General features: G+C 73.4%; 209 protein-coding genes and 3 pseudogenes (2 of these 212 running past the window's edge). 109 read left to right on the top strand and 103 right to left on the bottom strand.

Annotated features, from left to right (window positions below):
- Positions 1-524: the 5' portion of a PaaX family transcriptional regulator C-terminal domain-containing protein gene (locus R2E43_RS32920; RefSeq protein WP_189282919.1), read on the bottom strand. 229 nt of this gene lie to the left of the window's left edge; only the first 524 of its 753 coding nucleotides appear in the window; it begins with the start codon at positions 522-524; its stop codon lies beyond the left edge, outside the window.
- A 102-nt stretch (positions 525-626) separates the two neighbouring features.
- Here R2E43_RS32920 and R2E43_RS32915 point away from each other — a divergent pair, with 102 nt between their 5' ends.
- The 5 genes from R2E43_RS32915 to R2E43_RS32895 all read left to right on the top strand — a co-directional run bounded on the left by R2E43_RS32915 (position 627) and on the right by R2E43_RS32895 (position 6374).
- Positions 627-2330, top strand: coding sequence for a DNA alkylation response protein (locus tag R2E43_RS32915; protein WP_136207895.1), 1704 nt, complete (start codon positions 627-629; stop codon positions 2328-2330).
- A gap of 81 nt (positions 2331-2411) precedes the next feature.
- Positions 2412-3566 carry a WD40/YVTN/BNR-like repeat-containing protein gene (locus R2E43_RS32910; protein ID WP_030864804.1) on the top strand — a complete coding sequence of 385 codons (1155 nt, stop codon included), beginning with the start codon at positions 2412-2414 and terminating at the stop codon, positions 3564-3566.
- Positions 3567-3636: 70 nt separating this feature from the next.
- Positions 3637-4314 (top strand): uracil-DNA glycosylase, encoded by a 678-nt coding sequence (locus R2E43_RS32905; RefSeq protein WP_003977718.1) that lies wholly within the window; start codon positions 3637-3639, stop codon positions 4312-4314.
- A complete protein-coding gene (locus R2E43_RS32900) occupies positions 4311-5309 on the top strand; it encodes an N-acetylglucosamine kinase (RefSeq protein WP_329432907.1) in 999 nt (332 codons plus the stop codon). Before R2E43_RS32905 ends, R2E43_RS32900 begins: the two co-directional genes overlap by 4 nt.
- Positions 5310-5447: 138 nt before the next feature.
- The gene (locus R2E43_RS32895; protein WP_003977715.1) at positions 5448-6374 is read left to right on the top strand and encodes a sirohydrochlorin chelatase; all 927 of its coding nucleotides are present in this window, start codon (positions 5448-5450) and stop codon (positions 6372-6374) included.
- A 290-nt stretch (positions 6375-6664) separates the two neighbouring features.
- Here R2E43_RS32895 and R2E43_RS32890 read toward each other — a convergent pair whose 3' ends face one another.
- Positions 6665-7702, bottom strand: a complete 1038-nt coding sequence (locus R2E43_RS32890; RefSeq protein ID WP_332056816.1) for a lactonase family protein — start codon at positions 7700-7702, stop codon at positions 6665-6667.
- Between the two features lie 161 nt (positions 7703-7863).
- Positions 7864-9354, bottom strand: a complete 1491-nt coding sequence (locus tag R2E43_RS32885; protein ID WP_332056815.1) for an FUSC family protein — start codon at positions 9352-9354, stop codon at positions 7864-7866.
- Positions 9355-9571: 217 nt separating this feature from the next.
- Between R2E43_RS32885 and R2E43_RS32880 the strand changes: the two genes are divergently transcribed.
- From R2E43_RS32880 to R2E43_RS32870, 3 genes are all read left to right on the top strand, one after another.
- Complete coding sequence (locus R2E43_RS32880) at positions 9572-10048, top strand: Lrp/AsnC family transcriptional regulator (RefSeq protein WP_003977712.1); 477 nt, start codon at positions 9572-9574, stop codon at positions 10046-10048.
- Positions 10049-10077: 29 nt separating this feature from the next.
- Complete coding sequence (locus tag R2E43_RS32875; RefSeq protein WP_332057137.1) at positions 10078-10785, top strand: HAD family hydrolase; 708 nt, start codon at positions 10078-10080, stop codon at positions 10783-10785.
- A gap of 83 nt (positions 10786-10868) precedes the next feature.
- Positions 10869-11609, top strand: coding sequence for a DUF4142 domain-containing protein (locus tag R2E43_RS32870; RefSeq protein WP_332056814.1), 741 nt, complete (start codon positions 10869-10871; stop codon positions 11607-11609).
- A gap of 95 nt (positions 11610-11704) precedes the next feature.
- Here R2E43_RS32870 and R2E43_RS32865 read toward each other — a convergent pair whose 3' ends face one another.
- Positions 11705-12541 (bottom strand): LysR substrate-binding domain-containing protein, encoded by an 837-nt coding sequence (locus R2E43_RS32865; protein ID WP_030864819.1) that lies wholly within the window; start codon positions 12539-12541, stop codon positions 11705-11707.
- Between the two features lie 58 nt (positions 12542-12599).
- On the opposite strand from R2E43_RS32865, the gene R2E43_RS32860 reads away from it, so the two are divergent.
- Complete coding sequence (locus R2E43_RS32860; protein WP_003977708.1) at positions 12600-12998, top strand: DUF5997 family protein; 399 nt, start codon at positions 12600-12602, stop codon at positions 12996-12998.
- A 117-nt stretch (positions 12999-13115) separates the two neighbouring features.
- On the opposite strand, the gene R2E43_RS32855 is transcribed toward R2E43_RS32860, so the two are convergent.
- The 3 genes from R2E43_RS32855 to R2E43_RS32845 all read right to left on the bottom strand — a co-directional run bounded on the left by R2E43_RS32855 (position 13116) and on the right by R2E43_RS32845 (position 15324).
- A complete protein-coding gene (locus R2E43_RS32855) occupies positions 13116-13607 on the bottom strand; it encodes a DUF1360 domain-containing protein (protein WP_030864822.1) in 492 nt (163 codons plus the stop codon).
- A gap of 43 nt (positions 13608-13650) precedes the next feature.
- Positions 13651-14037: a DUF2267 domain-containing protein gene (locus R2E43_RS32850; protein WP_030864825.1), complete on the bottom strand. Its 387-nt coding sequence runs from the start codon at positions 14035-14037 to the stop codon at positions 13651-13653.
- 132 nt (positions 14038-14169) lie between these two features.
- Positions 14170-15324, bottom strand: coding sequence for an MGDG synthase family glycosyltransferase (locus tag R2E43_RS32845; protein WP_011027592.1), 1155 nt, complete (start codon positions 15322-15324; stop codon positions 14170-14172).
- A gap of 184 nt (positions 15325-15508) precedes the next feature.
- Here R2E43_RS32845 and R2E43_RS32840 point away from each other — a divergent pair, with 184 nt between their 5' ends.
- The 4 genes from R2E43_RS32840 (at position 15509) to R2E43_RS32825 (ending at position 20018) form a co-directional block, all read left to right on the top strand.
- Positions 15509-16363 (top strand): SDR family NAD(P)-dependent oxidoreductase, encoded by an 855-nt coding sequence (locus R2E43_RS32840; protein ID WP_016325650.1) that lies wholly within the window; start codon positions 15509-15511, stop codon positions 16361-16363.
- 16 nt (positions 16364-16379) lie between these two features.
- Complete coding sequence (locus R2E43_RS32835; RefSeq protein ID WP_011027594.1) at positions 16380-17288, top strand: DMT family transporter; 909 nt, start codon at positions 16380-16382, stop codon at positions 17286-17288.
- Positions 17289-17437: 149 nt separating this feature from the next.
- Complete coding sequence (locus R2E43_RS32830; protein WP_161269977.1) at positions 17438-18232, top strand: polysaccharide deacetylase family protein; 795 nt, start codon at positions 17438-17440, stop codon at positions 18230-18232.
- Positions 18233-18242: 10 nt separating this feature from the next.
- Complete coding sequence (locus R2E43_RS32825; RefSeq protein ID WP_011027596.1) at positions 18243-20018, top strand: glycoside hydrolase family 15 protein; 1776 nt, start codon at positions 18243-18245, stop codon at positions 20016-20018.
- Positions 20019-20053: 35 nt separating this feature from the next.
- Here R2E43_RS32825 and R2E43_RS32820 read toward each other — a convergent pair whose 3' ends face one another.
- Genes R2E43_RS32820 through R2E43_RS32805 form a run of 4 tightly spaced genes read right to left on the bottom strand, consistent with a single transcriptional unit; the run spans position 20054 to position 24939 of the window.
- Positions 20054-21211 carry an XdhC family protein gene (locus tag R2E43_RS32820; protein ID WP_332056813.1) on the bottom strand — a complete coding sequence of 386 codons (1158 nt, stop codon included), beginning with the start codon at positions 21209-21211 and terminating at the stop codon, positions 20054-20056.
- Positions 21204-23351, bottom strand: coding sequence for a xanthine dehydrogenase family protein molybdopterin-binding subunit (locus R2E43_RS32815; protein ID WP_332056812.1), 2148 nt, complete (start codon positions 23349-23351; stop codon positions 21204-21206). The genes R2E43_RS32820 and R2E43_RS32815 overlap by 8 nt, the downstream gene beginning before the upstream one ends.
- Positions 23348-24340 (bottom strand): FAD binding domain-containing protein, encoded by a 993-nt coding sequence (locus R2E43_RS32810; protein ID WP_332056811.1) that lies wholly within the window; start codon positions 24338-24340, stop codon positions 23348-23350. Before R2E43_RS32810 ends, R2E43_RS32815 begins: the two co-directional genes overlap by 4 nt.
- Positions 24337-24939: a 2Fe-2S iron-sulfur cluster-binding protein gene (locus tag R2E43_RS32805; protein WP_332056810.1), complete on the bottom strand. Its 603-nt coding sequence runs from the start codon at positions 24937-24939 to the stop codon at positions 24337-24339. The genes R2E43_RS32810 and R2E43_RS32805 overlap by 4 nt, the downstream gene beginning before the upstream one ends.
- Before the next feature lie 188 nt (positions 24940-25127).
- Between R2E43_RS32805 and xdhR the strand changes: the two genes are divergently transcribed.
- The gene (xdhR, locus tag R2E43_RS32800) at positions 25128-25718 is read left to right on the top strand and encodes a purine salvage operon transcriptional regulator XdhR (protein WP_109030363.1); all 591 of its coding nucleotides are present in this window, start codon (positions 25128-25130) and stop codon (positions 25716-25718) included.
- Here xdhR and R2E43_RS32795 read toward each other — a convergent pair.
- Both R2E43_RS32795 and R2E43_RS32790 read right to left on the bottom strand, forming a co-directional pair.
- Positions 25681-26472: a response regulator gene (locus R2E43_RS32795; RefSeq protein WP_332056809.1), complete on the bottom strand. Its 792-nt coding sequence runs from the start codon at positions 26470-26472 to the stop codon at positions 25681-25683. The genes xdhR and R2E43_RS32795 overlap by 38 nt on opposite strands.
- Positions 26469-28115, bottom strand: a complete 1647-nt coding sequence (locus R2E43_RS32790) for a sensor histidine kinase (protein ID WP_332056808.1) — start codon at positions 28113-28115, stop codon at positions 26469-26471. Before R2E43_RS32790 ends, R2E43_RS32795 begins: the two co-directional genes overlap by 4 nt.
- Before the next feature lie 408 nt (positions 28116-28523).
- Between R2E43_RS32790 and R2E43_RS32785 the strand changes: the two genes are divergently transcribed.
- The 3 genes from R2E43_RS32785 to R2E43_RS32775 are packed head-to-tail and all read left to right on the top strand — an operon-like array spanning position 28524 to position 31553.
- Entirely contained in the window at positions 28524-29510 is a 987-nt protein-coding gene (locus tag R2E43_RS32785; RefSeq protein ID WP_168715268.1) for a Bug family tripartite tricarboxylate transporter substrate binding protein, read from the top strand.
- On the top strand, positions 29507-30052 hold the full coding sequence (locus tag R2E43_RS32780) for a tripartite tricarboxylate transporter TctB family protein (RefSeq protein WP_011027603.1): 546 nt from the start codon (positions 29507-29509) through the stop codon (positions 30050-30052). Before R2E43_RS32785 ends, R2E43_RS32780 begins: the two co-directional genes overlap by 4 nt.
- Position 30053: 1 nt before the next feature.
- Positions 30054-31553 carry a tripartite tricarboxylate transporter permease gene (locus tag R2E43_RS32775; RefSeq protein WP_189282829.1) on the top strand — a complete coding sequence of 500 codons (1500 nt, stop codon included), beginning with the start codon at positions 30054-30056 and terminating at the stop codon, positions 31551-31553.
- 66 nt (positions 31554-31619) lie between these two features.
- Here the strand turns inward: R2E43_RS32775 and R2E43_RS32770 are convergent, their stop codons facing one another.
- Positions 31620-32042, bottom strand: a complete 423-nt coding sequence (locus R2E43_RS32770; protein WP_003977690.1) for a secondary thiamine-phosphate synthase enzyme YjbQ — start codon at positions 32040-32042, stop codon at positions 31620-31622.
- An 82-nt stretch (positions 32043-32124) separates the two neighbouring features.
- On the opposite strand from R2E43_RS32770, the gene R2E43_RS32765 reads away from it, so the two are divergent.
- Positions 32125-33204, top strand: coding sequence for an NAD(P)-binding domain-containing protein (locus R2E43_RS32765; RefSeq protein ID WP_136207882.1), 1080 nt, complete (start codon positions 32125-32127; stop codon positions 33202-33204).
- 12 nt (positions 33205-33216) lie between these two features.
- On the opposite strand, the gene mltG is transcribed toward R2E43_RS32765, so the two are convergent.
- Complete coding sequence (gene mltG, locus R2E43_RS32760; protein WP_016325654.1) at positions 33217-33978, bottom strand: endolytic transglycosylase MltG; 762 nt, start codon at positions 33976-33978, stop codon at positions 33217-33219.
- A 232-nt stretch (positions 33979-34210) separates the two neighbouring features.
- Positions 34211-36013, bottom strand: a complete 1803-nt coding sequence (locus R2E43_RS32755; protein WP_003977687.1) for an ABC transporter ATP-binding protein — start codon at positions 36011-36013, stop codon at positions 34211-34213.
- A gap of 145 nt (positions 36014-36158) precedes the next feature.
- Between R2E43_RS32755 and R2E43_RS32750 the strand changes: the two genes are divergently transcribed.
- The gene (locus tag R2E43_RS32750) at positions 36159-36620 is read left to right on the top strand and encodes a MarR family winged helix-turn-helix transcriptional regulator (RefSeq protein ID WP_030864858.1); all 462 of its coding nucleotides are present in this window, start codon (positions 36159-36161) and stop codon (positions 36618-36620) included.
- 21 nt (positions 36621-36641) lie between these two features.
- On the opposite strand, the gene R2E43_RS32745 is transcribed toward R2E43_RS32750, so the two are convergent.
- Entirely contained in the window at positions 36642-37400 is a 759-nt protein-coding gene (locus R2E43_RS32745) for a hypothetical protein (protein WP_003977685.1), read from the bottom strand.
- Between the two features lie 228 nt (positions 37401-37628).
- Here R2E43_RS32745 and R2E43_RS32740 point away from each other — a divergent pair, with 228 nt between their 5' ends.
- The 4 genes from R2E43_RS32740 (at position 37629) to R2E43_RS32725 (ending at position 42324) form a co-directional block, all read left to right on the top strand.
- Positions 37629-39506, top strand: a complete 1878-nt coding sequence (locus tag R2E43_RS32740; protein ID WP_003977684.1) for an ABC transporter transmembrane domain-containing protein — start codon at positions 37629-37631, stop codon at positions 39504-39506.
- Positions 39503-41284: an ABC transporter ATP-binding protein gene (locus R2E43_RS32735; protein ID WP_003977683.1), complete on the top strand. Its 1782-nt coding sequence runs from the start codon at positions 39503-39505 to the stop codon at positions 41282-41284. The genes R2E43_RS32740 and R2E43_RS32735 overlap by 4 nt, the downstream gene beginning before the upstream one ends.
- 233 nt (positions 41285-41517) lie before the next feature.
- Entirely contained in the window at positions 41518-41988 is a 471-nt protein-coding gene (locus R2E43_RS32730; protein WP_003977682.1) for a DUF5709 domain-containing protein, read from the top strand.
- Positions 41989-42051: 63 nt separating this feature from the next.
- Positions 42052-42324 (top strand): type B 50S ribosomal protein L31, encoded by a 273-nt coding sequence (locus tag R2E43_RS32725; protein WP_011027612.1) that lies wholly within the window; start codon positions 42052-42054, stop codon positions 42322-42324.
- Positions 42325-42344: 20 nt separating this feature from the next.
- Here the strand turns inward: R2E43_RS32725 and R2E43_RS32720 are convergent, their stop codons facing one another.
- Positions 42345-43139 (bottom strand): metal-dependent hydrolase, encoded by a 795-nt coding sequence (locus R2E43_RS32720; RefSeq protein WP_003977680.1) that lies wholly within the window; start codon positions 43137-43139, stop codon positions 42345-42347.
- A 145-nt stretch (positions 43140-43284) separates the two neighbouring features.
- Here R2E43_RS32720 and R2E43_RS32715 point away from each other — a divergent pair, with 145 nt between their 5' ends.
- A complete protein-coding gene (locus R2E43_RS32715) occupies positions 43285-45798 on the top strand; it encodes a DEAD/DEAH box helicase (protein ID WP_016325657.1) in 2514 nt (837 codons plus the stop codon).
- Positions 45799-45817: 19 nt separating this feature from the next.
- Entirely contained in the window at positions 45818-46684 is an 867-nt protein-coding gene (locus R2E43_RS32710; protein WP_003977678.1) for an acyl-CoA thioesterase, read from the top strand.
- 1 nt (position 46685) lies between these two features.
- On the opposite strand, the gene R2E43_RS32705 is transcribed toward R2E43_RS32710, so the two are convergent.
- Together R2E43_RS32705 and R2E43_RS32700 are read right to left on the bottom strand one after the other, a co-directional pair.
- Entirely contained in the window at positions 46686-47657 is a 972-nt protein-coding gene (locus tag R2E43_RS32705) for a DUF6397 family protein (protein ID WP_030864867.1), read from the bottom strand.
- A gap of 137 nt (positions 47658-47794) precedes the next feature.
- The gene (locus R2E43_RS32700; protein ID WP_003977676.1) at positions 47795-48208 is read right to left on the bottom strand and encodes a roadblock/LC7 domain-containing protein; all 414 of its coding nucleotides are present in this window, start codon (positions 48206-48208) and stop codon (positions 47795-47797) included.
- 105 nt (positions 48209-48313) lie between these two features.
- Here R2E43_RS32700 and R2E43_RS32695 point away from each other — a divergent pair, with 105 nt between their 5' ends.
- The gene (locus R2E43_RS32695; RefSeq protein ID WP_011027616.1) at positions 48314-48742 is read left to right on the top strand and encodes a PPOX class F420-dependent oxidoreductase; all 429 of its coding nucleotides are present in this window, start codon (positions 48314-48316) and stop codon (positions 48740-48742) included.
- A gap of 28 nt (positions 48743-48770) precedes the next feature.
- Here the strand turns inward: R2E43_RS32695 and R2E43_RS32690 are convergent, their stop codons facing one another.
- From R2E43_RS32690 to R2E43_RS32670, 5 genes are all read right to left on the bottom strand, one after another.
- Entirely contained in the window at positions 48771-49394 is a 624-nt protein-coding gene (locus R2E43_RS32690; protein WP_332056807.1) for a GTP-binding protein, read from the bottom strand.
- A 68-nt stretch (positions 49395-49462) separates the two neighbouring features.
- The gene (locus R2E43_RS32685) at positions 49463-49876 is read right to left on the bottom strand and encodes a DUF742 domain-containing protein (protein ID WP_003977673.1); all 414 of its coding nucleotides are present in this window, start codon (positions 49874-49876) and stop codon (positions 49463-49465) included.
- Between the two features lie 18 nt (positions 49877-49894).
- Positions 49895-50332, bottom strand: a complete 438-nt coding sequence (locus R2E43_RS32680) for a roadblock/LC7 domain-containing protein (protein ID WP_030864873.1) — start codon at positions 50330-50332, stop codon at positions 49895-49897.
- Positions 50329-52914 (bottom strand): sensor histidine kinase, encoded by a 2586-nt coding sequence (locus R2E43_RS32675; protein ID WP_332056806.1) that lies wholly within the window; start codon positions 52912-52914, stop codon positions 50329-50331. The genes R2E43_RS32680 and R2E43_RS32675 overlap by 4 nt, the downstream gene beginning before the upstream one ends.
- A 62-nt stretch (positions 52915-52976) precedes the next feature.
- Entirely contained in the window at positions 52977-53753 is a 777-nt protein-coding gene (locus R2E43_RS32670) for an MHYT domain-containing protein (protein ID WP_332056805.1), read from the bottom strand.
- A gap of 170 nt (positions 53754-53923) precedes the next feature.
- Here R2E43_RS32670 and R2E43_RS32665 point away from each other — a divergent pair, with 170 nt between their 5' ends.
- Positions 53924-54523: a class I SAM-dependent methyltransferase gene (locus tag R2E43_RS32665; RefSeq protein ID WP_332056804.1), complete on the top strand. Its 600-nt coding sequence runs from the start codon at positions 53924-53926 to the stop codon at positions 54521-54523.
- Positions 54524-54968: 445 nt separating this feature from the next.
- Here R2E43_RS32665 and R2E43_RS32660 read toward each other — a convergent pair whose 3' ends face one another.
- A complete protein-coding gene (locus tag R2E43_RS32660; protein WP_030864885.1) occupies positions 54969-55868 on the bottom strand; it encodes an oxygenase MpaB family protein in 900 nt (299 codons plus the stop codon).
- A 76-nt stretch (positions 55869-55944) separates the two neighbouring features.
- Between R2E43_RS32660 and R2E43_RS32655 the strand changes: the two genes are divergently transcribed.
- Positions 55945-56271 carry a hypothetical protein gene (locus tag R2E43_RS32655; protein ID WP_037897260.1) on the top strand — a complete coding sequence of 109 codons (327 nt, stop codon included), beginning with the start codon at positions 55945-55947 and terminating at the stop codon, positions 56269-56271.
- A gap of 139 nt (positions 56272-56410) precedes the next feature.
- On the top strand, positions 56411-57328 hold the full coding sequence (locus R2E43_RS32650; protein ID WP_016325660.1) for a hypothetical protein: 918 nt from the start codon (positions 56411-56413) through the stop codon (positions 57326-57328).
- A gap of 56 nt (positions 57329-57384) precedes the next feature.
- Here R2E43_RS32650 and R2E43_RS32645 read toward each other — a convergent pair whose 3' ends face one another.
- Positions 57385-57567 carry a hypothetical protein gene (locus R2E43_RS32645; protein WP_030864891.1) on the bottom strand — a complete coding sequence of 61 codons (183 nt, stop codon included), beginning with the start codon at positions 57565-57567 and terminating at the stop codon, positions 57385-57387.
- Positions 57568-57838: 271 nt separating this feature from the next.
- Here R2E43_RS32645 and R2E43_RS32640 point away from each other — a divergent pair, with 271 nt between their 5' ends.
- The gene (locus R2E43_RS32640; protein WP_078653064.1) at positions 57839-60703 is read left to right on the top strand and encodes a DEAD/DEAH box helicase; all 2865 of its coding nucleotides are present in this window, start codon (positions 57839-57841) and stop codon (positions 60701-60703) included.
- Entirely contained in the window at positions 60700-61968 is a 1269-nt protein-coding gene (locus R2E43_RS32635; protein ID WP_011027625.1) for a hypothetical protein, read from the top strand. The genes R2E43_RS32640 and R2E43_RS32635 overlap by 4 nt, the downstream gene beginning before the upstream one ends.
- Before the next feature lie 94 nt (positions 61969-62062).
- On the opposite strand, the gene xylA is transcribed toward R2E43_RS32635, so the two are convergent.
- Entirely contained in the window at positions 62063-63226 is a 1164-nt protein-coding gene (gene xylA, locus R2E43_RS32630; RefSeq protein WP_003977662.1) for a xylose isomerase, read from the bottom strand.
- A 155-nt stretch (positions 63227-63381) separates the two neighbouring features.
- On the opposite strand from xylA, the gene xylB reads away from it, so the two are divergent.
- From xylB to exaC, 5 genes are all read left to right on the top strand, one after another.
- Positions 63382-64827, top strand: a complete 1446-nt coding sequence (gene xylB, locus R2E43_RS32625; RefSeq protein ID WP_003977661.1) for a xylulokinase — start codon at positions 63382-63384, stop codon at positions 64825-64827.
- Between the two features lie 230 nt (positions 64828-65057).
- Positions 65058-66266, top strand: coding sequence for an ROK family transcriptional regulator (locus tag R2E43_RS32620; protein WP_003977660.1), 1209 nt, complete (start codon positions 65058-65060; stop codon positions 66264-66266).
- 307 nt (positions 66267-66573) lie between these two features.
- Positions 66574-67179, top strand: a complete 606-nt coding sequence (locus R2E43_RS32615; protein WP_003977659.1) for an N-acetylmuramoyl-L-alanine amidase — start codon at positions 66574-66576, stop codon at positions 67177-67179.
- A 174-nt stretch (positions 67180-67353) separates the two neighbouring features.
- The gene (locus R2E43_RS32610; RefSeq protein WP_332056803.1) at positions 67354-68613 is read left to right on the top strand and encodes a GAF domain-containing protein; all 1260 of its coding nucleotides are present in this window, start codon (positions 67354-67356) and stop codon (positions 68611-68613) included.
- A gap of 142 nt (positions 68614-68755) precedes the next feature.
- Entirely contained in the window at positions 68756-70279 is a 1524-nt protein-coding gene (exaC, locus tag R2E43_RS32605) for an acetaldehyde dehydrogenase ExaC (protein ID WP_332056802.1), read from the top strand.
- A 59-nt stretch (positions 70280-70338) separates the two neighbouring features.
- Here the strand turns inward: exaC and R2E43_RS32600 are convergent.
- Together R2E43_RS32600 and R2E43_RS32595 are read right to left on the bottom strand one after the other, a co-directional pair.
- Positions 70339-70755: pseudogene (locus R2E43_RS32600) on the bottom strand (alpha/beta hydrolase fold domain-containing protein); the annotation flags it as partial.
- Between the two features lie 619 nt (positions 70756-71374).
- Entirely contained in the window at positions 71375-73165 is a 1791-nt protein-coding gene (locus tag R2E43_RS32595) for an IlvD/Edd family dehydratase (RefSeq protein WP_136207872.1), read from the bottom strand.
- A gap of 104 nt (positions 73166-73269) precedes the next feature.
- Here R2E43_RS32595 and R2E43_RS32590 point away from each other — a divergent pair, with 104 nt between their 5' ends.
- A complete protein-coding gene (locus R2E43_RS32590; RefSeq protein WP_030864906.1) occupies positions 73270-74013 on the top strand; it encodes a FadR/GntR family transcriptional regulator in 744 nt (247 codons plus the stop codon).
- Positions 74014-74044: 31 nt separating this feature from the next.
- On the opposite strand, the gene R2E43_RS32585 is transcribed toward R2E43_RS32590, so the two are convergent.
- The gene (locus R2E43_RS32585; RefSeq protein ID WP_332056801.1) at positions 74045-74476 is read right to left on the bottom strand and encodes an SgcJ/EcaC family oxidoreductase; all 432 of its coding nucleotides are present in this window, start codon (positions 74474-74476) and stop codon (positions 74045-74047) included.
- A 33-nt stretch (positions 74477-74509) separates the two neighbouring features.
- The gene (locus R2E43_RS32580; protein WP_093455649.1) at positions 74510-75268 is read right to left on the bottom strand and encodes a YqjF family protein; all 759 of its coding nucleotides are present in this window, start codon (positions 75266-75268) and stop codon (positions 74510-74512) included.
- Between the two features lie 63 nt (positions 75269-75331).
- Here R2E43_RS32580 and R2E43_RS32575 point away from each other — a divergent pair, with 63 nt between their 5' ends.
- The 10 genes from R2E43_RS32575 (at position 75332) to R2E43_RS32530 (ending at position 94212) form a co-directional block, all read left to right on the top strand.
- Positions 75332-76492: a DNA polymerase III subunit beta family protein gene (locus R2E43_RS32575; protein ID WP_093455651.1), complete on the top strand. Its 1161-nt coding sequence runs from the start codon at positions 75332-75334 to the stop codon at positions 76490-76492.
- Between the two features lie 120 nt (positions 76493-76612).
- Positions 76613-77467 carry a DUF4132 domain-containing protein gene (locus R2E43_RS32570; protein ID WP_136207869.1) on the top strand — a complete coding sequence of 285 codons (855 nt, stop codon included), beginning with the start codon at positions 76613-76615 and terminating at the stop codon, positions 77465-77467.
- A 5-nt stretch (positions 77468-77472) separates the two neighbouring features.
- Positions 77473-82644, top strand: a complete 5172-nt coding sequence (locus tag R2E43_RS32565) for a hypothetical protein (RefSeq protein ID WP_408649144.1) — start codon at positions 77473-77475, stop codon at positions 82642-82644.
- A gap of 52 nt (positions 82645-82696) precedes the next feature.
- Entirely contained in the window at positions 82697-83866 is a 1170-nt protein-coding gene (locus tag R2E43_RS32560) for an ATP-binding protein (RefSeq protein ID WP_003977648.1), read from the top strand.
- Positions 83867-83871: 5 nt separating this feature from the next.
- Positions 83872-87825, top strand: a complete 3954-nt coding sequence (locus R2E43_RS32555; RefSeq protein WP_332056799.1) for a vWA domain-containing protein — start codon at positions 83872-83874, stop codon at positions 87823-87825.
- Positions 87822-89813 carry a hypothetical protein gene (locus R2E43_RS32550; protein WP_332056798.1) on the top strand — a complete coding sequence of 664 codons (1992 nt, stop codon included), beginning with the start codon at positions 87822-87824 and terminating at the stop codon, positions 89811-89813. The genes R2E43_RS32555 and R2E43_RS32550 overlap by 4 nt, the downstream gene beginning before the upstream one ends.
- 76 nt (positions 89814-89889) lie before the next feature.
- Positions 89890-90915, top strand: a complete 1026-nt coding sequence (locus tag R2E43_RS32545; protein ID WP_011027638.1) for a LacI family DNA-binding transcriptional regulator — start codon at positions 89890-89892, stop codon at positions 90913-90915.
- Positions 90916-91132: 217 nt separating this feature from the next.
- Positions 91133-92278, top strand: a complete 1146-nt coding sequence (locus tag R2E43_RS32540; RefSeq protein WP_011027639.1) for a GH12 family glycosyl hydrolase domain-containing protein — start codon at positions 91133-91135, stop codon at positions 92276-92278.
- A 247-nt stretch (positions 92279-92525) separates the two neighbouring features.
- Positions 92526-93614 (top strand): lytic polysaccharide monooxygenase auxiliary activity family 9 protein, encoded by a 1089-nt coding sequence (locus R2E43_RS32535; protein ID WP_121709152.1) that lies wholly within the window; start codon positions 92526-92528, stop codon positions 93612-93614.
- Positions 93615-93786: 172 nt separating this feature from the next.
- Positions 93787-94212, top strand: coding sequence for a luciferase domain-containing protein (locus tag R2E43_RS32530; protein ID WP_003977642.1), 426 nt, complete (start codon positions 93787-93789; stop codon positions 94210-94212).
- Here the strand turns inward: R2E43_RS32530 and R2E43_RS32525 are convergent.
- Positions 94175-95776, bottom strand: coding sequence for an MFS transporter (locus tag R2E43_RS32525; protein ID WP_189282855.1), 1602 nt, complete (start codon positions 95774-95776; stop codon positions 94175-94177). The genes R2E43_RS32530 and R2E43_RS32525 overlap by 38 nt on opposite strands.
- A gap of 72 nt (positions 95777-95848) precedes the next feature.
- Positions 95849-96322: a MarR family winged helix-turn-helix transcriptional regulator gene (locus R2E43_RS32520; protein WP_003977640.1), complete on the bottom strand. Its 474-nt coding sequence runs from the start codon at positions 96320-96322 to the stop codon at positions 95849-95851.
- A 124-nt stretch (positions 96323-96446) separates the two neighbouring features.
- Here R2E43_RS32520 and R2E43_RS32515 point away from each other — a divergent pair, with 124 nt between their 5' ends.
- The gene (locus R2E43_RS32515; protein WP_003977639.1) at positions 96447-96815 is read left to right on the top strand and encodes a DUF779 domain-containing protein; all 369 of its coding nucleotides are present in this window, start codon (positions 96447-96449) and stop codon (positions 96813-96815) included.
- Between the two features lie 21 nt (positions 96816-96836).
- On the opposite strand, the gene R2E43_RS32510 is transcribed toward R2E43_RS32515, so the two are convergent.
- The gene (locus R2E43_RS32510; RefSeq protein ID WP_003977638.1) at positions 96837-97406 is read right to left on the bottom strand and encodes a TetR/AcrR family transcriptional regulator; all 570 of its coding nucleotides are present in this window, start codon (positions 97404-97406) and stop codon (positions 96837-96839) included.
- A 101-nt stretch (positions 97407-97507) separates the two neighbouring features.
- Here R2E43_RS32510 and R2E43_RS32505 point away from each other — a divergent pair, with 101 nt between their 5' ends.
- Positions 97508-98998, top strand: a complete 1491-nt coding sequence (locus R2E43_RS32505) for an MDR family MFS transporter (protein WP_332056797.1) — start codon at positions 97508-97510, stop codon at positions 98996-98998.
- Here the strand turns inward: R2E43_RS32505 and R2E43_RS32500 are convergent.
- The 6 genes from R2E43_RS32500 to R2E43_RS32475 all read right to left on the bottom strand — a co-directional run bounded on the left by R2E43_RS32500 (position 98988) and on the right by R2E43_RS32475 (position 104233).
- Positions 98988-99182 (bottom strand): hypothetical protein, encoded by a 195-nt coding sequence (locus R2E43_RS32500; RefSeq protein ID WP_003977636.1) that lies wholly within the window; start codon positions 99180-99182, stop codon positions 98988-98990. The genes R2E43_RS32505 and R2E43_RS32500 overlap by 11 nt on opposite strands.
- Positions 99183-99296: 114 nt before the next feature.
- A complete protein-coding gene (locus R2E43_RS32495) occupies positions 99297-100160 on the bottom strand; it encodes a phosphatidylinositol-specific phospholipase C/glycerophosphodiester phosphodiesterase family protein (RefSeq protein WP_332056796.1) in 864 nt (287 codons plus the stop codon).
- A 169-nt stretch (positions 100161-100329) separates the two neighbouring features.
- Complete coding sequence (locus R2E43_RS32490; protein WP_011027646.1) at positions 100330-101418, bottom strand: acyl-CoA dehydrogenase family protein; 1089 nt, start codon at positions 101416-101418, stop codon at positions 100330-100332.
- A complete protein-coding gene (locus R2E43_RS32485; RefSeq protein WP_003977633.1) occupies positions 101415-102596 on the bottom strand; it encodes an acyl-CoA dehydrogenase in 1182 nt (393 codons plus the stop codon). Before R2E43_RS32485 ends, R2E43_RS32490 begins: the two co-directional genes overlap by 4 nt.
- Positions 102593-103573 carry an NADPH:quinone oxidoreductase family protein gene (locus tag R2E43_RS32480; protein ID WP_003977632.1) on the bottom strand — a complete coding sequence of 327 codons (981 nt, stop codon included), beginning with the start codon at positions 103571-103573 and terminating at the stop codon, positions 102593-102595. The genes R2E43_RS32485 and R2E43_RS32480 overlap by 4 nt, the downstream gene beginning before the upstream one ends.
- An 84-nt stretch (positions 103574-103657) precedes the next feature.
- A complete protein-coding gene (locus R2E43_RS32475; protein ID WP_003977631.1) occupies positions 103658-104233 on the bottom strand; it encodes a helix-turn-helix domain-containing protein in 576 nt (191 codons plus the stop codon).
- A 77-nt stretch (positions 104234-104310) separates the two neighbouring features.
- Here R2E43_RS32475 and R2E43_RS32470 point away from each other — a divergent pair, with 77 nt between their 5' ends.
- The 8 genes from R2E43_RS32470 to R2E43_RS32435 all read left to right on the top strand — a co-directional run bounded on the left by R2E43_RS32470 (position 104311) and on the right by R2E43_RS32435 (position 112157).
- On the top strand, positions 104311-105276 hold the full coding sequence (locus tag R2E43_RS32470) for an NAD(P)/FAD-dependent oxidoreductase (RefSeq protein ID WP_193484695.1): 966 nt from the start codon (positions 104311-104313) through the stop codon (positions 105274-105276).
- Positions 105277-105366: 90 nt separating this feature from the next.
- A complete protein-coding gene (locus R2E43_RS32465; RefSeq protein WP_136208558.1) occupies positions 105367-106905 on the top strand; it encodes an ATP-dependent DNA ligase in 1539 nt (512 codons plus the stop codon).
- Positions 106902-107363: an NUDIX domain-containing protein gene (locus R2E43_RS32460; RefSeq protein WP_003977628.1), complete on the top strand. Its 462-nt coding sequence runs from the start codon at positions 106902-106904 to the stop codon at positions 107361-107363. The genes R2E43_RS32465 and R2E43_RS32460 overlap by 4 nt, the downstream gene beginning before the upstream one ends.
- A 133-nt stretch (positions 107364-107496) precedes the next feature.
- Positions 107497-108882 (top strand): NADP-dependent succinic semialdehyde dehydrogenase, encoded by a 1386-nt coding sequence (locus R2E43_RS32455; RefSeq protein ID WP_030866118.1) that lies wholly within the window; start codon positions 107497-107499, stop codon positions 108880-108882.
- 25 nt (positions 108883-108907) lie between these two features.
- Positions 108908-109144 (top strand): DUF6213 family protein, encoded by a 237-nt coding sequence (locus R2E43_RS32450; protein WP_003977626.1) that lies wholly within the window; start codon positions 108908-108910, stop codon positions 109142-109144.
- Positions 109145-109291: 147 nt separating this feature from the next.
- Positions 109292-110416: a 1,3,6,8-tetrahydroxynaphthalene synthase gene (locus R2E43_RS32445; protein ID WP_136208559.1), complete on the top strand. Its 1125-nt coding sequence runs from the start codon at positions 109292-109294 to the stop codon at positions 110414-110416.
- On the top strand, positions 110413-111627 hold the full coding sequence (locus R2E43_RS32440) for a cytochrome P450 (protein ID WP_003977624.1): 1215 nt from the start codon (positions 110413-110415) through the stop codon (positions 111625-111627). The genes R2E43_RS32445 and R2E43_RS32440 overlap by 4 nt, the downstream gene beginning before the upstream one ends.
- The gene (locus R2E43_RS32435; protein WP_003977623.1) at positions 111624-112157 is read left to right on the top strand and encodes a cupin domain-containing protein; all 534 of its coding nucleotides are present in this window, start codon (positions 111624-111626) and stop codon (positions 112155-112157) included. Before R2E43_RS32440 ends, R2E43_RS32435 begins: the two co-directional genes overlap by 4 nt.
- Here the strand turns inward: R2E43_RS32435 and R2E43_RS32430 are convergent.
- A complete protein-coding gene (locus R2E43_RS32430; RefSeq protein WP_003977622.1) occupies positions 112154-113380 on the bottom strand; it encodes an acyl-CoA dehydrogenase family protein in 1227 nt (408 codons plus the stop codon). The two genes, R2E43_RS32435 and R2E43_RS32430, sit on opposite strands and share 4 nt — an antisense overlap.
- Before the next feature lie 170 nt (positions 113381-113550).
- On the opposite strand from R2E43_RS32430, the gene R2E43_RS32425 reads away from it, so the two are divergent.
- Complete coding sequence (locus R2E43_RS32425) at positions 113551-114207, top strand: TetR family transcriptional regulator (RefSeq protein WP_003977621.1); 657 nt, start codon at positions 113551-113553, stop codon at positions 114205-114207.
- Positions 114208-114248: 41 nt separating this feature from the next.
- Here the strand turns inward: R2E43_RS32425 and def are convergent, their stop codons facing one another.
- Positions 114249-114788 (bottom strand): peptide deformylase, encoded by a 540-nt coding sequence (def, locus tag R2E43_RS32420; RefSeq protein ID WP_016325677.1) that lies wholly within the window; start codon positions 114786-114788, stop codon positions 114249-114251.
- Between the two features lie 178 nt (positions 114789-114966).
- Here def and R2E43_RS32415 point away from each other — a divergent pair, with 178 nt between their 5' ends.
- The 5 genes from R2E43_RS32415 to R2E43_RS32395 all read left to right on the top strand — a co-directional run bounded on the left by R2E43_RS32415 (position 114967) and on the right by R2E43_RS32395 (position 119507).
- The gene (locus R2E43_RS32415) at positions 114967-116205 is read left to right on the top strand and encodes a Mur ligase family protein (RefSeq protein WP_003977619.1); all 1239 of its coding nucleotides are present in this window, start codon (positions 114967-114969) and stop codon (positions 116203-116205) included.
- Positions 116206-116228: 23 nt separating this feature from the next.
- Positions 116229-116957 (top strand): type 1 glutamine amidotransferase, encoded by a 729-nt coding sequence (locus R2E43_RS32410; protein WP_003977618.1) that lies wholly within the window; start codon positions 116229-116231, stop codon positions 116955-116957.
- Positions 116958-117123: 166 nt separating this feature from the next.
- Positions 117124-118149, top strand: a complete 1026-nt coding sequence (locus R2E43_RS32405; protein WP_003977617.1) for a 6-phosphofructokinase — start codon at positions 117124-117126, stop codon at positions 118147-118149.
- 193 nt (positions 118150-118342) lie between these two features.
- Positions 118343-119293: a cytochrome c oxidase assembly protein gene (locus R2E43_RS32400; protein ID WP_003977616.1), complete on the top strand. Its 951-nt coding sequence runs from the start codon at positions 118343-118345 to the stop codon at positions 119291-119293.
- Positions 119294-119336: 43 nt separating this feature from the next.
- Positions 119337-119507: a hypothetical protein gene (locus tag R2E43_RS32395; RefSeq protein ID WP_016325678.1), complete on the top strand. Its 171-nt coding sequence runs from the start codon at positions 119337-119339 to the stop codon at positions 119505-119507.
- A 38-nt stretch (positions 119508-119545) separates the two neighbouring features.
- Here R2E43_RS32395 and R2E43_RS32390 read toward each other — a convergent pair whose 3' ends face one another.
- From R2E43_RS32390 to R2E43_RS32375, 4 genes are read right to left on the bottom strand one after another with little or no spacing between them, the layout of a single operon-like run.
- Positions 119546-120751, bottom strand: coding sequence for a sensor histidine kinase (locus tag R2E43_RS32390; RefSeq protein ID WP_037667486.1), 1206 nt, complete (start codon positions 120749-120751; stop codon positions 119546-119548).
- A gap of 8 nt (positions 120752-120759) precedes the next feature.
- Positions 120760-122595 (bottom strand): sodium/solute symporter, encoded by a 1836-nt coding sequence (locus tag R2E43_RS32385; RefSeq protein ID WP_136208561.1) that lies wholly within the window; start codon positions 122593-122595, stop codon positions 120760-120762.
- A gap of 28 nt (positions 122596-122623) precedes the next feature.
- On the bottom strand, positions 122624-123019 hold the full coding sequence (locus tag R2E43_RS32380; protein ID WP_003977612.1) for a hypothetical protein: 396 nt from the start codon (positions 123017-123019) through the stop codon (positions 122624-122626).
- Positions 123020-123022: 3 nt separating this feature from the next.
- Positions 123023-123784: a LytR/AlgR family response regulator transcription factor gene (locus tag R2E43_RS32375; protein ID WP_003977611.1), complete on the bottom strand. Its 762-nt coding sequence runs from the start codon at positions 123782-123784 to the stop codon at positions 123023-123025.
- Positions 123785-123861: 77 nt separating this feature from the next.
- On the opposite strand from R2E43_RS32375, the gene R2E43_RS32370 reads away from it, so the two are divergent.
- The 3 genes from R2E43_RS32370 (at position 123862) to rocD (ending at position 126577) form a co-directional block, all read left to right on the top strand.
- A complete protein-coding gene (locus tag R2E43_RS32370) occupies positions 123862-124365 on the top strand; it encodes an Lrp/AsnC family transcriptional regulator (protein ID WP_003977610.1) in 504 nt (167 codons plus the stop codon).
- A 125-nt stretch (positions 124366-124490) separates the two neighbouring features.
- Entirely contained in the window at positions 124491-125357 is an 867-nt protein-coding gene (gene ddaH / locus R2E43_RS32365; protein ID WP_136208562.1) for a dimethylargininase, read from the top strand.
- Positions 125354-126577 (top strand): ornithine--oxo-acid transaminase, encoded by a 1224-nt coding sequence (gene rocD / locus R2E43_RS32360; protein ID WP_093455668.1) that lies wholly within the window; start codon positions 125354-125356, stop codon positions 126575-126577. The genes ddaH and rocD overlap by 4 nt, the downstream gene beginning before the upstream one ends.
- Before the next feature lie 15 nt (positions 126578-126592).
- Here rocD and R2E43_RS32355 read toward each other — a convergent pair whose 3' ends face one another.
- Positions 126593-127051, bottom strand: coding sequence for an RpiB/LacA/LacB family sugar-phosphate isomerase (locus R2E43_RS32355; RefSeq protein WP_093455669.1), 459 nt, complete (start codon positions 127049-127051; stop codon positions 126593-126595).
- A gap of 141 nt (positions 127052-127192) precedes the next feature.
- Between R2E43_RS32355 and R2E43_RS32350 the strand changes: the two genes are divergently transcribed.
- Positions 127193-128707: an MFS transporter gene (locus R2E43_RS32350; RefSeq protein WP_030866094.1), complete on the top strand. Its 1515-nt coding sequence runs from the start codon at positions 127193-127195 to the stop codon at positions 128705-128707.
- Positions 128708-128799: 92 nt separating this feature from the next.
- On the opposite strand, the gene R2E43_RS32345 is transcribed toward R2E43_RS32350, so the two are convergent.
- Positions 128800-132000, bottom strand: a complete 3201-nt coding sequence (locus R2E43_RS32345; protein WP_332056795.1) for a M28 family peptidase — start codon at positions 131998-132000, stop codon at positions 128800-128802.
- 269 nt (positions 132001-132269) lie between these two features.
- The gene (locus tag R2E43_RS32340) at positions 132270-133691 is read right to left on the bottom strand and encodes a helix-turn-helix domain-containing protein (RefSeq protein WP_332056794.1); all 1422 of its coding nucleotides are present in this window, start codon (positions 133689-133691) and stop codon (positions 132270-132272) included.
- A 264-nt stretch (positions 133692-133955) separates the two neighbouring features.
- On the opposite strand from R2E43_RS32340, the gene R2E43_RS32335 reads away from it, so the two are divergent.
- Together R2E43_RS32335 and R2E43_RS32330 are read left to right on the top strand one after the other, a co-directional pair.
- Positions 133956-134678, top strand: coding sequence for a lysophospholipid acyltransferase family protein (locus R2E43_RS32335; RefSeq protein ID WP_003977603.1), 723 nt, complete (start codon positions 133956-133958; stop codon positions 134676-134678).
- An 84-nt stretch (positions 134679-134762) separates the two neighbouring features.
- On the top strand, positions 134763-135788 hold the full coding sequence (locus R2E43_RS32330) for an NAD-dependent epimerase/dehydratase family protein (RefSeq protein ID WP_003977602.1): 1026 nt from the start codon (positions 134763-134765) through the stop codon (positions 135786-135788).
- 69 nt (positions 135789-135857) lie between these two features.
- On the opposite strand, the gene R2E43_RS32325 is transcribed toward R2E43_RS32330, so the two are convergent.
- The 8 genes from R2E43_RS32325 to R2E43_RS32290 form a co-directional block, all read right to left on the bottom strand.
- Positions 135858-137483 carry an alpha/beta hydrolase gene (locus R2E43_RS32325; RefSeq protein WP_332056793.1) on the bottom strand — a complete coding sequence of 542 codons (1626 nt, stop codon included), beginning with the start codon at positions 137481-137483 and terminating at the stop codon, positions 135858-135860.
- A gap of 153 nt (positions 137484-137636) precedes the next feature.
- Positions 137637-138401, bottom strand: a complete 765-nt coding sequence (locus R2E43_RS32320) for an urease accessory protein UreD (RefSeq protein ID WP_011027661.1) — start codon at positions 138399-138401, stop codon at positions 137637-137639.
- The gene (ureG, locus tag R2E43_RS32315) at positions 138398-139075 is read right to left on the bottom strand and encodes an urease accessory protein UreG (protein WP_003977599.1); all 678 of its coding nucleotides are present in this window, start codon (positions 139073-139075) and stop codon (positions 138398-138400) included. Before ureG ends, R2E43_RS32320 begins: the two co-directional genes overlap by 4 nt.
- 165 nt (positions 139076-139240) lie before the next feature.
- Positions 139241-139915: an urease accessory protein UreF gene (locus R2E43_RS32310; protein WP_011027662.1), complete on the bottom strand. Its 675-nt coding sequence runs from the start codon at positions 139913-139915 to the stop codon at positions 139241-139243.
- Between the two features lie 8 nt (positions 139916-139923).
- Positions 139924-141645: an urease subunit alpha gene (locus tag R2E43_RS32305; RefSeq protein WP_136208566.1), complete on the bottom strand. Its 1722-nt coding sequence runs from the start codon at positions 141643-141645 to the stop codon at positions 139924-139926.
- Entirely contained in the window at positions 141638-141949 is a 312-nt protein-coding gene (locus R2E43_RS32300) for an urease subunit beta (RefSeq protein WP_003977596.1), read from the bottom strand. Before R2E43_RS32300 ends, R2E43_RS32305 begins: the two co-directional genes overlap by 8 nt.
- Before the next feature lie 13 nt (positions 141950-141962).
- The gene (locus tag R2E43_RS32295) at positions 141963-142265 is read right to left on the bottom strand and encodes an urease subunit gamma (protein WP_003977595.1); all 303 of its coding nucleotides are present in this window, start codon (positions 142263-142265) and stop codon (positions 141963-141965) included.
- 224 nt (positions 142266-142489) lie between these two features.
- Positions 142490-142774, bottom strand: coding sequence for a type II toxin-antitoxin system Phd/YefM family antitoxin (locus R2E43_RS32290; RefSeq protein ID WP_003977594.1), 285 nt, complete (start codon positions 142772-142774; stop codon positions 142490-142492).
- 111 nt (positions 142775-142885) lie between these two features.
- On the opposite strand from R2E43_RS32290, the gene R2E43_RS32285 reads away from it, so the two are divergent.
- The 3 genes from R2E43_RS32285 to R2E43_RS32275 all read left to right on the top strand — a co-directional run bounded on the left by R2E43_RS32285 (position 142886) and on the right by R2E43_RS32275 (position 144828).
- Positions 142886-143521 carry an ATP-dependent Clp protease proteolytic subunit gene (locus R2E43_RS32285; RefSeq protein ID WP_003977593.1) on the top strand — a complete coding sequence of 212 codons (636 nt, stop codon included), beginning with the start codon at positions 142886-142888 and terminating at the stop codon, positions 143519-143521.
- Between the two features lie 7 nt (positions 143522-143528).
- On the top strand, positions 143529-143837 hold the full coding sequence (locus R2E43_RS32280; RefSeq protein WP_003977592.1) for a hypothetical protein: 309 nt from the start codon (positions 143529-143531) through the stop codon (positions 143835-143837).
- A 517-nt stretch (positions 143838-144354) separates the two neighbouring features.
- Positions 144355-144828 (top strand): C40 family peptidase, encoded by a 474-nt coding sequence (locus R2E43_RS32275; protein WP_003977591.1) that lies wholly within the window; start codon positions 144355-144357, stop codon positions 144826-144828.
- Here the strand turns inward: R2E43_RS32275 and R2E43_RS32270 are convergent.
- A complete protein-coding gene (locus R2E43_RS32270) occupies positions 144799-145311 on the bottom strand; it encodes an ATP-binding protein (RefSeq protein WP_011027663.1) in 513 nt (170 codons plus the stop codon). The two genes, R2E43_RS32275 and R2E43_RS32270, sit on opposite strands and share 30 nt — an antisense overlap.
- A gap of 215 nt (positions 145312-145526) precedes the next feature.
- Here R2E43_RS32270 and R2E43_RS32265 point away from each other — a divergent pair, with 215 nt between their 5' ends.
- Together R2E43_RS32265 and R2E43_RS32260 are read left to right on the top strand one after the other, a co-directional pair.
- Positions 145527-146387 (top strand): helix-turn-helix domain-containing protein, encoded by an 861-nt coding sequence (locus R2E43_RS32265; RefSeq protein WP_003977589.1) that lies wholly within the window; start codon positions 145527-145529, stop codon positions 146385-146387.
- Positions 146388-146408: 21 nt separating this feature from the next.
- A complete protein-coding gene (locus R2E43_RS32260; RefSeq protein ID WP_210984227.1) occupies positions 146409-146639 on the top strand; it encodes a DUF397 domain-containing protein in 231 nt (76 codons plus the stop codon).
- A gap of 42 nt (positions 146640-146681) precedes the next feature.
- Here R2E43_RS32260 and R2E43_RS32255 read toward each other — a convergent pair whose 3' ends face one another.
- Positions 146682-147809: an 8-amino-7-oxononanoate synthase gene (locus tag R2E43_RS32255; RefSeq protein WP_003977587.1), complete on the bottom strand. Its 1128-nt coding sequence runs from the start codon at positions 147807-147809 to the stop codon at positions 146682-146684.
- 150 nt (positions 147810-147959) lie between these two features.
- Between R2E43_RS32255 and bioB the strand changes: the two genes are divergently transcribed.
- The 4 genes from bioB (at position 147960) to R2E43_RS32235 (ending at position 152224) form a co-directional block, all read left to right on the top strand.
- Entirely contained in the window at positions 147960-149183 is a 1224-nt protein-coding gene (gene bioB, locus R2E43_RS32250) for a biotin synthase BioB (protein ID WP_030866069.1), read from the top strand.
- Positions 149176-150462: an adenosylmethionine--8-amino-7-oxononanoate transaminase gene (locus R2E43_RS32245; protein ID WP_003977585.1), complete on the top strand. Its 1287-nt coding sequence runs from the start codon at positions 149176-149178 to the stop codon at positions 150460-150462. Before bioB ends, R2E43_RS32245 begins: the two co-directional genes overlap by 8 nt.
- Before the next feature lies 1 nt (position 150463).
- Positions 150464-151180, top strand: a complete 717-nt coding sequence (gene bioD / locus R2E43_RS32240; protein ID WP_003977584.1) for a dethiobiotin synthase — start codon at positions 150464-150466, stop codon at positions 151178-151180.
- A 366-nt stretch (positions 151181-151546) separates the two neighbouring features.
- Positions 151547-152224, top strand: a complete 678-nt coding sequence (locus R2E43_RS32235) for a class I SAM-dependent methyltransferase (protein ID WP_003977583.1) — start codon at positions 151547-151549, stop codon at positions 152222-152224.
- 21 nt (positions 152225-152245) lie between these two features.
- Here the strand turns inward: R2E43_RS32235 and R2E43_RS32230 are convergent, their stop codons facing one another.
- Both R2E43_RS32230 and R2E43_RS32225 read right to left on the bottom strand, forming a co-directional pair.
- A complete protein-coding gene (locus R2E43_RS32230) occupies positions 152246-152620 on the bottom strand; it encodes a hypothetical protein (RefSeq protein ID WP_003977582.1) in 375 nt (124 codons plus the stop codon).
- 19 nt (positions 152621-152639) lie between these two features.
- Positions 152640-152867, bottom strand: coding sequence for a hypothetical protein (locus R2E43_RS32225; RefSeq protein ID WP_003977581.1), 228 nt, complete (start codon positions 152865-152867; stop codon positions 152640-152642).
- Between the two features lie 107 nt (positions 152868-152974).
- Here R2E43_RS32225 and R2E43_RS32220 point away from each other — a divergent pair, with 107 nt between their 5' ends.
- The 6 genes from R2E43_RS32220 (at position 152975) to mug (ending at position 158944) form a co-directional block, all read left to right on the top strand.
- Positions 152975-153400, top strand: coding sequence for a GNAT family N-acetyltransferase (locus R2E43_RS32220; protein ID WP_003977580.1), 426 nt, complete (start codon positions 152975-152977; stop codon positions 153398-153400).
- An 82-nt stretch (positions 153401-153482) separates the two neighbouring features.
- A complete protein-coding gene (locus tag R2E43_RS32215; RefSeq protein WP_011027670.1) occupies positions 153483-154889 on the top strand; it encodes a hemolysin family protein in 1407 nt (468 codons plus the stop codon).
- A complete protein-coding gene (locus R2E43_RS32210) occupies positions 154886-155899 on the top strand; it encodes a hemolysin family protein (protein WP_003977578.1) in 1014 nt (337 codons plus the stop codon). Before R2E43_RS32215 ends, R2E43_RS32210 begins: the two co-directional genes overlap by 4 nt.
- A gap of 96 nt (positions 155900-155995) precedes the next feature.
- A complete protein-coding gene (locus R2E43_RS32205) occupies positions 155996-156778 on the top strand; it encodes an SGNH/GDSL hydrolase family protein (protein WP_030866063.1) in 783 nt (260 codons plus the stop codon).
- Between the two features lie 166 nt (positions 156779-156944).
- Positions 156945-158387, top strand: coding sequence for an adenylosuccinate lyase (purB, locus tag R2E43_RS32200; RefSeq protein ID WP_003977576.1), 1443 nt, complete (start codon positions 156945-156947; stop codon positions 158385-158387).
- Positions 158388-158407: 20 nt separating this feature from the next.
- Positions 158408-158944, top strand: a complete 537-nt coding sequence (mug, locus tag R2E43_RS32195) for a G/U mismatch-specific DNA glycosylase (RefSeq protein WP_079021350.1) — start codon at positions 158408-158410, stop codon at positions 158942-158944.
- Between the two features lie 199 nt (positions 158945-159143).
- On the opposite strand, the gene R2E43_RS32190 is transcribed toward mug, so the two are convergent.
- The 3 genes from R2E43_RS32190 to R2E43_RS32180 all read right to left on the bottom strand — a co-directional run bounded on the left by R2E43_RS32190 (position 159144) and on the right by R2E43_RS32180 (position 161299).
- Complete coding sequence (locus tag R2E43_RS32190) at positions 159144-159584, bottom strand: hypothetical protein (protein WP_319230717.1); 441 nt, start codon at positions 159582-159584, stop codon at positions 159144-159146.
- A gap of 66 nt (positions 159585-159650) precedes the next feature.
- Positions 159651-160376, bottom strand: a complete 726-nt coding sequence (locus R2E43_RS32185; RefSeq protein WP_003977573.1) for an ABC transporter permease — start codon at positions 160374-160376, stop codon at positions 159651-159653.
- A 2-nt stretch (positions 160377-160378) separates the two neighbouring features.
- A complete protein-coding gene (locus tag R2E43_RS32180) occupies positions 160379-161299 on the bottom strand; it encodes an ABC transporter ATP-binding protein (protein ID WP_319230722.1) in 921 nt (306 codons plus the stop codon).
- 107 nt (positions 161300-161406) lie between these two features.
- Between R2E43_RS32180 and R2E43_RS32175 the strand changes: the two genes are divergently transcribed.
- From R2E43_RS32175 to R2E43_RS32165, 3 genes are all read left to right on the top strand, one after another.
- Positions 161407-162561 (top strand): sensor histidine kinase, encoded by a 1155-nt coding sequence (locus R2E43_RS32175; protein WP_319230725.1) that lies wholly within the window; start codon positions 161407-161409, stop codon positions 162559-162561.
- A gap of 14 nt (positions 162562-162575) precedes the next feature.
- Entirely contained in the window at positions 162576-163238 is a 663-nt protein-coding gene (locus R2E43_RS32170) for a response regulator transcription factor (protein ID WP_003977570.1), read from the top strand.
- A 99-nt stretch (positions 163239-163337) separates the two neighbouring features.
- Positions 163338-164492 carry an ROK family transcriptional regulator gene (locus R2E43_RS32165; RefSeq protein ID WP_003977569.1) on the top strand — a complete coding sequence of 385 codons (1155 nt, stop codon included), beginning with the start codon at positions 163338-163340 and terminating at the stop codon, positions 164490-164492.
- Positions 164493-164531: 39 nt separating this feature from the next.
- Here the strand turns inward: R2E43_RS32165 and R2E43_RS32160 are convergent, their stop codons facing one another.
- Together R2E43_RS32160 and R2E43_RS32155 are read right to left on the bottom strand one after the other, a co-directional pair.
- Positions 164532-165293, bottom strand: coding sequence for a GntR family transcriptional regulator (locus tag R2E43_RS32160; protein ID WP_003977568.1), 762 nt, complete (start codon positions 165291-165293; stop codon positions 164532-164534).
- A 190-nt stretch (positions 165294-165483) separates the two neighbouring features.
- Positions 165484-166371, bottom strand: coding sequence for an RNA polymerase sigma-70 factor (locus R2E43_RS32155; protein ID WP_003977567.1), 888 nt, complete (start codon positions 166369-166371; stop codon positions 165484-165486).
- A gap of 153 nt (positions 166372-166524) precedes the next feature.
- On the opposite strand from R2E43_RS32155, the gene R2E43_RS32150 reads away from it, so the two are divergent.
- The gene (locus R2E43_RS32150; RefSeq protein ID WP_168715470.1) at positions 166525-167403 is read left to right on the top strand and encodes an alpha/beta fold hydrolase; all 879 of its coding nucleotides are present in this window, start codon (positions 166525-166527) and stop codon (positions 167401-167403) included.
- On the opposite strand, the gene R2E43_RS32145 is transcribed toward R2E43_RS32150, so the two are convergent.
- The 9 genes from R2E43_RS32145 to R2E43_RS32105 all read right to left on the bottom strand — a co-directional run bounded on the left by R2E43_RS32145 (position 167355) and on the right by R2E43_RS32105 (position 175305).
- Positions 167355-168224: an alpha/beta fold hydrolase gene (locus R2E43_RS32145; protein ID WP_003977565.1), complete on the bottom strand. Its 870-nt coding sequence runs from the start codon at positions 168222-168224 to the stop codon at positions 167355-167357. The genes R2E43_RS32150 and R2E43_RS32145 overlap by 49 nt on opposite strands.
- A gap of 43 nt (positions 168225-168267) precedes the next feature.
- Positions 168268-169536, bottom strand: a complete 1269-nt coding sequence (locus R2E43_RS32140; protein WP_191848772.1) for a beta-ketoacyl-[acyl-carrier-protein] synthase family protein — start codon at positions 169534-169536, stop codon at positions 168268-168270.
- On the bottom strand, positions 169533-169790 hold the full coding sequence (locus R2E43_RS32135) for an acyl carrier protein (RefSeq protein ID WP_003977563.1): 258 nt from the start codon (positions 169788-169790) through the stop codon (positions 169533-169535). The genes R2E43_RS32140 and R2E43_RS32135 overlap by 4 nt, the downstream gene beginning before the upstream one ends.
- Positions 169791-169921: 131 nt before the next feature.
- Positions 169922-171040, bottom strand: coding sequence for a 2-oxo acid dehydrogenase subunit E2 (locus R2E43_RS32130; protein WP_332056792.1), 1119 nt, complete (start codon positions 171038-171040; stop codon positions 169922-169924).
- Positions 171037-172050, bottom strand: a complete 1014-nt coding sequence (locus R2E43_RS32125; RefSeq protein ID WP_030866043.1) for an alpha-ketoacid dehydrogenase subunit beta — start codon at positions 172048-172050, stop codon at positions 171037-171039. The genes R2E43_RS32130 and R2E43_RS32125 overlap by 4 nt, the downstream gene beginning before the upstream one ends.
- Positions 172047-173018 carry a thiamine pyrophosphate-dependent dehydrogenase E1 component subunit alpha gene (locus tag R2E43_RS32120; protein ID WP_332056791.1) on the bottom strand — a complete coding sequence of 324 codons (972 nt, stop codon included), beginning with the start codon at positions 173016-173018 and terminating at the stop codon, positions 172047-172049. The genes R2E43_RS32125 and R2E43_RS32120 overlap by 4 nt, the downstream gene beginning before the upstream one ends.
- Before the next feature lie 10 nt (positions 173019-173028).
- The gene (locus R2E43_RS32115; protein WP_011027685.1) at positions 173029-173991 is read right to left on the bottom strand and encodes a ketoacyl-ACP synthase III; all 963 of its coding nucleotides are present in this window, start codon (positions 173989-173991) and stop codon (positions 173029-173031) included.
- Positions 173991-174263, bottom strand: a complete 273-nt coding sequence (locus R2E43_RS32110) for an acyl carrier protein (protein WP_003977559.1) — start codon at positions 174261-174263, stop codon at positions 173991-173993. Before R2E43_RS32110 ends, R2E43_RS32115 begins: the two co-directional genes overlap by 1 nt.
- Before the next feature lie 70 nt (positions 174264-174333).
- Positions 174334-175305, bottom strand: coding sequence for a thioester reductase domain-containing protein (locus R2E43_RS32105; protein ID WP_240804702.1), 972 nt, complete (start codon positions 175303-175305; stop codon positions 174334-174336).
- Between R2E43_RS32105 and R2E43_RS32100 the strand changes: the two genes are divergently transcribed.
- The 7 genes from R2E43_RS32100 (at position 175279) to R2E43_RS32070 (ending at position 182351) form a co-directional block, all read left to right on the top strand.
- Positions 175279-175497, top strand: a complete 219-nt coding sequence (locus tag R2E43_RS32100; RefSeq protein WP_234308109.1) for a hypothetical protein — start codon at positions 175279-175281, stop codon at positions 175495-175497. The genes R2E43_RS32105 and R2E43_RS32100 overlap by 27 nt on opposite strands.
- Before the next feature lie 323 nt (positions 175498-175820).
- Positions 175821-176480 (top strand): HD domain-containing protein, encoded by a 660-nt coding sequence (locus R2E43_RS32095; RefSeq protein ID WP_332056790.1) that lies wholly within the window; start codon positions 175821-175823, stop codon positions 176478-176480.
- 49 nt (positions 176481-176529) lie between these two features.
- A complete protein-coding gene (locus R2E43_RS32090; protein ID WP_003977556.1) occupies positions 176530-178287 on the top strand; it encodes an NAD(P)/FAD-dependent oxidoreductase in 1758 nt (585 codons plus the stop codon).
- A 79-nt stretch (positions 178288-178366) separates the two neighbouring features.
- Positions 178367-178963: an RNA polymerase sigma factor gene (locus R2E43_RS32085; RefSeq protein ID WP_319230758.1), complete on the top strand. Its 597-nt coding sequence runs from the start codon at positions 178367-178369 to the stop codon at positions 178961-178963.
- A 53-nt stretch (positions 178964-179016) separates the two neighbouring features.
- On the top strand, positions 179017-179760 hold the full coding sequence (locus R2E43_RS32080; protein ID WP_319230759.1) for a hypothetical protein: 744 nt from the start codon (positions 179017-179019) through the stop codon (positions 179758-179760).
- Between the two features lie 92 nt (positions 179761-179852).
- On the top strand, positions 179853-181430 hold the full coding sequence (locus tag R2E43_RS32075) for an ABC1 kinase family protein (protein ID WP_003977553.1): 1578 nt from the start codon (positions 179853-179855) through the stop codon (positions 181428-181430).
- A 42-nt stretch (positions 181431-181472) separates the two neighbouring features.
- On the top strand, positions 181473-182351 hold the full coding sequence (locus tag R2E43_RS32070; protein WP_003977552.1) for a class I SAM-dependent methyltransferase: 879 nt from the start codon (positions 181473-181475) through the stop codon (positions 182349-182351).
- A gap of 57 nt (positions 182352-182408) precedes the next feature.
- Here R2E43_RS32070 and R2E43_RS32065 read toward each other — a convergent pair whose 3' ends face one another.
- From R2E43_RS32065 to R2E43_RS32025, 9 genes are all read right to left on the bottom strand, one after another.
- Positions 182409-183650, bottom strand: a complete 1242-nt coding sequence (locus R2E43_RS32065) for a wax ester/triacylglycerol synthase domain-containing protein (RefSeq protein ID WP_332056789.1) — start codon at positions 183648-183650, stop codon at positions 182409-182411.
- Positions 183651-183793: 143 nt separating this feature from the next.
- Entirely contained in the window at positions 183794-185116 is a 1323-nt protein-coding gene (locus R2E43_RS32060) for an NAD(P)/FAD-dependent oxidoreductase (RefSeq protein ID WP_093455698.1), read from the bottom strand.
- Positions 185113-185712, bottom strand: a complete 600-nt coding sequence (locus R2E43_RS32055; RefSeq protein ID WP_173668705.1) for a flavin reductase family protein — start codon at positions 185710-185712, stop codon at positions 185113-185115. Before R2E43_RS32055 ends, R2E43_RS32060 begins: the two co-directional genes overlap by 4 nt.
- A complete protein-coding gene (locus R2E43_RS32050) occupies positions 185684-186151 on the bottom strand; it encodes an aromatase/cyclase (RefSeq protein WP_011027692.1) in 468 nt (155 codons plus the stop codon). The genes R2E43_RS32055 and R2E43_RS32050 overlap by 29 nt, the downstream gene beginning before the upstream one ends.
- Before the next feature lie 81 nt (positions 186152-186232).
- Entirely contained in the window at positions 186233-187645 is a 1413-nt protein-coding gene (locus tag R2E43_RS32045) for an aspartate aminotransferase family protein (RefSeq protein ID WP_265700427.1), read from the bottom strand.
- Complete coding sequence (locus R2E43_RS32040) at positions 187642-188763, bottom strand: SDR family oxidoreductase (RefSeq protein WP_332056788.1); 1122 nt, start codon at positions 188761-188763, stop codon at positions 187642-187644. The genes R2E43_RS32045 and R2E43_RS32040 overlap by 4 nt, the downstream gene beginning before the upstream one ends.
- Positions 188764-188821: 58 nt before the next feature.
- Positions 188822-189955: an acyl-CoA dehydrogenase family protein gene (locus R2E43_RS32035; RefSeq protein WP_003977545.1), complete on the bottom strand. Its 1134-nt coding sequence runs from the start codon at positions 189953-189955 to the stop codon at positions 188822-188824.
- A 72-nt stretch (positions 189956-190027) separates the two neighbouring features.
- Entirely contained in the window at positions 190028-190990 is a 963-nt protein-coding gene (locus R2E43_RS32030; protein WP_003977544.1) for a bifunctional lysylphosphatidylglycerol flippase/synthetase MprF, read from the bottom strand.
- On the bottom strand, positions 190974-191480 hold the full coding sequence (locus R2E43_RS32025) for a membrane protein (protein ID WP_003977543.1): 507 nt from the start codon (positions 191478-191480) through the stop codon (positions 190974-190976). The genes R2E43_RS32030 and R2E43_RS32025 overlap by 17 nt, the downstream gene beginning before the upstream one ends.
- Positions 191481-191642: 162 nt before the next feature.
- Here R2E43_RS32025 and pdxR point away from each other — a divergent pair, with 162 nt between their 5' ends.
- The 5 genes from pdxR to R2E43_RS32000 all read left to right on the top strand — a co-directional run bounded on the left by pdxR (position 191643) and on the right by R2E43_RS32000 (position 200645).
- Positions 191643-193151 (top strand): MocR-like pyridoxine biosynthesis transcription factor PdxR, encoded by a 1509-nt coding sequence (gene pdxR, locus R2E43_RS32020; protein WP_093455699.1) that lies wholly within the window; start codon positions 191643-191645, stop codon positions 193149-193151.
- A 144-nt stretch (positions 193152-193295) separates the two neighbouring features.
- A complete protein-coding gene (locus R2E43_RS32015) occupies positions 193296-194885 on the top strand; it encodes an alkaline phosphatase D family protein (RefSeq protein WP_332056787.1) in 1590 nt (529 codons plus the stop codon).
- Between the two features lie 150 nt (positions 194886-195035).
- A complete protein-coding gene (locus R2E43_RS32010; RefSeq protein WP_011027699.1) occupies positions 195036-196439 on the top strand; it encodes an SWIM zinc finger family protein in 1404 nt (467 codons plus the stop codon).
- Entirely contained in the window at positions 196436-199171 is a 2736-nt protein-coding gene (locus R2E43_RS32005) for a DUF7824 domain-containing protein (protein WP_189282889.1), read from the top strand. The genes R2E43_RS32010 and R2E43_RS32005 overlap by 4 nt, the downstream gene beginning before the upstream one ends.
- Before the next feature lie 115 nt (positions 199172-199286).
- The gene (locus tag R2E43_RS32000; protein WP_189282890.1) at positions 199287-200645 is read left to right on the top strand and encodes a GNAT family N-acetyltransferase; all 1359 of its coding nucleotides are present in this window, start codon (positions 199287-199289) and stop codon (positions 200643-200645) included.
- A 24-nt stretch (positions 200646-200669) separates the two neighbouring features.
- Here the strand turns inward: R2E43_RS32000 and R2E43_RS31995 are convergent, their stop codons facing one another.
- A complete protein-coding gene (locus tag R2E43_RS31995; protein WP_003977537.1) occupies positions 200670-201893 on the bottom strand; it encodes a trans-sulfuration enzyme family protein in 1224 nt (407 codons plus the stop codon).
- Between the two features lie 59 nt (positions 201894-201952).
- On the opposite strand from R2E43_RS31995, the gene R2E43_RS31990 reads away from it, so the two are divergent.
- Complete coding sequence (locus tag R2E43_RS31990; protein WP_003977536.1) at positions 201953-202444, top strand: Lrp/AsnC family transcriptional regulator; 492 nt, start codon at positions 201953-201955, stop codon at positions 202442-202444.
- 78 nt (positions 202445-202522) lie between these two features.
- Entirely contained in the window at positions 202523-204211 is a 1689-nt protein-coding gene (locus R2E43_RS31985) for a DUF885 domain-containing protein (protein WP_332056786.1), read from the top strand.
- Between the two features lie 24 nt (positions 204212-204235).
- Here R2E43_RS31985 and R2E43_RS31980 read toward each other — a convergent pair whose 3' ends face one another.
- The 4 genes and pseudogenes from R2E43_RS31980 to R2E43_RS31965 all read right to left on the bottom strand — a co-directional run bounded on the left by R2E43_RS31980 (position 204236) and on the right by R2E43_RS31965 (position 205713).
- Positions 204236-204373, bottom strand: coding sequence for a hypothetical protein (locus tag R2E43_RS31980; protein WP_332057153.1), 138 nt, complete (start codon positions 204371-204373; stop codon positions 204236-204238).
- Positions 204374-204383: 10 nt separating this feature from the next.
- Positions 204384-204509 (bottom strand): annotated as a pseudogene (locus R2E43_RS31975) (SDR family oxidoreductase); the annotation flags it as partial.
- Between the two features lie 169 nt (positions 204510-204678).
- Positions 204679-205200 carry an immunity 21 family protein gene (locus tag R2E43_RS31970; RefSeq protein WP_003977534.1) on the bottom strand — a complete coding sequence of 174 codons (522 nt, stop codon included), beginning with the start codon at positions 205198-205200 and terminating at the stop codon, positions 204679-204681.
- Positions 205201-205221: 21 nt separating this feature from the next.
- The gene (locus R2E43_RS31965; protein WP_332056785.1) at positions 205222-205713 is read right to left on the bottom strand and encodes a rhodanese-like domain-containing protein; all 492 of its coding nucleotides are present in this window, start codon (positions 205711-205713) and stop codon (positions 205222-205224) included.
- A gap of 121 nt (positions 205714-205834) precedes the next feature.
- Here R2E43_RS31965 and R2E43_RS31960 point away from each other — a divergent pair, with 121 nt between their 5' ends.
- Entirely contained in the window at positions 205835-206281 is a 447-nt protein-coding gene (locus tag R2E43_RS31960; protein WP_003977532.1) for an Lrp/AsnC family transcriptional regulator, read from the top strand.
- A gap of 33 nt (positions 206282-206314) precedes the next feature.
- On the opposite strand, the gene R2E43_RS31955 is transcribed toward R2E43_RS31960, so the two are convergent.
- From R2E43_RS31955 to R2E43_RS31940, 4 genes are all read right to left on the bottom strand, one after another.
- Positions 206315-209314, bottom strand: a complete 3000-nt coding sequence (locus R2E43_RS31955) for an AAA family ATPase (protein WP_332056784.1) — start codon at positions 209312-209314, stop codon at positions 206315-206317.
- The gene (locus R2E43_RS31950) at positions 209311-210474 is read right to left on the bottom strand and encodes an exonuclease SbcCD subunit D (protein WP_332056783.1); all 1164 of its coding nucleotides are present in this window, start codon (positions 210472-210474) and stop codon (positions 209311-209313) included. The genes R2E43_RS31955 and R2E43_RS31950 overlap by 4 nt, the downstream gene beginning before the upstream one ends.
- 384 nt (positions 210475-210858) lie before the next feature.
- Complete coding sequence (locus tag R2E43_RS31945; protein ID WP_093455709.1) at positions 210859-211485, bottom strand: YigZ family protein; 627 nt, start codon at positions 211483-211485, stop codon at positions 210859-210861.
- Positions 211486-211556: 71 nt separating this feature from the next.
- Entirely contained in the window at positions 211557-212300 is a 744-nt protein-coding gene (locus tag R2E43_RS31940; RefSeq protein ID WP_173668706.1) for a cysteine--tRNA ligase, read from the bottom strand.
- A gap of 150 nt (positions 212301-212450) precedes the next feature.
- Between R2E43_RS31940 and R2E43_RS31935 the strand changes: the two genes are divergently transcribed.
- On the top strand, positions 212451-212858 hold the full coding sequence (locus R2E43_RS31935) for a CoA-binding protein (protein ID WP_003977526.1): 408 nt from the start codon (positions 212451-212453) through the stop codon (positions 212856-212858).
- Between the two features lie 12 nt (positions 212859-212870).
- Here the strand turns inward: R2E43_RS31935 and R2E43_RS31930 are convergent, their stop codons facing one another.
- The 3 genes from R2E43_RS31930 to R2E43_RS31920 form a co-directional block, all read right to left on the bottom strand.
- Positions 212871-214166: a vWA domain-containing protein gene (locus tag R2E43_RS31930; RefSeq protein ID WP_319215122.1), complete on the bottom strand. Its 1296-nt coding sequence runs from the start codon at positions 214164-214166 to the stop codon at positions 212871-212873.
- A gap of 95 nt (positions 214167-214261) precedes the next feature.
- On the bottom strand, positions 214262-215506 hold the full coding sequence (locus R2E43_RS31925; RefSeq protein ID WP_332056782.1) for an AAA family ATPase: 1245 nt from the start codon (positions 215504-215506) through the stop codon (positions 214262-214264).
- Positions 215507-215603: 97 nt separating this feature from the next.
- Positions 215604-217010, bottom strand: coding sequence for a hypothetical protein (locus R2E43_RS31920; protein WP_332056781.1), 1407 nt, complete (start codon positions 217008-217010; stop codon positions 215604-215606).
- A 161-nt stretch (positions 217011-217171) separates the two neighbouring features.
- Here R2E43_RS31920 and R2E43_RS31915 point away from each other — a divergent pair, with 161 nt between their 5' ends.
- Positions 217172-218395: a 4-hydroxybenzoate 3-monooxygenase gene (locus tag R2E43_RS31915; RefSeq protein ID WP_332056780.1), complete on the top strand. Its 1224-nt coding sequence runs from the start codon at positions 217172-217174 to the stop codon at positions 218393-218395.
- A gap of 29 nt (positions 218396-218424) precedes the next feature.
- Here R2E43_RS31915 and R2E43_RS31910 read toward each other — a convergent pair whose 3' ends face one another.
- Positions 218425-218784 carry an ArsR/SmtB family transcription factor gene (locus R2E43_RS31910; RefSeq protein ID WP_003977520.1) on the bottom strand — a complete coding sequence of 120 codons (360 nt, stop codon included), beginning with the start codon at positions 218782-218784 and terminating at the stop codon, positions 218425-218427.
- 105 nt (positions 218785-218889) lie between these two features.
- Between R2E43_RS31910 and R2E43_RS31905 the strand changes: the two genes are divergently transcribed.
- A complete protein-coding gene (locus R2E43_RS31905) occupies positions 218890-219981 on the top strand; it encodes a cation diffusion facilitator family transporter (protein WP_332056779.1) in 1092 nt (363 codons plus the stop codon).
- Between the two features lie 4 nt (positions 219982-219985).
- Here the strand turns inward: R2E43_RS31905 and R2E43_RS31900 are convergent, their stop codons facing one another.
- Together R2E43_RS31900 and R2E43_RS31895 are read right to left on the bottom strand one after the other, a co-directional pair.
- Positions 219986-220543 (bottom strand): YbaK/EbsC family protein, encoded by a 558-nt coding sequence (locus tag R2E43_RS31900; protein WP_003977518.1) that lies wholly within the window; start codon positions 220541-220543, stop codon positions 219986-219988.
- 43 nt (positions 220544-220586) lie between these two features.
- On the bottom strand, positions 220587-221159 hold the full coding sequence (locus R2E43_RS31895; RefSeq protein ID WP_016325714.1) for a helix-turn-helix domain-containing protein: 573 nt from the start codon (positions 221157-221159) through the stop codon (positions 220587-220589).
- Between the two features lie 119 nt (positions 221160-221278).
- Between R2E43_RS31895 and R2E43_RS31890 the strand changes: the two are divergent.
- A pseudogene (locus R2E43_RS31890) lies at positions 221279-222137 on the top strand (EamA family transporter).
- A 30-nt stretch (positions 222138-222167) separates the two neighbouring features.
- Here R2E43_RS31890 and R2E43_RS31885 read toward each other — a convergent pair.
- Positions 222168-222971 (bottom strand): acyltransferase, encoded by an 804-nt coding sequence (locus tag R2E43_RS31885; protein WP_003977515.1) that lies wholly within the window; start codon positions 222969-222971, stop codon positions 222168-222170.
- A gap of 107 nt (positions 222972-223078) precedes the next feature.
- Here R2E43_RS31885 and R2E43_RS31880 point away from each other — a divergent pair, with 107 nt between their 5' ends.
- Positions 223079-223615: a gamma carbonic anhydrase family protein gene (locus tag R2E43_RS31880; protein WP_003977514.1), complete on the top strand. Its 537-nt coding sequence runs from the start codon at positions 223079-223081 to the stop codon at positions 223613-223615.
- Between the two features lie 63 nt (positions 223616-223678).
- On the opposite strand, the gene R2E43_RS31875 is transcribed toward R2E43_RS31880, so the two are convergent.
- Positions 223679-224314 (bottom strand): DedA family protein, encoded by a 636-nt coding sequence (locus tag R2E43_RS31875; protein ID WP_003977513.1) that lies wholly within the window; start codon positions 224312-224314, stop codon positions 223679-223681.
- Between the two features lie 88 nt (positions 224315-224402).
- Positions 224403-224840 carry a DUF4442 domain-containing protein gene (locus tag R2E43_RS31870; RefSeq protein WP_003977512.1) on the bottom strand — a complete coding sequence of 146 codons (438 nt, stop codon included), beginning with the start codon at positions 224838-224840 and terminating at the stop codon, positions 224403-224405.
- A gap of 84 nt (positions 224841-224924) precedes the next feature.
- Here R2E43_RS31870 and R2E43_RS31865 point away from each other — a divergent pair, with 84 nt between their 5' ends.
- Positions 224925-225427, top strand: partial view of a hypothetical protein gene (locus R2E43_RS31865; protein ID WP_332056778.1) — the 5' portion only. Its footprint extends 493 nt past the window's final position; only the first 503 of its 996 coding nucleotides appear in the window; the start codon lies at positions 224925-224927; the stop codon falls past the right edge of the window.

Below are 225427 nucleotides of genomic sequence, written 5' to 3'. Positions count from 1 at the left end.
ACCAGCGGCCACAGACGCGCCGCCAGCTCGACGGCCGGCGACCCCGGACGTGAAACAAGCCGTTCGGCCACCCGGCCGAGATCCGTGGGCAGCGGGCGGTCGAGGTTGGCGGGGCGCAGCCAGACACCCTCGCGGAGTTCGGCCAGGCGCAGGGCGGCCAGCCGGGTCCGCAACTCGGCACGGGCGGCCGGGTCGCGCCCCGTCGCGGTGATCACGAGCGTCTCCCAGTCGCCGTCCCACGCGCGCGTGTGCGGGCGCAGCGCCTCGTCCTGGCGCCGCTGGCGTTCCAGCAGCCGCTCGCTGAGCCGGTAGCCGGTGTCCGTGCGGCGCAGGTCCCCGGCGGCGGCCATCCGACTGAGCGCCGCGCGCGCGGTGGAGGCGCCGACGTCGAACCCCGCCACGAGCCGCACCAGGTCCCGCGCCGGCAGCTCCGGCGGGTGGGTGCCGAGCAGCAGGCTCAGGACCACCGACCGCGCGGACAGCGGACGCAGCGTGAGCCCGCCGGGGTCCCCGGAACCGGTCATCCGCGCGGCACCGCGTCGTTCGTCCACATGAGCACGTACTGTACGTGCGCCCACCGTGTTGCACTATTGCTGCGGTCGCAGAAGCAATGCAACACTCAAGGCATGACGACACTCGCGCAGGAGCCGCCGTACGAGTCCTACGAGCCGTCCGAGGAGCCCTGGGGCCGCCCGGAGGGGTACGCGACGCACGACGTCACCAACCAGCCCCCTCCCCTGGCCCCCTACGACGCGTCCGACGACACGGTCCTGCTGGAGGGCCTGCGCCGGGAGGGCGCCGGCTGGGCCGAGGACGGCTTGCGCCGGCTGGGCCGCCGGGCGGGCAGCGCGCAGGCGCAGGACTGGGGCGACCTCGCGAACCGCCACGAGCCCGTGCTGCGCACCCACGACCGGTACGGCAACCGGGTCGACGAGGTCGAGTACCACCCGAGCTGGCACCACCTGATGCGGGTGGCCGTCGGCGAGGGCCTGGCCGGCGCGCCGTGGGCCGACGGGCGTCCGGGCGCCCACGTCGCGCGGACCGCCGGCGGACTGGTCTGGGGGCACACCGAGGCGGGGCACGGATGCCCGACCTCGATGACGTACGCGGCCGTCCCGGCCCTGCGCGCCCAGCCGGAACTGGCGGAGGTCTACGAGCCGCTGCTGACCTCCCGGGAGTACGAGCCGGGGCTGCGGACGCCCACGGACAAGCGCGGTCTGCTGGCCGGCATGGGGATGACCGAGAAGCAGGGCGGCTCGGACGTCCGGACCAACGCCACGACGGCCACCGCGACCGCCGAGCCCGGCGTCTACACGCTCCGCGGGCACAAGTGGTTCACGTCGGCGCCGATGTGCGACGTGTTCCTCGTGCTGGCGCAGGCGGCCGGCGGGCTCTCCTGCTTCCTGGTGCCCCGCGTGCTGCCCGACGGCACCCGCAACACCTTCCGCGTCCAGCGCCTCAAGGACAAGCTCGGCAACCGCTCCAACGCCTCCTCGGAGCCCGAGTTCGACGGGACGGTGGCCTGGCTGGTCGGGCCCGAGGGACAGGGGGTCAAGACGATCATCGAGATGGTCAACTGCACCCGGCTGGACTGTGTGATGGCCTCGGCGACGCTGATGCGCAAGACCCTGGTCGAGGCCGGTCACCACGTACGGCACCGCACCGCGTTCGGCGCCCGGCTGGTGGACCAGCCGCTGATGCGCAACGTCCTGGCCGACCTCGCGCTGGAGTCCGAGGCCGCGACCGCCCTCACCCTGCGGCTGGCCGGCGCGGCCGACCGCGCCGTGCGCGGCGACGAGGGGGAGGCGGCGTTCCGGCGGATCGCCACCGCCGTCGGGAAGTACTGGGTGACCAAGCGGGGGCCGGCGTTCACCGCGGAGGCCCTGGAGTGCCTGGGCGGCAACGGCTACGTGGAGGAGTCGGGCATGCCCCGCCACTACCGGGAGGCGCCGCTGCTGTCGATCTGGGAGGGCTCGGGGAACGTCAACGCCCTCGACGTGCTGCGGGCGCTGGGCCGCTCCCCCGCCGCCGCGCACGCGCTCTTCGGTGAACTCACCCTGGCGCGCGGGGCGGACGCCCGGCTGGACGCGGCGGCGGACCGGCTTCGTACGGGGCTCACCGAGGCGTCCGAGTCCGGTGCCCGCCGCCTGGTGGAGCTGATGGCCCTCACCCTCCAGGCCTCCCTCCTGGTCCGGCACGCCCCGCCCGCCGTCGCCGACGCCTTCTGCGCCACCCGGCTCGGCGGCGACTGGGGGCACGCCTTCGGCACGCTGCCGGACACGGCCGACCTCGACGGGATCCTGACGCGGGCCCTTCCGGGCGAGGGCTGAGCGGGCGGCGCCAGGACGCCTCTCCGGACCCGACACCACCGTCCTGACCTGCGCCGGCACTCCTTCCGGGGGTGACTGTCAGTGCCTGGGTGCAGACTGGCCCGTGTCCGAGACGAAGGCGTCGACGAGGACGCCACGGAGGTGATCGGCATGACCGAAGTACTGCTCGCCGTGGGCACCCGCAAGGGCCTGTTCATCGGGCGCCGGCGGGGTGGCACCTGGGAGTTCGACGAGAGTCCCTACTTCAACGCACAGGCGGTCTACTCGGTCGCCCTCGACACCCGCGGCGACACCCCGCGGCTGCTGGCCGGCGGCGACAGCGCGCACTGGGGGCCGTCGGTCTTCCACTCCGACGACCTCGGCCGTACCTGGACCGAACCGGCCGCGCCCGCCGTCAGGTTCCCCAAGGACACCGGCGCCTCCCTGGAGCGGGTGTGGCAGCTGCACCCCGCGGCCGCCGAGCCGGACGTGGTGTACGCGGGCACCGAACCGGCGGCGCTGTACCGCTCGGAGGACCGCGGTGAGAGCTTCGAGCTGGTCCGCCCGCTGTGGGAGCACCCCACCCGGTCGAAGTGGGTGCCGGGCGGTGGCGGCGAGGGGCTGCACACCGTCCTCACCGACGCGCGCGACCCCGGGTCCGTGACGGTCGCCGTCTCGACCGCGGGCGTCTTCCGCACCGCCGACGGCGGCGCGAGCTGGGCGCCGTCCAACTCCGGCGTCTCCGCCGTCTTCCTGCCCGACCCCGACCCGGAGTTCGGCCAGTGCGTGCACAAGGTCGCGCGCGACGCGGCCACCCCCGACCGCCTGTACCTCCAGAACCACTGGGGGGTGTACCGCAGCGACGACGCCGGAGCGCACTGGACGGACATCGGCGAGGGCCTGCCCTCCACGTTCGGTTTCGCGGTGGCCGCCCATCCGCACCGCGGCGACACGGCGTACGTCTTCCCGATCAACGCCGACGCCGACCGGGTGCCCGCGGACCACCGGTGCCGGGTCTTCCGCACGGCGGACGCGGGCAAGAGCTGGGAGCCGCTCTCGGCGGGCCTGCCCCAGGAGGACCACTACGGCACGGTGCTGCGCGACGCGCTGTCCACGGACGACGCGGAGCAGGCGGGCGTGTACTTCGGCAACCGCAACGGCGAGGTGTTCGCGTCGGCCGACGACGGCGACAGCTGGCGGCAGTTGGCCTCCCACCTGCCGGACGTGCTGTGCGTGCGGGCAGCGGTCGTCGGGTGAACCGGACCGGGGGGACGGGCCTTGGCCACCGGTTGATCGGCGTCACCCGTACGGCAGTAGGGTGACGCCCGTGGCACCACGACCCTTGAATGAAATCGTCGAAGCGGGCTGGGCGAAGGCCCTTGAACCCGTCGCCGGACAGATCACCTCGATGGGCGAGTTCCTGCGCGCGGAGATCGCCGCCGGACGCACCTACCTCCCGGCGGGGGCGAACGTCCTGCGGGCCTTCCAACAGCCCTTCGACGACGTCCGGGTCCTGATCGTCGGACAGGATCCCTACCCCACGCCGGGGCACGCCGTCGGACTGTCGTTCTCCGTCGCGCCCGAGGTACGCCCGCTGCCCGGCAGCCTCGTCAACATCTTCCGGGAGCTGAACACCGACCTGAATCTCCCGCAGCCCGCCAACGGGGATCTGACGCCCTGGACGCAGCAGGGCGTGCTGCTGCTCAACAGGGCGCTCACCACGGCCCCGCGCAAGCCCGCGGCCCACCGCGGCAAGGGCTGGGAGGAGGTCACCGAGCAGGCGATACGCGCGCTGGCGGCACGCGGCAAGCCGATGGTGTCCATTCTCTGGGGCCGTGACGCCCGCAATCTGCGACCGCTGCTCGGCGATCTGCCGGCCCTGGAGTCCGCGCATCCCTCCCCCATGTCGGCGGACCGGGGCTTCTTCGGCTCCCGTCCGTTCAGCCGGGCCAACGACCTGCTGATGCGCCTGGGAGGTCAGCCGGTGGACTGGCGCCTGCCGTGAGCACCGGCTTCCTGGCCGTGGACTCCGGCGGCTCGGGGCTGCGCGCCGTCGTCGGCGCCGTCGGCGACGGCGGACACGGGGGCGACTGCGGACACGGCCCGCTCGGTCGGCGGGTCTCGCGGGATCCCGTGCGCACCGGTGCGCACGGGATCGACCCCGGGCATCTCCTGGGGCAACTGCTGCCGATGGCCAGGGCGTTGACCGCCGAAAGCGGCGTCACCCGGATCGACACCGTCGTCGTCGGGGCCGCCGGGCTGGCCACGCTGGGCGACGCGCTGCGCGCCGAACTGCCGGGCGCGCTGGCCCGGGAGCTGGGCGTGCGGACGGTCGCCCTGGTCGCCGACGCCGTCACCGCGTACGTGGGCGCCCTCGGGCCACGGGCCGGAGCGGTGGTGGCCGCCGGCACCGGCCTGATCGCGGTCGGCACCGACCTGACCCGCTGGCGCCGGGCGGACGGCTGGGGGCATCTGCTGGGCGACTGCGGCGGCGGTGCCTGGATCGGGCGGGCCGGTCTCGAGGCGGCGCTGCGCGCCCACGACGGGCGGGAGGACGGCTCCGCTCCGCTGCTGGCCCGCGCCGAGGAGCGTTTCGGCCCGGCGGCGGGACTGCCCGCACAGGTGTATCCGCGGCCCGACCGTCCGGCGGTCCTGGCCTCCTTCGCACCGGAGGTGGCAGCGTGCGCGGCCACCGACCCCGTCGCGGCGGAGATCCTCGGGGCTGCCGCCCGGCACCTGGCCGACTCGGCCGCCGCGGTCTGTCCGGCCGCCGGTGAACCCCTCGTCGCCGTCACCGGCGGGCTGACGCGACTGGGCGACCCGCTCCTCGTACCGCTGGAGGACGAGCTGGCGAAGCGCCTGCCGCAGGCCCGGTGGACGGCAGCCGAGGGCGACCCGCTGGACGGCTCGGTCCGGCTGGCGACGGACCTGGCGACCGGTTCGTTCACGCTTCCGGGTGACGACAGGATGCTGTGGGTGACAACCGCGCCGAACGGCTGAGAACCGGTCCGCCGACGAGGTGAATCATGCCGATGTCGGCCGATCCGTACATCACTCATCAGACAAAACCGGACGGATACCGCTCACCTGCACCCTCCCCGAACAGGGAAACCCCGGAAACCAGTAACATGCGGCGCCATGAGCTCCCCCACTGGGCCCGCGTCCGGCCTGCCAGTACGAATGCCGCGCCCCCGCCAGCCCGGACGGCACCGCCGTCCCGAACCCCTGGTGGCTCCCGAGGGCGCGCCGGCGCTCGTCCTCGCGGTGCCGGGGACGCCCAGCAGCGCCACCCGGGGCCTCGCCGACGAGGTCATCAGCATCGCCCGTTCCGAGCTGCCCGGGCTCGACGCCCGGATCGGCCACCTCGACGGGGACGACGACGCCGAGTTCCCCTCCCTGACCACCGTGCTCGTCCGGGCCGCCGAGGAGCGCGCCGCCCGCTTCGAGCAGGCGCGCGCCGCCGGACTGGACGTGAAGGAGCCGGAGGGCCCCGTCGCGGTCGTCGTGCCGCTGCTCGCCGGGCCGGACAACGCGCTGCTGCGCCGGATCCGGCAGGCCGTGATGGACAGCAAGATCGCGGCCGAGCTGACCGACGTTCTCGGGCCGCACCCGCTGCTGGCCGAGGCGCTGCACGTGCGGCTCTCCGAGGCCGGTCTCGCCCGGGCCGACCGCGCCCGGCTGTTCACCGTGGCGACCGCCGCGGACGGCATCATCCTCGCCTCCGTCGGCGGTGACGAGGCCGTGCAGGCGGCCGGGATCACCGGCATGCTGCTCGCCGCACGCCTGGCCGTGCCGGTGATCGCGGCGGCGCTGGACGAGGAGGGCTCGATCGCGTCCGTCGCCGAGCAGCTGCGCTCCTCGGGCTCCCAGCAGCTGGCGCTCGCGCCGTATCTGATCGGTCCGGAGATCGAGGCGTCCGTGCTGGAGGAGGCGGCCAAGGAGGCGGGCTGTTCCACCGCCGAGCCGCTCGGCCCGTACCCGGCGATCGGCAAGCTGGCGCTGGCCAAGTACACGACGGCGCTCGGTATCTCGCCGCAGCAGGCGCAGGGGGCGCCGGTTCGGTGACGGGCGCGTGCGCTTGCTTTTCCAGGCCTGCGTGAAGGGGCCCGCTCCTCTGCCGGAGCGGGCCCCTTCCGTACGGCCCGGGTTCCGGCGGCGCCTGTCAAGATCGTGCCCGGCGTCCGTGCGGGGCCGGGGGTGGGTCGCGCTGCCCGGCGCTGGCGGGGTGGCCGCCTGCGCCCACCCGTGCCGCCTGGGGGTACCTCCCAGGCCGTTCGGACACTGGGGGAGGCACGACTGCCCACAGGCCGGGAAGGCACGACTGCCCGCAGCTGAGGGCAACCGGCCGCCCGCGGCTACGGGGCGAAGATCACGCAGGAGGCTGCTGGGACCGCCAGGGAGCCCGTGCGGCGGGGGATGCCGGTGGCCGGGTCCAGGGCGAACCAGGTCACGTCTCCCGAGCGCTCGTTGGCCGCGTACAGGAAGCCGCCGGACACGGCGATGTCGCGGGGCCAGTACCCGCCGCAGGGCACGGTGGCGGACAGCCGCAGGCCGTCCGGTTCCACGACGAACACGGACAGGACGTCCTCACCGCGGGTCGCGGTCCACACGAAGCGGCCGTCGGGCGACACGGCGATGCCGGACGGGTAGGCGTCGCCCGCCGGGGCCCCCGGCAGCAGCGGCACCTCGGTGAGGGGCTTGAGCACGCCGTCGTCGGCGTCCCAGTGGCAGACGGTGACGGTGGGCGCCAGTTCGTTGACGACGTAGGCCTGGGAACCGTCCGGATGGAAAGCCAGGTGCCGCGGTCCCGACCCCGGCCGCAGCGCGACCTCCCGGTGCACGGCGGGGGCGCCGTCGGTCAGGGTGCAGATCCGCACGGAGTCGGTGCCGAGGTCCACACTGACGGCCCAGCGCCCGCTGGGGTCGGGCCGCACCTGGTGGGCGTGCGGTCCCTGCTGACGCTGGGCGTGCGGGCCGGAGCCGGTGTGCCGCAGCACGCCGGACGCGGAGCGGGCGAGGGTGCCGTCGGCGCGGACCGGTACGGCGGTGACGGTGCCGGAGCCGTAGTTGGCGGTCAGCACGTGCCCGGCGTACAGGCTGAGGTGGGTCGGTCCGTCGCCCTCGACGGGCACCGGCCGTCCGGCGGGCTCGGGCCTGTCCCCGCTCACCCGGTAGGCGGCCACCGCGCCCTCGGCCGTCTCGCTGACGGCGTAGAGCGTGTCCCCGTCGGGTGCCAGGGCCAGGTAGGAGGGGTCGGCCAGACCGTCCGTACCGCTCACGACCGTGAGCGCGCCGCTGTCGGGGGCGACGGTCGCCGTCAGGATCCCGGGGCCGCCGGCCGCCGTGAACGACCCGATGTATGCCCGCCGCTGCCGCCTGCCGCCGTCCGTCACCGCTGCCCCTCTCGTCCCGCTTCGTCTGCCCGCTTCGTCCTGCGTCGCGTCGAGTGCCGTCCCGGTCGCCCGGCCTGATCGTCCGCCCGGGAGCGACGGTAGCAGTCGATCACGCGCGGTCTAGACCAAACGGGTGTCGCGGGGGCGGCGGGCGGGCCGGGTCAGGCGCCGGCCAGGCGCGAGCCGGAGGGGGTGCGCAGGGGCGCGGCGAGTTCGGCGAGGGCCTGTTCCAGGTCGTGGAGGTGCGCCAGCGCGGGCTCGGCGGCCCGCGGCTCGCCGGCCCGGGCGGGGACTGCGCCTCCGCCGGTGAGTGCCTCGACCGCGGCCTCGACACGCCAGCAGGCGGCGGCCAGCCGTGCGTCGTGCGAGGCTTCGGGGTCGGCGGCCACGGCGACCAGGCCGCGGATCTCCCGGGCGCAGTCGTCGAGCAGGTCCAGGACCCGGCGGGCCCGCCGCCTGCGGCCGTGCATCGGGCTCAGCGGGTGCACGAGCGGGGCGACCGACAGCCGTACCCGGCCCAGCAGCTGCTCCAGTTCCGCCACGCGCGGCGCCGGATCGGCGCCCTCGGTTCCGGCGAGCCGGGCGGCGGCCTCCGCGGTACAGGCGTGCACGCAGCGCAGGGCGCGCTGGATCCAGACGTCGGTGACGGCGTGCGTGGTGACGGGCAGGACGAAGAGCACGGCGAGCGCGGCGCCGAGCGCACCCACGCCGGTCTCGGCGATCCGCAGCGCGAGCAGGCCGGGGCCGAGGACGCCCAGGAGGCCGTAGAGCAGCTCGGCGAGCAGGGTCACGCAGAGCATCATCCAGGTGTAGGAGACCGCGGCGGTGTAGAAGATGCCGAAGACGCAGGCGGCGGCGAGTACGGCGGTGGGCGCCGGCGCTCCGGCCACCGGCACGGCGATCAGGAAGCCCAGGCCGATGCCGACGACCGTGCCGAGGACCCGGCGGAAGCCGCGCACCAGCGTCTCGCCGCGCGAGGTGGTGTTGACGAACACCCACCAGGTCGCGCCGACGGCCCAGTACCAGCGGTCGCCGGACACCAGCTGGCCCACGACCAGGGCGAAACCGGCGCCCGCGGTCGCCTGCACGGCCTGCCGGGTGGTGATGCGGGCCAGTCCGGTGCCGGCGGGCGGCGCGGGGGCGGCAGGCGTGGGCCGGCGGCGTTCGTAGCACCACAGCCCGAACCGCACCGTCGCGGCGGTGGCGACGGACAGCAGGACGGCGGCGAACATCTCGGGCAGCCGGTCCGTGGTGGCGTGCAGGAACTGGGCGATGAAGAAGGTCATGAAGGCGAAGACGCCGAGGCTGTGCCCGCGCGGGCCCCAGCGACGCGCGTACACCCCGGCGCCGACGACGGCGAGGAAGGTGAGGTCCCGGGCCACCGGGAGGTCGTGCAGCGCGGCGGCGGCGGTGAGCACGGGCAGCCCGGCGACCGGCAGCAGCGCGGTGGTGACGGCCTGGCCGCGCACGGTAGCGTCGGTGACGGTGAAGAGCGCGAGCAGGGCGGCGAGGCCCCCGATGATCGCGCCGACCAGGGAGGTACCGGCCAGCCCGCACACGACGACGGCCAGCCCGATGCCGAGGACGGCCCGGGCGGCGAACCGCAGCCGGGACCGTCCCGGATCCGGGCTCACGAACACCTTCTTCAGCACTGATTACCGCCCCCTCGCTCGTTCAGCCCATCGGCCCGGAAGTCACCACATGCAAAAGGCGCCGCGGGGTCCGCAGCGCCATCGACAGGTCTATAGGAGCATCCCGGCCGCCAGTGGCTCAACAGGCGGCCGCCGGAGTGGGCCATTGGTACTGTGATCACGGCATGCCTGCGGCCACCGGAGAGCCAATGGCCGACTGGAGGGGGCCGGACCCGCGATGGCCGTCGACGAACTCGACACCCGCATCCTGCGGCTGCTGCTGGAGCAGCCGCGCACCAGTGTGCGCGAGTACGCCCGCCTGCTCGGGATCGCCCGCGGCACGCTCCAGGCCCGCCTCGACCGCCTGGAGCGGGACGGCGTGATCACCGGTACCGCTCCGTCCCTCTCTCCCGCCGCCCTGGGCCACCCGGTGCTCGCGTTCGTGCACATCGAGGTCACCCAGGGCCATCTGGACGAGGTGGGCGAGGCGCTGGCGGCGGTGCCGGAGATCGTCGAGGCCTTCTCCATCACGGGTGGTGGGGACCTGCTGACCCGCGTCGTGGCCCGCGACAACGCGCACCTGGAAGACGTGGTGCAGAAGCTGATCAGCCTGCCCGGCGTGGTCCGCACCCGCAGCGAGGTCGCGTTGCGCGAGCGCGTGCCGCACCGGTTGCTGCCCCTGGTGGAGTCGATCGGGCGCTCTGCCCGCAGGTGATCCTTGGCATCCTGGACGCCATGAGCACCATGGGCCCCCTGGGCGGCATCTCGGTCATCTTCGATCTCGACGGAACGCTCGTGGACAGCGAGCCGCACTACTACGAAGCGGGCCGGCGCACCCTCGCCGAGTACGGCGTCCCGGACTTCAGCTGGGCCGATCACGAGGCGTACGTGGGCATCAGCACCCAGGAGACGGTCGCCGACTGGAAGCGGCGGTACGGGCTGCGGGCCACGGTCGAGGAACTGCTCGCCGTGAAGAACCGGCACTATCTCGGGCTCGCCCGCACCTCCGCCCGCGCGTATCCCGAGATGCGGAAGTTCGTCGAACTGCTGGCGGGCGAGGGCGTACCGATGGCGGTGGCATCGGGTTCCTCGCCCGAGGCCACCGCGGCGATCCTGGCGCGCACCGGCCTGGACGCACACCTGCGCACGGTCGTCTCGGCCGACGAGGTGGCGCGGGGCAAGCCCGCCCCCGACGTCTTCCTGGAGGCCGCCCGCCGGCTGGGCACGGAACCGGCCCGCTGCGTGGTGCTGGAGGATGCCGCTCCCGGTGCGGCCGCCGCGCACGCGGCCGGAATGCGCTGCATCGCGATCCCGCACGTATCGGGGCAGGCCGACGCACCGGAGTTCGCCACGGCGGAACTGCTGGTGCGCGGTGGCCAGGAGGAGTTCACCGCGCGGGCGGCACACGACTGGCTGCGGACCGACGGAAACGCTACGAGGGAAACAATATGAGCAAGTGCTCGAAACGGTGATCAGATCGCTTCTCGTATCCGTATCTCCTGGTGTCCGAGCCTGTCTTCGCCCCAGGAGGCACGATGCGCATCACGCGCACCACGGCAGGGACCGCCTTCGTGGCCGGTGCCCTGGTCCTCACCCTCACCGCCCTCGTCTACCCGGCCATGCTCGGGGTACAGAACGCGGGCAGTGACCAGGCCCGGGTCGTCACCAACACGCGGTACGGGCCGCTCACCGAGCAGGACCGGGACTTCGTGGTGAAGGTGCGTGCCGCGGGGCTGTGGGAGCACCCGCTCGGGCTGATGGCCATCGAGCGGGGGACGACACCGGAGATGAGGGAGGCCGGTGAGCACCTGGTCGTCGGCCACTCCCGGCTGGACGCCACCTGCCGCAGGATCGCACCGGAGCTGGGCATCACCCTGCCCAACCTGGCCTCACCGCAGCAGCAGCAGTTCGTCTCGACCGTGAACGGGACGACGGGCAAGCAGTTCGACACCACCGCGGTCAACATCATGCGGATCACGCACGGCCAGATCTTCCCGGCCATCGCCAACATCCGGGCCAACACCAAGAACTCCCTGGTGCGGCAGCTCGCCGACCAGGCCAACGACACCGTCCTCGACCACATCACCGTGCTGGAGAAGACCGGGCTGGTCAACTTCGACCAGGTCAACTTCCAGCAGACCGCGCCACCGAACCTGCCCAAGGCGCAGCTCACGCCGCCGGCCCCGCAGCCCGGCGAGCCGGTGCTCTCGCTCACCGCGCCGCCCGGGCTCGAGGTCAACACCTCCGCACCGACGCCCAGTCCGACGGTCCGCTGACGCGCCGGGGGCGACGGGTCGGCGGTGGCCGGTCTGCCGAGGACCGGCGGTGGCCGGTCTGCCGAGGACCGGCGGTGGCCTGTCCGCCTTCGCGGTCAGCGCTGACGCGGCCTGCCGCCGCGTCCGCCGCCCTTGCCCTTGCCGCCGCTCGCGCCCCGGTGGCTGCCGCCGGTGCCGCGCCGGGCGCTCCCGGTCTGCTTCCCGCCGGTCTTGCCGCCCGCGGCTCCGCCCGTCCTGCCGCCCGCCTTCCCGGCCGCCGGTTTGCCACGCGTGGAGGGGGCGCCTTCGGCGCGTCCGCCCTTGGAGCGCGCCGGTTCCGGCTGCCGGCCCCGGGTGCTGTTGACGGTCCGGCCCCGGACGATGCCGATGAAGTCCTCGACGCGGTCCGTGTGCGCGTCCTCGGGCCAGGACAGGGCCACGCTCGACTCCGGGGCGTCCGTGACCGTGCGGTACGTGAGGTCCTTGCGGTGGTGCAGGCGGGCCAGCGACAGCGGCACGAGCAGCACCCCGATCCCGGCCGCCACCAGTTCGACGGCGTCCGCGGTGGTGGCCGGGCGCTCGAGCGCGGGCCTGCCGGGCAGCCGCTCCCAGTCGAGGACGTCGTCCAGGGGATGCAGCACGATCTCTTCGGCGATGTCCCCGACGCTCACCTCGTCGGCCGCGGTGACGAGATGGTCCTTGGGGACCAGCACGACCGTGGTCTCGGTGTAGAGGGGGATGGCACTGAGCGCCGTACGGTCGACGGGCAGGCGTACGAGCCCGGCGTCGGCGTCGCCGCCCAGCAGCACGCCTGCCGCTTCGGCGGCGGGGACCTGGGTCAGGACGAGGGGGACGTCCGGCAGCCGCTCGTTCCAGATGCGCACCCATTTGTCGGGCGTCACCCCCGGGACGTACGCGAGCCGGAACGAAGGGGGAGCTTCCGAGCCTGTCACCCGGCCAGGTTACCGGGCGTGGTCGGGAGCCACTCACACGATCGATACCCTTGGGCCCATGACGTCGCACCAGAACACCCAGACCATGAAGCCCGCGACCGCGGCGAAGAAGCTGGGTGTGTACCTCGAGGCCACACCCGCCGAGTTCCAGGAGGGCGTCGTCACGCGTGCCGAGCTGAACGCACTCCAGGCCGATCCGCCCGCGTGGCTGCGCGAGCTGCGGCGCGACGGTCCGCACCCGCGGCCGGTGGTGGCGGCGAAGCTGGGCGTCTCCATCGCGGGCCTGCACCGGGGCGGGGTCACCGAGCCGCTCACCACGGAGCAGATCGACGCGCTGAAGCAGGAGCGCCCGGAGTGGCTGGAGCGGGAGCAGGCGGTCCAGGCCGACGTGCGCAAGGAGGCGGCCCGGGTGAAGAAGCTGCACGCCGAGCGGGCGGAGCGCGCCGAGCGCGACTGACCGGCCGCCCGGCCCTGGCCCCCGGGCCCCGATCCGTTCCTTGCTCGGATCGTTCCGTTGCTTGCTCGGATCGTTCCCCGGCACATCCCTCGGCTCATTCGTCGGCACGTTCTCGGCTCATGCCTCGGCCTTCTGCGCCGTCAGGCTCCACGCGTACTGCATCCAGTCCGACACCACGACCGCGCTCAGGCCCGCGCACACCAGCCGCCCCGCCCTGGGCGCGACGGCGTAGGTGCCCACGAGCCCGCCGGCCACCCAGGCGGAGGTGCAGAACGGGCAGGAGATCAGGTCACCGACGGCACGGCGCAGACCGGTCCCGCGCCCGGCGTCCATCACCTCGTTGGCGTTGCCCTCCCGTTGGCGGCGGGTGAAGGGGGCCCGCAGGAAGCTGGTGACCTTGTCCTTGGTCAGCAGCCGGGAGGCCTTGAACGTCGCCGTTCCCAGCAGGACCACGTCCCAGGCGGGGACGGAGTCGGGCAGTCGGACCCCACGGCGCCATGCCGTCACCGTGAACGCGCCGGCACCGGCCGCGAAGGTCGTGGCCAGCGCCGCGTATCCGAGGAGGGGTGTCTCCTCCCCGTCGGCGTAGCGCTGCTCAACGTCCGTCATGGGTGTCTCCTCGGTCTCGGTGGCCTGTCTCCGGGGGCCGCTCTCAGTGGGGTGCCGGGCCGCCGAAGAGGTCGGCGCAGTCGGCGGGCAGGCAGGCCAGCAGTCGGTCGACGCGTTCGCGGGGCACTGCCTCGGCGAGGGTGGACAGCACGGCGCCCGCGTCCCACTCGGCGGTGCGCGGCCGGGCACCGGTCTGCTGGGCCACCCGCCGGAGGAACTCCTCGCGCCCGAAGGTCTCGGGGCGCCCGCGTTCCGGGCGCAGCGCGTCGTCCAGGGGTGCGGGCAGGTCGCGGGCCAGGTCGGCGGCATCGTCCGGTGGGATGCGGGACGCGACCACCCACAGCACGGCCGTGGCGACCTGCTCGGCCTCGTCGTCGCCGTGGAACTCACCGCGGTCGCGGACCCTGGTGAGGAACTCGTCGAGCCGCACGGCGTCGCCTCCTTGTGCCGGTTCGCGCCCCGGGCGGGTGCCCTGTGTGCGTCCGGGAAAACGGGCGTGCACTCCCCCCTCGCTTCCCCTCGCTCTCCCGCCTCGCTCCCCCTCCGTGCTCGCGGCGCTCTCTCACCGCCGTACGTCCGCACGTGCGGCGTCGGCCAGGTCGGTCACCAGTGTCAGGGCGTCCGCGTTGCCGGTGAACAGGGCGCGTCCGGCGGCGATCCGTCGCCGCCGGTCCGGGCCGGGTGCGGTGAGCCGCGCCAGGGCTTCGAGCAGCGCGGTCCGGTCCTCGGCGACCTCGGAGACACCCAGCGCGGCCATTCGCCGGACGCCGTCCGCGCCGTGACCGGGTATGGGGCGATGGCCCACGACCGGCAGTCCGGCCGCGAGCGCCTGCACGGCGGTCTGACCGGCCGCGTTGTCGATCAGGGCACGGGCGGCGTGCAGCAGGCCCGGCATGTCCGTCACCCAGCCCAGGGCGAGGACGCCGGGAGTGCCGGACAGCGTGCGGCGCAGCCGCTGGTTGTCGCCGCAGAGCACGACCGGCAGATAGCCGTGGTCCACCAGCAGCCGGACGGTGGCGTCCAGGTGCGAGCCGACGCCCCAGGCACCGGCGGACAGCACCACCGCGGGCCGCCCGGGGCCGAGCCGGTCGAACGTCTCCCGCCACTGGGCCGCCCCCGGGACGCGACCGGCGGAGAACTCGGGCGCCACGACGGGACCGCACGTCTCCGCCGGAGTGCCGGTGTTGCCCCGCGCCTCGCGCGCCGCCTCCTCGGTGAGACACAGGCAGTGGTCGTTGCCGGGGTGCAGCCACTGCCGGTGGAGCTCGAAGTCGATCACGAGGACGACACTGGGCACGGGCAGCAGCCCGCGGTCCCGGAGGTGGCCGGTGAGCTGGGCGCCGAGGTGGAAGACGGGTACGACCACGTCCGCGCCGGTGCGTGCGGCCAGCTCGCGCAGCCGGTCTCCGGCGAGCCGGGCCAGGGGCGTCCCGCTCGGCCGGCGTCCCGCGCCGGGCCGCAGGAAGAGGCGGTAGAGGGCGGCGTACGCCCACGGAAAGTGCCGTACGGACCCGCGGTAGAAGCACCTGAGGACCGCGCCCAGGCCGTACGGCAGGAGGGCGAGGACGTCGACGGTCTGGGCGGTGTCGCCGCGTTCCCGGGCCCGCCGGACCAGTTCGGCGGCGACCGTGTCGTGGCCCGCGCCCATGCTCGCGCTGATCACCAGCAGACGTCTGCCGCCCTGCGGGCCGCGCGGGGTGCCGGGGCGCCGGGGCACCGATGAGCTGCGAGGATGCACGACGGACCAAGTTGCCGGTGCCACCGGTTCCAAACCATCGCACAAGCGGGCGTTTCGGGCGGACCCTGGGGGATACTCCGTGACCGCCCGTCCGGCCGGACGCCGGGAGCCCGACCGCGAGGTCGCCGCTTCCCGGTGCCCGCCCCGAGCCAAGGTGGTCCCCATGGTCCATGCGTTCTCCCGTCCCCGGTCCGTCCCCGGACCGCAGGTCGTCGCACCCGACGCGGACCGCGCGAAGCCCCGGCGGCAGCCCGTCGGACTCCGGGACCCGCGGACCCGTACGGCGCTCGTGACGGGGGCGTCCTCCGGCATCGGCGCGGCCGTGGCCCGCCGCCTGGGCGACGAGGACGGCTGGCGGCTGGTGCTCACGGGCCGTGACCCGGTGCGGCTGCGCCAGGTCGCCGACGACACGTCGGCCACCGCGTTCGCCGCGGACCTCACCCTCCCCGGCGCCGGCCGGCAGCTCACCGACTTCACGCTGGCCACCGCGGGGCCGGTGGATCTGCTGGTGGCGGGAGCCGGGGTCGGCTGGGCCGGGGAGTTCCTGGACATGCCCCCGCGCACCATCGACGACGTGCTCGACGTCAACCTGCTGGCCACGTTGCGGCTGGTGCGGCTGCTGCTGCCGGGGATGGTGGCGGCGGGGTCGGGGCGGGTGGTGCTCATCGGCTCGCTGGCGGGCAGTGTCGCGGTGCGCGACGAGGCCGTGTACTCCGCCGCCAAGGCCGCGATCGGCGCCTTCGCGGATTCGCTGCGCTACGAGTTGCGGGGCACGGGCGTCGGCGTCACCCATGTGGTGCCGGGCGTCGTCGACACCCCGTTCTTCGAGCGCCGGGGCGCCCCCTACCGGCGGTCCTGGCCGCGCCCGGTGCCTCCCGAGCGCGTGGCCGACGCGGTGCGGACCGCGGTGCTGCGGGGCCGGGACGAGGTGTACGTGCCCTCGTGGCTGCGTCTGCCCTGCCGGGTGCGGGGCGCGGCCCCGGGCCTGTACCGGCGGCTGGCCGCACGGTTCGGATGACCGGGAGCACGCCGCGGTGAGTGTCCTCACCGTCGTCCTCGCCCTGTTCGCGGCGCTGTCCAACGCGGCGGCGTCGGTACTGCAGCGCAGGGCCGCGGCGCAGGACGAGGACCGGGCGGGGGCCCGGCACACGATGCTGCGCTCACTGCTGCGGCTGGTGCGCGACCGGTACTGGGTCGGCGGGGCGGCGCTGCTCGCGCTGACGACGGTGCTGCAGGCGGCCGCGCTGGCGGTGGGCAGTCTGGCCGTCGTCCAGCCGCTGATGGCGACCGAACTACTGTTCACGCTGGTGGTCGGCAGTGCGGTCTTCCACCGGCGTCCGGACTCGCGGACGTGGCTGGCGTTCGTGGCGCTGGCCGTGGGGCTCGCACTGTTCCTGGGCTCGGCCGCCCCGGCGCCCGGTCACGACACCGCCACCGCGGGCCGCTGGGTCTGGGCGGGGCTGGCGCTGTTCGTCCTGATGACGGTCCTCGCCTCGGTCGGCAGCCTGGTGCACGGCGCGCCTCGCGCGGCGCTGTTCGGCTCGGCGTCCGCAGTCGGGTTCGGCGGTACGGCGGCGCTGCTCAAGGAACTGACCGGGCGGCTCTCCCAGGGAGTGGGCGAGGTGCTGACCCAGTGGCCGCCGTACGCCACGGCCGTCCTGGGCGTGGCCAGCTTCCTGCTGCTGCAGAGCGCCCTGCGGGCGGGGACCCTCGCGGCCTCGCAGCCCGCGCTGACCCTCGGTGACGCGCTGACCAGCGTCGCCCTGGGCTGGGCCCTGTTCGGCGAGGAGATCCTGCTCGGGGTGCGGGTGCTGCCCGAGCTGATCGGCGTGGCGCTGATCGGCATCGGCAGCGTCGGACTGGCCCGGGCACCGTCGGTGCACGGCGCCTGGGACACGGCCCCGGCGGCTCGGGACGGTCCCGCGCGGGCGGAGAGGCGGTGAGCGGCGGAACGGACGACGCCGTAGTGCACGAAGACCTGATGCACGAGGGCCTGAAGCATGCACGAGGACCTTGAAACGAACCGGGACGGAGCACAGTGAACAGACCGGAGGCACCACGGACGCGTCATGGGTTTCCCACCGGACGGGCGGTGTACGCCGTCGCTCCGGTCGTCGCGGCCGCGCTGGCCCACATCGGTCCGGCCGCGACCTGGCTGCCGGAACTGCGCCGCCGGCGGTTCCCGGGCCTGGCCGGCCGGGGCAGCCCCGGCCACGTCGCGCTCACCTTCGACGACGGCCCGGACCCGGCGTCCACGCCGCGGTTCCTCGACACGCTGGACGGACTCGGAGTACGGGCCACGTTCTTCGTCCTGGGCGAGAACGCCCTGCGCCATCCGGCGCTGACCCGTGAGCTGGTCCGGCGCGGACATGAACTCGCCGTCCACGGCTGGACGCACGACCGCCCCTGGTGGCCGTCGCCGGCGCGGGACACGCGCGAGTTGCTGCGTGCCGTCCGGGTGGTGGACGAGGTGTCCGGACGTGCGCCGCGCTGGTACCGGCCGCCCTACGGGATCCTCACCTCCGGTCGCTGGGCGGCCGCCCGGCGGGCCGGGCTGCGGCCCGTGCTGTGGACGGCGTGGGGCAAGGACTGGCGGCACGACGCCACGCCCGCCTCGGTACGCGCGACCGTCGCGGCCGATCTGTGCGGGGGTGGCACGGTCCTCCTCCACGACACCGACCACGCCTCCGCCCCGGGCAGCTGGCGGGCTACGCTCGGCGCGCTGCCGGACATCGTGCGCGACTGCCGCGAGGCGGGGCTGGCGGTGGGCCCGCTGGGCGAGCACGGCGCGGGTGGGGCCACGGGAACGCCGGGAACGGCAGCGGTGGCGGGGACCGCGGGGACGGCGGGGACGGCGGCGTCGTTTCGGTCACCGGCGCCGGGATAGCCGTAGCGTCATGAACGACAGCGACGATCGGCGCGCGGCGGCAGCGGACACGTCCTGCCCGCCCTGGGCGCTGCGCGAGTACGCCGTGCTCGCCGACGGTGAACGAGGTGCTGTCCTGGATCCCCGGGGCCGGATCGTGTGGCTGTGCGCCCCGCGGTGGCACGACGACGCGGTGTTCTCCGCGCTGATCGGCGGGGCCGGGCATTTCACGGTGGAGCCCGCGGACCCCTGGCACGTCTGGGGCGGCTCCTACGAGGAGGGCACGCTGATCCGGATCAGCCGGTGGGTGACCGCCGACTGTGTGATCGAGTGCCGCGAGGCGCTGGCCCTGCCGGCCCGCACGGACCGGCTCGTGCTGCTGCGCCGCATGCGGGTGGAGCGGGGCGAGGCGCGCCTCAACCTGGACCTGGACCCGCGGCCCGGTTTCGGACAGGGCCGGATGCGCGACCCCCGGCGGGAGGACGGGGTGTGGACGGCCGGGGCGCAGGGGCTGCGGATGCGGCTCGCCGGGGCCCCGGACGCGGTGTGGCGGGACGGGGCGGGGCTGCGCGGCGAATTCCGGCTGCGCGAGGGCGAGACGCACGACCTCGTCCTCGAACTGTCCGCGGGGCGGGAGACCGAACCGCTCGACGCGGACGCGCTGTGGCGGGCCACGGAACAGGAGTGGCGGCGGGCCGTGCCGGACTGCTCCCGGCTGGTCGCGCCCCGCGACGCCCGGCACGCGTACGCCGTCCTGCACGGGCTGACCAGCGTCTCGGGCGGGATGGTGGCCGCCGCGACCACGTCCCTGCCGGAACGCGCCAACAGCGGGCGCAACTACGACTACCGCTACGCGTGGCTGCGCGACCAGTGCTACGCCGCTCTCGCGGTCGCCGCGCACGGGCCGCACCCGCTGGTCGACGACGCGGTGCGCTTCGTCGCCGAGCGCATCCTCGCGGACGGCGACCGGGTGCGGCCCGCCTACACCGTCGACGGGCGGCCGGTCGGGAAGGAGCGTTCCCTGCGGCTGCCCGGCTATCCCGGCGGCAACGACCACGTCGGCAACGACGCGGGCGCCCAGTTCCAGCTGGACACCTTCGGCGAGGCGCTGCAGTTGTTCGCGGCGGCGGCCGCGCACGACCGCCTGACCGACGAGGCGGAACGGGCCGCCGCCGTCGCCGTGGACGTCGTCGAGCGGCAGTGGTTGAAGCCGGAGGCCGGTCTGTGGGAGCTGGAGGACCGGTGGTGGACCCATTCCCGGCTGAGCGTGGTGTGCGGTCTTCGGCGGATGGCCGAGGTGCTGCCCGGGGCCGCGGGGCGCCGGTGCGCCGATCTCGCCGACACGGTGCTGCGGGAGACCCGGCGTCGGTGCCTGCACGCGGACGGCCGCTGGCGGCGGGCCGAGGACGACGACGGGCCCGAGGCCGCGCTGCTGGTGCCGATGGCGCGCGGCTGCACCTTCGAAGACGACGGCGACGCCGCCACCCGCGCGTACGTCGAATCCCGCCTGTCCGAGGACGGGTACCTGTACCGCTTCGAACATCCCGGGGTGCCGCTGGGCGAGGCCGAGGGTGCCTTCCTGCTGTGCGGCTTCGCCATGGCGCTGGCCACGCACCGGGTCGGCGACCGGGTGGACGCGTTCCGCTGGTTCGAGCGCACCCGGGCGGCCTGCGGGCCGGCCGGGCTGTTCGCCGAGGAGTACGACGTGCGCCAGCGCCAGCTCCGCGGCAACCTCCCGCAGGCCTTCGTGCACGCCATGTTGCTGGAGTGCTCGGTGCGCCTGGCCGGCGAGTCGACGCTGCCTTGAGCCTCCTTCCCGGGCGACCGCCCTGTCCGGGTCCCTCAGGCAGCCGCCTCCCTTGCCTTCTCCTCAGGCGGCCGCCCCGTCGCCTCCCGGTGGATCGGTGCCGCCCCGCCCGTCAGCGGGACGCCCGTACCGCCGCGGCGGGCCGCGACGATCTCCGCCGCGATGGACAGGGCCGTCTCCTCGGGGGTGCGGGCGCCGAGGTCGAGGCCGATCGGTGAACGCAGCCGGGACAGCTCGTCCCCGCTCAGGCCGGCCTGGCGCAGCCGGCGGTCGCGGTCCTCGTGGGTACGGCGCGAGCCCATCGCGCCGACGAACGCGACCGGCATCCGCAGCGCCTCCGCCAGCAGCGGCACGTCGAACTTGGCGTCGTGGGTGAGCACGCACAGCACCGTGCGCCCGTCGGTCGGGGTGTCCCGCAGGTAGCGGTGCGGCCAGTCGACGACGACCTCGTCGGCCTGGGGGAAACGGGCCGGGGTGGCGAAGACGGGCCGGGCGTCGCACACCGTGACGTGGTACCCGATGAACTTCCCGGCTCGAACCAGCGCCGCGGCGAAGTCGACCGCGCCGAAGACGATCATGCGGGGCGGCGGCACGCTGGTCTCGACGAGCAGGGTGAGCCCGCCGGGGCAGTGCGAACCGTCCTCCGAGAGTCCGACCGTGCCGGTGCGCCCGGCGTCCAGCAGGGCACCGGCCTCGGCGGCCGCGGTGCGGTCCAGGTCGGGGTGGCCGCCCAGGCCTCCCGTGTGCGAACCGTCGGGCCGGACGAGCAGGGCCCTGCCCAGCAGCTCGGGCGGGCCCTCGACGACCCGGGCGAGGGCCGCGGTCCCGCTCCGGGCGGCGGTGGCCAGCGCGGCCCGGAGCACCTCGCGCGAGGGCGCGTCGGCGCCGACCGGCGTGACCAGTACGTCGACGATCCCGCCGCAGGTCAGCCCGACCGCGAAGGCGTCCTCGTCGCTGTAGCCGAAGCGTTCGCGCAGCGTCTCCCCGGTGCGCAGGGCGTCGGCGCACAGGTCGTACACCGCGCCCTCCACACAGCCGCCGGAGACCGAGCCGATCACGGTGCCCCCGCTGTCGACGGCGAGGGCGGCGCCGGGACCGCGTGGCGCGCTGCCGCCCACGGAGACGATGGTGGCGACCGCGAACTCCCGGCCCTCGGCGAGCCAGCGGTCCAGCTCCTCGGCGATGTCAAGCATCCGCCGCTCCCGAGCTCGCGGGCACCGCCGACAGTACCCGGTCCGGCCGGATCGGCAGGTTGCGGTGGCGTACGCCGGTCGCGTGCCAGACGGCGTTGGCGACGGCCGCCGCGGCGCCCACGATGCCGATCTCGCCGACGCCCTTGATACCGACCGGGTCCTCGGGGTCGGGGTCGTCCACCCAGTCGGCCTGGACGTCGCCCACGTCGGCGTTGGTGGCCACGTGGTAGCCGGCGAGGTCGGGGGCGTAGAGGCCGCCGCTCGTCCGGTCCCGGACCGCCTCCTCGTGCAGGGCCATGGAGATGCCCCAGACCATGCCGCCGACGAGCTGGTTGCGGGCGGTGAGCGGGTTGACGATCCGGCCGGCCGCGAAGATGCCGAGCATGCGGCGCACCCGCACCTCGCCGGTGGCGGTGTCCACGGCGACCTCGGCGAACTGCGCGCCGAAGGAGTGCCGTTCCTTCTGCGCGAGGGCGCCGAGCAGGGCGGTGGTGTCGGACCGTACGGTGATGCCCTCCGGCGGGATCGTCGTGCCCAGGGCCAGCCGCTCCCGCAGTTCGCGGGCCGCCTCCGTGACCGCCCAGGCCCAGGACCGCGTGCCCATCGAGCCGCCCGCGATCATCGCGGGGCCGAAGTCGCTGTCACCGATACGCACCCGGACCCGGTCGGGCGCGACCTCGAGGGCGTCGGCGGCGACCAGGGTGAGCGCCGTACGGGCGCCGGTGCCGAGATCGGCGGCGGCGATCCGTACCGTGAACCCGCCGTCGGCCTCGGCGGTCACAACGGCCGTGGAGGGACCGGCACCCGAGTGGAAGGAGGCGGCGGCGGTGCCCGTCCCCAGCAGCCAGCGCCCGTCACGGCGCACGCCGGGTCGCGGGTCGCGCCCGGCCCAGCCGAACCGCCGGGCTCCTTCGCGGAAGCAGGCGTCCAGGTTGCGGCTGCTGAAGGGCAGACCGGAGACCGGGCCGACCTCCGGTTCGTTGCGCAGGCGCAGGGCGATGGGGTCGATGCCGCCGCGCTCGGCGAGTTCGTCGAGGGCCGATTCGATGGCGAAGGAGCCCGGTGCCTCGCCCGGCCCGCGCATGAACGTCGGCGACGGCACGTCGAGGGGCGCGACCTCGTTGGCCGTGTGGTGCGCCTCGGCGTCGTACATGACCCGGGCCACGCCCGCGCTGGGCTCGACGAACTCGTAGACGGTGGACGTCTGGTTCAGCGAGCGGTGCTCCAGGGCGCGCAGCCGGCCGTCGGCGTCGGCGCCGAGCCGGACGCGCTGGACCGTGGGGCTGCGGTAGCCGGCCAGGGAGAACATCTGCCGCCTCGTCATGACCACGCGCACCGGCCGCTGCAGTTCGGTCGCGGCCATCACGGCGGCGACCTGGTGGGCGCGCAGGCCCTTGCTGCCGAAGCCGCCGCCGATGTGCTCGGAGCGCACCCGTACCGCGGAGGCGTCGAGGGAGAACAGGCTGGCCAGTTCGGTCTGGATCCAGGTGGTGCCCTGGTTGGAGTCGACGACCTCCAGCCGGCCGCCGTCCCACCGGGCGGTGGCGGCGTGCGGCTCCATCATGCTGTGGTGCTCTTCGGGAGTGGTGTACTCCTCGTCCACGACCACTGCGGAGGCGGCGAGTCCGGCCGCGAGGTCGCCCTTGGCGGTCTCGCCGGGCATGACCCCGCCGGCCGGGTGGGCCCCCGGGTGGTCGGCGGTGAGGGCGGTGTCGTGCGGTTCCTCGTCGTAGGCGACGACGAGGGCCTCGGCGGCCTCCCGGGCCTGCTCGGACGTCTCGGCGACGACGAGGGCGACCGGCCAGCCCACGTGGTGCACCCGGTCCTGCTGGAAGACGGCGGCGGTGGGGTCCGGCGGGATGCCGAGGAGGCCGACGTAGTCGGTGTCGACGCGCGGGGCGTTGCCGTGGTGCAGGACGGTGAGCACGCCGGGCATGGCGAGGACGGCCTCGGTGTCGAGGGAGCGGATGCGGCCGCGCGCGACGGTGGAGAGGACCAGCCATCCGTGCGCGAGGTCGGCGAAGGGGATCTCGCCCGCGTAGCGGGCCGCTCCGGTGACCTTGTCGCGGCCCTCGACGCGGGTGTGCGCGGTGCCGACGACGCCCCGGAGCGCCGTACGGCCGGTGGTGGCGGTGGTCATCGGGCGGTCTCCTCGGCGAGTTCGGTCAGGACGGCCACCGCGAGGTTGCGCATGAGGGTCACCTTGTATCCGTTGTCGGGCAGCGGCCTGGCGGCCGCGAGTTCGGCGTCCGCGGCGGCGGCGAAGGTGTCGCCGTCGGCCGGTGCGCCGGTGAGGACGGCCTCGGCCGCGCGGGCCCGCCAGGGCCGCGAGGCGACCGCGCCGAAGGCCAGCCGGGCCTCGCGTACGACGCCGTCCTCGACGTCGAGCGCGGCGGCGACCGAGCCGATCGCGAAGGCGTACGAGGCGCGCTCGCGCACCTTGCGGTAGCGGGAGCGGGCGGCGACCGGGGCGGGCGGCAGGGTGACTCCGGTGATCAGCGCGCCGGCCGGCAGTGCGGTCTCCCGGTGCGGGGTGTCCCCGACGGGGAGGTAGAAGTCGGCGAGCGGCAACTCGCCGGGGCCGTCGAGGGTTTCGTAGCCGACGACGGCGTCGAAGGCGGCGAGGGCCACCCCCATGTCCGAGGGGTGCACGGCGACGCAGTGGTCGGAGGCGCCCAGCACGGCGTGGTTGTGGTGTTCGCCGGTGACCGCGGAGCAGCCGCTGCCGGGGGCGCGCTTGTTGCAGGGCTTGCTCAGGTCGGTGAAGTAGCCGCAGCGGGTGCGCTGGAGCAGGTTGCCCCCGACGGTGGCCATGTTGCGCAGCTGGCCGGAGGCACCGGCCAGGACCGCCTGGGTCAGTGCCGGGTAGCGGCGGCGCACTTCGGGGTGGGCGGCGAGGTCGCTGTTGGTGACGGTGGCGCCGATGCGCAGTCCGCCGGCCGCGGTCTCCTCGATGGCGTCCAGGGGGAGCTCGCGGACGTCGACGAGCCGGGCGGGACGCTCGACGCCGGTCTTCATCAGGTCCACGAGGTTGGTGCCGCCGCCGAGGAAGCGGGCGTCCGGGTCGGCGGCGAGCAGCGCCACCGCGCCGGAGACGTCGTCGGCGCGCTGGTATCCGAACTCCCTCATGCGGCCGTCTCCTCGGTGGTCACGTCCTGGTCGGCACGGTCGTCGTCCTGGGCCGCGGCCTGGTGGGCCTCGGCGGCGCGGGTGACGGCCTGGACGATGGAGACGTAGGCGCCGCAGCGGCACAGGTTGCCGCTCATCCGTTCGCGGATCTCGTCGGGCGTCAGGGGTGGCGGCCCGGCCTCGGGGCGGATGTCCTCGGTGGCGGCGCTGGGCCAGCCGGCCGCGTGCTCTTCGATGACCGCGATCGCCGAGCAGATCTGGCCGGGGGTGCAGTAGCCGCACTGGTAGCCGTCGAGGTCGAGGAAGGCCTGCTGGACCGGGTGCAGTCGGTCGCCCTCGGCCATGCCCTCAATGGTGGTGATCTCGCGCCCCTCGGCGGCGACGGCGAGGTTCAGACAGGAGACGGCGCGGCGTCCGTCGACCAGGACGGTACAGGCGCCGCACTGCCCCTGGTCGCAGCCCTTCTTGGTACCGGTGAGGTCGAGACGCTCGCGCAGGGCGTCGAGCAGGGTGGTGCGGTGGTCGACGGTCAGCTGGTGCTTCTCGCCGTTGATGTTCAGGGTGACGGCGCTGGACGTCGATGGGGGTACTGGGGCCATGATCAGCCTTCTTTGGTGTCTGGATACCGGGAAAACTGGCTGTAGGCAGTGGGTGCATGGGTGGGGGGACCGCTGTCCGCCGGTAGAGTGGGCGGACAACCGGACAACTGTCCATTCACTGAGAACGTAACGGACAGCTGTCCGCTTAGCAAGGTCGGGATTCGGCCACGAACCCGAAAGGAGGACGAGTGCCGCAGCCGAAGAAGGACAAGCCGGACACTCCGCTGCGCTCGGACGCCCAGCGCAACCGCGAGCGCATCCTGGCCGTGGCCACGGAGGAGCTGACGCACTGCGCGAACGCCCCCTTGAGCGCCATCGCCAAGAAGGCGGGCGTCGGGCAGGGCACCTTCTACCGCAACTTCCCCAACCGCGAGGCGCTCGTCCTGGAGATCTACCGCTACGGGATGCAGCAGGTGGCCGAGGCGGCACCCGAGATGCTGGCCGCCGGGGAACCCGACCTGGCCCTGCGCCAGTGGATGGACCGTCTCGCCGAGTTCGCCATGACCAAGGCGGGTCTGGCGGACGCGATCCGGCTGGTCACCAGCGCACCCGGGGCGCCGGAGAAGCCGCGCCCCACCCCGCTGGAGGACGCGGCCGAACTCCTGCTCCGTGCCAACCACGAGGCCGGCACGATTCGGCCCGGAGTGACCGGGGACGACTTCTTCCTCGTCCTCGGCGGGCTGTGGCTGATCGACCCCGGCGAGAACTGGCAGCCGCGGGTCACCCGGTTCCTGGACCTCGTCATGGACGGCCTGCGCGCCGGAGCTCCGGGCCGGTGACCGCGCCCCGGAAGCGGTAGCGGCGTTCGGGGCGTCCCGCGACCCCGTAGCGCAGGGACACCTCCGCGCTGCCCACGGTGTGGAAGTACTCCAGGTACCGGCGCGCGCTGACCCGGGAGATGCCGGTCAGCGCCGCGCACTCGCTGGCGGACAGGGTGCCGTCGGCCTCGCGGAGGGCGCGCTCGACGAGTTCGGCGGTCTCCACACTCATGCCCTTGGGCAGCCCCGGGGCCGGCCCGGCCGGTGCCGCGGCCCCGGCCAGTACCCGGTCGACGTCGGCCTGGCTGCGCACCACCGTGCCGAGCAGCCGGCCCCGCTGGACCGCGTAGCGCTGCAGCCGGACCCGAAGGTCCTCGAACTCGAAGGGTTTGAGGAGGTAGTCGACCACGCCGTGCCGCACGGCGCCGCGCACCGCGTCCGCCTCCCGGGCGGCGCTGATGACCATGACGTCGCAGTCGTGGCCCGCGGCGCGCAGCCGTGGGACGACGTCGAGGCCGAAGACGTCCGGCAGGTACAGGTCGAGCAGCACCAGGTCGGGGCGCAGCTCCCCGACGGCGGCCAGCGCCTGCTCCCCGGTGCCCGCGACCCCGAGCACCCGGAAGGGCTCGACCCGTTCGACGAACGCGCGGTGGACGCGGGCCACCATGAAGTCGTCGTCGACGACGAGCACGCCGATCGGGGCGGCGCCCGGGGACGTCTCCAGGGGTGCGGCGGTCGGGGCGGTCGCGTCGGGCGTGCCGCTCGTAGCCGTCATGGTGCTGCTCCTTCCGCCACCGCGTCGGTGAGGTGGCTGACGGTCATGCGTGCGGTGAACACCGCCCCCTCGGGGGTGTTGGTCACCGAGATCTCACCGCCGTGACGTTCGCAGACCAGCCGGGTCAGCGCCAGGCCGATGCCGCGCCCGCCCTGCCGGGCGGCCTTGGTGGTGAAGCCGTGGGAGAAGACCTCCTGGGCCAGTTCGGGCGCCACACCGGGCCCGGAGTCGCGGACCACGATCTCGACGCTGGCGGCGTCCTGCCGCAGCTCGACCTCGACCCAGGCCTCGGGCGCGTCGCCCGGGGCCGCGGCGGCGTCCACGGCGTTGTCGACGAGGTTGCCGACCACGGTCGCCACGTCGGCGGCGTCGGCCGGCTCCAGCCGGTCCAGCGCCGTGCGGTCCGAGACGCGCAGCGCGACCCTGCGCTCGGCCGCCAGGGAGGACTTCGCCGTGATCAGCGCGGCCACGGCGGTGTCCCGGACCCGGCGGCTGAGGGTGACGTCCAGGGACTGGCGGCGCTGGTTGAGCCCGCGGACGTAGCGCACCACCTCCTCCTGCTCGCCGATCTGGATGAGGCCGGAGATGGTGTGCAGCTGGTTGGCGAACTCGTGGGCCTGGGCGCGCAGCAGCTCCGAGGTGCTGCGGAAGGAGCCGATCTCCCGCTCCAGGCGGGCCAGTTCGGTGCGGTCGCGCAGGGTGGTGACCGAGCCGAGCGGGCGGCCGTCCTTGGTGACGGTCATACGGTTCATGACCAGGACCCGGCCGTGGCGGACGACGACCTCGTCGCGCGGCTCGGCCGCTTCGCGGGCGGCACCCGCGAGGACGTCGCGCAGCCGCCCGTCGATGCCGAGGCCGTCCAGGCTCTGGCCCACGCAGTCGGCGGGCAGGTCGAGCAGACGCCGGCCCATCTCGTTGACCAGGGTGAGCCGGTGCTGCGGGTCGAGGGCGACGACGCCCTCCGCGATGCCGTACAGCATGGCCTCCCGGTGCTCGGCGAGGCCGGCGATCTCGCGCGGCTCCAGGCCGAGGGTCTGCCGCTTGACCCGCCGGGCCAGCAGCCAGGAGCCGGCCACACCGAGACCGCTGGCGACGCCGAGGTAGGCGAGGAGGTAGGAGGAGGCGCCGCTGAGACGCTGCCACACCGTGGGATCGGCCTCGCCGACCATCACCGTGCCGAGGTGGCGGCCGAGGGTCTGCCGGGTGGCCCCGAGCACCGGGACCTGGGCGACCAGTTCCCGGCCGCCCTGCACGGTCAGCGGCCCCGACCAGCCGCTCGTGACACCGGCGCCCTGTGCGCGCGGCAGCCGGGCGCCGATCAGCGTGGGGTCGGTGGAGCTGACGACCCGGCCGTGGGCGTCGGCCACCGTGACGGAGGTGACCCCGGACTGCGTCTGCGTGGAGTTGACCAGCGGGGCGAGGGCCTCCTGCGGCACCGGGCGCAGCAACTGGCTGCGCACCAGCGGCGTGGCGGCCAGCTGCTCGGCCAGGGCGGTGACCCGGCGGCCCTCGACGCGGTTGAAGGTGGCCCTGGACTGGGCGAGCGAGACGGCGGCCACCGCGAGCAGGACGACCACGACGATGGCGAGCTGGAGGACCAGCATCTCGCCCGCGAGGGTCTGACGGCGGAAGGTGGGGGCCACGGCGGACTCGTTCTCGGCTCACGGAGGGGCGGGGGGGCGGGGACGGATGGCGGTGACCGGCGGGCTGACCGGTGGGCTGGGACGGGATGGCGGTGGCCGGCGGGCTGGCCGGTGGACGGGACGGGATGGCGGTGACCGGCGGGCTGACCGGCGGGGGTGCCGGGTCGCCATCATGGCGCCCACCTGCGGCGAGGGAAAGGGATGTGCCTGCTTCGCAATGAACCGGCGACCCGGCAGCGATGTGACGCCCTGCATCGGTCACGCGGCCCTGGCGACCGCAATGAACACAACCTCCCTTGGTTCCGCAAGGAAGACACGGGACAGGCCCGCGGGCACCATGTGGCCCACGTCACCCTCCCCCACAGGGCTCCCCGTAACGAACTACCCAACCGACAGGTGGTGTCATACGTGCGCCTGCGCACCCCCCTTGCCCTGCTCGGGGCCGCCGTGCTCGTGCTGGCCGGACCGCCGTTGCTCTCCTCGGGCGACGACTCGGAATCCGGCACCCAGATCCCGGGCCTGCGCTTCATGGTCCCCAACACGCCCGGCGGCGGTTACGACATCACCGCCCGCACGGCCGCGAAGAACGCCGAGGACGCCGGGATCACCCACAACATCGAGGTGTTCAACCTGCCCGGCGCGGGCGGCACCGTGGGCCTGAGCCGGCTGGTGAGCGAGCACGGCAACGGCAAGCTCGCCATGTCCATGGGCCTCGGCGTCGTGGGCGCCGTCCGCTCCAACCACGCACCCAAGACCCTCGCCGACACCACGCCGATCGCGCGGCTGACCGAGGAGCAGGACGTCGTCGTGGTGGGCAAGGACTCGCCGTACAAGACGATCGACGAGCTGATCGACGCCTGGAAACAGGATCCGGGGAAGATCCCGGTGGGCGGTGGTTCGTCCCCGGGCGGGCCCGACCACCTCGCGCCGATGCTGATGGCGCAGGCCGCCGGGATCCAGCCGAAGTCGGTCAACTACATCCCGTTCGACGGCGGCGGCGAGCTGCTCGCCTCGATCCTCGGCAACAAGGTCGGCTTCGGGGTCTCCGGTGTCGGCGAGTACCTGGACCAGATCAAGGCGGGCGAGCTGCGGGTGCTCGCGGTGACCGGTCCCGAGCGGGTGGACGACCTCGAGGACGCGCCCACGCTCAAGGAGTCCGGCTACGACGTGAACTTCACCAACTGGCGGGGCATCGTCGCCCCGCCCGGCCTGTCCGAGGCCCAGCGCAACAAGCTGACCCGCCTCTTCGAGGAACTGCACGACTCCCCCGAGTGGAAGAAGTCCATGGACCAGAACGGCTGGGACGACGCCTTCCTGACCGGTGAGGAGTTCGGCGACTTCCTGGACGCCCAGGACGAGCGCGTGGTGTCGGTGCTGAAGGAGCTGGGACTGTGACGACGCGGACCGAACTCACCGAGGAGCCCGGGGAAGCGGCCGCCGGCCGGCGCTCGTGGCTGCGCGAGCATTCCGAACTGGGCGTGTGCGTCCTGCTGCTGGCGCTCGGCGTGCTCGTCCTGACCGACGCGCTCACCATGGACGTCGACATCACCCAGCGGGGCCCGGTCGGCCCCAAGACCGTGCCGGTCGTGGTGGGCGCCGGCCTGCTGGTGATAGCCGCGCTGCTCGCCGTCGACGTGCTGCGCGGGGGCCGGGGCGAGGCGGAGGGCGGCGAGGACGTCGACCTGTCCGAACCGGCCGACTGGCGCACGGTGCTGCTGCTGTCCGGGATCTTCCTCGGCGCCGCCGCCCTGATCGAGCCGGCCGGCTTCCCCGTCGCCGGGGCGCTGCTCTTCTGGGGCGCCGCCTTCGCCCTCGGCAGCCGCCGCGTGGACCGCGATCCGCTGATCGCCGCGGTGCTGTCCCTGATCACCTATGTCGTCTTCGACAAGCTGCTCGGCGTGCCGCTGCCCGGCGGTCCGCTGATGGGAGTGCTCTGACATGAACGCCCTCAACTCCCTCATGGACGGGTTCGGCACGGCCCTGACCCCGCTCAACCTGCTGTGGGCCGCCCTCGGTGTGCTGCTCGGGACGGCCATCGGCGTGCTGCCCGGCATCGGCCCGGCGATGGCGGTGGCGCTGCTGCTGCCGGTGACGTACGGGCTGGATCCGGTCGCGGCGTTCATCATGTTCGCGGGCATCTACTACGGCGCGATGTTCGGCGGTTCGACCACCTCCATCCTGCTCAACACGCCGGGTGAGAGCGCCGCCGTGGTCGCGGCCATGGAGGGCAACCCGATGGCCAAGGCGGGGCGCGGCGCGCAGGCGCTGGCCGCCGCCGCCATCGGCCACTTCGCTGGCGGCATGATCGGCACGATCCTGCTCGTGGCCCTTGCCCCGACGGTCGCCGACCTGGCCGTGGACATCGGCGCCCCGGACTACTTCGCCATCATGGTGCTGGCGTTCATCGCCGTGACGTCGGTGCTGGGTTCGTCACGGATCAGAGGCCTGGCCTCGCTGCTGATCGGGCTGACGATCGGGCTGGTGGGCCTGGACCAGATGACGGGCCAGCAGCGGCTGACCTTCGGTTCGCTGCAACTCGCCGACGGTGTGGACGTGGTGATCGTGGCGGTCGGTCTGTTCGCGATCGGCGAGGCGCTGTGGGTGGCGGCCCATCTGCGGCGCGGGGCGGCCGAACCGATCCCGGTGGGCCGTCCCTGGCTCGGCCGCGGTGACGTGAAGCGCACCTGGAAGTCCTGGCTGCGCGGTCCGCTCATCGGCTTCCCGTTCGGCGCGATCCCGGCGGGCGGCGCGGAGATCCCGACCTTCCTGTCGTACGTCACGGAGAAGCGGCTGTCCAAGCACAAGGACGAGTGGGGCAAGGGCGCCATCGAGGGCGTGGCGGGTCCGGAGTCGGCGGCGTCGGCCTCGGCCGCGGGCACGCTGGTGTCCATGCTGACGCTGGGCCTGCCGACCACCGCGGTCGCGGCGGTCATGCTGGCCGCCTTCCAGCAGTACGGCATCCAGCCGGGCCCGCTGCTCTTCGAACGCGAGCCCGAGCTGGTGTGGGGTCTGATCGCCTCGCTGTTCGTGGGCATGGTGCTGCTGCTCGCCCTGAACCTGCCGCTGGCACCGGTGTGGGCGAAGCTGCTGCGGATCCCGCGGCCGTACCTGTACGCGGGGATCATGTTCTTCGCCGCGGTCGGTGCGTACGCGGTCGGCGGTGAGGTGGTCGACCTGGTGATCCTGCTGGTCATCGGTCTGATCGGGTTCGGTATGCGGCGCTACGGGCTGCCCATCCTGCCGGCCGTGATCGGCGTCATCCTCGGCCCGAACGCCGAGCAGCAGCTGCGCCGCGCCCTGCAGATCAGCGACGGCAAGGTGTCGGGCCTGGTCAACACGCCGTTCTCGGTGACGGTGTACGCGGTGATCGTGCTGCTGCTGGCCTGGCCGCTGGTGAAACGGCTGGTGGTCCGGGGACGGACGCGGGCGAACGCCTGATCCCCGGTCCGCTCCGGCGGCGCGGCTCCTGGCGAGACGGCGGTGGCGTGGGACGCCGCGTCCCGTTCAGCCCAGGAAGCTCAGCCGGACCCGGCGGTCGGGGTTGTCCCGGTTGGTGTCCACCAGGCACACCGACTGCCAGGTTCCCAGTTCCAGGCGGCCGGCGATCACCGGCAGCGTCGCGTGCGGCGGTACGAAGGCGGGCAGGACGTGGTCGCGGCCGTGTCCGGGACTGCCGTGGCGGTGCTGCCAGCGGTCGTCGGCCGGGAGCAGCGTGTGCAGGGCGGACAGCAGGTCGTCGTCGCTGCCGGCGCCGGTCTCGATGATCGCGATGCCGGCGGTGGCGTGCGGGACGAACACGTTGAGGAGGCCGTCGCGGCCGGACGCCGCGTCGCGCAGGAAGGACTCGCAGTCACCGGTGATGTCGGCGACCCGCTCGGCCGAGCCGGTGGCGAGGCTGAGGACTCGGGTGGTGAAGGCATCTGGCATGACCCCATCGTGACACCGGGGGCAGCATGATCCCGTCCTGACACCGGGGAAGATCGGGGCCCGCGACGCCGTTGGTAGAAGCGTGAACAACACACGCGAGGTCGAGGTCGTCGTCATCGGGGCCGGTCAGGCCGGACTCGCCGCGGCCTATCACCTGCGCCGTACGGGGTTCGAGCCGGAGCGCGACTTCGTGGTGCTCGACCACGCCCCCGGGCCCGGCGGCGCCTGGCAGTTCCGCTGGCCGTCGCTGACGTACGGCAAGGTGCACGGCATGCACGCCCTGCCGGGCATGGAGCTGACGGGGGCGGATCCGGCTCGGCCGTCCGCCGAGGTGGTGAGCGGGTACTTCGCGGAGTACGAGCGAACCTTCGACCTGCGAGTACGGCGGCCCGTGGACGTCCGCGCCGTGCGCGAGGGGACGGACGGGCGGCTGCTCGTCGAGACGTCGGCCGGGTCCTGGTCGACGCGCGCGCTGATCAACGCGACGGGCACCTGGGACCGCCCCTTCTGGCCGCGCTACCCGGGGCAGGAGACCTTCCGCGGACGGCAGCTGCACACCGCGCAGTACGCAGGGCCCGAGGAGTTCACCGGCCTGCGCGTGATCGTGGTCGGCGGCGGCGCCTCGGGGACGCAGCACCTGCTGGAGATCGCCCCGTACGCCGCGGCCACCACGTGGGTGACCAGGAGGCCCCCGGTCTTTCGCGAGGGACCCTTCGACGAGGAGGCGGGGCGGGCCGCGGTGGCGCTGGTGGAGGAACGGGTGCGGCAGGGGCTGCCGCCGAAGAGTGTGGTGTCGGTGACGGGGCTGCCGCTGAACGACGCGGTCCGGGCCGGCCTGGAGTCGGGCGTACTGGGCCGGCAGCCCATGTTCGACCGGATCACGCCCGAGGGGGTGGAGTGGGACGGCGGGCGGCGGGTGGCCGCGGACGTCATCCTGTGGGCGACCGGGTTCCGGGCCGCCGTCGACCATCTCAGGCCGCTGCGGCTGCGGGAGGCCGGCGGCGGGATCCGGGTCGAGGGGACGCGCGCGGTCGCCGACCCGCGGATCCATCTCGTCGGCTACGGGCCCTCCGCCAGCACCATCGGCGCCAACCGGGCGGGACGCGCGGCCGTGCGGGACATCAGGCGGCTGCTGGCCGAGGAGGAATCGGTCGCCGCGTGACGCCCCGAGCGGTCACTTGGCGGCCCCGGCCCCGGCCTGCTTCGAGGCGCTCTGCTGGAGGCGGTTGAACTCGTCCACGTTGCGCCGGTGTTCGGCGTAGTCGGCGGTGAAGCGCGTGTCGCCCGGCTTGACCGTGACGAAGTACAGCCAGTCACCGGGGGTCGGGTTGATCGCGGCGGTCATCGCCTCGTCGCCCGGATTGGCGATGGGGGTGGGCGGCAGCCCCATGCGCTGGTACGAGTTGTAAGGACTGTCGATCTTCGTGTCCTTGGTGCTGGTCTTCAAGGTGCTGCGGCCCAGGGCGTAGTTGATGGTGGAGTCCATCTGCAGCGGCATGCCGCGTTCCAGCCGGTTGAAGATCACCCGGGCCACCTTGCCCATGTCCTCCTTGGCCGCGGCCTCCGCCTGCACGATGCTGGCGATGGTGACCGCCTGATAGACGTTCAGCGCGTTGCGCTGGGCGCCCGCGGCGACCGGCGCGCCGGTGAACTTCTTGTTCGCCGTGTCGACCATGGCCGTCAGCAGCTTCTCCGGGGTCGGGTTCTCGCCGAGCGGGTAGGTCGCCGGGAAGAGGTAGCCCTCGGGGTTGCCCTCGGCGTCGTTGGGCAGCTTGAGGTTGGCCTTGGCCAGGGACTTCTTGGTGGTGCCCGCGGGCAGCGCGAGGGCTTTGTCGACGGCTCCGTAGACCTGGGTCGCGCGCCAGCCCTCCGGAATCAGCAGGGACGTGGGACGGGACTCGCCCTCGTCGTCCGTCGTCAGCAGCGGCACCGCCACGGCGGTACCCGCCACCAGGGCGCCGGCCGCGATCAGGGCGATACGGCCCCGACGCGTCAGCCGGAGCGCTCTTCTGGGGCTTCTCGGACTTCCAGGGCCTCTGAGGCCTGTGGGGCTCCTGAGGCTCCTTCTGGGGCCTCTGGTGCTCCTGGCGCTTCTCGCGCTCCGTGACGGAGTGTTCATCTGCATGCGGGCACGGTAACCCCCACATGCACACAAACCCGGCATATCTTCATCTTGTCGGCTCCAGTCGGGCGTCCCGGCGGACCAGCGCGGCATACCTCCCGTCCTGCGCCAGCAGTGCCTCGTGCGTGCCCTGTTCGGCCAGGCGTCCGGAGTCGAGGACCACGATCCGGTCGGCGTCACGGACGGTGGACAGGCGGTGGGCGATGGTGATCGTGGTGCGGTTGGCGGACAGGGCGTCGATGGCACCCTGCACGGCGGCCTCGGTACGGGTGTCCAGAGCGCTGGTCGCCTCGTCCAGGACGAGGACGGGCGGGTCGCGCAGGATGGTGCGGGCGATGGCCAGGCGCTGCTTCTCACCGCCGGAGAAGCGGTGGCCGCGCTCCCCGACCACGGTGTCGTAGCCGTCGGGCAGGGCGGCGATGTGGTCGTGGATCTGGGCCGCCCTCGCCGCCGCCTCCAGCTCGGCGTCCGTGGCGTCCGGCTTGGCGAAGCGCAGGTTCTCGGCGACGGAGGCGTGGAAGAGGTACGTCTCCTGCGAGACGACGCCGACCGCGCGGGCGAGGGTGTCGAAGTCGAGGTCGCGCACGTCGACCCCGTCGAGGGTGACCCGGCCGTCCGTCACGTCGTACAGCCGCGGCACCAGGTGGCCGAGCGTGGACTTGCCGGCGCCGGTGGGACCCACGACGGCGAGGCTGCTGCCGGCCGGAACGGTCACGTCGATGCCGTCGAGGACCGGGCCGCCCTTGCCGCCGTAGCCGAACCCGACGCCCTCGAAGCGGACCTCGCCCTTGATGTGGTCGAGGTGGACGGCGTCCTTTCGCTCGGTGATGTCGATCGGCAGGTCGAGGTACTCGAAGATGCGCTGGAAGAGCGCGAGCGAGCTCTGGATCTGCACTCCGGTCGACAGCAGGCTCACGGTCGGGCGGAACAGCCCCTGCTGGAGCGAGACGAAGGCGACGATCGTGCCGAGGGAGACGTCGGGGCCGCCGAGTTGCAGGGCGATGCCCGCGGTCCAGTAGATGACGGCCGGCATGGCGGCCATGACGATCGTGATGACGGCCATCCGCCAGCGGCCCGCCATGTTCGACCTCACCTCCAGGTCGACCAGGCTCTCGGACTCGTCCGCGAAGGCGCGGGTGAGCGAGTCGGACCGGCCCATGGTGCGGCCGAGCAGGATGCCGCTGACGGAGAGCGACTCGGTGACCGTGGCGGCCATCGCGGCCATCTGCTTCTGGCGCCGGGTGGTGATCTTCCGGCGTTCCCTGCCGACGCGACGGCTGATCCACACGAACACCGGAAGCAGGAGCAGCGAGACGACGGTGAGGCGCCAGTCGAGGACGACCATGGCGACGATGGTGGCGACCACGCTGGTCAGGTTGGACACCAGTGAGGTCGCCGTGGAGGTGACGGTGGCCTGCATGCCGCCGATGTCGTTGGCGATGCGGGACTGGACCTCGCCGGTGCGGGTGCGGGTGAAGAAGGCGAGGGACATCTGCTGGAGCCGGCCGTAGACGGCGGTGCGCAGGTCGTGCATGACCCGCTGGCCCACGGTCGTGGAGATCAGGGTCTGCAGCACGCCGAAGACGCTGGTGAGGACGGCACCGAAGATCATACCGAGGGCGAGCAGGCTCAGCAGGCCCGTGCGCCCCTCGGGGATGGCGACGTCGAGGATCTCCTTGAGCAGGAAGGGCGTGGCGACCGACACCAGGGACGCGGCACCGACCAGCAGGCCGACGACCGCGAGGCGGCCGCGGTAGGGGCGGAACAGCTTCAGGATGCGGCGCACCTGCCGGGGCTGTTCCACGGCGTCGGCGGGTGCGGTCCAGGCGGATTCGCGATCGGGGTGCATGGGCTCCTTCGGAGGCGGCGAGGAAGGCCGGCGGAATCCTCGGACGGCAGGCCTGCCGGGCCTGCGGCGGACTTCGCCGACCTTACGGGTCACAGGTCATTGTTACCTATACTCACAATGAACATCATCCTGTTATTGTTCCCGTATGACCGCCCCCGATTCCGACGGCCTGCTCGCCGAGCAGCTGCTGCGGCTCACCCGCAGGGTGCACCGCATCCAGAAGCGCCATCTCGAGCACCGCGACCTCGGCATCACCCCGGCCCAGTCCCGGCTCCTGCGCACGCTGGCGCACTGGGGCTCACCTCCCCGGATGGCCGACCTGGCCGAGCGGCTGGAAGTCGTGCCCCGGGCGGTGACGACCCTGGTCGACGGGCTGGAGGCGGCCGGGAAGGTGCGCCGTGTCCCGGACCCCGCCAACCGCCGGGTCATCCGGATCGAGCTGACCGACGACGGGCGCGCCGCCCTGCGGGAACTGCGCGGTGCGCGCCGCTCCGCCGCCGAGGAGATCCTTGCCCCGCTGACGGACGAGCAGCGCGCGGTGCTGGGCAGACTGCTGGACACCCTGATCGACGGGCCCGACACGGGCGAGGGCCGCCGGACGGGGTGACCCCGGACCCGCCGCGGGCCCTCATGCCTTGAGGTGCGCCCTGTCTCCCATCACGACCACCGGGTGCTGATCCGGGTCCAGCGTGCGCAGCAGGTACTCCATCGCCGGCTTGGGCAGGCTGACGCAGGCCGAGGTACCGCTGCCGTGGTCCATGTGCAGCCAGATCGAGCCGCCCTTGGACGTACCTTCGGGGCGGGTCGGGTCGTTCGGCGGGGTGCCCTTGACGCGGTTGTAGTCGATGGCGATGACGTAGTCGAAGTCGTGCCAGTACGGCTTCGCCCACCACCGCGGTGCCGCGATGCTCGCGGACCTGGTGTACGGCAGCCCTGTGCCGGGGGCCGGCTCCGGGTCCGGGAGCACGCCGCCCGCGTCGCTGAGCGTGAACACGCCAACGGGGCTGCGCTTGTCGTTCTCGTGGTGGTCGGTCGTCCACCCCTTCGTGCCGTTGTGCCCCGCCCAGCTCCGGTCGCGGTGCCAGGCGGAGCCCTGCTTCGTGTAGAGCACGACCGTGGAATCGGCGGAATCGCTGCCGTCCCCGTACACCGCGACGACCTGGCGCGAGTCGCCCGGGATGCGCGTCTGGAGCCGGTCGCCGACGCCGGGGATCCTCGTCGGGTCCGCCGAGGCGCTGCTCCGGCCCGCCTCGCCGGGGGATTCGCCCGCCCGGGAGTCCCCGCCGTCCCCCGACGGGCCGCCGCAGGCGGACAGCACCGTCCCCGCCAGCAGGGTTCCAAGGGCCGCCATCGCGACCGCCGTACGCCGTCCACCACCACGTGCCATCCGTCCATGGTCCCACTCCCCTCGGACATGCCGTCAGGGACGGCCGCGAACCAGCGCACGCGCCGCGGCGGGTGGTGTGGAGGCGGTGTGGCGGACCGCAGCCGGATTCGTGCCCCATCGCGGAAAACCGCTTGATTTTGGGCATGCCGCGACGCGAACCTTTCACGGTTTGCAGCCTCTTGATGCCGCATAGCAACGGCACCCCCTGACACGAGCCACTGGGACGTCATGCAGATCCAAGACCTTCCGTATCCCGACCCGGGTGTGCCGGACGCACGCTCGGGCCCCCGATTCCTGTGGTGGCTGTTCCGCAACCAGCTCGGTGGGCAACTCAAGTCGCTGGCCTGGGGCCTGCTGCACTTCGCCTCCGTCTCCGCCCTGCCCTTCTGCGTCGGTCTCGCCATCCAGGCGGTCGTCGACCGCTCCGGCAGCCGGCTCGCCCTCGCGGGCGGCGTCATGGTCCTGTGCTGTGTCGGCAACGCGCTCGGCGACACCTTCCTGCACCGCGCGGCCGTCACCAACTGGATCACCGCCGCCGCCCGCGTCCAGCAACTGCTGGCCCGCAAAACGGCGCTGCTGGGCTCGGCACTGACCCGGCGCGTCGCGGCCGGAGAGGTCGTGGCCGTGTCCACCGGCGACGTCGAGAAGATCGGCTGGTTCGTGGAGGCCGTCTCCCGCTTCACCGCGGCCGCGCTCACCATCGTGCTGGTCTGCGTGGCGCTGGTCGTCTACCAGCCGGCGCTCGGCGTCGTCGTGCTCGTGGGCCTGCCGGTGCTGGCCCTCGCGGTACTGCCCCTGCTGCCCCGCGCCACCCGGCGGGCCGACGTCCAGCGCGACAAGGCCGGCCGCGCCACCGAACTCGCCTCGGACACCGTCGCCGGACTGCGCGTGCTGCGCGGCATCGGCGGCGAGGAACTCTTCCTCGACCGCTACCGCGACGCCTCCCAGGAGGTGCGCCACGCTGCCGTGCGCAGCGCCCGCATGTGGTCCCTGATCTCCGCCATCCAGGTGCTGCTGCCCGGGCTGCTGCTGATCGCCGTGGTCTGGCACGGCGTCCACCTGGCCCGCGAGGGTCGTATCGACGTCGGCGAACTCGTCACCGTCTACAGCTCCGTCATGATCCTCACCTACCCGCTGCGGCACTTCGAGGAGATCGCCATGGCGTACTCCTTCTCCCGGCCCTCGGCCAAACGGGCGGCACGGGTGCTGTCCCTGGAGCGCACCACGGACACCGAGGGTTCGCGCGCCGCCGAGATCCCCACCGGCGACCTGTACGACCCCGCCACCGGTCTCCTGGCTCCGGCGGGCCGGTTCACCGCCGTGGTGTGCGGTGACCCGGACGCGGCCGGGCGGCTCGCGGAGCGGCTCGGCGGGCACCCGTCGGAGGAGGGCACATCGGCCCTGCTGGGCGGGGTACCGCTGGACGAGCTTCCCCTGAAGTCCGCGCGCACCGCCGTCCTGGTGCAGGACAAGGACCCGGTACTGCTCTCCGGAACGCTCCGGGAACTGCTGGACGTGCCCGCGTCCGGTGCCGTCGGCGCCGAGGACGCGCTGTCCGCAGCCCAGTGCGGTGACGTACTGACGGCGCTCGCGCAGGGCTCGGTCGGTGCCGACGACGCGATGGACGCCCGCATCACCGAGCGCGGCCGTTCGTTGTCGGGCGGCCAGCGCCAGCGTCTGGCACTGGCCCGGTCGCTGATCACGGACCCGGAGGCGCTGGTCCTGGACGAACCGACCTCGGCGGTCGACTCGCACACCGAGGCGCGGATCGCGGAAGGCGTACGGGCACTGCGCGCGGGGCGCACCACGGTGGTGTTCACCTCCTCGCCGCTGCTGCTGGACCGTGCGGACCGGATCGTGTTCCTGCACGACGGCGAGGTCGCGGCGGTCGGCGCGCACCGGGAGCTGCTGCACACCGAGCCCCGGTACCGGGCGGTGGTGACCCGCGAGACCGACGAGGAGACCGTGGCGCACCCGGACGCCGTACCGGCCGGCGGGAAACCGGCGAAGCCCCTGGCCGACGACGGCCGCGCCGAGGGCCGGGACGGCTCTCTGAGCGACGACGACGTACTGCACCGACTGGAAGAGATCGAGGAGACGGCATGATCGGCGTCGCCCCACCGTCCTACGACCCGGCCGCTCCCACGACGGCGAACACCCTGCCCGTCGGCGCGCGCCCGACCGTGCGCGCGTACGTGGGAGAACTGCTGCGCCGGCACCGCCGGGCCTTCCTCTTCCTCGTCACCGTCAACACCGTCGCCGTGATCGCCTCGATGGCGGGCCCCTACCTGCTGGGCGGGCTCGTGGAGCGGGTCTCGGACGACGCGCGCGAGCTGCGACTCGGCCTCACGGCCACGCTCTTCGTGCTCGCCCTCGTCGTGCAGGCCGTGTTCGTGCGCGAGGTGCGGCTGCGGGGGGCCGTGCTCGGCGAGCGGATGCTGGCCGATCTGCGCGAGGACTTCCTCGTGCGGTCGGTCGGCCTGCCGCCCGGCGTGCTGGAGCGGGCCGGCACGGGCGACCTGCTCTCCCGGATCACCACGGACATCGACCGGCTCGCCAACGCCATGCGCGAGGCCGTGCCCCAGCTCGCGATCGGCGCCGTGTGGGTCGTGCTGCTGCTCGGTGGCCTGGTGGTGACCGCACCGCCGCTGGCGCCCGCGGTACTGATCGCGGTGCCGCTGCTGGTGATCGGCTGCCGCTGGTACTTCCGCAGGGCGCCCGCCGCCTACCGCTCGGAGGCCGCCGGGTACGCCGCGGTGGCCGCCGCGCTCGCCGAGACGGTGGACGCCGGGCGCACCGTGGAGTCCCACCGCCTCGACGCCCGTCGCATCGAGCTGTCCGAGCGCCGGATCAGGGAGTGGACGGCCTGGGAGCGCTACACGCTGTGGCTGCGGTCGGTGCTCTTCCCCGTCATCAACGTCACCCACGTGACCGTGCTCGCCTCCGTCCTGCTCATCGGCGGTGTCTTCGTCCTCCAGGGCTGGATCGGGGTCGGTCAGCTGACCACGGCCGCCCTGATCGCGCAGATGCTCGTCGACCCGGTCGGCATCATCCTGCGCTGGTACGACGAGCTGCAGGTGGCCCAGGTGTCCCTGGCCCGGCTGGTGGGCGTGCGGGACATCGAGCCGGACGCCGGCGACGCCACGCTCGCCCCCGACGGACGGCGCGTGCACGCCGACCGCGTGCACTTCGGCTACCTCGAGGGCGTGGACGTCCTGCGCAAGGTGTCGCTGGAGGTCGCCCCGGGCACCAGGCTCGCCCTGGTCGGCCCCTCGGGCGCCGGCAAATCCACCCTGGGCAGGCTGCTCGCGGGCATCTACGGTCCACGGGAGGGCCGGATCACCCTGGGCGGGGCGGAACTCTCCCGGATGTCCGCGGAACGGGTCCGCTCGCACGTCGCCCTGGTCAACCAGGAGCACCACGTCTTCGTGGGTTCCCTGCGCGACAACCTCCGGCTCGCCAGGACCGGTGCCACCGACGCCGAGCTGTGGGCGGCGCTGGGTGCGGTCGACGCGGACGACTGGTCCCGTGGGCTGGACGAGGGCCTGGACACCGAGGTCGGCTCGGGCGGCTTCGCGCTGACCCCGGCGCAGGCCCAGCAGATCGCGCTGGCCCGCCTGGTACTGGCCGACCCGCACACCCTGGTGCTGGACGAGGCGACGTCCCTGCTCGACCCGCGGGCCGCACGCCATCTCGAACGGTCCCTGGCCCGGGTCCTGGACGGTCGCACGGTGATCGCGATCGCCCACCGCCTGCACACCGCCCACGACGCGGACGTCATCGCCGTGGTCGAGAACGGCCGGATCAGCGAGCTGGGCAGCCACGACGAACTCGTCGCGGCGGACGGTGCCTACGCGGCGCTGTGGCGGTCCTGGCACGGGTAGCCGCGTCACGCTCTTCGAGAGGGGAGGGGGGAGCCGGGCCCGGCGCGTACCCCGACGGCGTCCGTGCCGTTGCGCGGTCCCGAACGGGAGTGGAAGGCTGGGAGAAGGCACCGGCTCGAGGCAGGCCCGGGAACCGCGCGGTTCTCCGACGGGTGAGGCCTGTGCCCCGTGCAGCGGCGACCCGCCGCGGTCCACGGTGAGAAGGGGCCGGTCCCCACCCCCTGGAGGTATCCGTGAACAGCGTCGACGGATGGGGAGATGACGTCTACCAGCCCGACGGATCCGAGCAGCGGGAGGACACCGGCCTGCTCGACGGTGAGGACACTCTCGAGGAGGACGGTGTCGACGATCCCCTCGACCGGGGCTGGTCCCCGCCCGAGCGCCCCTGGGCGGTGGAACACACCGGCGTGACGGCCGCCGAACGCCGCCGCGGCGAAACGCTGGACCAGCGGCTCGCCGAGGAGCGGCCGGACGAGCTCGCGCCCGAGGGCGACGGGCTGGGCGATTCCGACGGCACCGACGGGGAACTGCTGGACAACGAGGTGGGCGCGGACCGCTCCGGCCGGCTCGTGGCACCCGACGAAGGGGTGCACGAGGACGAGGAGCCGGCGCTGGTCGCCATGGACGTGGGCATCGACGGCGCGGCCGCCTCCGCCGAAGAGGCCGCGATGCACGTGGTCGACGAGGACTCCCTGCCCGGCTGACGCCACTCGCGACGGCAGGCACCTGCCGTCGCCCCGATGAACCGTGCCGTACGAGGAGCAGCCATGCAGCAGGACAAGCATCCCGACTACCGGCCCGTCGTCTTCCGTGACCGCGGCGCCGGTTACGCCTTCCTCACCCGGTCCACCGCGACCAGCGACCAGACCATCGTGTGGGACGACGGCGAGACCTACCCGGTGGTGGAGGTGGAGATCTCCTCGGAGAGCCACCCCTTCTACACGGGCAAGGCGCGAACGGTGGACTCGGAGGGGCGCGTCGCCCGCTTCGAGCGGCGTTACGGCGCGGGCGAGGGACAGGACACCGGGGAAGCCGGCTGACCCGACCGGCGGCGGGTCGCTCAGATGAAGTTGAGTGCCGCCGCGCCGCCCACTCCCCCGAGCAGCATGAACACCGGCATCAGCACCTTGAGCTCCACCCAGCTGCCCGCCCGGAACCGCATCGCCTTCGGTGGGCCGATGGGATACCACCGCTTGCGGCCCACCGGTATGGGCCACAGTATCGGGCAGCCGGAGACGGTCAGCGCGTCCCCGATGTCGTGCACCAGCGCGCCGAGCACGATCGGCAGCCCCAGCCACAGGTATTCCTGGCCCGGCGCGGTGAACAGCCAGTCCGCGCCACCGTCGGGCTTGTCCAGGATCCCGGCAAGGATCCAGGCGCTGGTCCCGGCCAGCAGCCAGACCAGCACGTCGCTGCTGGAGCCGCGGGTGGCCCGCCAGAGCAGGCCCTCGATGGCCAGCACCATGTGCACGAAGAGGATCGCCAGAACCGCCCACCGGCCACCCGTGATGGCCAGGACCGAGGTGCCCCCGCCGATCAGGACCGCCCACAGCCAGGTGTGCGTCAGCGTGCGGTGCCCGCCGGTGCGGCGCGGGTCGCCGCGCTTCTTCGTGGCCTTGTAGACGGCGTAGGACAGCTTGTCCACGATCTCGCACAGCCCCCGTGAGACCGGTCCGAAGGCCCGGGAGATGGTGGCCGCCTTGTGGTCGAGGTCGGGGGCGAGCGCCGCTCCGGCACAGATCAGGGCTCCGGCGAGCAGCACCGGCCAGGGCATCGGGTGCCCCGCGGCGGCGGTCGCCGCCCCGACGCCGAGCCACGCCGCGGCGCCCGAGAGTGAGTGTGCTGGTCCCATCATCGCCGTTGCCCGCCCCATTCCTCGTGTGCCGCTGTGCAGTTGTCCGCGTCCGCGGTAGCCGCGTCGGCGACCCAGCGTAGCGTTCGTGATCTTCATGCGGACAGCCGATTCCCCCATCACGACCCGGGACAGGCAAGATGGTGGCGTGACCCTCATCGATCAGCTGCCGCGGACCGCCGACCCCGATGCCCTGTACGAAGCCTTCGAGGCGTGGGCGCAGGAGCGCGGTCTCACGCTCTACCCCCATCAGGAGGAGGCGCTGATCGAGGTGGTCTCCGGCGCGAACGTGATCGTGTCGACTCCCACCGGTTCCGGTAAGAGCATGATCGCGGCGGGCGCGCACTTCGCCGCCCTGGCCCGGGACGAGGTCACCTTCTACACGGCTCCGATCAAGGCGCTGGTGTCGGAGAAGTTCTTCGAGCTGTGCAAGATCTTCGGCACCGAGAACGTGGGCATGCTGACCGGCGACGCCTCGGTGAACTCCGACGCGCCGGTCATCTGCTGCACCGCCGAGGTCCTGGCGTCCATCGCGCTGCGTGACGGCAAGCACGCGGACATCGGCCAGGTCGTCATGGACGAGTTCCACTTCTACGCGGAGCCGGACCGCGGCTGGGCCTGGCAGATCCCCCTGCTGGAACTGCCGCAGGCCCAGTTCGTCCTGATGTCGGCGACGCTCGGCGACGTCTCCTTCTTCGAGAAGGACCTGGCACGCCGCACCGGCCGTCCCACCACGGTGGTCCGCTCGGCCACCCGTCCGGTGCCGTTGTCCTACGAATTCCGCTACACCCCGCTCACCGAGACCCTCACCGACCTGCTGGCGGCCCGGCAGGCCCCCGTGTACATCGTGCATTTCACCCAGGCGCAGGCCGTGGAGCGGGCACAGGCGCTGATGAGCATCAACATGTGCACGCGTGAGGAGAAGGAACGGATCGCCGAGCTGATCGGCAACTTCCGCTTCACCACGAAGTTCGGCCGCAACCTCTCCCGGTACGTGCGGCACGGCATCGGGGTCCACCATGCCGGCATGCTGCCGAAGTACCGGCGGCTGGTGGAGAAGCTGGCGCAGGCGGGCCTGCTGAAGGTCATCTGCGGGACGGACACGCTCGGCGTGGGCGTCAACGTGCCCATTCGGACCGTGTTGTTCACCGCGCTGACCAAGTACGACGGCACCCGGGTCCGCACGCTGCGGGCCAGGGAGTTCCACCAGATCGCCGGCCGGGCCGGGCGTGCCGGGTTCGACACGGAGGGCTTCGTCGTCGCCCAGGCCCCCGAGCACGTCGTCGAGAACGAGAAGGCGCTCGCCAAGGCCGGTGACGACCCGAAGAAGCGGCGGAAGGTCGTCCGGAAGAAGGCTCCCGAGGGGTTCGTCGCCTGGTCGGAAAGCACGTTCGACAAGCTCATCGGCTCGCAGCCGGAGCCGCTGACGTCCCGCTTCCGGGTCACCCACACCATGCTGCTGTCGGTGATCGCCCGTCCGGGCGACGCCTTCTCCGCGATGCGGCACCTGCTGGAGGACAACCACGAGCCGCGCAGGCAGCAGCTGAGGCACATCCGGCGGGCGATCGCCATCTACCGCTCGCTGCTGGACGGCGGCATCGTGGAGAAGCTCGACCAGCCGGACGCGGAGGGTCGCATCGTGCGTCTCACGGTCGACCTGCAGCAGGACTTCGCGCTGAACCAGCCGCTGTCGACGTTCGCCCTGGCCGCCTTCGAGCTGCTGGACCCGGAGTCGCCCTCGTACGCGCTGGACATGGTGTCGGTCGTGGAGTCCACGCTGGACGACCCGCGGCAGATCCTCGCCGCCCAGCAGAACAAGGCCCGCGGTGAGGCCGTGGCCGCGATGAAGGCGGACGGGGTCGAGTACGAGGAGCGCATGGAGCGCCTCCAGGACATCACGTACCCGAAGCCCTTGGAGGAACTGCTCTTCCACGCCTACGACACGTACCGCAGGAGCCACCCCTGGGTCGGTGACCACCCGCTGTCCCCGAAGTCGGTCATCCGCGACATGTACGAACGGGCACTGACCTTCACGGAGCTGGTCTCCCACTACGAACTGGCCCGCACCGAGGGCATCGTGCTGCGCTACCTGGCGAGCGCCTACAAGGCCCTCGACCACACCGTGCCGGACGACCTCAAGTCCGAGGACCTGCAGGACCTGATCGAGTGGCTCGGCGAGATGGTGCGCCAGGTCGACTCCAGTCTCCTCGACGAGTGGGAACAGCTCGCCAACCCGGCGGAGATGACCGCCGAGGAGGCTCAGGAGAAGGCCGATCAGGTACGGCCGGTCACGGCCAACGCGCGCGCCTTCCGTGTGCTGGTCCGCAACGCCATGTTCCGCCGGGTCGAGCTCGCCGCCCTGGACCAGGTCGGTGAGCTGGGCGAGATGGATGCCGACGCCGGCTGGGACGCCGACGCGTGGGGCGAGGCCATGGACAAGTACTGGGACGAGTACGACGACCTGGGCACCGGCCCCAACGCCCGCGGCCCGAAGCTGCTCGTCATCGAGGAGGAGCCGCAGAACGCGCTGTGGCGCGTGCGGCAGATCTTCGACGACCCGAACGACGACCACGACTGGGGCATCAGTGCGGAGGTCGACCTCACCGCCTCCGACGCGGAGGGCCGTGCGGTCGTCCGTGTCACTGATGTCGGCCAGCTGTGAGCACAGGAGAAGCCCACTCATGACGAATCCGGCCGAAAGCCTCGTCGCCCTGCTCGACCTGGAGCAGATCGAGGTCAACATCTTCCGTGGCCGCAGCCCCGAGGAGTCGTTGCAGCGGGTCTTCGGAGGCCAGGTGGCCGGCCAGGCCCTGGTCGCCGCGGGCCGCACCACCGACGGTGACCGCCCGGTGCACTCGCTGCACGCGTACTTCCTGCGTCCGGGGCGCCCGGGAGTGCCCATCGTGTACCAGGTCGAACGGGACCGGGACGGAAGGTCGTTCACCACCCGCAGGGTCACCGCCGTGCAGCAGGGCCGCACGATCTTCACGCTCACCGCCTCCTTTCACAAGCCCGAGCCGGGCAGTTTCGAACACCAGTTGCCACCGGCCCGCAAGGTCCCCGATCCGGAGTCGCTGCCGACGGTGGCCGACGAGGTGCGGGAGCACCTCGGCGCACTGCCGGAGCAGCTGGAGCGGATGGCTCGCCGTCAGCCCTTCGACATCCGCTACGTCGACCGCCTTCGCTGGAGCGCCGAGGACGTCGAGGGAGCCGAGCCCCGCAGCGCCGTGTGGATGCGCGCCGTCGGGCCGCTGGGCGACGACCCGCTCGTGCACACCTGCGCCCTGACCTACGCCAGCGACATGACGCTCCTGGACGCCGTGCGCATCCCCGTGGAGCCGCTGTGGGGGCCCCGGGGGTTCGACATGGCGTCGCTGGACCACGCCATGTGGTTCCACCGGCCGTTCCGGGCCGACGAGTGGTTTCTGTACGACCAGGAGTCCCCGATCGCGACCGGCGGGCGTGGCCTGGCCCGTGGGCGGATCTACGACAGGGAAGGACGGATGCTGGTGTCCGTCGTCCAGGAAGGGCTTTTCCGGGCCCTGTAGGTCAGGACTCTCTGCGCCGCAGCCGTCCGAACAGCCCACTCAGCCGTCCGGGTTGCCGCGCCGCGCGCGGTGCGGCGTTCTCCCCCTCGGGCGGAACCGGTTCCGCCGTCTCGCGCGGCAGGGGTTCTGGACCGGGCGGGTGCGGCACACCATGTGCGGCCGGGCGGGGCGCCGGGCGATGGCGGCGGGCCGTGGCCACCGCGGCCGCCAGGTCCGAGCGGAGCCAGTCGACCTCGTCCGGGTCGCCGGCCGTGACGATCTCCTCGGCGAGCTGTGCGGCAGGGGAGCCCGGCGAGCCGTGCACGGCGCGTGCGGGGCGGAACCGGCGCAGATGGGATCGCTCGTAGGGGTCCGTGACGACGTCCGAGATCTCGGCGGCGTCGAGCAGCGACGCCACCGCCGCGGCCCGGGCCCACGGGTCGTCCGCCTGCCGGAGCAGGAAGCCCAGATGCCGTCCCCGCCAGTTACGGGGACGCAGGTCCAGTCCCTCCCCGAGCTGCTCCCGCAGGCCTTCGGGTGTGCGGCCCTTCAGCAGTGCGGTGTTGCGCTCGTCCGTCCTGAACTGCTGCAGCTCCGCCGCCAGATACAGCCAGACGACGGCGCGGTACCGGTTGACGTAGAACTTCACGGGCACCAGCAGTCCCAGCCGAGCGAGACGGGTGAACCGGGCCGTGGTCACGTCCATCAGAGCCGCACCCTCCGTGGTCCCGACGGCTCGGACGGCGGCCCGAAGCGCCTCGGGGAAACCGTCCGCCGCCCGGACACGGTCGATCTCGTCGCGGGGGACGCGCCGCCCGCCTCCTGCGTCGTCGCCTACCGTGCGGACCCTGCCGAGGTGCACGGCGAGGTCGAACTCGCTGCGCCTCAGGCCCAGCTCTCGCGCCGCGCGGTGGTGGGTGACCGAGGCGCCCCGGGTGGTCCCGGTCCGCTCGCCGGCCGCTGCGACGTCGTGCGTGATGGTGTTGCCGGACATGGTTCGTCTCCCCCGTGGAGTGTGTGGCCGGCGCCGTCCGCGCCCACCGACACGAAAACCGTAGCCGCGACCGCGGCATCCGTGGCGAGCCTGTGGATAACTCTGCGACCGACTGCCAGGGACACCGAAAGCGCAGGTCAGGGCTCGGTGGGCGATATTCGTCCCGGCTGCCGCGCATCGACGTCGAGGTGCTCACCCACCCGGTTCACGAGCAGCGTCATCTCGTAGGCGATCTGCCCGATGTCGGCCTCCGCCCCACTGAGCACGCACAGGCAACTGCCCGAACCCGCCGCGGTGACGAACAGGACGGCGTCGTCGAACTCGACCATCGTCTGCTGTACCTGGCCGGCGCCGAAGTGACGGCCCGAGCCCTTGGCCAGGCTGTGCAGTCCGGACGACACGGCGGCGAGGTGCTCGGCGTCCTCGCGTCGCAGGCCCGTACTCGCCCCGGTCACCAATCCGTCGTTGGACAGGACCAACGCGTGCCGCACGTGTTCGACGCGTGCGGTCAGGTCGTCCAGCAGCCAGCCCAGTCCCTGGTTCTGCACCATGATCCGATCTCCCCGTGTCTCCCCGTACACCTTGCCTCCCCCTGGCCGGGGGATCCGTCCGCCAGCCTTCACCACGCCCGTGCTCCGGGCAAGGAGGATGGGGGCATGGCACAGAAGATGACCGATGAGGAATGGCGGGCGTTCGTCTCGGACGGCACCCGCACCGGAAAACTCTCGACCGTCCGGGCCGACGGCAGCCCGCACATCGCGCCCATCTGGTTCCTGCTGGACGGGGACGATCTGGTGTTCAACACCGGCAAGGACACCGTGAAGGGGCGCAATCTGCTCCGTGACGGCCGCATCGCCCTGTGCGTGGACGACGACCGGCCGCCCTTCCACTTCGTGGTGCTGCAGGGACGTGCGCGCATCTCGGAGGACCTCGGCGAACTGCGGCACTGGGCCGGGCGCATCGGCGCCCGGTACATGGGTGAGGAGCGCGCCGAGGAGTTCGGGGCACGCAACGGTGTCCCGGGGGAACTGCTGGTCCGGGTGACCGTGGACAAGGTCCTGGCCCAGAAGTCGGTCGCTGACTGAGAGCCCCCTTCCCCGGGGGCCGGTCCGGTCAGCGGACGGAGTCGAGGAGCCGGGCGGTGTGCATCCGCCCGGCGTACTCGACGAGCCGGATCAGCACTTCCTTCCCCGAGTCGCGGTCCCGGGCGTCACACAGCACTACCGGTGTCCCCGGATCGAGGTCGAGGGCGCGCAGGACGCTGTACTCGTCGTGGCGGCGTGCTCCCGTGAAGCAGTTCACGGCCACCACGAACGGGATGTGCCGGTGTTCGAAGTAGTCCACCGCCGGGAAGCAGTCCGCCAGGCGCCGGGTGTCCGCGAGGACTACGGCGCCGAGCGCCCCCTGCGCCAGTTCGTCCCAGAGGAACCAGAACCGGTCCTGACCGGGTGTACCGAAGAGGTAGAGGGAGAGTCCGGACCGGATGGTGATGCGTCCGAAGTCCATGGCGACGGTCGTGGTGACCTTCCGGTCGATGCCGTCGGTGTCGTCCACCAGCCGTCCGGCCTCGCTGAGCAGTTCCTCGGTGCGCAGTGGTCTGATCTCGCTGACCGCGCCCACCAGGGTGGTCTTGCCCACGCCGAAACCTCCGGCGACCAGGATCTTCAACGCCAGCGCGGTCGTGTCGCCGTCCGTGTCGTCGGAGCGTTCGGAGCGTTCGGAGCGTTCGGAGAGCATGGATCACTTCTCTCGGTGCGGGTGGTCGTGCACGTGCGTGCCGGTCGCGGTCGTTCGTCCGGCCTTCTCTACAGAGCGCGCAGTCCGTCGATCACTTCGCGCAGTATCCGTTCGTCCGGCAACTGCGCCGGTGGCACCGGACGGCTGACGGTCACGCACCCCAGTTCCGCCAGGTCGCCGAGGAGCACTCTGACGACGCCCACGGGCAGGTCGGCGTCGGCGGCGAGTTCGGCCACCGACTGGGTCTCCGTGCGGCACAGGTCGATCAGCGTGCGGTGTTCCGGTCCGAGCACGGTGTCGTCGGCGTCCGGGGCGCCGACTGCGCGCGTGACGAGGGCGATCAGGTCGAACCGCGCTCCCGCGGGGCCCGGCCGGGTGCGGCCGCCGGTCATCGCGTAGGGGCGGACGAGGGGCCCGGCCTCGTTGTCGTACCACTGGCTGCCCGGCCCTTCCCGGTCGCCGCCCGTGATGTCGTCGGTCATCCTCGGGGCCCTTCCGGGTCATGTGCCGAAGGGTGGTCGCGCGGCTGCACGTGGCGCGGTGTGGAGATGCTCGCCGACGCGTCGCACCAGCCGTGCCATCTCATAGGCCACGAGACCGATGTCCGCGGTCACGGTGGTGAGGACGGCGAGGCAGGAACCGTCTCCGGCCGCGGCCACGAACAGGTAGCCGTCGTCCATCTCGACCATCGTCCGGTGCACTCCCCCGGCGCCGAAGTGCCGGCCCGCCCCCTTGGCCAGGCTGTGGAAGCCGGAGGCGACGGCGGCGAGGTGTTCGCCGTCCTCGCGGGCGAGTCCGTGCGAGGCGCCCACGGCGAGACCGTCGTTCGACAGCACCACGACGTGCCGCACCTCGTGTACGCGTCCGACGAGGTCGTCCAGGAGCCAGTCGAGTTCGCGGGCCCGCCGGGCGGTCCCGGTGCCGGGATTCTGGATCATGCGGGGTCTCCTTCGGTGCTGTCGCCGCTCTGCGGTGTTGGCGGTGCGGAGTGGCCGGGGCGACGGCCACCGCCGCGCGACCAGCCGTCGCGGTAGGCGGTCATGCGGTCCCGTACGGCCGCGGGGGTGCGCTGCTCGTCGTCGTGCACCGGGTCGGGTCGGGCCGGCTCAGGGCTGCCGTCGCGCAGTTGGGGGGCGAGGCTCGCCTGCCGTACCCGGCGGGGAAGGTCGTCGGGCTCCCCCGCCGGCTGCTGCGGGCGGGGGACGTCGCTCTGCGCGGGGGCTTCGGCGGGATCGGGAAGGTCAAAGGACCGGTGCAGTCGCAGCGCGGGCGCTCCGGCAGACCGGCCCGATGTGGTGGTGCGCGTCGCCGCCGGTACGGCGGATGTCAGCGCCGGCCGGGCGGTCGGCGCTGACACGGTTTCCTGCTGCCCGGCGCCGGGCACGCGCGCGTGCGGGTGCTCCTCGGATCGGGCCGCCTCGTGGGCGGCCCGGGCAGGAGACGGGGCCGTTTCGCTGTGCAGGAGTGCCGTGGGCAGGAGGACGACCGCGGTGGTGCCCCCGTAGGGGGAGGTCTTGAGGTGCACCTTGGTGTCCTGCCGGGCGGCGAGCCGGCTGACGACGAACAGACCGAGCCGGTCGCTGTCGAACAGGTCGAGCGTCTCCGACCGCGCGATGCGGTGGTTGGCCTCGGCGAGGGCATCCCTGCCCATGCCGAGGCCCCGGTCCTCGACCTCGAGCGCGTAGCCGTTGCCGACCGGTTCACCGGTGACCCGTACGCGTGTGTGGGGCGGTGAGAACTGGGCCGCGTTCTCGATGATCTCGGCCAGGAGATGGGTGACATCGGCGACGGCCGCGCCCTGGACGGACGCTTCGGGGAGCTGCCGTACCTCCACGCGCGCGTAGTCCTCGACTTCGGAGACGGCGGCACGGACGACGTCGGTCAGGGAGACCGGCATGCGCCAGGCCCGTCCGGGTGCCGCACCGGAGAGGATGATCAGGCTTTCGGCGTGGCGCCGCATGCGGGTGGTGAGGTGGTCGAGCCGGAAGAGGTCGCTGAGTTCGTTCGGGTCGTCGGAACGGCGTTCCATGGTGTCCAGGAGGCTCAGCTGGCGGTGGACGAGGATCTGGCTGCGGCGGGCGAGGTTGACGAAGACCCCGGCGATGCCGCCGGCGAGTTCGGCACGTTCCACCGCGGCGCGCAGGGCGGCCCGGTGCACGGTGCCCAGGGCCTCGGCGACCTGACCGGCCTCGTCGTCGGCGGGAGGCCGCGGCGGTGCCTCGTGCCGGATGTCGATCTCGTCGCCCGCGCGCAGCCTGCGCATCGCCTCGGGGAGCTTGCGCCGGGCTATCTCCAGGGCGCTGTTGCGCAGGCTCACCAGCTCGACCACCAGACCGCGGCCGATGCGGACGGAGACGACGAGCGACGCGGCGACGGCGAGGAGTCCGAACAGGACCGCGGCCCCGGCCGGAGTGAGCACCCCGCGGGTGAACGGGTCGGCGCGGTCGGCGACCGAACGTCCGGCGTCCCGCTCGATGGCCCGCATGCCGTCGCGCACGCGCGCGTGGGCCACGTCCCAGGCCGCCCGGGATGTGGTGGCCTCGGCCGGCCGTTGCGGCGATCCGCTGTCGAGCAGTCGGTCCTCCGTCGCGCCCACGGTCAGGTAGGCGCCGCTGCCGGCCAGCTCCCGCCAGGATGCGCGCTCGGAGCCGCCCAGATCGACGACGGCGGACTCGGTCAGCGTCCGGCGTGTGGCAACGGCGCCGGTGAACAGGCGCAGCCGCTCACCGGCGAGTCCGTCGGCCGGGCGGACACCCCCCAGCAGGGCGTCCTCCTGGGCCAGTGCCTCGCCCGCGCGGGCGAACTCGACCAGCACGCGCGCGTCGGATCCCGGATCGGCGTCCTGGACCCCGCTCAGCGCGCCCCCCACGTGAAAGGCGGCAGAGACGGCCGCCGTGTAGCGGCGATAGGTCTCCTCCCAGTCCGCCCGGTGGTCCAGGACGGCGGTACGCAGCGACCCCAGCCGTTCGGCGCCGGTGACGAACGCCTCGAGCCGCCGGGCCACTGCGGAAGGCAGTTCCTCACTGTCCGCCACGGTGTGACGATCGCCGAGCCGCAGCTGTCCCACCGCGCGGTCGGTGCGCGCGATCAGTTCCCGGAAGTCGGCACCCGGCACCGACGACGGGTCGGTGGCGTGGCGCACGGCCGCGAGCCGCTCGGCCTGCAGGGCGGCGACGGCGGTACTGACGGGGGCCCGGACCCGGGCGTCCACACGCTGGACCTGCCGCAGCCGGGAGATGTCCTGGGCGGTGGTGACGGTCGCGTACGCCCACAGGGCCAGCAGGGAGACGACGGGCACCATCAGGAGGCAGATGATCCGGGCGCGCACGGTGCGGGGCTGCATGCGCCCGCGCCACGCGTGCGTGGCGGGTGAGTCGGGTGCCTCGCCCGCGGGCTCCGCCGGGCCCTCGTCGGCGGGTGGTCCGGCGTGCGCACGACGGCCGCGCGCGGACGGCCGGGCCGAGGTCTCGGCGCCTGCTTCGGACGTGGGGTGGGCGGGGGTGGTTCGGGGTGGACGCATGGCCTCCTCGCTCGGGGCGGTGTGCGGTGCGTGGTCGCCGGGGCCTGACGCCCGGTCCGCGGTTATGGAGCGGTGCTCCCGGCGGGTTGCTGCCGGGCCGAGGCGGACGCCTCGCGTTCCCGGGCCGGCGGCGACAGCGCGACGAAGGCGGACGTCAAGAAGAGGTAGGACCCGAGGCCGACGGCGAGGGGGAAGATGAACTGCATCGCCGTGGCCCCGGGCAGCGCCTCGCCGGAGGGCGTGACGCGCACGCTCACGGCGAACATGCCGGTGTAGTGCATGCTGCTCACCGCCGCCCCCATGATCAACGAGGCGGCGGCGACGGCGAGGGGCGAACGGGTGTTGAGCGCCGCCCACAGGGCGGCTGTGGCGGCGGCGACGGCGATGAGCACCGAGAGTCCGACGCGTACCGGGTCGTAGTTCACCTCGCCGTGCAGGCGCATGGCCGCCATGCCGAGATAGTGCATGCTCGCGACACCGATCCCGGTGGTGAGTCCGCCGAGCAGGAGCGCCGGCGCCCGGTTGCGGCCGTGGCCGACGGCGAAGACGCCAGCGCAGACCACGAGCACCGCGACGAGCAGACTCACGAGGGTGAGCGGTACGTCGTACCGGATGTCCGTGCCGCTGACCCGGAAGCCGAGCATGGCGACGAAGTGCATCGTCCAGATGCCCGTACCGATCGCCGAGGCCGCGGTCAGGAGCCAGTTGCGGCGCGAGCGCCCGGTGGCGGCCAGGGCGCGCACGGTGCAGCGCAGCCCGAGGGCCGAGCCGGTGCAGGCCATCGCGTACGACAGCACGGGGGTCAGCCAGCCGAGAGCGGCGTGGTCCAGGTGTCCCATGGCCCCGGGACGCTAGTCCCGAACGGGGCGCACAACGGGGGCGCATTTCGAAAGGTGTTGCTATCTGACACAGAGGGGAGGGGGAACGATCGCGTCACGCTCGAACATGTGCGCCGTGGCTCTCTCTGTGCTCCGCGTGCTTCGCGGGCTCTTGGGGGATCATGCGAAGCATGAGCGACGACCACACGCACGTCCAGGAATTCTTCGGCTCCCGGGCCGCCGACTGGGACCGCCGGTTCCCGGACGACGGCCCGGCCTACACCGCCGCGGTCGCCGGTCTGGGGCTGCGCGAGGGTGATCGGGTGCTCGATGCCGGATGCGGCACCGGTCGCGCCCTGCCCCCGTTGCGTGCGGCCGTGGGGCCGTCGGGACTGGTTGTCGGCGCCGATCTGACGCCTGCCATGCTCGAGGCCGCCGTACGGGCCGGGAGGGACCGTGACGGACGCCTGCTGCTGACCGACGTGGCCGCGTTGCCCCTGCGCTCCCGGACGCTCGACGCGGTCTTCGCGGCGGGTCTCGTCGCGCACCTGCCTGATCCGGCCGGAAACCTGCGGGAGCTGGCCCGCGTAGTGCGCCCCGGCGGTGTGCTGGCGCTGTTCCACCCGATCGGCCGGGCGGCGCTCGCGGCACGGCAGGGGCGGCGGCTCACGCCGGACGACCTTCGTGCCGAGGCCAACCTCCGGCCGCTGCTGGCCGGTTCCGGATGGGCGATGACGGCGTACGTCGACGAGGACGATCGATTCCTGGCCGTGGCGACCCGCACGGGCTGAGTCGGTCCCGCGCGGCGACCGCCGCCGTGAACGCGTCGGGCGGTCGAGCACGACGTTGTGCCCAGCGCCCGGCACGGTCGTCCGGCGCACGCCCGCCGCTTCCGGGGGGCCCGCCCGGCGGTGCGCCGCCGCGTTCGCCCTGAAGACAGGCACGCTCCACCGCGAGCTCCCCGAGGAGGGTGCGCACGACCGCGTCCGATCCGCGGCGGAGCCCTGCGGTGGAACGCTGCAGGGCGCGGGCATCCGTCAGCCGCATCGTCGCCGCCCATGGAGCCGACGTCCGCCGACCCGCGCGGGCGTGGCCGCCCGTGGGCGGGGACGAGCCTCTTCTACGACGGCGAGCGACTACCTGGGCGCCGGGGAGTTGGACGGCCTCTTCCGACGTGGCGTACTGATCGTCACGCGGGCCACCTCGGAACTCGGCCGGCGGTGGGAGACGATCGCTTCACTCGGCGGCCGACGTGTCGATGTGACGGACCGGGCAGCCCCGGAGGCCGGGGGCCGGACGAGTGCCCAGATCGGCCAGCCGATAGCCGTTCGGATAGCCCTTGATCTCCCGGTTCTGACGGGCATGGTGCGGGGCGCGCCTCGGCGGCAGCAGGCGGACCGCGCGCCCGCGCAGCCTGACGGCGCGACGCACGACCGCGCGGGTGACGGGGCTCGGCGGGGCGTAGCCGAACGCCCGCAGCAGGGGGTCGTCGAGCAGGGCGAGGGTCCCGGCCCGCAGGACCGGTGCGAGTGGGCGCGGATACCAGGAGGCCATGAGGTCGAGTGTGGCGTCGGAGACGCGGCGCGCGCCTTCGTCCCAGGCGAAGTGGGCCTGTTCGTAGGCGTCGAGGCAGGCCTCGAATTCCTCGTAGGACCCGGGAATGTCCTTGATGCCCATGTGCCGCCCCAGCGTGCGGTAGTGCACGGCGGAGGCGACGGTCTCGTGGCGCGACATCCTGCGCCATCCGTAGGCGTCGATCCAGCGTTTGGGGATCACCACGAAGGTGCACAGGACGTACCGCATGTCGTCGTTGGTGATGTCGTAGCTGCGGTGCATCTGGTTGATGCGCCGGATGGCCGTGCGGCCCTGCCGGCTGTCGAAGCCGTGCTCGACCACGGCGTCGAGCAGCAGCGCCGTGTCGTCGTACCGCTTCTGGGGCCGATGGGTGAACTCCGCGGTCTCGGCGAGCAGTCGGCCGATGCTGGGCACGGCGTAGGTGCGGTAGAGCGCCAGCTCCAGGGCGCGGGCGAAGTCCCAGGGGAACTCGTAGGCCGAGCACAGCCGATAGATCTCCGAGGCGTCCTCGTGGGGGTCCATGCGCCGGATCCGTGCCAATTGCTCGAAGCGCCCTGCCATGGCCGCCCCCTTCTGCCGTCGGGACTTCAACTCTACGTTGAGTAGCGGGATATGTACGGTCAGCCAGAGTGATCGAATGGGGAGAGTGGTCCGCTTGTTCGGCAGGATCCGCGAGGCTTGGGACAGATCCCGCACCGCTCGGCGCACGGAGCGGAGCAAGCAGGGGGACGCGGGCGGCGGACCCCGCTCGCACAACCTGTTCGAGGCCGCGGCCGCGTACGTCTCGGCGTGCGTGGCCGACGACCAGGACCGGATCGAAGAGGCGGCGGGCCGCGTGTCGCCGGAGGCCCTGTCGTTCGGGGTCAACGAACTGGCCTGCCGGGCCGTGATCGCGCTCGCGCGGGAACGGGACGAGCCCCCGGGCGACGTGGCCCGCGCGCTCCTGGGACTGCCGGCGACCTGATCCCGGCCCCGGCGCCAGGTGGTCGATTCGCCCCCGTCCAACCGGAAAACTGCAGCTCGGGTGCGTCTGGGAGTCGTGACAAGGGCTTCTCGGGCGCACTAGGGTGCCCGCCATTGGACGAACCGATGGGGAGGCTGGGATGGCCGGGACGGACGAGGACGCCGTCGCCGCCGCGGACGATGCGCTCTATGTGCTCACGGCGGTACTGCTGACGCCGGCGAAGTTTCCGAGTGTGCTGGGCGACGACTATCCGGAGGCGTGCGCCGCGCTCGGTCTCCCACCGCTGGCCGACGGCTACGGTCTGGTGCTGGGCCAGGACGGTGACGGCGCCCGGTGGACGGTCGTCATCGATGACGTCTCGCTGGTGGCCGTCGCCGTGGCGTCCTGGGACTGCGGCATGGAGTACGACCTGTCGCCCGACGAGCGAACAGTCGTCACGGCACTGCCCGGCTGGCCCCTCGCGGTCGCCGTGGCAGCACCCGGGGTGCCCGTGCCGCACGACCCGGGGCCCGAGGTCACCGACCAGCCCGCGCTGTGCCCGCCGGACACCACCGTCTGGGGACCGCCGCAGCGCCGCCTGGGAGCCGACGAGATCGCCCTGCAGTGGGCACAGTGGCGGGAGCAGATCGACGACGCGGACTTCTCGGCGCCGGGCGGCGGCGCCGGTTCGATGGAGGGTGCCCCCGGCGACGGCGGAGAGGGCGACGCGGGCACCGGCGCGGGCGCACCGGCCGACACCGCGGACCAGAGCGTGGCCACGGACGGACGGTCCGGCGCGAAGGTCTCCCGGCACGGCGGTGTCCGGCGGGTCCTCGCGGAGGCCCGCGCCTACGTCGACACACCACCGCCGCTCGGCCGGGTCCGGTCGTCGTTCGCACCGGGGGACGCGCGGACACTGCGTGCGGACGGCCCCGGCTGGTCGCTCGTCGCCAGGACCGACGACATCGCGTTCATCCTGCTCGACGAGGAACCCGGTGAGGTCCTGCCGGTGGGGCGGGGGCCGTCACTGCCCGGACTCCTGGAGGCCCTCGACAAAATGGCCGTACGGCCCAGCTGACCAGGGACACGGGAGGCGTCCCACCGCCGGGAGCCGGTCGTCGGGGCGTCAGCGCCTCAACGGCCTATCTCCTTGCGGGAGACACGGCGCAGCCTGCGACGCTGTGAGGGGTCGAGCGCGAGGTAGGCGGCGGCCGGGACTCCCAGAACTATCAGCAGGGCGGCCCACCAGGGCAGCCAGATCAGCAGGATGAGTCCGGCCGCCACGCCACCTGCTGCGACCTTGGCGTTCTTCGACATGATGTCGCCTCCTTCGCGGCCACTGCCGCTCTCTGTCCTGAAAACGGACCCGCGCTCGTGGCGGTTCCGCGGCGCGACCCTGAGAACTCCCTGAGGACCGACCCCTACGCGCCCCTGAGAGCCCGTCGGCGACTGAGTCCGGGAAGGCATCGGCAGAACACCTCCCCCACTGAATAGTGACCCATGCCATACCCAAGCCGCAGCCCACGGCCTCGACCTCCGTGTACACTCGGCCGCCGCACCCTGGCTAGTCAAATTTGAGGAATACGTCATCGCTGCGCAGAACACTGCTCCCGCTCCCTCCGAGATCTCCGCACTCGCCGACTGCTGCGCCGTCTTCCTGCCCGGCGACCCGGCACGCACCGGCACGGTCGCGTTCTGGCGCCCCGACGGCGAAGCGCCCTGCACCGTACCGACGGGGGCCCCGGGAAGCCTGACGGTCGCACTGCCCGACGGCAACGGTGTGGAGGCGGTGAGCGTGCCGGCCGTGCTGCTCCCGGTACGGGCCGCCCTGCCCGTGCTCACACGCGCGCGTGCCCGCGCGAACGGCCACCGGGCGTCGGTGTTCTGGGGAGCGGTCGCCGTCGAGGCCCTGCACCTCGTGGCGCGCGGGCTGTTGCTGCCCGGCCTGTCCGCGGCCGAACACGACGCCTGGCGGGTGGGTCCACTGGATGCCGAGGGGACCGAGCGGGTCCGGCATCTCGCCGCCGCCATGCCGCCCGAGGCGCACGCGGTCCCGGTGGGCGGCGCCGGTTCCCTGCGGCTGCCCGACCCGGAACCGCTGGTGCGGTCCTTCCTGGACGCCGTCGCGGACACGCTGCCCCGTTCCCCCGCCGCCGAACTCCTGACGGCCGGACCCGCCTACGCCTCGTGGGCGCCCCGGCCTTCGCCCGAGCTGCGCGGATGGGCCCTGGACGTCGCCGCGGGACACGACACGGGCGTACGGCTGTCGCTGCGTGTCGAGGTGCGGGGACTGTCGGCCGCGGGTCCGCAGAACGCCCGGCCGACGTTCCGAGCGGTGCCACAAGTGCACAGCGTCAGCGATCCGGGGCTCGTCGCCGACACCGCTCAGGTGTGGGGCGGCACCGTGGGAGAGGCGTTCGGCACGCGCACGCGGATGGACGCCCTGCTCGCCCTGCGCCGGGCGGCACGGGCCTGGCCCTCGCTCACGCCCCTGCTTTCGGCGACCGTACCGGACGCCGTCGAGCTCACCGACGAAGAGATCACCGAACTGCTCGGAGCCGGCTCCCGGGCGCTCGCCGCCGCCGGAGTCGACGTGCACTGGCCGAGGGAGCTGGCCCGCGACCTGACCGAGCGCGCCGAGGTGGGACCGCCCGACGGCAGCCGGGCGTCGCGTGCGGCTGGGCCCGAGGCCGGCCCGTCGTTCCTGTCCGCGGACGCGCTGCTCGCCTTCAACTGGACGTTCGCCCTGGGCGACAGGACCCTCACGCGCGAGGAGCTGGACCTGCTCGCCGAGGCGAATCGCCCCCTCGTACGCCTGCGGGACCAGTGGGTGCTCGTCGATCCGGAGGAGGCCCACCGCGCCCGTGCCCGCCAGGATCACAAGGTCACGCCGGTCGACGCCCTGGCCGCGGCCCTGACTGGCTCGGCGGAGGTCGACGGACACCGCGTGGAGGTGCGGCCCACGGGGTGGCTGGCGTCCGTGCGGGAGCGCCTCGCCGACCCCGAGACGCAGGAGCCCGTGGCGCAGCCGGCCGCCCTCGATGCCACGCTGCGCGACTACCAGCGACGGGGCCTCAACTGGCTGGCCCGCATGACGTCGTTGGGCCTCGGCTGCTGCCTCGCCGACGACATGGGGCTCGGAAAGACCATCACGCTGATCGCCCTGCATCTGCACCGGCAGTCGGACGCGGAGGCCGCCGGTCCCACCCTGGTGGTCTGCCCGACCTCCCTGATGGGCAACTGGCAGCGGGAGATCGAGCGGTTCGCACCCGGCACTCCCGTGCGCCGCTTCCACGGGCCTCGCCGCGACCTCGACGGCCTCGCTGACGGCGAGTTCGTGCTGACCACCTACGGCACCATGCGCCTGGACGCCGAGCGGCTCTCCGCCGTGTCGTGGGGCATGGTCGTGGCGGACGAGGCGCAGCACGTGAAGAACCCGTACTCCGAGACCGCGCGACGACTGCGCTCCATCGGCGCACGCGCGCGCGTGGCGCTCACCGGCACCCCGGTGGAGAACAACCTCTCGGAGCTGTGGGCCGTTCTCGACTGGACCACCCCCGGGTTGCTGGGCCGGCTCGGCAGCTTCCGGCGGCACTACGCCCAGGCCGTCGAGGACGGACAGGACCCGGCGGCGGCGGAGCGACTCGCCCGGCTCGTACGGCCCTTCTTGCTGCGGCGCCGCAAATCGGATCCGGGAATCGCACCGGAACTGCCACCGAAGACCGAGACGGACCATCCCGTGTCGCTGACCACGGAGCAGACGGGCCTGTACGAGGCGGTGGTGCGCGAGGCGCTCGCGGAGATCGCCGGGGCCGACCACATGGCGCGGCGCGGCATGATCGTGAAGCTGCTGACGAACCTCAAGCAGATCTGCAACCACCCGGCGCAGTTCCTCAAAGAGGACCGGCCGAAGATCACCGGCCGCTCGGGGAAGCTGGAACTGCTGGACGAGTTGCTCGACACGATCCTCAGCGAGCAGGCGAGCGTGCTGGTCTTCACGCAGTACGTGCAGATGGCGCGGCTCCTGGAGCAGCACCTGGCCGCGCGAGGCGTGCCGTCGCTGTTCCTGCACGGCGGCACGTCCGTCACCGCACGGGAGTCGCTGGTGCGACGCTTCCAGGACGGCGATGCCCCGGTCTTCCTGTTGTCCCTGAAGGCCGCGGGCACCGGACTGAACCTCACGCGCGCGGAGCACGTCGTGCACTACGACCGCTGGTGGAACCCGGCCGTCGAGGCACAGGCCACCGACCGTGCCTACCGGATCGGCCAGACCCGTCCCGTGCAGGTGCACCGGCTGATCGCCGAGGGGACCATCGAAGACCGCATCGCCGCTCTCCTGAACCGCAAGAGGGAACTCGCCGACGCCGTTCTGGGCTCGGGCGAGGCGGCGCTCACGGAACTGACGGACGCGGAACTGGCCGACCTGGTCGAGCTGCGAGGGGGTACGCGATGACCCGGTACGACGACCAGGCGGAACGGACGTTCGTCGCGCTGCCGCCCGCACAGGGACGGGGCTTCGCGCAGACCTGGTGGGGCCGCGCCTGGCTGAAGGCGCTGGAGGACGCGGCGATGGACACGGCGCAGGTGAAGACGGGGCGCCGGCTGGCGCGCGCGGGAGCGGTCGGGGCGGTGTCGGTGCGGCCGGGGCGCATCACCGCGGTCGTGCAGGACCGGGACCGTACGGCGCACCGGGCCGACGTGCTGCTGGAGCAGCTCTCCGACGCGCAGTGGGACCGCTTTGCGGACATGGCGACCGAGCGGTCTGGGCATGTCGCGGCACTGCTGGACCGCGACATGCCACCGCACCTCGTGGAGGACGCGGCGGCCGCCGGCATCGACCTGCTGCCGGGCATGGGCGACCTGGAACCGGAGTGCGACTGCGGCGCCTGGGACCACTGCGGGCACACCGCCGCGCTCTGCTACCAGGTCGCGAGGCTGCTGGACCAGGACCCCTTCGTTTTGTTGTTGATGCGGGGACGCGCGGAGGGTGCCGTACTCGACGCTCTCCAGGCACACGGCTCCGCGCCCACGGAGGACGCCGCGTTCCGGCCGGAGGGTGTGGACGCCGCTGAGGCGTACGCGGCGGGCCTGGTGCTGCCCCCGTTGCCCGCGCCGCCCGGCCTCGGGGAGGGCCCGGGCGTGCCGCCGTCCCTGGACACCGAGGCGGCGCCTCCGCCGGGCGTCGACCCTTCCGGCCTGTCCTTTCTGGCCTCGCGGACGGCGGCGGAGGCCCACCGCCTGCTCGTCGAGGCCCTGCGCGGCGGGCACCAAGGGCACGCAGTGGCCCCGGAGCCGACCCCGGCACAGGACGCGGTGCGCCTGGCCGCGGGGGATCCGGGACCGGACGTGCTGGACCGCCTCGGCGTCGGTTCGGGGCGCACGCGGGAGGCACTGGCCGCGGCCGTACGCGCATGGCGACTCGGAGGCGGAGCCGCCCTGTCCGTGCTCGAGGAGGAATGGGCGGTGGAGGGCGACACGCTCGCACGCGCGCGTGCGGCACTGGAGTCGGCCTGGGAGGAGGACGAGCGGCCCTCGCTGCTGGCTCGGGCCAACCGGTGGACCGTCGTCGGCGCGCCTCACCAGCTCCGCCTGGACCGCCGGGGGCGTTGGTGGCCGTACCGCAGGGAGCACGGCCGATGGGTCCCCGTGGGCGGACCGAGCCAGGACCCGGCGACGGCGCTGGCCTCGGCGGCCCTCGCGACCGACGGCGAGCCCTGACGGCCCTCGCCCGTCCTGCCGGGTGACGCCCCGCACGAGATCCGGCCCCGTCCGCGAAGGACGGGGCCGGACATTCTCACGGGTGCCGGACCGGTCAGCGGGCGCCGAGGAGGTGGTCCATGGCGAGCTGGTCGAGGTGCTCGAACGCCATGCCTCGCGCGGCGGCCGCGTCCACGTCGAAGGTGTCGTAGGCGCTCCGGTCGGCCAGCAGGGCGGCGAGACCGTCCTCGGCGGTCGGGCGGGCCAGTTCGTCCAGCCGGGCCGCGGCCAGCGCCTCCTGCACCTGCGGGTCGGCGCGGAATGCCGCCGCCCGGTCCTTGAGGATCAGGTAGTTGCGCATGCAGCCGGCGGCCGACGCCCACACGCCGTCGAAGTCCTCGGTCCGCGGCGGCTTGAAGTCGAAGTGCCGCGGACCCGCGTACCCGGCCCGCTCCAGCAGGTCGACGAGCCAGAACGCGGCCCGCAGGTCGCCCGCGCCGAACCTCAGGTCCTGGTCGTACTTGATGCCCGACTGGCCGTTGAGGTCGATGTGGAAGAGCTTGCCCGCCCACAGCGCCTGGGCGATGCCGTGGGGGAAGTTCAGGCCGGCCATCTGCTCGTGGCCGACCTCCGGGTTCACGCCGTACAGCTCCGGCCGCTCGAGGCGCTCGATGAAGGCGAGGGCGTGGCCGACCGTCGGGAGCAGGATGTCACCGCGCGGCTCGTTGGGCTTCGGCTCGATCGCGAACTTCAGGTCGTAGCCCTGCTCGGTGACGTACTCGCCCAGCAGGTCGAAGGCCTCCTTCATCCGGTCGAGCGCGTCCCGCACGTCCTTGGCCGCGCCGGACTCCGCACCCTCCCGGCCGCCCCAGGCCACGTAGACGCTCGCGCCCAGCTCGACCGCGAGGTCGATGTTGCGGATCGTCTTGCGCAGCGCGTACCGCCGCACGTCCCGGTCGTTCGCCGTGAAGGCGCCGTCTTTGAACACCGGGTGCGTGAACAGGTTCGTCGTCGCCATCGGCACCTTCATGCCGGTCGCGTCCAGCGCCTGCCGGAACCGCTTGATGTGCGACTCCCGCTCCGTGTCGCTCGACCCGAAGGGGATCAGGTCGTCGTCGTGGAACGTGACGCCGTACGCACCCAGCTCGGACAGACGCCGTACCGACTCGGCGGGGTCCAGGGCCTGCCTGGTGGCGTCACCGAACGGGTCACGGCCCTGCCAGCCGACCGTCCACAAACCGAACGTGAACCTGTCCTCGGGAGTGGGCTGGTAGTTCATTCCGCGGCTCCTCACTCGCTGCCGATCAATCGCTGCCGACTATTTCGTCATGGCGCTTTACAAATTAGTATGCACACACGGTCCTGGGAAGGGACAAGGTGTCCCCGAAGGAGTGAAGACCGGGTCGCGGGACCCGCGGAAGAGGGAGAAGCCCGATGTCAGCAGCCGAGGGTCCGCTCGTCGTCGGCGTGGACACGTCCACCCAGTCCACCAAGGCGCTGGTCGTCGACGCGGCCACCGGCCGGGTCGTCGCGAGCGGCCAGGCGCCCCACACCGTGTCCTCCGGGACCGGCCGCGAGAGCGATCCCCGCCAGTGGTGGGACGCGCTGGGCGAGGCCCTGAGCCAGTGCGGCGAGGCCGCCCGCGAGGCCGCCGCGGTGTCCGTCGGCGGGCAGCAGCACGGTCTGGTCACGCTGGACGCCCGGGGCGAGCCGGTGCGCCCCGCCCTGCTCTGGAACGACGTGCGCTCAGCTCCGCAGGCCCGCCGGCTGATCGACGAGCTGGGCGGGGCCAAGGCCTGGGCGGAGCGCACGGGGAGCGTGCCCAGCGCCTCCTTCACGGTCACCAAGTGGGCCTGGCTGACCGAGCACGAGCCGGAGGCGGCCCGCGCGGTGAAGGCCGTTCGGCTCCCCCACGACTACCTCACCGAGCGCCTCACCGGCGAGGGGACCACCGACCGCGGCGACGTGTCCGGCACCGGCTGGTGGGCGTCGGGCACGGAGGCCTACGACGAGGAGATCCTCGCGCGCGTGGCGCTCGATCCGGCCTTGCTGCCCCGGGTGGTCCGGCCAGGTGAGGTGGCCGGCACCGTACGCGACGGCCACGGCCTGCCGTTCTCCAAGGGCACTCTGGTCGCCGCCGGCACCGGCGACAACGCGGCCGCCGCGCTGGGTCTCGGACTGCGCCCCGGCGTCCCGGTGATGAGCCTCGGCACCTCGGGCACGGCCTACGCCGTGTCGCAGCGCCGGCCCGCCGACCCGACGGGCACCGTGGCGGGCTTCGCCGACGCGCGCGGCGACTGGCTGCCGCTGGCCTGCACCCTCAACTGCACGCTCGCCGTGGACCGCGTCGCGTCCCTGCTGGGCCTGGACCGGGAAGCCGTCGAGCCGGGCACCGACGTCACCCTGCTGCCCTTCCTCGACGGCGAGCGCACACCGAACCTCCCGCACTCCTCCGGCCTCCTGCACGGGCTGCGCCACGACACGACCGCCGGACAGCTGCTCCAGGCCGCGTACGACGGCGCCGTCCACTCGCTGCTCGGCGCGCTCGACCTCGTCCTCGACGCCGACGCGGACCCGTCCGCGCCCCTGCTGCTGATCGGCGGCGGTGCCCGGGGGACGGCCTGGCAGCAGACGGTACGGCGGCTGTCCGGGCGCCCGGTCCAGATCCCGGACGCCAGGGAGCTGGTCGCGCTCGGTGCCGCGGCGCAGGCGGCCGGTCTGCTGACCGGCGAGGACGCGGCAGCGGTCGCCCGACGCTGGAACACGGCCGCCGGGCCGGTACTCGACGCCGTGGAACGGGACGAGGCGACGCTGAACCGGATCACCGGGGTACTCTCCGACGCGGCACCGCTGCTGGAACGGGACGCGGCCTCCCGCTGAGGGCGCGCCCGCACGGGCGGGCCACCGGCGGACCCTCCGCCCTCCGCGCCCCGCGGAACCGCCGCGGACGGGTCGCCCAGCAGACCGGGACGTGACGAGGGGCATCTCAGGCATCTCCCGTCGTCTCCGGCTTCGGACGACCCGCACGTGGCCCGACCGCGCCCCGTGGCGGCCGGCCGGGACCGGACCGGACCGGACCGAGCGACGAGAGACCAAGGACTGACGGAGGCATGAGCGCACCGCCGCACGAAGCCCAGCCGGCCCGCCCCGGGCGCGCGCTGCCGGACACCCAGCAGGGGATGCGCCGCCGCAACCTGTCGCGGGTGATGCACACCGTCAGCGCCGAGGGCCCACTGTCCCGGGCCGCCGTGGCCTCGCGGATCGGGCTGACGCGGGCCGCGGTGTCGACACTCGTGGACGAGCTCATCCGCTCGGGCCTGCTGGAGGAGCTGGGTCCCGAACGCCCAGGCCGCGTGGGCCGTCCCGGCTCCGCACTCGCCGTCAGCGGGCAGGGCCCGGCCGGCATCGGGGCGGAGGTCGGCGTCGACCATCTCGCGGTCTGTGCCGTGGACCTCCGCGGCCGCGTACGCGCGCGTGCGGTGCGGTACGGCAGCAACCGGGGCCGTTCGCCGGAGCCGGTACTGGAGCAGCTCACCGGCCTGGTGCGTCAGGTCGTCTCTCAGGCGGAGACCGAGGGACTGTGGCCGGCCGGCCTCGCGGTGGCCGTGCCCGGTCTGGTGGCCCGGGACGGCCGGACCGTCGTCCGCGCACCGAACCTGGACTGGCACGACGCAGACCTCGGCGCCCTGCTGCCGGCGGATCTGCCGCCGACCGTGGACAACGAGGCCAATTTCGGCGCGCTCGCCGAACTCTGGCTCGGCGACGGCACTCCCCGGGACTTCCTGCACGTCTCGGCCGAGATCGGCATCGGTGCGGCCGTGGTGTTCGACGGCAGGCTGCTGCGCGGTACCCGCGGGTTCGCCGGTGAGCTGGGGCATGTGCCGGTCCATCCCGACGGGCCCCGGTGCGCCTGCGGTGGGCGCGGGTGCCTGGAACAGTACGCCGGTGAGAAGGCGGTCCTGCGCGCGGCGGGCGTGGAGCCGGGGGAGGACCGTGTCGGCCTGCTCGCCGGCCGGGCCGCGGAGGGTGACGAGGACGTACGGCGTGCCCTGCGCGAGGCGGGCACGGCGCTCGGCATCGCCCTGACCGGTGCGGTGAACCTGCTGGACCCCGAGGGCGTGGTGCTGGGCGGCGCCCTCGCCGGACTCGCGCCCTGGCTGCTGCCGTCGCTGCGGGACGAACTGGCCCGGCGCACGGCGGGTCCCGCCTGCCCGGTCGCGGTGTCCGAGCTGGGTCCGCAGGGGCCGCTGCTCGGAGCCGCGCACTCCGTGGTCCGGGCGGTCCTGGACGACCCGGGCGCGGTGGCGGAGCGGGCCTGACACTCGCCCTTCGGGGGTCACCGACAATCCGAACCATCGCTCGCGTTCACTCGATCGAGTGAGCGCGGTGTCCACAAGGCGGTGGCTGTCCACGGAACGGCGCGGCGCTCTACTGCGCAACCCCCGCTCCCCGTACGGTGATTCACGCGGACGCACCTCGCCCACGGGGCGGTCGGACGTCCGCGTCGGCATTCCGCTCCGCGTCATTTCGCTCTGTCGTGCGCTCTGACATGTCGCTCCGTCATACCGAACGGCTGAGCACTCACCCCCCACCGGGCCGAGGGCCCACCGACGAAAGGGCAATCCCATGGAAAGGGAGAGGACAGCACCCGTTCCGACCAGGCGGCGGCTCCTGAAGGGCGCCGCGCTGGCCACCGTCCCCTACACCCTGCTCTCCGGTACACGGGCCGCCGCGCAGGTCCGTGCCGTCGACTACCCCTCCGCCGAGTGGCTCCCGGCGAGCACGTCGAACTACAGCCGGTCGAGCCGGCCCACGGCCTACCCCGTCGACTTCGTGGTCGTCCACGTCACGCAGGAGACGTACGCGGACACGCTGTCCATCTTCCGCGACCCCGAGAAGCAGGTGTCCGCACACTACGTCGTCCGGTCCTCCGACGGGCACGTGGCGCAGTGTGTCCGCGAGACGGACATCGCCTGGCACGCGGGCAACTGGGACTACAACACCCGCAGCATCGGGATCGAACACGAGGGATGGGTCGACCGGCCCGAGTACTTCACCAACGCCATGTACGAGCAGTCGGCCCGGCTCACCGCGGCGATCTGCACCGCCTACGGCATCCCGAAGGACCGCACGCACATCATCGCGCACCACGAGGTTCCGGGCAGCGACCACACGGACCCGGGGCCGTTCTGGGACTGGACCCGATACATCAGACTGGTCAACTTCGCCTGACCTCCTGGTCCGGTCGTCGTCCGGCCTCGCCCGGCCGCGCCCGGCCGTCGCCCGGCCCCCTCTCCGGTCCACTCGGAACGCCACATTCGGGTGCCCGGCCGGTCGAAGTGGTTGTCCGCGCGTATCCGCGGAGTCACGATGTCCCACACCGCAACACCATCCGGGGAGGCCGAGTTGACTGACGCATGGCTGGCTCTGGAACCGGGTGCCGACCCCGTCGAGCGCGCGCGGGCACTGCGCCGGGCCCACGAGACCTTCACCGAAGCGGGAACGGTGCGGCGGCCCGTGCGGGCCGTGGTCGCGGATTCGTGGCGGCGGTCGGTCCGGGCGGGTGTCGGCCCGGACGGTACCGCGAGCGTGGAGCTGATGGACGGCGACCTCGGCGCCTACCGGGCCGAACACCCGCTGTCGCGGGTGATGCCGCTGGTCCGCGAGTTGCTGGGCACGTTCGCCGCCGACGGCGAGCACCTGCTCGCGGTGTGCGACGCGCACGGCAGACTGCTGTGGGTCGAGGGACACCCTGCCACCCGGCGCCGGGCGGGACGGATGAACTTCGTGCCCGGGGCCCGCTGGTCGGAGTCGGCCGTCGGGACGAACGCGCCGGGCACGGCCGTGGCCGTCGGCCGTCCGGTGCAGGTGTTCGCGGCCGAGCACTTCATACGCCGGGTACAGCCCTGGACCTGCGCAGCCGCTCCGGTGCACGATCCCCGCACCGGTCGGGTGCTCGGCGCCGTGGACATCACCGGCGGGGACGGTCTGGCGCATCCGCACAGTCTGGGTTTCGTACAGGCGGTGGCGCGTGCCACGGAGTCCCAGCTGGCGCTGCTCACTCCGGAGCGGTCCGCGTCGGAGGCGGCCGAGCTGACCGCGCTGGGCCGCGACGAGGCTCTGCTGAGCGCGGACGGTCGCAGGGTCCGGCTGAGCCGGCGGCACAGCGAGATCGTCGTGCTGCTGGCCCACCATCCGGAGGGTCTGACGGGCGACGAGTTGCTGTGCGCTCTGTACGAGGACGAGACGGTACCGCCGGTGACGCTGAGGGCCGAGCTGGCCCGGCTGCGGGGCATCCTGGGACCCGGCCGACTGGCTTCCCGGCCGTACCGGCTCACGATGCCCGTCGAGTCCGACACCTCCGTCGTCGAACGCCGGCTGCGGGCCGGTGCGGTCACGGCGGCCGCGGCGGCGTACGCGGGTCCGCTGCTGCCCGGTTCCCAGGCTCCGGCGGTCGGACGGCTCAGGCGCCGGCTCGCCGACGGTCTGCGCGCGGCGCTGATCGCCTGCGGTGACCCCGACCTGCTGGCCGACTGGGCTCACGCACCCTGGGGGGAGGACGATCTCGACGTGTGGCGTGCGCTCGCCGCGGTGCGGCCCACGGCGGCCACGAGCTCCCGGCTCGCGGCGCTGGAGTCCGAGCTGGCCGCGCCCAACCCGTGGTGAGCACCCCCCCCCCGCCGAGCGGCGGGCCGGGAGACCGGGCGCCGCCCGCGACGCGCGCAACGTGTCTGCAACGTCCCGCTTCCTAGCCTCGCGCGCAGAGCTGTCCAACGGCGGACAGCGCTCGATGAGGGAGGCAGACAGGATGACCCGTTACGCGGCGCCCGGCACCGAGGGCGCGATCGTCTCCTATGAGTCGCGCTACGACCACTTCATCGGCGGCGAGTACGTGCCACCGGCGCGCGGGCAGTACTTCGAGAACCCGTCCCCGGTGAACGGCCTGCCGTTCACCGAGATCGCGCGCGGCACGGCCGACGACGTGGAACGGGCGCTCGACGCCGCGCACGAGGCCGCTCCGGGCTGGGGCCGTACCTCGGTGACCGAGCGTTCCGACATCCTCCTGAAGATCGCCGACCGCATGGAGGCGAACCTGGAGCGCCTGGCGGTCGCGGAGAGCTGGGAGCACGGCAAGCCGGTGCGCGAGACTCTGGCGGCCGACATCCCCCTCGCCATCGACCACTTCCGCTACTTCGCGGGCGCGGTGCGCGCCCAGGAGGGCTCACTCGGCGAGATCGACGACGACACCGTGGCGTACCACTTCCACGAGCCGCTGGGGGTCGTCGCCCAGATCATCCCGTGGAACTTCCCGATCCTGATGGCCACCTGGAAGCTCGCGCCCGCCCTCGCCGCCGGCAACGCCGTGGTCCTGAAGCCCGCGGAGCAGACCCCGGCCTCGATCCACTACTGGCTGAGCCTGGTGGCGGACCTGCTGCCGCCCGGGGTCCTGAACGTCGTCAACGGCTTCGGAGTGGAGGCGGGCAAACCGCTCGCGTCGAGCCCCCGGGTGGCGAAGGTGGCGTTCACCGGCGAGACCACCACCGGGCGGCTGATCATGCAGTACGCCTCGGAGAACATCAAACCGGTCACGCTGGAGCTGGGCGGCAAGTCGCCGAACATCTTCTTCGAGGACGTCTGGGCGCGGGACGACGACTTCCGCGACAAGGCGCTCGAGGGCTTCACCATGTTCGCGCTCAACCAGGGGGAGGTCTGCACCTGTCCGTCCCGCGCGCTCGTCCAGCGGGGCGTCTACGCCGAGTTCATGGAGGCGGCCGTCGCGCGCACCGAGTTGATCAAGCCCGGTCACCCCCTGGACACCGACACGATGATCGGCGCCCAGGCCTCCAACGACCAGTTGGAGAAGATCCTCTCCTACCTGGACATCGGCCGCCAGGAGGGCGCGAAGGTACTCACCGGTGGTGAGCGGATCGAGCACGACGGCGAGTTGAAGGGCGGCTACTACGTCCAGCCGACGATCTTCGAGGGCCACAACCGCATGCGGATCTTCCAGGAGGAGATCTTCGGCCCGGTGGTGTCGGTGACGTCCTTCGACGACCTCGACGACGCCGTCAAGACCGCCAACGACACCCTGTACGGCCTCGGCGCCGGGGTGTGGACCCGCGACATGAACACCGCGTACCGCGCGGGCCGCGCGATCCAGGCGGGACGCGTGTGGACGAACTGCTACCACGCATACCCGGCGCACGCCGCCTTCGGCGGCTACAAGCAGTCGGGCATCGGCCGGGAGAACCACAAGATGATGCTGGAGCACTACCAGCAGACCAAGAACATTCTTTGTTCCTACAGCCCTAAGAAACTCGGGTTCTTCTAGAGCCTCGAGTCGGGCCTGGAGGGGGCGTTGCCCCTCGCTCCTCCAGGCCCTCGCCGGGCTCAGTCACTGCGTCGGTCCGCCGCCAGCACCCGCTCCCACCAGGAACGACGGGCCTGCCACGCCGCCCGGCTGATCACCGCGTCCGGGGCCACCAGGTCGAACGTGTGGTAGCCGCCGGCCCGCCAGATCCGGTCGGCGTAGGAGACGGCCTCGTCGCGCAGCGTCTCCGCGGAGCCGACGTCGATGAAGGCGGGCGGCAGTCCGGACAGATCCGTGGCGCGGGCGGGCGCGGCGCAGGGCGACACATCCGGGGCCCCGCACCCGGAACCGAGCAGGGCCTTCCATCCGAAGCCGTTCCAGCCACGGTCCCAGACATCGACACCGTCCATCTGGTGGGCCGAAGCACTGTCGTTGCGTTCGTCGAGCATCGGGCACATCGGCAACTGCCCGACCAGCCGCGGACCGCCCTTGTCGCGCCCCGACAGTTGCCGGGGGCGGTGTAGATCTTGCTCGACGTGGCCAACGCGCCCGCGGAACGGGGATCACAGCGCGCGGTGATACTGGGCGGGCCAGGTGGCCCGGTCCGATGCGTGCCGGCGCAGGGCGAGGTAGGGGTCGCGCAGCAGCGCGCGGCCAAGCATCACCGCATCCGCCCGTCCGTCCGCCCGTCCGTACGTCCGCCACGAGTGCGTGGACCGCTCGCGCACCGGCCGGGCGGGCCGCCTCGTCCCGTACGGCCAGGCCGGAGGAGACGTCGAGGAGGTCACCGCCCACGGCTGCCAGCTCCTGAGCGAACAGCCGACTCTCGATGGTGGTGCCGCCCTCGACCCAGTCCGTGGCGGTGATGCGGAAGAGGACGGCTTGCCATCCCCGGAACGCCTCCCGCACCGCGCGGGCCACGCGCAGGGGGCAGACGCATCCGGTTCCCCAGGCTGCCGCCGTACTCGTCCGTTCGCTGCGTCACGTGGCCGGTCCGGGGCCATTTTCGAGTGGGCGGCTCGTGCCTCGCAAGGCCTCGTCACACCGCCGACCCGGAGCGATGCCGTTCTCCCGAACGGGCCGTGAGCGTGGTCAACGGCTGCGCGCTCGTCGCCCTCAGTGGGAGTCTCGGGGAACCTCGTGTCCGCGGTTTCCCCGCAGGAATCCGAAGTCGGCGCCCCGGTCGGCCTGTTCGACGTTCTGGGTGTAGAGCCAGGCGTAACCGCCGGCGTGCCGTTCGGCGGGTGCCCGCCACGCCCGCCTGCGTCGCGTGAGCTCGGCGTCGTCGACGTCCAGGCGCAGGGTGCGGTGGGGGACGTCGAGGACGACCGGGTCCCCGTCGTGGACCAGGGCGAGGGGTCCGCCGACGGCGGCCTCGGGTGCCACGTGCAGGACCACCGTCCCGTAGCCGGTGCCGCTCATCCGCCCGTCGCAGACGCGCACCATGTCCTTGACGCCGGCCTTCAGCAGCTTGGCGGGCAGGGGGACGTTGGCGACCTCGGGCATGCCGGGGTAGCCCTTGGGGCCGGCGTTGCGGATGACGATGACGGTGTTCTCGTCGATGTCGAGATCCGGGTCGTCGGCCACCTCGTGATACGCCTCGGGAGAGTCGAAGACGCGTGCGGGGCCGCGGTGGGTGAGCAGGTGCGGTGACGCGGCGGACTGCTTGATCACGGCGCCGTCGGGGCACAGGTTGCCGCGGAGGACGGCGATCCCGGTGCCGGCCGGCTGGAAGGGGGCGTCGAGGCGGGTGATGACGTCGAAGTCGGGGTCGGGGTCGGGGTCGGAGCCGACCCGTTCGGTGTTCCCGGTGTTCCCGGTGTTGTCGGTGCTCCCCGTGTTGTTCTCGGCGATGGTGCGTCCGGTGACCGTGATCTGGCTGCCGTGCAGCAGCCCGCCGCCGAGCAGTTCGGCCAGTACCGCGGGCAGGCCGCCCGCATAGCAGAAGTCCTCCATGAGGTACTTGCCGCTGGGCATCAGGTTGACCAGGGTCGGCACCGCACGGGCCAGTTCGTCGAAGTCCCACAGGCTCAAGTCGACGCCGACGCGCCCGGCGATGGCCAGGAGATGGATGACGGCGTTCGTGGAGCCGCCGATGGCCGCGTTGACCCGGACGGCGTTCTCGAACGCCTCGCGGGTCAGGATCCGCGAGGGGCGCAGCTCCTCCTCCACCATCCCCACGATGCGCTGCCCCGCGGCCTGCGCGGTCTCCATCCGCCGGGAGTCGACCGCGGGCCAGGCCGCCGAGCCCGGCAACTGCATGCCGAGCGCCTCGGCCAGGCAGGCCATCGTCGAGGCGGTCCCCATCGTCATGCAGTGCCCGTTGGAGCGGGCCATGCAGCCTTCCGCGAAGAAGCACTCCTCCTCGGTCATCCGGCCGGTCTTCAGGTCCTCCTCGAACTTCCACACATGGGTGCCGGATCCCACGTCCTGCCCCCGGTACTTGCCGTTGAGCATCGGCCCGCCGGTGACCATGACGGCGGGCAGGTCGACGCTGGCGGCGCCCATGAGCATGGCGGGGGTCGTCTTGTCGCAGCCCGACAGCAACACCACACCGTCGAGCGGATTGGCCCGGATCAGCTCCTCGACCTCCATGGCCATGAGGTTGCGGTACAGCATCGCGGTGGGGCGCATCAGCGTCTCGCCGGTGGCCATGGTGGGGAACTGCAGCGGGAAGCCGCCGGCCTGCCACACCCCGCGCTTGACGGCCTCGGCGACGCGGGTGAGGTGGGCGTTGCACGGGGCGAGTTCGGAGGCACTGGTCGCGATGCCGATGACGGGGCGTCCGTCGAACACCTCGTGGCCGAAGCCCTGGCTGCGCATCCAGGAGCGGTACACCATGCCGCTGCGGCCCTGTGCGCCGAACCACGCCTGGCTGCGGCGACTCGTCCTCGGTTCGTCGGTCATGCGGTCACTCCCGTGGCTCTGGCGTCGTCCGCTTCGCGGTGGGGTGCTGCCGGGTGGGGCCCGCGGGCCATACCCTGTCCCACAATCATTGAATGATTCGATGAATGGTGTCCAGGGGGCGAGCGGAGATCGTGGTGCACTTCCCGACCATGCAGCAGCGCGTGGTCGACGAACTCGGGCGGCGCATCGTGGGCGGCTCGTGGGAGCCGGGGGTTCCGCTGCCGGTCGAGGACGCGCTCGCGGCCGAGATCGGCGTCAGCCGAGGGGTGCTGCGGGAAGCGGTCAAGGCACTGGCGGCCAAGGGGATGCTCCACGTGCGCCCGCGCACCGGCACACGTGTGCTGTCCCCGGAGCACTGGAACCACCTGGACCGCGACGTGCTGCGCTGGAAACAGGCCGGGGACGCCACCGCTCTGCTGCGCGACACGAGCGAACTGCGCCGGATCGTCGAGCCCGAGGCCGCGCGGCTGGCTGCCGAACGGGCCGGCTCCGAAGACGTACGAGTCCTGTACGACGCCCTGACCGCCATGGAGGCCGCGGCGGCCAGGCCCGGCCGCCGCGGATACGTCGAGGCCGACATCGCCTTCCACCGGGCCCTGCTCGACGCCGGCGGCAACCGTCTCCTCGGCTCGCTGGGCCGTGCCGTCGAGATCGCGCTGGAGCACAGCTTCCTCGTCAGCACCCGGACCGCCGGCGCGGTGGAAGCCTCACTGCCGGCTCACCGCGCCGTCGTGCAAGCCGTCGAGGCCCGCGACCCCGCGGCCGCGGCAGCCGCCGTACTGGCCATCGTCGAAGCCGCCGAGGACGAGATCGCCCGGTCTCCCGGCATGCCGGACGGTGCCGCATGACCTCGCGGGCCGCGCCCCCGCGCCGCTCGCCTCACCCGCTGCGGACTTCGGTGTTCTGGCAGGCGTGCAACAGCCACCGTCCGTCCTCCTGCTTGGTCATGACGTACAGCGGGGCGCCTTCCGTCTCCCCCTCGGCCGAGTGGTAGACCTGCCGGACCTTGACCGCGGCCACGTCGGGGCGCAGGAACTGCGTGTGGATCACCTCGTAGGTGACGTCGCCGTCCCACACGGCCTGGGGCAGCACCGCGCGGGTGAACTCGGCGATCACGTCGAGGCCCAGGAGCACCTTGCCGTGTCCGGTCGTCCAGAGCGCGTCGGGCCGGAAGAGGGTGAGGAACCCTTCGGCGTCCTTGTCCCGCTGGGTGCGTTCGACGGTCGCCACGACGCGTTCGATGGCCTCGATGTCGTCGATGCCGTCGATGCTCTGGGTGCCGGCTTCCATGGGTGAGCCCTGTGTGTTCATGCGATCACCGTGGTACCTCGACCACGGTTGAGGTCAAGGGGCGGCAGGGGCGGCGGAGACCGGCAGGGCGGGACGACCGAGACGGACCGGGACTCCGGGCGAGTAGAGGACGCTGACCGGGCCCTCTCCCGTCGCCGGTATCCCGGCACTCGCGACCAGGTCCTCGTCGCACGCGAGAAGCCGGGCCCGGTGCAGGGGCCAGCGGGGGTGGTGGTTGGGCAGGTACGCCGCTCCGCCGAAGAACACGTTGTGCATGCCCCAGCGGGCGGTGAGGAAGTGCTCCAGGGCCGTGGGCTCGTGGATGCGTTCGCCGGTCCGCAGGGTGATGCGGCTGTGGGCGCCGCGCGGACCCGGCCAGCGGCGGGAGCTGATGTAGGTCACGGTGTCGCCCACGGAGCGGACGGTCATGCGGGACCACAGGTAGGGCAGGCGGAAGCCGACGCGCCCCAGCACCACCGGGATCAGCCGCGAGGCGTCCATCGACCGGAAGACCACACCGCGCCGCCCGTGCGCGTCCACGCTGTAGAGGCGCACGTTCGTCTCCGGGAACGAGCCCAGGTACGGGACCCCGGGGAGCCGGAACCAGCCGACCCGGTGCATGCGGAACGCGACGAGCCCGACGTAGGTGACTCCGTCGTGCGTGTCGGGGACGGTGCCGCGCGGCATGAGTCCCGCCACGGCGGCGGGCTCGACGGCCCAGTGGACGAAGGCGAGGTCGAGCCACTCCTGGGTGAGGAGCGGCGACCGTATCGCCGCGGGGGCGTCCGGGGTGACGGCGCTGGGCTTCTGCACGGCGCAAGGATGGCAGACGGGCGGCCGTACGGGCCCACCGGCCGCTCCTGCGGGAATCCCCTCATGATTGACCCTCGACCTGGTTCAGGGAGCAGAGTCCCCGACGTGGAGAACGAGATGCGCAGTATCGGGGAGATGGCCCGCGAGAGCGGACTGGGCGTGAGCGCCCTGCGGTTCTACGACCGTGCCGGTGTACTGGTCCCCGCCCGGGTCGATCCGGCGAGTGGCTACCGCTGGTACGCCCCCGGCCAGCTCGACGAGGCCAGGGTGCTGGCCCGGCTGCGGCGGACCGGCCTGCCGCTGGCCGACATCCGGCTGGTACTGGCCGGCTGGTCCGGGGCGGACGCCGACCTGGTGCGCGGGCTGCTCCAGGCGCACCTGCGCCGTCTGGAACGGGGGCTGGCCGAGGCCCGCAGCGAGTTCTCCACGCTCGAAGCGCTACTCGATCACAGGGAGAATCCCATGACCGCCTCACCGCGTACCGGCACCGTCCGGCTGTCCCTTCCCGCGCCCGCGCTGGCGGACGCGCTCGACGCGGTCCGCTTCGCCGCGGGCCGGGACCCCGAGCTGCCGATGCTCGGCGGCGTTCTGTTCGACGTCGAGGGCGACACGCTCCACCTCGTGGCCACCGACCGCTACCGGATGGCCGTCGCGCGGCTGGCCGCCGTCGGACACGGGGGAGCCCGTGAGCAGGTCATCGTGCCCGCGCCGCTCGTCGACGCGATGCGCGCGCTGCTGGACGACGACGGGCCCGCCCGTTTCGCGGTGGAGGGTGACCGCGTGACGCTGGAGGCAGCGGAGCGCCAGGCGTCGGGGCGGCGCCTGGCCCACGACTTCCCCGACTACCGCCGTCTCGTCCAGCTGCCGCCCGGGCGGCGCGTCGCCGTCGATGTGCCCGAGTTCCGGGAGGCGTTGGAGTCCGGCCCCGTCCGCGTGGCCGAGGACCGCGAGCCAGGTCGGCAGGCGCGCGACGTCAGCGTGCTCTCGACGGTGGACGACGGCACGGTGATCGTCTGCGGCGACGGCGCCCCGGACGAGGAGGCGGACGGAGCCGCGCACCACGTCGGCGTCGACCGCGGATACCTGCTGGACGCGCTCGCCGCCGCGGACCGGGACCGGCTCGTCCTGGAGTTCGGGCCCGCCGCCACCGCGCCGCTGGCGATCCGCCGGGTGGACGACGAGGGGGCGTTCTCGGTCCTGATGCCGGTCCGCCTGGACGACTGACGGCTCTCCGGTCGCCCGCCCCGGGGCATCCCCCGTCCTGCGTCCGCCGCGCCGACGGCGTTGTCAGTGGGCTCGCCTACAGTCGTCAGCACTTGATCACTGCGGTGCGGGGAGGCACTCATGGGGTGGGTGACGGCCGGGGACTACGAGGTCGCCCTGGACGAGGGGAAGGTGGTGTGCCGCAACGCCACCGGACGGCGGCTGAAATCGGTGCCGGCCAAGCTCGCGGACGATCCCGCGGTGGTCGGGCTGCGGCAGCTCGTCGAGTGGCTGGAGCGGCACGAACGCCAGTGCCTGAGCGACGTCGAGCGGTGGATGGTGCGGTCGCTGCCCGTGCCCCTCGCCGTGCTCACCCGGGTGTGGCCCGACCCGGCCTGGCGGTCCGCCCTGCGCGACCTCGTGGTCACCGGTGCCGACGGCGAGGTCGCGGGATTCCTGCGCGACGCCGACCCCGAGCGCGGCCTCGGCCTCGTCGACCTCGACGGTGACACGGTCCGTGTCGCCCCCGACCTCGTCCGTCTCCCGCATCCGGTGCTCCTCGAGGACCTGGAGGAGCTGCGGGAGTTCGCCGTCGAACTCGGCGTCGAACAGCGCGCTCAGCAGCTCTTCCGCGAGGTGTGGCACCGCCCCGCGGGACTCGACGCCGAGGCCGCCTCGGTCGAGGAGTACGCGGGCGGCGCCTTCAAGGAGCTGCGCTTCCTGCACGGCCGGGTCACCCAGCTCGGCCACCGTGTACGGGGCGGATACGCGGTCTGCTCCGCCTGGGAGGACGGCCGGGCCGTGGAGGCCCGCGTCTGGGTCGGCGACTACGACGGCTACGAGGAGACGGAGACCGGCCCCCTCATGTGGACGGACGCCGCCGGGCGGGTGCTCAAGCTGGGCCGGGTCGGTCCGGTCGCCTGGTCGGAAGGGATGCGCATGGCGGCCGGGCTGTACGCCGGTCGCGACATCGAGGACGAGGAGCGGGCCGCGTGAATGCCATGGACACCACCACCGCGCCCCAGGGCGCCACCGGCGCGCGCGAGGTCACCGTCCCCGACGGCGCCACCGCCTCGGCACTGCTCGAGGCCGGCGCGCTCCTGCCGCCCGGCAGCAGCCGCCGGGAGGACGCCGACACCCTCACGGTCCGTACGTACACGCATGCCGCGCTCGGCGAGCGCAGCGTCGTCCGGCTGGTGCCGGGCACCCTCGGGGAGGCCGAGGACCTCGCTCTGGACTTCCTCGGCCTCGTGCGGGACGCGGAGACTCCCGAGATCGGGCAGGTCAGGCGGGAGACCCTCGGATTCCCCGCCTGGGCCCTGGTCAACGACCCGGCCAACGGGCACCACGCGCTGGCCCTGGTCAAGGACGTCGAGCGGCTCGCCCGTCAGGCCAAGTCCCGGCCGGGCAACGCCAAGGAGGGTTTCGAGAAGCTCGGCGACCGGCTCGGCCGGGCCGTGCCGCACTTCCTGCCGACCTTCTTCGAGCAGGCCGCGCGGATCTTCCTCCAGTTCGACAACACCACCTACGCCGCCGCCTTCTTCGGCAAGGCGCGGGAGGCGGAGCGGGTGCACGCGCTCGCCGTCGACGAGCAGCGGCAGCGTGCCGTGTTCCTGGAGTTCGCCTTCGCCGGGGCGCTGACGGTCAAGGCGCTGAAGCAGCATGTGAGGGATCTGGCGGCCCGACTGGACGCCGCCGAGGCCTGGGCCCAGTTCCGTCAGCTGGCCGTGGAACGCTGTGCGGCCGGCATGCCGCCCTACGCATCGCTGCCGCAGGACGCGCGCGTGCTGATCAAGGCGGCCGGGCTGCCCCGCGTGGAGGCGGAGTGCGACCTCGTCGCCGATCTGGTCGCCTCGCCCGCCGCCGTCCGGGCGCCCGCCTCCTTCTGGACCGCCTACCGGGCGACGCTCGCCGTCCTCGCCGAGCGACGGCCCGCGGTCCGGGAACGGATGCTGGAGATCATGCCGGCCGGGCTGGACCACGGCACCAAGAGTGACGAGTTCTGGCTGGAGTTGCTGGCCGAGTGCGGTGCCGACCGGCTGCTGACCGGCGAGGACGGTGGGACGGCGGCCGGAAGCGGCTCGGTCGCCGAGGCCGCGGGCGGTGTCGACGCGGCGGACTGGCTGAGCCGTTGGGCCGCCCATCGCAAGCGCGGTGCCACGGTGTGCGACAGCTCCCCGGCCACGCTGGGCCTCGTCGCACGGATGGCGCCGCGGTTGCGGGCCGACGGACGCGCCGTCGACCTGTTCACCGGCCGCCGGCACGTGGGCGTCGACATCGCCCTGCTCGACCTGTGCGCGGCGGAGGACATCCCCCTGGCCCTGCCCGGCCCCGACGCCGAGGTCCACCTCGGGCTGGACCGCTGGGTGCGCGACACCCGGCCGGAGCGGCGTGAGCTGGCAGCCGTCGCCGCGGACCCGCGGCTGCGCCCCCTGCTGCTGCGGGCGGTCGGTGCCGCGGGGCACGAGCGGCAGTCGAGCCGGGTACTGGACCATCTCGCCGACCATCGCGTGCTGAGCGGGGTGCTGCGCGAGTGGCTGGACGGCGCCGTCGGTGAACTCGCCCGCACGGTGGGCCTGCCCGGAGCACGCGAGGCGCTGAACCGGCTGAGCCCCTATCGGTCGGTGGCCTCCCGGGTCAATCCCGAGGCCGTCGCCCGTGCCGCCGGGTACGAGGCGGCTCCGCTGCTCGGGCGCACCCTGCGGACCGGCCTCCTGGACGAGCTGGGCTGGCCCGCCCTGGACGAAGCCCTGCGGCTGCTCGACGCCGAGACCCGGGCCCGCAACGGCAACGGGGCCGGGACCCGCGGGGACCGCGACACCGCGCTGATCGTGAACGAGGCCTGGCCCTGCCTGATCCTCAGCCGCGGGCACAAGGCGGTCGTCGTCGGCCCGGACGGGATTCTGCTCGAACACGACCTGCGGCTCCCCGCCGACCTGGACCGCTGGCAGCGACCGCAGTTCCGCTACGCCGACGGGGAGTTGCTCGTGGGGTGGTGGCAGGACGGCAAGCAGCGCGGCTACTGGTCCAACCGGCCGTCCGAGGTCCTCACGCTCACGGGCGAGCAGATCTCCCACTGGTGGCGCAACGACGAGGTCGCCCCGTCCATCCCGCTGCCCGACGGCGGCCGGGCCACCGGAGGGCGCACCCTGCATGCCGGCGACACCGTACTGCCCGCGAGCAGGCCCGTCATCGGCGACGGCACGTCGTACTGGCGGCAGGGCAGGCAGGGCCGGCAGCACGTGTGGCTGGAGTACGACCCGGCGACGGGCACGCACAGTCGCGCGTCGCTGCCCGCCTTCCTCCGCTCCGGCATCGGCGACGACGCGACGCTGCTGCAGGACCAGTGCGAGGTGCTGCCGCTGCAACCCGGTCTCGAACGGAGCCCGTTCGGCACCGACGGCACCGTGCTCGGGCGTTGGGTGCGCGCCGAGCAGGCGCCCGGCGAGGCACTGACCACGGCGGGAACGCCCGACGGCCGGACCGTCACGCTGCGCGCCTCCGGGCGCGGCGAACGCGTCACCCCGCTCGGTGCGCTGCGCCTGCCCGGAGGCGCGGCGCCCGTCGTGGCGCGCACGCGAGGCCAGGTCGCCCTGTACGCGCCGGACGACGGCAGCGACGCGGGCGTGCTCGGCCGGGTGACACCGAACGAACGGGGCGGGGAATTCGCCGCGGGCACCCCGTTCGTCCCGCCGGTCTCCTTCTGGCACGCACTGCGCCCCCGCGACGAGCGGTCGTCGGCCGTCCTGCGCGCATTCACCGACGAGCAGGCGGCCGACCTGCTGCGCACGGCGGTGCGGGCGCTGGCGGAGCGCCAGGCGCAGGTCAGCGCGGCGAAGGCCGCGGACGAGGCGGCCGGTGAGCACGGCGCGGACTCCGGAGCGGCCACCGGGTCGGCCGGCGGGTCGGCCGGCGCGAACAGGCCCGTGGTGCCGACCGCCGACGAGGTGGTGCGGCGGATCGTGACCCGGGCGCTTCCCGGGCTCACCGACAAGCGGCTCCTCGTCGGTGTGACGGCTCTGGTCCGCACCACGGTCCAGATCGCCGACGCGGTCGCCCGCTTCGTCACCCCACCCGTGGAGCAGCCGAAGCCGCAGCGGAAGCGGACCGAGGGGATGTTCGCGGACTACCGGCCCGAGCACGGCGACGACCGCACCCTGCGCGCGGCCGCCGACGGTCTGGCCCGCATGTGGGGGTCGTGGGGCGGCGAGAGCCAGTGGACCGCGCTCCGGCAGATCCGTGCGGTGAACCACGTTCTCTCGGGCAAGCCCGCCGACGGCATGCGCCTCGCCGAGCGCACCCGCAGGTCCCCGCTCGGCGACGGGTGGCACAGCGACGAGCACACCGTCCCCCGCATGGGCATGACCTGGCCGGAGCTGCTGGGCGTGCTGCGGCCGCTGGCCTACCGGGCCACGGTACCGACCCTGCCTGCGGCGGAACGGGAGGCGCTGCTCCTCCTGTTCGAGGCGCTCGCCGAAGGGCCGCTCGCCGCACCGGGGGACGGCATCCGGGAGATCGTCCTGGGCGAGCCGTACGACAAGCACCGGCAGCGGGAACGTGCGGGGCAGGTACTGCGACGCGAGGGCCGCACCGTGGTCGTCCTCGGCTGCCAGAACGTCGACATGGCCCGGGACCGCGTCAACTGGCTGGCGCTCGACCACGATCCGGCGGGCGTCTTCGGCGCCGTCGCGCACTTCACGCTGGAGAAGGAGACCCGGCACGCCCCGGCGCTCCCCGCCGGCGCCCTCCCCGCGGTCGCCCGGCTGACCCGCGACAAGGGAGCCCCGCCCTGGCAGCCCGAGGCGCCGGGCGACCTCGCCGCGGCCACCGGCGATGGCGTCGGACCGCTCCAGGCCACCGTGCTCCTCGCCGCGCAACCGGAGCGCCTCGACGCCGGCGCCCTCGCCACGACCGGTCTCAAGCCCCGTCAGCTGGACGCGGGCAACCGCATGCTGAACTCCCTCCTCGCCACCGACCGGGCGGCGCTCATCGGCGCGCTGCTGCCCGACGATCCGGCCGAGTTGTGGACGGCGGGACCGGACACGGGAGCCGTGGGCCGGGTCTGGTCCGAGCGCCTGGGTGCCCTCGTCCGCCTGCCCGAGGACCTGGCCGTCACGCTCGACGGCCTGCCGGTCGGATCCGCCGAGGCGGTGCTCAATCCCGAGCGCACCCCTTGGCTCAGCCGCACCACGGTCCAGCGACCGGACAAGAACGGCCGGCTGGTCGCGGAGGACCCCGCCGCCGTACCGCACCGTTACACCCTGACCGGCGCCGTCGACGCTCTCGCCTCGCTCGCCTACGCCCTCCCCCACGGCCACCCGTTGCGCGCGGCCCTGCCCGAGGGCCTGGCCGCCGTGCGCCGCCGTCTTGCCGATCCGGGACTGCTGCTCGACCTGGACGTGGAGTGGACGGAGAAGGGCGGCACCACCGCCGCCGAACTCCGCAAGGCGTACGGGCTGCCCGCCACCGGCGGCGCCGACGCGGAGGGCACGACGCGGATCGGGGAGGCCCTGGTCCTGCGTCCCTGGCACGGCGACCGGGAGACCGTCCTGGTGCGACCGGCCGGTCTCACCGGCCCGGACGACGCCGTGCTCGGCCTGCTCGAAGGGCTCGTGGGCACCGCGCGGGGCACCGGGGTGCGGGCCCTGCGCACGCTCTTGGGCGACGAGCTGGCGCGCAGCGTCGATGCCGGGCTGGATCCCGCGGGGGCCGAGGGATCCGCCCAGGACCCCACGGTCAGTGTTCCCGCGCTCGTCACCGAGGTGGCCCGGACCCAGGGCCTGAGCGAGGACGCGGCGGCGCTCTACCTGCAGTTGCTCGCCCTGCCCGATCCGACCGACCGCAACTGCGCCCGCTGGACCGGCTGGAGGCCCGCGCGGTCGAAGAAGGTCCGGGCCGAGCTGGCCGCCACGGACCTGGTCGTCGAGGCCAGACGGCCGCGGGCCGGCCGTTCCCTCTTCCTGCCCTGCGGCTGGCGCGATCTCAAGTCGCCCGCCCTGCCGGTGGAGACGTGGAAGGAGGGGCTGTACCCGGTCGGCGAGGGGTTCCGTTCCGTTCCACTGCTCCCGGTGCCGGAGCTGTTCACCCGTGCCTGGGCCCGGGTGTGCGACCGGGACGCGCCCGCCTACGAGGAGCTCACCACCCGTGCCAGGCGCGGGGGCCGCCGCCGATGAGCCCGCTCGATGCCCCAGTGACCGCCGCCCGACCCGACCGGAAGATCCGTCGATGACCACCACCCTCTCGCCCGACACCGCCCGCCAGATCGTGCCGCCCGAGGAGCGGTACGCCGCCGAACTGGCCTTCCTCGCCGCCTACGACGACGGTCCGCGCCCGCCCGCCTGGCGGCTCACCCCCCGCGCCGTGGTCACCTTCGTCATGGGCAGCGACGGCCGTGCCCTGCGGCTGCCCGAGGGCGCCGAGACGCCGGAGGGCGTGCCCCGCCGACTGACGGTCGAGGGCAAGTTCGTGGGTGACCGGTCGCTGGTCGAGCGGTGCGTCGTCACCCTCGCCGGGGAGCGCGGACTGCTGCTCGTCGGAGAGCCCGGCACCGCCAAGTCCATGCTGTCCGAACTGCTGTCGGCGGCCGTGTGCGGCACCAGCGGCCTGGTGGTGCAGGGCACGGCGGGTACGACCGAGGACCAGCTGAAGTACGGCTGGAACTACGCCCTGCTGCTCGCCCAGGGCCCCAGCCGGACGGCTCTCGTGCCCTCCCCCGTCCTGACCGCGATGGCCCGCGGCGGCATCGCCCGCGTCGAGGAGGTGACGCGCTGCCTGCCGGAGGTGCAGGACGCCCTGGTCTCCCTGCTCTCCGAGCGGCGCATCGCCGTACCCGAACTCTCGGGCACCGACGACGCCCTGGCGCACGCCGCACCCGGCTTCAACCTCATCGCCACCGCGAACCTCCGCGACAAGGGCGTCTCCGAGATGTCCGCCGCGCTGAAGCGGCGCTTCAACTTCGAGACGGTCGGCCCCATTCCGGACCTCGACGCCGAGACGGCCCTGGTCCGCAGCCAGGCCCGGGCCTCGGTCGAACGGGCCGGCGCGCCCTTCAAGGTCGACGAGGCGGTCCTGGAGGCCCTGGTCGTCGCCTTCCGCGACCTGCGCGAGGGCCGGTCGACGGAGGGCTGGGAGGTCGAGCGCCCCTCTACCGTCATGAGCACCGCGGAGGCGGTGTCGGTCGCGGGCGCGCTGGGGCTGGCCGCGGCGTACTTCCCCGGGGACCGCGACGTGCTGGGCCTGCTGCCGGGTCATCTCCTCGGTGTGGTCCGCAAGGACGATCCCGCGGACGCGGCGCGGCTGCGCGGGTACTGGGACGGTCCCGTGCGGCGCCGCGCCGAGCAGGGTTCCGCCACCTGGCGCACCCTGTGGGACCTGCGCACGGTCCTGGAGGGCTGACCGCCGTGTCCCGCTCCCCGTCCTCCCCCGGCTGCCGCCTTCCCTCCTCGCCCGGCTGCCACTGCCCCTCTTCGCCCCTGTCCGCGGACCAGGCGGTCGCGGCGCTGACCGGTCCCGGGGTGCCGTTCCTCGTCGGCGTACGGCACCACGCGCCGTCCCTGGCCGCGGCGGTACCGACGCTGCTCGACCGGGCCGCCCCGGACGTCCTGCTGGTCGAGCTGCCCGCCGAGATGCAGGAGTGGCTCCCCTGGCTGGGTCACGAGGAGACGCGGGCGCCGGTCGCGCTGGCCGCGGCCGGCGGGGAGGAGGGGTCGGGACCGGCCTTCTATCCGTTCGCCGACTTCTCGCCCGAGCTGGCCGCCGTGCGCTGGGCCGCCCGGCGGGGCGTTCCGGTCGTCGCCTGTGACCTGCCGCTGGCCGACCGGGCGTGGCGCGAGGGGAGGAGCCCGGGAGCCCCCGCCACGCCCACCGGGCCCACCACGCCCACCGGGCCCACCACGCCCACCGGTCCCACCACGTCCGCCGTGCCCACCACGCGCACGGCACCGCTCGCGCCGGAATCGCAGCCGCGGCCGGACCTCTCGGACCGTTCCGGGCTCACCAAGGCACTGCGGGCGCGCCTCACCGGTCGTCCCGGTGAGGATCTGTGGGACCGCCTCGTCGAGGCCGCGGCTCCGGGATCCGGGCCGGAGGCGTTGCGCCGCGCCGCGCTCCTGACCGGCTGGGCCCTGCGCGAGGAGGCCGTGGCGTCCGGAGGCGTACCCGAGCTGGATCTGCGGCGCGAGGCGTGGATGCGCTCCCGGCTGGCCGCCGCCACCGCTGACGGTGCGCGGGCCGCCCTGGTCGTGGGCGCGTTCCACGCGCCGGCACTCGTCTCCCCGGCCGACGCGGCCGAACCCGGGCAGGACGGCTCCGGAGCCCCCGCCGGGCCGACCGGCCGGCCCGGGTGGATCACGTCGCTCATTCCGTACACGTACGCCCTGCTGGACGAGCGGTCCGGTTACCCCGCGGGCATCCGGGACCCCGAGTGGCAGCACCTGGTGCTGCGGGCGGCCGGTGATCCGGGGGCGCTGGAGGAGGCGCTGACGCACGCGGCCGTACGCGTGTGTGCGGCGCTGCGCGGCCTCGGGCATCCGTCGGGTCCGGCCGACGCACGCGAGATCGTGCGGTTGGCCTCGGACCTGGCACGGCTGCGCGGGCTGCCGGCGGCCGGCCGGGGAGAGCTGGTCGAGGCGGTCCAGACCGTACTCGCGCAGGGCGAGCCGTACGGCCGGGGGCGGGCCGTCGCCAGGGCGATGGAACAGGTGCTCGTCGGCACCCGCAGCGGCCGCCCCGCCCCGGACGCACCGCGCAGCGGCCTCGCTCCGGCGGTCGAGGCCGAGCTGGCGGCCCTGGGACTGCCGGGCCCGGCGTCGGACGGCGGCGGGCCGGTGGGGGCGGGTGGCACCGCACGGGGCAGCGGCGCCCCGGGGGGCACCGCGTCCACGACCGCCCGGGATCTGCGGCTGGACCCCTTGCGGTCCGAGCTGGACCGCGCGCGCGACCTGTTGCTTCGCCGCCTGACGGTGTGCGGCGTGCCCTATGCCGAGGCACGGGGCGCCGTCGGTGCGGGCGGCGCCGAGACGCTGACGACACGGTGGGAGGTGCGCTGGACGCCGGCCACCGCGGCGATGCTGTCCGCGGTCGGCGTGCACGGTGTCACGCCCGCACAGGCCGCCGAGGGGGTGCTGCGCGAGCGGTGGCGGACGGAGCGGGACAAGGGCGGTCCCACCGCCGCGCAGACCTTGGACGGACTCCGGCAGGCGGCCGAGTGCGGTCTGCCCGACCTGGCGGACGCGCGGCTCACGGAGACCGCCGACGTGCTGCCCGGTGCCGCCACGCTGCCTGAACTGCTCACCGGCCTCGGCCTGTTGGACCGGTTGCGGGCGGGGCACGTCCCTGGGCTCGGTGCCGACGAGGACCGTGCGCTGCGGGCCACCGCCGTGGCCGAGCTGCTCACCGCCGCGGCGGTGCGTCAGGTGGACGGGCTGAGCGGTGCCGAGGACCCGGCGGACGCGCACGCCCTGTTGGAACTGGCCCACCGCGCGGACGTGCTCGGCGGTGTCCGGCTGGCCGATGCGCTGACCCGGTTGGCCCGCGAGGGTTCGCCCCTGATGCGCGGCGCCGCCGGAGCCGTCCGAGTGCTCCTCGGGCACGAGGATCCCGACGTACTGGGCGAACGTGTCGCGTCCTGGGTCGACGGGGCCCGCGACCGCGCGGCCCGCTCCGCGCTCACGGCCAGGCTCACCGGGCTGCTGACGGCCGCGGGGCCGCTGCTGGAGTCGGCGGCCCCGGCGCTCGAGCCGCTTCTCGAGCGGGTGTCGGAGTTGGCCGACCGGGAGTTCCTGGACCGGCTGCCGGCCTTGCGCGGCGGCTTCGACACCCTGAGCCCGGCCGCCCGTGACCGTCTGCTGTCCGTCGTCGAGGAGCGCGTCGGCGTGGACCGGCCGGCCGACACGGGCGGGGTGGACCCCACGGCCCTCGCCCTGTGGACCCGCGCCGACCTCATGGCGCGGACCGCCCTCGACGGGTTGAGACTGCTGCCCCGGACCCCTGAACCGATCCCCGGCCCGGGTGATCCTGCCCCGTGTTCTGACCCCGACCCTGGCTCTGGCTCTGGCCCTGGCCCTGGACGGGAAGCGGGAGCGGCCTCGGATCCGGACCGGCCCCAGCCCCCGGCCGACGACGCCGACCCGCCCCACGGCACCGCCACGACAGCCGTCAGCACCCCGTCGCCCGCGCCGTCGCCCGCGCCGTCCGGCGGCCCCGGGCCCCTCGCCGCGTCCGTCGGCGCCGCTGATCACCGCCTCCCGCCCGCCGACCGCTGGCGGCTCGTGCTCGGTCGCCGTACCGACCGGTTGTCCGCGGCGGCGGCCGCCCCGGCCACCGCGTTGGACGAGCTGTACGGCAGCGGACGCGGCGAGGGCAGCCGGGGTGACCTGACCCGTCCGGGCCGGGGCGGCTCGGGCGGCGGCCGGGAGCCTTCGTACCCGGGTGTGCGTGAGTGGTCGGAGGAGCTCGCGGCGCTGTTCGGGCCGGGCATCCGTGAGGAGGTCCTGGCGGCCGCGGCCGCATCGGGCCGGCCGGACGTCCTGGCCGAACTCGACCCGGACAGCGTGCGACCCTCCGTCGATCTGCTGCGCACCGTGCTGCGCCACGCGGGAGGCCTGCCCGAGGCACGGCTGGCCGCGCTCCGGCCGCTCGTGCGGCGCCTGGTCGAGGCGCTGACCCGGGAGTTGGCCACCCGGTTGCGCCCCGCGCTGCACGGCACCGTGGTTCCGCGCCCCAGCCGGCGGCCGGGCGGCGGCCTCGACCTCCCCCGCACCCTGCGGGCCAACCTGGCCTCGGCACACCGCGGTCCGGACGGCACGGTCCGGGTCCTTCCGGAGCACCCCGTCTTCCGCACTCGGGCCAGGAGATCGGCCGACTGGCGGCTGGTCCTGGTGACTGACGTGTCGGGGTCCATGGAGGCGTCCACGGTCTGGGCCGCCCTGACGGCGTCGGTGCTGGCGGGTGTGCCCACCCTGTCCACGCACTTCCTGGCCTTCTCCACGGAGGTCATCGACCTCACCGACCACGTCGACGATCCGCTCTCCCTGCTGCTCGAGGTCAGCGTGGGCGGCGGTACCCACATCGCCGCGGGGCTGCGGCACGCCCGTGAGCTCGTCACCGTGCCGTCCCGCACCCTCGTGGTCGTCGTCAGCGACTTCGAGGAGGGCTATCCGCTGGGCGGACTGCTCGCCGAGGTCCGCGCTCTCGTCGGTGCCGGCTGCCATGTGCTGGGCTGCGCCAGCCTCGACGACGCGGGCCGCCCGCGCTACTCCACCGGAGTGGCCGGCCGGCTCGTCGCGGCGGGCATGCCGGTCGCCGCGCTCAGTCCGCTCGAACTCGCCCGTTGGGTAGGGGAGAAGATCGCATGAGCCCGCTCCTTCCGCCGGTCAGCCCCTCGGTGACCGCCGAGCTCGTCGCCGCACTCACACCCCGGCTGCGCAAGCGGCTGGACGCGGGGGTCGCCAAGGTCTCGGGGCGGCCGGTGGTCCGGGACGGCGACATCGTGCGCATCGCGGTCGACGCCGAAACCGACCTCGAACTGCACGCTCCCGACGGGATCGTGTCCAGTGCCGGGGCGATCCGCTGCGGGTGCCTGCTCGCGCCCGACTGCCTTCACCGGGCCGCCGCGGCATCGGCGGCCCCGGTCGCCGAGCCCACGGAACCGGCAGTCGGGACGCCGTCGCCCACGGAACCGGCGGTCGGGACGCCGTCACCCGGGGAGCCACCGCAGGAAACCGCTCCGGCACCGGCCGGGCCCGCAACACCGGCCGCAGTGCCCGCCCCGGGCCCCACCCCGCCCCCTGCCCCGCCCGCCGCCCAGACCCCCGGCGCCGCTCCCGGCGGCGACCCGGCCCCGGAATCGGCCACCCCCGCCCAGTGCGCCGCCTCGGCGGCGCTGCACGCCGCGGCGGCCGCCGTGCTGGAGGCAGGCGTCGAAGGTGCCGGGGCCGTGCTCCAGGCGGAGCTGCTGCGGGCCGCGCACACCGCGCGACTCGCCGGCCTCCCGCGCGCCTCCGGCCGTGCCGTCGCCGTGGTCACGGCGCTGCGCGCGGCCCGTGCCGCCGACCCCGCACACCGCCTGAGCGATCTCGGCGCCGCACTGCGCGACGTCCTCCTCCTCGCGCACCGCCTCCCGGGCGCCACGGGGCCCGAGCTGGCCGGGCTGCGCGGCAGGGTACGCCAGCCGTACTCACCGGACGGGTCACTGCGTCTGTACGGGCTCTTCGCCGAGCCGGTCCTCACGACGACCGGCTACGCGGGCACCGTCACCTGGACCGCCGATACCGCGGGGCGGCTCTACACGGTCCCGGACGTGGCCCCGGGCGGCGCCGAACGGGCCATGGGCTCGGCGGACCGTGCCGTGCGCCTCGGCGACACCTCCCTGACGCCCCGTGAGCTCTCGCGCGCGGGACTCGCCGTGTCCGGGGCGACGGTCTCCCCGACGGGCCGTCTGGGGGCGGGTACGGGCGTGCGGGCCGTCCGCGCGCCCGGCGCCTCGTGGTACGCCGAGCCGCTCGACCGGCTGTGGGCGGTACCGGTGGCCGAGCAGGTAGCCCGGGCCCTGGCGAGCGACCTGGACGTACCGGACGCGCACCTCACCCCGCAGACCACCGGACGGACCGTGCGGGGCGGCGAGAACGGCCCCGACGGCCAGGACCTGCTGTTCCTCGACGTCACGCTCGTCGGCACGGTCCGCGAGGCCGCGGGCGAGTGTCTGCTCGCCGACTGCGACGGGCTGACGGTCCGACTGGCCGCCGCCCACGACGACCCCGCGCTGCCCCACCGTGAGAACCTGCGCCTCCTCGCTCGGCTCGCGTCCGCGCGCAGTGCCCGGCTCCGCGTGGTCGCCCGGCTCACGCCGGCCCCGCAGCCCCGCGCGTCGCTGCTGGCGGCGAGCCATCCCACCGATCCGGACAGCCGGATCGACCTCGGTCTCGACCGGCTCCGCCGCGCGGACCTGCCCGCGGAAGCGGCGTCGGGCCCCGCGGGCGACGCGCCGACGACCCCGTCCGTACGGGCGGCGACCGCCGCGGACGAGGCTCCCGTGCATCTGCTGCGGCGCCGGGTCCACCAGGCCGCGTCCGGTGGCCGCCGCGTACTGGCCTTCCCCGGAAACCGTGAGTCCGAGGCCGCGCGCCTGCGTCGGTACGGCCTCGGCACCGCCGGTGAGCTGCTCGCCGAGTTGCACGCCACCGCCGCGGAACGGGCGCGCGACCCCTTCGGCCGGCTGCTCCCGGCCGACACCGGGCGCTTCGCCCGCGCGTGGCTGGGCGCGGCCGTCTACACCGAGGAGGTGGACCGTGCCCTGTGTGCCGCCGCGTGGGGCGCGAGGCTCCCCGGCCTCACCTCTCCGTGATCCGCCGTCCCGGCGCGCAGGCGGCCCGGCGGGTCACCGTAGTATCGGACGATCTCGTGGGGGAAGGCGGGCGGACATGGGCAGGCAGCGTCCGGGTACGCCGACGCTGGAGGAGGTGGCCGCCCGCGCAGGCGTGGGGCGAGGCACCGTCTCAAGGGTCGTCAACAACGCGGCCGGCGTGCGCGACTCGACGCGCCGCGCCGTGCAGCGGGCCATCGCCGAGCTGGGCTACGTGCCGAATCTCGCGGCCCGTTCGCTCGCCGGCCACCGTGCGGACGCCGTCGCGCTGGTGATGACGGAGCCGGACTGGCGGTTGTTCGGGGAGCCGTTCTTCACGGAGATCGTCCACGCCGTCGGCGACGCCCTCACCGACACCCCGTTCCAGCTGCTGCTCACCCTGGTCCGCACGGACACCGAGCGGCGGCGTTTCGTGGAGTACGCGCGCGGCGGCCGGGTCGACGGGGTGCTGCTCATGTCCGTGCACGCCGAGGATCCGCTGCCCGACATGCTCGCCGACGCGGGACTGCCCACCGTCATGCTGGGGCGGCGTTCCGGCGAGGAGTGCGTCACCTACGTCGACGCGGACAACGCGGGCGGTGCGCGCGGCGCGGTGACGTATCTGCTGGACGCCGGCCGGCGCAGGATCGGGGCCATCAGCGGTCCGCTCGACATGTACGTCGCCCAGTGCCGACTGCGCGGCTACCGGGAGGCGCTGGAGCCGGCGGGCGTGGCTGCGGGGGCGTCGCTGGTCGTCGAGGGGAGCGACTTCACCGAGGAGAGCGGGCACCGGGCGATGACCGAGCTGCTGGCCCGGCACCCGGACCTGGACGCGGTCTTCGCCGCCTCGGACACGCTGGCCGCCGGGGCGCTCAACGCGCTGCGCGCCGCGGGCCGACGGGTGCCGCAGGACGTCGCCGTGATCGGCTTCGACGACTTCCACCCGGCCCGGCCCACGGACCCGCCGCTGACGACCGTCCGGCAGCCGCTGGAGGAGATCGGCCGCACGATGGTGCGGCTGCTGCTGGAGGAGATGGAGGACGCCCCGGTCGCCTGGCGGCACGTCATCCTCCGTACCGAGCTGGTAGTCCGGGACTCCGCCTGAGCAACCGGGCCGCCGGGAGCGCTCCCGGAGCGGGACCCCTCCGACCTGCGGCTTCGAGATTCGTTCGACAACTCTGCCGCGCACAGTCTTGTCAGGAACATGAACCGCTTCTACAGTCCCATCAACCGGTAAGTGGGAGCGCTCCCATCAGTGGGGAGTTGGGAGCGCTCCCGCACCGGCCCCCTCCCTCCCCCCACACCCTCCCGGAGAGGCCCCCATGCGAACGTTACGGCCCCAGGCCCGCGCCCCGCGCGGCCTCTTGGCGGCCCTGGGCGCGGTCTTAGCGGCCTTCGCCCTCGTGTCGTCCCTGGTGACAGCCGCCGCGCCCGCCCAGGCGGACACCACGATCTGCGAACCCTTCGGAACGACGACGATCCAGGGCAGGTACGTCGTCCAGAACAACCGCTGGGGCTCCACCGCCACCCAGTGCGTCACGGCCACCGACACCGGCTTCCGGGTCACGCAGGCCGACGGCTCGGCACCGACCAACGGGGCGCCGAAGTCGTACCCGTCGGTCTTCAACGGCTGCCACTACACGAACTGTTCACCGGGCACGGCCCTCCCCGTCCGGCTCGACACCGTCTCCGCGGCGCCGTCCAGCATCTCGTACGGCTTCGTCGACGGCGCCGTCTACAACGCCTCGTACGACATATGGCTGGACCCGACGGCCCGCACCGACGGGGTGAACCAGACCGAGATCATGATCTGGTTCAACAGGGTGGGTCCGATCCAGCCCATCGGCTCACCGGTGGGCACGGCCTCCGTCGGCGGCCGGACCTGGGAGGTGTGGAGCGGCGGCAACGGCTCGAACGACGTGCTGTCGTTCGTGGCACCGTCGGCGATCAGCGGCTGGAGCTTCGACGTCATGGACTTCGTCCGGGCGACCGTCGCGCGCGGACTCGCCGAGAACGACTGGTACCTGACGAGCGTTCAGGCGGGGTTCGAGCCGTGGCAGAACGGCGCCGGACTGGCCGTGAACTCCTTCTCCTCCACCGTCGAGACCGGCACCCCCGGCGGCACCGACCCCGGCGACCCGGGCGGCCCGTCCGCGTGTGCGGTGTCGTACGGCACGAACGTCTGGCAGGACGGCTTCACCGCGGACGTCACCGTCACCAACACGGGCACGGCTCCCGTCGACGGCTGGCAACTCGCCTTCACCCTGCCCTCCGGCCAGCGGATCACCAACGCCTGGAACGCGTCCCTGACGCCCTCCTCGGGCTCCGTCACGGCAACCGGCGCGAGCCACAACGCCCGGATCGCACCGGGCGGCAGCCTGTCATTCGGCTTCCAGGGCACCTACGGCGGCGCGTTCGCCGAGCCGACCGGCTTCCGCCTGAACGGCACCGCCTGCACCACGGTGTAACCGCCCCGCCTCCCCGCCCGTCCGGTCGAAGCGCCCGCCCCGGACGGGCGGGGGTTCCACGGGACGCCCCCACCATTGTCATGAACTGATCATCCAGCCGCTCAGGCACTCATTCAGACACCCGCTCAGACACCCGTCCCGACCCGCTCAGACACCCGCTCAGACATCCCGACCCGCTCAGACACCCGCTCAGACACTCATTCAGACGCTTGTCAGCCCACTCACGCACCGGAACCAGGAGGCCCCTATGGTTCGACGCACCAGACTCCTCACCCTCGCGGCGGTACTGGCCACCCTGCTCGGCTCGCTCGGCGTGACCCTTCTGCTCGGGCAGGGGCGGGCCGAGGCGCACGGCGTGGCGATGATGCCCGGCTCCCGCACCTACCTGTGCCAGCTGGACGCCAAGACCGGCACCGGCGCCCTCGACCCGACGAACCCCGCCTGCCAGGCCGCCCTCGACCAGAGCGGGGCGACGGCCCTGTACAACTGGTTCGCCGTGCTCGACTCCAACGCGGGGGGCCGCGGCGCCGGTTACGTGCCGGACGGCACCCTGTGCAGCGCCGGCGACCGTTCCCCGTACGACTTCTCCGCCTACAACGCCGCCCGCTCGGACTGGCCCCGCACGCACCTGACGTCGGGTGCGACGATCCCGGTGGAATACAGCAACTGGGCGGCCCACCCCGGGGACTTCCGGGTGTACCTGACCAAGCCGGGCTGGTCGCCCACGTCCGAGCTGGGCTGGGACGACCTGGAGCTGATCCAGACGGTGACCAACCCGCCCCAGCAGGGCTCGCCGGGCACCGACGGGGGCCACTACTACTGGGACCTCGCGCTGCCCTCGGGCCGCTCGGGCGACGCGTTGATCTTCATGCAGTGGGTGCGTTCGGACAGCCAGGAGAACTTCTTCTCCTGCTCGGACGTCGTCTTCGACGGCGGCAACGGAGAGGTCACCGGCATCCGCGGTTCCGGAAGCACCCCGGACCCGACACCGACCCCGACGGACCCGACCACCCCGCCCACGCACACCGGCTCGTGCATGGCCGTGTACTCGGTGGAGAACTCCTGGAGCGGCGGCTTCCAGGGGTCGGTCGAGGTGATGAACCACGGCACCGAGCCGCTGAACGGCTGGGCCGTGCAGTGGCAGCCGGGCGGTGGGACCACGCTCGGCGGGGTGTGGAACGGTTCGCTGACCAGCGGCTCCGACGGTACGGTCACGGTCCGCAACGTGGACCACAACCGCGTCGTACCACCGGACGGGAGCGTGACCTTCGGCTTCACCGCCACTTCGACGGGCAATGACTTCCCGGTCGACTCGATCGGCTGCGTGGCACCCTGACGCACACCTCGTAGCACGCCCCGGCGCACGCCACGACGCACGCCGGGAGTGGCGTCGGGACACGCGTCGGCACACGGTCGGCGGGGGCACCAGGGCTCCCGCCGACCTCACGTGCCGGTTACAAATCGCTCAACCTCTGGTTGCGAAGCGGTGAGCGGGCGACGATAGGGCCATGACTCCGGCCCAGCGCGCCTTCGAGCGGCTGCAAGCCTGGCCCGACCTCTCGGCGGGTCCGGCCAGTTGCGGAACCGGACGGGCACTGTGCTCCGTCCGCGACGAGATCGTCCACTTCCACTCGGACCGGGACGTGGACCTCCACCTCACCCACCGGGCCATCCAGCGCTTCCGGTACGACCTGGGCGGCTCCACCGCCATCCGTCTGGTGCCCGGCTCCCGCTGGGTCACCGTGCACCTGGACTGCGACGCGGACGTGGATCTGCTGTTGAGCCTGGTGAGCATCGCCCTGAAGGCCCATCAGTCCCGGCCCCCGGCCGACCTCGCCCCGGGGCCACCGGGGCCGACGGCGCTGTCGGCGCCGCCGGGGTGCAACTTCCACCGGGTCACGGTGCTTCCGCGTGCCGCGGCCGGGGAGGCCTGAGTCCGGCCGCCGCGAGGGCAGCACCGAGCACGCAGAGGACGCCGGTGACGACCACGGCCACGTGCACGCCGTTCATGAACGCCTGCCCGCTGCCCTCCACCACGGCTGCCCGCAGCCCGGCCGGCATCTCGCCGGAGACGGGCGCCACGCCCATGGCCACGGCGTCCCGGGCCTCCTGGAGACCGTGGGCCACGGCCGGGGGCACGCCCGCGCCGGTCAGCTCACCGGTGAGGGTGGCGCCCACCTTGGCGCTGATCAGGGAGACCAGCACGGACGTGCCGAGCGCGCCGCCGATCTGCAGGGTCGTCGCCTGGAGACCGCCCGCCACCCCGCCGTCCCGGACGGGGGCGTTGCCCACGATGGCGTCGGAGGAGGCGGCCATCACCATGCCGACGCCGAGGCCGAGCGCGATGAACGGCGGCCATATCGTGGCGTAGGCGGAGTCGGTCTGCCAGGTGAGCATGCCGAAGCAGGAGGCGGCCTGGAGCAGCATGCCCAGCGGCATGGTCAACCGCGGCCCGAAGCGCTGGGTCAGGGCCGCGCCCAGCGGCGAGGCGACCAGCGAGGCGAGGCTGAGCGGGAGCGTGCGCACGCCCGCCTCGACCGGCGTGAAGCCGCGCACGTTCTGCAGGTAGAGCATGACGAAGAAGATCACGCCGAGCATCACGAAGAAGTTCAGCGCGGTGACGATCGCGCCGATGGTCAGCGCGCGGCTGCGGAACAGGCGCATCGGCAGCAGCGGGTGCTCCACGCGGGTCTCGTACCGGCCGAACACGAGGAGGAGCAGGAGACCGGCGGCCACGGCGCCGAGGGTGCCGGCGGAGGTCCAGCCCCAGGTCTCGCCCTTGACGACGCCGAAGACGACTGCCAGGAGGCCGAGGGCGAGCAGGACGAGCCCGGGTATGTCGAAGCGCTCGCGGCCCGCGGCGTTGCGGCTCTGCGGGAGGACGAGGGCGCCGAAGGCGATGGCGGCGACGCCGATGGGGGCGTTGACGTAGAAGACGGACTCCCAGTCGACGTGCTCCACGAGGAGGCCGCCGACGATGGGCCCGAGGGCCGTGGCGACGGCGGAGACCATGGCCCAGATGCCGACGGCCATCCCGAACTTCTTCGGCGGGAAGACGGAGCGGAGCAGCCCGAGGGTGTTGGGCATCAGCAGTCCGCCGAAGGCGCCTTGGAGGGCGCGGAAGGCGACGACGCCCTCGATCGAACCGGCCAGTCCGATGGCGATCGAGGCGAGGGTGAAGCCCGCGACGCCCACCAGGTAGTAGGTGCGGCGGCCGAAGCGGTCACCGAGCTTGCCGCCCAGGATGAGGGTGGCGGCGAGGGCCAGCAGGTAGGCGTTGGTCACCCACTGGAGCTGGGCGGTGGACGCGTGCAGGTCGCTGCCGATCTCGGGGTTGGCGATGGCGACGACGGAACCGTCGAGCTGGACCATGAACAGGCCGAACGCGACGGCGAGGAGGGTCAGCCACGGGTTGGACCGCAGCCGGCCGGCGGCCCCGGGCGCGGGGGCGGGCTCGGCCGCGGGCACGGCGGGGTGATCCACGGACGTGGAGGGCATGGAGGAGCTTCTCTTCCGGTTTCAGGGGTGGTGCGGGAAGGGAGCGGCGCGCCGCGAGGGCGGGCACACGGGTCAGCGGACGCCGGGGTGGAGATGCCGCGTCAACGCGTCGAGGGCGTCCAGGGCGGAGCCGAGCGCGCCCTGCTGGCCCTCGGTGAGGGAGGTCAGGGCGTGGCGGATGAACGCGGTCTCCAGTTCCCGCACCTCGGAGACCCGCTCACGGGCCGTGGCCGTGAGGTGGAGGTGGGCGACCCGCTTGTCGGCGCTGTCCCGCCGGCGCTCCAGGTCACCCTGCTCGACGAGCTGGGAGACCAGGGCACTGACGTTGTTCGGCTTCATCAGCAGGGCCTCGGCGGCCTCGCGCACCGTGACGCCCTCGTGCTGCGCGACGTACCGCAGCAGGGCGAGCTGCCCCTCGGGGGGCTTGGGGTGCGGGTACCGGGCGGTGACCTGCCGGTCCAGCGCCCGGTACAGCACGGGAAGGCACGCCGCGAGCCCGGAGGCCATGCGGTCGATGTCCCGGCGAGGGGTGCTGGAGTCGGTCACCCGGAGACAATAGATATGGTCGGATAGGTATGTCAAAAGAGGTTTCTGGCGGAGGAGGCGGGAGCCGCCCCGCCAAGGTGCCGCGCAACGCGCTCGCAACGTTCCCCGTGCTGGCATGTGCGGTATGGGCGACACATACGAGGAGACCCCGCGCGTCGAGCTGACCCCCGAGGCGTCCCTACTGCTGCGGCGGCTCCGCGAGGCGCACGGCCCGCTGATGTTCCATCAGTCCGGCGGTTGCTGCGACGGCAGCGCACCCATGTGCTATCCGGCCGGCGAGTTCCGCACCGGCGCCTCGGACATCCTGCTCGGCGAGCTGGCCGTCGACGGCGTCGAGGAACCGGTGGAGTTCTGGATGTCACGCAGCCAGTACGAGGCGTGGCGCCACACCCGGCTGATCGTCGACGTGGTCCCGGGCCGGGGCAGCGGCTTCTCCCTGGAGGCACCCGAGGGAGTGCGCTTCCTCATCCGCTCCCGCGTCGTGGACGTCTAGAACCCTGTCTTCCTTCGGCCGTCAGCTCACCAGGGGCAGGAAGATCGTGTCGACGATCTCCTCGACGACGTCCTCGGGGACCGGCGCGAGGGTCGCGAGGATCTCCTGGCGCAGCAGGTCGAAGGGGAGAGACCTGACGCGCCCGGTGAGCCGTTCCGGCCTGGCCTCGCCGCGGGCGACGGCCCGGTCGTAGACCTCGGCGAGCGCGTCCGCGGACTTCCCGCGCGCCGCGTCGAGCAGCTCGCCGGGGCTGGTGCCGGTCTCCTGGCAGTAGCCGGCCAGGTGCGCGTACATGAGGATGACGAGCTGGGCGTTGGCGGTGCCGATCTCCCGCATGAGGGCGAGGAGGTCCCCCCGCAGGGTTCCCGTGTCGGGGGTGTCGACGCGGGCTTCCTCCAGCACATGGGCGACGGCTGCCCTGGCCAGCTCGTCGCGGTGCGCCCAGCGCCGGTACAGCACCGGCGGGCTGGTGCCGGCGCGCCTGACGACGCCGTCCATGGTGAACCGGGCGTAGCCGCGCTCGGCGAGTTCGCCCCAGGCCGCGTCCAGGAGTGCCTTCTCCAGTGCCGCTCCGCGGCGCCGCTGTGCCATCCGACGCCTCCTTCCAGTGAGAAAGAATTGCCTTTCTTATCCTATCTCCCTACCCTGAGGAGAGTAAGAAAGGATTCTCTATCTTAAGGAGGTGGGGGTTCGTGAGCATCCCCCATGGGGCCGCGTCCGCGGCAGCACGTCCCGATCGCGTCGACCCCGCCGTCCGGCGCATTGGGGCCACCCTCGTCGTGGGCGCGCTCGGAGTCGTCTTCGACACCACCGTCGTCAGCGTCGCGCTGGACGACCTGGCGAAGGCGTTCGACGCCCCGCTGGCCACGGTCCAGTGGGTGAGCACCGGCTACCTGCTGGCGGTGTTCGTCACCATCCCGCTCGCCGTGTGGGCCCAGGCGCGCTTCGGCGGCCGACAGCTGTGGATCGCGGCGCTGGGCGGTTTCCTGCTCGGCTCGGTCCTGAGCGCGCTGGCGTGGAACGCCACGAGTCTGATCGTCTTCCGTGTCGTCCAGGGCCTCGCGGGCGGCATCATGATGCCGCTCATGGCCACGCTGCTCATGCAGGCGGCCAGGGGCAGCCACCCGGGCAGGGTCATGGCGATCATCACGGTGCCCACCGCGCTGGGCCCGATCCTGGGCCCGGTCCTCGGCGGCCTCGTCCTGCATCTGGCCGACTGGCGCTGGATGTTCTTCGTCAACATCCCGTTCTGCGTCGTCGGCGGATGGCTGGCCCTGCGGAACCTCCCCGACGACCGGCCGGAGCCCGGCGGCCCCCGCGGCCGCCTGGACGTCGTCGGCCTGCTCCTGCTCTGCCCGGGCGTCGCCGCCCTGGTCTACGGCCTGTCCCGGGTAGAGGGCGGAGCCGGATCCACCGGCGCCGCGGTCCTCGTGCCGCTGCTCGGCGGACTCGCCCTGGTCGGCGGCTTCACGGCCCGGTCCCTGACCCGTCCCGGCGGTGCCCTGATCGATCTGCGGCTGTTCCGCCACCGCGCGGTGGCCTCCTCCGCCGCCCTGCTCTTCCTGGGCGGCATCGCCCTGTACGGGCCGATGATGCTGCTGCCCCTGTACTTCCAGCAGGTCCGCGGCGAGGACGCCCTCGGCGCCGGGCTCGCGCTCATCCCGCAGGGTGTGGGGGCGCTGCTCGCACGCGCCCTGGCGGGCAGGTACATGGACCGCGTCGGCCCCCGCCGGGTCGCCGTCACCGCGTTCACTCTCGTCGCCGTGGCCACGGTCCCGTTCGCCTTCGTCACCGCCGGCACCGGCGGGGCCGTGCTCATGGCCGCGCTGTTCGTCCGCGGCATCGCGCTCGGCGCCGCCATGATCGCGCCGATGGGCGCCGCCTACGTCGGGCTGCGGCACCAGGAGATCCCGGACGCGGGTGTCATCACCCGCGTCGCCCAGCAGATCGGCGGCTCCGTGGGCATCGCCCTGCTCGCCGTCGTCCTGCAGCACGCCGCTGCCGGCGCCCACGGCCCGAGCGCCCTGGCCGGCGCCTTCGACCGGGCCTTCTGGTGGTCGGCGGTCCTCACCGCTCTTGCCGTCCCGCTGTGCCTGCTGCTGCCCGGCCGACCGGAGCCCCCGCCCCCCGCCCGGACCACGCGGACCGGCGAGGCCGTCGACCCCCGCCGTCCTACGGTCTGAGGCTGCCCACGATGTCCGCCGTGGCGGTCAGTCCGCTGTTGATGGTCGGGGCGATGCTCGTGCTCGCCAGGTAGAAGCCGAGCAGCAGGCACACCAGGGCGTGCGAGACCTTCAGCCCGCCGTTGCGCAAGAAGAGCACCGCCAGGATGGACAGCAAGAGCACCACAGAGATGGAAACGGCCATCGTCAACCTCCTCCGCCACGTCCACTTCGCGGCGTTCGGCCGTAAGTGTGGCGTAGCGGAGGGTTCGTCCGGGCGGCTGACCTGTCCTCCGAACGAGTGGTGTTGAGACGCTTCCTACGCGTCCCGGTGCGCGTCGAGGAACGCTTCGAGGCCCGCGAGGTCGTCGGTGTTGAGGTGGTCGACACCGGCGGCGAGCAGTTCGGCCCACACGGCGTCCCGCGCCGGACCCGCCGCATCCGGCGTGGCCCAGAAGCGCACTCGCTGCCCGCGCGCGTGCGCCGCGCCCACGATGTCCCGCAGCCTGCGCCGCTCGGCGGCCGGGAAGGTGCCGACGCCCTGCCAGGTGAAGTTGAGCGTCCAGTTGTCGCTGATCAGCGGGACGAACGAGGCCGGTGCCACGGTGCCGAGGTCGGTGAGGCGGCCGTCGTAGAAGGCGCGGCGGCTGCGCTGGGCCGCCATCGGCGCACGGGCCGCCCGATCCCCGGAGACGACGGCCGTGACGGCGCCCGGGAAGACCCGCCCGTGGGCGTAGGAGGTGAACAGGTGCTTGTAGCGGCGCAGTCGGCGGTCGAGTTCGAGGTAGGTCGCCTCACCCTCGGTCTTGATGTCGATCAGGAGTTGCAGGGAGCCGCGGTCCCGTCGGTAGACCCGGCCGTGGTGCGCGCGGACGCGGGCGGCGAGCGGGTCGAGGTAGAGCGACTCCAGGGTGCGGGACGGGTCGAGGTCCTCGGGGTCGTGGGCGACCAGGAGTTGGCCGCCGACCAGGTAGATGTCGGCCTCGACGCTGCCGAAGCGGTGGTCGAGGGCGTCGAGGAGGGGCCGGGGGTGCTCGTAGTCGTTGTGGGCGTGCGCACGCCACAGCGGGCGCGGTCCGTGCCCGCCCTGGGACGCCAGCGCGGTACCGGCGGGCAGGGCGACCGCGCCCGCGAGGGCGGCGCCGAGAGTGGTGAGGGCTCTGCGTCGGGTGGTGAGGGCCATGCTCTGCCTCCCTGGAAGTGCCGTACGGGACGCCTGTGAGTATGGGGTCCCGACGGCCCCGGGGAGCAGAGCCGTGCGGTGAGTTGGCCGGACCGCCGCCGGTCGTTCACTTCGGTCGTTCACCTCACCGGAGCGGGCCACCGGGCGCACTCGCGCGCGGGCGGGTGCGTCAGGGTGCCCGCAGGTCGACCAGTTCGGCCAGCGCCGCGCGGTGGGTGCCCGGCGCTCCGTAGGCGATCGAGTCGGCCTTGGCCCGCTTGAGGTACAGGTGGACCGGGTGTTCCCAGGTCATGCCGATGCCGCCGTGCAGTTGCAGCGCCTCCTCGGCGGCGTGCACGGCGACCTGGGCCGCGTACGCCTGGGCCACGGCGACGGCCACGTCGGTGTCCGCGCCGGTCGCCAGGGCGTCGGCCGCGTTCCGGGCCGCGGCGCGCAGGCCGGCCACCTCCAGCCACAGCCGGGACAGCCGGTGCTTGAGCGCCTGGAAGCCGCCGACCTGGCGGTTGAACTGCTTGCGTTCCTTGAGGTGGCGGACCGTCTCGGTCAGCAACCAGTCGGCCAGGCCCAGCTGTTCGGCGGCGAGCAGCCCGGCACCGGCCCGCAGGGCACGGCGTACGGCCGGTTCCGCGTCACCGAGGCGACGCCCCGGGGCGCCGTCGAGGGTCACGCGCGCCAGCGGCCGGGTGGAGTCGAGCGACACCTGCCCGGTGACCGCGGCGTCCGCGGCGGCGACCGCATACAGGCCCCCGTCGTCCGCGGGCACGAGCAGCACGTCGGCGACGGACGCGTCGGCGATGCCGGTCAGTTCCCCGTGCAGCGCGCCCCCTTCGAGCCGCACCCGCGGGGCGGCGCCGCCCGGTGCGACGTGCAGCCCGACGGCGAGCACGGCGACGGTGGTGGCGGACGCCAGCTCGCCGAGCAGGTCGTCCGCCCCGCAGGCAAGCAGCGCCTCGGTGGCGACGACGGCGCTCGTCAGGTACGGCACCGGTGCGACCGCGCGGCCCAGTTCCTCCAGGACCACGGCGGCTTCGCGGTGGGTGGCGCCCTGCCCGCCCAGTTCCTCCGGGATCAGCAGGCCGGCGAGGCCCATCGAGCCGGCGAGGGCCTTCCACAGCGACACGTCGTGGCGGGCGGCCGACTCGGTGCGGGTGATGACGCCCGCCGGGTCGCAGTGGTCGGTGAGCAGGTCCCGGACGGCGGCGCGCAGCGCCTCTTCCTCCTCCGAGAGGAGCAGGGCGGGTTCCGGCTGTGCGCTCATCGGGCGAGGTCCTTCCATGCGACGTCCTTGTCGGTGCGCGGCTCGGCGGGCAGGCCGAGGACGCGCTCGGCGACGATGTTCAGCAGGACCTCGCTGGTCCCGCCCTCGATGCTGTTGCCCTTGGACCGCAGGTAGCGGTATCCGGCGTCGCGGCCGGTGAAGTCGACCAGTTCGGGGCGGCGCATGGTCCAGTCGTCGTAGAGCAGGCCCTCCGCGCCGAGGAGTTCCACCTCCAGACCGCTGATCTCCTGGTTGAGCCGGGCGAAGTTCAGCTTCATGCCGGCGCCCTCGGGGCCGGGCTGCCCGGCCGCCAGTTGCTGGCGCAGGCGTACACCGGTGAGGCGGGCGACCTCGGCCTCGACCCACAGGCCGAGCAGCCGCTGGTGCAGGTCGTGGGTGCGCAGTTCGGGGCGTTCCCGCCAGGTCTCGGCGATCTTGCCGATCATGCCGCCCTCGCGGGGGATCGGCGTGCCGCCGATGGCGACGCGTTCGTTGTTCAGCGTGGTCTGCGCGACCCGCCAGCCGTCGCCGACCTCGCCGAGCCGGCGGGAGTCGGGGATGCGGACGTCGGTGAGGAACACCTCGTTGAACTCGGCCTCGCCGGTGATCTGGCGCAGCGGCCGCACCTCGACGCCGGGGTCGGTCATGTCGCACACGAAGTAGGTGATGCCCCGGTGCTTGGGCACGTCCGGGTCGGTGCGGGCGATGAGGATGGCCCAGCGGGCGAGGTGCGCGCTGGAGGTCCACACCTTCTGCCCGTTGACGACCCAGTCCTCGCCGTCCCGTACCGCGCGCGTGCCGAGAGCGGCCAGGTCGGATCCGGCGCCCGGCTCGCTGAAGAGCTGGCACCAGACCTCCTCGCCGGTCCACAGCGGGCGCAGCAGCCGGCGCTTCTGCTCCTCGGTGCCGTACTGGAGGATGGTCGGGGCGGCCATGCCGAGGCCGATGCCGATGCGGCGGGGGTCGTTGTCGGGGGCGCCCGCGGCCGCCAGCTCGGCGTCCACGACGGCCTGGAGGGCGCGTGGGGCACCGAGGCCGCCGAGCCCCTGCGGGTAGTGCACCCAGGCCAGTCCGGCGTCGAAGCGGGCCCGGAGGAAGTCCAGGCGGTCCGTGTCGGCCGGTGGGTGCGCGGCGAGCAACTCGCGCGTACGGTCGCGCAGTTCCGCTGCGTCGGTCATGCGGCGGCTCCCTTGTCCAGGTTCTCCGGTACGACGGCCAGGCGGCCGGTCGTCCTGCCGTCGGCGACGCGCTGCACGGCGTCGGCGGCGTCGGCGAGCGGCACCCGCTCGCTCACCAGCGGCTTGATCGCGCCCCGCGCCGCCAGCTCGGTGAGCTGCTCGTGGCAGTGCCGGACCAGCTTCGGGTCCTTGGTGTTGTACAGGCCCCAGTGCAGGCCGAGGATCGCGTAGTTCTTCACCAGCGCGTGGTTGAGTGCCGGGCTGGGGATCGTGCCGCTGGCGAAGCCGACGACGACGATCCGGCCCTCGAAGGCGACGACCTTGGCGGACTGGGCGTAGGCCTGGCCGCCCACGGGGTCGTAGATCACGTCGGCGCCCCGGCCGCCGGTGGCCTCCTTCACGGCCGCGACGACGTCCTCGGCATGCCGGTCGACGACCACGTCGCAGCCCAGCTCGCGGGCGACGGCCGCCTTCTGCGAGCCGCCGACGACGCCGATCACGGTGGCGCCGGCCGCCTTGCCGAGCTGCACGGCGGCGCTGCCGACGCCGCCCGCCGCGGCGTGGACGAGCAGGGTCTCGCCGGCTTCCAGCCGGGCCCGGCGGTGCAGGCCGAACCAGCCGGTCTGGTAGCCGATGTGCAGAGCGGCCGCCTCGGCGTCGTCCAGGGAGTCCGGCGCGGGCAGCAGGGCCCGGGCGTCGGCGAGGGCGTACTCGGCGAAGCCGCCGTGCGGCAGCGCGGGGTTGGCGATGACGCGGCGCCCCTCCTCGGTCTCGCCGCAGATCTCCACGCCCGGCGTGAACGGCAGCGGCGGCCGGACCTGGTACTGCCCGCGGCACATCAGGGCGTCCGGGAAGTTGATGTTCGCGGCGCGGACCCTCAGCAGGACCTGACCCTCGCCGGGCGTCGGCGGCGCCACGTCCGCGAGGCGCATCACCTCGCCCGGCTCGCCGTTCTCGTGCACCTGCCATGCCTGCATGCGGGGCCTCCACCGACTGCGTCGTCCGACCGGGTCCTCCGCATACTAAGCGGTCGCTTGCCGATCAGGGAACAGGGTGCGGGGTCACGCCTGCGCGGGCCGCGCCCGTACGTGCATCCGCTCCCCCTGCGGGCCGAAGAGGCTGAGGAACTCGGCCGGCCCCTCCCCCGTCGACCCGAACCAGTGCGGCACCCGCGTGTCGAACTCCGCGGCCTCCCCCGCCGACAGCACCACGTCGTGCTCGCCGAGCACGAGCCGCAGCCGCCCCGAGAGGACGTACAGCCACTCGTACCCCTCGTGGGTGCGCGGGTCCGGCTCCTCCCGGCGCTGGGGCTCCAGCACCTTGAACGCCTGGAGGCCGCCCGCCTGGCGGGTGAGCGGCCAGTGGGTGCGGCCGTGGCGCACTACGGGCCTGGCACGCACCCGGGGGTCGCCGACCGGTGGCGCGCCGACCAGTTCGTCCAGCGGCACCTGGTGGGCCCGGGCGATCGGCAGCAGCAGTTCGAGGCTCGGTCTGCGCAGGCCCGACTCCAGCCGCGACAGGGTGCTCACCGAGATGCCGGTCGCCTCGGACAGCGCGGCCAGGGTCACCTCCCGCTCCTTGCGCACCTGGCGGAGCCTCGGCCCGACACCGGCGAGGACGTCGTCTGGGGTCGTCATGCATTTATTGCAGTTCCGGCAAACATATTTGTCAATACCGTGGGATCCGAGCGACCTTCTACGTGGAGGTGGTCACCATGACCCAGAACACGAACCTGAAGGATCCGAAGGACCCGTCCGGGAGGTACGACGTGGTGGTCGTCGGCGGCGGCGCGGCCGGGCTCTCCGCCGCGCTCGTCCTGGGCCGCTCCCGGCTGCGCACCCTGGTGGTCGACGCCGGTGAGCCGCGCAACGCGCCCTCGGACCACATGCAGGGCTACCTGACCCGGGACGGCATGTCCCCCGCCGAGTTCCTGGCCCTCGGCCGGGAGGAGATCGCCCGCTACGGGGTGGACCTGGTCCGCGACCGCGCGGTGGACGTGTCCAGGGACGGAGACTTCGCGGTGGAGCTGGCCGGCGGGGACACCGTGCACGCCCGCCGGCTGATCGTCACCACCGGTCTCAGGGACGAGCTGCCGGCCGTGCCCGGGGTCGCCGAGCGGTACGGCCGGGACGTGCTGCACTGCCCGTTCTGCCACGGCTGGGAGGTGCGGGACGAACGCTTCGGCGTCCTGGCCTCGAGCCCGCTCAGCGTGCACCAGGCCCTGATGGTGTCCGGCTGGTCGGACGACGTGACGCTCTTCCTGCACACGGTCGCCGAGCGGGAGCTGTCCGACGACGACCTGCGTCGGCTCGCCGCGGCCGGGGTCAAGGTGGTGCCCGGCGAGGTGGCCGCCCTGCGGGTCGAGGACGACCGGCTGACCGGGGTGCGGCTGGCGGACGGCACGGCGCACGACCGCACGGTGGTGTTCGTCGCCCCGAAGGCGGTGCCGCAGACCGGCCTGATGGAGCGGCTGGGGGCGGAGTTGCAGGAGACGCCGTTCGGCGCCTACCCCGTGGTGGACCCGACGGGCCGGACCAGCGTGCCGGGCGTGTGGACCGCGGGCAACGCGATGGGCTTCGCCGAGCAGGTCGTCCACGCGGCCAGCGGCGGGTACCGCGCGGCGTCGGCGGTCGTCGGCGACCTGATCATGTCGGACCTGGACGCCGCCCTCGCGGAGTGAGGGCACCGCGGAGCACCCGGGAAGGGCGTACGCGGACGCGCGCGGACGCCGCGGGGTGTACGCCCGCCCGCTCCGGTGCACCATGACTGCATGCTGCTTGCCCGGTTGGCCCAGGTGTCCCGGGAGGTCGCGGCCACGTCGGCGCGGTCCCGGAAGACCGTCCTGCTCGCGGAGCTGTTCCGTGAGGCGGAGGCGGCGGACGTGCCGGTCGTCATCCCGTACCTGGCGGGACGGCTCCCGCAGGGCCGGATCGGCGTCGGCTGGAAGGTGCTGAGCCGCCGCGTGCCGCCCGCGGACGCACCGACCCTGACCGTACGTGACGTGGACGCCCGTCTCACCCGGGTCGGCGCGGTCTCCGGCGCCGGTTCGCAGGCCGAGCGGACCCGGCTGGTCGGCGAGCTGATGGGCGCCGCCACGGAGGACGAGCAGCGCTTCCTGATCGGGCTGCTCACCGGGGAGGTCCGCCAGGGCGCCCTGGACGCGGCCGCCGTCGAGGGCCTGGCCGCGGCGACGGACGCTCCCCCGGCGGACGTGCGGCGGGCGGTGATGCTCGCGGGGTCGCTCCAGACCGTGGCCGAAGCCCTGCTGGCCGACGGACCCGGCGCCCTCGACCGGTTCCGGCTCACCGTGGGGCAGCCGGTGCTGCCGATGCTGGCGCACAGCGCGTCCTCGGTCGCCGAGGCGGTCGGCAAACTGGGCGCCGCCGCGGTGGAGGAGAAGCTGGACGGCATCCGCGTCCAGGTGCACCGGGACGGCGGCACCGTGCGGATCTACACCCGCACGCTGGACGACATCACCGACCGGCTCCCGGAGGTCACCGACGCGGCCCTCGCGCTGCCCGGCGAACGGTTCATCCTGGACGGCGAGGCGATCTCCCTCGACGCGGGCGGCCGCCCCCGGTCCTTCCAGGAGACCGCCGGCCGGGTGGGCTCCCGCACCGACGTGGCCACGGCCGCGCGGGCGGTCCCGGTCTCCGCGGTCTTCTTCGACGTACTCTCCGTCGACGGCCGCGACCTGCTCGACCTGCCGCTGACCCAACGGCACGCGGAGCTGGCGCGGCTGGTCCCCGAGCCCCTGCGGGTACGGCGCACTCTGGTGCACGGCCCCGAGGACACCGGTGCGGCGGAGGAGTTCCTCGCCCGGACGCTGGCGCGCGGGCACGAGGGCGTCGTCGTCAAGGGGCTCGACGCCGCCTACAGCGCGGGACGGCGCGGCGCGTCCTGGCTGAAGGTCAAGCCGGTCCACACGCTCGACCTGGTGGTGCTGGCCGCCGAGTGGGGCCACGGCCGCCGCACCGGCAAGCTCTCCAACCTCCACCTGGGCGCCCGCACCGCCGACGGCTCCTTCGCGATGCTCGGCAAGACCTTCAAGGGCATGACCGACGCGCTGCTGACCTGGCAGACCGAGCGCCTGAAGGAGCTGGCCGTGGAGGAGCACGGCTGGGGCGTGACCGTACGCCCCGAGCTCGTCGTCGAGATCGCCTACGACGGCCTCCAGCGCTCCACCCGCTACCCGGCCGGCGTCACCCTCCGCTTCGCGCGCGTGGTCCGCTACCGCGAGGACAAACGCCCCGAGGACGCGGACACCGTGGACACCCTGCTCGCCGCCCACCCCGGGGTGGCCCCGTGAGGCGCAGCGCGGGCCTGCTGCTGCACCGGCGCGCTCCCGGCGGGGGGCTCCAGGTGCTCCTCGGCCACATGGGCGGCCCGTTCTACAGCCGCCGGGACGCCGGGGCGTGGACCGTCCCCAAGGGCGAGTACGACTCCGGGGAGCCGGCCTGGGAGGCGGCCCGGCGGGAGTTCGAGGAGGAGCTGGGGCTGCCGCCGCCCGAGGGCGAGGCCGTCCCGCTCGGCGAGGTGCGCCAAGCGGGCGGGAAGCTCGTCACGGTCTGGGCCGTGGCGGCCGACCTCGATCCGGCGACGGTCGTGCCCGGCACCTTCCGCATGGAGTGGCCGCCGAGGTCGGGGCGGACCGAGGAGTTCCCCGAACTGGACCGGGTGGCGTGGTTCGGCCTCGACCGGGCCCGCGAGGTGATCGTGAAGGCGCAGGCCGCGTTTCTCGACCGGCTGGCTGAGCACTCGCACTGACGAGAGGCGACGACGGACGGCGGCTTCCGGACGCGCGGCGGACCGCGGCACCCACCTGCGGGACCCGTCCGCGTTGCGGCACCCCGCGCCGCGCGCCAAGGTCGAAGCACGAAGGCACCCAGGGAGGTCGGCCATGCCCATCGCGACGGTGAACCCGGCGAACGGCGAGACGCTCAGGACGTACGAGGCCATGGGCGAGGAGGAGATCGAGCGCCGGATCGAGCTCGCGGAGGCCACCTTCCGCACCTACCGGACCACGGGGTTCTACGAGCGGGCCGGGCTGATGCGCCGCGCCGCCGACCTTCTCGAGGCCGATCAGAAGGAGATCGGGAAAGTCATCACCACGGAGATGGGCAAGCCGGTGAAGCAGGCCCGCGCGGAGGCGGCCAAGTGCGCCAAGGCGATGCGCTGGTACGCCGACCACGCGGCGGAGCTGCTGGCCGACGAGGAGCCCGCCGAGGCCGACGTGAAGGACTCCGGCGCCTCCCGGGCCCTGGTCCGCTACCGGCCGCTCGGCCCGGTGCTCGCGGTGATGCCGTGGAACTTCCCGCTCTGGCAGGTGATCAGGTTCGCGGCGCCCGCGCTGATGGCGGGCAACGTCGGGCTGCTCAAGCACGCCTCGAACGTGCCGCAGACCGCCCTCTACCTGGAGGACCTGTTCCACCGGGCGGGCTTCCCCGAGGGCTGCTTCCAGACGCTCCTCATCGGTTCCGCCCAGGTCGACGACGTCCTGCGCGACGAACGGGTACGGGCCGCCACCCTCACCGGCAGCGAACCCGCGGGCCGCGCGGTGGCCGCCACGGCCGGGGAGATGATCAAGAAGACGGTGCTCGAGCTGGGCGGCAGCGACCCGTTCGTCGTCATGCCGTCCGCCGACGTCGAACGGGCCGCGGAGGTGGCGGTGACCGCGCGCACCCAGAACGCCGGTCAGTCGTGCATCGCCGCCAAGCGGTTCATCGTGCACACGGACGTCTACGACGCCTTCGCCCAGCGCTTCACCGAGGGCATGCGGGCGCTGAAGGTCGGCGACCCGATGGACGAGGAGACCGAGGTCGGCCCGCTCTCCAGCGAGCAGGGCCTGAACGACCTGGTGGAGCTGGTCGACGACGCGGTGCGCGGCGGCGCGAGCGTGCTGTGCGGCGGCGAACGTCCGGACGGGCCCGGCTGGTACTACCCGCCGACCGTCCTGGCGGACGTCACCCGCGAGCTGCGCATCCACCGCGAGGAGGCCTTCGGACCGGTCGCCACGCTCTACCGGGCGGCCGACCTGGACGAGGCGGTGCTGATCGCCAACGACACGGACTTCGGGCTCAGTTCGAACGTGTGGACGCGCGACGACGCGGACGTGGACCGTTTCGTCCGGGACCTGGAGGCGGGCGGCGTGTACGTGAACGGGATGACGGCGTCCCACCCGGCGTTCCCGTTCGGCGGGGTCAAGCGGTCGGGCTACGGGCGTGAGCTGTCCGGGCACGGAATCCGCGAGTTCTGCAACATCACCACCGTATGGCACGGAGCGTGAGCCTTCCGCGACTACGATCCCCTTTGTGAACCGCGAAGTGACCCTGCCTCTGATCGTCGACGACCGCGGCACGCTCCAGGTCGCCGCGTCCGACGTGAGCAAGCTGCTGCGCACGGTCGGCGGGCGGTGGCTGCGGCTGGTGGAGACCGGCGAGGAGAGCCTGGACGAGGACACCGTCGCGGCCCTCACCATCGAGCTGGCCAAGCTGGCCGACCGGATCGACGTGGCGTGCATCGCCCACAGCAGCGGCCCCTCCTCCTGACGCCTGCCGCCCAGCTCCCCGGGACGGAGTAACCCGGCGGGAGATCACCGCCCCGGTGAGTGATCGTGGATGGGCACCCCTGAAAAGGTGCACCACTTTCCGGCCGGGGGGCGCAAGCCTTCCGCGAGGCGAAAGCAGGCACGGTTCATGGCGACTTTGTGCAGACCCTCGGTGTCCGTCCCGGAGCACGTGATCACGATGGAGGAGACGCTGGAGCTGGCGCGTCGGCGTCACACGGACCATCCTCAACTGCCGCTCGCGCTCCGGCTGATAGAGAACACCGGGGTCCGCACCCGGCACATCGTGCAGCCCATCGAGGACACGCTGGAGCACCCCGGCTTCGAGGACCGCAACAAGGTCTACGAACGCGAGGCGAAGTCCCGTGTCCCGGCCGTGATCCAGCGCGCTCTGGACGACGCGGAGCTGCTCGCCACCGACATCGACGTGATCATCTACGTCTCCTGCACGGGCTTCATGATGCCGTCGCTCACGGCGTGGCTCATCAACGAGATGGGTTTCGACAGCACCACGCGCCAGATACCCATCGCGCAGCTGGGCTGCGCGGCCGGCGGTGCGGCGATCAACCGGGCCCACGACTTCTGCACCGCCTACCCGGAGGCCAACGCGCTCATCGTGGCCTGCGAGTTCTGCTCGCTGTGCTACCAGCCCACCGACCTCGGCGTGGGCTCCCTGCTCTGCAACGGCCTCTTCGGCGACGGAATCGCCGCCGCGGTGGTCCGCGGCCGGGGCGGCACCGGAGTGCGCCTGGAGCGCAACGGCTCGTACCTGATCCCCAAGACCGAGGACTGGATCATGTACGACGTGAAGGCGACCGGTTTCCACTTCCTGCTGGACAAGCGGGTGCCGGCCACCATGGAGCCGCTCGCGCCGGCGCTCAAGGAGCTGGCGGGAGAGCACGGTTGGGACGCCTCCGACCTGGACTTCTACATCGTGCACGCGGGCGGCCCCCGGATCCTCGACGATCTCAGCACGTTCCTGGAGGTCGACCCGCACGCGTTCCGCTTCAGCCGGGCCACGCTCACCGAGTACGGCAACATCGCCAGCGCCGTCGTCCTGGACGCGCTGCGCAGGCTCTTCGACGAAGGCGGCGTCGAGGAGGGGGCACGTGGGCTGCTGGCCGGCTTCGGTCCCGGCATCACCGCGGAGATGTCGCTGGGCTGCTGGCAGACGGCGGACGTGCGGCGGGGCATACGGCAGGACGTGACGCGGACCGCGGCACGGGGCGTGTCGCGGAGTGTGAGGCAGGCATGACTGAAGAAACGATTTCCCAGGCCGTGCCACCCGTCCGGGACTGGCCGGCCGTCGACCTTCCCGGCAGCGACTTCGACCCGGTGCTGACCGAGCTGATGCGCGAGGGTCCCGTCACCCGGATCTCGCTGCCCAACGGCGAGGGCTGGGCCTGGCTCGTGACCCGCCACGACGACGTCCGCCTGGTCACCAACGACCCCCGGTTCGGGCGCGAGGCCGTCATGGACCGCCAGGTCACCCGGCTGGCCCCGCACTTCATCCCGGCGCGCGGCGCGGTGGGCTTCCTGGACCCGCCCGACCACACCCGGCTGCGCCGCTCGGTGGCCGCGGCCTTCACCGCGCGGGGCGTGGAGCGGGTGCGCGAGCGGTCCCGGGGCATGCTCGACGAGCTGGTCGACGCCATGCTGAGGGCCGGTCCGCCCGCCGACCTCACCGAGGCGGTGCTGAGCCCGTTCCCCATCGCGGTGATCTGCGAGCTGATGGGTGTGCCGGCCACCGACCGGCACTCCATGCACACCTGGACCCAGCTGATCCTGTCCTCCTCGCACGGCGCCGAGGTCAGCGAGCGGGCCAAGAACGAGATGAACGCCTACTTCTCGGATCTCATCGGGCTCCGCTCCGACAGCGCGGGCGAGGACGTCACCTCGCTGCTGGGTGCCGCCGTGGGGCGGGACGAGATCACGCTGTCGGAGGCCGTCGGGCTCGCGGTGCTGCTCCAGATCGGCGGCGAGGCGGTCACCAACAACAGCGGGCAGATGTTCCACCTGCTGCTGAGCCGCCCGGAGCTGGCCGAACGCCTGCGCTCCGAGCCGGAGATCCGCCCCCGGGCCATCGACGAGCTGCTGCGCTGGATCCCGCACCGCAACGCCGTGGGGCTGTCCCGGATCGCCCTGGAGGACGTGGAGATCAAGGGGGTGCGGATCCGCGCGGGCGACGCCGTCTACGTCTCGTACCTGGCGGCCAACCGCGACCCGGAGGTGTTCCCCGACCCGGACCGCATCGACTTCGAGCGCTCCCCCAACCCGCACGTCTCCTTCGGCTTCGGCCCGCACTACTGCCCCGGCGGCATGCTGGCGCGGCTGGAGTCGGAGCTGCTCGTCGACGCGGTCCTGGACCGCGTGCCGGGGCTGAAGCTCGCGGTGGCGCCGGAGGACGTGCCCTTCAAGAAGGGTGCGCTGATCCGCGGGCCCGAGGCCCTGCCGGTGACGTGGTGAGCGGCCTGGTCGCGGCGGCCGAGGGCCTGCTGGTGCCGCCCGGTCAGGGCAGGGTGGTGCAGGCGCCGGCCCAGCACGTGACCTTCAAGGTGACCGGTTCGCACTCGCGCATGGCGTCCACCTTCGAGGTGATCGTGCCGCCGGGGTTCGACGTCGGCGCCCATGTGCACACCCGCAGCGAGGAGCTGTTCTACGTGCTGGAGGGCGAGCTGGACGTGCTCGCCTTCGAGCCGCGGATCCGTACGCCGGACAGCTGGCGGGACTGGGAGTCGACTTCCGGCAACCGGGTGGTGCGCGCCACCCCCGGAACGGTCATCGTCGTACCCCCCGGCTGTCCGCACGCCTTCGCGAACCCGACGGGCGAGCCAGCCAAGATGTTCTTCCAGGCCAGCCCGCCCCCGGACCACGAGCGCTACTTCGAGGAACTGCTGGAGATCCTCGGCGAGGGCGGCCCGCCGGACCACGAGGCGATCGAGGCCCTGCGGGCGAAGTACGACATCGAGCAGCTCACGCCGCTGCGACACGGTTAGCGGATCGGCATCCCGGCCAGCGTCCGCGCGATCACCAGCCGCTGGATCTCACTCGTGCCCTCGAAGATCGTGTAGATCGCGGAGTCCCGGTGCATCCGCTCCACCGGGTACTCCCGCGTGTAGCCGTTGCCGCCCAGGATCTGGACCGCCTGGGCGGTCACCTTCTTCGCGGTCTCGCTCGCGAACAGCTTGGACATCGAGCCCTCGGCCGCCGTGAACGGCTTGCCGTTGATCGCCATCCAGGAGGCCCGCCACACCAGCAGCCGGGCCGCGTCGATGGACGTGCGCATGTCGGCGAGCTGGAAGGCGACGCCCTGGTTGTCGATGATGGGGCGCCCGAACTGCTCCCGGGTCTGCGCGTACTCCAGCGCCACCTCGTACGCGGCGCGCGCGGTGCCCACCGCCATCGCCCCGACCGCCGGGCGGGACGCCTCGAAGGTGGCCATCGCCGCGTTCTTCACGCGCTCGCCGCCCTTCTTGGCCTTCTCCCGGGCGCGGGCCAGGCGGGCGTCCAGCTTCTCCTTGCCGCCGAGCAGGCAGGAGCCGGGCACGCGCACGTTGTCGAGGACGACCTCGGCGGTGTGCGAGGCGCGGATGCCGTGCTTCTTGAACTTCTGGCCCTGGGACAGCCCGGGCGTGGCCGGCGGGACGATGAAGGAGGCGTGGCCCTTGGAGCCCAGGTCCGGGTCGACGACCGCGACGACGACGTGGACGTTGGCGATGCCGCCGTTGGTCGCCCAGGTCTTGGTGCCGTTGAGCACCCACTCGTCCTTGGCCTCGTCGTACACGGCACGCGTGCGCATGGAGGCGACGTCGGAGCCGGCGTCGGGCTCGGAGGAGCAGAAGGCGGCGACCTTGACGTCGTTGGCGTCGCCGTACATCTGCGGGATCCAGGTGCCGATCTGCTCCTCGGTGCCGTTGGCGAGGACGCCGACGGCGGCAAGGCCGGTGCCGACGATCGACAGGGCGATGCCCGCGTCGCCCCAGAACAGCTCCTCCATCGCCATGGGGATGCCGAGGCCGGTGGAGTCGAAGTACTGCTGGGCGTAGAAGTCCAGGGAGTAGATGCCGACCTTGGCGGCCTCCTGGATGACCGGCCAGGGGGTCTCCTCGCGCTCGTCCCATTCGGCGGCCGCGGGGCGGATGACGTCGGCCGCGAAGCCGTGCAGCCAGTCCCGGACCTCCTTCTGTTCGTCGCTCAGCTCCATGGTGAACTCGGCCATGTCCCCTCCAGTGACGCCCGTGCATGTTACTTGCGGTAACACCGAGTCTGTTACCCGTGGGTAGGAAAAGTCAACTCCCGGGACCACCTCGCCCTCCCGTTCGATGGCCCTCGTCCCGTGAGTGTTAGTTTGCGCAGGCGTCACCGAAACAGCACGGGTGGGGAGAGCACATGAACACCACGCAGCGGGCCGATCAGCAGACATCCGCCGACCGCAGACGGCGCGAGCTGCTCGAGGCCGCCGACCGGGTGGTGCTGCGCGACGGTCCGCACGCCTCGATGAACGCCATCGCCGCCGAGGCGGGCATCACCAAGCCGATCCTGTACCGCCACTTCGGCGACAAGGGCGGACTCTACGCCGCCCTCGCCGTCCGCCACACGGACGCCCTGCTCGCCTCGCTGCGGGCCGCCCTGGACGCTCCGGCCCAGCGCCGGCAGCGCGTGGAGGCCACCCTGGACACCTATCTGGCGGCCATCGAGGCCCGTCCGCAGGTGTACCGCTTCCTGATGCATCCGGCGGAGAGCGCCGGCACCCCGGGCGACCAGTCCGAGCAGGGCTTCGACGTCGGCAAGCACTCGGCGCCGCTGCTGCGCCGCATGGGCGAGGAGCTGGCCCAGGTCATCGAGGAGCGCCTCGACGTCGGGCCGGGCACCCAGCAGCTGGCCCGGGTCTGGGGGCACGGCATCGTCGGCATGATGCACGCCGCCGGGGACTGGTGGCTGGGTGAACGACCCTGCCCCCGCGAGGAGTTGGTGCGCACCCTGGCCGATCTGCTGTGGGGCCGCCTCGCCGAGGCCGGCGACAAGGAGGGCGGTCCCGGGTTCTGACCCCCGGCCTCGCGCGCCCCGGTCGTCGTCGGGGAGGGCGTTCAGCGGTGCCAGGACGCCCGCGCCACCTGGCGCATCAGCTTGCGGTGGCGCCGGCCGGTCAGGCGATCGGCGTAGACCCGTCCCTCCAGGTGGTCGCACTCGTGCTGGAGGCACCGGGCGAAGAACCCCGTCCCGCGCACGGTGACCGGCTCACCGGCCACCGTGAAGCCCGTCACCACCGCCTCGTCGTACCGCTCGGTCCCCGCCTCCAGACCCGGCAGCGACAGACAGCCCTCCGGACCGCGCACCACCACACCGCCGGTCTCCACCAGCCGGGGGTTCACCACGTGCCCGAGGTGCCGCTCGTCCTCGTCGTCCGGGCAGTCGTACACGAAGACGCGCACCGCCTCGCCGACCTGGTTCGCGGCCAGGCCCACGCCGTGGGCGGCGTACATGGTCGCGAACAAGTCCTCCACGAGCGCCGCGAGTTCCGGGCCGAAGTCCGTCACCTCCGCGCAGCGGGCGTGCAGGACGGGGTCGCCGAGGAGGCCGAGGGGACGGACGCGCCCGTGGGCGCCCGGGATGGAGCCTTGTCGCATGGCGGTCAGAGTAAGGTCCCTGTGTCCCCCGGCGGCAGGCGCCCACCGCCGGAACCGGTGGCCGGTGCCGCGATTCGGGAGTGCGAATGGATCTCGATAGGCTGAGGTCCACACCACGTGGCCGTCAGGCTTCACAGGCTTCAGGCGCGGCGCGTACGGCAAGGAGGATCGAGAACTGATGGCAGGCAACTCGGACCCGCTCACGCCGCGGGCCAAGATCGCCGTGACCGCGGGCAAGGCGGTCGCGGCGGCATCGCGCGCCGCGGGGCGCGGCAGCGGTTCGGTGATCGGCGGCCGGGTCGCGCTGAAACTCGACCCCGACCTCCTCGGCCGGCTCGCCGGGCACCTGGACGTGACCCTGGTCTCGGCGACCAACGGCAAGACCACCACCACCCGGCTCATCGCCGAGGCGCTCAAGGCGGCCGGTCCGGTCGTCTCCAACGCGCTCGGCGCCAACATGCCGGCCGGCATCACCTCGGCTCTCGCGGGCGGCGCGGACGCCCGCTACGGGGTCATCGAGGTCGACGAGAAGTACCTCGTCGGCGTCGCCCAGGCCACCGACCCGAAGTGCATCGCGCTGCTCAACCTCTCCCGCGACCAGCTGGACCGCGCCGCCGAGACCCGCATGCTCGCCGAGAACTGGCGCGAGGGCCTGGCCGGCTCGAAGGCCGTGGTCGTCGCCAACGCCGACGACCCGCTGGTGGTGTGGGCCGCGTCCTCCTCCCCGAACGTGATCTGGGTCGCCGCCGGACAGATGTGGAAGGACGACGCCTGGTCCTGCCCGTCCTGCGGCGGCGTCATGCAGCGCCCGGGCGACGACTGGTTCTGCGGCGAGTGCGGCTTCCGCCGCCCGACGCCGAGCTGGGCGCTGTCCGGCGACCACGTGCTCGACCCGCACGGCTCCGCGTGGCCGATCCACCTCCAGCTGCCGGGCCGCGCCAACAAGGCCAACGCCGCCTCCTCGGCCGCCGTCGCCGCCGTCTTCGGGGTGCCGCCGCAGGTCGCCCTGGAGCGCATGTACCAGGTGCAGGCCGTCGCCGGGCGCTACGACGTCGTCCAGTTCCAGGGCCGCGACCTGCGCCTGCTGCTCGCCAAGAACCCGGCGGGCTGGCTGGAGACCTTCTCCCTGATCGACCCGCCGCCGGCCCCGGTGATCCTCTCGGTGAACGCGCGCGGCGCCGACGGCACCGACACCTCCTGGCTGTGGGACGTGGACTACACCCGGCTGTCCGGCCATCCGATCTGTGTGGTCGGCGACCGGAAGCTGGACCTCGCGGTGCGCCTGGAGGTCGCGAACCAGCAGTTCCAGGTGTGCGAGGACCTCGACCAGGCGGTGCAGCTGTGCCCGCCGGGACGCATCGAGGTCATCGCGAACTACACCGCCTTCCAGGACCTGCGCCGCCGCGTCGGCAACTGACCGCGAGACTTCAGGGGATTTTCGTGAGCGACAACCAACTGCGGATCGTCTGGATCTACCCGGATCTGCTCAGCACCTACGGCGACCAGGGCAACGCCCTCGTCGTGGAGCGCCGGGCCCGCCAGCGCGGACTCGACGTGGCCCGGCTCGACGTGCGCAGCGACCAGCCGATTCCGACCTCCGGCGACATCTACCTCGTCGGCGGCGGCGAGGACCGGCCGCAGCGGCTCGCGGCCGAGCGGCTGCGCCGTGACGGCGGCCTGTACCGGGCGGTGGAGAACGGCGCGATCGTCTTCTCGGTCTGCGCCGGCTACCAGATCCTGGGCCACGAGTTCATCAACGACCTCGGCCAGCGCGAGCCGGGCCTCGGCCTGCTCGACGTGGTCTCCACCCGCGGCGAGGGCGCCCGGTGCGTCGGCGACGTCCTCGGCGACATCGACCCGCGCCTCGGCCTGCCCCCGCTGACCGGCTTCGAGAACCACCAGGGCGTCACCCACGTCGGGCCCAACGCCCGCCCGCTCGCCCAGGTCCGCTTCGGCAACGGCAACGGCACGGGGGACGGCACGGAGGGCGCGTACAACGACACGGTCTTCGGCACCTACATGCACGGCCCCGTGCTGGCCCGCAACCCGCTGATCGCGGACCTGCTGCTCAAGCTGGCCCTCGACGTGAACGCGCTGCCGCCGACCGACGACCGCTGGTACGAGGCGCTGCGCAACGAGCGCATCGCGGCCGCGCAGCAGCCTGCCTGACCCTGGCGGGGCGGGCCCGTCTGATGCCCCGTCCGCACAGGTGAGCGGACTCGTCCAGTAGGCGGACGCACGGTTCGGTCCCGCCCCCCGATGCCGCTAGGGTGGCGGGGATCGAGCCGGACAGCGCGGTCCGGACCCGTGCCACGTTGAGAAGGTATTTCGGGCTATGCGCATTGGTGTCCTCACGTCCGGCGGCGACTGCCCCGGCCTGAACGCCGTCATCCGGTCCGTCGTGCACCGCGCCGTCGTCGACCACGGCGACGAGGTCATCGGTTTCCGGGACGGCTGGAAGGGCCTCCTGGAGTGCGACTACCTCAAGCTCGACCTCGACGCGGTCGGCGGCATCCTGGCGCGCGGCGGCACCATCCTCGGCTCCTCCCGGGTCCGACCCGAACACCTGCGGGACGGCGTGGAGCGGGCCCGGGGACACGTCGAGGAACTCGGCCTCGACGCGATCATCCCGATCGGCGGCGAGGGCACGCTGAAGGCGGCCCGGCTGCTGTCCGACAACGGCCTGCCGATCGTGGGCGTGCCGAAGACCATCGACAACGACATAGCGGTCACCGACGTCACCTTCGGCTTCGACACCGCGGTGACCGTCGCCACCGAGGCCCTGGACCGGCTGAAGACCACCGCCGAGTCCCACCAGCGGGTGCTGATCGTCGAGGTCATGGGCCGGCACACCGGCTGGATCGCGCTGCACTCGGGCATGGCCGCGGGTGCGCACGCCGTCGTCGTCCCGGAGCGGCCCTTCGACATCGACGAGCTGACCGCGAAGGTCGGGGAGCGTTTCTCCGCGGGCAAGCGGTTCGCGATCGTGGTGGCCGCGGAGGGTGCCAAGCCGAAGGCCGGGACCATGGACTTCGACGAGGGCGGCAAGGACGTCTACGGCCACGAGCGCTTCGCCGGGATCGCCCGCCAGCTCTCCATCGAGCTGGAGGAGCGGCTCGGCAAGGAGGCCCGGCCGGTGATACTCGGACACGTCCAGCGCGGCGGCACGCCGACGGCGTACGACCGGGTGCTGGCGACGCGGTTCGGGTGGCACGCGGTGGAGGCGGTGCACCGCGGGGAGTTCGGGAAGATGACGGCCCTGCGCGGGACGGACATCGAGATGGTGTCGCTCGCCGACGCGGTGGAGTCGTTGAAGACGGTGCCGGACGCGCGGTACGCGGAAGCGGAGTGTGTTCTCTGACCTGCCGGTCGGAGCTCGGGCCTTGAGGTGATTCGAGGTCTGCGGGCCGGTGTGGCTTGTCGCGCAGTTCCCCGTGCCCCTTTGGGGCGCTTTCCCCGCCCCCGGTCGCAGATGTGGCCGGGGGCGGTTCTACGCTTGGCTCGGACAAGCGGCGTTCAACCGCGCTCAACCCCCACGAAACAGGAGCGGGCGGATGGATCACAGCGGGCACGGCATGACGATGGATCTGCCGCCGTTCACGCTGGGGCGGGGTCTCGCATGGTCGGCGGATCCCTTCTTCCTGGTCGCCTGCCTCCTGGGACTGGCGCTGTACGGGTGGGGCGTCGCGCGTCTGGTGCGGCGCGGTGACAAGTGGCCGGTCGGCCGGACCGTGGCCTTCGTGGCCGGTGTGCTGAGCGTCGCCCTGATGATGTGCACCAAGCTGAACGACTACGGCATGGTCATGTTCAGCGTGCACATGGTCCAGCACATGGTGATCAGCATGGTGTCGCCGATCCTGCTGCTGCTCGGCGCCCCGATCACGCTGGCCCTGCGCGCACTGCCCCCCGCGGGGCGTGGCCGCAAGGGTCCCCGTGAGCTGCTGCTGATGCTCCTGCACAGCCGCTACATGCGGATCATCACGCACCCGGCGTTCACCATTCCGCTGTTCATCGCGAGCCTGTACGCGCTGTACTTCACGCCGCTCTTCGACACCCTGATGGGCTCGCAGGCCGGGCACATCGGGATGATGGTGCACTTCCTCGCCGTGGGCGTGGTGTTCTTCTGGCCGATCATGGGCGTCGACCCGGGCCCGCACCGGCCGGGCTACCTGATGCGGATGCTGGAGCTGTTCGCGGGCATGCCGTTCCACGCGTTCTTCGGCATCGCGCTGATGATGGCCTCCTCCCCGATGGTCGAGACGTTCAAGAACCCGCCTGCCTCGCTCGGCATCGACGCGCTCTCCGACCAGAACGCGGCCGGCGGCATCGCCTGGGCCTTCAGCGAGGTCCCGTCCGTGCTGGTGCTGCTCGCGCTCCTCTTCCAGTGGTACGCCTCGGAGGAGCGCCAGGCCCGGCGCAGCGACCGGGCCGCCGACCGCGACGGCGACAAGGAGCTGGCGGCCTACAACGCCTACCTGGCCTCACTGAACACACGCGGCGGCTGAACGGGGCACCATGGAGGGCAACGGACACGAGGAGGGTGTTGCGATGCCCGGTTCCACGGACAGTTCGACGAAGACGATGGGGGCGCTCACCATCGGCGGCCTCGTCGCGGTGACGGCGTACACGGTGGCGCTCGGGAGCAACGGCTGGCTGTGGTTCGGCTGGGTCGTGCTCGGTCTGATCACCCTGGGGCTGGTGGCCACGCGCAGCGCCTGAGCCCCGCGTGGGGCGCCCCCGTCGCTCGGCGGGCCGGCTCAGTCGCGACCTAGCCGGCCCGCCGAGTGCACGCCCGGCTGGTACTTCGGCAGCCGGACCGTGATCTTCATGCCCGCGCCGACGGCCGTCTCGATGACCAGGCCGTGGGCGTCTCCGTAGACCTGGCGGAGGCGGTCGTCGACGTTGGACAGCCCGATGCCGCCCGACGGGCTGACCTCGCGCGCGAGGATGCGGCGCAGCAGGTCGGGGTCCATGCCGGCGCCGTCGTCCTCGATGACGACCAGGGCCTCGGCGCCCGCGTCCTGGGCGGTGATCTGGATGCGGCACCGGTCCGCCTTGCCCTCCAGGCCGTGCTTGACGGCGTTCTCCACCAGCGGCTGGAGGCAGAGGAAGGGCAGCGCGACCGGCAGCACCTCGGGGGCGACCTGGAGGGTGACGGCGAGCCGGTCGCCGAAGCGGGCCCGCACGAGCGCCAGGTAGTGGTCGATGGCGTGCAGCTCGTCGGCGAGGGTGGTGAAGTCGCCGTGCCTGCGGAACGAGTAGCGGGTGAAGTCGGCGAACTCCAGGAGCAGCTCGCGGGCGCGCTCGGGGTCGGTGCGCACGAAGGACGCGATGACCGCGAGCGAGTTGAAGATGAAGTGCGGGGAGATCTGGGCGCGCAGTGCCTTGATCTCGGCCTCGATGAGGCGGGTGCGGGACTGGTCGAGGTCGGCCAGCTCCAGTTGGACGGAGACCCAGCGGGCCACCTCCCCGGCGGCGCGGACCAGGACGGCGGACTCGCGGGGCGCGCAGGCGACGAGGGCGCCGTGCACCCGGTCGTCGACGGTGAGCGGGGCGACGACGGCCCAGCGCACCGTGCAGTCCGGAGTGTCGCAGGAGAGCCGGAAGGCCTCGCCGCGGCCGGTGCTCAGGGGTCCCGCGAGGCGTTCCATGATCTCGGCGCGGTGGTGGTTGCCCACGCCGTCCCAGACCAGGACCTCTTCGAGGTCCGTCAGACACAGCGCGTCCGTGCCCAGCAGGGAGCGCAGCTTGCGGGCCGACTTCCCGGCGGTCTCCTCGGTCAGGCCCGCCCGCAGCGGGGGCGTGGCCAGGGACGCGGTGTGCAGGGTCTGGAAGGTGGCGTGCTCGACCGGGGTGCCCAGGCCGCCGAGGTGCTGCGGGCGGGCCGTGCGCCGCCCGAGCCAGAATCCGGCGGCCAGCAGCGGGAGCAGGGCCACGGCGAGACCCGCCAGGAAGCCGCCCACGGAGCCGCTCACCGCGTCGGCTCCTCGCGCACGTCGCGCACCTCGCGCACCTCGGGCAGGTCGGCCGCCGTCTCCAGGTCGTCGGTACGCAGGTCGTCCGTGCGCAGGTCGTCCGTGCGCAGTTCCTCCGCGTGCAGCTCCTCCGCGTGCAGCTCCTCCGGCAGGTGGAAGCGGGCCAGGATCGCCGCCGTCCCGGCCGGCACCCGGCCCGGGGTGGCGAGGGACACCAGCACCATGGTGAGGAAGCCCAGCGGCACCGACCACAGGGCGGGCCAGGCCAGCAGCGCGTGCAGGGACCCCCCGCCGCCCGGGAAGCCGCCCATGGTGGCAGCCACGGCGAGCAGTGCGGAACCGCCGCCCACCAGCATCCCGGCGGCCGCGCCCGGCGGGGTCAGCCGTCGCCACCAGATGCCGAGGACGAGGAGCGGGCAGAAGGAGGAGGCGGACACGGCGAAGGCGAGGCCGACGGCGTCGGCGACCGGCAGCCCGCCGACCAGCGCGCTCGCCGCCAGCGGCACGGCCATGGCGAGCAGGGTGCCGAGCCGGAAGTGCGGCACGGCGCGGGACGGCAGCACGTCCTGGGTGAGGACGCCCGCGACGGCCATGGTGAGCCCCGACGCGGTGGACAGGAACGCGGCGAAGGCGCCGCCCGCCACCAGCGCGCCGAGCAGGTCGCCGCCCACTCCCCCGATCACCCGTTCGGGCAGCAGCAGGACCGCGGCGTCGGCGTCCCCGGTGAGGGTCAGCTCGGGGGCGTAGAGGCGGCCGAGGGCGCCGTAGAGGGGCGGCAGCAGGTAGAAGGCGCCGATGAGGCCGAGCACGGCGACGGTGGTGCGGCGGGCGGCGACGCCGGTCGGGCTGGTGTAGAAGCGCACCACGACGTGCGGCAGGCCCATGGTGCCCAGGAAGGTGGCGAGGATCAGGCCGTACGTGGCGTACAGCGGGCGTTCCGTGCGGCTCTCGGCCCGGGAGGGGGACAGGGCGTCGTCGGCGCCGCGGCCGGCGGCCGGGACGGGGGTGTGTGCGGCGAAGGTGAGGCGGGCGCCGGCCTCGATGCGGTGGGTGCCCGCGGGCAGGGCGACGCGGTCGCCGTCGTGGGCGCGGCCGTCCACGGTGCCGTCGACGGCCACGGTCAGCGGCTCCTCCAGCTTGAGGGTGAGACTGTCGTCGACCCGCACCGAACGCTGCTCCCGGAAGGTGGCGGGTTCGTCGAAGGGGCGGCCGGGGGCGCCGTCGCCCTGCCAGGCCAGCACCAGGAAGAGGGCGGGGACGAGCAGGGCGGTGAGTTTGAGCCAGAACTGGAAGGCCTGGACGAAGGTGATGCTGCGCATGCCCCCGGCGGCGACGATGGCGGCGACGACGACCGCGACGATCACCCCGCCCAGCCAGTCGGGCGCTCCGCTGAGCACCGTCAGCGTCAGCCCGGCGCCCTGGAGCTGCGGCAGCAGGTAGAGCCAGCCGACTCCGACGACGAAGGCCCCCGCGAGCCGCCGCACCCCCTGGGAGGCGAGCCGGGCCTCGGCGAAGTCGGGCAGCGTGTAGGCGCCCGAGCGGCGCAGCGGGGCGGCGACGAACAGCAGCAGGACGAGGTAGCCGGCGGTGTAGCCGACCGGGTACCAGAGCATGTCGGGGCCCTGGACGAGGACCAGCCCCGCGATGCCGAGGAAGGACGCGGCGGAGAGGTACTCGCCGCTGATGGCGGCGGCGTTGAGGCGGGGGCCGACGGTGCGGGAGGCGACGTAGAAGTCGGAGGTGGTGCGGGAGATGCGCAGCCCGAAGGCGCCGACGAGGACGGTGGCCACGACGACGAGGGCGACGGCGGGTATGGCGTAGCTGGAGTTCATGGTGCCTTCACGGCCTCGTCCGGCATGGTCACCGGTCCTCGACGAGCCGCACGAAGTCGCGTTCGTTGCGCTCGGCGCGGCGCACGTACCAGCGGGCGAGCAGGACCAGCGGGGCGTACAGGCCGAAGCCGAGGACGGCCCACTCCAGGCGCCGGGCGTCGGGCAGCGCCGCGAACAGCAGCGGCAGCGGCCCGACGAGGAGGCCGAGCACGGCGAGGGCGGTGAGACCGGCGCGCAGCTGGCTGCGCATCAGGGAGCGGACGTAGGTGTGTCCGAGGGTGGTCTGCTCGTCGATCTCGGTGCGCGGCCGGTAGTGGCCGGTGGCCTGGGGGTGGCGCCCGCGGGAGCGGAGCCGGGCGGGCGGGACGGTGCGCCGGGGCGGGCCGGTGACGGTGACGCGGCGTTCGGTGGGGTCCTGGGGCACGGCTCACGGCCTCCGCATGAGCAGGTCCCGCAGTTCGCGGGCGTGGCGCCGGCTGACCTGGAGCTCCTCGGTGCCGACCAGGACGCTGACGGTGCCGGCGTCGAGCCGGAGTTCGCCGACGTGGCGCAGGGCGACGAGGTGCCGGCGGTGGATGCGGACGAAGCCGCGGGCCCGCCAGCGCTCCTCCAGGGTCGACAGCGGGATGCGGACGAGGTGACTGCCCCGGTCGGTGTGCAGGCGGGCGTAGTCGCCCTGGGCCTCGACGTGGGTGATCTCGTCGACGGGGACGAAGCGGGTGACGCCGCCGAGTTCCACGGTGATGTGGTCGGGGTCGGGTTCGTGCACCGGGATGCGCGGGGCGGGCACGGCGGCGGTGCCGCGCTGCTCGGCGACCCGGCGCACCGCTTCCGCGAGCCGCTCCCTGCGCACCGGTTTGAGGACGTAGTCGACGGCCTTCAGGTCGAAGGCCTGGACGGCGAAGTCCTCGTGCGCGGTGACGAACACGACCAGCGGCGGCCGGGCGAACCCGGTGAGCAGCCGTGCGAGGTCCAGTCCGTCCAGACCGGGCATCTGGATGTCGAGGAAGACGACGTCGATGGCGTCGGGACCGCCGGGGCCCGTCTCCAGGGCCCGGTTGATGCGGCGCAGCGCCTCGGTCGTGTCGCTCGCTCCCTCCGCCGTGCCGATGCGGGGGTCGGCGTTCAGCAGGTACACGAGTTCCTCGAGTGTGGGCCGTTCGTCGTCGACAGCCAGGGCGCGCAGCATGAACGTGGAGTGTAGGGGCGATCCGGGCGCCTGCACACGCCTGCGACGTGCCGGTATCCCCTGGATACAGTGCCCGCATGAACAGCAGGCCCGCTTCGTTCGACGAACTCGACCGGAAGATCGTCACCGCCCTGATGGAAAACGCCCGGACGTCCTTCGCCGAGATCGGCGCGGAGATCGGACTGTCGTCCACGGCGGTCAAGCGCCGGGTGGACCGGCTCCGCGAGACCGACGTGATCACCGGGTTCTCGGCGACGGTGCGGCCCTCCGCGCTCGGGTGGCGTACGGAGGCGTATGTGGAGGTGTACTGCGAGGGGGCGGCGCCGCCGCGGCGGCTCGCGGAGGTCGTGCGGGGCTACCCGGAGATCACCGCGGCGATGACGGTGACCGGCGGCGCGGACGCGCTGCTGCACGTGCGGGCGCGCGACGTGGAGCACTTCGAGGAGGTGCTGGAGCGGATTCGTGCGGAGCCGTTCATCCGGAAGACGATCAGCGTGATGGTGCTGTCCCACCTGATCCCGGACAGTCCCGAGGCAGGGGCGGCCCTGCTCGCACCCAAGGACGCAGCGGACGTGCGCTGACCTGGGGTACAACGCAGCGATCCTGCGGGAACACGCAGCTTTCGTCGCTTGTCGGGCGCGGTCGCCACTTCTTACCGTGGTGTCAACACCCCGTCACACACCGTGAAAAGCGGAGGTACCCCTCTGTGACCGAGTCCCGTGTGCAGCGCCGGCGGCGCTTCGTGGTCTGCGAACCCAGACACTTCGCCGTGCAGTACGCGATCAACCCGTGGATGAGCACCGGCCGACCCGTCGACGTCATCCGCGCCCTCGACCAGTGGCAGGCACTGGTCGACACCTACCGTGCCCACGGCCACACCGTGGACACCGTCCCGCCGGTCCCCGGACTGCCCGACATGGTCTTCGCCGCGAACTGCGCGGTCGTGGTCGAGGGCCGGGTCTTCGGCTCCCTCTTCCACGCGCCCGAGCGGCGTCCGGAGTCCGTGCCGTTCGAGGCGTGGTTCAAGACGGAGGGCTTCGAGGTCCACCACCCCGAGTCGGTCTGCGAGGGCGAGGGCGACCTGGTCCCGGCCGGCCGCTGGATCCTGGCCGGCACGGGTTTTCGCACCACCCGTGCGGCCCATCGCGAGGTGCAGGAGTTCTTCGGTGTGCCGGTGATCTCGCTGACCCTGGTGGACCCGTACTTCTACCACCTGGACACGGCCCTGTTCGTGCTCGACGACGGGACCGGCGGGGAGGGCCGGAGCGAGGGGAGCGCAGGCAGTGGCGGGAACATCGCCTACTACCCGGGCGCCTTCTCGCCCGGCAGCCGCGAGGTGCTGGAGCGGCTCTACCCGGACGCGGTGATCGCCACCCGCGAGGACGCGCTGGCGTTCGGGCTCAACTCCGTGTCCGACGGACGGCACGTGTTCATCGCGCCCGAGGCCCGGGGGCTGGCCGACCGGCTCGCCGGCCGCGGCTACGTGCCGGTCCCCGTCGACCTGTCCGAGTTCCACAAGGCCGGTGGCGGCATCAAGTGCTGCACCCAGGAGATCCGGGAGACCCGCTCATGACCGCACCCGCCCGCACCGCCCGCGGCTCCGAGGAACTGATCCGCGCGGAGGAGCCCGTCCTCGCGCACAACTACCACCCGCTGCCCGTCGTCGTGGCCCGCGCCGAGGGCGCCTGGGTCGAGGACGTCGAGGGCCGCCGCTACCTGGACATGCTGGCCGGCTACTCGGCGCTCAACTTCGGCCATCGCCACCCGGCACTGGTCGAGGCCGCCCACCGGCAGCTGGACCGGCTCACGCTCACCTCGCGGGCCTTCCACAACGACCGGCTCGCGGGCTTCGCCGAGCGGCTGGCCGCACTGACCGGCACGGACATGGTGCTGCCCATGAACACCGGCGCGGAGGCGGTGGAGAGCGGCATCAAGGTGGCCCGCAAGTGGGCCTACGACGTCAAGGGCGTCCCGGCCGACCGGGCGACGATCGTGGTCGCGGCGGACAACTTCCACGGCCGTACGACGACGATCGTGAGCTTCTCCACCGACGAGACCGCCCGCTCCGGCTTCGGCCCCTTCACCCCGGGCTTCCGGATCGTGCCGTACAACGACCTCGCGGCGCTGGAGGCGGCGGTCGACGAGACGACGGCGGCCGTGCTGATCGAGCCGATCCAGGGCGAGGCGGGCGTGCTGATCCCCGACGACGGCTATCTGGCCGGGGTGCGGGAGCTGACCCGCCGCAAGGGCTGCCTGTTCGTCGCGGACGAGATCCAGTCCGGTCTGGGCCGCACGGGGCACACCCTGGCCGTCGAGCACGAGTCGGTCGTGCCGGACGTGGTGCTGCTCGGCAAGGCGCTGGGCGGCGGCATCGTCCCGGTGTCGGCGGTGGTCGGCCGGCGTGACGTGCTGGGTGTGCTGCACCCGGGCGAGCACGGTTCGACGTTCGGCGGCAATCCGCTGGCCGCCGCGGTGGGCACGGCGGTGGTGGAGCTGCTGGAGACCGGCGCGTTCCAGCGCCGGGCGGCCGAGCTGGGCGCGGTGCTGCGCGAGGGGCTCGCCGCCCTGGTCGGCAGGGGTGTCGTCGGCTTCCGGGCGCGGGGGCTGTGGGCGGGCGTGGACGTGGACCCGGCGCTGGGCAGCGGACGCGAGATCAGTGAGCGGCTGATGCGCGAGGGCATCCTGGTCAAGGACACCCACGGCTCCACGATCCGCCTGGCCCCGCCGCTGACGGTCACGGCCGAGGAGCTGACGGGCGCCCTGGGGACGCTGGAGAAGGTCCTCACCTCCTGACCCGCACCCCGGGGTTCACCGAGCGGCTCGGCGGTCCTCGTCGAGCCGCTCCACGTGCGCGACGTTGTCCCGGTCCTCGGCGTCCGTACTCGGGCCGCCCGCGAACCAGGCGTCGAGGATCTCGCGCAGCACCGGAGCGGACGTCAGCCGCAGGCCGATGGCGAGCACGTTGGCGTCGTTCCAGCGGCGGGCCCCGTCGGCGGTGTACGCGTCGGCGCACAGGGCCGCGCGGATGCCCGGCACCTTGTTGGCCGCGATGGACGCGCCGGTGCCGGTCCAGCAGCACACGACGGCCTGGTCGGCCCGTCCCTCGGCGACCTCGCGCGCCGCCCGCTCGGAACAGGCGGCCCACCGCGGGTCCGCCCCGGGGCTCAGCGCGCCGTACGCGCGCACCTCGTGACCGCGTGCGCGCAGTTCCTCGACGAGGAGCCGGGCCACGGGTTCGTCCATGTCGGAGGAGACGGAGATACGCATGTGCGAAGCGTACTCACCGGCCGCTCACCTCATCGGCCCAACCACATGACCGAAGTCACCACCATACCCAGCATGATCGGGGGAACGGGTACGACCTGAGAGACGTACGACCGAGCAGCGCTCCGTCCGGAGTGTCTGCGCGTGGAAAGGGAGGCCGCCACGTCCCCCACCGAGAACGGACCGGAGACCGACGCCGCGGCGGTGCGCCGCCACCCCGCCCTCTTCCGGGCGATCAAGCGCCGGCAGAACCCCCGGCTGCGCCGGTCGGACATCACCGTCACGGACGAGGCCGCGGTCAAGCGAGCCGTCAAGGCGGCCTCCCTCGGCAACGCCATGGAGTGGTTCGACTTCGGCATCTACGCCTATCTGGCGGGCACGATCGGCCGGGTGTTCTTCCCTTCCGGGAGCGACACCGCGCAGTTGCTCTCCTCGTTCGCCACGTTCGCCGTGGCGTTCCTGGTGCGGCCGATCGGCGGCATGGTCTTCGGCCCGATGGGCGACAAGATCGGCCGCAAGAAGGTGCTGGCGCTGACGATGATCCTCATGGCGATCGGCACGGCCGCCATCGGGTTCATCCCCAGCTACGACTCCATCGGCTTCTGGTCGCCGCTGCTGCTGATCCTGTTCCGCCTGCTCCAGGGCTTCTCCACCGGTGGCGAGTACGGCGGCGCGTCCACCTTCATCGCCGAGTACGCGCCGGACAAGCGACGCGGGTTCTTCGGCAGCTTCCTGGAGCTGGGGACGCTGGCCGGGTACACCGCCGCCGCCAGTCTGGTCACCGCCCTGACCGCCGTTCTGGGCAGCGACGGCATGGACTCCTGGGGCTGGCGCGTCCCGTTCCTGGCCGCGCTTCCGCTCGGCATGATCGGTATCTACCTGCGGCTGCGGCTCGACGACACGCCCGCGTACCTGAAGCTGGAGGACTCCAACGTCCACGTCTCGGAGGCCGCGACAGCTGTGGAGACCACCGCACGGGGCGACCTCGCCAAGATCTTCCGCACCCACTGGCGGGCGCTGGTGCTGTGCATCGCGCTGGTCGGCGCGTACAACATCACCGACTACATGCTGCTGTCGTACATGCCGACATATCTGTCGGACGAGCTGGATTACAGCGAGAGCCACGGCCTGATGATCCTGGTGGCGACGATGGTGCTGCTGATGCTGATCATCAACCAGGTCGGCCGGCTGTCCGACCGCTTCGGGCGCAAGCCCGTCCTGATGACCGGCATGATCGGGTTCTTCGTGCTGTCCGCACCGGCCTTCGTGCTGGTGCGGGAGGGCAGTCTGCTCGCCGTTTCGGGCGGCATGCTGATGCTCGGCCTGTCGCTGGTCTGCCTGCTGGGCACGATGTCGGCGGCGCTCCCGGCGATGTTCCCGACCAACGTGCGGTACGGATCCCTGTCGGTCGGCTACAACCTGTCGGCGTCGCTGTTCGGCGGGACCACGCCGCTGGTGATCACCGCGCTGATCAGCGTGACCGGCTCCGACATGATGCCCGCCTACTACGCGATGGCGGCGGCCCTGATCGGTGTGGTGGCCGTGGCCTGCATGAAGGAGACGGCCCAGCAGCCGCTGGCGGGCTCCCCGCCGTCGGTGCAGACCGAGGAGGAGGCGGCGGAGATGGTGGAGGCGCAGGCCCCGACGCCGAAGTTCTGACGCCGCGGTCGCAAGCACACGCCGACGGGCGGTGGGGTTCGGTGCGAACCCCACCGCCCGTCGGCGTGTCGGGCGTTTCTCTCAGCGGTGTGTCACAGGCGCTGCCACAGGGCGGGGACGTTCGGCGGCTCCCAGCCGGGGTAGGCGGTGTGGCCCTGGATGCACCGGTAGCTGACGCCGTTGTAGCTCACCACGTCACCGGCCGCGTAGGTGGCTCCCAGCTGCCAGGTGGTCTCACCGCCGCCGTCGCCGGACACGGTGAGGGTGTACGTGGTGGTGTGGGTGACGGTGCCCGCACCCGTGAGGGTCAGGGTGTAGGTGCCGCCGGCCGTGCCCGCGGCGACCTGGACCGTGGCGGTCGAGGACTGGCCGGAGGTGACCGAGTCCGGGCTGAAGCCGACGCTCACACCGGTCGGAGCGCCGGACGCCGACAGCCGCACGCTCTGCGCGTCGCCGCTGGTCGTGGCGGTGTTCACGGTGACGGACGCGGAGCTGCCCGGGTCGACGGTGCCCGAGGACGGGTTCGCGGAGATCGAGAAGTCGTCCTGCGGGTTCGGTGCGTCTCCGACTGCGGTCTTCCAGATCGTGTACGCGATGCCGTCGGCGCTGCGGTTCAGCGCGGTGGCGCTGATGTTGGCGGTGGTGTCGCAGGCGGAGTGGTAGCACGGGTCGTAGGACCGGCCGGCGGTGCCGCCCCACTTGGCGGCCTCCGTGGACGACTTGATCGCGGAGGCGCCGGTGGCGTAGCCCGAGGTGGGGATGCCGACCTGCTGGAAGGAGTAGTCGTCGGAGCGGCCCTGGCCCTCGACGTTCTCCTGCGGGGCGAGGCCGAGGGAGGTCCAGTACTCCCGCATCGGGGCGGAGGCCGAGGAGGACAGGTTGTTGATGAAGTAGCCGCCGTTGACGGAGGCGACCATGTCGAAGTTGTAGTAGGCCTTGATCCGGGAGCGGTCGGTGGTGGAGAGGTTCCGGGCGTAGAAGTCGGAGCCGTTCAGGCCCTGCTCCTCGTCGGTCCACCAGGCGAACCGGACACGGTTGTCCATGGTCGGGTTCTGCTCGGCCAGGGTGAGCGCCGTCTCGAGGAGCGCGGCGGAACCGGAACCGTTGTCGTTGATGCCGGGGCCGGCCGAGACGCCGTCGAGGTGGGCGCCGAACATGTAGACGCTGTTCGCGTCGCCCTTCGGCCACTCGGCGATCAGGTTGTTGCCCGCGCCGGCGGAGCAGCCGGAGGTGCAGGTCTGCTCGGTGACGGTGTAGCCGGCCGCCTGGAGCTTGCCCTTCACGTACGCGAGTGAGGCGTCGTACCCGGAGCCGGTGGACCGGCGGTTGCCGCCGTTCTGCGCGGCGATGGAACCGAACTGGGCCAGGTGGGCCTGGACCTGGGCGACGTCGACGTCGGGCGGCGTGCCGGGGTTGTTGCCGCCGCCGACGGTGAGGGTGTACTGGGCGGTGTGGCTCTTGCTGCCCGCCGTGCCCTTGACCGTGAGCGAGTAGGTTCCGGCGGCGGTGCCCGAGGTGGTGGAGACGCGCATCGTCGAGCTGGAGCCGGAGGTGACCGTGGACGGGCTGAACGAGACGCTGACGCCGGGCGGGGTGCCGGTGGCGGTCAGCGACACCTGCTGGGCGCTGCCGGTGACGGTGGTGGTGTTGACCGTGGCGTTGACCGCGGACCCGGCCTCGACGTTGCCGCTCGCCGGGCTGAGGGCCAGCGAGAAGTCGGTCTCCTGCCGGGTGCAGGCCGGGTCGCCGCTCTGGGCCGGGATGTCGATCGCGTTCCAGGCCGCCCTGGTGGCGTCGAACAGGTCGCAGGAGGCGTCCAGGTTCTTGGCCGCGGTGAGGGTGGCGGAGCGGTACCGCTTGTAGGTCATGCCGCTGGTCTTGAGCAGCATCCCGCCGTAGAAGATCTTTCCGGCGTTCTGGATGCCGATGCCGGTCACCCGGCTGCCGTCGCAGGTGGGGCTGGAGGGCTTGCCGCCACCGGGGCTGGAGCCCTCGGCGAGGAGGTAGAACCAGTGGTTCATCGGCCCGGCGGCCGCGTGTTCCTCGGTCCTCGGGATGGCGGAGGAGTAGCAGTTGGGGTCGTTGTTGACCAGCTGCGGGTTGTACATGTTGCGGATCGGGCCGCGGCCCTGGAGGTCGATCTCCTCGCCGACGGTGTAGTCGGGGGTGTCGTACCCGGCGGGCTGGTTGGCGTAGGCCTCGGTGAGGGCGCCCATGATGTCGCCGGTGGCCTCGCCCAGGCCGCTCTCGTGGTTGGCGCCGCCGGGGGTGAAGCTGTCCAGGCCGTGGCCGTACTCGTGGCCCACCACGTCCATGCCGGCGATCCACTTGTTGGCGCTGTTGTGGCCGATGGTGACCCGGGAGCCGTCCCAGTAGGCGTTGAGCTGGTTGAGGCCGACGAGCGCGGGCCAGCTGCCGCCGTTGCCGTTGTGGCCGTTGCGGCCGAGCCAGTCGCGGAGCATGTCCGACTCTTTCTGCGCCGCGTACATGACGTCGACGCAGCCGGTCTCCTTGCTGGAGGCGTTGCCGGTGCCCCAGTCGTCGTCCGGTCCGGTGAACAGGCCGCCGTTGTAGTCCGAGCACTGCAGGCCGGGGCGGGTGGTGTCGCGCAGGGCGTACTGGCTGCCGGAGCGGGAGGTGTCGATGGTCAGCGGGCTGGGGCCGTTCCACTCGCTGTGGCCGGTGCCGGCCTGCACGTCGTCGTAGCTGTCGACGACCTTGCCGGTGCGGGCGTCGACGAAGACGTGCAGCTTGCTGGGTACATGGTCCTTGGTCGCGCCGACGAGCACCGTCTCCCAGGCGAGGGTCTGGACGTCGTCCTTGACCCGGACCACCAGGCGCCCGGAGTCGACCTCGTCCACGTTCGCGAGCCGTTCGCGGCTGGTCCTCACCGCCTGCCCGGACTTGATCCGGGCCTCGGTGGGCACGGCTATCGCGGCCTCGGTGGCGGACCGGACGGCGCGGACCCTGCCCTTGCCGTCGGCGAGGACGACGGCGTCGCCGCCGACCACCGGCAGACCGTGGTAAGTGCGCTCGTAGGCGACCGAGAACAGGTCCTTGTCCCAGGGGGTGACCTGGTGGCGGTCGTACTGCTCGTCGGGGCCGCCGGCGACGAGGGCGTCCAGGCCGCTGCGAACGGCCTGGTCGGCGGCTGCGACGGCCCGCTCGACGGGACTGGGTTCCGCCGCGGAGGGAGCGGACCGCTCCGACGCCGAGGCGAGGGAGGCCGGTACCACCACCCCTGCGAGTGTCATGGCCAGGACTGTCCCGGCCACCGCGGTCTGTCTGAGCATCGTGGCTCCTTGTGAGAGTGGGGGGCTCCTTGCGGGCCGGCCCGGGCCGTGACATGCCGAACGCGCACCCTGGGGTGCGGGGACGCGTCCATCAGGTGTCATTTGCATGTCATGTCGCGGGCTGGGCGGAACCCTCACACCCCGCCGCACCGGAATCAACGGCTCCGCGAGCTTGGTCCAGACCTGTCAAAATCCGGCAAGCAGGCGTGCGTGCCGCGGAGATGCCGCGCGCCTCACCGCCCCGTGCGCGGACGGAGCCCTCCCCCGCCTCACTCCCCCGCGTCCAGCAGCCGCTCCCGGTAGGCCCTGACCTCGGGCAGGTCGGCCCACGGCCCGGTGAGCCGGCTGTGCAGTCCGCGCAGTTCGGCGGTGACCATCGACTCGCGCGAGCGCACCGCCTCCGGCAGGACCTCCGAGGCGAGGGCGACGGCGGCGCCGGGATCGCCCGCACACGCCCAGCTGTCCGCCAGTCGCAGGGTGAGCAGCAGCCGGGCACCGCGCATCTGGGGCGGCACCTGCGCGCGCGAGCGTGCGGTGGCGTCGATGGCGCGTCGGGCCGCCGCCCGGTCCCCGGTCGCGACGGCCAGGTCGCGCAGGGCGCCGCCGATCGCCGAGTCCACCCGCATGGAGCCCTCGGCCCCGGCCATCCAGGGCGCTTCCAGGTGGTCCTGCGGACCGAGGCGGGCGAACCCCCGCCGGGCCAGGGAGATGTGCCGACGGCACGCCGCCGCGTCGCCCGACAGGGCGTGGCCGCGCGCCTGGTAGAGGTCCGAGAGGGTGGCCATCCACCGGCGGCGCGCGTCCACCGCGCCGATCCCCTGCGCGTACCCGAGCATCAGGGAAGGGTCCCCGTCGAGCCGGACCAGGGTGCACATGTCGCTGAGCAGGGTCGCGCGGGCCGAGGCGTCCTGGACGGCGTCCGCCCAGCGCAGTCCGTGGCCGAACCAGGCCATGGCCACGCCGATCTGCCCGCGCTCCATCCGCAGCCGGCCGGCGACCTGGGCGTACTGTGCGCCGAGCCGCAGCTGCCCGTACGGCAGCCGCCCGGCGGAGTTGACCTCACCCGCCCAGCGGGCCAGGGTCCGCAGCAGCCCCTCGACGGCCGTCACGCGGCCCTCGTGCCGGAACGCTTCCCGGATCAGGCAGGCCAGCACCGCGGTGAGACCGTGCAGCAACTCCGCCTCGGCGACCGCCGCTCCGGTGCCGGTGCCCCAGGACGGGGCCGGGCCGCCCGCCGGACCCGGCCCGTCGAGCAGCGCCGGTAACTCACCCGGATCGGGCACCGCGCACCCCGCGGTTCCGTGCAGGGGGCAGGCCAGCCCCTCGGCGGGCAGCCTCGCCGGCCACATCCCGGAGTCCGGCGCGCCCTGCCCCGCGGGGGCGTCCACGCCGGGCAGCGGCGTGAACAGCGCCGGGTCGGCCGGGAAGCGGCCCGGCCTCCGCGGCACCTCGCGCGGCGCGGCGACGGTCGCGGCCAGCTCACCGCCCGTCTCCAGCACCGCGTCGAGTCTTCGCACCAGCCCCACGGGGGGTTCGCGCAGGCCCGTCTCGAGCCTGCTCACGACGGAGTGGTGGTAGCCCACGCGCAGGCCGAGTTGCAGCTGGGTGAGTCCGGCCGCCCTGCGCAGGGAGCGCAACTGCCGCCCGAACTCGGCCCACGGAGCCCCGTCCGCCCCTGCCGGGCCGGTCACGCCTGCCGTCCTCGCGGGTCCGGCCGCCCGCGCCGATCCACCGGTCATCTGCCCTCCCCCCGGTCGCGCCCCTGCCGCGGGCCGTGCGCCGCCCGGGCTTCGCGCCTCCACTACGGGACAGCACAGAGGACGGGCGGTGCCGCGTCAATCGAGTTGGCCGAAGAGCGGCCGAACCGGTCCCGGCCGGATTCGGCGAGCTCGGGCTACGATCGATCAGCGGCCGCGGACGACCGGCCGGGAGCCCGGAGAACTGGGAGACACACCGTGTTCTACTACGTGCTCAAGTACGTGCTGCTGGGCCCGCTGCTGAGGGTCGTCTTCCGCCCCCGGATCGAGGGGCTCGACCATGTGCCGGGATCGGGGGCGGCCATCGTCGCGGGCAACCACCTCTCCTTCTCGGACCACTTCCTCATGCCCGCGGTGCTCAGGCGCCGCATCACCTTCCTGGCCAAGGCGGAGTACTTCACCGGGCCGGGCCTCAAGGGCAGACTGACCGCGTTCTTCTTCCGCAGCGCGGGGCAGATCCCGGTGGACCGCTCGGGCAAGGAGGCGGGGCAGGCCGCGATCCGCGAGGGGCTCGGCGTGCTGGGCCGGGGCGAGTTGCTCGGCATCTATCCGGAGGGCACCCGCTCGCACGACGGCCGGCTGTACAAGGGCAAGGTCGGCGTGGCGGTGATGGCGCTCAGGGCCGGGGTGCCGGTCGTGCCCTGCGCGATGATCGGCACCTTCGAGGCGCAGCCGCCGGGCCGGAAGATCCCGAAGCTGCACCCGGTGGTCATCCGCTTCGGCGAACCCCTCGACTTCTCCCGCTACGCGGGCATGGAGGGCGAGAAGGCCGTACTGCGCGCCGTCACCGACGAGATCGTCTACGCGATCCTCTCCCTCTCCGGTCAGGAGTACGTCGACCGGTACGCGGCGGACGTGAAGGCCGAGGAGGCCGAGCGGGCGGCGCAGGGCCGCAGGTTCCCCCGGCTGCCGCACCGCTAGGCCCCGGCTGCCGCACCGCCAGGCGCCGTCTGCCGTCGGCAGAAGGACGTGCCCGGCGGGCGTCCGGGCGCCTACCGTCGCCGTATGACACATGCGGTGGTGCTCGGGGCGACGGGACAGATCGGGCGGGCGGCGGTCGACGCGCTGGCCCGGGACGGCTGGGAGGTGACGGCCGTCTCGCGGGGCGGCGACCGGGACGCGCGGTGGCCGAAGGACGTACGGGTGGTCCGGGCCGACCGGGAGGACGACGCGGCACTGTCGGCTGCGGTGGGCGAGGGCTGCGACGTCCTGGTGGACATGGTGGCCTACGGGGAGCGGGAGGCACGGCAGTTGGTCTCGCTGGCCGGGCGGGTCGGCTCGGCGGTGGTGATCTCCAGCGTCTCGGTCTACGAGGACGACAGCGGCCGCAACTTCGACACGCAGGCCGAGCCCGACGGCTTCCCCGCGTACCCGGTGCCGATCACGGAGGCGCAGCGCACCGTCCGCCCGGGGGACGGCTCGTACAGCACGGGCAAGGCGGCGCTGGAGCGGGAACTCCTCGCGGCGGGCGACCGGTTGCCGGTGACGCTGCTGCGGGCGGGTGCGATCCACGGCCCGTACTGCCGGACTCCGCGCGAGCTGTACTTCGTCAAGCGCAACCTCGACGGCAGGCGCAGGCGCGTGCTCGCCCACGGCGGAGCGAGCCGCTTCCACCCGGCGAGCGTGCGCAACATCGCCGAGCTGATCCGGCTGGCCGCTCCGCGACCGGGCACGCGGGTCCTGAACGCGGTGGATCCGGACGCCCCGACGGTGGCGGAGATCGCGGCGGCGATCGACGCGGTGATGGGCGTCCGGACGCAGGACGTGCTGTTGGACGGCCCGCCGGTGGACGGCGTCGGGGACACCCCGTGGACGGTGCCCGCGCCGGTGGTGTGCGACATGAGCGCGGCCCGGGAGCAACTGGGCTATCGCCCGGTGGTCCGGTACGCCGACGCCCTGCCGGAGACGGTGGCCTTCATCGAGGAGCGGCTGGCCGGGCGGGACTGGCGGGAGGCCTACCCGAAGATGTTCAAGGCGTACGGCGACCTCTTCGACTACGCGGCGGAGGACGCCTGGGCCGAGGGACGGTAGCGACAGGTGGGGGGAGGGGGCGGCCGGTCGGACCGGTCGCCCCCTCCCCCCGCTTGGCCTGAGCCCGGGTTACGGCCTGGGCGTGGCGTGCGGCGCGCAGGTCACGTCGCGGGCGTCCGTCCTGCCGGTGAGCAGGTAGGTGTCGACCCGGTCGTTGACGCACGGGTTGACCAGGCCGGTGACGCCGTGGGAGCCGGCGTCCCGCTCGGTGATCAGGCGGGAGCCCCTGAACCGCTGGTGCAGTTCGACGGCGCCCTCGTACGGGGTGGCGGCGTCCCGCTCGGACTGGACGATCAGCACCGGCGGGAGTCCCTTGCCGGTCTTCACGTTCAGCGGGGTCTGCTGCTTGACCGGCCAGGTGGCGCAGGGCAGGTTCATCCAGGCGTTGGCCCAGGTCATGAACGGGTGGTCGCGGTGGAGCCGGGTGTTGTCCCGGTCCCAGGTGCGCCAGTTGGCGGGCCACTTGGCGTCGGTGCACTCGACGGCCGTGTAGACGGCGTTGCCGTTCTCCGCGGAGGCGTTGCCCGCGGTGTCGGACAGGTCGGGTGCGGCGGCGTCGACGAGCGCCTGGGTGTCACCGGCGACGTACTTGCTGAAGATCTCCGCGGTCGGCGCCCAGGCGGAGTCGTAGTACGGGGCGCTCTGGAAGAAGGAGATCAGCTCGGCCGGTCCGACGACGCCGCCCAGCGGCTCCTTCGCGGCGGTGGCGCGCAGCTTCAGCCACTGGTCCTGGACCTCGGCGCGGGTGTCGCCGAGGTGGTAGGCGGCGTCGTTCGCGGCGACCCAGTCCTGCCAGTCCTTCCAGCGGCCCTCGAAGGCGACGTCCTGGTCCAGGTTGGCCTGGTACCAGATCTTGTCGCGGGACGGGTTGACGACGCTGTCGACGACCATGCGGCGGACGTGGTCCGGGAAGAGGGTGCCGTAGACGGCGCCGAGGTAGGTGCCGTAGGAGACGCCGAGGTAGTTGAGCTTCCGCTCGCCGAGGGCGGCGCGGATGACGTCGAGGTCGCGCGCGGTGTTCGGCGTGGTCATGTGCGGGAGCATCTCGCCGCTGCGCTCGAAACAGCCCTCGGCGTACTCGCGGGCCAGCTTGCGCTGGGCGCGCTTGTCGGCCTCGGAGCCGGGCACGGGGTCGGCCTTGGGTGCCTTGACGAACTCCTGCGGGTCGACGCAGGAGATGGGCGCGGAGTGGCCGACGCCGCGCGGGTCGAAGCCGACGAAGTCGTAGGCCTTGGCCGTGTTGGCCCAGACCGCGCTCTTGTTCGTGACGCGGGCCGGGAAACGCAGGCCGGAGCCGCCGGGACCGCCGGGGTTGTAGATCAGGGCGCCCTGGCGCTCGCTCCTGGTTCCGGTGTTGCCGATGCGGTCGACGGCGAGCCTGATCTGCTTGCCGTACGGCTTGGCGTAGTCCATCGGCACCGTGACGTAGCCGCACTGGATGGGCTTGGGCAGGTTCCAGTCGGCTGCGCAGTCCTCCCAGTCGATGCCCGCCCGGGCGGCGCGGGCGGCGGCGATGGCGGCACCGCGCGCCTCCCGGTCCCAGCTCCGCCCGTGCCCGTGGCCGTGCCCGTGGCCGTCGGCCGGGGTGGCGCTCGCGGCGGGTGCCGAGACGGCGCCGGCGATCAGCGTGGCGGTGACCAGTGCTCCGGCCGTGCCGAAGGCGGTCGCCCTCCGCCGTATGCTGCTCTTCCTCAAGTGGCCCTCCCCGTACGTGTTCGCGACAAGTACGGGGATCCTCGCCGCTGTGGGTTTCCTGAGAACAGGGCCAGTGCTACTTCTTTGCCAATCCGATAAACGGAGAAGGGCGTTCGTTCGGCGGGGCCGTCGGACGGTCCCGCCGACGGGGACTCAGTCCAGCGAGGCCAGCGCCCCGTCCAGCAGCCGTCGCAGCCGGAGCGCGTCCGGCGCCACGGCGGTCACCAACGCCGCGGGTCCCGCGAGCGGCATGACGGCCGCGCCCTCCTCGAACACGCGCGCCGCCGGTGGCTCGGTGGCGAAGCCGGGCCGGACGACGACCAGCTGGCCGACCGCACGGTGTCCCGCCAGCCCGGCCGGTCCGTCCCAGCCGCCCGGCGCACCGGGCCCGCACAGCAACTCCTGGTCGAGGACGCCCCGCCCGTCGATCCGCAGGGTGAGACGGCTGGTCAGGCGCCCCGGTTCCTCCCCGGCCCGCCCGAGCACCTGCTCCTCGCGCAGCAGCAGCCGCGCCCCCGCGGCGAGGTCGACGGACGTGGTGACGGTGAGATCGCTGCCGCCGGCGGAGATCAACTGCTCCGGTAGCCAGTACAGTTCCGCGTCGTCGTCGACGGTGAGCCGGACGTCGTAGCGGGCCCCGGCCTTGTCCTGCCCCGGCAGGGCGAGGGTGGCGGCGGCCGAGCCGACCCGCAGCCGGGCGCCGTTCGCGGCGTGGGCCCCGACCTCGAAGTGGTCGCCGCCGAGCGGCCCGCTCATCGCGCCGACCAGCATCACCCGGGCCTCGGCCCCGCTCCCCCGGGTCCGCCGCACGGCGAGGGGCCCCTCGCCCTCCAGGACGGGCAGCACGGTGCCCCCGCGCCCGTCACCTCGGGCGAGGACGCGGGCGCTCGCCCGGACACCGCCGGCGACGGTGGTCACGCGGTCCACGCGGCGATCCGCTCCCGCACCCAGTCGGCAACCTCCCGCACCCCGTCCTCGCCGCGCAGCGACTGCAGGACGACGGGCAGTTCACCGCGCGCCGCCTTGGCGTCGGCGGCCATGCGCGCGAGGTCGGAGCCCACGTACGGCGCGAGATCGGTCTTGTTGACGATGAGCAGGTCGGCGGTGGCGACTCCGGGCCCGCCCTTGCGCGGGATGTCGTCGCCGCCCGCCACGTCGATCACGAACACCTGCGCGTCGACGAGGCCCCTGGAGAAGGTGGCGGTGAGATTGTCCCCACCGGACTCCACCAGGACCAGATCGAGCGGGCCGACCTCGTCCTCCAGGTCCTCGACGGCCTCCAGGTTGGCGGAGATGTCGTCCCGGATCGCGGTGTGCGGGCAGGCGCCGGTCTCCACGGCGGTGATCCGCTCGGGCGGCAGCACCGCCTCGCGGAGCAGGAACTCGGCGTCCTCCCGGGTGTAGATGTCGTTGGTCACCACGGCGAGGGACAACTCCGCCCGCAGCGCGCGGCACAGGGCGGCGACGGTGGCGGTCTTCCCGGATCCGACAGGCCCACCGAGCCCGATCCGCAGCGCCCGCCGCGACCCGTCGGGCCGACGCGCGTCGGCGGAGACGGCGGCGGCGGATTCGTGGTGATGGTCGAGATGCATGAACGGCTCCTGTCAAAGTCGGGATCGGCCATGTCAGCCCGTCCGGCGCTTGGGGACGAGGCCGTTCAGACCGAAAGGGGCTCCAGGGAGCGAAGCCCCCGGCGGGGTGGAAGGGGCAGAGCCCCTGGGGTCGGGAACGGGACGGGTCGGCGGGGGCGAACCCGCCTACGAGGCGAACAACCGCACGGGCCAGGCGGCATGCGCCTCCGCCCCGATCTCCAGCAACGGCGCCGACCGCGCGGGCAGCACACCGACCCCGTCGGTCGGCACGCGCTCCGCCACCTCCACGGCGTCCACGGCGATCCGGTCGAGCTCGCCCGCGAGCCGCGCCAGCACCCCCGTCGCGTCGAACGGATCGAGACCGAGCAGCCGCACGACCGCCGTCGCGGGTCCGCTCACCCCCTCGTAGAGGGAGCAGTACGCCGCGTCGAGCGCCCCGAGTCCGGCCGCGCGCGCGGCGAGGCCCAGTACGACGGGCTGATGCGCTCCCTTGGGGAACAGCGAGGCCAGGGCGTCGAGTTCGGGACTCGGCCAGGTCGCGCGAGCGGCCCGCGTCAGCTGCCGCCCCAGTCTGCGCGCCGCCACCCGCAGGGCGGGCGACGGGGTGCGGGCGTCGGCGGCCCGGTCGAGTTCCCCGGGGTCGGCACCGAGGGCCGAGGCCGCCGCGACGCACGCCGCGACGACCCCGCTCGTGTGCAGACGCCCCCGGCAGAACGCCTCCAGGCTCGCGGCGTCGGTGATGCGTCCCGCCCGGACGGCGGCCTCCGCCCCGCCGGAGTGGGCGTGCCCTCCGGCGGGGAAGCGGCCGTCCGCGAGGACGAGCAGTGCTGCGCGGCTCATCTCCGCGCTCAGAAGAGGAAGTACCGCTGGGCCAGCGGCAGTTCGGCGACGGGAGCGGGTTCGACGAGTTCGCCGTCGATGGTCACCGCGAAGGAGTCCGGGGCGACCTCCACGCGGGGCAGCGCGTCGTTCTGCCGCATGTCGGCCTTGGTCCGGCCGCGTGTGGACCGGATGGGCACGAACGCCCGCCCGAGTCCGAGCCGTTCCGGAAGCCCGTCCTCGACGGCCTGCTCGGAGACGAAGTTGACCGAGTTGGTGGCGGGAGCGGTTCCCAGCGCCCCGTACATCGGGCGCGGCAGCACCGGCTGCGGCGTGGGAATGGAGGCGTTGGCGTCGCCCATCTGCGCGTACGCGATCTGGCCGCCCTTGATGACGAGCTGCGGCTTCGCGCCGAAGAAGCGGGGGTCCCAGAGCACCAGGTCGGCGAGCTTGCCGGTCTCGACGGAGCCGACCTCGTGCTCGATGCCCTGGGCGACCGCGGGGTTGATGGTGTACTTGGCGACATAGCGACGGGCACGGAGGTTGTCCGCGCGGGTGTCGCCGGGCAGGAAGCCGCGCCGGCGCTTCATCACGTGCGCGGTCTGCCAGGTCCGCAGGATCACCTCGCCGATGCGCCCCATGGCCTGGGCGTCCGACGACATGATGGAGATCGCCCCCATGTCGTGCAGGATGTCCTCGGCCGCGATGGTGCTGGGCCGGATCCGGGACTCGGCGAAGGCCAGGTCCTCGGGGACGGCCGGGTTGAGGTGGTGGCACACCATCAGCATGTCGAGGTGTTCCTCGACGGTGTTGACGGTGTGCGGCCGGGTGGGGTTGGTGGACGCCGGCAGCATGTTGGGCAGCGATACCGCCGTGATCATGTCAGGTGCGTGGCCGCCGCCGGCGCCCTCGACGTGGAAGGCGTGCAGGGTGCGGCCCGCGACCGCGTCGAAGGTGTCGCCGACGAAGCCGGCCTCGTTCAGGGTGTCGGAGTGGACGGCCAGCTGGACGCCGGACTCCTCGCACACGTCCAGGCAGGCGGAGATGACGGCGGGGGTCGCGCCCCAGTCCTCGTGGATCTTGAAGCCGAGGACGCCGGCCCGCAGCTGGTCGCGCATGGACTCCTTCGACATGGTGCTGCCCTTGCCGAGGAAGCCGATGTTGACGGGGCTGGACTCCAGGGCGGCGAACATCCACGCGAGATGCCAGGCGCCGGGCGTGACGGTGGTCGCCTTGCTGCCCTCGGCCGGGCCGGTGCCGCCGCCGATGAGAGTGGTCACGCCGGATGCCAGGGCCTCGTCGACGGCGCCCGGCGCGATGAAGTGGACGTGGGTGTCGATTCCGCCCGCGGTGACGATCTTGCCGTTGCCCGCGACGATCTCCGTCTCGGGGCCGATGACGAGGTCGGGGTGGACACCGTCCATGGTGTCCGGGTTCCCGGCCTTGCCGATGCCGGTGATCCGTCCGTCGCGGATGCCGATGTCGGCCTTGACGATCCCCCAGTGATCGATGATCAGGGCTCCGGTGATCACGGTGTCGGGAGCACCCTGGGCACGGGTGGTGCGCCCCTGCCCCATGGACTCGCGCAGCACCTTGCCGCCGCCGAAGACGGCTTCGTCGCCGGAGCGGCCCGGACCGCCGGAGCGGTCCTCCTCGATCTCGACGAAGAGGTCGGTGTCGGCGAGGCGGACGCGGTCGCCGGTGGTCGGGCCGAACAGGTCGGCGTAGGCGGTGCGGGACAGTTCAGGCATCGAGGGCACCTCCGGTCGCGCCGCGCAGTCCGACGACGACACGGGCGCCCGCGAGGGGGATCAGCCGCACGTCGACGGGGATGCCGGGCTCGAACCGGACGGCGGTGCCGGCGGCGATGTCCAACCGCCTGCCGTGCGCCGCGGCGCGGTCGAACTCGAGACCGGGGTTGGCCTCGGCGAAGTGGTAGTGGGAACCGACCTGGACGGGCCGGTCGGCGGTGTTGAGCACGGTCAGGCGGACGGCTTCGCGGCCTTCGTTGAAGGCGACCGGCTCGTCGGCGAAGAGGATCTCTCCGGGGATCACGACTGTCTCCCCGTCAGATGATCGGCTCGTGGACGGTGACCAGCTTGGTGCCGTCGGGGAAGGTGGCTTCGACCTGCACGTCGTGGATCATCTCGGGGATGCCCTCCATGACCTCGTCGCGCTGGATCAGCTTGCGTCCGGAGGACATGAGTTCGCCGACGCTGCGCCCGTCCCGGGCACCTTCGAGGATGTGCGCGGTGATCAGCGCGACGACCTCGGGATGATTGAGCTTGACACCTCGTGCGCGGCGCTTCTCCGCCACGTCCGCAGCCACATGGATGAGCAGTCTCTCCTGCTCGTGCGGGGTCAGTTGCATTTACCACCTCACAGGGCATCACGCCAGGACCGGACGGTCCGGCTGCCGCGGCCACCGCGACGGCTCTAGGTGTAACACACACGATCGGGCCGGAAATCACCTACCGGTCCGTGGAAAACCGCAGGTGGATCGGGGTGCAGACTAGGGCTAGAGTGTGACGGCCACGTCACCCGGTTTTGACCGATTGATTACCGATGCAGTCGGCGGCTTCCGGCATGCCCGTACTAGGACGGGTCCGGCCCCCGGTGCTCCGCGGCGATGCCGAAGCGGTGATGCTCGCGGGGTGCCGAGGCGGCGGACGCGTCGTGGACCCCGGCGACCGAGGCGATCACCTGGGCGTCCGGTGATTCGCGGAGCTCCTCCAGCCGCGCGAGGTCGGCGGCGGAGACGAGGGCGACGAGAGGCTTGCCGTGCCGCGTCACGACGACGCGCTCGCCGCCGTACACCACCCGGTTGATCAGGTCGGCCAGCTCGGCCCTGGCTTGCGTCACCGGAATCTCGTAGGCCATGACCCCAGCTTACGGTTCCGCCCGAATCCCCCCTCAGCGTACGTACGTCCTGTACATTTTTTACAGAGACAGCGCAGCCGAAGTCGGTTCTGCCACGAGGAGGGGTTCGTCATGACCCGGCCGTCAGCCCGCCATGTCCTGCCGGAGTTCACCGAGCGCACGAGTGCGGGGACCCGGACGTCGGACCCGTACTCCAAGCTGCTCCAGGAGCGGATCGTGTTCCTCGGGACACCGGTCGACGAGACCTCCGCGAACGACGTGACGGCGCAGCTCATGTATCTGGAGCACCAGGCACCGGACCGGGACATCGAGCTGTACGTCAACTCGCCCGGCGGCTCCTTCACCGCCATGACCGCGATCTACGACACGATGCGCTACGTCGCCTGCGACGTGGCCACCACCTGCCTCGGGCAGGCCGGTCCGTCCGCCGCCGTGCTGCTGGCGGCGGGCACCCCCGGCAAGCGCGCCGCCCTGCCGGGCGCCCGGGTGGTGCTCCACCAGCCGGCGCTCACCGAACCGGTGCGTGGACAGGCGGGCGACCTGGCCGTCCACGCCGCGGAACTGGTCCGTGTCCGCGCCCGCCTGGAGGAGATCCTCGTACGGCACACCGGCCGCACTCCCGGGCAGGTGGCCGCGGACCTCGAGCGGGACACGGTCCTGGACGCCCGGCAGGCACGGGAGTACGGGCTGGTGGACCGGATCGTGCCCGGCCGCAGGACCCCGCCCGCCTCGTCCGGCGCCAGGTGATCCGCCCGTGCTGCCACCCGAGTTGCCCCCGCTGCCCGCGCTGACGCGCGCCGAGGCCGAGGTCGTCGACCGCTATCTGGACGTCGTCGACCTGCTCGGACGCATCAACCCCGGGCGGGACGGCGACACCTACCGCGGGCTGCGGGCCGCCCAGGCACTGGTCGGCAAGGCGGCGGCCCTGCGCGACGCGCTGACGCTGATGCACCACCGGGGCGAGACGGAGGTGCACGCCGCCACCCTGGCCCGGGCGCTGCGCGTGCTCGACGGTGAGCGGCGGACGGCGCGGGTCGGACTCCCGCCCCCTTCCGAGAGCTGAGAAACCTCGGGCCGAAACGGACCAAACGACGTACCCCCTTTCGGCGTAGGAACACCCCCGATTCGCGACCGGTCGAAGTTGCGGCAGCCGTCCGCTCCACCGGCGCGGCACACCACTGCGCCGCTGGTCCCGGGGCCGTCACCGCCTGCGGCGGCGCTTCGAACAGGAGGGCGTCGACCCGAACGGGTGAGTGGCACGTAACAACACAAAGGGCACGTTCCGTTGGGAATTCCCCTTGGGGCGGGACAAGATCCGTGACTGACGACAAGCCCTCGCCGCCGCGGCGGGGCGGTCCGGGCGGACGCCGAGTCCTGCCGCCGTCCGGACGACCGGTCGCAAGGGAAGTGGATCGGCAGGAGTGGAGGACCCGAGCACGACGGGTCGCCGGCACGGCCGCCTCCGCGAGAGGCACCGGGACCGGCGGTCCTTGGGGTGAAGCCGCACACCGCGGCCGGGCAACTTCGCCAGCCCGAATCCGACAGGTCATCCTTCACAGGCGGCTGACGAAGGGTTGCGCATGTCCGCGCTCAATCGTGTCCCGTCGCTGATGGCCCGTGCCGGTACGGCCTCGGCTCTCACCCTCGCCGCCGTGGGCGGCTCCGTCGTGGTCCCGGGCGCCGCCGCCGAGGCGGCCGCGGCGAGTCATGCGACGAAAGCCCTCAAGATCGCGGCCTCCAAGAAGGGCGCCCCGTACCGCTGGGGAGCCACCGGTCCCCACCGGTTCGACTGCTCCGGCCTGACGCTGTACTCGTTCAAGAAGGCCGGCAAGAAGCTGCCCCGCACCGCGGCCCAGCAGTACAACAAGACCAGCCGTGTCTCCGTGAGGCACCGCAAGGCCGGTGACCTCGTGTTCTTCCACTCCGGCAGTAGCGTCTACCACGTCGGCATCTACGCCGGGAAGGGCCGGATCTGGCACGCGCCGAAGACCGGCGCCGTGGTGCGCCTGGAGAAGATCTGGACCTCAAGCGTCTGGTACGGCCGGGTCAAGTAGCCCGCCCGCGGGGGTGACGGCGTTCTGTCCCGCCGTCACCCCCGCGGGCGCGGCCGGTCCGGGCGGGGGCGTCCAGGGCAGTTCGATGGAGACGGTCTTGCCGCCCTCGCGGGTGGGCCGGACTCTCAGCTTGCCGCCGCACTCGGCGGTCAGCCAGCGAATGATCACCATCCCCCGGCCGTTGTCCTGCTGGACGGCGGCGGGCAGGCGCTTGGGGAAGCGCGGGTGGCTGTCGGTGACGCCGAGGCGCAGCCGCTCGTCGCGGTCGAGGACGAGGTCCACCGTGAAGGTGGGCGACTGCCCGAACGTGTGCTGGACCGCGTTGGTCGCCAGTTCGGAGACGATGAGCCGCACCGTGTCCGTCAGGTCGGCGTCGCCCGGCAGGCCCCACTCCGCCAGGGCGCCGACCACGTAGGTCCGCGCGGCGGCCACCGAGGCGGGATCGCTCGGCAGAGTGACGGATGCTTCCAGATGGTCTGCCATGGCGACGCCGTCCCTTTCTCACGGGACCGCGGCCCGACACGGAGCGGATGGTTCGAGTACGGTCCCGGACTGGTGCTTCGCCGCCAGACTGCCATCACCGGACCTGTGAAGGGCGGCGATCCACCAAGATATGCATATATCTGTCGCTCGAAGCGGTGAACTCTGCGACGGCCGAGCGTATTTGGGCGACTCATAGGGAGTAAGGGAGTTGTCCCATGCAGCACGGTCCCGTGGTGCGCCGCCGGAAGCTGGGCGCGGAACTGCGCGCCCTGCGCACGTCGGCGGGCATCACCAGCGGCGAGGCGGCCCGGCTGGTGGGCTGGCACCAGTCGAAGGTCAGCCGGATCGAGACCGGGACGAGCGGGGCGAAACCGGCCGACGTGCGGTTACTGCTGGACGCCTACGGCGTGACCGACGAGCAGCTGCGGGGGCTGCTGGTGATGCTGGCGCACTCCGAGGACGCGGGGGGACGCAACCACTGGTGGCACGCGTACCGCGGAGTGCTGCCGCCGACCTACCGCGACTTCATCAGCCTGGAGTCGCAGGCCGCCGCGATGCGCACACTGGAGACCACGGTGGTGCCCGGCCTGCTCCAGACGCCCGAGTACGCCCGCGCGGTGACGCGCGCCGCCGTGGACGGGATGCCGGCGGAACGGCTGGACACGCTGGTGGAGGTCCGGCTGGCCCGCCAGGACGTACTGCGGGGCGAGCCGCCGCTGGAGCTGAGCGCGGTCCTGGACGAGGCGGTGCTGCGCCGGGTGGTGGGCGGACCCGGGGTGATGTCCCGTCAACTGACCAGACTGGTCGAGGCGGCGCAGCTCCCGCACGTCCGGATCCAGGTCCTGCCGTTCGCCGCCGGGGCGCACATCGGTGTCACCGGCCCTTTCGTAATCTTCTCATTTTCGAGCACTTCTGATCTGGACGTGGTGGTTCTCGACCACTTGACGAGTAGCTTGCACCTCGAACGGAAAGAAGACCTAGAGGCCTATACCGAGGCCTTCAACGCCCTTCTGATCCATGCCCTTTCGCCCGAGGACTCGTTGGACTTCATCGCCGCGACCGCGGCAGGCGCGTAAGGAGGCACCATGTCAGGCTCCATGTCCGAACTTCCCCGGAACATCCCTGTCAGCACCGATGTGCCCGGTGTCCGGTGGCTGCGCAGCAGCTACAGCACCGGAGCGAACAACTGTGTGGAGACGGCCCGTCCGCCGGCCGGCCCCGGCGCCGGACTGCTGGCCGTGCGCGACTCCAAGAACCCGGCCGGACCCGCCCTGCTCTTCTCCCCCGGGAGCTGGACGGCGTTCACCGCCCGCCTCGACCGCGGCTGACCGCGCCGGACACCGGACGACGCACGGCCGTGTCCCGCCGACTCATGGCCGCGTTTCGCCGATCACCCGTACAGCGCGCTCGATCTGTTCCCGGGAGAGGTCCCCGCGAGCGGTCAGCCTGAGCCGTGAGATGCCGTCGGGCACGGAAGGAGGGCGGAAGCAGCCCACGGACAGGCCGGCCGCTCGGCAGTCGGCCGCCCACCGCACGGCCTCCTCCGCGGAGGGTGCGCGCACCGAGACGACCGCGGCGTCCGGACGTACCGCGTCCAGCCCCGCGGTGGTCAGGCGTTCGTGCAGTTCGGCGGCGACGGCACGGGCCCGCGCCGCACGCTCCGGCTCGCGGACGAGCAGCCTGAGCGCCGCGAGGGCCGCCCCGGCGGCGGCGGGGGCGAGTCCCGTGTCGAAGATGAACGTGCGGGCCGCGTTGACCAGGTGGGCGACGACCCGGGCGGGGCCCAGCACGGCGCCGCCCTGGGCGCCGAGCGACTTGGACAGCGTGACGGTCGCGACCACGTCGTCGCGGCCCGCGAGGCCCGCGCCCTGCGGGGCGCCCCGGCCGCCGTCACCGAGGACGCCGAGACCGTGGGCGTCGTCGACGATCAGCCCCGCCCCGTACGCCCGGCACGCGTCGGCCAGTGCGGCCAGGGGCGCGGCGTCGCCGTCGACCGAGAAGACCGTGTCGGAGACGGCCACGGCGGGTCCGTCGTGCGTCGCCAGTGCCTTGCGCACGGCGTCCGGGTCGGCGTGCCCCACGACCTGGGTGGTGCCGCGGGCGAGCCGGCAACCGTCGATCAGCGAAGCGTGGTTGCCCGCGTCGGAAACAACGAGGCTGCCGTGCGGTGCCAGGGCGGTGACCGCGGCGAGGTTGGCCGCGTAGCCGGAGGAGAAGACCAGCGCGGCCTCGAAGCCGCAGAACCCGGCCAGTTCGCTTTCGAGTTCGGCGTGCAGTGCGGTGGTGCCGGTCACCAGCCGGGAGCCGGTCGCACCGCCGCCCCAGGTCCGCGCGGCCGAGGCCGCCCCTTCCACGACCTCCGGGTGCCGGGCAAGACCCAGGTAGTCGTTGCTCGCCAGGTCCAGCAGCGACGACGACGCCGGGCGGGGGCGCAGAACCCGTACGAGTCCGGCCTCGCGGCGCGCCCGGTCCTGCTCCTCGATCCAGCCGAACGCCATGGGACGGTCCTCCGGGGTTTTGTAGGCAATGAACAGACATTAGCGGTCCGGCCACCCCCGCGAGGTGTGGCAATACCCACACGTCGATCTGTCAGTGTTGTGCAAAGTCTCCTTGGCCGCGGACGGCCCCTTAGGACAGGATCGGCTCTCATGGACCTGCTGAACACGCTGGTGGACAAGGGGCTTCGGCGCGAGACGCCGACCCGCGAGGAGGCGCTCGCCGTCCTCGCCACTTCCGACGACGACCTGCTCGACGTGGTGGCCGCGGCCGGAAAGGTGCGCCGCCACTGGTTCGGCCGACGGGTGAAACTCAACTACCTCGTCAACCTCAAGTCGGGCCTGTGCCCCGAGGACTGCTCCTACTGCTCGCAGCGGCTGGGCTCCAAGGCGGAGATCCTCAAGTACACCTGGCTCAAGCCCGACCAGGCCTCGGCGGCCGCCGCGGCCGGAGTGTCCGGGGGCGCCAAGCGCGTGTGCCTGGTGGCCAGCGGACGCGGTCCGACCGACCGGGACGTGGACCGCGTCTCGGACACCATCAAGGCCATCAAGGAGCAGAACGAGTCCGTGGAGGTCTGCGCCTGCCTCGGGCTGCTCTCCGACGGCCAGGCGGAGCGGCTGCGGGAGGCCGGGGCCGACGCCTACAACCACAACCTCAACACCTCCGAGTCGACGTACGGCGACATCACCACCACGCACACGTACGCCGACCGGGTGGACACCGTGAACAAGGCACACGCGGCCGGGCTGTCCGCCTGCTCGGGGCTCATCGCGGGCATGGGCGAGAGCGACGAGGACCTGGTCGACGTGGTCTTCTCGCTGCGCGAACTGGACCCGGACTCGGTGCCGGTCAACTTCCTGATCCCGATGGAGGGCACGCCGCTGGCCAAGGAGTGGCACCTGACCCCGCAGCGGTGCCTGCGCATCCTGGCGATGACGCGGTTCGTCTGCCCGGACGTCGAAGTGCGCATCGCCGGCGGGCGCGAGGTCCATCTGCGCACGATGCAGCCGCTCGCGCTGCACCTGGCCAACTCGATCTTCCTCGGCGACTACCTCACCAGCGAGGGCCAGGCGGGCCACGCGGACCTGGAGCTGATCGCCGACGCCGGCTTCGAGGTGGAGGGCGCCGGCGAGGTCACGCTGCCGGAGCACCGCGCGTCGGTGCGGGACGGGGGCTGCGGCTCGCACGAGGGTGGCGGCGGCTGCGGCTCGCACGACGGCGCCGACGGCGACGCGGGCTGCGGGTCGCACGCCGGTGGCGGAGTGTGCGCCCCCGCGCCCGCGGCCACGACGCCGCGCCCCGCCGAGGAGCCCCGCACGGACCTGGTGGCGGTACGCCGCCGCGGCGCCGGGACGGACCTCGCGCCCAATGCCTGATCCCGCGCTGAACGTCGCCGAGCTGCTGGACCTGGACCGGCGGCACGTCTGGCACCCGTACGGGCCCATGCCCGGCCGGCAGGACCCGCTGGTCGTGGAGTCGGCGAGCGGGGTCCGGCTGCGGCCGGCCGACGGCTCCGGGGAGCTGGTCGACGGCATGTCGTCCTGGTGGTCGGCGATCCACGGCTACAACCACCCGGTGCTGAACGCGGCCGCGCGCGAGCAACTGGAGCGGATGAGCCACGTGATGTTCGGCGGGCTCACCCACGAGCCCGCCGTACGGCTGGCGAAGCTCCTTGTCGACATGTCTCCCGAGGGCCTGGAGCACGTGTTCCTCGCCGACTCCGGCTCGGTGTCGGTCGAGGTCGCCGTGAAGATGTGCCTGCAGTACTGGCGTTCGCTCGGCCGCCCCGGCAAGCACCGCCTGCTCACCTGGCGCGGCGGCTACCACGGCGACACCTGGCAGCCCATGTCGGTGTGCGACCCCGAGGGCGGCATGCACGAGCTGTGGTCCGGCGTCCTGCCGCGCCAGGTCTTCGCGGACGCGCCGCCGGCGGAGTACGAGGAGACGTACGCCGACCACCTGCGGTCGATGGTCGAGCGGCACGCCGGCGAACTGGCCGCGGTGATCGTGGAGCCGGTGGTGCAGGGCGCGGGCGGGATGCGGTTCCACTCCCCCGCGTACCTGCGGGTGCTGCGCGAGGCGTGCGACGCGCACGACGTCCTGCTGGTCTTCGACGAGATCGCGACCGGCTTCGGCCGCACGGGCGCCCTGTTCGCGGCGGAGCACGCGGCGGTGACACCGGACGTGATGTGCGTGGGCAAGGCGCTGACCGGCGGATACCTCACGATGGCGGCCACGCTGTGCACCTCGCGGGTGGCCGAGGGCATCTCGCGGGGCGAGGTGCCGGTGCTGGCCCACGGGCCGACGTTCATGGGCAACCCGCTGGCCGCGGCCGTGGCGTGCGCGTCGATCGGACTGCTGCTCGGCCAGGACTGGCTCACCGAGGTCAAGCGGATCGAGACGGGCCTCGGCGAGGGACTCGCGCCCGCCGCCGGGCTGCCGGGCGTGCGCGATGTGCGGGTGCTCGGCGCGATCGGAGTGGTGCAGCTCGACCACGCCGTCGACATGCGGGCGGCGACGAAGGCGGCCGTGCGCGAGGGCGTGTGGCTGCGCCCGTTCCGCGACCTGGTCTACACCATGCCGCCGTACGTCACGGGCGACGCGGACGTGGCACGCATCGCCCGCGCGGTCTGCGCGGCGGCACGGGAGGGATGACATGCCGGTACTGGTGATCACGGGCACGGGCACGGAGGTCGGCAAGACGGTCGTGACCGCCGCGGTGGCCGCGGCGGCCCTGGCGGGCGGCCGGACGGTGGCCGTGCTCAAGGCGGCGCAGACCGGCGTCGGGCCGGACGAGGCCGGGGACGCCCAGGAGGTGGCCCGCCTGGCCGGGACCGCGACGGTCGCCGAAGTGGCCCGGTTCCCGGAGCCGTTGGCGCCGGGCACGGCCGCGCGCCGGGCCGGACGGACACCGGTGCGCCCGGAGGAGGTGGCGGAGGCCGCGGCCAAACTCGCCACGGAGCACGATCTGGTGCTGGTCGAGGGCGCCGGCGGACTGCTCGTGCGCTTCGACGCGAAGGGCGGGACGCTGGCGGACGTCGCCGGTCTGCTGGGCGCACCGGTGCTGCTGGTGACGTCGGCGGGGCTCGGCACACTGAACACCACGGAGCTGACGGCGCGGGAGCTGCGTTCCCGGGGGCTGGAGCTGCCCGGGCTGGTGATCGGCAGCTGGCCCGGAGCCCCGGACCTCGCCGCCCGCTGCAATCTCGCGGACCTCCCGGACGTCTCCGGCGCTCCCCTCCTCGGTGCGGTCCCGGCCGGGGCGGGGTCCCTCAGCCCGGCCGCCTTCCGGTCGGCGGCACCGCGCTGGCTGGCGCCGCCGTTGGACGGCACCTGGGACGCGGACGCGTTCGGCGACCGGCACGGCCCGTGACCGGCGGGTGCTCGGGACGGGCGGCACTGGAGCGCGCGCCGACGGACCACGCGCCGCCGAGGCGATCCGGGCCACGGGACCCGTTCGGCGCCACGCGGGCAACATGACCGGGGCGGCTTCCCGTCCGGGACGAGCGGCGCGGGAGCGTCCGGGAGGGTGCGGGAGCGCGCCGCTCGGCGGCACCCGGCGGCGGGCAACGTCGCGGCGCGGACACGTTCGCCCTGAGCAAGTCGTCCCGGCCGCCACAGCGGGACGGGGCCGCGCGGTCGGTCGAGGGCGCACCGGGCGAATCGCTCGCGCGGTGGGTGCACCGGGCCCGCGCGGGGGAGAATCGCGGTAAGGCTGCCGCCTCGTGAGGGAGGTCCCATGCCGCTGCGATCCGTCCGGACCCGCGGGGTGCCGCGGGACACCGTGCACCATCCGCTGTTCGCCCGCTACTACGCCCGCGTCAGTGTGGGCGCCGAGACCCGGATGGGCATGGCCCGCGTGCGCCGACGGCTGCTCGCCGGACTGTCCGGGCGGGTGATCGAGGTCGGCGCGGGCAACGGGCTGAACTTCTCCCACTACCCGGGCACCGTGTCCGAGGTCGTCGCCATCGAACCGGAGCGGGTGCTGCGGCAGTTGGCGGTGGAGGCGGCGCTGCGCGCGGAGGTTCCGGTGGACGTGGCGCCGGGCGCGGCGGAGGCCCTGCCGGTCAAGAGCGAGGCCTTCGACGCGGCCGTGGTCTCGCTGGTGCTGTGCAGTGTCCGGGACGTGCCGCGCGCGCTCGCGGAACTGCGGCGCGTCCTGCGGCCGGGCGGGCAGGTGCGGTTCTTCGAGCACGGCCGGGGCGGCGGGCGGGCGATGACCTTCACCCAGCGGGCGCTGGACCGGACGCTGTGGCCTCCGCTGGCCGGCGGCTGCCACCTCTCCCGCGAACCGGTGGCCGCGCTGCGGGAGGCGGGGTTCACCCTCGGGCCCTACCGGCAGGTGATGATGCCGGAGCACGGGCCGGCCCTGCCCAGTTCGTACTGCGTCCTGGGCACGGCCTGGCGACCGTCCTGAACAGCGGTGCGAGCGGCGCGGTCACCCGCTCCAGCCGCGCAGTTCGTCCGCGATCTCCTCGACCGACGCCGCGCCCTTCTTCACGAGCAGCGCGAGGTCCCGCACCCGCTCCGGCGTGGTGACGACCTCGACCCCGCTGGCGACCAGGTAGGCGTAGGCGACCGCGGAGGCGAAAAGGGCGTTGGAGCGCTCCAGCGCCGGGACGTGGATCAGCAGTTGGAGCAGCGCGGCGGCGCGGGCGTGCGGGGTGTCGTAGACGGGGGTGTCGAATATCTCGGCCCGGTGGCGGGCGACGGCGGCGACGAGCGCTCCCCAGTCGGAGACCCGTGGGTCGCCGGGGGTGCGCCGCTCTGCGAGCATCAGCAGCCAGGCGAGGTCGATGGTGAGGTCGTTCATCCGGGACGCGTGCGACGGCTCAGCGCCGGCCCTCGCCGGCCTCCTCGGCGAACACCTTCTCGTACTGGCGCATGAAGTCCGCGGCGGCCTCCACGAAGGTGCGGCCCGCCTCGCCGGTGTCCTGCCGGACCAGTTCCTCGATGTAGCGGTTGACGCTCATCCCCCGGGCCAGGGCCTTCTCGCGGGCCGCCCGGACGGTGCCCTCGTCCACCCGCACGTTCAGCTGGGCCTTCCGGGTCTTCGCCATGTCTTGAAGCTAGCGCCGGAACGCTAGCGGCGGCAAGGGCGTGCCGGGCCCGTCCGCATCCCGGAACGACCGGCACGGGTGCCGGGCGCTCGTGGTGGGATCGCGGCATGACGGATCTGCTTGTGCGGCCCGCCGTGGCCGCCGACCTGGACGCGGTGCTGGCCTTCTGGAAGACGGCCGCCGAGGGGACGAGCATCAGCGACGACCGGGACGGCGTGGAGCGTCTGGTGGCGCGCGACCCCGAGGCACTGCTCCTGGCCGAGCGCGAGGGGGAGCTGGTGGGCACGGTGATCGCGGGCTTCGACGGCTGGCGCTGTCATCTGTACCGGCTGGCGGTGCACCCGGACCACCGGCGCCGTGGCATCGGCTCGGCCCTGCTCACGGCCGCCGACGAGCGCTTCGTCCGGCTCGGCGGGCGCCGCGGCGACGCGATGGTGCTGGTGCGCAACGAACGGGCCCAGCATGCCTGGCGGGCCGCCGGGTACGAGCCGCAGGAGCAGTGGCGGCGCTGGGTGAAGCACCTCACCGACTGAGCGCCCGCGAGGCGAAAGGTTGAAGGCTTGAACATCGGGCGAACCACCGGCTCCTGGCCGATCATGGGTCCGAGGTGACCCGATGACCGAAGTGCTCCTGCTGCTGGTGGCGATCCTGCTCTCGCTCGCGTGCGGCGCCTTCGTCGCGGCCGAGTTCTCGCTGACCACCGTCGAGCGCGGCGAACTGGAGCGCGCCGCGGCGCGCGGCGAGCGGGGCGCGGCGAGCGCCCTCAAGGGCGTACGGAACCTGACCTTCCAGCTCTCCGGAGCGCAGCTCGGCATCACGGTCACCAACCTGGTGGTGGGCATGCTCGCCGAGCCGTCGGTCGCGGCCCTGATCGCGGGGCCGCTGGAGGACCTCGGGGTGTCGCGTTCGGCGGCGTCGTCGCTGGCGCTGGTGCTGGGCACCGCCCTGTCGACGGTCTTCCTGATGATCGTCGGGGAGCTGGTGCCCAAGAACTGGGCGATCTCCTCGCCGCTGGCCGTGGCCAAGCGGGTGGGCGGGCCGCAGCGCTGGTTCAGCGCGGTCTTCCGCCCTTTCATCACCCATCTGAACAACACCGCCAACCGCGTCGTGCGCCGCTTCGGCGTGGAGCCCGCCGAGGAGCTGGCGTCCGCGCGCGGTCCTCAGGAGCTGGCGGCGCTCGCCCGGCACTCGGCGAAGGAGGGCGCGCTGGAGGCCGACACCGCCGAGTTGTTCGTGCGCACCCTGAATCTGGCCGACCTGACGGCGCAGCAGGTGATGACCCCGCGCGTCCAGGTCGTGGCCCTCGACGTCCGGGCGACGTGCGAGGACGTGGCGAACGCGACGCGGGCGACCGGGTTGTCCAGGTTCCCGGTCTACCAGGACGGCCTCGACGCCGTGGTGGGCACGGCGCACGTCAAGGACGTCCTGGCGGTGCCGGCCGAGCGGCGGCCCACGATGCCGGTCGCCGAGCTGATGCGCGAGCCGCTGCTGGTCCCCGAGTCGCTGACCGTGGACCGCCTCCTGGACCGGCTCTCCGGGCGGCGCACGATGGCCGTGGTGATCGACGAGTACGGCGGTACGGCCGGGGTGGCCACGCTGGAGGACATCGTCGAGGAGGTGGTCGGTCAGGTGCGGGACGAGCACGATCCGCACGAGACGCCCGACCTCGACCCGGCCGGCACGGACGAAGCGGGGCACGCGCTGTACTGGGCCGACGGCTCCGCGCGCGTGGACCGGCTCGAGCGGCTGGGCCTGCGGGTGCCCGAGGGCCCGTACGAGACGGTCGCGGGGCTGGTGGCGGCCGGCCTCGGGCGCATCCCCGCCGTCGGCGACAGCCTCGATGTCGCCGGCTGGCGACTGGACGTCGTGGACGCCACGGGGCGCAGGGCCGCCCGGGTGCTGATGCACGCACCCCTTGACGACGGAGCCGACGGAGCCGACGGAGCCGACCGGGTCGACGGATCCGGCGCCGCCGAGTCCGGTCCGGGCGGCGGGGAGAACGAAGGGGAGGCCGGCCGGTGACCGCCGTACAGCTGCTGATCGGTCTGGCGACCCTGGTCGTCAACGCGTTCTTCGTGGGCGCCGAGTTCGCGCTGATCTCCGTGCGCCGCAGCCAGGTGGAGCCGTACGCCGAGGAGGGCGACACCCGTGCGAAGCGCGTGCTGTGGGGGCTCGAGCACGTGTCGGCCCTGCTGGCGGCGGCGCAGCTCGGCATCACGCTGTGCACGCTGGTCCTCGGCATCGTCGCGGAACCGGCGATCGCGCATCTGCTGGAGCCGGTGTTCCACGCGGTGGGCGTGCCGTCGGGCGCCGGGCACGCGGTGTCGTTCGTGCTCGCCCTGGCGCTGGCGACGTATCTGCACATGCTGCTCGGCGAGATGGTCCCGAAGAACATCGCGCTGGCCGAGCCGGTGCGCAGCGCGCTGGTCCTCGGGCCGCCGCTGGTGGCGCTGTCCCGGGCGCTGCGTCCGGTGATCTTCACGGTCAACGCCTTGGCGAACGGGCTGCTCAAGCTGCTCAGGGTCGAGGCCAAGAACGAGGTCGCGGCGACCTTCACGGACGCGGAGCTGGCGGAGATCGTCAAGGACGCGGGCGAGGCCGGGCTGATCGACGACCGGGCACGGGAGCGGCTGCGCGACGCCCTGGAGCTGGGCCGCCGGCCGGTGCGGGACGTGGTGCTGCCGCTGGAACGCGTCGTCCACGCACGCGTGGGCATCACCCCGGAGCAGTTGGAGCGGCTGTCGGCGCAGTCGGGGTTCTCCCGTTTCCCGGTGGTGGACGACGGGCGGCGGATCGTCGGCTACCTGCACGTGAAGGACGCCCTGGACGCCTCGCCGCGGGACCTGCCGTTCCGGCTGCGGGACATGCGCCCCATCGCCCGGGTGCGCGAGCGCACCCCGCTGGACGACGTGCTCACCGCCATGCGGCGCAGCCGTACGCACCTGGCGGCGGTGCTCGGCTCCGACGGACGGCTGGCGGGCCTGGTGACCATGGAGGACGTCCTGCGGGAGCTGTTCGGGCAACGGACCTGAGCCCGGCGTCCGGCGGGGGCCCGCGGGCCCCCGGGGACGAGGCCGCGGAGGGCGACCGACCGGCGGGTATGTGCAGGGGATAGCATTTCCGTCGCCATGCAGACGAACCCCGCGTACACCAGTCTCGTCGCCGTCGGCGACTCCTTCACCGAGGGCATGTCGGACCTGCTGCCCGACGGCTCCTACCGTGGCTGGGCCGACCTCCTCGCCACCCGGATGGCGGCCCGCTCCCCCGGCTTCCGGTACGCCAACCTGGCGGTGCGCGGGAAGCTGATCGGACAGATCGTCGACGAGCAGGTGGATGTGGCCGCCGCCATGGGAGCCGACGTGATCACGCTGGTCGGCGGGCTCAACGACACGCTGCGGCCCAAGTGCGACATGGCCCGGGTGCGGGACCTGCTGACCCAGGCCGTGGAACGGCTCGCCCCGCACTGCGAGCAGCTGGTGCTGATGCGCAGTCCCGGCCGCCAGGGTCCGGTGCTGGACCGCTTCCGGCCCCGCATGGAGGCCCTGTTCGCCGTGATCGACGACCTGGCCGGGCGGCACGGCGCCGTGGTCGTCGACCTGTACGGGGCCCAGTCGCTGGCCGACCCGCGGATGTGGGACGTGGACCGGCTGCACCTGACCGCCGAGGGCCACCGCCGGGTCGCGGAGGCGGTGTGGCAGTCGCTCGGCCACGAGCCCGAGGACCCCGAGTGGCACGCGCCGATCCCGGCGACGCCGCCGCCGGGGTGGGTGACGCGCAGGACCGCGGACGTCCGGTTCGCCCGGCAGCACCTGCTGCCCTGGATAGGCCGCAGGCTGACCGGGCGCTCGTCCGGGGACGGCCTGCCGGCCAAGCGCCCGGACCTGCTGCCCTACGAGGACCCCGCACGGTGACCCCCGGCACCGCGCGGCCCCTGGCAGGCACCGACAGCCGTTCGTAGGCTCCGACGGCCGTTCGTGGGTTCCGTCGGCCCTTCGTGGGCTCCGACGGCCCTTCGTAGGTTCCGACGAACGGCCCCGCGGCGCCGACCTGCACGAATCGCCAGTAGAATCCGTCCACGTGACTTCCGCTCCCGCCAAGCCCCGCATCCCGAACGTCCTCGCCGGACGCTACGCCTCCGCCGAGCTCGCCACCCTCTGGTCGCCCGAGCACAAGGTGAAGCTCGAGCGGCAGCTCTGGCTCGCCGTGCTGCGGGCCCAGAAGGACCTGGGCATCGAGGTGCCCGACGCCGCGATCGCCGACTACGAGCGCGTCCTCGACCAGGTCGACCTGGCCTCGATCGCCGAGCGCGAGAAGGTCACGCGGCACGACGTGAAGGCGCGGATCGAGGAGTTCAACGACCTCGCCGGGCACGAGCACGTCCACAAGGGCATGACCTCCCGCGACCTGACGGAGAACGTCGAGCAGCTCCAGATCCGGCTCTCGCTGGAGCTGGTCCGGGACCGTTCCGTGGCCGTCCTGGCCCGCCTCGGCAAGCTGGCCGGCGAGTACGGCGAGCTGGTCATGGCCGGCCGCTCGCACAACGTGGCGGCGCAGGCGACGACGCTGGGCAAGCGGTTCGCCAGCGCCGCCGACGAGCTGCTCGTGGCGTACGGCCGGGTGGAGGAGCTGCTCGGCCGCTACCCGCTGCGCGGCATCAAGGGCCCGGTCGGCACCGCCCAGGACATGCTGGACCTGCTCGGCGGTGACGCGGGCAAGCTGGCGGACCTGGAGCAGCGGATCGCCGGGCACCTCGGCTTCTCGCAGGCGTTCACCTCGGTCGGCCAGGTGTACCCGCGCTCCCTGGACTACGAGGTCGTCACCGCGCTGGTGCAGCTCGCCGCCGCGCCGTCCTCGCTGGCCAAGACGATCCGCCTGATGGCCGGGCACGAGCTGGTCACCGAGGGCTTCAAGCCCGGACAGGTCGGCTCGTCCGCGATGCCGCACAAGATGAACACCCGTTCCTGCGAGCGCGTCAACGGCCTGACGGTGATCCTGCGCGGCTACGCCTCGATGACCGGTGAGCTGGCGGGCGACCAGTGGAACGAGGGCGACGTGTCCTGCTCGGTGGTGCGCCGGGTGGCGCTCCCCGACGCCTTCTTCGCGCTGGACGGGCTGCTGGAGACGTTCCTGACCGTGCTCGACGAGTTCGGCGCCTTCCCGGCCGTCGTGGCCCGGGAGCTGGACCGCTACCTGCCGTTCCTGGCCACCACCAAGGTGCTGATGGGCGCGGTGCGCGGCGGTGTGGGCCGCGAGGTCGCGCACGAGGCGATCAAGGAGAACGCGGTCGCCTCCGCGCTGGCCATGCGCGAGCAGGGCGCCGAGCGCAACGAGCTGCTCGACAAGCTGGCCGCCGACGACCGCATCCCGCTGGACCGTGCCGCCCTGGACGCGCTGATGGCCGACAAGCTCTCCTTCACCGGCGCCGCGGCCGACCAGGTCGGTGTGGTCGTCGGCCGGATCGAGGACATCGTCAAGCGGCATCCGCAGGCCGCCGGTTACACCCCCGGAGCGATCCTCTGACCCGCTTCACCAGGGCCGAGCTGGAGGCCGCCCGCGACCGTCTCGTACCGGACGTCGTCGCGGACGGCCTCCGCGTGCTGTTCTGCGGCATCAACCCCGGCCTGATGACGGCGGCGACGGGCCACCACTTCGCCCGCCCCGGCAACCGCTTCTGGCCGGTGCTGCATCTGTCCGGGTTCACGCCCCGACTGCTGAAGCCGTCCGAGCAGGACGAGTTGCCGTCGTACGGGCTCGGCATCACGAACGTCGTGGCGCGGGCCAGCGCACGGGCGGACGAGCTGACCGCCGAGGAGTACCGGGAGGGCGGCCGGCTGCTGGGGCGCAAGGTGGCGCGGCTGCGGCCCGGTTGGCTGGCGGTGGTGGGTCTCACCGCGTACCGGGCGGCCTTCGACGAGCCGAAGGCCCGGGTGGGGCCGCAGGAGCGGACGTTCGGGAGCACGCGGGTGTGGGTGCTGCCCAATCCCAGCGGGCTCAACGCGCACTGGACGGCGCAGACGATGGCGCAGGAGTACGCCCGGCTGCGGGAGGCGGCGCACGGGACGGAAGCGCAGGCCTAGGGGGTGTCGTCTGGATCAGGCCGGCCGCGGCCGACGGTGCCTTGTGGCCGACCCGAGCGGGGTCTGGTGCGGGCAGCTGCGAGGCGGAGGAGGGAGTCGACGCGGAGCGTCGGAGACCGACGACAGCGCCGCGGGTGGGCGGGCCGGGCCCCGCGTCTGCGGCATGCTCCGCCGGACGGGTCCCAGGCGCGGGTCGCGGTCACGGTGGTGCTTCCTGCGTGACCACCGCCAGCAGCCGCACCTCGTCCGCCTCGTCGCGGTCGGCGACGGCCAGCGCGACCCAGCGGCCGGTGCCCTCGGCCTCCCAGAGGTACGCCACCCGCGCGGCGACGCTCAGCCCGGCCCACGGCTCGGGTATCTCCTCGCGCCCGGTCCGCAGCAGGACCGTCTGCAGGTTGTAGGGGTCCGTCGGCCCCCAGCGCGTGGCGAGCCGTTCGTAGAGGGCGTCCCGGTCCTTCTCGTACTGCTCGACCGTCGCCGCCCGCTCCCCCGGGGCTCGTCCGCGCAGGCCGCGGCTGCTCTCCAGCACCGCCGTGAAGTACCCGGGAGCCGCGGTGCCCCCGCCCGACGGGCCGTGCTCCGCCGGGAAAGGCCGGAAGCACAGCTCGTCGACGAGGGCGAGGTGCCGCGCGATGTTCATGCCTCCAGTAAACCCGCCACCACTGACAATTGGCGGGGCGTCAGCCGCCCCGCCGGTCGTCCGTGGTCAGGCGTCCCGGCGGCGCAGCCGCCAGTAGCCGGCGAGGAGCGCGGCCGCCGCCCACAGCGCGGTCACCGCGAGTCCCGTCCAGGGCCCCAGGGTCCCCTCGTGCGTCTGGTACAGGACGATCTGACCGGCTTGGTCCGGCAGGAAGTCGGCGGCGGCGCCCGCCGCGTCCCCGATCACGAAGGAGACGACGAGGATGAACGGGATCAGGGTGGACAGGGTGGCCACTCCGCTGCGGAACAGAGTGGTGAGCCCGGCCGCGAACAGGGCCATGAGCATGAGGTAGAGCCCGCAGCCCACGACGCCGCGGACCTGCTCGCCCGTGCTGAGCCCGTCCGCCGCCGTGCCGAGGCCCGTACGAGCCGCGAGCAGGGCGGCGAGCGCGGTGGCCAGCCCCACCACCAGGGCCGGTACGGCGATGACCGCCAGCTTCGCCGCGAACCACCGGCCGCGCTGCGGTACGGCGGCCAGGGAGAGCCGGATCCCGCTTCCTTGGTACTCGGAGGAGACGACGAGGGCGCCGAAGGCGATGGCCGCGATCTGGCCGGGCATGACACCGGACAGGGCCGTGAACAGCGGGTCGAAGTCCGGATCGGAGGCGTCGGACGACCCGGCCAGTGCGGAGAACGCCGTGGTGACCACGGACAGGGACAGCAGGGTGCCGCACAGCGAGCGCAGGGTGAGCACTTTGAGCGCCTCGGCGCGGAGGACGGGCGTGAGGTTCATGGTCAGGCCTCCTTGGGCTGTGCGGCGAACTCGGTCTCGGCGGCGGTCAGGTCGAGGTAGGCCTGTTCCAGCGTGCCCTCGGCCGAGGCCAGTTCGAGGACGGGTACGCCCGCGCCGGACAGGATCCGGCCGACGTCCTCCACGCGCGCGTGGCGCACGGTCCAGTACCCGTCGTCGTGTTCCACGGCATCGTGTCCGTGCCGGGCGAGCGCGGCCTTGAGTGCGGTCGCGTCCGATGTCCGGATGCGCACCCGCGGCTGCACGCGCGCGTCGATGAAGTCCCGCATCGGGGTGTCGGCGAGGAGCCGGCCGCGGCCGAGGACGACGAGGTGGTCGACGAAGGACGCGGTCTCGCTCATCAGGTGGCTGGAGACGAGCACCGTGCGCCCCTCGGCAGCGAGCCCGCGCAGCAGTCCGCGGATCCAGACGATGCCCTCCGGGTCCAGCCCGTTGGAAGGCTCGTCCAGCATCACCACCTCGGGATCGCCCAGCAGCGCGGCGGCGATGCCCAGGCGCTGACGCATGCCCAGGGAGTACGTCCTCACCCGGCGGCGGGCCACCGCGGCGATGCCCGTCTGCTCCATCACCTCGTCGACCCGGCGGGCGGGTAGGCGGTTGCTCGCCGCCAGGACGCGCAGGTGGTCCCGTGCGGTGCGCGAGCCGTGGGCGCAGTCCGCGTCGAGCAGGGCACCGACCAGCCGCAGGGGTTCGTCCAGGGCGGTATAGGGGCGGCCGCCCACGGTCGCGGTCCCGGCGGTCGGCCGGTCGAGGCCGAGGACGAGCCGCATGGTGGTGGACTTCCCGGCGCCGTTGGGGCCGAGGAAGCCGGTGACCCGGCCGGGGCGCACGGTGAAGGAGAGGTCGTCGACGGCTCGTCGGGTGCCGTAATCCTTGGTGAGGTCGCGGACGTCGATGCTGGTCATGGCAACAGCGTGGTGGACGCACCGCGCGGAAGCCTCCCCCGCCGGTGGACCGTGCCTCCCCCGTGCGGGGGAGCCGCGCCGTCGGTGCCGGATGACACGATGACGGGATGGTTCGCCTGCTGCGCCCGCTGGTACGCGGGAGGACGTACACCCGGCTGCTGCACCTGTGGGTGCCGGTGGCCGCGCTCAGCGTGTGGTGGTGGGTCGAGCCGGAGCTGCCCTGGGTGCCGCTGCTCGCGCTGGTGGCGGTGGGTCTGATCCCGGCGGTGCGTGTGGGCGAGGTGATGCAGGCCCGGCTGCTGCTGACACCGGACGAGGCGGAGCCGGACTTCGCCACGCTGCCCGCCATCGCCTGGCGGGACCGCTGGCGGACGGTGCTCTGGCTGGAGGTGCGGACGCTGCTGGGCGGGGTGGCCGCCTACCTCACGGTCTGGCTGCCGATCGTGGCGTACACCCTGGCCGCGCGCACGGTGGGGCACGAGACCGAGGACCTGCCGGCCCTGTCGGGCCAACCGCAGTGGTTCTACGGCCTGCTGGCGCCGCTCCCGCTCCTCGCGCTGTACGCGGCCGTGGTCGGCCTCGGCGAGGTGCTCACCGCCGCCGCCCGGCGACTGCTCGGCCCGTCGGCCGCCGAACGCCTCACGGCCCTCGAGGTGCGCACCGAGCAGCTGCTGGAGCGCACCCGCATCGCCCGCGAGCTGCACGACTCCATCGGCCACGCGCTGACCGTGGCCGTCGTCCAGGCGGGGGCCGCTCGCGCGGCGAACAGCCCGGAGTTCACCGACCGGGCCCTGACGGCGATCGAGGAGACGGGCCGGGCGGCCCTGGAGGACCTGGAGCGGGTGCTCGGGGTGCTGCGGGAGGCGGAGCGGCCGGTGAGCGCCCGGCCGACGCTCACGGACGCCGACCGGCTCCTGGAGTCCGCGCGCGCGTCCGGGGCCAAGGTGGACGCCGAGGTCACCGGTCCGCTGGAGAGCCTGCCGGGCCCGGTCTCCCGTGAGGGCTACCGCATCCTCCAGGAGGCGCTGACCAACGTGCTGCGGCACGCCGGTCCGGTGCCGGCCCTGGTCCGTATCGGGGTCGCGGACGGGACGCTCACCCTGGAGGTGCGCAATGCGCTCCCGGACGCCGGGGCCGCCCCGGGCCGCGGGAGCGGTCTGCGCGGCATACGGGAGCGGGCCGCGCTGCTGGGCGGGCGGGCCCGCACGGGGCCGGACGGCGCCGGTGACTGGCAGGTGCGCGTCGAGCTGCCGCTCGGCTGATCTACGCTGGGCGGATGCCGGTCAGAGTGCTCCTCGTCGACGACGAACCCCTGGTGCGCGCGGGTCTGCGGGCCGTGCTGGAGGCGCAGCCGGACATCGAGGTGGTCGGTGAGGCGGCCGACGGGGCGGCGGTCGTCCCGCTGGTGCGGCAGGTGCGGCCGGACGTGGTCGCCATGGACGTCCGGATGCCGCTGCTGGACGGGATCGAGGCCACACGCGCGCTGCTGCGTACGGTGGCCGACCCGCCGAAGATCCTCGTGGTGACGACCTTCGAGAACGACGAGTACGTGTACGAGGCGCTGCGCGCGGGCGCCGACGGCTTCCTGCTCAAGCGGGCCCGGCCGGCCGAGATCGTGCACGCGGTGCGGCTGATCGCCGAGGGCGAGTCCCTGCTGTTTCCCGCCTCGGTGCGGCAGCTGGCCGCCGAGTACGGCGACGGCGGCGGGAACCGCGCGGCCCGCGCCGAGTTGGCGCGCGCCCGGCTGACCGAGCGGGAGGGCGAGGTGCTGCGGCTGATGGCGCGGGGGCTGTCGAACGCGGAGATCGCGGCACGGCTGGTGGTCGGCACGGAGACGGTGAAGTCGCACGTGAGCGCCGTACTGGCGAAGCTGGGTGCGCGCGACCGCACCCAGGCGGTGATCACGGCGTACGAGTCGGGGTTCGTGGCGCCGGGCTGAGGGCGCCGCGGGGAGCGGGACCGGCGGACCGGAACTCGCCGGGGTTCGGCGGGCCGAGTACCATCCGGCCCACACGCGCACGAGCTGGGAGGACGGACCTTGGCAGGCCTGACCGGCGGGGATCCTTCGCTGTTGCGGAGGATCAATTCCGCTGTGGTGCTGCACGCGTTGCGTGCGACGGACGCCGCGACGCTGACCGAGATCACCCGGGTGACGGGGCTGTCCAGACCGACCGTCGAGGGCGTCGTCGAGGGGCTGATAGAGGCCGGTCTGGTCGTCGAGGCGGCCGCCGACGAGGGGACGGCCCGGCGGCAGGGGCGGCCCGCGCGGCGGTTCCGGTTCCGGGTGGAGGCGGGACACCTGCTGGGCCTGGAGATCGGCCCGCACCGCGTGGCCGCGCTCCTGTCCGGCCTGGACGGCCGGGTGATCGGCGCCCAGGCCAAGGACGTGGACGAGAACGCGCCGGCCGACGAGCGGCTGGAGCGGCTGCGTACGGCCGTGGCCGAGCTGCTGCGCCGGGCCGGTGTGGCGCGCGGCTCGCTGCGGGCGGTCGGCGCGGCCACACCCGGCATCGTCGAGGCGGACGGCACGGTCCGCCTGGGCACCGCGCTGCCCGGGTGGACGGGTCTTGGCCTGGGTGAGCGGCTGAGCCGGTCCTTCAAGTGCCCGGTGCTGGTGGAGAACGACGCGAACGCGGCGGCGGTGGCCGAGCACTGGAAGGGGACCGCCACCGAGTGCGACGACATCGTGTTCGTGCTGGCCGGTCTCAGTCCCGGGGCGGGGGCGCTGATCGGCGGGCGGCTGCACCGGGGGTACGGCGGGGCGGCCGGGGAGATCGGCGCGCTGCACCTGCTGGGCCGGGACGTGACGCCGGAGACGCTGCTGTCCACCACGGACCAGCCGCTGCACCCGCTGGACGAGCAGGCGGTCGCCAAGGTCTTCGCCGAGGCCCGCGAGGGCGACGAGCGGGCCCGTGCGGCCGTCGAGCGCTTCATCCAGCGGCTGGTGCACGACGTGGCGGCGCTGGCGCTGGCGCTCGATCCCGAGATGGTCGTCATCGGCGGCTGGGCGGCCGGCCTCGACGGCGTGCTGGAGCCGTTGCGCCGGGAGCTGGCCCGCTACTGCCTGCGTCCGCCGCGGGTGGCCCTGTCGCTGCTGGGCGAGGCCGCGGTGGCGACGGGTGCGCTGCGGCTGGCCCTCGACCATGTGGAGGAGCAGCTGTTCGCGGTCGAGGGCGCGACGGCCCGCCGCTGATCCACGGGCGGCGGTGGGTCCGCGGCGGGGGCGGGTCGGTCAGGAGGCCCGGGTCTCGGGGCCGTGGTGGATCTCGACGTCGCCCGAGTCGCCGAACGTCAGCCGGCAGGTGTCCGCGCGGTAGGTGGCGACGGAGAGGGCGGCGGTGCGGCCCTCGGCGAGGTAGCGGGTGGTGACGACGAGGACGGGCGCGCCCGGGAGGCGGTCCAGCTCCTTCGCGTCCTCCGCGCCGGCCGAGCCCAGCTCGACGGCGCTCTCCTGCCGCTCCAGGTCCCCGCGCTGCAGTTCACGCAGGACGGCACGCGCGCGTGCGGGGCCGGCGGGCGCGTCGATGGCGGTGAGGTCGGGCACCGAGGACGCCGGGACGTACAGCAGTTCCGCGGCGACGGGCTGGCCGTGGCTCACGCGGGAGCGGCGGACGGTGTGGACCGGCTCGTCGCGGTCGGTCTCCAGGGCGTCGGCCACGGCCGCGGGAGGTGCCGCGAGGACGCAGTCGGCCGGCTGCCAGGCGTCGTCGGCCGTCCCGGGCCAGGCGTGCTCCCGGGTGCCGACGGCCACGCCGACGCGTGGCGGCGCCACGGTCGTACCGACGCCCCGGCGGCGCTGGAGCCTGCCCTCCAGCTCGAGCTGTTCCAGGGCCTGGCGCAGGGTCGCGCGCGCGACGCCGAAGCGGGCGGCGAGATCGCGTTCGTTGGGCAGTATCTCGCCCACCTCGAACTCCGAGTCCAGCGCCTCGCTGAGCACGGTCCTGAGGTGCCAGTACTTGGGCTCCGGCACCGATTCCAACTGCGTGGTCCCCACCCTGTCCTCCGCAATCGCCGTGGTCCGGCGGCGTTTTGACGCCCTTGTTTATTAAAGGTTGTTGCAGTTCTCTGCGACCATAAAACGCCCCACCCCCTTGGTCAAGACCAATCCCGCGACGGAACGGCCCCGGCCCCCGTCGCGGGACGGGTCCGGGGCCGTGAGATGCCGCAGGGAAGACGGGGCGGGGTCAGAGAACGCCGGCCAGTGATACCAGTTTGTCCGGGTTTCGGATGATGTACATCGACTGGATGCGGCCGTCGACGACGTCCACCTGGACGACGGAGTCCGGCTTGCCGCCGGAGCGGACCAGCAGGGCCGGGCCGCCGTTGAGTTCCAGGAAGTGGAAGGTGGCGTCCGGAACGCCCTGCCGCGCGACACCGAGCAGGAAGCGGCCCACCTTGTCGGAGCTCTCCAGCACACGCAGCGGTGCCTTGGACCGGCCGCCGCTGTCGCCCACCAGCCGGACGTCCGGCGCGAGCGTGGCCAGCAGGCCGGCCAGATCACCCTCGGCAGCGGCGGCGAGGAAGCGCTCGGTGAGGTCGCGGCGCTGCGCCGGGTCGACGTCGTAGCGGGGGCGCCGCTCGTCGACGTGCTTGCGGGCGCGTCCGGCGAGCTGGCGCACCGCGGCCTCGCCGCGCTCCAGCATGGCGGCGATCTCCGCGTACGGGTAGCCGAAGGCCTCCCTGAGGACGAACACCGCCCGTTCCAGCGGCGACAGCGACTCCAGGACGACGAGGACGGCGAGGGAGACGGAGTCGGCGAGGACGGCCCGCTCGGCGGTGTCCGGCACCGCGTCCCCGAAGTCGGTGACGTAGGGCTCGGGCAGCCACGGGCCCACGTACGTCTCGCCGCGCGACTTGACCTGGCGCAGCCGGTCGATGGCGAGCCGGGTGGTGACGCGCACCAGGTACCCGCGGGGCTCGCGCACCGCGGCGCGGTCGGCACCGGACCAGCGCAGCCACGCCTCCTGGACCACGTCCTCCGCGTCGGCCAGGCGGCCCAGCATCCGGTAGGCGACGCCCAGGAGGACGGGCCGGTGCTCTTCGAAGACGTCGGTCGCGGTGTCGGTGGTCACCGCTCCATCCCAGCGGACGCGTCCGGTGCTGTCCAGACGGAACCGCTCGTACCCGACACCGGGTCTACCCGTCGGTAGCCATTGCTGACAAGCTGTCTACCCGAAGCCATCGCACGCGCGTTCCCGGAACACCCGTTCCCGACAAGGAGCCCCATGTCCGCAACGCTTTCCTTCACGGCCCCCACCGCTCACGGTCCGCGCGACATCACGCTCGCCTACGCGCGCGTGGGCGCCGGCGAGCCGCTGCTACTGCTGCACGGCATCGGTCACCACCGGCAGGCCTGGGACCCGGTGGTCGACATCCTGGCCACCGAACGCGACGTGATAGCCGTGGACCTGCCGGGGTTCGGGCAGTCGTCCGCGCTGCCGCCGGGGCTGCCGCACGATCTGCCGACGACGAACGCGGTGCTCGGCGCCTTCTGCGGGGCACTGGGCCTCGACCGTCCCCATGTCGCGGGCAACTCGCTGGGCGGACTGCTGGCCCTGGGGCTCGGCCGCGAGAACCTGGTGCGGTCGGTGACGGCCCTGTCCCCGGCCGGCTTCTGGACGCGGGCCGAGCGGCGCTACGCCTTCGGCGTCCTGATGGGGATGCGCCGGACCGCCCGGAGCCTGCCCCTCCCACTGGTCGAGCGGCTGTCCCGCACCGCGGTCGGCCGCACCGCGCTGACGAGCACGATCTACGCCCGTCCCGGCCGCCGCTCCCCCGAGGCGGTCGTCGCCGAGACGCTGGCGCTCGCACACGCGCCGGGGTTCTCCGAGACGCTCCGGGCCGGACGGAGCGTGCTGTTCACCGACGACGTGCCCGGCGTCCCCGTCACCGTGGCGTGGGGCGACCGGGACCGGCTGCTCCTGCCCCGGCAGGGCATACGCGCCAAGCACGCCATTCCGCGGGCCCGCCTGGTGCGGCTGCCCGGCTGCGGCCACGTCCCGATGAACGACGACCCCGCGCTGGTCGCCCGCGTCCTCCTGGACGGCAGCAGGGCTCAGTCGGCCAGGGCCTTGAGGACTTCGTTCAGCACGGTGGCGTTGTAGGGCATGCTCACGTGCGGGGTGTGGTCGTCCGGGTCGATGTCCTGAAGGACGATGTTGTTGACGTAGCAGCCCTCGGTCTTCGCGAGGGCGCACGACGTGTACGGAGTGACCACGTCGTCGTACTGGGTGGCGATGACGGTGTGGCGGACGCCCTCCGTCGTCTCGCCGAGATCGGCCAGCTCCCGCTGGAAGAGGTGGTCGTGCTGCAGTTGCGGCCAGGCCGGCACGACCTCCCCGACGGCACCCTGCTCCAGCAGTTCCACCGCGCCGGGGATCTGGCGGGCGAGGTTCATCAGCCCCTGGGCGGTGACGCCGTGGTTGCTGGGTGAGATGCCGACGAAGTTGTGCACCTTGGGCCCGCCGCCCAGCGCGTTGAGGTAGTAGCGCGGCATCATGCCGCCCTGCGAGAAGCCGACGAGGTCGACCTGCTGGGCGCCGGTGCGACGCAGGACCTCGTCGACGAAGTCGGCCAGTTGCCGGGCGGAGTGCTTGATGTCGCCGAGGCCGAAGATCAAGGGGTTGCCGTGCTGGCCGTAGTCGAGCCGGAAGACACGGTGGCCGTGTCGCCGCAACAGGGGTACCGCCGTGTTCCACGTGTAGCCGCGGTTGCCGAAGGTGCCGTGCACGAGGACCACCGGGCGCGGATGTTCCTCGCTCGGCGGGGTGTTCCAGTCGTCCTCTCCCGCCTGGACGTCGACGGTGGCGATGACCTGCGCCCCGCCGGCCTGGACGACCGCGCCCAAGCGGTGCGGCGCCTCGGTGATGTCCGTGACGACGTCGTCCGAGTTGACGCCTGGGATACGGGGATTGAGGAAACTCACGATCTTCTCCCTTTCGTTGCAGAACGGCGCCGCCCGAAGGTGCTCACGGTGAAGGAGCGGCCGGCTCCCGGGCCGGTTCGGTGGGGCAGCTTCTGAAGGCGAGTACGGCGTTGTGGCCGCCGAAGCCGAAGGAATGGCTCAGGGCGAGGTCGACGGGCTGCGCCCGGCTGGTGCCGGTGACGGCGTTGATCTCGGCGTCTCCTTCCTGCTTCTCCAGGTTGGCCACGGGCGGCACCCGGCCGTGGGCCACGGACAGGGCGGTGATCGCCGCTTCGACCGCTCCGGCCGCGCCGAGCAGGTGGCCGAGGGTGCCCTTGACCGAGGTCACGGAGGGCTGGTGAGGGAAGAGGCGGCGGATCAGACGGGCCTCGGCGGCGTCGTTGAGCGGCGTGCTGGTGCCGTGCGCGTTGATGTGCTGCACGTCCGCGGGGCGGGCGCCGGCGTCGTCGAGGGCCCGCCGCACGGCGAGGGCGGCGCCCTTGCCCTCGGGGTCGGGTGCCACGGGGTGGTGGGCGTCGGACGATGCCCCGTAGCCCGCCAGCAGGGCGTAGCCGGGGCGTCCGCGGGCCCGGGCCGCACTCGCCGGCTCCAGGACCAGGGCCGCACCGCCCTCAGCCATGACGAAGCCGTCCCGCGCGGTGTCGAAGGGCCGGGAGGCGGCCCGCGGGTCGTCGCCGCGCCGGGACAGCGCGCCCATCCGGTCGAAGCCGGTGACCCAGAGGGGCTGTACGACCGCGTCGGAGGCGCCCGCGACGGCGATGTCGCAGGCCCCGGAGCGCAGGAGTTGCAGGGCGGTGCCGATGGCGGTGGCGCCGGAGGCGCAGGCGGTGACCGTGCACAGCGCCGGGCCCCGGGCCCGCAGGTGGATGGTGAGCTGTCCGGTGGCCATGTTGGGCAGGAACATCGGCAGCAGCAGCGGTGAGACGCGTGCCGTGCCCAGTTCCAGCAGTTTGCGGTGCTGGTCCAGCATGGTGCCGGTGCCGCCGGCCGAGCTGCCGAAGACCACCGCGACGCGGTCCCCGTCCCAGTCGGCCGGGTCCAGACCGGCGTCGGAGACCGCCTCCAGGGCGGCGTGGAGGGCGAACTGGGTGAAGCGGTCGTACTGCCAGGGGCGTGAGCCGGGGACGTGATCACGAGGGGAGAAGTCCGGTACGAGGCAGGCGAAGTCGACCGGGAGGCCCTTGAGTTCGGGGACGTGCCGGGCGGTGGGGCGGCCCGCGCACACGCCGTCCCAGGTGGCCTCGCGGCCGGTGCCGGCCGGAGTGACCAGGCCGATCCCGGTGACGGCGACGTCGGGACGGGCGCCGGTCACGGCTTGACGGCCTCGGCGATGAGGTCGGCCACGCCGGCCAGGGTGAGGTCCGGGTCGGCCTCGCCGTCCTGCACTTCGATGCCGAGTTCCTCGGTGAGTACGACGAACAGCTCCACCACGGCCAGCGAGTCGAGGTCCAGCTGCTCGAAGGTCGCGGTGGGGACGATGGCCTCGGAGGGCACTTCGAACTTGTTGCAGAGAACCGAGGCGAGCAGGTCGTAGGCGCGGCTGTGGGGCGTGGTGTCGGTGGTCATGTCAGGGGTGTCCTTTTCAGTCCGACGGGCGGTACCCCGGGGGGTGGTGGGGTGCCGTGTGGTGGGGTTCCGCGGTGAGGGTTCCGCGGTGGTGGGTTCCGTGGTGGGGTTCCGGGGCGGCGGGGCGGCGGTCAGCCGAGCGCGGCCGGGGCCTCCAGCTCCTCCTTGACGTCCTTGAGCAGGGCCATCGCGTCCCTGCCGTTGACCACCCGGTGGTCGTAGACCAGGCCCAGGTGGACGAACCGGTGGGTGCGAGGAGCGCCCTGCGCGTCCAGGAGCACCTGGTCGTCGACGGCGCCGACGGAGACCACGCAGGTCTGGCCGGGGAAGACGATGGGGGTGGCCAGGACCATGCCCTCGGTGGTGTGCGGGGCGACCATGATGTTGGCCCCGGTGAGTTCGGCGGCCTGGAACGTGCCCCGGAACGCCTTGCTCCGGAAGCCGGTCAGCAGGTCGGCGATCCGGTCGCCGCTCAGCTCGGCGGCGTCGTGCACCACCGGGGTGTACAGACCTCGGCCGGCGTCCATGGTGACGCCCACATGGGCCCGTTCGCTCTCGCGCACCGCGCCGTCGTCGGTGAGCGCGGCGAACATCAGGGGATGTGCCGCGTGCCGGCGCGCCACCGCCTTGATCAGCAGGACGGGCAGCGAGACGAAACTGCCGGTGCGCTCGGACAGCTGCCGGGCCAGTTCCTCCGCCTGTCCGACGTCGACCTTGGCGTAGGCGGCCGCGGCCGGAACGGTCCGCATCGACTCGGTCACCACCGCCCCCACCGTCCGCTGCCGTTTGGACAGTTGGCGCCCGGGGGAGGCGGGCGCCGACGCGGCCCGCCGCACCAGGGCCTCGACATCGGCCGTACGGACGACCGTGCGCCCGAGACCGCGCAGCTCGGCCTCGGACACGCCGTGGCGGTCGGCGAGCGCACGGGCCGCGTTGGTGATGCTCGGCCCCGCGCCGGGGGGTGCGGATGCCGCCGCCGGGGTGGCGGCCGACGCCCGGTAGGAGTCGCGCTCCTCGGCCGACTCGAAGAGGTAGGCGATGGTCTGCCCCGGCCTGCACTCCTGGCCGCCGCCGACGAGGACGTGCAGGATTCCGGGGCCGGTGCTCTCGATCTCCTCACTGGCCTTGGAGGTCTCCACGACCGCCAGCGGTTCCTCGCCCTCGATGCTGCCGCCGTCGGGGACGAGCCACTCGACCAGGGTGTAGCTGGAGTCGTTCGTGTTGAGCGTGGGCAGCTCGATGCCGATCACTTCGTCGCCTCCACGATCGCGCGGTGGATGGTGGACGGCTGGAGCAGCACGCCGTGCTCCAGGTGCGCCGCGGTCGGTACGATGCTCGGCTCGGCGCTCAGCGGCAGTACTGGGCGGGCCAGTCGGCTCCACAGCTCCTCGTGGAGTTGCTGTGCGAGCAGCTCGCCCCAGGTCCCGTCGGCCGTGGAGTCCTCCATGACACAGATGCGGTCGGCGCGGGACAGCACCGGGAGCAGCGCCTTGCTGTCGAAGGGGTAGAGCTGGGAGGGCACCAGCAGTTCACACGTGATCTCCTCTTCGAGGAGCAGGGTGCGCAGGGCGGTGACGGCCCGTTCGGTGAGCCCGCCCGGGGCCAGGACGATCCAGTCGGGGGGCCCGCAGTCCGGCGCGAACACCCGGGCGGTCTCGCTGGGATCGGCCAGCACCTCGTAGCGGAAGAGGTCGTCCACGACCCCCGCCTGGTACATGGCGCGGGTGTAGAGCACCTTGTCCTCGAAGAGCACCCCGGGCTCCTCGCGGTCGAGCATCGCGGTCAGTACGCGCCGGTTGTCGTGGAACGGGGAGACTTCCCGCAGGTGCAGCGAGGGAATGCCGAGGAAGTGCTTCTGCAGGCTCTGGCTGTGCGTCGGACCGTACCCCCGGTTGCCGCCGGTGGGGCAGCGGACGACCATGCTCATCGGGACCCTGCGGCCGTACATGGACACGGACTTGGCGGCGAAGTTCAGCAGCGGGTCGAAGGCCAGCGCGGCGAAGTCCGAGAACATCATCTCGACCACGGACCGGTTGCCGGCCAGGGCCAGGCCCGCGCCCACGCCGGCGATGCCGCCTTCGCTCAGCGGCGAGGACAGCACCCGGTCCGGGAAGCGGTCGGAGAGCCCCCGGGTCACCTTGAACGCCCCGCCGTAGGGGTCGGCGACGTCCTCGCCGATCAGATACGTGCCGGGGTGGGTGCCGAGGAGGTGGTGCAGTGCGCTGTTGAGGTTCTCGGCCACGCGCTGGCGCCTGGTCATCGGGCCTCCCATCGGGACGCCGGACGCGCGCCGACCTCTCGTACGACGGCGGCGACGGCCTCCGCCTGTGCCTGGTCGGCGGCGGCGAACTGTGCGGGACGGTCCTGTCGGTAGCGGCGGTACCAGTCGTGCCGGGCGGCTCGCTCACGGACCTCGGCCGGGCGGGTGTCGTCCCCCTTGCTGTGCGGGCCCACGCGGTGGGTGACGCACTCGACCACGTACGGCCGGTGCCGGTCGCGGACCTGCTCGACCACGGGGGTGAGGGCGGCCCGTACGTCGGTGACGTCCACGAAGTCGATCCGCAGGTGGCCGACGCCGAAGGCCGCCGCCCGGGCCGCGACGGTGCCGGACATCTGCCGCTCGGTCGGTGTCGACTGGGCGATCCCGTTGTGCTCCACCACGACGAGCACCGGGACCTGCCACAGCTGCGCCATGTTGAGCGCCTCGTACACGGCGCCCTCGCCCCAGGTGCCGTCGCCGATGTGGACCACCGCGATCCGGCCCGGCTCGGCCTGCTTCAGGTGCAGCCCGACTCCCACGGCGACGGGCAGGCTCTGGCCCTGTACGCCGGTCGACAGGTAGCGGTCGCGGTAGATGTGCTGGCTGCCGCCCACGCCGTGGCAGACGGCACCGGCCCGCCCCATGATCTCCGCGAGCAGACCGTGCGGGTCGTGGAAGCGGGCCAGGTAGTGGCCGTGCCCGCGGTGGTTGCTGAAGACGTAGTCGCCCTCGTCCAGCAGCGGGTAGAGCGCGACGGGGATGTACTCCTGGCCGAGGCAGGTGTGCGTGGTGCCGTGCAGCCGGCCCTGGGAGAACAGCTCAAGGACGGCCAGTTCGAAGTGGCGGATCATCAGCAGGGTGCCGAGATCGGCGTCGGACAGACGGGACAGGGGACGGGGCACGACACCGGCTTCGGGTTCGCCGGCGGGCCCGAGGTCGACCGCGGGGGACGCGGACGTGACGTTCATGAGGTGCTCCTTACGGAAGTTCGACCACCTGGGCGCACCAGGTCAGCCCGGCGCCGAAGCCCAGGAGCAGCGCCTTGTCGCCGGGCCGTACGGTGGCCGAGGCGAGCAGCGACTCCAGGGCCAGCGGGATGGACGCCGAACTGGTGTTGCCGTCGGTGACGATGCTGCGGGCGATCGCCACGTGCTCGGGCGGGCGCAGTCGGCGCACCATCGCGTCGATCAGCCGCCCGTTGCACTGGTGCGGCACGAAGGCGCCGATGTCGTCCCAGGTGAGCCCGGCCGCCTCGAGTGCGTCCCGGGCCACTTGCGGCATCTGCGAACCGAACCAGCGGACCACCCGGGTGCCGTCCATGTGCATGTACGGGCGGGCGGCACCGGGTTTGGGCGGGGCGCTGGTCATCCAGGGCTCACCGGGGCCGTGGGTTCCCCACACCGCCGGTCCGATCCCGGGGTGCTCGGCTGCGCTGACCACCGCGGCCCCGGCGGCATCGCCGAAGACCATGACGGTCCCGCAGTCGTCGGGGTCGGTGATGTCGCTCAGCCGCTCGGCGGCGACGACCAGGATCTGACGCGCCTGCTGTGCGGCGATGAGTCCGGACGCCAGGGTCAGCCCGTAACCGAACCCGGCGCACCCGCCGTTGAGGTCGAACCCGCCGGCCCGGCCGGCGCCGATGCGGTGGGTGAGACTGGCGGCCCGGCACGATGCCTGGCCGACGCTGCTGGCGGAGGAGAACAGGACGCAGTCCAGGTCCTCGGCGAGCACGCCCGCGTGGGCCAGGGCCTTGTCCGCCGCCTGCGCGGCCATCTCGACGAAGGTGTCGTCGGGGTCGGCCTTCAGCCTGGTCCGGATTCCGGTGATCTGCTCGATATAGCCGTCCTCGTGACCGAACCTGGTGTCGAGTTCGGCGCTGGTGAGCAGACCACCGGGGCGGTAGACGCCGATGCCGGTCAGCCGCCCCGCACCCCGGGCCATCAGCGGGCTCCGTCCGCCGCGGCGACGGCGGCCCGGCCGTTCACGTAGTCGAGGGTCCGCCGGACGGTGCGCAGGTCGTGCACCGCCTCGTCCGGGATGGGAACGCCGTAGCGCTCCTGGATCCGCTCGGCCAGTTCGATGACGGCCATCGAGTCGAACCCCAACGACGTGAAGGGCGCGTCGGCCGGCTGCTCCGAGAGCGCCCTGGCCGCTTCGGCGCCGGCGATCTCGGCCACCATCGCCGTCAGGTCTTCCAGGGTGAAAGGGGACATGCGGAAACTCCAGCTGATGAGGTGCGGGGAGGGTGCACGGGAGGGAGGGGAGGAGAGGACCGCGTGTGGGTCACCGGGCGGGCAGCACGGCGTCGCGGTTCAGGAAGGCGAGCATCCTGCGGAAGTAGTCGGAGTCGAGCACGGGCGGGGCGCGGTGCGCGGAGGCCGCGGCGGGGCCGGCGGTGTCCTGCCCCGGGGCCGGGATCATCTGCCGGAGGGTCTCGCCGGCCAGCCGCAGGGTGCTGCGGGGGACCTCGTCGCCCAGGTCGCGAAGCCGCTCCAGCCAGGTGTCGAACGGAACGAGCGGAAGGTCGACGCCCGCGTCGGCGAAGCCCTGGAAGTACGACCGGAAGGGCAGCGGCTCGGGATCGATCACGTGGAACACCTGTCCTCGGGCACGCCGGCTCAGGGACAGCTCGACGATGGCGCGGCTGGTGAAGTCGACCGTGCCCACCGGCAGGAGACCGGGGTGGTCGGGGGCGCAGCCGGCGCGGATGCTCGCCGTCGTCAGGTGGACGAACCAGTCCGACTTCCCCACCAGGCCGGTGCGCGAGTCCGCCAGGATCACCCCGGGCCGGTGCACCATCGTGGGCGATCCGCGGTCCGCGGCCTGCGCGACCAACTGCTCGGCGACCCATTTGGTGGCGCAGTAACCGGAGACACCGGTCCCGGCCTCCCGGGCCGCCGGAATCACCCCCATCGTCGAGATGTAGTGCACGGGAATTCGGCGGGTCCTGGTCGCCAGTCTCAGGATTTCCAGGGTCCCCGACACATTGCAGCCGCGCAGGATCGGGTAACTGGCCAGAAGATTGACCCAAGCACCGCAGTGGTAAATAACGTCGATGCCGCGCGAGAGGTCGGAGAACTCCTCGTCGGACAGGCCGAACCGCGGCTTCGCCAGGCTGCCGGGCACGACGTCGATCCGGGACATGTGGTGCTCCGGAACATTCCGGGCGCGTAACTGGCCGGCGAGCCGCTCCCGGGCCTCACCGGCCGATTCCGCTCTCACCAGGCAATGGATTCGAGCGTCGGTGGCATCCAGCAGATCGGCGAGCAGGAAACCGCCGAGGAATCCCGTGGCTCCCGTCAGCAGAATTCTCTCGGGCGGGCCTTCGGGAGCATCCGGCAGAGCCGACGCATCGATTTCCGCCGGAAGTCGCAGATCTTCGGCGATCGGGAAACTGACCATACCAACACCGCATTTCAGCACAGGCGAGATTCGGTCCTGCCCTGAACACTCCCCGCACCTCACGAGGTTTACTACAGAAATCTGCCACCAGTGGGAGCGCAGGGCGCATCCCTCTGACCGTCACCCGCTCCCGCACCGCCACAACGGATGAGTAGGGCTCATTCATTCGAACAGGCACGGCTTCCGAATGGACGGCCGGAACGTACGCCCGGAGCGCGTTACCGGTGTCGCGCGCCGTCGGCTGCGCGCCAACGCGCTTACGTGGACGAAGCGTTGCGCAACGAGGGGCGGGGGGCGGAGGCGGCCCGAGCGTAAAGACAGATGAGACGGACACAGCCAATGGGTCGTGAAGCAAGGGGGGTTGAGTCATGGCCGCAGGGCCTGAGATGCCGGAGGTTCCCGATCCCGGTGGGAGCGGGGCGAGTTCACACTCCGATCCGCCGAAGGCGTTGCCCGAGGCATGGCAGCCTCTGCTCGGCCGCCCGGCCCTCGCGGAGCTGCTCGGGCACCCCCTCGCGGGCGCCGCACTGCAGGAGATGTGCCGGCTCCTGCCTCCCCACCTCGCCGTGCACTCTCTGCGGACGTTCCTGCTGGCCGACGCCTGTGCGCGGACCCACGGGATCGCCTACGACCGGGGCGGCCTGCTGGCCGCCGCGGCGTTCCACGACGCCGGGCTGGTAGGGCGCACTCCGCTCGGTCGCGGTGGATTCCCGTACCGCTCCGCCCAGTTGCTCGACCACTTCCTGGCCCGGCACCAGGTGGGCACGGTGCGGCGCATGACCCTCACGCGTGCGGTGCGCGAGCACATGCGGCCGTTCCCCGCCCGGGACGCCGGACCCGAGGCGCGGCTGCTGCACTTCGGCGTGTGGCTGGACGTCACCGGGCGCGGCGAGCGGCAGGTGCCCGGTGACCGCCGCCTGTTGGCCGGACTGGCGCCCACCCCCCGGTTCGCACTGTCCTTCTCCGCCCGGGTGGTGGCCTGCGGGCTGCGCCGGGTGCTGCCGGGCTCCCCGGTCACCCACCGGTGACCGGGGAGCCCGGCGACTCGCTCTTCCCGTCGCGAAAGGAACCGCAGACATGCAAGAAGACCAGCGTGTTTTCGATGTCGCCATCGTAGGAGGCGGCATCGGCGGGACGATGCTGGGGACCGTACTCGCACGTCACGGCGTGCGGGTGCTGCTGCTCGAAGGCAGCGGCCACCCCCGGTTCGCCATCGGAGAGTCCACGGTCCCCGAGACCACGTTCGGGCTCCGGGTCCTGGCCCGCCGCTACGACGTCCCCGAGCTCGATCACCTGGCGACCAACGCGGCACTGCGCCGCCACGTGTCGTCGAACAGCGGGGTCAAGCGGAACTTCAGCTTCATCTACCACCGGGAAGGCGAGCCCACACGGCCCGACGAGTGCACCCAGTACCCCACCTGGGGACCTCCGCTCGGTCCCGACTCGCACTACTTCCGGCAGGACGTGGACGCGTACATGTTCCACGTCGCCGTGTCCTACGGCGTGACCGCGTACACCCACACCATGGTCGACGACGTGAAGTTCGAGGAGGACGGCGCGACTCTCGTCACCCGGGACCGGGGCACCTTCCGGGCCTCGTACGTGGTCGACGCCGGCGGCATGCGGGCAGTCCTGCCCGAGCGCCTCGGGCTGCGGCAGGAACCGCCCTACCGCACGAGGTCGCGCACGATCTTCACGCACATGGTGGACGTGCGCCCCTTCGACGCCGTGGCGCCCTCGCGGGCACAGCACGGCATGCCCAGCCCGTTCAGCCAGGGGACGCTCCACCACATGTTCCCGGGCGGATGGTTCTGGGTCATCCCGTTCGACAACCAGTCGACCAGCACGAACCAGTTGTGCAGTGTCGGCATCAACCTCGATCTCGACCAGCACCCCCGGCCGGAGGACGTCTCGGCGGAGGAGGAGTTCTGGCAGTACGTGCGCCGGTTCCCCAGTGTGGCCCGGCAGTTCGAGCGGGCGCGGGCGGTCCGGCCGTACGTCTCCACCGACCGTACCCAGTTCGCCTCGCAGAAGGTCGTCGGCGACCGGTGGTGCCTGCTGCCGCACGCCAGTGACTTCATCGACCCGCTCTTCTCCAGCGGACTCGCCGTCACCGTGATGGCGCTCAACGCCCTGGGCCACCGGCTGATCGACGCCGTGCGCAAGGACGACTTCGACACCGCCCGGTTCGCGTACCTGGACCACTGGACCAAGCGCATGTTCCGGTTCTACGACGACCTGGTGTCCTGCAGCTACATCGCGTTCGACGACTTCGACCTGTGGAACGCCTGGAACCGCGTGTGGACCATCACCACGCTGTACGGCACGAACGCCCAGAACCAGGTCGCCGTGACGTTCGAGAAGACGCACGACCCGGCCTGCTTCGACCTGCTGGAGCAGCCGCCGTACCGAGGTCTCCAGGGTATGGACAACCCCTGGGTGGAGCGGATGTTCGACCAGTCGCGGGACGCCGTACTCGCCTATCGTGCGGGCGAGTTGACGAAGGAGCAGACGATCGCACGCATCTACGAGCTGCTGGGCGAGAGCGGACTGGTCCCGGCGGTGTGGGGCACCCTGGACCCCGACGACCGGTGCCCGTCCGGGGTGTTCACCCTCTGGCCGCTGATGAAGATCCTGCTGTGGGGCAAGTACCGCTCACCGCAGCACGTCCGGGGCTCCTACTTCACCGGCGGAGCGCGGCTGGTGGGCAAGGAAGCGGTCCAGGCGTACACCACCGAGCTGCGCGCCGGCAGCTCCCAGGTGCACCAGACCGTACGGGACATGTGGCGCAACTGGAACCGCGACTGGGCACGGCGGCCCGCTCCTCGGAAATGAGCACGGAAAAACATTTCTGCCGACCGGCGGAGGTGCGTATTCCGGTTTGCCGCTCCAGGGCCTCGGGTAGAAAATCCACATGGCCGAACAAATGGAAAATCGGCCGCGGTTCTCCCTGCTCAATCCGAGAGACAACGGGCTGCAATCCACGATGGTGCGACATTTCACCTGCCAATCGCCCGCTGAATGCTCCTGGGAAGAAATCTTCCAGCATCAGGACCGCCTCATGCGGCTGGTTCGGCGAAGACTACCAAGTTTTCAGGACGCCGAGGACTGCGTTCAGGAAACCATGGCCCGGGCAGCCGCCCACGCCGCGTTGGACAGGAATCGACTCGGTGCCTTTCTGACGTCCGTGGCGCTTCGCCTCTGCATCGACTTCTACCGTGACATGGAGCGTCGCAGCAGACTCCTCCAGCGTGCGGCGCTCGCGGAAACCCCGGGTACGACCGAGGAGGACGTCTGCGACGAGGACTTCGGCAGATGGCTTCTGGGCCAGGTACAACACCTGCGGGGGCGTGAGCAAGAGGTCATACTCGCCCGCGCCAAGGGTATTTCCACTGCGGAATTCGCCCGCATACACAACATCTCCGTCAAGGCGGCCGAAGCCGCCTTCACCAGGGGCCGCGCACGATTGAAGAACGTCTGCGCGAAAGCCTTGGAAGGCTGCGCCCGATAACACCCGGAAACCGCACCTCTCCCATCGCAGAGAAACGGAAAGGGACCCCACTCATGGGCAACAGCAAGAACGTCCAAGACATCTTCAAGGACTTGGTCGGTGATATGACCGACAGCTGGAAGGAGGCCTTCGACGACCTCCTGAACCGGGACGACGACTCTGGATCGTCGCGCGGCTCAGGATCGTCGCGCGACTCCGGCAACGCCGTCAGCACGCTGGCCGGGCTGCCCCCGAACGCCCTCGCCGCACTGGCCGGGGCCGTGAACCCGGCGACCGCGCTCGCGGGTGTCACCAATCCGCTGGCCGCCCTCGGCGGGATCGGCGCGGCCGGCAACCCGCTCGCCGGCCTCGCCGCGGGGGCCGCGGGCCCGCTGGGGAACATCGCAGGCGCAGCGCAGAACCCCCTGGCCGCGCTCACCGGTGCCGCGGGCGGCGGCAACCCGCTCGCGGCCGCGCTGGGCGGGGCGGGCAACCCCCTGGCCGCGCTGGGCGGGGCGGCCAATCCGCTCGCCGCGGTCGGCGGCGCGGCCGGCGCGCTCGGCGGGCTCGGTCAGCTGGCCGGAGGCCTCGGACACGCGGCGAGCGGGGCGGGCGACCTGATGGCGCTGCCGGCCCAGCTCACCCAGCTGCTCCAGGTGCTGCCCAAGCTCCTCGAGGCGGTCCAGGGCCTGCAGAACCTGACCAACCTGCCGGCCCAGGCCGGTCAGCAAGGGCTGGCGGCCCTGCAAGGCCTGACCGGTCAGCAGGGGCCGGGCGGAAAGCCGTCCCAGGGCGGACAGTCCTCGACCCCGGGCTGACCGGCCGTGCCACCGTCCCGCCCGGCCGTCTCCGTGATGCACGCCGACCGCCGTTCCGCACCCGGGTCCCGATCTGAGGAGGATCACACACGATGACGTCTGTCGTCGGCGATCGGCTGCGTCTCGTGGTCAGGGTTCTGGGCAGCCTCGTGGCCGACGAGGTGGGACAGGCGACCCGGCTGCGCAGGCGTACGAAGCGGGACACGCGGTCCCCGGCGGAGGGCCTCGTCGGCTCCGCCGGGTCCGCGGCCGAGGCCACCGCCGGGGCGGAGCAGCGCCGCGCCAAGGCGGTGCGGCATGCCCTGGAGAGCCTCGGTCCCTTCTACGTGAAACTCGGCCAGGTCCTCTCCACCCGGCCCGACATGGTCCCCCAGTCCATCCGGGACGAACTCCAGAACCTGCACGACGAGGTCGACGTCCAGCCGTTCTCGGAGTTCGAGCCGGTACTGGCCCGGGACCTCGGGGCGGACTGGAAGCTGCGCTTCGACGACATCGAGACCGTCGCCCCGCTGGGGGCGGCGTCCCTCGCCCAGGTCTACCGCGTGACGCTGCCCGGCGGGCGCGCGGCCGTGGTGAAGATCCAGCGACCGGGCATCCGCGAGGGCGTACTCGCGGACATGGCCCTGATGCGCCGGGCGTCGAAGATCGTGGCCCGTGTCGCTCCCCGGTTCAACGAGGTCATCGACATCGAGGCGATGCTCGGCTCGGTCTTCGACGCCATGGAGCCGGAGCTGGACTTCACCGGCGAGGCCCGCAACATGGACGAGGCCCGCGGGCAGGTCCGGTCGTTCCGTTCGCTGGAGGTGCCCCGGGTACTGCACGCCAGCCCACGGGTCCTCGTCCAGTCGCTGGCCGACGGGAAGTCGGTGCGGCACGTCGACCGCGCCCACTTCACGGACGACGAGCGCGTGGAGATCGGCAAGGACCTGCTGCGGTTCATGTACCACGGGTACTTCGTCCATCGCTTCTTCCACGCCGACCCGCACGCCGGCAACGTCTTCGCCGCTCCCGGCGGACCCGCGACACTGATCGACTGGGGCATGGTCGGCCGCCTGGACCGCAGGACCAGTCTTCAGCTGCTGCCGCTGTTCATGACCTTGGCGCAGAACGACGGGGCCGGTCTGGCGCAGCACTGGGCGGAGATGGGCCGGGTGACACCGTGGGCCAACATGCCCGCGTTCGCCGCCGACATGGCCGCGTTCGTGCCCAAGGTCTCCCATCTCTCCCTGGAGGACATGAACTTCGGCGTGGCGCTCACCACCGTGCTGGCCAAGGCGACCAAGCGCGGGATCGGTTCGCCGCCGGCCGTCTCACTGCTGGGCAAGTCCTTCGCGAACCTCGACGGTTCGGTGCGGTGCCTGGCTCCCGAGATCACGCTGCCCGAGGTGTTCCAGGGGGAGGTGCCGAAGATCCTTTTCGCGCTGGGCCGCGAGTTCCTCGGCCGCAACCAGTTCGCCCGGAACTCCATGGAGCTTCTGCTGGCCGCCGTCACCAGTCCCGAACAGGTCCGGGGCGTCCTCTCCGACGTGGCCAACCGTCAGTTCGCACTGAACATCCACGAGCCGCGCACCCCCGACGCGATGGGCGGCCAGCGGCCCACCCGCCCCTCCGCAAGCCTGCTCGCGCTGGGTGCCGCGGCCTTCCTGCTGGGCCGTCGCCGCTCCGGATGATCCGGGTCGCACAGCCACCCCGTCCCACCTCGAGGAGATCCGATGCCGGAATCCACCCGCCCGCGGTCACCGTTCGCGCCGGCCGCCGCAACCCCGCACGGCATTCCCAGCGCGGCGCTCTGGACGGCCGCCGCACACGCGGCGGAGTGCCTCCGGCCCGCGCCGATCGTCCGCGACCCGTGGGCAGCCGACTTCCTCCACGCGGCCGGGTTCGACGGGGGCCCGCCCGGTGACGGACCGCTGCAGCGCCTGCTGCCCGACTGGCAGGTGGTACGCACCCGCTTCTTCGACGACTACGCTCTCGCCGCGGCCCGTTCGGGCTGCCGCCAGGTGGTGCTGCTCGGCGCCGGCCTTGACACCCGTGCCTTCCGGCTCGACTGGCCGACCGGGGTGCACGTCTTCGAGGTGGAGGACGCGGCCGTACTGGCCTTCAAGGAGTACGTACTGGACTGGAGCCGGCTCTCCTGCGGACGCCGCACCGTCGTCGAAGCCGACGGCACGGCATCCTGGGGAGAGGAACTCGGGGCGGCGGGATTCGATCCCGGCAGGCCCACCGCATGGCTCTGCGAGGCACCCCTGTACTTCCTCCGGCCGCCGGAGGTGGCGGCCGTCGTCGCCGTGATGACCGAACTCTCCGCTCCCGGCAGCATGTTCGGTGCCGAGTGCGTGAACTCCGCGACCACGTCCTCCCCGTTCGTCGCGCCCTTCATGGACGCCCTGTCGACGATCGGACTGGGCTGGAACTGGCAGATTGCCGATCCGGAACGCTGGTGGGCCGAACACGGCTGGGACGCGGCGGCCGCCGACCCGTACACGCTGCCGTACGCGGTCGAGCGCCTCTCCCCGTATCTGCCGCTGATCGGCACGGCCGCCGCGGAGAGCGTCTTCCTCACCACCGGAACGCTGCGCGGCACTCCCTGACACGGCGCCACGCGCAGGCCCCGGACGCACCGTCCGGGGCCTGCGCGTGGCGCCGTGTCAGGGCCGCTCCAGCTCCAGCAGCGCCGCGAGCCACAGGTCGGGGAGTTCGTCCGCGGTCGCCAGGGCCTCGTCGTGAACGACGGTCAGGCACGCGGTGTCGTGCTGGCTCGTCAGCGTCGTCACACACCGGATGCCTGACGCGACGCCGGCGAAGACGGCCGAGCGGCGGGCCGCGACCCCCTGGTGGACCAGGGCCGTGCCGAAGTTCACGCTGCTCACCGGGCCGGCCACGAACGCCCCGCGGACCAGGCGGGTGCCGACGGTGGCACCGAGCGCCCGCGGGGAGGCGGACAGCAGCAGGCGCATGGCGTCGCGCCGCCGGCTCTCCCGCAGCCGGCCCGTACCGGCGACGACCCGGGCCAGGGCCCGCTGCGGTGACTCCTCGTCGCAGGGCAGCAGGAGCCGGGCGGTGACCATGCGGTTGCCCGGGGCGTACTCCTCCCCCGGGGCCCGGACCGACATCGGGATCGACACGGGCAGCGGCGGATGGGCCGAGCCGGTGTCCTTCAGGTACCAGGTGCGGACGGCGTGGGACAGGGCCGCGAGATAGACGTCCGTGACCGTGCCGCCGTGGGCGCGGGCGATGGCGCGCAGCCGGGCCAGCGGGGTGTCGGCGTGGCAGACGTCGACGCGGCCCGTGAAATCTCCGTCGAACGCGGGTTTCGGGGTGGGCGCGCGGAAGGCGGCCATCACCTCGCCCAGGGCGTCCGCGAGGCCGTGTGCGGTGGGCCGGGCCGGACGCTGTGGGGCCGGTCCGCCCTCGGGGTGGTCTCCGAGGAGAGCGCGGGTGGTGTAGGCGGCGCCCATACCGTCCTGGAAGGTGTGGTCGGTGCGGTAGACCAGGGTGTGGCGGTCCGCCGGGCCGTGGACCAGCCACACGTCCCAGGGCGGCCGGTCGTCCGTGCTCATCGGCCGGGACAGCATCAGGCGGCTGGTCGCCGACCCGTCGGTGTCCTCGGGCAGCCACGCCTCGTGCACATGCCGGTCCACCGCGATCCGGTCCACCCGCCGGAATTTCCTGCGGTCCCGTGCGATGCGGTAGCGCAACGCCGGGACGTGGTGGACGCGTTCGGCGACCCGCGCGCGTACGGAGTCCAGGGTGGGGGCACGGCCTTCGAACCCGAACGTGAACGCGAGGGGCACAGGGTTGCCGCCCGTCGCCAGGTGGAAGGCGACATCTGCGGTTCCCATGGAGAGGGCCGACGGCAGGCGGCCGTCCGTACCGAAGTCGGGTCGCATGGTGGAACCTCCTGGTCGGGTTCTGAGGGTCTGCGGGGCTGCGAGGCCGGGGCTGCGGACCGGAGTCCGCGGTCCGCGGAGCCCCTGCGGAGTCCGGTCTGCGGTCCGCGGAGCCGGGGTGCGGACGCGGGCCGCGCCCGCCGTCAGCACGTGTGCCGCGCGATTCGCCCCATCGCGTCGACGTACGCCCGCAGCAGGGGCCCCGCGGGTCCGCGTGCGGGCAGGCGCGGGGCCCGGGAACGGTGCCACGGGAGCGGTTCGCCGGGTTCCGGCTCACCCAGCAGGGCCGCGGCCACGTGCGCGCCGTGCGCCACGGACAGGGCGAGGCCGTGCCCGCAGCAGCCGCCGATGTACCAGACGTCGTCGTAGCCCGGCACCGGCCCCACCACCGGCAGGTCGTCGCCCGTCATGCCGATGCGGCCGGACCAGCGGTGGGTGACCCGTACCCGGGCGAGGTCCGGATGCAGGGCCCGCAGCCACCTCTCCAGCCAGGACCAGGCACGCTCCCTGACGGCCTGGAGACGGGGAGCGCCGACACCCGCCGGGACCGTGGCGGTACCGCCGCCCGCCACCAGGCCCCGGTCCGGGAGCAGCCGGAAGTACGGCGCCATCGGGACGGCGTCGACGACGGCGTGTCCGGCGCGCCCGCCCAGGGCCTCGTAGGCCGGGGCGCTCAGCGGTTCGGTGGCGACGGCGTACACCTCGAGCGGCAGGACGGTGCCGACCGGCAGGTCCAGTGCCTGCGCGGCCGAGTTGACGGCCAGCACCGCCTGACCGGCGTAGAGCCTGCCGTGCGGGAGGACCAGCTCGGGGCCCACCAGATCGCCGGGGCGCAGGGCCAGCAGTGGGCTGCGGCCGTAGAACCGCACGCCTTTGTCGGCGCAGGCCCGGGCGAGGGCGCAGGTCAGGGCGGCCGGGTCGAGGGTCGCGGCGGGGCGGTGCAGGAGTGCCGCCCGGTAGGGCACGCCGACCCGGTCGCGGATGCCGGCCGGGGTGAGGACGGGGACGTCCAGGCCGAGTTCGCGGCAGGCGCTGGCCTGGCGGGCGAGTGCCGCCAGGCCCGCGGACGACCGCGTGGCCACCAGCTGCTCACCGGTCCGCAGCCCGCAGGGCACGTCGAGCCGGGCGCACAGGGCGAGGACGTCCCGGACCGCCCGCTCACTGGCCCGGTGCATCCTGCGCGCCGTCTGCGGGCCGAAGCGGCGCACCGCGCGGTCGACCGCGGGGCCGGCCCGGGGGCCCAGCAGACCGGTGCCCCGGCCGCTGGCGCCGGCGGCCGGGTGCTCGGCGTCCACCACCGCGATGTCGAGCCCGGGGGCACGCTCCGCCAGGTGGTAGGCGCAGGACAGCCCGGCCAGCCCGGCCCCGACGACGGCCACGTCCGCGGTGACCACGCCGTGCAACTGGGGCTGCGTCGGCAGCTCCGCGGCGTCCCAGTACGGCGTTCCGGCCGGCGGCCTGGTCATCCGGCGGCGTCCGGCACCGGCTCGGTCAGCGCACCGAACCGGCGGTCGTGCCACAGCAGCGGGCGTCCGCCGCCCACGTGCACGGCGGCGACCCGGCCGACGACGAGGTGGTGGTCGCCGTAGCGGCGCACGTCCTCGGTCAGGCACACCGACCAGGCGAGCGCGCCGGCCAGCACGGGGACGCCCAGCACCTGCCGGGTGTCGGTCCCGGCGAACCGCTCCGCCGCGGTCGTGGTGGGGGACGCGAACCGGCCTGCGAGCTCCTGCTGTTCCTCGCGCAGCAGGTGCACGGCGAAGACCCGCCGGCCGCGGACGGCGGCGAGGGTGCGGGAGCCGTCGCGCAGACAGGCAAGGAGCAGCGGCGGGCGGGCGGAGAGCGAGGTGACGGCGGACACCGTCATACCGAGCGGGCCGTCCGCGCCGCGGGCGGTCACGACGGTCACCCCGGCGGTCAGCTTGGCGTACAGGCCGAGGCAGCGGGCCGCGCCCGGGCCCGGTTCCTCGTGCAGCGGCTCCTCGTGCGGCGGATCGGCGACCGGGGGCGGGGCGCCCGCGACGGCCGCCCGGTCAGCCACCAGCCGCAGCCGCGCGCTCATCGATCACCTCCGCGCCCGCAAGGCCCCGCAGCACGCGGGCGATGTTGGTGCGCACGGTCGACTCGGCCACCGGGTCGAGGATCTCGGCCATGGAGGGGATGCCGAGGTCGAAGGCCGCGGTGTAGACGACGAGCGTGCCGCCGTCCCTCGCTTCGCAGCGCCAGCTCCCCTCGAAGGTCTGGAAGTCGCCGCTGACCTGTTCGAAGGCGATGGAGTACGTCTCGGGCGAGTAGGTGTCGCGTTCCCGCCACCGCATCAGGCCGCCCCGGAACTCGACGGTCCAGTCCGAGACCGTGGTGCCGTCGGGCAGCGGAGGCTCGACGCGCACCTCGCGGAAGGTGTCGCTGTACTCGGGGTAGCGGCGGAAGTCGCTGATGCGGGCGTAGACGTCTGCGGGTGCCAGTCCGTCGGCGAGGGCGTGCAGGACCATGTGACGCATGGGTCGTTCGGTTCCTTCCCTGAGGGTTTCCGGACGGTGGTGTCCGGAGCGGGTGGCTGGCGCCGGCGCCAGGAGCCGGTGTCAGCCGGTCATGCGGTCGGCCGTGCCGCGCAGGGCCGCGCCGAGGGTGGTGAGGAACAGGTCGAGCGCGGAGTCCTCGACCACGGCCGGCGGGGTCAGCCGCAGCACCCGGGTGGAGTTGAGGGAGTTGTTGACGAGCACACCGCGGGAGATGAGTTCCAGCATGAGTTCGCCGACCGCCTGTTCTTCGGCGAACTCGATGCCGATCAGCAGACCCCGGCCGCGCACTTCGCGGACCAGCCCGCCCTGGTACGGCGCGCACACGTCCCGTACGGCGGTGAGGATGCGCGGGCCGAGCGCGGCGGCCCGCGCCACGGTGTCCTCCTCCTCCATGGCCCGTACGGTGGCGAGGGCGGCGGCGCAGGCGATCGGCGAGGCGCCGAAGGTGGAGGTGTGCAGGTAGGGGTCGCGGCTGAAGGGGGCGTAGGCCTCCGCGGTGGCGACCATCGCGGCGACCGGTACGACACCGCCGCTGAGTCCCTTGCCGACGAGCAGTACGTCCGGACGCACGTCCTCGGCGTCGACGCCCCACCAGGTGCCCAGCCGTCCCATGCCGGTCTGGATCTCGTCGACGACCAGCAGGGCGCCGTACGTCCGGCACAGCGCCCGCACCTGGCCGAGGTAGCCGGGGCGGGGGATGCGTACGCCGCCCTCGCCCTGGACGGGTTCGACGATGACGCAGGCCCGGTCGCGGTGGGCGGCCAGCGCCTGTTCGAGGTCGGCCGGGTCGTCGTAGGCCACCTGGGTGACGTCCGGGAGCAGGGGCTGGAAGGGCGTCTGGTACGTGGTGTTGGCGGTGACGCTCAGCGCGCCGAGGGTCTTGCCGTGGAAGCCGCTGCGGGTGGTGATCACCGAGGTGAGTCCGTGGGCGCGGGCCAGTTTCAGGGCCGCCTCGGTGGCCTCGGCGCCGGAGTTGACGAAGTGGACGTAGTCGAGGCCGGGTGGGGTGTGGGCGGCCAGGGCCTGGGCGGCCCGGGCGGCGACGGGTTCGAGGAGGACGCGGCTGGCCAGCGGGTGGGTGTCGATCTGCCGGTGCACCGCTTCGACGACGGCCGGGTGGCGGTGGCCCATGATGAAGACGCCGTAGCCGCCGAAGTCCAGGAAGCGGCGGCCGTCGTCGGCGTGGATCCAGACCCCCTCGGAGCGGACCTCGGCCATGCCGCCCATGACACGGCCCATCACGGCGCGGCCGGAGCCGATGTGCTTCAGGTAGAGGTCCACGATGTCGGGCCGGCCGGTCGGCGCGGCGGTTCCGGCACGCGGGGCGGAGGGCTCGCAGGACGGGGCGGAAGGCTCGGAGGACGGGGCGGAAGGCTCGGAGGACGGGGCGGAAGGCTCGGAGGGCGGGGCGGCCAACCCGGCGGACGGCCCGGTGGACGCGGTGGACGCGGTGGACGGGGGTGACACGGTCATGACGCCACCTCCATGGGGGCGGTCGCGGCGGATCGGTTCGGGCTGAGCAGGCCGGCCCTGTCCCCGGCCCAGCTCTCCGCGTTGCGCACGAGCGCGGCCCGGAGGTCGGTCCGGGTCGGGCGGGTGCCGCAGTCGGGTTCGCCGAGGGAGGTGCCGAACGGCAGCTCCCGCTGGAACACCAGCAGCAATTCCGCGTAGTACTCCAGCCGCCGCCTCAGGGACGCGGGCAGCGAGGTGCCCGCCAGCATGGGAAGGAGCAGCCGGTGCACGGCATCGGCGGGGATGAACCGGGGCCGCTGGGGCCGGGGCAGGCCGTGGCGTACGGCGACGTCCGCGCAGACGTCGGCGAACTCCCGCAGACCCATGGCCTCCTGGCCGGCCGTCAGCCAGTACTCTCCGTCGGCCACACCGCCCCGGACCAGGTCGCCGATGGCCCGCGAGACGTAGTCCCGGGGCACCATGTCGATCCGGGTCGCTGGGGCTCCGGGCAGCACCGGGGCCTGCCCCAGGACCATCGAGCCGATCATCCTGGTCAGCCCCTGCCGACCGGCGATCCGCCCGCTGCCGGAGTCACCCATGACGACCGAGGGCCGGACGATGGCGCCGGGCACGCCCGCCTCGCGTGTCATCTGTTCGGCCCTGGCCATGGAGTCGAGGTAGGCGGCCGCACCCGGGAAGTGCCGACGGTCCTCCTCGGTGGGGGTGTTGGCCACGAACGCGGTACTCACCAGGTACAACGGGGCGTCGGCCCGGGCCGCCAGGTCGAGCACGGTGTCGGCACCGCGCAGATTGGTGCGGGTGATGTCCTGTGGCGGGGTCCGCCAGTCGGTCTCGGCGGCGCAGTGCAGCACCACGTCCACCTCGAGGGCCAGTTCGTGCCAGGCCCGTGGGCTCAGGCCGAGCCGGGGAGCGACCAGGTCGCCCTGGAGCTCACGCACCCGCGGATCGCGCAACGGTGTGTCGCGGCGCAGGCACAGCAGGTCGAAGTCGGGTGACAGCTCGTCGATCAGGGCACGTCCGAGCACTCCGGAACCGCCGGTGAGCAGCAGGGAGGGGCGGTCGAGCCGTCCGGTACGGCCGACGGGCAGGAGGGCGAGACGCTGGTTGTCTGACGGCATGGGGGGTGGGTTCTCCCAACGGGTCTCGGCCACCGAAGGACGGTGGGGGCGCGCGCGGTCAGGCGATGGCGAGTGGCCGGTCCGCCAGGTACGCGGAGAACTGGGCGGTCATCCGGGAGCGCGCCGGCGGGTGCAGGGAGAGTCCGTTGGCGCAGGCGGCCAGGTGGCCCACCTCGTCGGACGTCATGAAGTTGAGGCCGCCGAGGAGTTCGACCGCGCGCGGGACGACTCGGGCGATGGCGTCCTGGACGCCGTAGCGCACGTACAACGCCTGGGCGAGCGCCGACTCGTCGAGGTCACCGGCGTCGATGCGCCGGGCGACGCACTCGGCGGTGGCCATGGCGGCCTCGGTCTCGACGAAGAGGCGTACGCGCTCGTACTCGGGGATGCGGTCGTTCAGCAGCACCCGCTCCACCAGTGCGCTCGCGGCGCCGAGGTAGCTGCCCGTCATCAGCGTCTCGAACCAGATCAGACCGGCCGTCTGAAGTTCGTCGAGCTGTTCCCCGGAGGTCGTCGCGGTGCGCAGCAGGAGTTCCGGCGGTACGAGGACATCGGTGAGTGTGACCTGCTCGCTCTCGGCCCCGGCGAGGAAGGCGCTGGACCAGAAGCCGCTGACGCTCAGCCCCTCGCTCTCCGCGGGCACGAGGGCCACGGCGAGTTCGTCCCCCTGCCCGTCCTCGCGCGGGATCATCACGCTGGCGGTGAGCACGTCCATGGAGTGGGCCAGGCTGCACGGCCGTTTGACGCCGTTGATCCGGATGCCGTCCGCGGTCACCGTGGCGGTCATCGACGGGTCGAGGGTGCCCGCGCCGCTGCGGCCCTCGGCGAATCCGGAGGCGAGCACGCGGTTGGACGAGGCCACGCCCTCGATCAGCATCCACTCCAAGCCGTCGCCGAGGCCGCCGAGCCCGACCAGGGTGGCCATGGAGAAGTGGTGCATGGTGGTGGCCACGGCCAGGGACGGCGAACGGCTGCCGATGGCCCGCTGCACGCGCAGGGCGTCGAGCGCGGTGGCGCCCCGGCCCTGGTGGGCCTCGGGGACGAGCAGTCCCGGACCGCCGCTGTCCCGGAAGTGCCGGATGCCCGGGCTGCCCGGCCGCTCCAGTTCCATCAGCGGGACCTCGCGCAGCGCGGGGTCCAGTTCGGGCAGCAGCTTCGCGAGGGTGGCGCGTTCACGCTCTAGGAATCTCATGGACGTGCAGTCCTCCAGGGTGGGATGAATACGGAATCGGCGCGGCACTCGGACGGCCGTGGACGCGGTGGCTCAGAGGGCGTTGGTGGCGCGCAGCAACTGCCAGACCGCGCCGGGGCGGGGCCTGCCGCGGAAGGCGATGTACTCCGGCAGGACCACGTGCGGGGCCCACTTCTGCTTGTACTCGAGCTGGGAGGCCGCGGGGTAGATCACGTCGCCGCGCTCGGCCAGGAGACGGGCGAACCGGGTGAACATACGGCTGGCACCGGGTAGTTCGTGCTCCGGGTCGAGCCCGGTGAACGGGGTGAAGCCGAAGTGCAGCCAGCCCGCTCCTTCGGCGGTCAGCCGCTCCATGACGGTGGCGTTGAGCGCCTCCATCACGCCGGGCGGAGCGTCGGGGCGGCGCCGGCTGAGATCGTGCAGCCAGCCGGAGCGGCTGCCGTAGACCGGCGAGTAGTTGATGTAGCCGGCCGTCTCGCCGTCGATCCGGCCGACGAACAGACGGCGGTGCCGCTGCAGGCTTCCGTTGCGCTGGCCGACGAGGAAGCGCAGCTCCTTGACGTGCCGGCCCTTGTCCCGCAGCCAGCACTGGTCGATCCGGTCCAGTTCGGCGCAGTCGTCGCCGGCCATGACCTCGGCGACCTCCAGGCCCGCCCGGCGGGCGCGCGAGATCTTGTTCCGCAGCCGGACGAACCGTGAGCCGCGCAGCGTGAAGCGGCTCAGGTCGACCGCGTACGACGCGCCGAGCTGGTTGACCGTGAAGCCGTGCGCCGCGTACAGCTCGGCGTCCGCCCGCTGCAGTTGCACGGCGACCAGACGGCGGCCGGCGTGGGCGGCGAACGCGTCCAGCAGGCGTGCCCGGTGTTCCGGCGCGGTGAACGGGCCGCCGAATTGCAGTACGTAGCGGCCCGAGGTGCGATAGGCGCAGGCGCCGTCGAACCCGCCGTCGTGGAAGTACGCGTTCCCGCTGTTGAGGGCGAGAAAGGAACTGGGGTTGTCGCTGTGCGCGGCGAGTGTGTCAAGTACGGACGGCATCGGCGTCCTCCACGGAAGTCCGCGCGGCGGTGCTTTCCCCGGAATTCGCCGCCGTGTGGTACCGCTGCTCGAACCTGCGGAACTCCGGGGTGGTTTCCGGCTCGAAGGCGACACCGAAGGGTTTGAGGGAGTTCCCGAAGAGGGCCCGGTCGCCCATGAGGTGGATCGGGAGGGCCAGCAGTGCCCATTCCGGCCGGACGAACAACGCCCACGCCCCGGCCAGGACACCAGCTGTGACCAGGCTGTGCATGGTGTTGTAGGCCACGTAGCAGGCTCGCGGAACGTGTCCGTCCGGGCTGCGCCGGAAGGCGATCGCGCCGGGCAGGTATCCGACGACGTCGATCACCGCGAACAGCAGCACGAAGACGGCCCAGCGGATTTCCGTGAGGTGCTGGAATGCGAGCACGAGCGATACGGTGAGAAAGCCCAGCCATTCGAGTCTGGAGAGAGCGAAGGTGGTCCTCGTCTCGAAACGGTTCTTGGCGTCCACGGGCGCTCCTGGATTGCGCGTACGATTCCGGGGCGCGGCCTCAACCTGCCCCCTCGCTGTGGTCTGTCACTCCGGTTTACGCACCAGCGGGTCCAACCCCTCGTAAAGTGGGGATGATTGAGAAGACGTGGTGCAGACGTGATGTTCGGGGGGACTTCTTTCATGACGTCGTCGACCGTTCCGGACGGCCCTCCGGGCTCCGCCGCCGGCAGCGCGGCCTGGGAGTTGCTGCTGCCCGCCGCCTCGGCACCGGCACGCGCGCGTGGCCGCGCCTTGCAGGAGGCCCTGCGCGACGCGGTCCGCTCGGGCCGGCTCGCGCCGGGCACCCGCCTCCCGTCCAGCCGGGACCTGGCGGCCGACCTCAAGGTGTCGCGGGGTCTGGTGACGGAGGCATACGAGCAGCTGACGGCCGAGGGCTATCTGCGCAGCGGACGGGGCGCGGGGACGTGGGTGGGGGACGCCGTACGGGCCGCCCGTCCGCGCGCGCGTGATCTCGCCCCGCGCTCCCCCGCCGATCGCGTCGACTTCGTGCCGGGGACACCGGATCTGTCGCTCTTCCCGCGCTCGGCGTGGGCCGCCGCGCAGCGGGGCGTACTGACGGAGCTGGAGCACGAGAGCCTCGGCTACCCCGACCCGCGCGGGCTGCCCCGGCTGCGGACCGCGCTGGCCGAGCTGCTCGCGCGGCGCCGGGGCGTGGTGGCCGACCCGGAACGGATCATGGTGGTCTCCGGCGTGGCACAGGCCACCTCGCTGCTGGCGAGCGTGCTCCACGCGCGCGGGACGCGCACCGCCGGTGTCGAGGACCCCGGCAGCCCTCAGCACCACGCCCTGTACGGCGCGGCGGGCCTCGGCACCGTGCCCCTCCCCCTGGACGACGAGGGCCTCGCCACGGGCCCGCTGTACGCGTCGGGCGTCCGGCTCGTGGTGGCGACACCGGCCCACCAGTTCCCCACCGGGATCGCCTACTCGGCGCGGCGGCGCGCCGAACTGCTCGACTGGGCACGGTCCGTGGACGGCCTGGTCCTGGAGGACGACTACGACGGCGACTTCCGCTACGACCGCGCTCCTGTGGGCGCGCTCCAGGGGCTGGATCCGGAACGCGTCGCCTATACGGGCTCGGTGAGCAAGTCCCTGGCGCCGGGGCTGCGGCTGGGCTGGCTGCTGGTGCCCGACTGGCTGGCGGACGACGTCGTCGAGCGCAAGCGGACCACCGACCTCGGGCATCCGGCCCTCGACCAGGCGCTCTTCGCCCGCTTCGTCGAGCGCGGCGACTACGACCGCCAGCTCCGCGTCTGCCAGCGCGCCTACCGGGAGCGCCGCGACACCCTCGTGGGCGCCCTGGCCGAGTACTTTCCCGGCGCGCGGGTCACCGGCATCGCCGCGGGCCTGCACGCCATCGTCACGCTCCCCGAGCGGTACGGTCCCGAGGAGGTCTTCCTCGCGCGCGTGGGCGGGGCCGGCGTCGCGGTGCGCACCCTGGCGGCGTACGGGCACGGCGGGGCGGCCGGTGGCCCGGGGGCCGGTGATCCGGCAGGCGATGGTCCAGCGGCCGGTGATCCGGCAGGCGATGGTCCGGCGGCGGGCAAGGAGGTGCGGCTGGTGCTGGGGTACGCGCACCTGACGCCTGCACGGATCCGGGCGGGGCTGGAGAGGATGGCCCGGGCGGTGTGACACGGCCCCGCCGCTCGCGAACGACGACCGCTCGGGCCGTCCGGGTTGTTCACCCGCAATTTCCGTGGGCGCCTCGCCGTGCCAGTAGGTCTGGCTTCACACCGGTCCGAACACTGGCCGGATCCCGTCTCTGGAGGCGCATCCATGTCACAACGTCGTCCGCTGCCCGGCCGCCGCGGCGTGCTGCGCGGTTCGCTCGCCGCGTCGGCCGCCCTGACCCTGCCCACCGCCCTCGGGACGGCGCCGGCGTTCGCCCGTTCCGGGCGGCCGGGGGCGGGCTGGGGCGTGCAGGCCGGAGACGTGACCTCCCACTCCGGCCTGGTGTGGGTGCGGTCGGACCGGCCGGCCCGGATGATCGTCGAGACGTCCGCGACCGAGTCGTTCCGCCATGCCCACCGCCGGCACGGCCCGCTGCTCGGGCGCGACACCGACTTCACCGGCACCACCCGGCTGCGCGGCCTGCCGCCGGGCGAGCAGATCCACTACCGTGTGCTCCTCGCCGACCCGGACGACCCGCGCCGCACCGGCGAGCCGGTCACCGGGACCTTCCGCACCGTGCCGGTCCGCCGGCGCGACGGCGTGCGCTTCGTGTGGTCCGGCGACCTCGCGGGCCAGGGCTGGGGCATCAACCCCGACCTCGGCGGCTACCGCATCTACGACGCCATGGGCGCCCTGGACCCGGACTTCTTCCTGTGCAGCGGCGACAACATCTACGCGGACGGCCCCATCGCGGAGACGGCCGCCCTGCCCGACGGCGGCACCTGGCGGAACATCACGACCGAGGAGAAGTCCAAGGTCGCCGAGACCCTCGCCGAGTTCCGCGGCAACTTCCGCTACAACCTGCTCGACGAGAACCTGCGGCGCTTCAACGCGCAGGTCCCGTCGATCGTCCAGTGGGACGACCACGAGGTGCGCAACAACTGGTACCCGGGCCAGGTGATCGCGGACACGGACGACCGGTACACCGAGAAGCGCGTCGACGTCCTGGCGGCCCGCGCCCGGCGCGCGTTCGCCGAGTACTTCCCGGTCTCCTCCCTGCGCCCCGGCGCGCGCGAGGGACGGGTGCACCGGGTCCTGCACCAGGGCCCCCTGCTCGACGTGTTCGTCCTGGACATGCGGACGTACCGCAACGCCAACTCCCCCGGCGAACAGGCCGTGGACCCGCAGGGCATCCTGGGCCGCGAGCAGCTGGAGTGGCTCAAGCGGGAGCTGGCGCGGTCGCGAGCCGTGTGGAAGGTCATCGCGGCGGACATGCCGTTCGGTCTCGTCGTGCCGGACACCACCGAGGGCGCGCCCCACATCGAGGCGATCGCGCAGGGCGACCCCGGCGCACCCCTGGGCCGCGAGCTGCAGATCGCCGAACTGCTGCGCTTCGTCAAGCACCGCAGGATCACCGGCACCGTGTGGCTGACGGCCGACGTGCACCACACCTCGGCCCAGCACTACCAGCCGTCGCGGGCCGCGTTCGGTGACTTCGAGCCGTTCTGGGAGTTCGTGTCCGGGCCCCTCAACGCGGGCGCGTTCCCGGCCAGCGAGCTGGACGGCACCTTCGGTCCCGAACGGGTCTTCGTGAAGGCGCCGACCGCCTCGAACGTCTCCCCCGCGGGCGGCTACCAGTTCTTCGGCGAGGTGGACATCGACGGCGGCAGCGCCGAGATGACGGTGCGGCTGCGCGAGCAGGACGGCACGGTGCTGTTCACGAAGGTGCTGCGACCGGGCCGGGTGGGCCAGTAGTCCCGTAATCTGTCGGCTGTGCCGCGCACCGGCGTCATCCCCCGGTGCGCGGCCCTGCGCCGTCCTGCGGCGGGTGCTTCGACTTCCCCTCCGACGTAGTTGTTTCCGCAGGTCAAAACGATTGTCAGTGGTCGCCTCTACGGTTTTTCCATGACGCGATCTTTGCAGGCCGTGGCCTATCGACGACCCTCCGTGCTGGAGTCCGCGGCGGGCGGACAGCACCTGGGGCTGGAGACCTCCCGGGGTGCGACACCCGCCGGCGCCGTGGACCATCCGCGGTTCTTCGCGGGCTTCCTGACGGCCCCTCAGAAGGCGTCCACGGCGCTGCTCGCGGTGGCCGACGTGGCCGCCGCGCGGTACTACCAGCCGCAGCTGCGGGCCTCGCTCGACCCGGTGGTGACGGGCAGCGGCGACCGGCTCCGCTTCGAGTCCTTCTCCGGCTGCGGCGGGGTCTACGCCCGCCTGGACGTGCTGGAGGCGGGCCTCGACGGCGGCGAGGTCGGACACGGCACTACGAACGTCGACGTCAACAACCCCTTGCGCGAGGCCCTGTCCCGGATCGGCGCCGACGACCCGCTGCACCTGCGGGTGGGTCCCGAGGAATTGGCGGTGACCACGCTGGACGGTCCGGTCGTGGAGAAGAAGGTGCCGCTGCCGGACCGGTGGCTGCGCGGTTTCGCCGAGGCCCAGGTCATAGCGGCCGGCTTCGACCTGCGGGCCGAACTGGACGCGGCCGAGGCGGTGCGTTTCCTGCGCGCGCTGCCCCGCGGCGGCAGGAGCGCGGCGACCGGCCTCCGGTGGGTGGTGCCCGCCGGGCGTTCACTGCGGCCGACGACGCGTGCGGTGCCCGGCGCGGTGTGCCTGCCCGGTCCCGAGCGGCTGGTCGCGCTGCAGCGCGTACTGCGGCACGCCACGGCCCTGCGGGTCTACGGACCGGCGGTCGCCTCGGGGGCCGCCGCCACGGCCTCCGCCTGGGAGGTGCTCCTGCCGGGTATGCGGCTCACCCTCACCCTGTCCCCCGACGCCGCCCGCGGGTTCTCCGGTGAGGGCGGTGTCCTCGACGCGCTCGCCACCGACGAGGCGGCCGCGGACGCCGAGCTGATCTCGGTGCTCCTCGCCTGGGAGCCCCGGATCGACATCGCCGACCTGGCCGCCGCCTCGGGCCTGACCGCCGAGCGGGTGCGTGCGGCGCTGGTCCGCCTCGGCACCTCGGGGCGCGTCGGGTACGACACCGCCGAGGCGGCCTACTTCCACCGGGAGCTGCCGTACGACGCGGAGCGCGTGGAGCGGCACAATCCCCGGCTGCGTTCGGCCCGCGCCCTGGTGGCGGCGGGCGGGGTCGTCCTGGACGGTCCGATCGGGACGGTCACGGCCGAGGACGGTCATGTGCACCGGGTGCGCGAGGAGGCGGGGGTGCTCTCGTGCAGTTGCCTGTGGTGGGCCAAGTACCGGGGCGGGCGCGGTCCGTGCAAACACGCGCTGGCGGTGCGGATGGTGCGGCGGGGTTCCGGCGAGTCGCAGGGTGCGGTTCGGATCGACGGGGGTGCGCGATGACGACGACGGTGGCGAGTGCGGTGGTGACTCCGGCTGCGACTGCGACTGCGACTGCGGACACGACGGGGCTGCTGGTGACGGCGGTGCGAGCGGGTCGGACGGCCGAGGTCGTGGCGCTGCTCGACGGCATGACCGACGCGCAGCGGCGCGCCGCTTTCCCCGAGTTGAAGGCGGTCCGACAGGAGCTGAGGACGGCCCGCTGGTCCGCGGACTCCCGCCGGGCCCACCCGGCGCTGCACGCGGCCGGGGCGGCGTGCCAGACCGGCGCCGCGGCCGTGGCGAACTGGCTCGCGGCCGTCGACATGCGCTGGTCGCAGGCGTCTCCGGCGGTCCTGCTGCATGTGCTGGGCGACCGCGATCGCGGGTGGCTGGCCGACGTGGCGCACCGCCTCGCCCAGCGACCGGCCGCCTCCAACGTGTCGTACGAGCTGATGGCCGGCCTGGTGCGGTTGTCCGGCTGCCCGGTGCCGACGACGGAGGCGTACGTCCAGGGCTGGCTCACCCACGTCGGCGGCGACTGGCAGCGCGGTGGCACGGTCTGCGACCGCCTGCGCCGGGACCCGCACCTCGCGGAGCTGGTCGCCGCCCTCTTCCGCACCGAAGGCGTCGGCACGCAGCTCGGATGGCTGTCCGGCGACGGGCCCGAGAGCTGGACCAGCGCCCTGGCGCGGCTGACCGGCGAGGGCGTGCTCGACCGACGGTCCGTGGTCGACGCGTGCGTGGCACGGCTGCTGCGCGGAGGCGCACCGGCCGAGCTACGGGTGTTCCTGCGCCTGCTGAAGGACCTGGCCCTCACCCGCGAGGAGGAGCGCCGGCGGGCGGCCGACTGGACGGCGCTCGCCTCGGACGCGATGCCGACGGTGGCCTCCCACGCCCAGTCGGTGCTGGGCGCCCTGGCCCTGGCAGGCGAGTTGTCCCCGCGGCGGTTGGCGCAAGTGACCGAGGCGGTGCTGTTCCGCACCGAGAAGAAGCTCGTGCGGGCCCAGCTCGTGCTGCTCGGCAAGGTACTCACCAAGAACCGGTCCGCGGCCGGTGAGTTGCTGCCGGCCGCCGCCCGGGCGTTCGGGCACGAGGACTCCGACGCGCAGGAGCGGGCGCTGAAGCTGGTCGAGCGCCACGTCGGCAAGGTCACCGCCGCGGAAGTCCGGGAGGAGCTGGCCGGGGCGGCCGAGCAGTTGATTCCCGCCCTGCGCGCCCGGGCGGTGCGCACCCTGGGAGCGACACCGCCGGACTCGGTGCCCGTGGCCCACGAGGAGGTACTGCCTCCTCCGCCGCAGCCGGTGCGCCTGGCCCCCGCTCCCGCGGCGGCCGTCGAAGTCGCCGAGGAGATCAGCGCGTTGCTGGCCTCCGGAAGTGACGTGGCCGTGTTCGAGCGCGCCCTGGACGGCCTGGTCCGGCACGCGCACCTGGACCGGGACGCCCTGCTGGAGGCCCTGGAACCGGTGGTCGCCCGCCGCTGGTGGGCCGAGGGGGAGCGGCGGCACGGCCACCGGTCCGACGACTTCTTCGCCCGCCGCCACGAACTGTTCGACGACGCGCGCGCCTTCGACCTGCTCCTGGCGACCTTGTACGGGAAGGTCCGGACGGACACCTTGCACCGCGTGGTCCACGACGGGTTGACGAACTCCGGCTGCGCGCACAACTCCCTGGCCCGCCCCTTCGAGGCCCGCGTGTGGGAGGTGGCCCACCGGCTGCGTACCGACCCCCAGCCGTTCCTGCTGGCCACCCCCACCTGGGGCACGGGTCTGCTCGAACCCGGCGAGCTGGTGGACCGCCTGGACGCCTACCGCCGCGCGGGCGCCCGGGTCGCGGCGGTCGACTTCGGTCAGGCGCTGCTGCGGGTGCGGCGGGACAACCGCCCGGCGGCGCTCGCGGCGGCTGAACGCGCGGCGGCGCTGGGGACCGAGGAGGGGGAGCGGCTCGCGCGCCGGCTGCTCACCGAGCGGGCCGCCCCTTCCGTCACCCGGCGGACGGCGGACACCCGGATCCTGGTGGAACTCGGTGAGGTGCCCGACCTCCGGGCGGAGGAGTTCCCCGCCGCCCTGCGGCTGCTGGGGCGTCCGGTGAACCCGGACTCGGACCACTGGTACTGCAGTCACTGGAGCGGCGCGATGCGCCCGCACTGGTTCGCCCTGCTGCCCGAGCGACCGGAGCTGGTGGCCGCACGGCTGCTGCGGGACGTGTCCGAGGCGGCCGTGCACGACCAGCAGGGCACCGCCGCCTCGGTGCTGCCCCACCTCGCCGACGCGGACGGCGAGGCCGGCGAGGCCGTGCATCTGTCCGTGGCCTACGGGCTGGGTGCGCGGCACGCCGAGGACCGGCTCGCAGCGGTGGACGCCCTGCTCGTACTGGCGGCGCGCGGTCGGCTCGAAGCCGGCCGGCTGGGCGCGGATCTCGGCCAGTTGGTCCGGCGCGGCGCGGTGAAGCCGGCGCGGCTCGCGGACGCGGTGCGCACCGCCGCGGCGACGGGGGCGAACGCCACGGTGTGGGCGGTCCTGCGCCAGGTGCTCCCCGTGCTGCTCGCCGACCTCTCCACCGGTGGCGCCACGACGTCCTCGGCCCGTGGGCTCGGTGAACTGCTGGCCGTGGCGGCCGAGTGCGCCGAACGGACGGGCGAACGGGGCTCTCTGCCGCACCTGTCGGGGGTGGCGGACCGCCGCGGTACGTCACGGCTGGTGACACAGGCGCGGCGGCTGCGGGAGGCGCTGGCGGCGGCACCCGCGGCCGCCTGACTCCCATATCGGCCCGAAAGGCAAGAACTCCCCAGAAGCCTTCTTTACCCATCGGTCACAGAGCGTTCGTGATCACGCAACACCATTCCTTCACAGTGGGTGCATGAGTCGAGACATGTCTGATGTGACGGATGCCGTGGTGCGCCTGGTCGACCACGGCCCCACGGTGCCCGCCCTGGTGCTGGCCTCGCTGGCGGCACTGATCGCCACGGCGGGTTTCCACACCCGGTGGTCACGACGCCACGGGCAGGCGCCACCGGCCGACGATACCGGCGCCCGGCCGCCGACCGCCGAGCGGCCGGCCGGGACCGGACCGGCCGGGAGCGGATCGGCCGGGAGCGAGCCGGGCGGGTCCGGGCCCGGCGGTGAGAGCGCGCTGTGGCGGATGCGCACGACGGTGCGGGACGCGCCGGGGTCGCTGGCAGTGCTCTGCGCGGCCCTCGCCGACCGGCGGATCGACATCCTGAGCCTGCAGACGCACCCGCTGACCGAGGGCACGGTGGACGAGTTCCTGCTCCGTGCCCCGGGCGAGCTGAGCGCCGCCGAGCTGGCCGAGGTGGTGACGACGGCGGGCGGTGCCCGGACCTGGACCGAGCGGGCGGACGCCCACGACCTGGTCGACGCGCCCACCCGGGTGCTGGGCCTGGCCGCCCGCACCGCCCTGGACGCGGCGGAACTCCCGTTGGCACTGCGCCAGTTGCTGGGCCGCTGCACCATCAGGTCCCTCCCGGCGCCCGCGGACGACGGGGCGGGGGCACGAGCGGCGGCCGCGGTACCGCCGGAGGGCGCGCTGGAGGACACCGTGCTGCGGCTGCGCGCCCCCGAGGGCGGGGTGATCAGCGTCGAGCGGCCCCATCTGCCGTTCACGCCGGCCGAGTTCGCGCGGGCGCGGGCGCTGGTCGAGCTGGACGCCCGGCTCGGTCCGCGGGTCCCGCGCGGCCGGGACGTGCTGACGCTGCCCGAGGGCAGCGACATCACCGTCCGCCGGGCCGACACACGTGACGTTCCGGCCGCGAAGGCGATGCACGAGCGCTGCTCGGCGCGGACGCTGGGGATGCGGTACCACGGTCCGGTCGGGGATGCCGACCGGTACCTCAACCACCTGCTCAGCCCCCGTTTCGGCCGCACCCTCGCCGTGCAGACCGCCTCGGGGCGGCTCGTGGGACTCGGCCACCTGTTGTGGGACGGGGACGAGACGGAGGTCGCGCTGCTCGTCGAGGACGGGTGGCAGCGCCGCGGCATCGGCGGCGAACTCCTGGCCCGGCTCGTGGCGATGGCGGCCGACGCGGGCTGCGAGAGCGTGTACGCGATCACGCAGGCGTCGAACACCGGCATGGTCGCCGCGATGCGTGGCCTGGGCCTCCCCCTCGACTACCAGATCGAGGAGGGGACCCTGGTCGTCACGGCCCGCCTGGACCCGGCCGCCCAAGCCGCGGCACGGCTGCCGCAGGCGGAGCGGATCGGCCGGGAGTGACGGGCGGCAGGCGCGGTGGCGCGGTCAGTCGGCCCGCGACAGCGCCTCCCGCGGCGAGACGGCCCCGGCCGCCCGCTCCCCCAGGGCCCGGTCCAGGTCGGCCCACAGGTCGTCGACGTCCTCCAGGCCGACCGACAGCCGCAGCAGCCGGTCGCCGACCCCGGCCCCCCGCCGGTCGTCCGCGTCCACGATGCGGTGGCTGATCGACGCCGGGTGCTGGATGAGCGTGTCGACGCTGCCGAGGCTCACGGCCGGGGTGATCAGCCGGACACCGGCGATGACCGCGTGCGGGTCGCCGTGGACCTCGAAGGAGACCATCGCACCGCCGATGCGCGGGTAGTGGACGCGGGCCACCCGCGGGTCGGCGGCCAGCCGCCCGGCCAGGTCGGCGGCGTTGGCGGAGGCGGCCCGTACCCGCACGGGCAGGGTGGACAGCCCACGCAGCAGGAGGTAGCCGGCCAGCGGGTGCAGCACTCCGCCCGTGGCGAAGCGGACCTGCCGCAGCCGCCCGGCGAACTCCTCGTCGCAGGCGACCACGCCCGCCAGTACGTCCCCGTGCCCGCCCAGGTACTTGGTGGCGCTGTGCAGCACCAGCCGGGCCCCGTGCTCGGCGGGGCGCTGGAGCACGGGCGTGGCGAAGGTGTTGTCCACGAGCAGCGGCACCGACCCGCAGGCGTGGGCGACGGCCCGCAGGTCGACCTCGGCCAGCGTCGGGTTGGCCGGCGACTCCACGAGCACCAGTCCGGTGTCCGGGCGCAGCGCGTCCGCGACGCCCGCCGGGTCGGTCCAGGTGACCTCGGACCCGAGCAGCCCGGCGGTCAGCAGGTGGTCACTGCAGCCGTACAGGGGCCGTACGGCGACGACGTGACGGAGCCCCATCGAGCCGCGGACCAGCAGGACGGCACTCAGCGCGGCCATGCCGCTGGCGAAGGCGACTGCGGCCTCCGTGCCCTCCAGCCGGGCCAGTGCCGTCTCGAAGCGGGCGACGGTCGGGTTGCCGAGGCGGCCGTAGACGGGCGGCCCGTCCGGCTCGGCACCGGTCGCGGCGAACGCGTCGATGCGGGCGGCCTCGCCGCGGCTGTCGTACGACGGGTAGGTCGTGGACAGGTCGATGGGCGGGGCGTGCAGTCCCTGGGCGGCGAGGTCGTCGCGGCCGGCGTGCACGGCTTCGGTGGCCAGTGCCCTGCCCGCGGGTGCGGTGAAGCGTACGTCGTCGGGTGGTGACGTGTGCGTGCGCGCTGAGTCCATGGCCGAAGGGTGAACACCGGCCGGGACGACGGGGCCGTACTCCGTGCTACGTTCGGGCCATGGCCGATTCCGTCGTACTGGATCCGGTGGATCTCCATCTGCTGCGGCTGCTGCAGAACGACGCCCGGACCACCTACCGCGATCTCGCCGCCCAGGTCGGCGTCGCCCCGTCGACGTGTCTTGACCGGGTGACACGGCTGCGGCGGGCCGGGGTGATCCTCGGCCACCGGCTCGAGCTGGACCCGGCGAAGCTGGGGCGCGGTCTCCAGGCACTGCTGCTGGTGCAGGTGCGCCCGCACCGGCGGGAGCTGGTGGGACCGTTCGTGGAGCGGATCCGGGCGCTGCCGGAGTCGCGCACCGTCTTCCACCTCACCGGCCCGGACGACTACCTCGTGCATGTCGCGGTGGCGGACATGGCGGACCTGCAACGGCTGGTCCTGGACGGATTCACCTCCCGGCGCGAAGTGGCCCGCGTCGAGACCCGGCTGATCTTCCAGCAGTGGGAGTGCGGCCCCCTGCTGCCGCCGGCCGTGCCCGCGGACACGCCCTGAGCGAAATCCGGCCGCCCGCGCGATCGGGCCCGGTCCACCGGGCTGACGCGGCACCGGTATCCGTATGAGGATGTCCGCATGTCAGAGACCAAGAGCCCGCTGCCCCGCGAGGTCGCCGACGCGTACGTCGACGAGCTCATCGCCCTCGACCCGGTCACCGGTACGTATCTCGGTGTCGCGGAGAGTTCCAGCCGTCTGCCCGACTTCTCGCCCGCCGGGCAGGAGGCCCTCGCGGAGCTGGCCCGCACCACCCTCGCCCGGCTGGACGAGGCGGAGCGCCGGCCGGGCGGTGACAGCGACGTGGAGCGGCGCTGCGCCCGGCTGCTGCGTGAGCGCCTCACCGCCGAGATCGCGGTGCACGAGGCCGACGAGGGCCTGCGGTCGGTCGGCAACATGGGCACCGCCGCCCACTCGGTGCGCGAGGTCTTCACCCTCACCCCGACCGGCACCGACGAGGACTGGGCCCGGATCGCGGAGCGCCTGCGGGCGGTCCCGGCGGCGTTCGCGGGCTACCGCGCGTCCCTGTCGCTGGGTCTGGAGCGCAAGCTGTACGCGGCGCCGCGGCCGACGGCCACCTTCGTCGAGCAGCTCGGTGAGTGGGCGGACACGGGTGAAGGCCGCGGCTGGTTCGAGGACTTCGCCGCCGACGGCCCCGAGGCGCTGCGCGCGGAGCTGGACGAGGCCGCCCGGGGTGCGACCGCGGCCGTGGTCGAGCTGCGGGACTGGATGCGCGACGTGTACGCCCCGGCCGTCGAGGGCGCCCCGAACACGGTGGGCCGGGAGCGCTACGCCCGCTGGTCGCGGTACTACAACGGCACCGACCTGGACCTGGACGAGGCGTACGCGTACGGCTGGGCCGAGTACCACCGCCTGCTGGCCGAGATGAAGGCGGAGGCCGAGAAGATCCTGCCGGGCGCCGAGACTCCGTGGGTGGCGCTGGCCCACCTGGACGAGCACGGCAAGCACATCGAGGGCGTCGACGAGGTCCGCGACTGGCTGCAGGGCCTGATGGACCAGGCGATCGAGCAGCTGGACGGCACGCACTTCGAACTCGCCGAGCGGGTCCGGCGGGTGGAGTCGCGCATCGCGCCGCCCGGCAGCGCGGCCGCGCCCTACTACACGTCCCCCTCGGAGGACTTCTCCCGCCCCGGCCGCACCTGGCTGCCGACGATGGGCCAGACCCGCTTCCCCGTGTACGACCTGGTGTCGACCTGGTACCACGAGGGCGTGCCCGGCCACCACCTCCAGCTCGCCCAGTGGACGCACGTGGCGGAGGACCTCTCCCGCTACCAGGCTTCGGTCGGCATGGTCAGCGCCAACGCCGAGGGCTGGGCGCTGTACGCGGAGCGGCTGATGGACGAGCTGGGTTACCTCACGGACGAGGAGCAGCGCCTCGGCTACCTGGACGCCCAGATGATGCGGGCCGCCCGGGTCATCGTGGACATCGGCATGCACCTGGAGCTGGAGATCCCGGCGGACTCGCCGTTCCACCCGGGTGAGCGCTGGACGCCGAAGCTGGCGCAGGAGTTCTTCGGCGCGCACAGCAGCCGCCCGGCGGACTTCGTGGAGAGTGAGCTGACCCGGTACCTGACGATTCCGGGCCAGGCGATCGGCTACAAGCTCGGTGAGCGGGCGTGGCTGCTCGGCCGGGAGAAGGCCCGCGAGCGGCACGGCGACGCGTTCGACCCGAAGGCCTGGCACATGGCGGCGCTCTCCCAGGGTTCGCTGGGCCTGGACGACCTGGTCGACGAGCTGTCCCGGCTGTGACTCCCGCGCGCCCCGCCGCTCACCTCACCGCCTGAACCCGCCCTCCGGGTCGACGACCTGACCGGTGCCCCTCCCCAGCTCTCCACTGCGTCCGAGCCGGGGAGCCCCTGTGGCCTCGTCCGTGGCGAGCCACGGGACGAGGCGGGCGGGGTCGGCGGGCATGCCCCAGCGTCCGCCGGGCCACGGCGTGGCCGATGCGGCCGCGTCGGCCGGCTCCCGTGACGAGGGCGGTGCGGCCGGGCAGGGGCAGCGGGTCGCGGCGCAGGTCTTCGGGGGCGGGGTGGGGAAGTCGTGGCACGGGCACCCAAGACGGGCGTGCCACGGCCGCCCCGCACACCGATGCCGCCGGGGTCACGCCCCGCACACCGATGCCGCCGGGGTCACGCCCCGCACACCGATGTCGCCGGGCTCACCGCACGGCACGCCATATCGCCGGAGTCGCCGCGGGCACGCCCCTGTCGCCGCGACTACCGGTCGGCGAGCCGCCGCAGGTGTACGAGGCTCAGCCAGGTCTCGGGACCCGGGCGCACCTCGGCCGCGCGCACCGCGTACCGGCCGGGTTCCAGGGCGACCCGCACCCGGTCGGGAGCGCGGTCGGATGCGCTGCCGGGCCAGGCGGCGTCGAACAGGAGCACGGGGCCGGATACGTGCCAGGACACCTCGGGCTGCCATTCGGCGGCGTCGAGGGCGGCGGGAACCCTCGCCAGCACCTCGTCCTCGGAGTCGGCGGCGCACCAGCGGACGAAGGCGCCGTGGTCGGGGAGGTAGGCGGTGGAGGCGGGTTCGTCGCCGAGCACGAGGGCGGTGGAGTCGCCGACCGGGAGCAGTCCGACCTGGCCGTCGACCTCGCAGGCCCGGTCGTAGTCGGAGTCCGTCTCCTCGCCGTCGGCGCCGGTCCAGAACGGCAGGACCGTCTCGGGTACCGCGATCAGCGGCCCTCCGCCCGACTCGACCCACTCCACCGCGCCCGGCTCCGCGTATCGCACCATGCGGCAGAACCTACACGCCGATCAGCAACCGCAGTCGGCCGCGTCCACCGGAACGGTCAGGGGGTCGGCGGCACGTCGCTCGGCGCCCTGCCACGTGTCGAACCCGAAGCCCTCGCGCACCCAGTACTCGAACCCGCCGAGCATCTCCTTGACGGGGTACCCGAGTTCGGCGAGGGCGAGGGCGGCGCGCGTCGCACCGTTGCAGGCGGGGCCCCAGCAGTACGTCACGACCGGCACGGCGGGGTCGAGGAGTTCCCCGGCCCGCTCGGGGACGAGCGCGGTGGGCAGGTGGACGGCGCCCGGCACGTGGCCCTGGTCCCAGGACGCCGTGGAGCGGCAGTCGACGAGCACGAACCCCGGGTCACCGCCGGCCGCGAGGGCGTCGGCGACGTCGGAGACGTCGGTGTGGAAGGCGAGGCTCGCCCGGAAGTACGCTGCGGCCTCGGCGGGCGGCGCGGGGGACACGCGCAGGACGGGGTTGACGTGCCCGGCGACGGCGGTGGTGACGCTCATGGTGGGGCCTCTCCTCGGTGGATCTACCAGCCAGAAATCTATGCACCATGTCTTGCCGCATGAAGGGCGTTTCCCCGGCCTGCTCCTTGTCCGACCAGGGAATCCGTGCTACTTCTGCCGGATGACCGAGTATTCCCCGGACGCCACCGACTGGCGCATCCTCGAAGCGCTCCAGCGGGACGGGCGGGCCAGCTTCGCCGAACTGGCCCGTGCCGTCTCGATGTCCGCGAGCGCGGTGACGGAGCGCGTGCGGCGGCTGGAGGAGGCCGGGATCATCCAGGGGTACGCGGCGGTCGTCGATCCGGAGCGGCTCGGCCTGCCGATCCTGGCGTTCGTGCGGCTGCGCTATCCGGTCGCCAACTACAAGCCGTTCCACGACCTGGTCGCGGTCACGCCGGAGATCCTGGAGGCGCACCACGTCACGGGCGACGACTGCTTCGTCATCAAGGTCGCGGCCCGTTCCATGCGGCACCTGGAGGAGGTGTCCGGCCGGATCAGCGCCCTCGGGTCGGTCACCACGAGCGTCGTCTACTCCTCACCGCTCCCCCGCCGCCCGCTGGGCCGCTGAGGGCCGCCGGGGACACCACCGGGACGGCCTTGCTCAGCCGGCGCCCCGCTGCCGCAGTACCGATCCCGACCGCCCCTTCACGACCTCGAGTTGAGCGTGGACGCGGCGGCGCAGGTCGGCGACGTGGCTGACGATGCCGACGCTGCGGTCCCGCTCGCGCAGGGCGTCCAGGACGTCGAGGACCTCGTCGAGGGTCTGGTCGTCGAGGCTGCCGAAGCCCTCGTCGATGAAGAGGGTGTCCAGTCGGACGCCGCCCGCTTCGTCGGTGACGACGTCGGCGAGGCCGAGCGCGAGGGCGAGCGAGGCGAAGAACGTCTCGCCGCCGGACAGGGTGGCCGTGTCGCGCTCGCGGCCGGTCCAGGCGTCGACGACGTGCAGGCCGAGGCCGCTGCGGCCGCGGCCGGTGCGGCCGTCGGAGTGGACCAGGGTGTAGCGGCCGGAGGACATGCGCAGCAGGCGGGCGGTGGCCGCGGCGGCGACCTGTTCGAGGCGGGCGGCCAGTACGTACGACTCCAGGCGCATCCGGCGTTCGTTGTCCGCCGAGGTGCCCGCGGCGAGCGAGGCGAGGCGGGCGACCCGGGTGTGCTCCTCGCGCAGCGGGGCGAGCCGGCGCACGGAGGTGGTGGCGTGCGCGGACAGCCGGTCCAGCTCGGCGCAGCACCGGGCGGCGGCGTCACGGGCCGAGGCGGCCTCGCGCAGCCGGCGGCCCGCGTCGGCGGCGGCCCGCTCCGCCGCGGCGAGGTCGGCGGGCGGTCGCCGGGCCGCCTCGGCGGTGTCGGCCTCGCCGAGGACTGCACGGACCGCGGCGTCCTCCGACTGCCAGGCGTCGAGCCGTCGTTGCAGCTCGCGGTGGGCGGTGTCGTCGAGCAGGGCGGCGGCCGCGTCGGCGGGGGTGTCGAAACGGGCGCGGAAGGCTGCGTCGGCGAGCCGGGCGTCGGCGTCCTTGAGCCGCTGGGCGGTGTCCTCGGCGACGCGGGCGGTCTCCGCGGCCCGGGTGAGCAGCGCCGCCTGTCGTTCCAGTTGCGCCGCCCGCGCCGTCACGCTCTCGGCGCCGTCCCGTGCCCGCGCCAACTCCTCCTCCAGGGAGTCCTGTTCACGTTCCAGCCGGTCCCGGCCCGCGACCCGCGAGGCGGACCGCACGACGGCCTGCTGCTGGGCGGCGACACGCTGCTCGCGTTCGCCCTCGGCCCGCCGCAGCTCCTCCTGCGCCGCGTGCAGTGTGGAAGCGGCCGCCCGCGCCCGCGCGTACGTCCCCTCCAGTTCCTCGGCCTCTTCGGCCAGCCGGTCGGTGGCCGCGTCACCGGCTTCCGCCGTGGCGGCGGCGAGCGCCTCCCGTACGGTGCCCAGGTGCCGTTCGGCCTTCGCGCGCCGTTCGTCGGCGGCCTGGTGGCCGGCCAGGGCGCGCTCCTCGGCGTCGCGGTCGACGTGCCCGGCGGTCTTGCGCGCGGGGGCGGGGTGTTCGGTGGCGCCGCACACCGCGCAGGGCGCGCCGTCGGTGAGGTTCGCGGCGAGTTCGGCGGCGATGCCGTGCAGCCGCTGTTCCTTGAGGTCGAGCCAGTGGGCGCGGGCCTCGACGGCGTCCTCCGCCGCGGCGAGCGCCCGCCGCCGTGCCTCTTCGGTGTCGTCGGTGAGCCGGTCGCGCAGCCGGGCGGCGTCGAGTCTGCGCCGCGCCGGTTCGCGCTGCAGGGCGAGCTGTTCGGCGCGGGCGGCGGCTTCCTGCGCGGTGTCGACGCGGCTCTGGAGTCCGGCGCGGGTGGTCTCCCAGTCGGCGAGCCAGGTCTCCGCGTCCTGCCGGACCTCGTCGTCGGCGCGTTCCTGGCGGTCGAGGCCGGCCCGCTCCTCGACCAGTTCGGCGAGGCGCCGTTCGGCACGGCGGGCCGACTCGAGGCCGCCCAGTTCCTCGGCGGCCCGACGGGCGGCGGCGGCGAGCCCGGCGGCACCGGCGTCGGCGAGGCCCGGCGGCAGCAGGGCACGCGCGCTTGCCTCCGCGGCCGCCGCCCGGCGGTGCTCGCTGTCGGCGGCGTCCCGCAGCTCCAGGGCGGGGGCCACCGCCTCGGCCTTGCGGGCCCGCTCCATGCGCTCCTCGGCGGCGCGGTGGGCGTCGGCCCGCTCCGCCAGCCGTGCGGCGCGCTCCCGCGCCTGGGCGAACCGGCGCTGGAGCCGGTCGAGTTCTCGGGCGTCGGCCAGGCGGCGTTCGGCTGCGGCCTGGGCGGACTCGGCGGCGGTGAGCCGGCAGTCAGCGACCGTCAGCAGCTCGCGGGCGGTGCCGCGGGCGACGGCGGCGGCTTCGAGCACCGCCTCGGCCAGCCCCGGCTCGCCCGGCGCCAGTTCCGGCAGCGCCATGGCGTCACCGGCGGCCTGCTGCATCCGGTGCGCGTCGGCCAGCAGCGCGGCGTCCCCCTCGCGAACCCGGGCCTCGGTGGTGCGGCGTCGTTCGGCGAGGCGCTTCTCGACCTCGGCGAACCGGCGGGTGTCGAAGAGCCGGCCGAGCAGCTTGCCGCGTGCTTCGGCGTCGGCGCGCAGGAAGCGGGCGAAGTCGCCCTGCGGGAGCAGCACGACCTGGCAGAACTGCTCGCGGCTCATCCCGAGCAGCTGCGTGATCTCCTCGCCGATCTCCTGGTGGGAGCGGCTGAGGTTTTTCCAGGCGCGGGTCGTGGCGTCGTACTCGCGCAGCCAGGTCTGGGCCTTGTCGACGGTCGTGCCCTTGCCGCGGAGCTTCGGGCGCTCCCAGGGCGGCTGCCGGGTGACCTCCAACCGCCGTCCCGCGACGGTCAGTTCCAGCCGCACCTCGGTGCGGGTGCCGACGGCCGCGTGGTCGCTGCGCAGCGTCATGCCCTGGCCGGTGCCGCCCTGCCGGGCGCCCGGCACCGAGCCGTACAGGGCGTAGCAGACGGCGTCGAGGACGGAGGTCTTGCCGGCGCCGGTGGGGCCGTGCAGCAGGAACAGTCCGGCGGCCGAGAGGTCGTCGAAGTCGACGCTCTGCGAGGCGCCGAAGGGCCCGAAGGCGGTGATGTCCAGCCGGTGCAGCCTCACCGGGCCACCTCCCGCACGGTCTCGTCCGCGCGTACCGCGTCGAAGGCGTCCCGGAGCACGGCCTGCTCGTGGTCGTCGGGCCCGGCGCCGCGCACGTGGGTCACGAAGTCCTCCGCGATCTGCTGGTCGCTGCGGTCGGCGAGGCGCCGGGCGTAGGACACCCCGGGCTCGTCGGGGGCGCGCTCGGGGTCGAAGACGAGGCTGAGCGTGTGCGGGAAGCGCTCGGTGAGCCGGGCCATGGGCTCGTCGGGGCGGACCGGGTCGGTGAGGGTCGCCTCGACCCACGCGTCCTCGTGCGGGGTCAGCTCCGGGTCGGCGAGCAGGTCCGCCAGCGTGCCGCGCAGCCGGGCCAGCGCGCGCGGCACCGGGCAGTCGATCCGCTCGGCCGTGACCGACCCGTCGGCGCCCAGATCGACGAGCCACATGCTCTTGCGGTGCCGGTGCTCCGAGAAGGAGTACGGCAGTGGGGAGCCGGAGTAGCGGACGCGCTCGGTGAGGGTCTGGCAGCCGTGCAGATGCCCCAGCGCGACGTAGTCCACGCCGTCGAAGACACCGGCGGGCACGGCGGCGACCCCGCCGACGGTGATGTCCCGCTCGCTGTCGCTCTGCTCACCGCCGGTGACGAAGGCGTGCGCGAGGACGACGGACCGGGTGCCCGCCGCGCGCGTGGCGAGGTCGGCGCGCACCCGGTCCATGGCGGCGGCGAGCACGGCCTCGTGCCCCGCCTTCTCCACGCCGAACTCGGTCTTGACCAGCGCCGGTTCGAGATACGGCAGCCCGTAGAAGGCCACGTCCCCGTGGGCGTCGCCCAGCACCACCGGGGTGCCGCAGCCCGCCGGGTCGGTGCGCAGGTGGATGCCGGCGCGGTCGATGAGCCCGGCGCCGACCCCGAGGCGTCGGGCCGAGTCGTGGTTGCCGGAGATCATCACGGTCGGCACGCCGAGCCCGGCGAGGCGGTGCAGGGCGTCGTCGAACAGCTCGACGGCGGCGAGCGGCGGCACCGCGCGGTCGTACACGTCTCCCGACACGACCACGGCGTCGACGGAGTGCTCGTGCACGGTCTCGACGAGGTGGCCGACGAACCCTGCCTGGGCGCCGAGCATGTTCACCCGGTGGAACGCCCGGCCGAGGTGCCAGTCGGACGTGTGCAGCAATCTCATGAATGGGCCCTGACCAGCATATTTCTCTGAGTAACACCGGAAACCGGCACAAGCCCGGCACGGGGGCCCCGGGCCGGCCCCACCACGCTAGCGCCTGCCGGCCCCTGCTTCACCACTGGCCCTTGTGGTCGCCGGCGGTCGGGAGCGGTGGGCTCCAGCCGCAGTTCGCCGTCGCGCGTCTGCCCGCCGAGGTCCATCAGCCCTCCCCCCCCTGGTCCACACCGACATCACCCGTGACGACGCGGCAGCCAACCTCGCCGAACTCGTCCGCACCCGACGGATCCGCCGCCGGATCCTCGAAGTCACCCGGGGCCGCGAACCCGTCGCCGGCGCCGTCCGCCGACAGACCCCCAACGGACCGGCCGGGCTGCTCGCTCCGTCTCGTCAGGCGTCGCCGTAGGCCTCTCCGCCCAGTTCGAACCCGGCCGATCCGGCAGTGGCGTCGGCGAGCCAGGAGCGGAAGGTGTCCACGTCGGCCTCCGGCAGACCGACCTCGATGGTGACGGCCTCGGCGTACCGCACGTCGCGCACCGCGCGGCCCGCGGTGCGCAGGTCGTTCTGGAGCTTGCCGGCCCGGTGGTGGTCGACGGTCACGGTGACCAGGCGGAACCGGCGCCGGGTGAGGGTGCCGAGGTCGTCCAGGGCTTCGCCGACCGCGCCGCCGTAGGCGCGGATGAGGCCGCCCGCGCCGAGCTTGACGCCGCCGTAGTAGCGGGTGACGACGGCGACGACGTACCGCATGTCGCGGCGCAGCAGCATCTGGAGCATCGGGACGCCCGCGGTGCCGCCCGGCTCGCCGTCGTCGCTCGCCTTCTGGACCCCGGCGTCGGCGCCGATGACGTACGCCCAGCAGTTGTGGGTGGCGTCCGCGTGCTCCTTGCGCACGCCCGCGACGAACGCCTGGGCGTCCTGTTCGGTGGCGGCCGGGGCGAGGGAGCACAGGAAGCGCGAGCGGTTGATCTCGGTTTCGTGCACACCCGCGCGGGCGACCGTGCGGTACTCGTCCTGCATCCGGCCAGCCTATGCGCTCGCCGTGCCGCGCTCCCCGGGGGCGTCGGCCGGGCCCAGGGCGGCGCCCCCGGTCACGGCGGGGACCCGACGTCGCGGGTGAGGTGGAGGCCGAGGAACCGGTCGGCGTACGCGAAGGTCTCGAACCGGGCTCCGTCCGGAAGGTCCGGGTCGGTCGCCACCCGGCGCAGGACGCGCAGTACGCCGGGGGCGTCCAGGTCGTCCTCCCAGGCCGCCCGCAGCCGGTCGCGCAGCTCTCCCGGGACCGGCCGCGAGGGCTGCCGGGCCCAGTCGGCGACCGCCCCGCGCAGCCCCGCGAGGGTGGCGCGGGCCTCGTCCAGCGCGGTCGCGTCGAGCTCCACGGGCGCGTGGTGGTGCCGTTCCAGCAGGGCGAGGCGCACGGCGTCGGGATCGGCGAGGTCGGGAACGGCCGGGTGGACGGAGGCGACGGCGACCGTGGCCACGCCCGGTGCGTCCCCGCCCTCGCCCTCGCCCGCATCCTCTCCTGCGCTCACGACGCGGACGCTCTGCCCGCTGCCCGGTCCGGGCCCGGGGCCGGCCGTACCGTCGTCGAAGGGCCGGACGCCGAGGGCGGCGGCATCCTTGCGCGGCCCGTCCCGCTCCGCCGCGCCGGTCAGCACGGCCCACGCGGGCGTGCTGTCGAGTTCCAGGACGCGCACCAGGAGGTCCGCGACCAGCAGCACGCGCAGCGCGGTGGCGTCATGCCCCGGCACGTGCGCCTCGACACGGGTCGGCGCCCGTCGGGCGGGGGCGGCGGGGGCGGGTTCTCCGGTCCGGGCGTCGATGATGCGCAGCACGAGGCGAGCGTAGGCGCGGCGACGCGGTGGCGCACAGGGGCGCGCTCGCCGCACCCCTCCGGCCGTGGGGGAATCCCGGCACGTCGCCGTCCGTTGTGCCGAACGGGTGGCCCGACCCGCGGGCCGCCCGGGAGCACGAGGAGGCCGCCGGTGTACGGCGACGAGGCAACCGTCCGCAAGATCCTCACCGAGCTGGGCGACACCTGGGCCGTGGTCGGCCTGTCGAACAACCGGCAGCGCGCGGCGTACGGCGTGGCCGAGGTGCTGCAGCGCTTCGGCAAGCGCGTCGTCCCCGTACACCCCAAGGCGGAGTCGGTGCACGGGGAGCAGGGATACGCGTCGCTCGCGGAGATCCCGTTCGACGTGGACGTCGTCGACGTCTTCGTCAACAGCGACCTGGCCGGAGCGGTCGCCGACGAGGCGGTCGCCAAGGGCGCCCGGGCGGTCTGGTTCCAGCTCGGTGTGGTCGACGAGGCGGCGTACGGGCGGACCCGGGACGCGGGCCTTGCCATGGTGATGGACCGGTGCCCGGCGATCGAGATCCCGCGGCTGGGCTGAGCGCGCCGGGGCTCACCGGCCGGCGTCCGGACCCGACTGGATGACCACCACGCGGGCCCAGTCGGGTGGTGCGTCGGGGACGTACTCGGGGTCGTCCTCGTTCCAGGAGCCGCCGGTCCGCTCCCGGGGGAACAGGCCCACCACCGTCCGGCACGCCGGCCGCGTGTCCGGCCAGGGCGTCTGCCCGTCGGTCAGCACCACGACGGCGTCCGGCGCGGGGCGTGCCCCGAGTGCCTTGGCGAAGCCGGTGCGCAGGTCCGTGCCGCCGCCGCCCACCAGCTCGATCCCCTCCTCCCGGCACAGCGAGTGCGCGAGGCGGGCCGCCGCGTCGCAGGGCACCACGCTGACCAGGTCGCGTCGGCCGCCGACGGCACGGGCGATCGCCGCGACCTCCAGGAGGGCGCTGCCCAGTTCGGCGTCGCTGACCGATCCGGAGGTGTCGACGACCACGGCGACCCGGGGCGGTCTGCGCCGCAGGCTGGGCAGCACCACTGCGGGTGTTCCGGCCGAGCGGCGCGACGGCCGGCCGTACGTGTAGTCCTCGCCCGCGCCGCCCGAGGAGGTCGCCGAACGGACCGCCGCTCCCAGCAGCTGACGCCAGGGCTGCGGCGGATGGAACACCTTCTCCGCCCATCGCCGCCAGCCCTTCGGGGCGCTCCCCGGGGCGGCGTTGATGCCGCGGGCCACCCGGAAGCGCACCGCGTCCCGTTCCTGCTCGCTGAGGCCGTCCGCACCGTCCGGGCCGAGGTCCCACTCCCTGTCGAGGCCGTCGGCACCGCTGCCGCAGTCCAGCCAGGCCAGGCCCTCGGTGAGCCGCCCGAGCCGGAACAGACTCAGGTACTCCTCCATGAGCTGCCCCTCGGGCAGTTGCAGGAACGCCGGATCGACCACGCCCTCCGGACGGACCAGTCCGTCGCCGAACACGTCGTCGTTGATCTCGCAGTCCGCGGCGATGTTCATCCGCAGCCGTTCCGAGGGGCCGGTCAGCCCGCGCTCGCGGGCCACCCGGTCGCTGCGCCCGTGGTGGTCGCGCAGGAGGTGCGAGACCTCGTGCACCCAGACCCCGGCCAGTTCCTCCACGGGCGTGCGGTCCACGAAGACGGGCGAGACGTAGCACCGCCAGTACCGGTCGACGGCCATCGTCGGCACCCTGCGCGACGGGACGACGTGCAGGGCGAACAGCGCCGTCGCCAGATAGGGCCGGGCCCGGGCGGCCTGCAACCGGGCGGCGAAGAGCTTGTCGAGGTCGACCCGTACCCGGTCGGGCTCGGCCGTCACCGGGCTCGGCGTCGGCTTCGTCGGGTTCATCTGCCTCGTCGGGTTCAGCGGCTTCATCGGCTTCGGCGGCTTCATCGGCTTCATCGGCTTCGGCGGCTTCGCTGATCTCATCGGCTTCATCCGCTTCATCCGCTCGTCCTCGCGGTACCCGCGAGCCGTGCCGTCGCGCGGTCGGCCGCGCGGTCCGCGCGCCGTGAGAGGGACATGGCCCCGGCGAGCCGCTCGATCGAGGCAGGGATGTCCCAGTCCTGCTGCCGCAGCGTGGCGAGGGTCGTCGCCGGCACGACCACGACGTCCGGGGCGCCGGTCTCCATCGCCCGGGCCAGCAGCGCCCACGCCGAGTCCCACCGGGACTTCTCCGGCCGTTTGCGCACGGCGGCCACCACCCCGTCCAGCACGGCCTGCCGGAGGTCTCCCCGTTCGGGCAGTACGGCACCCGCCGGGTCGGCGAGCAGGGTCTCCGGGTCCGGGAGGTCCATCCGGTCCAGGCTCGCCATCAGTTCGAGGCCGGGACCGTCCCCCACCGTCCCCCGCACCAGCAGGGAGAGTACTTCCCTGGACGAGCGGGCCGCGGTCGCGAAGGCGATCAGGCACAGGGTCATCTCCCAGCTCCGGGGCGACGGCCAGGCACCGCCCCGGCGTGTCTCACCACTGGGCAGCCGGTGCACGAGGCCGGGGCGGGCGGTGAGGAACGCGCACACCGCGCGGCGCGCGTAACGCACCGCTCCGTCCAGCCCGCCCGGGTCGAGGCTCGGCAGGGCAGCCCGCGGCCAGGTGCCGCCGAGGCCCCGTACGACGACGCCCTGGTCGTGGGTCCACTGGAGATGGACGAACCGGTTGGCCAGGGGCGGGCTCAGCTCCCAGCCGTCGGCAGCCGAGGACCGCGGGTTGGCGGCGGCCACGATCCTGACGCCGGGCGGCAGCCGGAGCGCGCCGATCCGGCGTTCCAGGACGAGCCGGAGCAGCGCCGCCTGTACGGCGGGCGGCGCGGTGGACAGCTCGTCGAGGAACAGCAGCCCCCGGCCGGCCCGCACCAGGCGCACGGCCCAGTCCGGCGGGGCCATCGGAACGCCCTGTTCGGCGGGGTCGTCGCCGACGACGGGCAGCCCGGAGAAGTCGGACGGCTCGTGCACGCTGGCGATCACGGTGGTGAGCGGGAGATCCAGGGCGGTGGCGAGCTGTGTGAGGACCGCGGTCTTGCCGATCCCCGGCTCTCCCCAGAGCAGCACGGGGAGGTCGGCTGCCACGGCCAGGGTGAGTGCCTCCAGTTGGATGTCGGGCCTGGGTTCGGTGGTCGTGTCGCGCAGCAGCGCCAGCAGGTCACCGGCGACGTCGAGCTGGGCGGGAACGGCGGGAGCACATGTCGTCATTTGTCATCACCTGGGGGTCGGTAGCGAGGGCAGTCGGTCGTGGGAGGGGTTCGGCGCGGAGGGGCCGGTGCGGCCAGGGCGTCCGCGGTCCCCGGGGTCAGTCGAACGTCGCGTGGCGCGGGCGGGAGCGGCCCTCGCGGGGCCGGTGCGGGTCCGGGGCGACGCGTCCCGGAGCGGGCTCGTCGAGGCCCGCGCGGAACAGTCCGTGGGCGACCCGCCGCAGCGCGGCGGCCGCCAGGTCGTCCCGCAGGTCTCCGTCGCGCAGGCGGGCAGCGGGTCCCAGCAGGGCCTCGACGGCGGCGAGGGCACCGGCGGTGTCCCCGTGGTTGAGGCGTTCGCGGATGTCGGGGAGGCACTCCGGACGCCGGTGTGCCTCGTCGATGACCTGGAAGCAGGGCAGCGGCGTGCCGGTCAGCGCGGCGAGCAGTTCCTCCCGCCGGATCTCGGCCGGATCGTGGTCCAGCGCCGCCAGCACCCCGTCGACGAGGCCGATCCGGTGCATGGCTCCCCGGCAGTCCACCACCCGCGGCCCCGCGACCGGGTCCGGTGTCCGGTGCCGGGCACCCGGCACCTGGCCCGGTACCAGTGCGGAGGCGACCAGCGGGTGCAGCCGATGGGTCTCGATCGCACCGGCGCGCACCAGTTCCAGGTCGGGCAGTACCCAGGTGGACGCGTCGGGGAGCACCGGCAGCGCGGAGACGGCACCGCCGGTGGGCACCGCGACGATGCGCGGCACCGTGGCCGAGGGGGGTTCGTCCGCGTCCAGTTCCAGGGCGAGCCGCTGTCCGGACCCGACCCGTACGACGACCGTCGCGCCGCCGGTGTCCTCGGCCCGGAGCAGGATCCGTGCCTCGGCCTCCCACCGGCCCACGGCGCGGCGCAGCTCCGGCGGCACCGCTCCCCACGGGCCCGCGGTGCCGGGCGGGCCGTCGGCGGACGGCGGCAGGTCGGCGCCCGAGCGCACGCGCAGCTCATCGGTTCGGCGCGCGTCCCACAGGTGACGGTGCAGGTCGAGCCGGAAGCGCCTGCTCGGCCGGGGATGCGGGTGCCGGGCGGGACCGGCGTCCGTGCCCGAGCCGTCCCACAGGGCCAGGCTGACGCGCTGACCGCCGTCCGCCCGGGCGGGCGGGGTACGGACGACGAGATGCACCGGCCGTACGCCGTCGCGGCCCTCGGTGGCGTACCGGGCCAGGGTGAGCGTGAGGCCCGGGCGCAGGAGTCCGTCCGGGGCGATCCTCGGCATGTGCCAGCGCAGCAGGTCGGGAGCGAGGTGCCGCAGGTCGGTGCGGAGCCGGGAGGCGAGGGAGCGGCCGTGGGTGCGGGCCACGGAGCGCAGGTCGAGGTCGACGTCGACGGCCGCGGCGGCGCACGCGCCCGCCCAGTCCCCGGCACGGCGGCGCGCGGTCGCGGTCTCGATCATGGACGGCGGCACGGCGAACTCGCGCACGCGCTGCCAGAAGGAAAGGCGGGAGTCGGAGTCCCCGTTCACGAGGTGAGTGGCCATCAGCACTCACCTTGCGCGGACGGGTCCCCCAATCTGCCGACAGGAGGAGTAGTCATCGCGGGGAGCATAGCCCCGCCGGTCGGGGCCCGCCAGGTGTTTTCCCGCGGGGCGGGCCGTCGCGACCGTTCCGGTGGCCCGTGCGCCGCCGACATAATGTCCGCGTGACCGCACCCTCCCGCCATCCCGACTCCGCTGCGCCGCGAGGCATTTCAGTCGTCGTGGTGGGCGCGGGTCCGGCCGGGCTGACCGTCGGCAGCATCCTGCGCGCGGCGGGTGTCGGCTGTCTGGTGCTGGAGACCGCGACCCGCGAAGTCGTCGAGCACCGGCCGCGGGCGGGTGTCATCGAGGAGTGGGCCGTGCGCGGGCTGGCACGGCGCGGACTGGCACGGACCCTGCTGGAGCGGGCGCAGGCCCACACCGAGTGCGAGTTCCGGTTCGCCGGGGAGCGGTACCGCTTCGGGTACACCGGACTGACGGGGCGCCACCACTTCGTCTATCCGCAGCAGTTCCTGGTGACGGACCTGGTCCGGGAGTACGCGGACGTGCGTGGCGGGGAGATCCGGTTCGGTGTCCGGGACGTGCGTCTGCACGGCACCGGGTCAGCCCGGCCGGCGGTGTCGTACGTGTGCCCCGATTCCGGTGAACGCCGGGTCGTGGAGGCGGACTTCGTCGCGGGGTGCGACGGTGCCCGCGGCGTGACCCGCGCGTCGCTGCCCGCCGGGCGGGTCCGCCTCGCCCGTCACGACTACGGCGTCGGCTGGCTGGCGCTGCTGGCCGAGGCCCCGCCGTCCTCGGACTGCGTGGTGTTCGGCATGCATCCGCGCGGCTTCGCCGGGCACATGGCGCGCAGCCCCGAGGTGACCCGCTACTACCTCCAGTGTCCGCCGGGCGACTCCCCGGAGAACTGGCCGCACGAGCGGGTCTGGGCCGAGCTTCGGGAACGGCTCGGCGCGGCGGGCGCACCGCCGCTCACGGAGGGGCGGCTGATCGAGAAGCGCGTGCTCGACATGCACAGTTACGTGGTCGAGCCGATGGCCTTCGGGCGGCTCTTCCTGGCCGGGGACGCGGCCCACCTGACCGCGCCCATCGCCGCCAAAGGGCTGAACCTCGCCCTGCACGACGCCTTCCTGCTCGGCGACGGGCTGGTCGCGGCCCTGACGAAGGGTGACGACTCCGCACTGGCCGGCTACTCGGACGCGTGTCTCGCCCGGGTGTGGGACTACCAGGAGTTCTCCCAGTGGCTCGCGGAGATGTACCACGGCACGGCGTCGGGGGACCCCTACCGCGCGGGTGCCGCGCTGGCCCGGCTGCGGCGCCTGTTCTCCTCACCGGCCGCGGCGGCGGAGTTCGCCGAGCGGTACCTCGGCGTGCGGACGACCGGCTGAGCTCCCGGGCAGCCGGGACGGCAGGTAGCTCAGTCGTGGAGCGGCCGGTCGCCGAGCCGGTGGTCGGCCACGTTCAGCGCCTCGTCGACCAGGCGGCGCAGATGTCCGTCGCGCAGGGAGTACACGACCCGGCGCCCCTCCTTGCGGGTGCCGACCAGCCCCGCGAGGCGCAGCCGGGCCAGGTGCTGGCTGACCGCCGGGCGGGCCGCCCCGCAGGCCTCGGTGAGGGTGGTGACGTCGGCCTCGCCGCCGGTCAGGGCGTGCAGCAGGGTCAGGCGGGTGCGGTCGCCGAGCAGCGCGAGGATCTCGGCGGCCAGGGCGAACTGCTCCTCGCCCGGTGTGCGCGGGTGCGCATCGTCCGCAGGTGACAGGTGCATGCGTGCGCTCATACGCACATAATGGCGGGACGGACGGCACGCGTCCACCCGTCGCACCGACACACCGGACGCCGGAAGGCACCCGGCACCGAGCACCGAGCACCGGAAGGGGCACCCATGAGCGACCCGCACCGGCACCATCACGCTCACCACCATCGCGACCACCACGATCGCTCACAGGACGCACACGCTCACCGCGACCGCTCCCCCGCGGCCCGGTGGCGCCGGTTCGCGCACCTCCTCGCCCACCGGCTCACACCCCACTCCCACGAGAGCGCCGACAAGCTGGACCCGGCCCTGGAGGCCTCGGCCCGCGGGCTGCGCGCGCTGTGGGTGTCGCTGGCGGTGCTCGGCGCGACGGCGCTGGCACAGGCGGCCGTGGTCGTGGCCTCCGGATCGGTGGCGCTGCTCGGGGACACGGTGCACAACACCGCGGACGCGCTGACCGCCGTACCCCTGGCCATCGCCTTCGTCCTCGGCCGGCGCGCGGCGACCCGGCGTTTCACCTACGGCTACGGGCGGGCGGAGGATCTGGCGGGCATCGTGATCGTGCTGACCATCGCCGCGTCCGCCGTCTTCGCGGCGTGGACGGCGGTCGACCGGCTGCTCGACCCGCGCCCGGTCGCACACGTCCCGGCGGTGGCCGTGGCCGCCCTGGCCGGTTTCGCCGGCAACGAGTGGGTGGCCCGCCACCGGATCCGCGTGGGCCGGGAGATCGGCTCCGCCGCGCTGGTGGCCGACGGTCTGCACGCCCGCACGGACGGGTACACGTCCCTGGCCGTACTGCTGGGCGCCGGCGGCGCGGCACTGGGGTGGCGGCTCGCCGACCCGGTCGTGGGGCTGGCGATCACGGCCGCGATCGTGCTCGTCCTGCGGGACGCGGCGCGCGAGGTGTTCCGGCGGCTGATGGACGCCGTCGACCCGGCGCTGGTGGACCGGGCCGAACGCGTACTGGGCGAGGTCCCCGGCGTGCGCGGGGTGGGCGAGCTGCGCCTGCGCTGGATCGGGCACCGGCTGCGCGCCGAGGTGGCGCTGGTGGTGGACGGCGAGGCGACGGTCCGCGAGGCCCACCGCATCGCCGTGGCGGCCGAACACGCCCTGCTGCACGCGGTGCCGCGGCTCTCCGCCGCCCTGGTCCACGCCGATCCGGCGCCGTGCCCGGGCGAGGCGGATCCGCACCTGGCGCTCGCCCACCACGCCCCCGCGTGACGGGTCAGGCGACGCCCAGTCCTTCCAGCACCTCGGCGCCGGGCAGCTCCGCGAAGGCCTTGCCCGGCACGAGCAGCTTGCCGCGCCTGCGTCCGCTGCCGACGAGGACGTACGGCAGGTCGACGACGGCCGAGTCCACCAGCACGGGCCACCCGGCGGGCAGGCCGACCGGGGTGATGCCGCCGTACTCCATGCCGGTCTCCCCGGTGGCCGTGTCCATCGGCGCGAAGGAGGCCTTGCGCGCCCCGAGGCGACGGCGCACGACGCCGTTGACGTCGACCCTGGTGGTGGAGAGGACCACGCAGGCGGCGAGCGTCGTGCCGCCGCCGCGCTTGCCGGTGACCACCACGCAGTTGGCGGACTGTTCGAGCAGCTCACGGCCGTAGTGCTCGACGAAGGTGGCGGTGTCGGCCCAGTCCGGTTCGGTGTCGACGTAGAGGATCTGGTCGGCGGGTACGGTGCCGCTCCAGTGGCGTACGGCGTCGGCGACCGGGCGGGTCAGTGCGTCGAGGCGGTCCGGGGCGGGCGCGGCGCTGTCGAAGTTCCCGATGGGTGCGTGCATGGCGGCACGCTAACAACCGCCTGAGCCCCGGTGAGCGGCCGTCTCAGCGGACGGGCGGCACCGAGACGGCCATGATCATCTCCATCGGCGCGTCACCCTCGTTGCCGTACGTGTGCGGGGTGTCGGACTCGAAGGAGGCGCTCGCGCCCGTGGGCACGCGGTGGGTCACCCCGTCGACGGTGAGGGCGAGTTCACCGGAGGTGACGTGCACCAGCTCGACGGTGCCGGTGGGGTGCGGGTCGGAGAGGCTGCTCTCGCCCGGCATCAGCCGCCATTCCCACATCTCCAGCGGGCCGGGCGCCTCCACCCCGGCGAGCAGCCGGCTGAAGCTGCCGGCGTCGGTGTGCCAGAGGCGGACGGCCTCGTCGGCGGGGACGACGCGGACCGCGGGCCCCTGTTCCCAGTCGAGCAGGGTGGTGATGCTGACGCCGAGGGCGTCGCCGATCTTCACGACGGTACCGAGGCTGGGGTTGGTGCGGGCCTGCTCGATCTGGATGAGCATGCCGCGGCTGACCCCGGCGCGCGCCGCCAGCGCCTCCAGGGTGAAGCCGCGTTCGCCGCGCCAGCGCTTGACGTTGCGCGCCAGGGACTGGGTCAGGAGGTCGAGGTCCGCCACGTTCCGTCCAGGGACTCGTACAGATGCGTGCATTATTTTGGATTACACGGTGCAGCAGATTGAACTATGGTCTGCTGCACCCGAAGGTCCACCGAACTGTACTGCGAGGCGACCGGATCATGACAGCGCTGTTCGCCCTGGCCACCAGCGCCCTGTGGGGCCTGGCCGACTTCGGCGGCGGGGTGCTGACCCGGCGCACCCCGGCGCTCACGGTGGTCGTCGTCTCGCAGTCGATCGCGGTCGCGGTCCTCGGTGTGATCGTGGCCGCGACCGGCGCCTGGAGCGAGGCGTCGCCGCACCTGTGGTTCGCGGTCGCGGCGGGGCTGGTCGGGCCGATGGCGATGCTCGCGTTCTACAAGGCATTGGCCATGGGCCCGATGGGGGGTCGTCTCGCCGCTCGGTTCGCTCGGCGTGGCCGTCCCGGTGACCGTGGGCCTCGTCCTGGGCGAGCGGCCCGGACTGCCGCAGCTCGCGGGCGTCCTGGTCGCCGTCGCCGGGGTCGTGCTCGCCGGAGGTCCCCAGCTGAGGGGCGCGCCCGTGCAGCGGCGGGCCGTCGTCCTCACGCTCGTCGCCGCGATGGGCTTCGGCGCGGTGATGGCCCTCATCGCCGAGGCGTCGACCACGCTCACCGGTCTCTTCCTCGCCCTGTTCGTCCAGCGCGCCACCAACGTCGCCGCGGGCGGAGCGGCGCTGTGGCTGTCCGTGCGGCGCGGCGCCCCCGCCCTGCCCGAGCAGGGCCTCCCCCTCACCACGCTGCCCGCGCTGGCCTTCGTCGGCCTCGCCGACGTCGCGGCCAACGGCACGTACTCGATCGCCGCCCAGCACGGCCCGGTCACGGTCGCCGCCGTCCTGGCCTCCCTCTACCCGGTGGTGACCGCCCTGGCCGCGCGGGGATTCCTGAGCGAACGGCTGCGTGCCGTGCAGGCGGCCGGCGCGGGCCTCGCGCTGGTGGGCACGCTGCTGCTGGCGACGGGCTGAGCCCGGCGCCCGCCCGGCACTCGCGCCCGTTCAGCCCTCCGCGGCCGGTTCGGCGAGCCTGCCCGCCGCCCGCTCCGGGTCGTCCAGTTCGGCGAGACGGGCCACCGCCTCGTCGTCCAGCTTCGACAGCTCCCGCAGCTGCCCCGGCGTGATCCCGTCGGGAATCGGCACCGGGGCCGGGGTCCGCAGCGGCGGCTGCCAGCCCTCGGCCGGTGTCCAGCGCCGTACGACGCGGGCGGGGGCGCCCGCCACCACGGCGTGGTCGGGGACCGCGCCCCGGACCACGGCACCGGCGGCCACGACCACGTTCCGTCCGATCCGGGCGCCGGGCAGGATCACCGCGCCCGTGCCGATCCAGCAGCCGGGGCCGATCTCCACCGGGTCCATCCGCGGCCACTGCTTGCCGATGGGCTGGTGCGGGTCGTCGTAGGAGTGGTTGGTGGAGGTGACGTAGACGTACGGGCCGAAGTAGCAGTCGCTGCCGATGGTGACGGTGGTGTCCGCGATGACGTGGCTGCCGCGGCCGAGGACGACCCCGTCGCCGATGCGCAGGATCGGTTCCGGTCCGAGGTCGAGGTCGGGCATGAGCCCGGCGGTCAGCGTGACCTGCTCGCCGATGATGCAGTGCGCGCCGACCTGGATCCAGGGCTCGCCGAAGACCGTGCCGAGCGGGAAGGCGAGCCGGGTGCCCGTGCCCAGCGCGCCGAACCGGAACCGCCCCGGGTGCGCGGCGGTGACGGAACCGGTGCGCTGCACCCAGGCCCAGCCCGCGTGGACGGCCTTCTGGGCGAGGCGGCTCCGCCAGGACGAGAACGTGTTCTTGCGGTGGGGCACCCGCTCACGGTAGACCGCGCGCGCGGCGGCCAGGACCGCGCCGTGCTGTGATCTTCACCCCACCGGGTGGCGTACGGTGCCGTACAACACCCGAGCAGGAGGCGGAGATGACGCAGAAGGCGCTGATCACGGGCATCGGTGGCAAGGACCCGAAGGTGGACGCGGAGGTCTTCGTGGCGCCGACCGCCTCGGTCGTCGGGGACGTGACACTGCACGCCGGGGCGAGCGTCTGGTACGGCGCGGTGCTGCGCGGCGACGTCGAGCGGATCTCCGTCGGCGCGGACAGCAACGTCCAGGACAACTGCACGCTCCACGCCGACCCCGGTTTCCCCGTCACCGTCGGCGAGCGCGTCTCCATCGGTCACAACGCCGTGGTGCACGGCGCCACCGTCGAGGACGACTGCCTGATCGGCATGGGTGCCACGGTGCTCAACGGCGCGGTGATCGGCGCCGGTTCACTGGTCGCCGCCCAGGCGCTGGTCCCGCAGGGGATGCGGGTGCCGCCGGGGTCGCTGGTCGCGGGGGTGCCGGCGAAGGTGAAGCGGGAGCTGACGGAGGAGGAGCGTCAGGGGGTCACGCTGAACGGCACGATGTACGCGGCGCTGGCCGGGCAGCATCGGGATGCGGTGGGGGAGGTTCGCTGAGACGCCGTCTGCGGGCCGTCCGTGGCTGGTCGCGCAGTCCCCCGCGCCCCTTTGGGGGGCGCCTCACTCCCCGGCGGCGACCGGCTCGGGCGTCTGCTGGGCCTTGCCCGCCCTGCGCTTGACGATCAGCATGGACGCGATGCCGATCAGGACCGCCACCACCAGGCCGAGCCACGAGAAGCGCTTGAGCCAGTCCTCCGCGACGACACCGACGTAGTAGATGACGGCGGTGGTGCCGCCCGCCCAGACGATGCCGCCGAGGACGTTGGCGATCAGGAACTTCCAGTACGGCATCCGCAGCACACCGGCCAGCGGGCCCGCGAAGATCCGCAGCAGGGCGACGAAGCGGCCGAAGAACACGGCCCACATGCCCCACTTCTGGAAGGACCGCTCGGCGGTGGCGACATGCCCCTCGCCGAAGTGCCTGGGGAACTTTCCGCCCAGCCAGGCCAGCAGGGGCCGGCCGCCCTTGCGGCCGATGGCGTACCCGATGGAGTCGCCGATCACCGCGCCCGCGCTGGCGCAGGCGCCGAGGACCAGCGGGTCGATCCCGCCGTGCTGCGACGACAGCAGGGCCGCCGACACCAGAATGATCTCACCGGGCAACGGAATGCCCAGGCTCTCCAGACCGATGACGAGTCCGACGACGGCGTAGACGGCCGCCGCGGGCACCGTGTCGAGCCATTCCTGGACGTGCAACGCCCCACCCTCCGCTTCGCGAACCCGATCCCTGTTCCCGGTGCGCCTCGATCAAGGCGCACCGGGAAGCGTACCGGGTCGGCGGGGGTCAGCCGTTGGGTCGCAGGGTCCATATGACGGTCATCTCACCGGTGACGGCTCCGTCCTCGCGCCGGATGGCGACGCTCACGGGGAACTCGGGCCGGCTGCCCGCGTCCAGTTCGGCGACGACCTCCGCGGCGGGACGGCCGAGGGTCGCGGTGGCGGTGACCGGGCCGAGCGCGATCTTCTTGAAGGCGATCTCCGCGGTGACCGGCAGCGGCACGGCCCGGGAGAGCTGGTCGCCGAAGGCGGCCAGCACGATCGCGCCGCTGGCCGACTCGCCCAGCGTGAACATGGCTCCGGCGTGCGGTCCGCCGACGTGGTTGCGGTACTCGCTCTGGTCCGGGAGGGCCAGGACGGCCTTCTCCGGAGTGGTCTCCAGGTACTCGAGGTTCAGGGTCCGGACCATCGGCACGGTGGCGGCGAGCAACTCGCCGATCGACATCTGATCTGCGCTCATGAAGGCAGGTTACCCGCGAGTAGCTTCCAGGGCCAGGCACCCGTGAAGATCGCCGTAAGCTGTGCGCCCATGTGGCCAGGAGAGCAGTCATCCACCGGCGGACCGGACCCACGGCACCCCAACCCGTACCGGCAGCCCGGTTACCAGCAGCAGCCGCACCCGGGACAGCAGCAGCCCGCGCCCTGGAACGCCCCCGCCGTCGCGTCCGGCGGACCGGCCGGCGGACCGGCCGGCGGACCGGCCGGCGGACCGGCCGGCCGGGGGCCCGGCCACGGCCGTACGAAGGTGGTGGTGATCGTCGCGGCCGCGGTCGTGGTGGTCGCCGCCGCGGTGACCGGGGCGGTGCTCCTGGGCGGCGGCGAGGACGACGGGGCGCGGCCCGGCCCCACCGCCTCCGCTCCGTCCGTCTCCGCACCGTCCGCCTCCCCCGCCGACGACCCGCGCGGCGGGGACGGCGCCCCGAAGGCCACCGTCGAGGGCTGGACCGTCGTGGCCAATCCCGACCTCGGCCTCGCCTTCGACGTACCGGCGTCCTGGGTGCCGCAGTCCCGCGACTGGGTGACCTACGTCGC

Source organism: Streptomyces violaceoruber (assembly GCF_033406955.1).
Classification (GTDB): Bacteria; Actinomycetota; Actinomycetes; order Streptomycetales; family Streptomycetaceae; genus Streptomyces; species Streptomyces violaceoruber.
The sequence above is the reverse complement of the archived record's forward strand: the minus strand, read 5'-3'. Positions and strand labels throughout refer to the sequence as shown.

Bases quoted from the DNA above. Each gene is read 5' to 3' on its own strand.
- R2E43_RS32915 (WP_136207895.1), top strand. From the start codon at position 627: ATGACGACACTCGCGCAGGAGCCGCCGTACGAGTCCTACGAGCCGTCC.
- R2E43_RS32895 (WP_003977715.1), top strand. From the start codon at position 5,448: ATGAGCTCCCCCACTGGGCCCGCGTCCGGCCTGCCAGTACGAATGCCG.
- R2E43_RS32880 (WP_003977712.1), top strand. From the start codon at position 9,572: ATGGCCGTCGACGAACTCGACACCCGCATCCTGCGGCTGCTGCTGGAG.
- R2E43_RS32875 (WP_332057137.1), top strand. From the start codon at position 10,078: ATGGGCCCCCTGGGCGGCATCTCGGTCATCTTCGATCTCGACGGAACG.
- R2E43_RS32870 (WP_332056814.1), top strand. From the start codon at position 10,869: ATGCGCATCACGCGCACCACGGCAGGGACCGCCTTCGTGGCCGGTGCC.
- R2E43_RS32860 (WP_003977708.1), top strand. From the start codon at position 12,600: ATGACGTCGCACCAGAACACCCAGACCATGAAGCCCGCGACCGCGGCG.
- R2E43_RS32855 (WP_030864822.1), bottom strand. From the start codon at position 13,607: ATGACGGACGTTGAGCAGCGCTACGCCGACGGGGAGGAGACACCCCTC.
- R2E43_RS32840 (WP_016325650.1), top strand. From the start codon at position 15,509: ATGGTCCATGCGTTCTCCCGTCCCCGGTCCGTCCCCGGACCGCAGGTC.
- R2E43_RS32825 (WP_011027596.1), top strand. From the start codon at position 18,243: ATGAACGACAGCGACGATCGGCGCGCGGCGGCAGCGGACACGTCCTGC.
- R2E43_RS32820 (WP_332056813.1), bottom strand. From the start codon at position 21,211: ATGCTTGACATCGCCGAGGAGCTGGACCGCTGGCTCGCCGAGGGCCGG.
- R2E43_RS32815 (WP_332056812.1), bottom strand. From the start codon at position 23,351: ATGACCACCGCCACCACCGGCCGTACGGCGCTCCGGGGCGTCGTCGGC.
- R2E43_RS32810 (WP_332056811.1), bottom strand. From the start codon at position 24,340: ATGAGGGAGTTCGGATACCAGCGCGCCGACGACGTCTCCGGCGCGGTG.
- R2E43_RS32805 (WP_332056810.1), bottom strand. From the start codon at position 24,939: ATGGCCCCAGTACCCCCATCGACGTCCAGCGCCGTCACCCTGAACATC.
- R2E43_RS32795 (WP_332056809.1), bottom strand. From the start codon at position 26,472: ATGACGGCTACGAGCGGCACGCCCGACGCGACCGCCCCGACCGCCGCA.
- R2E43_RS32775 (WP_189282829.1), top strand. From the start codon at position 30,054: ATGAACGCCCTCAACTCCCTCATGGACGGGTTCGGCACGGCCCTGACC.
- R2E43_RS32770 (WP_003977690.1), bottom strand. From the start codon at position 32,042: ATGCCAGATGCCTTCACCACCCGAGTCCTCAGCCTCGCCACCGGCTCG.
- R2E43_RS32755 (WP_003977687.1), bottom strand. From the start codon at position 36,013: ATGCACCCCGATCGCGAATCCGCCTGGACCGCACCCGCCGACGCCGTG.
- R2E43_RS32750 (WP_030864858.1), top strand. From the start codon at position 36,159: ATGACCGCCCCCGATTCCGACGGCCTGCTCGCCGAGCAGCTGCTGCGG.
- R2E43_RS32745 (WP_003977685.1), bottom strand. From the start codon at position 37,400: ATGGCACGTGGTGGTGGACGGCGTACGGCGGTCGCGATGGCGGCCCTT.
- R2E43_RS32740 (WP_003977684.1), top strand. From the start codon at position 37,629: ATGCAGATCCAAGACCTTCCGTATCCCGACCCGGGTGTGCCGGACGCA.
- R2E43_RS32735 (WP_003977683.1), top strand. From the start codon at position 39,503: ATGATCGGCGTCGCCCCACCGTCCTACGACCCGGCCGCTCCCACGACG.
- R2E43_RS32725 (WP_011027612.1), top strand. From the start codon at position 42,052: ATGCAGCAGGACAAGCATCCCGACTACCGGCCCGTCGTCTTCCGTGAC.
- R2E43_RS32720 (WP_003977680.1), bottom strand. From the start codon at position 43,139: ATGATGGGACCAGCACACTCACTCTCGGGCGCCGCGGCGTGGCTCGGC.
- R2E43_RS32710 (WP_003977678.1), top strand. From the start codon at position 45,818: ATGACGAATCCGGCCGAAAGCCTCGTCGCCCTGCTCGACCTGGAGCAG.
- R2E43_RS32705 (WP_030864867.1), bottom strand. From the start codon at position 47,657: ATGTCCGGCAACACCATCACGCACGACGTCGCAGCGGCCGGCGAGCGG.
- R2E43_RS32700 (WP_003977676.1), bottom strand. From the start codon at position 48,208: ATGGTGCAGAACCAGGGACTGGGCTGGCTGCTGGACGACCTGACCGCA.
- R2E43_RS32695 (WP_011027616.1), top strand. From the start codon at position 48,314: ATGGCACAGAAGATGACCGATGAGGAATGGCGGGCGTTCGTCTCGGAC.
- R2E43_RS32690 (WP_332056807.1), bottom strand. From the start codon at position 49,394: ATGCTCTCCGAACGCTCCGAACGCTCCGAACGCTCCGACGACACGGAC.
- R2E43_RS32685 (WP_003977673.1), bottom strand. From the start codon at position 49,876: ATGACCGACGACATCACGGGCGGCGACCGGGAAGGGCCGGGCAGCCAG.
- R2E43_RS32680 (WP_030864873.1), bottom strand. From the start codon at position 50,332: ATGATCCAGAATCCCGGCACCGGGACCGCCCGGCGGGCCCGCGAACTC.
- R2E43_RS32675 (WP_332056806.1), bottom strand. From the start codon at position 52,914: ATGCGTCCACCCCGAACCACCCCCGCCCACCCCACGTCCGAAGCAGGC.
- R2E43_RS32670 (WP_332056805.1), bottom strand. From the start codon at position 53,753: ATGGGACACCTGGACCACGCCGCTCTCGGCTGGCTGACCCCCGTGCTG.
- R2E43_RS32665 (WP_332056804.1), top strand. From the start codon at position 53,924: ATGAGCGACGACCACACGCACGTCCAGGAATTCTTCGGCTCCCGGGCC.
- R2E43_RS32660 (WP_030864885.1), bottom strand. From the start codon at position 55,868: ATGGCAGGGCGCTTCGAGCAATTGGCACGGATCCGGCGCATGGACCCC.
- R2E43_RS32655 (WP_037897260.1), top strand. From the start codon at position 55,945: ATGGGGAGAGTGGTCCGCTTGTTCGGCAGGATCCGCGAGGCTTGGGAC.
- R2E43_RS32650 (WP_016325660.1), top strand. From the start codon at position 56,411: ATGGCCGGGACGGACGAGGACGCCGTCGCCGCCGCGGACGATGCGCTC.
- R2E43_RS32645 (WP_030864891.1), bottom strand. From the start codon at position 57,567: ATGTCGAAGAACGCCAAGGTCGCAGCAGGTGGCGTGGCGGCCGGACTC.
- R2E43_RS32635 (WP_011027625.1), top strand. From the start codon at position 60,700: ATGACCCGGTACGACGACCAGGCGGAACGGACGTTCGTCGCGCTGCCG.
- xylA (WP_003977662.1), bottom strand. From the start codon at position 63,226: ATGAACTACCAGCCCACTCCCGAGGACAGGTTCACGTTCGGTTTGTGG.
- xylB (WP_003977661.1), top strand. From the start codon at position 63,382: ATGTCAGCAGCCGAGGGTCCGCTCGTCGTCGGCGTGGACACGTCCACC.
- R2E43_RS32620 (WP_003977660.1), top strand. From the start codon at position 65,058: ATGAGCGCACCGCCGCACGAAGCCCAGCCGGCCCGCCCCGGGCGCGCG.
- R2E43_RS32615 (WP_003977659.1), top strand. From the start codon at position 66,574: ATGGAAAGGGAGAGGACAGCACCCGTTCCGACCAGGCGGCGGCTCCTG.
- exaC (WP_332056802.1), top strand. From the start codon at position 68,756: ATGACCCGTTACGCGGCGCCCGGCACCGAGGGCGCGATCGTCTCCTAT.
- R2E43_RS32595 (WP_136207872.1), bottom strand. From the start codon at position 73,165: ATGACCGACGAACCGAGGACGAGTCGCCGCAGCCAGGCGTGGTTCGGC.
- R2E43_RS32590 (WP_030864906.1), top strand. From the start codon at position 73,270: ATGGTGTCCAGGGGGCGAGCGGAGATCGTGGTGCACTTCCCGACCATG.
- R2E43_RS32585 (WP_332056801.1), bottom strand. From the start codon at position 74,476: ATGAACACACAGGGCTCACCCATGGAAGCCGGCACCCAGAGCATCGAC.
- R2E43_RS32575 (WP_093455651.1), top strand. From the start codon at position 75,332: ATGATTGACCCTCGACCTGGTTCAGGGAGCAGAGTCCCCGACGTGGAG.
- R2E43_RS32570 (WP_136207869.1), top strand. From the start codon at position 76,613: ATGGGGTGGGTGACGGCCGGGGACTACGAGGTCGCCCTGGACGAGGGG.
- R2E43_RS32565 (WP_408649144.1), top strand. From the start codon at position 77,473: ATGGACACCACCACCGCGCCCCAGGGCGCCACCGGCGCGCGCGAGGTC.
- R2E43_RS32560 (WP_003977648.1), top strand. From the start codon at position 82,697: ATGACCACCACCCTCTCGCCCGACACCGCCCGCCAGATCGTGCCGCCC.
- R2E43_RS32550 (WP_332056798.1), top strand. From the start codon at position 87,822: ATGAGCCCGCTCCTTCCGCCGGTCAGCCCCTCGGTGACCGCCGAGCTC.
- R2E43_RS32545 (WP_011027638.1), top strand. From the start codon at position 89,890: ATGGGCAGGCAGCGTCCGGGTACGCCGACGCTGGAGGAGGTGGCCGCC.
- R2E43_RS32540 (WP_011027639.1), top strand. From the start codon at position 91,133: ATGCGAACGTTACGGCCCCAGGCCCGCGCCCCGCGCGGCCTCTTGGCG.
- R2E43_RS32535 (WP_121709152.1), top strand. From the start codon at position 92,526: ATGGTTCGACGCACCAGACTCCTCACCCTCGCGGCGGTACTGGCCACC.
- R2E43_RS32530 (WP_003977642.1), top strand. From the start codon at position 93,787: ATGACTCCGGCCCAGCGCGCCTTCGAGCGGCTGCAAGCCTGGCCCGAC.
- R2E43_RS32525 (WP_189282855.1), bottom strand. From the start codon at position 95,776: ATGCCCTCCACGTCCGTGGATCACCCCGCCGTGCCCGCGGCCGAGCCC.
- R2E43_RS32515 (WP_003977639.1), top strand. From the start codon at position 96,447: ATGGGCGACACATACGAGGAGACCCCGCGCGTCGAGCTGACCCCCGAG.
- R2E43_RS32510 (WP_003977638.1), bottom strand. From the start codon at position 97,406: ATGGCACAGCGGCGCCGCGGAGCGGCACTGGAGAAGGCACTCCTGGAC.
- R2E43_RS32500 (WP_003977636.1), bottom strand. From the start codon at position 99,182: ATGGCCGTTTCCATCTCTGTGGTGCTCTTGCTGTCCATCCTGGCGGTG.
- R2E43_RS32495 (WP_332056796.1), bottom strand. From the start codon at position 100,160: ATGGCCCTCACCACCCGACGCAGAGCCCTCACCACTCTCGGCGCCGCC.
- R2E43_RS32490 (WP_011027646.1), bottom strand. From the start codon at position 101,418: ATGAGCGCACAGCCGGAACCCGCCCTGCTCCTCTCGGAGGAGGAAGAG.
- R2E43_RS32485 (WP_003977633.1), bottom strand. From the start codon at position 102,596: ATGACCGACGCAGCGGAACTGCGCGACCGTACGCGCGAGTTGCTCGCC.
- R2E43_RS32480 (WP_003977632.1), bottom strand. From the start codon at position 103,573: ATGCAGGCATGGCAGGTGCACGAGAACGGCGAGCCGGGCGAGGTGATG.
- R2E43_RS32475 (WP_003977631.1), bottom strand. From the start codon at position 104,233: ATGACGACCCCAGACGACGTCCTCGCCGGTGTCGGGCCGAGGCTCCGC.
- R2E43_RS32470 (WP_193484695.1), top strand. From the start codon at position 104,311: ATGACCCAGAACACGAACCTGAAGGATCCGAAGGACCCGTCCGGGAGG.
- R2E43_RS32465 (WP_136208558.1), top strand. From the start codon at position 105,367: ATGCTGCTTGCCCGGTTGGCCCAGGTGTCCCGGGAGGTCGCGGCCACG.
- R2E43_RS32455 (WP_030866118.1), top strand. From the start codon at position 107,497: ATGCCCATCGCGACGGTGAACCCGGCGAACGGCGAGACGCTCAGGACG.
- R2E43_RS32445 (WP_136208559.1), top strand. From the start codon at position 109,292: ATGGCGACTTTGTGCAGACCCTCGGTGTCCGTCCCGGAGCACGTGATC.
- R2E43_RS32440 (WP_003977624.1), top strand. From the start codon at position 110,413: ATGACTGAAGAAACGATTTCCCAGGCCGTGCCACCCGTCCGGGACTGG.
- R2E43_RS32430 (WP_003977622.1), bottom strand. From the start codon at position 113,380: ATGGCCGAGTTCACCATGGAGCTGAGCGACGAACAGAAGGAGGTCCGG.
- R2E43_RS32425 (WP_003977621.1), top strand. From the start codon at position 113,551: ATGAACACCACGCAGCGGGCCGATCAGCAGACATCCGCCGACCGCAGA.
- def (WP_016325677.1), bottom strand. From the start codon at position 114,788: ATGCGACAAGGCTCCATCCCGGGCGCCCACGGGCGCGTCCGTCCCCTC.
- R2E43_RS32415 (WP_003977619.1), top strand. From the start codon at position 114,967: ATGGCAGGCAACTCGGACCCGCTCACGCCGCGGGCCAAGATCGCCGTG.
- R2E43_RS32405 (WP_003977617.1), top strand. From the start codon at position 117,124: ATGCGCATTGGTGTCCTCACGTCCGGCGGCGACTGCCCCGGCCTGAAC.
- R2E43_RS32400 (WP_003977616.1), top strand. From the start codon at position 118,343: ATGGATCACAGCGGGCACGGCATGACGATGGATCTGCCGCCGTTCACG.
- R2E43_RS32395 (WP_016325678.1), top strand. From the start codon at position 119,337: ATGCCCGGTTCCACGGACAGTTCGACGAAGACGATGGGGGCGCTCACC.
- R2E43_RS32385 (WP_136208561.1), bottom strand. From the start codon at position 122,595: ATGAACTCCAGCTACGCCATACCCGCCGTCGCCCTCGTCGTCGTGGCC.
- R2E43_RS32375 (WP_003977611.1), bottom strand. From the start codon at position 123,784: ATGCTGCGCGCCCTGGCTGTCGACGACGAACGGCCCACACTCGAGGAA.
- R2E43_RS32370 (WP_003977610.1), top strand. From the start codon at position 123,862: ATGAACAGCAGGCCCGCTTCGTTCGACGAACTCGACCGGAAGATCGTC.
- rocD (WP_093455668.1), top strand. From the start codon at position 125,354: ATGACCGCACCCGCCCGCACCGCCCGCGGCTCCGAGGAACTGATCCGC.
- R2E43_RS32355 (WP_093455669.1), bottom strand. From the start codon at position 127,051: ATGCGTATCTCCGTCTCCTCCGACATGGACGAACCCGTGGCCCGGCTC.
- R2E43_RS32345 (WP_332056795.1), bottom strand. From the start codon at position 132,000: ATGCTCAGACAGACCGCGGTGGCCGGGACAGTCCTGGCCATGACACTC.
- R2E43_RS32330 (WP_003977602.1), top strand. From the start codon at position 134,763: ATGACACATGCGGTGGTGCTCGGGGCGACGGGACAGATCGGGCGGGCG.
- ureG (WP_003977599.1), bottom strand. From the start codon at position 139,075: ATGCATCTCGACCATCACCACGAATCCGCCGCCGCCGTCTCCGCCGAC.
- R2E43_RS32310 (WP_011027662.1), bottom strand. From the start codon at position 139,915: ATGAGCCGCGCAGCACTGCTCGTCCTCGCGGACGGCCGCTTCCCCGCC.
- R2E43_RS32305 (WP_136208566.1), bottom strand. From the start codon at position 141,645: ATGCCTGAACTGTCCCGCACCGCCTACGCCGACCTGTTCGGCCCGACC.
- R2E43_RS32295 (WP_003977595.1), bottom strand. From the start codon at position 142,265: ATGCAACTGACCCCGCACGAGCAGGAGAGACTGCTCATCCATGTGGCT.
- R2E43_RS32290 (WP_003977594.1), bottom strand. From the start codon at position 142,774: ATGGCCTACGAGATTCCGGTGACGCAAGCCAGGGCCGAGCTGGCCGAC.
- R2E43_RS32285 (WP_003977593.1), top strand. From the start codon at position 142,886: ATGACCCGGCCGTCAGCCCGCCATGTCCTGCCGGAGTTCACCGAGCGC.
- R2E43_RS32275 (WP_003977591.1), top strand. From the start codon at position 144,355: ATGTCCGCGCTCAATCGTGTCCCGTCGCTGATGGCCCGTGCCGGTACG.
- R2E43_RS32270 (WP_011027663.1), bottom strand. From the start codon at position 145,311: ATGGCAGACCATCTGGAAGCATCCGTCACTCTGCCGAGCGATCCCGCC.
- R2E43_RS32265 (WP_003977589.1), top strand. From the start codon at position 145,527: ATGCAGCACGGTCCCGTGGTGCGCCGCCGGAAGCTGGGCGCGGAACTG.
- R2E43_RS32260 (WP_210984227.1), top strand. From the start codon at position 146,409: ATGTCCGAACTTCCCCGGAACATCCCTGTCAGCACCGATGTGCCCGGT.
- R2E43_RS32255 (WP_003977587.1), bottom strand. From the start codon at position 147,809: ATGGCGTTCGGCTGGATCGAGGAGCAGGACCGGGCGCGCCGCGAGGCC.
- bioB (WP_030866069.1), top strand. From the start codon at position 147,960: ATGGACCTGCTGAACACGCTGGTGGACAAGGGGCTTCGGCGCGAGACG.
- R2E43_RS32245 (WP_003977585.1), top strand. From the start codon at position 149,176: ATGCCTGATCCCGCGCTGAACGTCGCCGAGCTGCTGGACCTGGACCGG.
- bioD (WP_003977584.1), top strand. From the start codon at position 150,464: ATGCCGGTACTGGTGATCACGGGCACGGGCACGGAGGTCGGCAAGACG.
- R2E43_RS32235 (WP_003977583.1), top strand. From the start codon at position 151,547: ATGCCGCTGCGATCCGTCCGGACCCGCGGGGTGCCGCGGGACACCGTG.
- R2E43_RS32230 (WP_003977582.1), bottom strand. From the start codon at position 152,620: ATGAACGACCTCACCATCGACCTCGCCTGGCTGCTGATGCTCGCAGAG.
- R2E43_RS32225 (WP_003977581.1), bottom strand. From the start codon at position 152,867: ATGGCGAAGACCCGGAAGGCCCAGCTGAACGTGCGGGTGGACGAGGGC.
- R2E43_RS32220 (WP_003977580.1), top strand. From the start codon at position 152,975: ATGACGGATCTGCTTGTGCGGCCCGCCGTGGCCGCCGACCTGGACGCG.
- R2E43_RS32215 (WP_011027670.1), top strand. From the start codon at position 153,483: ATGACCGAAGTGCTCCTGCTGCTGGTGGCGATCCTGCTCTCGCTCGCG.
- R2E43_RS32205 (WP_030866063.1), top strand. From the start codon at position 155,996: ATGCAGACGAACCCCGCGTACACCAGTCTCGTCGCCGTCGGCGACTCC.
- R2E43_RS32190 (WP_319230717.1), bottom strand. From the start codon at position 159,584: ATGAACATCGCGCGGCACCTCGCCCTCGTCGACGAGCTGTGCTTCCGG.
- R2E43_RS32185 (WP_003977573.1), bottom strand. From the start codon at position 160,376: ATGAACCTCACGCCCGTCCTCCGCGCCGAGGCGCTCAAAGTGCTCACC.
- R2E43_RS32180 (WP_319230722.1), bottom strand. From the start codon at position 161,299: ATGACCAGCATCGACGTCCGCGACCTCACCAAGGATTACGGCACCCGA.
- R2E43_RS32175 (WP_319230725.1), top strand. From the start codon at position 161,407: ATGGTTCGCCTGCTGCGCCCGCTGGTACGCGGGAGGACGTACACCCGG.
- R2E43_RS32170 (WP_003977570.1), top strand. From the start codon at position 162,576: ATGCCGGTCAGAGTGCTCCTCGTCGACGACGAACCCCTGGTGCGCGCG.
- R2E43_RS32150 (WP_168715470.1), top strand. From the start codon at position 166,525: ATGTCCGCAACGCTTTCCTTCACGGCCCCCACCGCTCACGGTCCGCGC.
- R2E43_RS32135 (WP_003977563.1), bottom strand. From the start codon at position 169,790: ATGACCACCGACACCACGCCCCACAGCCGCGCCTACGACCTGCTCGCC.
- R2E43_RS32125 (WP_030866043.1), bottom strand. From the start codon at position 172,050: ATGACCAGGCGCCAGCGCGTGGCCGAGAACCTCAACAGCGCACTGCAC.
- R2E43_RS32120 (WP_332056791.1), bottom strand. From the start codon at position 173,018: ATGAACGTCACGTCCGCGTCCCCCGCGGTCGACCTCGGGCCCGCCGGC.
- R2E43_RS32115 (WP_011027685.1), bottom strand. From the start codon at position 173,991: ATGGCCCGGGGTGCGGGGCGGCTGACCGGCATCGGCGTCTACCGCCCC.
- R2E43_RS32110 (WP_003977559.1), bottom strand. From the start codon at position 174,263: ATGTCCCCTTTCACCCTGGAAGACCTGACGGCGATGGTGGCCGAGATC.
- R2E43_RS32100 (WP_234308109.1), top strand. From the start codon at position 175,279: ATGGATTCGAGCGTCGGTGGCATCCAGCAGATCGGCGAGCAGGAAACC.
- R2E43_RS32095 (WP_332056790.1), top strand. From the start codon at position 175,821: ATGGCCGCAGGGCCTGAGATGCCGGAGGTTCCCGATCCCGGTGGGAGC.
- R2E43_RS32090 (WP_003977556.1), top strand. From the start codon at position 176,530: ATGCAAGAAGACCAGCGTGTTTTCGATGTCGCCATCGTAGGAGGCGGC.
- R2E43_RS32085 (WP_319230758.1), top strand. From the start codon at position 178,367: ATGGCCGAACAAATGGAAAATCGGCCGCGGTTCTCCCTGCTCAATCCG.
- R2E43_RS32080 (WP_319230759.1), top strand. From the start codon at position 179,017: ATGGGCAACAGCAAGAACGTCCAAGACATCTTCAAGGACTTGGTCGGT.
- R2E43_RS32075 (WP_003977553.1), top strand. From the start codon at position 179,853: ATGACGTCTGTCGTCGGCGATCGGCTGCGTCTCGTGGTCAGGGTTCTG.
- R2E43_RS32070 (WP_003977552.1), top strand. From the start codon at position 181,473: ATGCCGGAATCCACCCGCCCGCGGTCACCGTTCGCGCCGGCCGCCGCA.
- R2E43_RS32065 (WP_332056789.1), bottom strand. From the start codon at position 183,650: ATGCGACCCGACTTCGGTACGGACGGCCGCCTGCCGTCGGCCCTCTCC.
- R2E43_RS32060 (WP_093455698.1), bottom strand. From the start codon at position 185,116: ATGACCAGGCCGCCGGCCGGAACGCCGTACTGGGACGCCGCGGAGCTG.
- R2E43_RS32055 (WP_173668705.1), bottom strand. From the start codon at position 185,712: ATGAGCGCGCGGCTGCGGCTGGTGGCTGACCGGGCGGCCGTCGCGGGC.
- R2E43_RS32050 (WP_011027692.1), bottom strand. From the start codon at position 186,151: ATGCGTCACATGGTCCTGCACGCCCTCGCCGACGGACTGGCACCCGCA.
- R2E43_RS32045 (WP_265700427.1), bottom strand. From the start codon at position 187,645: ATGACCGTGTCACCCCCGTCCACCGCGTCCACCGCGTCCACCGGGCCG.
- R2E43_RS32040 (WP_332056788.1), bottom strand. From the start codon at position 188,763: ATGCCGTCAGACAACCAGCGTCTCGCCCTCCTGCCCGTCGGCCGTACC.
- R2E43_RS32035 (WP_003977545.1), bottom strand. From the start codon at position 189,955: ATGAGATTCCTAGAGCGTGAACGCGCCACCCTCGCGAAGCTGCTGCCC.
- R2E43_RS32030 (WP_003977544.1), bottom strand. From the start codon at position 190,990: ATGCCGTCCGTACTTGACACACTCGCCGCGCACAGCGACAACCCCAGT.
- pdxR (WP_093455699.1), top strand. From the start codon at position 191,643: ATGACGTCGTCGACCGTTCCGGACGGCCCTCCGGGCTCCGCCGCCGGC.
- R2E43_RS32015 (WP_332056787.1), top strand. From the start codon at position 193,296: ATGTCACAACGTCGTCCGCTGCCCGGCCGCCGCGGCGTGCTGCGCGGT.
- R2E43_RS32010 (WP_011027699.1), top strand. From the start codon at position 195,036: ATGACGCGATCTTTGCAGGCCGTGGCCTATCGACGACCCTCCGTGCTG.
- R2E43_RS32005 (WP_189282889.1), top strand. From the start codon at position 196,436: ATGACGACGACGGTGGCGAGTGCGGTGGTGACTCCGGCTGCGACTGCG.
- R2E43_RS32000 (WP_189282890.1), top strand. From the start codon at position 199,287: ATGTCTGATGTGACGGATGCCGTGGTGCGCCTGGTCGACCACGGCCCC.
- R2E43_RS31995 (WP_003977537.1), bottom strand. From the start codon at position 201,893: ATGGACTCAGCGCGCACGCACACGTCACCACCCGACGACGTACGCTTC.
- R2E43_RS31990 (WP_003977536.1), top strand. From the start codon at position 201,953: ATGGCCGATTCCGTCGTACTGGATCCGGTGGATCTCCATCTGCTGCGG.
- R2E43_RS31985 (WP_332056786.1), top strand. From the start codon at position 202,523: ATGTCAGAGACCAAGAGCCCGCTGCCCCGCGAGGTCGCCGACGCGTAC.
- R2E43_RS31980 (WP_332057153.1), bottom strand. From the start codon at position 204,373: ATGCCCGCCGACCCCGCCCGCCTCGTCCCGTGGCTCGCCACGGACGAG.
- R2E43_RS31970 (WP_003977534.1), bottom strand. From the start codon at position 205,200: ATGGTGCGATACGCGGAGCCGGGCGCGGTGGAGTGGGTCGAGTCGGGC.
- R2E43_RS31965 (WP_332056785.1), bottom strand. From the start codon at position 205,713: ATGAGCGTCACCACCGCCGTCGCCGGGCACGTCAACCCCGTCCTGCGC.
- R2E43_RS31960 (WP_003977532.1), top strand. From the start codon at position 205,835: ATGACCGAGTATTCCCCGGACGCCACCGACTGGCGCATCCTCGAAGCG.
- R2E43_RS31950 (WP_332056783.1), bottom strand. From the start codon at position 210,474: ATGAGATTGCTGCACACGTCCGACTGGCACCTCGGCCGGGCGTTCCAC.
- R2E43_RS31945 (WP_093455709.1), bottom strand. From the start codon at position 211,485: ATGCAGGACGAGTACCGCACGGTCGCCCGCGCGGGTGTGCACGAAACC.
- R2E43_RS31930 (WP_319215122.1), bottom strand. From the start codon at position 214,166: ATGAACCCGACGAAGCCGACGCCGAGCCCGGTGACGGCCGAGCCCGAC.
- R2E43_RS31925 (WP_332056782.1), bottom strand. From the start codon at position 215,506: ATGACGACATGTGCTCCCGCCGTTCCCGCCCAGCTCGACGTCGCCGGT.
- R2E43_RS31920 (WP_332056781.1), bottom strand. From the start codon at position 217,010: ATGGCCACTCACCTCGTGAACGGGGACTCCGACTCCCGCCTTTCCTTC.
- R2E43_RS31910 (WP_003977520.1), bottom strand. From the start codon at position 218,784: ATGAGCGCACGCATGCACCTGTCACCTGCGGACGATGCGCACCCGCGC.
- R2E43_RS31905 (WP_332056779.1), top strand. From the start codon at position 218,890: ATGAGCGACCCGCACCGGCACCATCACGCTCACCACCATCGCGACCAC.
- R2E43_RS31900 (WP_003977518.1), bottom strand. From the start codon at position 220,543: ATGCACGCACCCATCGGGAACTTCGACAGCGCCGCGCCCGCCCCGGAC.
- R2E43_RS31880 (WP_003977514.1), top strand. From the start codon at position 223,079: ATGACGCAGAAGGCGCTGATCACGGGCATCGGTGGCAAGGACCCGAAG.
- R2E43_RS31870 (WP_003977512.1), bottom strand. From the start codon at position 224,840: ATGTCGATCGGCGAGTTGCTCGCCGCCACCGTGCCGATGGTCCGGACC.